Origin of the sequence: Telluria mixta (assembly GCF_029223865.1) — a bacterium.
GTDB classification, from domain to species: domain Bacteria; phylum Pseudomonadota; class Gammaproteobacteria; order Burkholderiales; family Burkholderiaceae_D; genus Telluria; species Telluria mixta.
In genome coordinates this window covers 4,279,230-4,507,115 of sequence record NZ_CP119520.1, presented here as the reverse complement: position 1 = coordinate 4,507,115, position 227,886 = coordinate 4,279,230, and the positions used below count along the sequence as shown (strand labels likewise).

Sequence of the window (227,886 nt, the reverse complement as noted above, 5' to 3'; positions counted from 1 at the left end):
GATCAGTGTGCCGGACAGCATCGGGGCCGCCGTATGGCTCCATGCGTACGCGGATGCCTGCACGCGGTCGTAGCCCTCTTCCATCTTCACGACCATCATTTCGATGGCGATGATGGCGTCGTCGACGAGCAGGCCGAGCGCGAGGATCAGGGAGCCGAGGGTGATGCGGTCGAAGTTCTTGCCCGTCGCGGCCATCACGACGAAGACGGCGGCCAGGGTCAGCGGCACGGCCGTGGCGACGACGAGTCCCACGCGCCAGCCCATGCTGAGGAAACAGACAACCATCACGACGAGGAGCGCGACGAAGAACTTGATCATGAATTCATCGACGGCGCCGCTGATGTTCACGGCCTGGTCGGTCACCTTGGCAAGGCTCATGCCCAGCGGGGCGTCCTTGTTGATGGACGCGACTTCGGCATCCAGCCCCTTGCCCAGGTCGAGACCGTTCCAGCCATCGCGCATCACGACGCCCAGCAGCAGCGCCGGCTCGCCGTTATTCCGGATGAGGAAGGTTGCCGGGTCTTCGTAACCGCGTTCGACCGTCGCGATGTCGGCCAGTTTCAATGTGCGGCCCTGGCTGGCGACGGGCGTGTCGCGGATTTTCTGCAGTTCGTCGTAGGCGCCGTCGAGGCGGACGAAGACTTGCGCGCCCTTCGTGTCGATCGACCCGGCCGGCGTCAGGACGTTGCTCGCGTTCAGCGCGGCGAAGATGTCCTGCGGGGCGATGCCGAGCGTGGCGAGGCGGTCGTGCGAGAACGACACGAAGATGCGCTCGGCCTGCTCGCCGATGATGTTGACCTTCTTGACGCCGGCCACGTGCAGCAGGCGCTGGCGCAGTGTTTCGGCATCGCGCACGAGCAGGCGGGCCGGTTTGCCGCGGGCCTTCAGGGCATACAGGGCGAACGTGACGTCGGCGAATTCGTCGTTGACCATCGGGCCGATGACGCCGGCGGGGAGCGCGCCCTGCGCGTCCTGCAGTTTCTTGCGCGCCTGGTAGAACTGGTCGGGCACGTCGGCGGGCGGCGTGCTGTCCAGCAGCGTGACCGTCGTGAACGCGAGGCCGGGACGGGTGTAGGTGTCCGCACGGTCGTAGTAGCGGAGTTCCTGCATGCGCTTTTCGAGCGGCTCCGCCACCTGGTCCTGCATCTCGCGGGCGGTGGCGCCCGGCCAGGCGGTGATCACCGTCAGTTGCTTGACGGTGAACGGCGGGTCTTCCGCCCGGCCCAGCTTCAGGAAGGCCAGCACGCCGGCCAGCGAGACCAGCAGGATGAGGAACAGTGTGACGGACCGTTCCCGTACGGCCAGTGCGGACAGATTGAAGCGGCTCATCGGGCGGCTCCCTGCGCGGTTGCGGCGGCGACCTGGCGCGCAGCACGGTCGACGCGCACGGTGTCGCCTTCGTGCAGCAGATGTGCACCCAGCGCAACCACGCGCTCGCCCGGCTTCAACTGGCCCGTCACGCGCGCCATGTCGTCGCCGATCGCGAGCACGTCGACCTTGCGCCACATCACCCTCGCCGGGTCCCCCGCCACGGTCCAGACGCCGCTGCCCTTGCCCGCGTCGAGGACGGCTGCGGCCGGGACCTGCAGCGCGCCGGTCTTCAACGCGTCCGCACGCCCCTCGCCGTCCAGGCGCAGGGTGACGGTGGCGCCGAGCGGCGCGTCGGCCAGCGGTCCGTCGAGGACGTATTTCGCCTCGTACGTGCGCGTGAGACGGTCGGCGGCGTCCGCGAGCTGCCGCAACCGGGCCACGCCGGCGGCCTGTCCGCCGTACAGCGTGGCCTGCGCCTGCGATCCGAGCCGGGGCCGCATCGTCTCGGGCAGCTGGACGACCGCCTCGCGCGGCCCCGCGTGCGCGAGGCGCACGACGGGCTGGCCGGCGCCGACGACCTGCCCCGGCTCCGCCAGCGTGTCGACGACGACGCCGTCCGCGTCCGCCACGAGTACCGCATAGCCGGCCGCGTTGCGGGCGACGTCGTATTGCGCCTCGGCGGCGCTCAACTGGGCCCGGGCCGAGTCGGCGGCAGCCTTCAGCTGTTCGTACGCGGACGCCGACACGGCGCCCTCCGCCACGAGGTCGCGGTAACGGGCTTCGTCGTCGGCCGCCTGGCGCGCGCGGGCGCGGGCGGCCGTCACCGCTTCGGCCTGGGCCCTGGCCTGCAGGCCGAGGTCGATGGGATCGATGCGCATCAGGGGCTGGCCACGGTGGACAGTCTGGCCGACATCGACGAGGCGTTGCACCACCTTGCCCGGCACACGGAAGCCCAGATCGCTCTGGACCCGCGCGCCGACGGTGCCGGTGAATGAACGGGCGGCGGCCGGTGCGTCCTGGACGAGAACGGTCTCGACCAGGGGCGCCGCCGTGCGGGCGTCGGCGGCGGGCTTGTCGCCGCATGCCGCCAGGGCGATCGGCAGCAGGCACAGGACGCGTGCGCTGCGTGAGCGAATGGACATGGGAGCTCCCTTTGGTAAGAAAGCCCTCATTCTTCTACTAGTGACCAAATAAGTCAATGGTCACAAAACCGATTTTTTACGGCGCGAGACTCCGCAGCACGAGATTCGACAGGTGCAGGGTCGCGTCCTGCGCGCCTTCCAGGTTGTATTGCAGGAGCAGCGGATTGATGTAGGGTTTCATGACGAGGCAGATCGCATTCGCCGTCTCGTCCAGCGGCGTCTTGCGTTCGAACTCGCCGGCCTCGCGCCCTTCCCGGACGATCTTCGCGATGAGATCTTCGACATAGCGCTCGTATGCCTGCACCGACGGCCACGCGTCCCGCGACGCGGTCGCCGCGATGTCGTACAGCTTGCGGTCTTCGAAGAACAGCGTCGTGCCGGCATCGATGAACGCCCGGAACATGCGGCGGAACCGGTCGGACGCGCTGGTCGCATCCGCGACCGCGGCATCGACGGCGCGCATCACCTCGGCGAGGCGGTTGGCACAGATGACCTCGCCGATCGCCTGCTTCGAATCGAAAAACTTGTAGATATAGGCCTTGGAAAAACCGATCGCCTTGGCCAGGTCGGACACGGTCGTCTTTTCGTAGCCGTAGCGGGTGAAGTAATCCATCGCGGCGTCGACGATCTGCGTGCGGACGTCGTGGTCCAGCGGTCCCCGGGCCGGGGTGGGAGAAGTGAGTGTCGTGTTCATGGCGATAGCTTAACGCCTCCAACAAACGTTTGACAAAGCGTGACCAATAAGTATTATAGTCACTAGTCACAAACTGCAAGGATAGACCATGACCACGATTCGCCTGCTCGCGGCCGCCGTCGTCGCCGTCGCGGCAACGGGCTGCGCCGTCGGCCCCGACTACCGGCGTCCGGACGCCCCCGTCCCGGACCGTTACCTTGGCCAATCCGCCGCCGCGCAAGCCCCGACCGCCGGGCTGGCCGCGTGGTGGAACGGTTTCGGCGACCCGCAGCTGGTGCGCTACGTCGCACTGGCGCTGGAACGCAACCTGGACCTCGCGCAGGCCGCGGCGCGCGTCGCCCAGGCCCGCGCCGGACTGCATGCGGCCGACGCCGCGCTGCTGCCGTCCGGCACCGTCACCGGATCGGCGGCGCGTGCGTACCAGTCGGTCGAAACGCCGCTCGGCCGGGTCGCCGGTGCCGCGCCGGGCTACGAACGCTGGGGCAATGCGTACGAGGCGACGGCATCCGCCAGCTGGGAGATCGACCTGTCCGGCGGCCTGCGCCGCGGGCGCGAGGCGGCAAGCGCCGACTACCAGGCGTCCGAGGCGGACTTCGTCGCGGCCCGGCTCGCCGTTGCCGCCCAGACGGCGGACATCTACATCGGCATCCGCGGCCTGCAGGCCCGCCTCGGCATCGCGCAACAGCAGGCCGCCACGCGCCGCGACCTGCTCGCCAAGGTCAGGCTGCTGCACGACAAGGGCGTGGCGCCCGAGTACCAGGTGCACCAGACGGAAGGCGAGCTGGCGCAGGCCGAAGCGGCCGTGCCCGCGCTGCAGACCGCCCTGGACGCGGCGTCGAACGCGCTGGATGTCATGCTGGGCACGCCGCCCGGCACGCACCGCGCCGAGTTGCTCGCGCCTGTCTCCATCCCGGCCGTGCCGGCGATCGGCGCGATGGGCACGCCCGCCGACCTGCTGCAGCGCCGGCCCGACCTGATCGCGGCGGAGCGGCGCGTCGCTGCAGGGAATGCGCGCATCGGCGCGGCGATGGCGGAATACTATCCGCACGTGTCGCTGGGCGCCCTGCTCGGCAGCGCGACGACCTTGTCCGCAGGCCACCTGTTCGGCAGCGGTGCGAACGAGGGCGCCGCCCTCCTCGGCGTGCGCTGGCGCTTGTTCGACTTCGGCCGCATCGACGCGCAGATCGCCCAGGCCAGGGGCCGCGAGGCCGAGTCGCTCGCGGCCTATCGCCTCGCCGTGCTGCACGCGACGGAAGACGTCGAGAACGCGTTCTCGGCGCTGGCCAACCGCGCGCAGCAGACGGCCGTCCTCGTGCGCGGCGAAGATGCGCTGACCCGGTCGCGCGCGGCGTCGTTCGCAGCCTACCGGCGCGGCGCGGGAAGCCTGATCGAGGTCCTGCGCGCCGACGACACGCTGCTGCGCACCGCGGACGCGCGCGCACAGGCGCAGACGGACACGGCGCGGGCGGCCGTTGCAGCCTACAAGGCGCTCGGCGGCGGATGGGAGCCGGGCGGGATCGACAAGGTCGCGGCCCGCTGACGGCCGCTCAGCGCCGCAGCTCCGACATGATCTTCTCGGCGAGGAAGTCGCACGGCGGCCGTTTCGACTTCGTGCTGCGCGCGAGGACGACTTCGAGCGGGTCGATTTCCGGCAGGCCCTGCGCCTGGCCGAGCAGGCTCAGGTGCGCGGGCACGGCACAGCGCGCGAGCGGCGCCACGGCGAGGCCCGCCTCCACCATGCTGAGCAGGCCCATCAGGCTCGGGCTCTCGTACGACGTCCGGTAGGGAATCTTCGCCTTTTCCAGGCTGCGGATCGCATTTTCGCGGGCCACGCTGCCGGGCAGGAACACGGCGATGGGCAGCGGCCGCTCGCGCCACAGGTCGCGGGCGCTGGGTGTCGCGGCCCACACCATCGGCTCGAACCGGACGAACTCGCCGGACAGCCCCTTTACGCGCGTCGCGCACACGAGGTCCACGGAACCATCCTTGACCATCGGCGCCAGCGCCACGCTCGGCAGGCCCACGACCTGGATCTGCACCTTCGGGTACGTGGCGGAGAATTTCTTGAGGATGGGCGGGAACAGCGACGACGCGTAGTCGTCCGGCACGCCGATGACGACGCGGCCCGTGATATCCGGCCGCACGACCGCGGCCCACGCCTCGTCGCGCAGCGCCAGCATGCGCCGGGCGTAGGTCAGCAGGACCTCGCCGTCCTGCGTCGGCGTGACGCTGCGCGGGCCGCGCACGAACAGCGGCTTGCCGAGCGCCCCTTCCAGCGTCTTGATCTGCATGCTCACGGCCGATTGCGAACGGTGCACGACTTCCGCCGCGCGGCTGATGTTGCCGGTGTCCGCCACGGCCACGATCATGGCCAGGACGTCGAGGTCGAGTGATTTCATAGGTATCAGAAAATCTGATTGATCGATTCAGTATTATGCGATTTTCTTGGGACTTCGTGTGCGGCATAGTAGCGCAAAAGGAGTCAACGATGAACGCACGCACCGACCAGCACGCCCTGTCCGTACCCGAGATCTACTTCGCCACCCTGCCGTCCGGCGTGCGCATGCCGTACGCGACGCGCGGCGACGGCGCACCGCTGCTGTTCGTCCATGGCTCGCTGTGCGACTACCGCTACTGGAACGGCCAGATGGCCGTTCTGTCGAAACGCTTCCGGTGCGTCTCCGTGAGCCTCAGCCATTACTGGCCGGCCGACGACCTCGCGCTGCAGGGCGCCTTCAACTGGTGGACGCACGTCGCGGAACTCGCCGAATTCATCACCGCCATGGACCTCGGTCCGGTGCACCTGGTCGGCCACTCGCGCGGCGGCTGCGTCGCGTTCCACCTGGCGCGCGACTATCCCCACCTCGTGCAATCGCTGACGCTGGCCGATCCGGGCGGCCCGCTGCACGTCGACGCGTCGCTGCCGCCCGCGACGGAAGCCCTGCGCGCAAGGGCAGCCCGGCTGATCGAAGACGGCGACGTCGACGCCGGCCTCGAACTGTTCGTCGATTCCGTCAGCCTGCCGGGCATCTGGCGCAAGAGCCCCGCCGCGTTCCGCACGATGGCGATCGACAACGCGGCGACACTCCCAATGCAGTTCCGCGACCCGCTCCCGGCCTACACCCGCGCCGCGGCGGAAGCGATCGCATGCCGGACGCTGCTGATCGCGGGCGAACGGAGCCCGCGCATGTATCGCGACAACGTGGCCCAGCTGGCAGAGTGGATCGCCGGCGCCCGGGTACGCACCGTGGCCGGCGCATCGCACGGGATGAACGTGACGCATGCGGCGGAATTCAACCGGCAGCTGGAAGCGTTCGTCGGCGGCTGAACCCGAGCGTACTCGCACGGTCGAACGACTGCACGACTGCCATTCCGGCAGCGCGGTGCGTCTTCGAAAGGAGTTGCGATGTACAAGACCATCGTCGTTCACGTCGACGGCAGTTCGCAGCAGGACAGCCGCATGGTCGCCGCCGCCCGCCTCGCCCGGGAGCACGGCGCGCACCTGGTGGGCAGCGCGGCGACGGGCATCTCGTGGACGGATTACCTGTTACTCACCGGCTCCATGGCCGCGCCGGTGCCGCCGGCGGACTTCGACGGCCTGCGCGAGACGGCGGCCCTGCATCTGCGCGGCTTCACGGACCAGGCCGCAAAACTCGGCATCGCGTCGGTCGAAACGCGCCTCGTCGAGGATACGGCCGACGGCGCCCTGCTGCTGCAGGCGCGCTATGCCGACCTCGTCGTGCTCAGCCGCGACGTCGATCCCGAGCCCGGCATACCGCCCCGCGTGCGCAGGCTGCCGGAACACGTGGCGCTGCGCGGCCCGCGGCCGGTGCTGGTCGTCCCGCCCGGTTATGCGGACGAGCCGCTCGACTCCACCGTCGTGGCCGGCTGGGACGGCAGCACGCAGGCACTGCGCGCCCTCGCCGCCGCCCTGCCGTTGCTGGCGCGTGCGGACGGCGTGCGGCTCGTCCTCGTCAATCCTGACCATATGGCCGACGTGCACGGCGAACAGCCGGGCGCCGACATGGCCCTGTACCTGGCGCGCCACGGCGTGAAGGTCGACGTCCTGCTCGAGCGTACGCACGCGACGGCCGGCGACGCCCTGATGGCGCTCGCGCGCGCCGCAGGCGCCGGGCTGATCGTCGCCGGCGCCTACGGCCACAGCCGGTATCGCGAATGGGTACTGGGCGGCGCCACGCGCGAGTTGTTGGAGCGCACACCCGTACCGCTGCTGCTGGCCCATTGAGGCCGCCATGTTCAAGACCATCCTCGTACACGTCGACCTGTCGTCCCACGCGCCGGCGCGCATGCGCTACGCGGCCGCGCTGGCGCACGCGCACCATGCCCACCTGCTGGGCGCGGCCATGTTCGGCGTGTCGCACAATATCTTCCCGCAGGGCTACGCGGCGCGCCCGGGGACGCTCGAAGCGAGCTACTTCGATCCGCTCGAACAGAACGCCAGGCGGGCGCTGGCGCAATTCGAAGCGATCGCCAGCGAAATGCGTGTCCCCCACGAGGGCCGCTTCGTGTGCGACCAGGCCGATGACGGGCTGGCGCGGCTGGCCCGCTTTGCCGACCTCGTCGTCCTCAGCCAGGACGACCCCGACGAGGCGCTGCCGGACCTGGCCGTCCACCTGCCCGACTATGTGATCCTGAACAGCCCTCGCCCCGTGCTCGTATTGCCGCGCACGGACGTTGCACCGGGCGCGGCCCGCGACGTACTCATCGCGTGGGACGGCGGCAAGGAAGCCGCCCGCGCCCTGACGGCCGCCCTGCCCCTGCTGCACCGCGCCAGTGCCGTGACGATCGCCGCGCTCACCGGCCCCGACGCCGGCGCGGCGGAACTGGAGTCCCAGCGGCCGGACCTGCTCCGGTTCTTCGGACACCACGGCGTCACGCCACACATGCTCGTGCGGGACCCGCGGCGGGACCCGGGCCACGAACTGCTGGACCTGGCCGCCGAACTGCATTGCGGCCTGCTGGTCATGGGCTGCTTCGGCCACAGCAAGCTGCGCGAACTCTGCCTGGGGGGCGCCAGCCGCGCGGTGCTGGCCGATGCCCGCATTCCGGTGTTGCTGGCGCATTGAGTGAAAAATATCGGTTGAAAAAAAGGCCGAGTCATCCAGCTAACACGTTCCAGATGTAGAATAGCAAGATGACAACGAAGAACACCGTCGAGTGCACGTGTACAGGGTGCGGCTGCACGCTCCAGGTGGCCTGTCCGCACTGCGCGACAACCTCACAGCCGGCCCCAGCCTGTTCCGGGCAGCGGACCGATCTCGTCACCGCCCTCCTCGTCGACGCCGTGATCAGCGCGAGCGCCGCCGAAGGTACCGCGTATGCGGCGCGGACCCTGTGCGAAAACGGCGTGCCGTTCGACGTCGCGCTGCGCGTCCTGACGCGGCCGTGGCACCGGCGCTACCATCCCGTTTCGCAGGCGTATACGCCGCCGGCGGGGGTCGCCGCACCCGGCGCGCTGGAGCGCGTGCTCAACTGATTGACGCTCAGGCGTGCCCGATCCCGGCGGCGCGGTAGCGATTTTCGAAGTCGCCGATCGGCTGCGGCCGCCCCAGCAGGAAGCCCTGCATCGAGGAGCAACCGCCGTGGATCAGGAAGTGCCGCTGCGCTTCATGCTCGACGCCCTCCGCGACGATCTTGAGCCCCAATGTACGCGCCAGCGCGATGATCGCCTCCACGATCGGCGCGGATTCCGGATCGGTGCCCACGTCGCGCACGAACGAGCGGTCGATCTTCAACTCCGTCAGCGGAAAGTACTTGAGGTAGGCGAGCGAGGAATAGCCGGTGCCGAAGTCGTCGAGCGAAAAGCAGACGCCCCGGGCGCGGAGTTCGTGCATGCGCCGCGTGATCTCGTGCGGGTCGTCGGCAAACACGCTTTCCGTCAATTCCAGGCACAGCCGCTCGGGGGGCGCGCCCGTATCGTCCAGGATACCGTCGACCAGCGCGGGAAACGCCGGATCACGCATCTGGTGCACGCTCACGTTGACGCCCAGCTTGATGTGCTGGAGCGCGGGTTCACCCTGCCAGCGCGCCAACGCGCGGCAACTTTCCTCGAGCACGTACGCGCCGAGGGGCAGGATGAGGCCCGACTCTTCGGCGAATCCGATGAAATGGTCGGGACCCACCACCTCCTCGCGGCCACGCTGCCAGCGGATCAGGACTTCCGCCCCGACCAGGCCGCCGACGCGGTCGAACTGGGGTTGGCAGAACAGGCGGAACTGGCCCTGCGCCAGGCCGTCGCGCATCGCCGCCTCGAAGGCGGCGCGGCGGTCGGCCGCGTCCTGCATGCTCGGATCGAAGAAGCAGGCGCCGTTGCGCCCGCCGGCCTTGGCGCGGTACATGGCCAGGTCGGCCTGCTTGAGCAGCCCCTCGATGTTGTCGCCCTGGCCGTTGAACAAGGTAATGCCGATGCTCGCCGATGTCTTGAACTGCAGCGATCCCAGCTGGTGAGGCTGGCTCAATACCGACAGGAGCTTCGCGACCACGCGGTCGGCCTCGGCGGCCGCGCTGCTCGTCGAGGTGCCGAGCCCTTCCAGCACGACCACGAATTCGTCGCCGCCGAGCCGCGCCAGCTGGTCGCTGTCGCGCACCGTGCAGCCCAGCCGCTGGGCCACCTGGCGCAGCAGCATGTCGCCCATGTCGTGCCCCATCGTGTCGTTGAGCAGCTTGAAGTTGTCCAGGTCGAGATACAGGAGCGCGCTGCACTGCCCCGAGCGCCGGCTGCGCGCCAGCGCGTGCTCCAGCTCCTCGATCAGGAAACGGCGGTTGGGCAGGCCCGTCAGGTGATCGAAATACGCAAGTTCGTAGATGCGCCGTTCGGTGCGCTTGCGCTCGGTGAGATCGGTGTTCACGCCGGACATCCGCACCGCCGTACCCGTGCTGTCGCGCAGGACGAACCCGCGCGACAGCACGGGTACGTAGTGGCCGTCGTGGTGGCGCAAGCGGAATTCCAGGCTGAACGCGTCGCGCGCGCTGGGCAGCAGGTCCGCAAGATACTCGTCGATCATGCGGTCGTCGTCCGGATGCAGCAGGCGCCGCCACGCGCCGGCATCCCCGATGCGCTCGCGATCCGGATAGCCGAGCATGTTCCACCACCGTTCGGAATAATAAACTTCACCGGTGACGAGGTCCCAGTCCCACGGCGCATCGGTGGAACCCTTGAGCACCAGCCGTAGTCGCTCCTCCGACTTCGCGAGGGATTGCTGGGCATCCTTCAGCGCCGTGCAATCGGTGAAGCAGACCACCACCAGCCGGACGCGCCCTGCCTCGTCGTGTTCGGGATACGCATTGCACAGCAGCCAGCGCGTCGTGCCGGCGACGACGATCCCGGCCACGTGGCCCGTCAGTTTCCGCCCCGTGCGCAACACGAGGTTTGCCGGGAATTCCTCGGGTGGCCGGATCGACCCATCCTCGCGCAACACGGTCCAGCCGCTCGCACCAGGGTCGCTGCCGAGCAGTTCGGCTTCGCTATGCCCCAGCAGCTCCTGCGCCAGGCGATTGGCGGACACGATCCGGCCGTCCGCCGCGTGCACGACGACGCCCGCCGGCAAATGGTCGTGCAGTGCATCCAGGCGGCGCAAAATGTCCGCTGAGGAAGGGGAATCCATGGCGGTGCGGGGTTGACGGAGTGAGACGGAGCGACCTGTCAATACTAACAGCTTCGCGGCCGGGTGGCTGGCCGTCACACGTCGATATCCTCCAGCCGGGTCCCCTTCGTCTCGACGAACCAGCGCGCGACGACGAACAGCTGCACGAGCATCGCCAGCGCGAACAGGACGAACGGCAGCCCGTTCGAGCGCGCCGCCATCGCCGGGAACACGCCGGCGACGATCGCATCCATGAGCCAGTGCGTGGACGCGCCCAGGCTCTGCCCGCGCGCCCGCACCTCGGTCGGGAAGATCTCGGAGATGTACACCCAGATCACGGCCCCCTGCGAAAACGCGAACGCGGCGATGAACAGGACGAGCGCCCACAGCAGCAGGTCGCGGTGCATGCCGCTCCACTGGATCCATGCCGTTGCCGCCAGCGCGACGACCATGCCGACCGAGCCCACGATCAGCAACGTCTTGCGGCCCAGGCGGTCGATGACGGTCAGCGCCAGCAGCGTGAACAGCAGGTTCGTCGCGCCGATCATCACCGACTGCAGGTCCGCCGACATCTTGCCGAATCCGGCGGCCGCGAAGATGTCGTTCGCATAGTAGAGGATGGCGTTGATGCCCGACAGCTGGTTGAACGCCGCGATTGCGAACGCCAGCAGCATCGGCTTGCGGTAGCGGCTCCAGGACAGCTTCGAGCCCGCGGCCATGTGGCCGTGCGCGTAGCGGGCCAGCTCGCCCGCGACGTCGGCGGCGCCGATCTCGCGCAGCACCTGTTCCGCCTCCTTCGTCCTGCCCTTCACGGCCAGCCAGCGCGGGCTGTTGGGAATACCGAACAGGAGGCCGCACAACAGCAGCGCCGGGAGCGCGGCCACGCCGAATTTCCAGCGCCACTCGTCCGCACCCAGGTCCGCGAGGCCGACCAGCCAGTTGCTCAGGTAGGCGACGAGGATGCCCAGCACGATGTTGAACTGGAAGGCGCCGACCAGCATGCCGCGCCGGTGCGCCGGGGCGATCTCCGCCAGGTAGATCGGCGCCAGCACGGACGAGGCGCCGATGGCGATCCCGCCCAGCACGCGTGCCGCGACCAGCACCGCCAGGCTGGGCGCGAACAGGCAGCCCAGCGCCGAGACGATGTACAGGCCCGCGATGGCGCGCAGGCAGTTGCGTGCCCCGAAGCGGTCGCCCGGACGGCCCGCGAACAGCGCGCCCAGCAAGGTGCCCCACAACGCGCTCGACACGGTCATGCCGAGGCCGGAGGGGTCGAGCTGGAACGCCTGCGTGAGGCCTTGCGTGGTGCCGGCGATGACCGCCGTGTCGAACCCGAACAGCAGGCCCGCCAGGCCGCCGACCAGCGTTCCCTTCAACAGCGTATTCATCGTGCTTCCTTCCAGATCGAATTCAGGGACCAGATGTCCAGGTCGCGCACCTGCGCGTCGCCGTCCACGCTGAACAGGCTCACACCCGCCGCCCCGGCCGGCGGGAACACCTGGTCGGTCAGGACCGCCTCGCCGTCGCCGGCGAACACCGTCACCGATCCCCGGTCCACGAGGATCCGCAGCGGCACCCCGCCATCGCGCAGCGCGACGGGCGCGGTGTGCCGCGCGGCGAACTGCGGATGGAAGGCGGTTTCGCCCGACTTCGTGCGGTCCACGTACACGGCGCCCTGCTTCGCGTCGTAACCGATCTCGGTGTAGGTACCCTGTCCCAGGCGGATGCCGGCGCGCGTCGCGGTGCCCGGCTGCAGGACCATCTTCAATTCCAGCGGCGCGCTCGCCGTGCCGGCCAGCGGTACCGCCTGCGTACCGCGCGTGATGGTCTGCCCGGCGCCGCTGTACAGCGACGCACCACGCAAACCCTGCGCTTGGGCGATCGGCTGCTGCACGAGCTTCACCTGCCCGTTCACCGTGCGCAGTCCCAGTTCGCGCGGCAGCGACTGGGCGCTGCGCCACGGCGCCGTCGGGACCTTGTCGCCGTACAGCCAGTTGTTCATCCAGCCGACCAGCAGCTTGCGGCCGCCCGGCGCATCGTTGTACGTCACGCCCGCGTAGAAATCGGCGCCGTAGTCGAGCCACCGCGGCGCGTCGCCCGCGGCATCGCGGTCGCGCGTAAAGGTCTTGCCGTCGAAGTCGCCGACGAAGTACTGCATGCCCGACCCGCCGGCCGGACCGCCGGGATTGAGGCTGATGACGAGGACCCATTTGCGTTTCGCCGGATCGCCGTCGACCGGCAACTCGATCAGGTCCGGGCACTCCCACACGCCGCCGGTCGCGCCCGCCGGGCCGAACTCGCCCGTCCACTCCCAGTGGACCAGGTCGCGCGAACTGTAGAACAAGGCCTTGTGCTGCTTCGCGACGACCGTCGCCAATACCCACTTGTGCTCCGGCTCGTACCAGAACATTTTCGGGTCGCGGAATTCGCGGTACTCGGCCGCGTATGGCGCGGGCGGTTCCGGCAACACCGGGTTGCCGGCGTACTGCGTCCACGTGCGGCCGCGATCGAGGCTGTAAGCGATCGACTGCGCCTGCGTCCCCGCGCGGACAGGCTTGCCGTTCAGCGTGCGTGCCTGCGGATACATGGACGTATACATGGCCACCATGGCCGGCTTGCCGGGCTGGCCGAATCCGCTGGTATTGGCGTGATCGACCACGGCGCTGCCCGAGAAGAACATCTGCGTGGGCTCGCCCCTCGCGTCCTTTTCGACGGGCAGCGCCAGCGGCAGCTCGGTCCAGTGCAGCAGGTCGGGACTGACCGCATGGCCCCAGGACATGTCGCCCCAGGTGTTCTGGTTCGGGTTGTACTGGTAAAACAGGTGATATTCGCCGTCGTGGTACACGAGGCCGTTCGGATCGTTCATCCAGTTGCGTTGCGGCGAGAACGACAGTTGCGGACGGAATGGCTCGCCATGGGCGGGCAAGTCCACCGGCGCGGGGTCGGTCGACTGGCTCGCGCAGCCGGCGGCCAGCAGCGCCGCGCCGAGGGCGAGCAGAGAGAATCGGAAGGTCAAAGCCACAGGGATTTCCTTGTTGTTGTCAGGGTTGGGCAGCCTGCCGGCTGCCCGTGATGCGGTCGTCGACGGGTTCAGAACCGGTACGTGAGGCTCGCGCGGATCGTGCGGCCGAACAGCGGCCGTGCGACGCCGCGGTTGCGGGTACCGTCCGGCGACAGCAGGTCGGCGAACAGCGGATCGCCTTCCGTGAACGACAGCTGGTTCGTCAGGTTGGCCACGTGCAGCTGCGCCATCCAGCGCGACGACACCTGGTATTGCGCGCCCATGTTGATGATGTGGTAGGACGGCAGCAGGGTCACGTTGGTATCGGTCGCCTCGGAGAACCGGTCGCCGACGTACTGGTATTGCCCGTACACGGTCACCGGGATGCCGGTCGCGGCCAGCAGGTCGTACGACGGCTGGAAGTTGGCCATGATCTTGGCGAGACGGCGCGGACGGCGGCCGTCCTCGCTGATCTGCACGTAGTGGTAGCCCGTGATCACGCCCTGCGGATCCTTGTCCTCCTGCGTGATCTGGTAGCGCGCACCGTCGACCTTCGGGTTCTGCGCCACGACGCTGCCCTTCAGTTCCAGCCCTTCGATCATGTGCGGACGGTACGTCAGTTCGATCTCCGTGCCGACGTTGCGCACGCCGCGCTTGTACAACTGGGCCACGTCCGGGCACGAGTTGATCTGCGTGACGCCGCCGAGCGTGGAGCACGCCGGCGACTGGAAGTCCTTGTAGATGTTCACGGCGCTGCGCGGCGAAAACTTGTTGTAGAACAGCGCGACGGAGGCGCCGAACTCGCGGGTCAGGTAGCGCAGGCCGCCTTCGTACTGGCGGATGTGCTCGACGGCGCTGAGCTCGACGGGCCGGCCGTTCACCACCACGGCGCCCGCCGTGCTCAGGTTGTTGAGGTCCTCGAGGCTCGGCAGGCGGAACGAATACGACGCCAGCGCATACACGGCGAGCGGCCGGCTGAAGCTGTAGTTGCCGCCGAGCGACCAGCCGATGCCGTGATAGGTCTTGTTCAGCAGGTTGGGCTGCCCCGGGAACTGGATCTCGTTGTCCGCGACCGTGTCCTGGGTCGAGCCCACCACCGTGCCGGCCGGCGTGACGTCGGTCGACGTGTTGCGGTCGCGGCGGTTGACGCCCGCGCGCACGTCCTGCCAGCGCACCCCGGCATCGATCTTCAGCTTGCCCTGCAGCGTTTCCCAGTGGTCGAGCAGGTAGGCGGCATGGCCGTCGGCCTTGATGTGGCTGACGAAGCCGAACCAGCCCGGCAGGATGGCGGCGCCCGACGTCAGCAACGGTCCCACCTGGTTGCCGGCGGCGTCGACCACCGTCAGGTCGGCCAGGCGCGAACGCGCGGCGGTCTCGGACACGAGCAGGCTCGCCTGGAAGTTCGGATCGTAGCTGTAGCGGCTCCGGTAGACGCCGAACGTGAGATCGTGCGTGCCGGCCGCCTTGAACGTCTGCTGGCCCTTCAGGTCGAGGATCGTGCTCTCGGCGTCGGTGTTGGCGATGAACGGGATCAGGAAGTTCAGGTACGACGTCGGTGCCACGCGCGTGCCGTCGTTCAGGTAGGTGCCGGCCACGCCGACGCCCTTGGCATATCTGGCCACGAAGTCCGCGCGGCTGATGTTGGCGAAATCCGCGCACGTGCCGCTCTTGAAGTAGCCGATCAGCTTGGCGTTGTTCAGGTTGCAGCTCAGCGCGGCGGCGTGGGCCGGCGAAATCACGTCGTTCTGGAAGCGCGCGTTCAGGAAGGTCGAGGCCATCGCCGTGTCGTTCCCCGTGAACACCGCGTTGAAGCCGCTGCTGCCGCCCGTGTGGCGCAGGCCCGCCGTCAGCTTCAGGCCCGAGTCGAACTCATGCCCCAGCTTCAGGGTGAACATCTTGAAGTCTGGATGGATGCCGTCGGCCTGGTCGATCGTGCGGGTGCCGTATTCGCCGATCATGTTGAAGCGGCGGTTGTAGGGCGACGCCGTCGTGCCGTGCGCGAAATCGATGCCGAGCGGCTCGATGGTGTCCTGGTTGAGCACCGTCGGATGGGCCGCCGTGCCGGTCTGGGTGAGGCGCGGCACCGAGATGGGGATGTTCTGGTAGAAGGCCGTCCGGTCGTTGATGGCGAGGGCATCGAACCGCGCCGTCGTCCTGCGGTCGTCGCTCGTGTAGACGAGGTTGCCGCGGATCTGGCCGCCGCGGTCCGCCGTATAGCCCGTATCGCGGATACCTTTACTTCTGCGGTAGTAGCCGCCCACGGCACCGGTCAGGTTCCTGCCCAGCGGGCCGGACACGAACGCGTCCTGGCGGATGAAGCCGTAATCCGCGTATTCGACCTTGTAGCCGCCTTCCAGGTGGTCGCCGCCAGTGCGCGTGATGTGGTTGATCGTCGCGCCCAGGCCGTTCGAATACAGGATGCCGCCGGGGCCGCCTTTCACTGCCTCCACGCTTTCCGTCATCAGGTCGTCGCGCACGAACACGTCGTTGTTCATCAGCGGCGCCTCCGGCTCTTCGTACGCCGGCAGGCCGTCGATCAGCTGCGGCGCGAAGCGGAAGCCGCCGACCACGGGCAGGCCCCGCACCGTGATGTTGTTGCTGGCCTCGCCGGCGGTGCTGCCCTCGGCATAGATGCCCGGCAGGTTGCCCACCAGGTCGGCGGTACTCATCGGCGCCAGGCGCTGGATGTCTTCGGCACTCAGCGTGTTGATCGAGAACGTGGCGTTCTTCTTGGTCGTCGTGCGGGTCACGCCCGTCACGATCACGACGTTATTGGGCTCGTCGGCCTTGGCCGCGGACTGCTCCGCGGCCGCGCCGGCCTGCTGCTGCGCGAACGCGAGGGCGGGCGCCAGCGCGATGACGAGGGCGGCCGAGCGGCCGATATAGGGGGTGAGCGAGTAACGCATGGTATTTATCTCCTGTTTGATATTGACTTCTTTAGTTAAGTTTTTCCAGCTTCCGGTCTTGTGAACCGGATGTCCAACGTTGTCATTTCTCGTGAAAAAATTCGAAACCCTCCGCATCGGCCAGCTCGGAGGTGTAAGGCAGGTCCGCGCCGCGGCGCGAACATGTGATGGCGGCGGCGCGCGCGGCGAAGCGCAACGCCTCCACCAGCTCGTCCTGGCCCAGGCCTTCCACCGCGCGCCGCGTGAGCTTGCCGGCGCGCTGCAGCCATGCGAGCAGGCCGGCCTGGAACGTGTCGCCCGCGCCGACCGTGTCCACGACCGTGACGGGAACGGCCGGCACTTCCACCGCCAGCTGCGACCGCGTGACCGCGACCACGCCCCGCTCGCCCCAGGTCACGACGACGAGGGCCACGCCTGCCTCCAGCGACTCGGCGATGAACGTGTCGACGCGCATGCCCGGATACAGCGCGTGGATGTCTTCCTCGCTGACCTTGAGCACGTCGGCGCGGCGCTGCATCCAGCGCACGGCGTCGCGCCACGTGTCGACGTCGGGTGCTATCGTCAGGCGCACGTTCGGGTCGTAGACGATGAGGCTGCGGCCGCGCTGCCGGTCGACCAGCGCGCGCAAGGTGGACGCCACGGGCTCGACGACCATGCAGTACGAGCCCACGTGGATCGCTGCCGCGTCGGTGGGCACGCCGGCCAGGTCCGCCTGGGTCACCATGCGGTCGGCGGTGCCGCTGCCGTAGAACGTGTAGAGAGGCACGCCGCGGTCGTCGACGCTGACCATCACGAGCGCGGTGGGTGCGTCCGGACGCGGCGCGGCGGACAGGTCCACGCCCTCGGCCGCCAGCGCCGCGTGCAGCTTGCGGCCGAACAGGTCGCGCGACAGGCCGCCGAAGAACGACGCCGTGCCGCCGAGCCGCGCCACGCCGGTCGCCAGGTTGAACGGCGAACCGCCCTGGCAGGCCGACAGGCCGATGGCGGGAGCCCGCACATCTGCCCCCTCCTCCGCCGCGAACACATCGAACAACGCTTCACCACACACTACGATCATGCTTCCTCCTGTTTAAAATTGTTTTCGATACGCTGGCCGTCCGGTCCGAACACGTGCAGCGCGCCGCGCGCGGGCGCGACGGCCCAGGGCCTGCCGGGCAGCGGCGGCGCGTCCCGGATGGCCGCCACGAGGGGCCGGGACAGGCCTGCCACGTCCAGGTGCACGTGCGATTCCGCACCGAGCCGCTCGACGAGCGCGACGACGCCACGGATCGGCCCCGCGGCATCCGGCACGAGGTGCTCGGGCCGCACGCCGACCGTCACATGGGTGCCGCTTGCGGCCGGGCCGCGCCAGTCCAGCGGCGCGCCGCCCAGCGCGAGCCGGCCCTGCGCGTCGACGGTGCCGCCGACGAGGTTCATCTTCGGCATGCCGATGAATCCGGCGACGAACACGTTCGCGGGCCGCTCGTACAACGCCATCGGCGCCCCGATCTGCTGCACGCCCGCCGGCCCCAGCACGACGATGCGGTCGGCCAGGGTCATCGCCTCGACCTGGTCGTGGGTCACGTAGACCATCGTCGCGCCCAGCTGCTTGTGCAGCCGCGCGATCTCGACGCGCATGTCGGCGCGCAGCGCGGCGTCCAGGTTCGACAGCGGTTCGTCGAACAGGAAGGCGCGCGGCTTGCGCACGATGGCGCGGCCGATGGCCACGCGCTGGCGCTGCCCGCCCGACAGCTGCGGCGGCTTGCGGTCCAGCAGGTGCTCAAGCTGCAGCATGCGCGCGACCGTGCGCACGGACGCCTCGATCTCCTTCTTCGGCACGCGTGCCAGGCGCAGGCCGAAGGCGATGTTCTCGAACACGCTCATGTGCGCGTACAGCGCATAGCTCTGGAACACCATCGCCAGGCCGCGCCGGGCGGGCGGCGTCTCGTTGACGCGCGCGCCGTCGATGCGGATCTCGCCGCTGCTCGCCTCTTCCAGGCCCGCGATCATGCGCAGGACGGTCGATTTGCCGCAGCCCGACGGACCGACCAGCACGACGAACTCGCCGTCCGCGATCGAGAACGAGATGTTCTCGAGGACGCGGTTGGCGCGCTTGCCGGCGTAGGTCTTGCCCACGCCGGTCAACGCGATGGATGCCATGCCAGGGTCCCCATGCGCCATACTTTCAGGCTGACGACGCGGTCGCCCGGCGCCGCGATCAGACCGAGCCCCGTGGCATCCGCGCGCGACGGATACATGCGGCTCGTGATGCTCTTGCGTTCGTTGACATAAGCTTCGACCATCGACCGGTCCAGGAACACACGCAGGCGCAGGTGCTCGCCGCGCAGGTCGAACGCGCCGCCCTGCACGCCGCGCGAGCGGGCCCCGGCATCCAGCGTCGTGTGCGTGCGGTCGATCTCGAAGCGCTTGTGCGCGGTGTCGACCACGAGGTCCGTGTGCTCGGCATCGTCGGACGTCTTGCGGACGACGAGGCCGCGCCGCGCCTGGCCTTCCGCCGCCGGTTCCAGTTCCATTTCCAGTTCCACTTCCAGCGCGTCGCCCTTGATCGCCGCCAGCCGGGCCGCCGCCGCGGCGGGCGTGACGTCGGCCAGGTCCAGCAATACTTCCTGGCGCAGGCTCCGGAGTTCGTCGATGGGCGCCAGCCGCAGGTCGTCGTCCGGGCCGATCGCAAGCGTTATGGGCAGGCCCGCGTTGTGCGCCCAGCCGCTTGCCCATTCGTCGCGCAGGGTGCGTTCGCCCTGGGCGATCGAAAACACGATGGTGCGTCCCGTCTTCGGATCGATAAAACCGCTGGGACCGGAGAAATGGTGGTCGCCCAGGTCGAACACGCGCGGCGCCTCGCTGTCCGGCACGAAGCGCGCGGCGGCGGGGTCGAACACGCCGATCCAGTAGTACGCCTGTGCCCCCACATCCGTGAGGAACACGTGACGGGGGCGGCCGTCCGAACCCTTCCCGATCGGCAGCAGCACGGGCAGCTCGAACGTCTTGTCGAAGCCGGGATAGCGTTTCGCATCGAGCGTGAACAACGGACCGCGATAACGCCAGTGGACGAGGTCGGACGATTCGTGGACGAGCGCCATGCCGCTGCCGCCCGCGATGCGCGCACCCACGAGCTGGAACCAGCGGTCGCCGGCGTCGTCGCGGAACACGAACGGGTCGCGGAAATCGCCCGTGTGTCCGGGACCCGGCTGCCGCTCGGTCACCGGCACCGGATGTTTCGTCCACCGCACCAGGTTCGCGTCCGCGGGCCGCGCGAGCCCTGTGCGCTCGCGGACGGGCCCCTTGTCGTTCCCCGCCGTGAAGAACAGCACCGGCGTGCCGTCCTTCGCATGGGTGGCGCTGCCGGACCAGATGCCGTCCGGCGCGAGCGTATCGTCTTCCGGCGCCAGCGCGATGGGCAGCTCGCGCCAGTGCACCATGTCCGGGCTGGCCCAGTGTCCCCAATGGATCTGGTGCCAGAACGGGCCGAACGGGTTCTTCTGGAAGAACAGGTGGTAGCGGCCGTCGTGGTAGAACGGCGCATGCGGTTCGTTCATCCAGCCGGAATCGGGCATCGCGTGGTACTGCGGGCGATGACGGTCGCCGGCGAACGTGATCGGTGCGATGGTGACGTCGGCCTGCGCCAGCGTGGGCGCCCTGCCGCCGTGGGCCGCCAGGTCGGCGTGCACCTTGCGCGCGATGTCCCCGCCCGGCGCGGCGCCCGCCGTGATGCGGACCTCGTCCATCAGGCCGAGGAAGGTATTCAGCCGGAACACGCCCTCCACGGTGCGCGGCTGCGAATAGCGGCCGATCGTCAGCGCCCGCGCGGGCAACGCGAAGCTGCCTTCCGCCGGCGCCGTGCCGGCCGCCACCTGCTCGCCGTCGAGGAACAGCCGGACCACGCGGCCGCGCGGATCGTAGCTGGCCGCCACGTGCGACCACGCGTCCTTCGGCAGCTTGCGGTCGCTGACGCGCAGGTCGAACTCGGCGCTGCCGAATCCCAGCTTGATGCCCCATGTGCCGAAGCGGTACATGCCGAACGCGAAGCCGGTCTTGCTGCCCTCGTCGAACTGGCTCAGGAAAGCGGAGTACTGGCCGCCGTCGCCCCATTCGAACGCGTGCGGCGCGACCCACGCACTGATCGTCCAGCCGGCGCCCAGCTGCGCGGCCGTGAGGCCGGGTGCCGTGATGTCCGTCGAGTAGCCGTCGAACAGCAGGCAGCCGCCCTTGATGCATGCGCCGGCCGGGCGCCACAGCGGATCGGAATCCGGCTTGAAGCGTGCATGGTTGAAGACGTAGTCGACGGGGTCATGGCGGCCCGAGACGGCTTCGAGGGTCCGGCTGCCGCGCTGTTCGTCGAGCGGCCAGGCCGCGATATCATGAGCCGCCCCCGCGTGCGCCGGTGCGAGCAGCGCCAGCAGCATTGCAGCGACGCTGCGTCGCCATGTCAGGCATGTCTGGTTGAAGGGAATCACGGTGTCTCCTCGCTGATTGTTATCGGTCTAGTTTTTGTCCATCCTTGTCATTCTGGTGCCAAAACTTCGTCCAGCCGGTAGCGCCCGTCCTCGAAGCGCAGCGGGATCGGGTCGCTGATCTGGCCGACGAATCGCCCATCCGGCCCCGCATCGAGGAAGGCCATCAGGCAATCCCGGCCCGTCACCGGGTCGTGCAGGATCTTGCCGGCGTAACGCCTGCACGGTACGTCACCGTCGAGGAAGCCTTCGGCCGGACGCCATGGCCCGAGCGGGTGGTCGGCCACGAGATAGTGCGTGCCGGAGACGCCGCCATCCAGGGCCGCGCGCTGCGCCTCGGACCAGTGGTCGCGCACGTTGCAGAAGGTGCAGAACCACTGCCCGTCGCGTGCGAACACCTGTGGCACTTCCAGCTGGCCGTAGTGGCCGCCCTCGTACACGGGGGCCGTCGCTTCCCAGTGCACGAGGTCGGGCGAGACGGCGTGGCCGATGACGCCGCGCTCGTATTTCGGCCCATCGTTGCGGCGCGCCGTGAAGAACATGTGGTACATGCCGTCGATCCGTTCCGGCAGCATCCAGGGGTCGCGCAGCGCGCGATCGTGCCAGCGTCCTTCCGCGTGTTCCTCGTAAAAGCGTTCGTCCAGATCCAGCGCGAGGCCGTCGCCGACGCGGGTCCACGGGCCGTCGATGGTGTCCGCCGTGGCGTGGCCGATGCGCTGGCGCAGGCCGTTCTCGGCGCGGCACGTGCCCGTATAAAACAGGTGGTAGCGGCCTTCCGCATGGATCACGGAACCGGTCCACGTCGTGAAATCGTCCCACGCGGGTCCGGCGGACGGCTGGAATACCGTGCCCCGGTAATCCCAGTTGCGCAGGTCGCGCGACACGGCGTGGCCGATGGAGACGTTCCAGTGGCGCAGGTCCGGATCGCCGATGGCGCGGTCGGCCTGCAGCATGAACAGGTGCTGGGCGTCGCCTTCCGCGTAGTGCCAGAAGTCCCAGATGTATTTGTCGTCGAGTTTGAGTGTCATGATGAAGATTCGATTCAGCCCTTGATGCCGGAACCCGCCACCGAGGCGACGAACTGGCGCTGGAACGCGAGGAATACGGCGAGCACGGGCAGCGTGACCACGGATGCGTAGGCCATGATCTGCCCCCAGGAATTGGAACGCCCGAAGAATTGCTGGATGCCCGGCTGAACGGGGCGCGCCGCTTCGCCCTGCACGACCATGATCGGCCACAGGTACTGGTTCCACGCCGCGATGAAGAGCACGATCGCGGCCGTCGCGATCACCGGACGGCTGTTGGGCAGGATGATCCGGAAGAACAGGGTCCACGGCCCGGCGCCGTCCATCCGGGCCGCTTCGTCCAGCTCGCGCGGGATGTCGCGGAAAAACTGGTAGAACAGGAAGACGCAGAAGGCGTTGGCGAGGAACGGGATGATCTGCACGTGCAGGCTGTTGAACCAGCCGATGTGCCACGTCAGCGCGCCCTCCCCGATGCCGGGCCACGGCAGGCGCGCGACCAGCGACAGCAGGGGAATGGCGATGACTTCGAACGGGACGATCATCAGCGCGACCACGATGGACAGCACCGCGCGGCGGCCGCGCCAGCGCATGCGGCTCAGGGAAAACGCGAGCATGCTGTTGACCAGGACGCCGCCCACGACGACGCACGCCGCGATGATCGTCGAATTCAGCAGGAACAGCGGGAGGTTGCTGCGCTCGAAGATGGCCACGTAGTTGGCCAGCGACCATCCCGCATCCGGGACGAAGGCGGACCAGCTGGCGAGGTTGGCGAAGATGGCGTCGTCGTGCTTGAACGACGACGCGAACATGAACAGCAGCGGCGCCGCGAACACGATGCCGAGCACGCCCATGACGGCGATCAGGAAGGCCGTGCGGAGGAACGGCTTCATGCGTTCTCCCCCCGCGCGACGAGGACGCGCTGCAGCACGGCGACGAGGAGCACGATGGCGAAGAAGACCATGGCGATGGTCGAGCCGTACCCGATGTCCTGCTGGCGGAAACCGGTGCGCACGGCGTGGTACACGACGGTCGTCGTCGAATCGAGCGGTCCGCCCTGCGTCATCACGTCGACTTGCGTGAACAGGCCGAACGCCAGCAGCAGGGTCGACACGACGACGAAGACGATCGTGTTGCGCAGCCCCGGCAAGGTGACGTGCACGAAGCGCTGCCACGCATTCGCGCCCATCAGGGTCGCGGCCTCGTACAGCTCCGGCGAGATCGACTGCAGGCCGGCGAGGAACACGAGCATCTGGAATCCCGCGCCCTGCCAGGCCGACATGATGGCGATGGCGGGCAGCGCATAGCGGGGCTCGCCCAGCCAGTCCGGCCCGACGTTCGGATCGCCCGTCACGGCCCGCAGCAGTTCGTTGATCATGCCGCGGTCGGTGTTCAGCATGAACGACCAGACGATCGAGGCAACCACCATCGACGTCACGACGGGCGCGAAATACACGGTGCGGAAGAAGACGCGCCCGGCGATGCGCTGGTTCACCAGCAGCGCCAGCCCCAGCGCGACGCCGCATTGCAGCGGCAGCACCAGCAGCGCGAACAGGAAGGTGTTGATGAGGGAGCGGTAGAACAGCGGGTCCGTCGCCGCCAGCACGAACCGGCGCTCGCCGAACCCGACCTGCCACGCCGGGCGGTATTGCGCCAGGCTAGGGCGTGCGCGGCGCGTCTGGCGCCAGGTCGGGAAGCGGATACCCTCCTCGTCGCGCAACGCCGCGCCGGCCGCGTCGCGTAGCGGCTCCACCTCGACCACCTGCAGCGCCAGCAGGCGCCGGTAGTTCTCCAGGCCGACGTAGCGCGTCGGCTCCGGCGATACGAGCCGGTGATCGGTGAACGTGGCGCCGGCCGCGAACAGCAGCGGCAACAGCATGAAGAGGCCGAGCAGCAGCAGCGCCGGACCGGCGAAGCCGGCGATCGCCAGCGGATGGTCGCGGCCGGGCAGTGTCTTCATTGGCGAGCCACCGCTTCGCGTCGGACGAATCCGTAGCCGCCGTTGCGGGCGATGTCGTGCTCGATCGTCTCGACCGCCTCGTCCATCGCCTCGGCCGCATCCTTGCCGGCACGGACATCCGCCATGGCTTTCTCGAACGCCGCCGAGATCGCGGGATAGCCCGGCGTCGCGGGCCGCGGCCGCGCATAGCGCGCGGCGAAGTCGAAATAGATGCGCCACGCGCCGCCCGGACGGTAGTGCTCCGTGAGCGCCGCGGCGTCCGCCGTGACGGGAACCAGCCCGGTCATGCGCGAGAACCCGGCCATCTCCTGTGCGGACAGCACGTGCGCCAGGAACGCCGCAGCACCCGCCGGATAAGGACAGCTGCTCGACACCGCCCATTGCCAGGACGCCGCGCCGATCCGCGGACCGTTACCGAAATCCGGCGGCGGCATCACGACGAGATCGTCGCCGAAGCGTTCGCTGTAGTCGCGCGCCTTCCACGACCCCGTGTACTGGAGCAGCGAGCGCCCCTGCTCGAAGCTCTTGTCGTCGGCGGGATTGCGTTCGGCGAGACGGTCCCTGAACAGGCGGCCGTAGTAGCGGGCGACGCCCACGGCGGCATCGCCGTTGAGCACACCGTCGACGCGCAGGTAGTTGCCGCGGTCGATCAGGTCCGCGCCGGCGCTCTCGAGCCAGGGCGAGAAGGCGTAGCTGAACCACTCGCCTGTCGCCTTGCCGTTCAGGTCGAGCGGATAGCGGTAATGGCCGGACTGCTTGACCTTCAGGAGGATGTCCTGGAGCTCGCGCGCCGAGTAGGGCTGTTCGATGGTCGCCACGCGGATGCCCTCGGCGGCGAGCCGCGACCGGCGCGCGAACAGCGCCAGCACGACGTCGAACTGGCCCACGCTGTAGAGCCGTCCCTGGTACGTGCCGCGCCCGCCCGGCAGCAGCGGTTGCACCACCGATGCCGGCAGCAGCTTGTCGAGCGGACGGATGGTGCCGGCCCACGCGAAGTTCGGCACGGCCGGCTGGTCGATCGCCATCACGCACGGCAGGTGCCCGACGAGGGACGCCGCCGTGATCGATTCCGTGTACGTGCCTTGCGGGATCGTCTCCACGACGACCTTCCACTTGTCCTGGGCGCGGTTGAAGCGGTCGACCATGTTCCGGCTCGCGACCATTTCGGCGTCGCCGGTATCGTGGCGCCACACGGTAATGTCGACGGGCGCCGCCAGGGCATGCGACGCCACCATCGCGAGTACCGGAAGCAGCGCCCGTTTCATCATTTGCCCGCCTTCCCTGCTGCCGGCGCCGCCACGGTACCGCGCAGCACGGCCCGGCATGGCACGCGGACGATGCCCGGCTCCACGTCCGTGCCGAGCGCCCGGCGCGCGGCGAGCGCACCGATCTCGCGATACGGCAGCGTGACGGTCGTCAGGCCGGGATCGGACGCCTCCGACAGAAGCCGGAAGTCGTCGAAGCCGACGACGGACACGTCTTCCGGCACCCGCAGGCCGCGCCGCTGCAGCAGGAAGATCACGCGGATCGCCATCTTGTCGTTCCCGCACAGGATGGCCGTGGGACGTTCGGCGCCCTCGAACAGGCGGTCGATCGTCGTCCGCAACTGCGCGAACTCGTCCTCGGCACCGGACGTGGCGCCGTGCAGCAGCCAGGCATCGTTCGGCCGTACGCCGTGGTCCTGCATGGCGCGGCGAAAGCCCTGCAGGCGCAGGCGCGTCGCCACCATGCCCTCGATCAGCTGCAGGAACGCGATCTTGCGGTGGCCGGCGCGCAGCACGGTCTCGGCCGCCGCATAGCCGCCGCCCTCGTCGTCCGGGATGACCTCCGCGAACCGGGATGCCGCTTCGAAGCAGTTCGCGAGCACGGCCGGCGTCTGGCCCAGCGTGTCGGTGACCGTCACCGGGCGGTGGAACGTGGTGGCGAAGATGATCGCTTCGACGCGGCGGGTGCGCATGTCGGCCACCAGGCGGCTGGCAACGTGGGCCTGTCCGCCCGTCTCGCCGATGATGAGCATCTTGCCCAGGTCTTCGCAGACGGACTGGATGCCCTTGATGATCTCGGACGAATCGGGGGTCGTGGTGAGCTGGTCCGCGATGACGGCCACGAGATCGGTCGGACGCCCGCGCAGCATGCGCGCGGCGGCGGACGGCGCGAAGTCGAGCGCCTGCATGGCGTGCTCGATCCGCTTGCGGGTCTTTTCCGACACGCTGCTCGCATCGTTGAGCACGCGCGACACGGTCTTGATCGACACGCCGGCTTTTTCGGCGACATCGTGAATGGTCGACACCTCGTCTCCTCTGCCCCTTCGGGTCTTCGAACTGGTCAACGCCGGTGTTGCGGTCGTATGCCGCCGCAATTTGTCCAACGTTGTCATTTGAGCGAATGCTATCGGCTTTTACGGGCGGGGTCAACAACTTCAGGTGAGGATCACACAGCGGCCGGTTCCGCAATCAGGAATGTACGAGTTTCAAGGCCTGATTCCAGGCTATCGGAGCCCGGTCCGCCTCACAAAACGCCGATACCACGACGGAAACACCGCACGCGGGCAATCTGAGCTTGAGCGCACGATGCCGATCTTTTCGTCGGCATCGCGCGTAACACCTGGCTGCCTGTCGGGATCACAATATGCCGACATTGGATTCCGATGGAATGCTGTCCGGCCGAACGGATTTTCCATGATATCTGCCCTACCCAGCCTATTTGGCGTTCAAATATACCGAAGCCTCGACAGGGCGTGCGGAATTGTGTTCCTTGTAGATTTTCCAGCCTGCTGGTGTGCAGCGCCACAGAATCGACGTGCGCGAAATCAGGTACATCTTGTCGCCCCGCTTGGGCGTGACCTCGAACACGAATTCCATGACCGAATGGCTGTAACCCGGCCCTGCGGCGACTACGCCGGGCTGCTCGGTAATCTTGTGATGTACGCTTTTGAATTTCGGCACCAGGCCATACCAGATCTTGCCGTAGTCATCTGCAGTGTTGCGCACCTTGAGCTCGGGATCGAAATCGTCGAACAGACTCAGATCGGCGCGGGTAAAGTCGTAATATTTTCCGAGGTCGTTTCGGAAATTGAATTCCGGATCTCCGTCATCACGCTCCCAACCCGTCAACAGCCAGTCGCGATGTAGTTCAGCGACCCCGTCTTTTCCAGAAGACGGGCAACTCTGACGAGGCTCAGCCGCGAACGACGACGACGAGCAAAGAAAGAACAAGGCCAATGCGTATGCGCTTTTGAACATTTTTCACCTCTCTAAAAAATAGTCCGGGATAGAGTCCCAAGTAGCTGATTCGAAGGACATGGAGTTCCCTCTACCGTGAAAAGAAGTGTATGAGCGCGGACACAAACTGCGATAACAGGATCGTTTAGACTAATTGCCTAATCCTATTTAAGATGACCAGACTCTCGCAATCTCATCGATGAAGCAGAAGTTCTGTCTGGCGTACCGTCTTGTCGGCGCTACATTCTGTTGAACAGCCTTTGTAGAAACAGGCAACAGCCTCCGAGGAATGCGCATTTCGGCCAGCGCGGCACGTCCGTATCATGGCCTCATTCACAAGGAGGACATCATGCAAAAATGCTGGTTCATCACTGGAGCGAGCCGTGGACTCGGTGTCGACATCGCCAGGGCCGCACTGGCCGCGGGTGACTGCGTGGTTGCGACAGGGCGCGATCCGGAACAGGTTCATGCGGCGCTCGGCGAACGCGAATGCCTGCTCGTGGCCCGCCTGGACGTTACCCGCAAGGACGACATCCAGGCCGCGGTCGATGCCGCCATCGAGCGATTCGGCGGAATCGACGTGCTTGTCAACAATGCAGGGTATGGCCACCTCGGCTTCTTCGAAGAGACGACGGACGCCGACGTCCACGCCCAGTTCGACAGCAACGTGTTCGGCCTGATGCAGGTCACGCGCGCCGTGCTCCCGACGATGCGCCTTGCCCGTAACGGGCACATCTTCAACCTGTCGTCACTGGCGGGCCTGCGCGGCTCGGCATTCAGTTCCTTGTACTGCGCCAGCAAATTCGCCGTCGAAGGATTTTCCGAGGCACTCGCCGAGGAACTGGCGCCGTTCGGCGTGCGGGTGACGATCGTCGAACCCGGCCCTTTCCGTACCGATTTCCTGTCCACGCGCTCGCTGCGCGTCGGCGGCGAAAGGCTGCAGGACTACAACCCGGTCCGTGACGGCATACGCGCGACGTTCGAAGCACGCAACGGCCGCCAGGCCGGCGATCCGGCAAAGCTCGCCCGGGCATTGGTCGAACTGGCGAACGATCCGCGTCCTCCGCTGCGGTTCCTGGCGGGAGCGGCCGCGTTCGAGGCCGGCACGCAAAAGCTGAACCGGATGCGTACCGAGATGGACGCATGGCGTGCGGCAGGGGTCGCTACCGACGGCGCTTACGACGACGCGCGGCAATGGCAGCCCCCTGCCCCCTCGGTCACGGCATGACAGGATCCGCGCCCTGGCGCAGGCGCTGGACGAACCAGCGGCCTGCCGGCCCGGGCGGCTGTTCCTTGCGGTAGATGGCGTGCATCGAAAATCCCGGGCCCACGGTCGGGCTGGTCTCGAGCGTGATGCGAACCAGCCTGCCCGCATCGAGATCGGCCTGCACCATATGCAGGGGCATATGGCCCCAGCCCAGCCCCGCCGCGAGAAACGCGTGCTTTGCGCCGAGGTCGGCGAGGCGCCAGACGTTCGGCGAGACGACACCGAAGTTGCGTCCGGTCGTCAACGCCGAGCGGTCGGTCAGCACCAACTGCACATGCTTGACGACTTCCGAACGCAATACCGTTCCCTGGTGCGCGGCCAGCGGATGCTGGGGGGCGACTACCGTCACGGCAGCGACGTCGGTCAAATACTCCGATGCACATTCGGCGGGCACGTCCGGCAGGGAACCGATGATCGCGATGCGGCACTGCCCTGCCAACAGCGGTTGAACCACGGCGCCGAGCGCTTCCACGTACAAGCGCAGGGGCGTGGTCGGAAACCTTTGCTGGAAGCCCTGCACCGCCGCGGTCAGCGTCGCGATGGGGAACATGACGTCGACCGCCACCGCCAGTTCCGGTTCGAGACCTTCGGCCAGCGTGCGTGCCCGCGCCTTGAACGCGTCCATGCTGCCGACCGCGCTCCGTGCCTGCTCGAGCAATGCCTGCCCGGCGTCGGTCAACACCGGATATCGGCCGGTACGCTCGAACAGCGGAAACCCGACCTGCAACTCCAGGTTCGCCAGGGTATGACTCACCACGGATTGTGCCCTGCGCAGCTTCCGGCCCGCCGCGGAGAAGCTCCCCTCATCCGCCGCGGCGATAAACGTGCGCAGCTGGTCCATGGACATTCCGTCGAGCATCTATCTACTCCTTGGATATTATAAATCGAATTATATAGGCTATTCGCATCGATCTATCCTTTCTAAGATGACTTCACTTCAACAAACGCCGCACAGCCGGCACAAGAAAGGAAGCCATCATGAACACGATCGCCGAACGCTTCACCGCCACCCATCGCAACGTCGTCTATCGCACCAACGGCACCACCCGGGGTGGCGTAACGCGTCTTGCCAGCCCGGGTGTCGTGGGCGAGATCATCAAGCCCTTCGTCTTCCTCGACCTGTTCGACCTCGAGTCCAGCAAACACAAGATGGGCATGCACCCGCACTCGGGCATCGCGACGGTCACGGTGATCCTCGACGGCGCTCTCGAATACCGCGAAACCACCGGCAGCGAAGGGATCCTCCCGGTCGGCGGCATCGAGTGGATGAGTGCCGGCGGCGGCGTCTGGCACGAAGGCGGACCGGCCTCCGGCGGCGCTGTGCGCGGCTTCCAGTTGTGGCTTTCTCTGCCGCCGGAAGACGAGAACGGGCCTTCCCGGAGCCTTTACCTTCCTCCGGAGCAGGTGCAAAAGGTCGGTCCCGCACGCGTCGTCATCGGCAGCTACGAAGGCGCCACCAGCGCCATCCGTCCGCGTGCGCCCATCAACTACCTGGATGTGTCGCTCAAGGATGGCGAGCGCTGGAGCTACGTCCCGCCGGCCGGCCATGACGTCGCCTGGGTGGCCGTCGCCGACGGCTTGCTGGAAACCGCAGGCAGCCAGTTGTCGCGTGAGATCGCGGTGTTCGAGGAGCGCGAAGGACGGCTCGACTTCATCGCCCGCGGCGCTACCCGGTTCGTACTCGGTTCCGCCGCCAAGCACCCGCACCCGCTCGTGACCGGCTACTACTCCGTGCACACCAGCCAGGCCGCGCTCGAACGCGGCGAGGCCGGGATTCAAAAACTCGGCAACGAGCTGCGCGCAGCCGGCAAGCTGTGAGATCGCCCACCGACCGCCACCCGGCAAGTTCGCTCAGAACGGGCTGGCGGTCGGCCGGACGATGATGTCGCTGACGTCCACGTCGGCCGGCTGTTCGATCGCGAACTGGATGGTGCGGGCGATGGCGTCGGGCTTGATCGCGTCATGGTGCTTCTCCTGTGTGCGTTGACGATGGGAGAAGTATCGGCTGCGTTCGCGCAGCGGAAATATCGGATATTATTCACGCATTGCCTGATCCTCCAAAACGCAATGGACGACCTACGACAGCAACGCATCATTGGGATGGTGCGGGAATATGCGCCATCGGAAGGCTATACCCTGTCGCGCCTGGACGGCGTGCGCTTCATGCGCGCGGACGGGCCGATCACGCGCGTGCCCGTCATGTACGAACCGAGTATCGTGATCGTCTGCCAGGGACGCAAGCGCGGATTTCTCGACGACGCGGTCTACACGTACGATCCGCACCATTACCTGGTGCTGTCGGTGCCGCTGCCGTTCGAGTCCGACACCCAGGCCAGTCCGGAGGAGCCGATGCTGGCGGTGGCCGTCTCGATCGACCTGAAGCTGGCCGCGGAACTGGTGCTGCTGCTGGATGCGCGGCATCGGCGGCAACCCTCGGCGGCGGCCGGCATGTGTTCGACGCCGCTGGACGACGCGATGAGCGATACGTTGCTGCGCCTGTTGCAGGCGCTCGGTTCGGAAGATGACGCGCGCGTCCTCGGTCCCGGCATCGTGCGCGAACTGCTGTACCGCGTGCTTACTGGCCCGCAGGGCGGCGCGGTCCATGCGGCCTTGAACCAGCAAAGCCACTTCGGCAGGATCGGCAAGGCGCTGAGGCGGATACACGCGAACTACGACCGCCCGGTCGACGTGGCGACGCTCGCCAGCGATGCGGGGATGAGCGTAGCGGCGTTCCATGCCCATTTCAAGGCGGTGACGCGCACCACGCCCATCCAGTATTTGAAGACGACGCGCCTGCACAAGGCGCGCCTGCTGATGGTGCAGGACGGCGTGAACGCGGCCACGGCATCGCACATGGTGGGGTACGAAAGCAGCTCGCAGTTCAGCCGCGAATTCAAGCGCTTCTTCGGCCGTACGCCCGCGCACGAAGCGGCCGTGATGAAGAGCGCCCTGATCCAGATGCCGGCGCAACCGGCATCCGCTTACGTCACGATGCAGTGACGGTCAGCCGCGTTCGCGGTACAAGACCATGCCGGCGTGATACAGCACATCGTTGCGGAAGTCGCCGTCCGCGGTGAAGCCCGTATCGTCGACATAATCGATATGGTTGCCGGTGACGCGGTAGCTGCCCTGGTAGGCGCTGCTCACCTTGCCGCGGGCCTCGTCGTAACGGCCGTTGGGCAGCAGTTCATGACGGATGAAACCGTCGGCGGTCACCCACATGCCGACAAATGGATGGATTGCCGTGGATGTCGTCGCAATGGTCATCGATATCCTCCTGTGAAAATCGATGGCGCAGTGTAGCCGGGCCGCCACTGTCGGCCAACGCCATTTCCTCGGGAGAGATTGCCTTTTTCTATAAACCTGTCATGCCCTACAGCCGCAGCATCATGAGGTCTTCGTCGTAATATCGACCCTCTACACGCATGGCCCGCGGCTCCCGGCCATAGGTTTCGAATCCCATCGAATGGTAAAGACGAGCGGCCCGGGCGTTTTCGACGTTGACGTTGAGGTGCACCTGCGTGACGCCTTCCCCGCGCGCATGGTCGAACAGCGCCTCGAGCAGGCGGCGCGCCACGCCGCCGCGCCGGTAGTCCGGATGCAGATACACGCCCCACAGCACGCCCTTGTGCGCAACTTGCACCAGGGACTCGCGGCGCAGACCGGCGATACCGACCAGCGTCTCGCCGCAATAAGCGCCGTACACGACCTGGCAAGGCGTGGGCGCGATCTTCGCCATGATCTGCTCGGGGCTGCGATCGCACTCCTCCGCAAGGGTCGGATAGATGGCAAGCGGTGTCTCGCTAATCGAGCGCAGGCGCAGGGTCTGGAATGCACTCCACTCGTCCGCGCCGACGGGGCGGAACTGGATGTCGGGATCAATGTTCATTGTCTTGAGGGATGGCTGCGTTTGAAACCGGGACGGCCGCCACAGTAACACAGCCAGTACTGGCCGGGGCCGTCCACGCCATCGATCAAGGCACCAGGATCGCGGCACCCGTCAGCCGGCGTGCGGCGATGTCCTCGTGCGCCCTGGCGGCATCGTCGAGACGGTAGCGCGCAGGCGCGGCGTCGCCGAAAATGCCGTCGCGCATGGCTGCGAACAGGGTTGCGCTGGCCAGTTCGAGCTCCTGGCGCTCCCCGACGTACTGGCCCGTGCTGGGCTGGACGTAGCGGATCGAGCGCCGCGCGAGCAGTGCCTTGTCCACGCTCGGACTGCCCGACGCATTGCCCACATGGATCAGGTGGCCGCCATCGCGCAACGCCCCGACCGATTGATCGAACGTCGACTTCCCGACCAGTTCATAGACGACGTCGACGCCGCGCCCGCGCGTCAGCGCCTGGATTTTCCGCGCGAGCTCGGGATCGTCGGACTGGAGTACGTCGTCGATACCCCAGGATTTCACGAGCAGCGCCTTCTCCATCGAGCCTGCCGTTGCGATGACGCGCGCACCGAGCGACTTCGCCCAGCGCGCCACCATCGAGCCGACACCGCCGGCGGCAGCGTGGACGAGCACGGTTTCGCCGGCGCGCAACGGGTGGGCACCGAACAACATCATCCAGGCGGTCAGGCCTTTCGTGAACGTTGCGGCAGCCGTTTCGGACGTCACGTGCCGCGGCAGTTTGACGAGGTGGCGCGCGTCGATCAGGCGCTCCCGGGAATATGCCCCGAACGCGAAAAAGTAAGCGGCACGATCGCCGGGCTTGACGTTCGTGACGCCTTCGCCGACGGCGACCACGACACCCGCGCCCTCCACGCCCATGGCGAGCGGCAGCGGAACGGCGAAAGCGCCCGAGCGGAACAGCGTGTCGACGAAATTGACGCCGATCGCTTCGTGGCGCAGGTGGACCTCGCCGCGGCCGGGCTGGCCGATCGCGGGGGCGTCTTCGAGACGCATGACGGAGGGCTGGCCGGTTTCGGTGATGCGGATGTGCTGGTTCATGATGGGCTCCTTGTGGTGGTAATGCGTGGGTAATCGATGAGTCCATCTTAGGAGCGATCACACTGGGGATAAACCGAAAATATCTCCATGCACTATTCCCAAACGGGTGATAATCATCGCTCAAGGAGACTACATCATGGATTACCTCACTGCCGTGCGTACCTTCGTGCGCGTCGTCGAGACCGGAAGTTTCGCCAGGGCCGCCGATTCGCTGCAACTGCCGCGCAATACGGTGACCAAGCTCGTCCAGGCGCTGGAGGCGCACCTGCGCATCAAGCTGCTCAACCGCACGACGCGCCGGGTGTCGGCCACGAGCGACGGGGTGGCGTACTACGAGCGCATGTCGCGCCTGCTGGAAGAATGGGACGAGGTCGAGGACGAGCTGGCGCGCGCCCGCAGCCACCCGCGCGGCCGCCTGCGCGTCGACATGGGTACGGCCGTCGCGTCGCTGCTGCTGATCCCGACCCTGGCGCAATTCCATGCCCGCTACCCTGACGTGCAGATCGACATCGGGGCGACGGACCGTCCCGTCGACCTCGTCGGCGAACGTGTGGATTGCGTGATACGGGCCGGTTCGGTGACGGACCCGTCGCTGATCGCCCGCCAGCTCGGCAGCCTGCCCCAGATGGCTTGCGCGGCCCCGGGCTATCTGCAGGCCCACGGCGTACCCGCCCACCCGGACGATCTCGAAGAAGGCCACCAGCTGATCCGCTACATGTTTGCCGGCTCGAACAGGCAGCAGCCGATCGTGCTGGCACGGGACGGCGAGTCGGTGACCGTCAAGGGCAGGCACTTCGTATCGGTCAACGAGGCGGGTGCCCTGTTGGCGGCCACGCTGTCGGAGCTGGGCATCATGCACGGGCCGTCGTTCATCTGCGGACGCCATGTCGACAGCGGCGCACTCGTCCGGGTCCTGGAAGACTGGCGCGCGCCTGCGATCCCGATCTACATCGTCTATCCGGCGAACCGCCACCTGAGCGCTCGCGTGCGCGTATTCGTCGACTGGATGCTCGAACTGTTCCGCAACAGCCCGTACACGCTGCCGCCCGGCGCGGCCGTCTAGGCGCCCGCGCGGCCGCCGGTACGATACGCACTGGGCGTCACGCCCGTCGTCTGCCGGAACACCTGCGAGAAGTGACTCGGGCTCTGGTACCCGAGCTCATAGCCGATATCGACCACGGGTTGATCGGTCTCGCACAACAGACGCCTGGCTTCGTCGACCCTGAGCCGCACCAGATAGCGCGACGGTGCCATACCGGTCGCCTGCTTGAACACGCGGCTGAAGTGGAAGACACTGAGCCCGGCGATGTCGGCATAGCAGGCGAGTTCGAAAGGCTCGGCCAAATTCGCCCGCATCGCATCGATAATGCGGTGCAGCTTGTGCGCCGGGAGCCCGCCGTGGATGCCGGTCCGTCCCTGACGTGCGGACTCGTAATGGCGTACCAGATGGGACGCCAGCGCCTGCGCCAGTCCCTGGACAAAATCCTGCGCTGGCTGTTGCGGCGCGTTCAGGCTCAGGTAAAGGGCCTCGAACAGCCCGCTCAGCACTGGGTCGCGCTCCCCCGACACTTCGCGCAACGCAAACGCCGCGAGAGTCCGACCGGTCGCCGCCTGCACCGTTCGTGCGAATAACTGCAGTCCGAGATACACGTGCATGACCTTGAACGGCAATGCGGACGTGCTGTGCCAGCGCATTTCGACCGGAGACGGCGACGTGGTGAGGTAGAAGTCTCCCTGCTTGACCGGTACCGCCAGCCAGTCGCCGCCCAGCGGGCGTTCCTGCACCAGTGCGCTCCCGGACGCGATCCATACCAGCATGGGTTCCGGCACCGCGGGAACCAGGATCTCGTCCTGTACGGCGCTGCGGGTCGCGATCTCGACGTAGATGTCATCCGCGGCCTGCGCCCTGTGCTCCCGCAGGAGTTGTCCGGGAATGTGTCCTTTCATGCCTTCGGCCGACGTAATGTCCACCATGTCTTCTCCTGTCCAATCACAGCAAAAACGCGATAGCGGTCGCAAGCCGGCGATGGACCGATGGAGAGCGTGGCGCGAACATGAAGCCCTGCTGGTCGCCTGCGTCATCGGCGCCTGATCCACCATGCGGGCGATGGCGCCTTCGTCGTCGACGGCGATACCGTCGACATGCGCGAGCACATGACCAGGTGGCGCTACCTGATGGATTGACGGGGCCGACCGCGTCTTCCGAATGCGTTGGTGATGTCGGAAGTATGGGCGGCGCAAGCCACACAGGAAATATCAAAAGATCTTGCTGCGTTGCCCATTCCTCCAGACCGCATACCACGCCTTATCTATCGAAGTTTTAGATACTTCTGATCGATTTATATTGGCTATTCAGATGCTCTGCGAGTGCCTAAGATGACTTCCATGCCGCCGACACTCGGGGCGACAAACCGGGACGGCGCACCGTCCACATCAAACTCTGAAAGGAAACACCATGAAAACCGTCACCACCAACCAAGCTTCGATCATTGCCGCTTTCGGTCGCGCCCTCCTGGCCACGATCTTCATCTTCAGCGGACTCGGAAAAATCGCCGCGCCGGACGCCACGATCGGCTATATCGCATCGTCGGGCCTGCCGTTCGCGCCGCTTGCCTTTGCCCTGGCGGTGGCCACGGAACTGGGCGGTGGACTGCTGCTGATCGTCGGCGTGAAAACCCGCCTCGTTGCCGCCAGCCTGGCCGTCTTCTCGATCGTCACGGCTCTCGCGTTCCACCACGCCATCGGCGACCAGAACCAGTTGATCCACCTGCTGAAGAACATCTCGATGGCCGGTGGCCTGTTGCAGGTCGTGGCGTTCGGCGCCGGTGCCTTCAGCTTCGACCAGCGCGCACGTCGCTCCGCCCTGCGCCCTGCGGCGTAAGCGAGTGAGGCCGCATCCGAGCCGTGCCGAGGCACGGCTCGCGGTCGTTTACGACGGCCGTAGCAAAGTCTGAACCCTCAATCAGCCGCTACCTCGCGCAGGACGCCAGCCAGCCAACGCAGCGGCACAGCGGGACCGGACAATCGCGCACTTCGAGGCCATATTCCTCCACCCACCTGCTTGCGATGGCATCCGGCACCGTGGCGATCGTCGACGCATCCTGCATGAGTGAAGGAAGGGTTGCAACGGTGCCGGTGAATTACGAAGAAGCGAATCTTGCGCGCGCCGTGGACAAGCCGTGAGCCCCTGCCGATCCGCATCGGGTCGGCATGGGGCGCTTTACCAGGGTTGCGCGGTCGGCATGATGAACATCTCGGCGAGGTCGACATGCGCCGGCGCCTGCAGCGCGTACACGACGGCGTCGCCGATGTCTTCGGACTTCAGGAATGTCATCTGTTCCTTCAGCCCTTCCATCTGGGCACGGTAGCCCGGATCCGAGACATGCTCGAACAGCTCGCTCTCGACCGCCCCCGGCTGCAGGCACGTCACGCGGATGTTGTGCTTCTTGCCGACCTCCATACGCAGCGTGTCCGAAAATGCCGCCACCGCGTGCTTGGTCGCGCAATACACGCCCAGGCCCGGGAATGTCTTGCGTCCGGCGATCGACGACGTGGTCACGATGTGACCGGCTTTCCTCTCGCAGAGGATCGGCAGTACCGCCGCCACCGTGTTGAATACGCCTTTGATGTTGACATCGACCATGCGATGCCATTCATCGACCTTCAGGCTGGTGATATCCGAAGCGGGCATCAGGCCTGCGTTGGCGAACACGATGTCGACCGTCCCGAAGCGCTCCAGCAACGTACCGACGCCACGCGTGACCGCCACCGGATTCGTCACGTCCATCTCGATAGACAGCGCTTCGCCGCCGGCTGCGCGGATCTCGTCGGCCAGCGCTTGCAGGCGATCGCTGCGACGCGCGGCGATGCCGACCTTGACTCCTGCTTCCGCGAGCTTCTTCGCCGTTGCTGCGCCGATGCCGCTCGATGCTCCGGTCACGAGTGCCACTTTGCCTTTCAGTTCCATGATCAAGTCCTTTCGTATGGGTTGAATGAAGGCTCCACGATGTCGAGGAGCACGGGACACATGATGGAACCGGGTCCGCGCTACGTCGCGCGACGTCTTGCGGCCCCTGTCGGCATTTTGCTGCGATCGTTCAGAGCTCGAATCCGCCGATGGTCATCCCGCCATCGATTACCAGCAACTGGCCGTGGACATAACTCGATCCGGTCGACGACAGCCAGACGGCAGCCTCGGCGATCTCACGCGGTGCGCGCCCGGGGCGCCAGCATTCCTGGCGCGAGGATAATTCCAGTACCTGAAAGTCACGCGGCTGCATAAGGCGCGTCTACTGATGGTTCAGGATGGCGTCAATGCGGCGACGGCAGCCCGTCGGGTCGGATACGAAAGCAGTTCGCAGTTCAGCCGCGAATTCAAGGGCCTGTTCGGACGCCCCCCCGCTCACGAGGCGGCGGCAATGAAAGGCGCCCTGATCGATGTGTCGTCGGCCCGGCTGGAGGGTGGCACCTGCCTTGCGTTTCCCTTCGGTGCGGTATCCCACGGCGACCACGATCAGTATGCGTGACGGGCACGTTTCGATTATCACCAAAAGAGGAACAGTGCTGCTCCAATACACAGGTTTATCACGCGACCTCTCCCACCTAGACTAGCTTCATCGAGCAAGCGACACAGGCTGCTTGAACTGCCCGGCACAACGGTGCCATCACATCAAGGAATACGACATGACTACCACCATCAACACCGTCGGCATCATCGGCGCCGGCGCCATCGGCCAGGCCATGGCCAAGCAGCTCGTCCGCGCCGGCCTCGACGTCATCCTGAGCAACAGCCGCGACCCATCCACGCTTGCGCCGGTGATCGACGCGCTCGGCCCGCATGCCAAGGCGGGTACCCGCCAGCAGGCTGCCGCGGCCGACATCGTGTTCGTGAGCGTGAACTGGTCGCGGCTGGAAGATGCGCTCGCGGATATCGACTGGCATGGCCGCATCGTCATCGATGCCAACAACCCGGTGCTGCTGCCCGGCTACAAGCTCGCGGAACTCGGCGGCCGCAACTCGACGCAGGTCCTGACCGATCTCGTGCCCGGTGCGCGCGTGGTCAAGGCTTTCAACACCTTGCTGGCGGCCGTATTGGCGGGCGAGCCGAGGGAGGCAGGAGGCCGTCGCGTGGTCTTCCTCTCGGGTGACGACGCCGAGGCCAAGAAAATCGTCGGCGGCCTGATCGACCGCCTCGGGTTCGTCGGCATCGACCTGGGTTCGACCCAGGTCGGCGGCAACCTCCAGCAGTTCCCCGGCGGCCCTCTGCCGGCGGTCAACCTCATCAAGCTCGCTTGATAGCCATCCTGAAGGAGAACGACATGAACGACACGAACGACATGAACCGCAAACAAGACGACGCCATCGGCGCGGCAGCCAAGGCAATCGTGCGGCGCAATACCGAGGAAGTCCAGGGCGGCGGCAATTTCGAACTGTTCGACCAGCTGTTCGCCGACGACTTCGTCGATCACACGCCGCAACCTGGCGGCACGCCGGACAAGGCCGGTGCACGCACGCTGTACGCCGCGCTCCGCCACGCTTTCCCCGACTTCCATGCCGTCATCCACTGGCAGTCGGCGGACGGCGACCGCGTGACGACCTACAAGACCTACCACGGCACGCACCAAGGCATCCTGTTCGGTCTCGCGCCGACCGGCCGCAAGATCCAGTTCGATACGGTGGACGTCATGCGCGTCACTGACGGTCGCATCACGGAACACTGGGGCGTCGCCCACCTGTATTCGCTGTTGCATCAACTGGGCGCCCTGCCCGCCATGTTTCCCGCTGCCTGACCAGAGCCCACACCAGGAGAACATCATGAGCAATCTGTTGAAAGACAAAGTCGTCATCGTCACCGGCGCCGCAAGCGGCATCGGCCGCTCCATCGCCATCTCCGCAGCCCGGCATGGGGCGCGTGCGGTGCTGGTGTCCGACATCGCCGAGCTGCCGTGCGAAGGCGGCACGCCGACGACGCAGGAGATCGATGCGCTCGGCGTGACCGCCCGCTTCGTCAAGACCGACGTGAGCAAGAAATCCGAGATCGACGCCCTGGTCGACGCGGCCGAGGAATTCGGTGGCGTGGACGTCATGGTGGCCAACGCGGGCATTACCGCACGCGACGATGGCGCTGATGTCAGCGAGGAGAGCTACCGCCGCGTGATGTCCGTCAACCTGGACGGCACGCTGTTCAGTGCCCAGGCCGCGGCGCGCCAGATGAAGGCCAAGGGCAAGGAAGGCAGCATCGTCCTCATGGCGAGCATGGGCGGCATCGTTGGCGCGGGCATGACCGTCGCTTACTCGACCAGCAAGGGTGGCGTCGTCCTGATGGCCAAATCGCTCGCGGATGCCCTCGGGCCGGACGGCATCCGCGTCAACGCGGTAGCGCCCGGCACGATCGACACGCACCTTCTGCGGACGAGTCCGGGCATCGCGGAAGCAGCGGAAGGCTTCCGCAAGCGCACGCCGCTGCGTCGCCTGGGCAAGCCGTCGGAAATCGGTGACGCGGTCGTCTGGCTGGGTTCCGACATGTCCAGCTACGTCACCGGCATCGCGCTCGTTGTTGACGGCGGCTTGTTGTCGGTGATTTGAACCGTAGGTGCGAAAGCATCGAGCCAGCACGGGCGTGACCCCATCGCGCTATTTCGTCAACCTGCGTATCGATGAGGCCAAGCGGATGCAGCACGATTGGCGGCATGGCGTCATCGACGTAGCGTTCGCCGTCGGGTATCGGAGCCCGAGCCATTTTTCGCAGGTCTTCCGTACACTTACCGGTTTGTCGCCAAGTGCGTACCGGAATCGTCAGTGAAGTTCGGTAGATCAGCGCCGAAGCGCCGATCTATAAATATGCTGGAGGCGAGGACGTGAGTCGAACACGTCTGAACGGCTTTGCAAGCCGTCGCATAACCGCTTTGCTACCTCGCCGAAACCAATGATATGTAAATATCCAAGGTGGATATCTGTGCCATATCAAGCGAACGCACTTCCGTGGTGCGGCACTTTCTGGGCGGATTCCAGTCAAACATGCTTCCAGCCCTGCTTCGGAGGCATCATGAACATCCTGTCCGACATCCCGCCGAGCGAACAGCGGCGCGAAGCCAGCACGTGGCAGGGCGGCACGCGGCCCCGCTATCCCGAGGCGAGCGTCGAGCATGCGCACGTCGACCTGGCGCTGAACGCCGCGCTCGGGCGCGTGACCGGGTACGTGTCGCCGGCGGCGCTGGCCGGCGCGTGGCACGACTGGGCGACCCACCTGCTGCTCTCGCCCGCCAAGCAGCTGGAGCTGGGCGTGCAGGCCGTCAGCAACATGCAGCGCTGGCTGCAGTACAGCGCGAGCGCCATGTTCGGCACGCCGGCCGAGCCCGTCCAGCCGCTGGCGCAGGACAAGCGCTTCAACGATCCGCTCTGGCATGCGTGGCCGTGGAACCAGCTGAGCCAGGGCTTCCTGCTCACGCAGCAATGGTGGCACCGGGCCACGACCGACGTGCGGGGCGTGTCGTCGCACCATGGCGACGTGGTCACGTTCGTCGCGCGTCAGCTGCTCGACGGTGTCGCGCCGTCGAACTTCATCGCCACCAATCCGGTCGCGCAGCAGGTCACGCTCGCCAGCGGCGGGCAGAACCTCGCGCACGGCATGGTCCGCGCCGGCACCGACATGCGCCGCGCGCTGGCCGGCACGTCCGCGCCCGTCAGCTTCCGGCCCGGGCGCGACGTCGCCATTACGCCCGGCAAAGTCGTCATGGAAAACCACCTCGTCGAGCTGCTGCGCTACGATCCCGTCACGCCGCAGGTCCACGCCGTGCCGCTGCTCATCGTGCCGGCGTGGATCATGAAGTACTACATCCTCGACCTCTCCCCCCACAACTCGCTCGTGCGCTACCTCGTCGAGCATGGCCACACCGTGTACATGATCTCGTGGAAGAATCCGCAGGCCGACGATCGCGACCTCTCGCTGGACGATTACCGCCGCCACGGCATCATGGAATCGCTGGACACGGTCGTGCGCGAGACCGGCGCCCCGCAGGTCAACGCGTGCGGCTATTGCCTGGGCGGCACCCTGCTGGCGATCGCGGCGGCGGCGATGGCGCGCGACGGCGACGAGCGCCTCGCCAGCATGACCCTGCTTGCCGCGCAGGTCGACTTCACGGAGCCGGGCGAGCTGTCGCTGTTCATCGACGAGAGCCAGGTCAGCTTCCTGGAAGCCGTCATGTGGCAGCAGGGCTACCTGGACACGCGCCAGATGGCGGGCGCGTTCCAGCTGCTGCGTTCGAACGACCTGATCTGGTCGCGCCGCCTGCGCCACTACCTGCTGGACATCCCCGACAAGGACAACGACCTGGCCTCATGGAACGCGGACGCCACCCGCATGCCGTACCGCATGCATTCCCAGTACCTGCGCAACCTGTTCCTGCAGAACAGCCTGGCCAGCTCACGCTATCTCGTGAACGGGCGGCCCGTGGCGCTGACGGACATCCACATCCCCATCCTCGCGGTCGGCACGATGACGGACCACGTGGCGCCATGGCGCTCCGTCTATAAAGTCATTCCGCTGAGCGATACGTCGGTGACGTTCCTGCTGACGTCGGGCGGCCACAACGCGGGCGTCGTGTCGCCGCCGGGCACGCCGAACCGCAGTTACCAGATGAGCACGCACGAGCACGATGCACCGTACACCGATCCCGACAGCTGGCAGGCCGAGACGCGCGTGCGGGAAGGCAGCTGGTGGCCGGCGTGGGAGCATTGGCTGACCCGGCTGGCCGGCCCGTGGGTGGCGCCGCCTCCGCCAGGCCGCAGCGTGCGCGATGCGCCCGGCCACTACGTCCTGGAGCCGTGATCTTTCAACCCGGCAGCACGATATCCGTGGTGCCGGGGCAGACGGGACGTGCGAATTCGCGCGAGACGTCGATGCAGCCGCCGTCGGCATACACGCCGCGCGTGTCACGCAGGCGCGACATGCGCGCGAAGACTGCCGCCAGCGCCGCCGGATTGGCGGCTGTTTCCGCCACACGCGCGGCGACGATATCCTCGTTCATCCGCAAGTCGCCGGCCGCGTCGACATACGTGCCGTGGCGCCAGTGGTGGATCTCCAGGCATTTGGCGACCAGGCTGTAGGGCCGGTCGCGCTGCCAGAAATTGCTGAACAGGCCGTTGCCGAGATAGATCACCCACGAGCCTTCGTAGCCGGACGCGTCCGACGACAGCGCGTCCGGATTGCGGAACCACACGCGGTCGCCCGGCACGTACCAGCGCGGCGGCAGCGGCGCGTCGAACGAACCGTATTCGACGAGGAAGACGTCGTGGAAGGCGCCCGACTGGATCGCGGACGTCTCCCACTGCCGCTGCAAGGCCGCGAGCAGCGCCGGGTTGGTCCGCTCGAGTTCGCGCGCGATCCCGAGCAACATCACGTATTCGGTTGCGCGGTAGCAGGAGAACGCGTACATGCGGCCATCGCCCGCGTCGGGCTGCGTGGCGAGCGTGAGGGCCTCGATCAGTGGCTGTCCGGGCAAGACGATGAAGCCGCGGTCTTCGTCGTACGTCCAGTGCGTGGCCGGGCGGTCCGCTTCGGCCGTGCCGAACGCGAGCTGGGTCGCGCGCGCGGCCACGACGATGTTGCGCCGGATCGCGACCGCCGCCAGGAATTCGGCGGCGCTCGCAAAGGGCAGTGCGCGCGGCGCGGCCAGCAACGCCAGCACGATCTCGCGTTCGAGGTGGACCATGTTCGCGGCGGTATCGAGGCCGAGGTCGCGGCACAGGTTCAGCGTGTCGCCCTCATCGACAAGCGCATGCGCGGCGTCCGCCGACAGCGCGAAACCGCGGCCGTGATCGCAGGGTGCGAGATAGGGCCGCAAGCCGAGTTCGTCGAACTTGTCGAGGACCCGGCGGTGCTGCGCGGAATCGTCCAGGGCGATGTCCAGGCCACCGACGTGCGGCGGGGCGAATTCCTGATACGTGGCGAGTTTCACGGTGCGGCAGCCTTTAGAAGAGACGACAACAGATGCTTCCGATATGCAATAGAAACGGTACGCCGCGAAGCTGAAGCGAATATTAAAAACAGGCGCAACGAACATTACAAATTGGAAAGGCTTCTGCTGTCTTCCCCACCTTGTATCCAGTTTGAGCTGACTCAAACGCTCCGTCTGATACGGAGGGAACACGGCGAATTCATTACACCGTGTATCAATTCTCTTGACCCTGCATGCATTTATCGCCGCCGGATGCGGCCTTATAGTTTCCTTCGCGCAGTAGCAAGCGCAGACCATTCAACAAACAAGGAACTCGCATGACACTCATCTTCGTAGGCGACCCGATGTGCTCCTGGTGCTACGGCTTCGGCAAGGAACTGGCCGGGTTGATGGCACTGCATCCCGGGCTGCCGCTCGACATCGTCGTCGGCGGCGTGCGCGCCGGTGCCACCGACGTCCTCGATGACGCCGGGAAGGCATTCCGCCTGGCTCACTGGGCCCGGGTGGAAGCCAGCAGCGGCCTGCCGTTCAATCGCGCGGCATTCATGGCGCGGCGCGGCTTCGTGTACGACACCGAGCCGATCTGCCGCGCCGTCGTCGCCGTGCGCCGGCTGGCGCCGCAGGCGGACCTGCTGGCCGTCTTCCGCGCGCTGCAGGCCGCGTTCTATGTCGACGGTCTCGACACCACGGATGGCCGTATCCTGGCCACCGTCGCCGCGGCCGCCCTGCGCGCGCAAGGCCAGGACGTCGGGACGGACGCGGTGCACGCGGCCTGGCTCGCTCCGGAAACCGTCGCCGCCACGCAGGCCGATTTCCACCGCGCCCGCGCCCTGGGCGTGCGCAGCTTCCCTGCCCTGCTGCTCGAGACGCCGGACGGCATCCAGGAAATCGCCCCGGGCTATGCGCACACGGCCGCGCTGGACCAGCGCCTGCGCACGCTGCTGGACAGGTACGCCGTCAGCCACTGAGAGGTCAGGCCCGCAGCAGTGCCTCCAGCACCGCGCGATCGGTATCCCGGTGCAGCAGGCCGTGCGCCTGCGCGGGCGTCACGAGGTGGACGGCCTGAGATTCCCACCCCATGTGCGCGGGATGGCCCCCGATCCGGCGCGCGATGTAAAAGCGTGTAAAGGTCTGCGTGCGAGGGAAGTCGCCCAGCCAGGCCACCGGCTCCACGAGCAGCCCGGACTCTTCCCAGACTTCGCGGATGGCCGTCGCCTGCAGCGGCAGGCCCGGTTCGACGCGCCCTTTCGGAAACGTCACCGCGTAGCCGCCGAAGCCGTTCGACGGCGCCACGAGCCAGATGCGGCCGTCGGCTTCGCGCACGACGGCGCCGGCCGCCGCCTGCCGTCCTGGCGGCAGGATGAACGGCGGTTCGGCGAGCGCGGCGGCATTCAGGCAAGCAGCGTCGACGGCGTCGCGCGTGCACGGCACGAGCGGCACGCCATCCAGCATGCCGGCGCATACGCTGCCCGGCACGAACGTGACCGCGGCGTGCGGGTCGGCCAGCGCCGCGAGGTTCGCTGCGCACGACGGCGCATGCAGGCGCACCTTGCGTCCGTGTTCGTCCAGTTGCGGGTGCCAGGTCCAGGTGTCGTTCATGCTTTCCTCGTCATGTCGTGTCGGCGATGCTATCAGCGCCTTGTAAATATGGCGTGCATCATTCAATCGTGCAGCGGCCTCAACAGCAATTTGCCAGAATACGCGCCGAGGCAACGCGCTTCCCGGACATCGACGTTGCCTCGCCCTTTCGTATTGACAAAGCGAGGAATGAATTGCGTTTGCCACTGATCCCGCCGGCCGAACTCTCGGCCGAACAAAAAGCCCTTTACGACGACATGCGTAAAGGAATTGCCACCAACTTCAATGCCTTCAAGGTCGAACGCGAGGACGGCGCCCTGATGGGGCCCTGGAATCCCTGGCTGCACGAGCCGGCGATCGGCAAGGCCATCTGGAACCTCACGCTCGCGATGACGGCCAATGCGACCTTGCCCGACAAGGCGCGCCAGATCGCCATCCTCGTCGTGGGGGCGCGCTACAACGCGGCGTACGAATTGTATGCGCACGTCGCCGTCGCGGAGCGCGAAGGCATGTCGGCCGAACGGCTCGCGGCCCTCGTCGCCGGGCAGAAGCCCGTCGACCTCACGCGCGAGGAAAATGTCGCGTTCGATTTCTCGTACGCGCTCGCGCGCGGCGGCGTGCTGCCGGAGCCGCTGTACCGGCTTGCCGTCGATACGTTCGGCCAGCATGGCGCCAATGAGCTGATCTACCTCGTCGGCCTGTATGCACTCGTGTCGACGACGCTGAACGGCTTCAACGTGCCGGTGCCGGAACGTGAATAAGCGCGACGAAAGCGTGCTGCACGAAGGCACGCGGGCGCCCGCCGAAGTCCCGAAAGCCTGCGCCACCGAATTCGACAGCATCGCACTCGTGCTGCAAGGCGGCGGCGCGCTCGGTGCGTACCAGGCCGGCGTGTACGAAAAGCTGCTGGAAGCTGGTGTCGAACCCACGTGGGTGTCCGGCATTTCGATCGGCGCCATCAACAGTGCGATCATCGCGGGCAATCCGCGCGAACGGCGGGTCGAGCGCCTGCGCGAATTCTGGGAGCTGGTCAGCACGGCCAGCGACGGCATCGTGGGCGACCGGTGGACCGGCGTGCCGCTCGTCGACACGCTGCACGCCTGGGTCAACCAGATCGCGGCCGGACGCGTGCTCGTGCAGGGCGTGCCCGGCTTCTTCGAGCCGCGCCTGCCGCCGCCCTTCCTCGCATGGCCCGGCGCCGGCGCGACGAGTTTCTACAATACTGCCCCACTTCGGGCGACCCTTGAACGTCTCGTCGATTTCGACCGCATCAACGCGCGCGAGATGCGGCTGTCGATCGGCGCCGTCAACGTCAGGACCGGCAACTTCGCCTATTTCGACAATGCCAAGGACCAAATCCGGCCGGAGCACGTGATGGCCAGCGGCGCGCTGCCGCCCGGCTTCGACGCGGTGGAGATCGACGGCGAACGTTACTGGGACGGCGGCATGGTGTCGAACACGCCGCTCGACTGGGTGCTGTCCGCGCGGTCGCGCCTGCACACGCTCGTGTTCCAGGTCGACCTGTGGAGCGCGCGCGGCGACGTGCCGCGCGACCTCGCCGCCGTCGCCACGCGCATGAAGGAGATCCAGTATTCGAGCCGCACCCGCAACGCCACCGACGCATTCCGCCGCACGGAAAAGCTGCGTACCGCGTTCAACGAACTGCTGGCCATGATGCCGCCCGAACTGGCCGCGACGCCGCAGGCGCAGATGCTCGCGGAAGCGTCCGATCCCGCGCTGTACAACATCGTCGAACTGGTCTACCGGTCGCCGACGTACGAAGGCCAGTACAAGGATTTCGAATTCTCGCGGCGCACGATGAAGGAACACTGGCAGGCCGGCTATGAGGATGCGACGAAGACGCTCGCCCATGAAGAGATCTTCCAGCTGCCGCGCTTCGAGTGCAACCCGGCCACCTACGATTTCCTGACGACGCCCGCGCACCCGCTTCCCCTCCCCACCTCCGCAGAAAAGGACCCATCATGAACATGCAGGACAAAGTCGCCGTCGTCACGGGCGCCGCCAGCGGCATCGGCAAAGAGATCGCGAAGACCTATTTCGACCACGGCGCGAAGGTCGCCATCGCGGACCTCAACCTCGAAGCCGCGCAGGCCGTCGCGCGCGAATTCGATCCGACCGGCGAGCGCGCGCTGGCCGTCGCGATGGACGTGACGAACGAGGAACAGGTCGACGCGGGCATCGCGCAAGTGGCGGAGCAATTCGGCGGCATCGACGTGCTCGTGTCGAACGCGGGCATCCAGATCGTCGCGCCGGTCGACGAATTCAAGTTCTTCGACTGGAAGAAGATGCTCGCGATTCACCTGGACGGCGCTTTCCTCACAACGCGCGCCTGCCTGAAGCGGATGTATGCGCAGGGCCGCGGCGGCACCGTGATCTACATGGGGTCCGTGCACTCGAAGGAGGCGTCCGTGCTGAAGGCACCGTACGTCGCCGCGAAGCACGGCCTCGTCGGCCTGGCCAAGGTGGTCGCGAAAGAAGGCGCGAAACACGGCGTGCGCGCGAACGTGATCTGCCCCGGCTTCGTGCGCACGCCGCTCGTCGACAAGCAGATCCCGGAACAGGCGAAGGAACTCGGGATCAGCGAGGAAGACGTCGTCAAGAAGGTCATGCTGAAGGAGACCGTCGACGGCGAGTTCACCACCGTGGAAGACGTCGCGCAGACGGCGCTGTTCCTCGCGACCTTCCCGTCGAATGCGTTGACGGGTCAGTCGATCGTCGTCAGCCACGGCTGGTTCATGCAGTAACGTTCAGCGCGGCCCTTGCAAAGGACGGTAGTTCACGTCCTGCACCTGCAGGCGGCCCAGTGCCGCTGGCATCCGTGCCTCGAACCCCGCGTAGTCCTTACGTTCCTTCGGTGTCCACAGGCCTTCGGCCAGCGCCACGAGGCGCGGCCAGGCCATGTATTCGACGTCGCGCGGCGTCGCCATGTATTCCGTCCACAACTGCGCCTGGCTGCCCAGCACGTACCTTGCCTGGGACGCCGGCAGCGCGGCCGGCAGCGGGTCGTACGCGTACACGCGCGCGAGCGTCGTCACGTCGCGCACGCCCATCGGTTCGCGGAAGCCCGGGCTCTTCGGGTCGGCCTGGTAAAAGTCGAAATAGGTCTCGCGTTCGGGCGTCATGACGACGTCGTGCCCGGCGCCGGCAGCCTTGATGCCGCCAGCCTCGCCGCGCCAGCTCATCACGGCCGCACCCGGCGCGAGGCCGCCTTCCAGAATCTCGTCCCAGCCGATCAGGCGGCGGCCGTGCTGCGTCAGGTGCGCATCCATGCGTCCGATGAACCAGCTTTGCAGGCCGTGCAGCGCGGGATGTTCGGCCGGCTTGCCCTGCGCGTCGCGGTAGTTCTGGATGTCCGTGAGCGTGGCCGTCGCCGGCACGAGACCCAGCTGCTTCATGCGCGCCAGCGCGGCGGGCGATTGGGCCCATTCCGTCTTCGGGCATTCGTCGCCGCCCACGTGGATGGTCTGGCCCGGGAACAGGTCCATCACCTCGTCCAGCACATGTTGAAGAAAGGTGATGGTGCCGTCTTCCACGTTGAATACGTGCGGGATCACGCCCCAGTCGGTGCCCACCTGGAGTGTCCGGTCCGGCCGGTTGCCCAGTTCGGGATACGCGGCGACGGCGGCCTGCGCATGGCCCGGCATCTCGATTTCGGGCACGATCGTCACGTGGCGCGCGGCCGCGTAGGCGACCACTTCGCGGATGTCGTCCTGCGTATAAAAACCGCCGTGCGGCTTGCCGTCGTAGCGCGGCGGCGCATACGCAAGCATGCTGTCGCGCCGCCACGCCCCCACCTGCGTCAGGCGCGGATAGCGCCTGATCTCGATGCGCCAGCCCTGGTCGTCCGTCAGGTGCCAGTGGAAGACGTTCATCTTGTGCTGGGCCAGCAACTCGATGTGCTTCAGCACGAACTCCTTCGGCATGAAGTGGCGTGCGACGTCCAGGTGGCTGCCGCGCCACGAAAAGCGCGGCGCGTCCTCGATGACGACGGCCGGCAGCGTCCACGTCCGCTTGACGACCGCCTGGCGATGGATGTCGGCCGGGAGCATCTGGCGCAGCGTCTGGATGCCGTAGAACAGGCCCGCCGGCTGCGCCGCCGAGATGGTCACGCCGCGGGTGTCGCTCACGAGGCGGTAGCCCTCCTTGCCCAGGTCCGCCTTCGCGTCGAGGCGCAGGCGGATCGCGTTGGCGCTGTCATGTGCGCTCACCGGCAGGTCGAAGCCGGTGGCCGGGCGCAGGTAGTCGCGCAGGGTCGCCGCTTCGGGCAGCGCCTTGCCGCTGGCGACGATGCGGGTGGATGGGCCAAGCACGTACTCGCCGATGCCGCGCTGGAGCTGGGCCGGACGGGGCACGATGTCCTGTGCGTGGACATGGCCGGTCAGGCAGACGAAAGACAGGACGGCGAACATGCGCATGAGACGGTCTCGCATTGAATTGATGCAAATATTGTAACCTTACAACGATGGCTCCGGGATCGGTTGCAGGTACCGATTTTTGTGTTCTCAGCGCAACATTTGCAACCAAGAATCAGTTTCCCGGAAGAAACGCGTGCTAGCATCGATGTGGTTTAACACTCCGGACCGTCGCCGCCATGCTCACTCACCTGAAAATCCGCACCCGCCTCGCCCTCAGCTTCGGTATCGTCGTCGCGCTGATGCTCGCCATCGCGGCCATCGCGCTCGTGCGCCTCGACGCCACATCGCGCGCGATCGCGCAGGCCACCGCGATCAGCGAAAAGCAGATGGGGCCGCTGTACGACATCCGCGAAGCGCTGGCCCAGACCGGGATCGAGGCGCGCAACGCGTTCATCATGACCGACGATGCGCAGGCGCGGCAGGAGCTCGACCTCCTCGATCGGCAGCGCGCGAGGTACCTGGAGCGGCTCGACGCACTGCAGCCGGTGCTGGGCGGCCGGCCCGAATTCGACAAGGCGAGCGCAGGGCTGCGCCAGATGGCAAAGGAACTCGACCGCCCGCGCAAGTACCGCGAAGCGCATGCGATGGAAGAATATTCGGCCTTCCTCATCAACGAGTGCACGCCGCTGCGCAAGAAGATCGTCGTGGATCTCGACGAGGCCATCAAGGCGATCCAGTCCGACATGAACGCGGCGGGCCGCGACGTCGCCGCGGTGAGCGGCCAGTCGACGTGGATCGTCATGGCGATTTCCGCGCTTGCGGTGGCCGTGGCCGTCGTGCTGGCGCTGGCCGTGACGGCGACGATCGTGCGTCCTGTGATGCGCGCGTGTGCGTTCGCCCAGGCCGTCGAGCGCGGCGACCTGACGATGCCGCTCGATGCGCGCGCCGGCGACGAACTGGGTGCCATGATGCGCACGCTGCATGCGATGCGCCTCGGCCTGCAGCGCATCGTCCATGAAGTGCGCGACGGGGCGGACGTGATCACCACCGTGACGCAGGAAATCGCAAGCGGCAATGCCGACCTGTCGCAGCGCACCGAGTCGCAGGCGTCGTCGCTCGAGCAGACCGCCGCGTCGATGGAGACGCTGACGGCGACCGTGCGCCGCAACGCAGCCACGGCGCAGGCGGCGGGTGCGGTCGCGGGCACGGCTTCCGCGGTCGCCGCTCAGGGCGGCGACGTGATGGGTCAGGTCGTAAACAAGATGGCGGCCATCGACGGCGCCGCCGCACGCATCGTCGACATCATCCAGGTCATCGACGGCATCGCCTTCCAGACCAATATCCTGGCGCTGAACGCGGCGGTGGAAGCCGCACGCGCGGGCGAACAGGGGCGCGGCTTCGCCGTCGTCGCCGGCGAAGTGCGTTCGCTGGCCCAGCGCTCGGCCGGCGCCGCGCGCGAGATCAAGGTGCTCATCGAGGAATCGGTGGCCGCCATCGCCGACGGCTCGGGCCTGGTGCGCCACGCGGGCGCGACGATGGAACAGATCGTCGCCAACGTCTCCGAACTCGCCGCGCGGATGCAGGAGATCGTGGCCGCCAGCGACGACCAGGCGGTCCACGTACGCGAAATCAACCAGGCCGTCCTGCACGTGGACGGCCTGACCCAGCAGAACGCGGCGCTCGTCGAGGAGGCGTCCGCCGCCGCGCAGGCGCTGCATGAGCAGTCGATGCGCCTGGCGGACAACGTCGGCCGGTTCCGCACCGGCGCACACGACGCGCGCACGCTGGCGCTGGCCTGATCAGCGCAGGGACTTCACCAGCTTCACGCGCTTGATCTCGCCCACGATGAACACATAGCTGAAGATCGCGACGGCCGCATTCGCGCCCACGTACACCAGGGCGCCCGCGAACGAGCCCGTGCCCTGCAGGATGTAGCCGATGACGATCGGCGTCGTGATGCCCGCGATGTTGCCGAAGGTGTTGAACAGCGCGCCGGACAGGCCGCCCGCTTCCTTCGGCGACGTGTCCGCGACGACGGCCCAGCCCAGCGCGCCGACGCCCTTGCCGAAGAACGCCAGCGCCATCACGGCGACGACGACGGCGTCGGTGTCGATGTAATTACAGGCGATCATGCTCATCGACAGCAGCATGCCGCACACGATCGGCACCTTGCGCGACATCGACAGCGAGAAGCCGGCCTTCGCGAGGCGGTCGGAGATCGTGCCGCCCACGACGCCGCCGAGGAAGCCGGCGATGGCGGGCAGCGACGCGACGAAGCCCGCCTTCAGGATCGTCATGTGGCGCTCCTGCACGAGGTACACGGGGAACCACGTGAGGAAGAAGTAGGTCAGCGTGTTGATGCAGTACTGACCGATGTACACGCCCAGCAGCATGCGGTTGCCCAGCAACTCCTTGACGCAGGCGAGCGTGTCGACCGCCGGTGCCTGCGACGAGCGCTTTGCGCCATCGAGGTCGACGAGCGCGCCGCCCTCCTCGATGTATTTCAGTTCGCTGGCGCTCACGGACGGGTGGTCCTTCGGCCCGTGGATGACTTTCAACCAGACGAAGGCCAGCGCGATCCCGAGGCCGCCCATCACGATGAACACGCTCTCCCAGCCGAAGGCGTGCACGAGCCAGCCCATGATCGGCGCGAACAGCACGGTCGCGAAATACTGGGCGGAGTTGAACAGCGCGGACGCGAGGCCCCGTTCGTGCGTGGGGAACCAGGCCGACGTGATGCGGCTGTTGCCCGGGAACGAAGGCGCTTCCGCGGCGCCGACGAGGAAACGCAGCACGAACAGTGTGCCCACGGCAGCGGCGCCGGTGAGGAAGCCGACGCCGCCCGTCAACAGCGTGAACAGCGACCACAGGAAGATGCTGAAGAAATAGGTGATCTTCGAACCGAAGCGGTCGAGCAGCCAGCCGCCGGGCAACTGCGCCGCCACGTACGACCACGCGAACGCGGAAAAAATAAAACCCATCTCGACGGGCGACAGGCCCAGGGCCTTGCGGATTTCCGGACCGGCGATCGAGATCGAGGCCCGGTCCGCGTAGTTGACCGTCGTGACGATGAACAGGATCGCGAGTATGCCCCAGCGCGTGCGCGACGCGAGTTTGGTTGTTGCGGCCGGCATGGCCGCGGTCGTTGTGTGCTCCATGGTCCCTCCAAGTATAGGTGTGGCCGCCGGACTCAGAACGTCTGGCGGATGCCCAGGTTGAAGCCGGTGTTGCCCGTACCCGACTCCGTGTTGTTGGCGACCGTGTAGCCGGCGCCGTTCTTGTTATCGATATGTGCGTACGCCGCGTACAGGCCCGTGCGCCTGGACAGCGCGTACAGGTAGCCGATGCCCCACTCGTGGGCATCCTGGTTGAAGTGTGTGCGGTCGTCCTTGTGCTGCGTGGAGAACATCAGGGTGCCCGGCCCGACGGGCGCCGAGAAGCCCAGCAGGATCTCGCGGCCGTCCGTCGACGGCGTCGGTTTCGCGCCGCCGTACGGATTGTTGGCATTGCCCAGCGTGGCGCTGTTGAAGCCCTTGTCGACGCCGAACGCGCCGTACAGCTTGATCCATTTGAGGTCGTAGTTCGCGCCGAGCAGCACGTTGCGGCCCAGGTCGTGGTTCACGCCCGTCGCCGCCACGTCCGTGTTCTTGCTGTTGTACGCAAGGCGCACGCGCAGCGCGCCCTGCGCATAATCCAGCGCACCGCCGAACTGGCGTCCCGCCGACAATTCGTTCTGCTCACCGGCGCTGTACGCGAGTTCCGCGTGCACGCCGTTCACCTTGGGCGACGTGTACGTGATGGTGTTGCTGGTGCGGACGTTGGTGCCGTTGTCCGGGAAGAGGTTTTTCGCCGTGCCCGCGTAGCCCGTGCCGAACGGGTCGGCGACGGACGTCAAGGTCAGGTGGTAAGGCGTGTACTGGCGGCCGAAGGCGACCGCGCCCGCCTTCGTCCTGATGCCCACGAACGCCTGGCGGTTGAAGATCGTGTTCGTGGCATCGAGTTCGCCCGTGTCGATCTTCGCGCCCGTCTCGAGCGTGAAGAACGCGGACATGCCGTTGCCCAGGTCCTCGGTGCCGCGGAAGCCGATGCGCGACGCGGAGGCTGCGCCGCTCGTGATTTTCGTCTGGTGACCGGCGGCGCTGCCGCTTTCACTGACGAGCGCTGCGTCCGCGATCCCGTAGATCGTCACATTTGTTTGGGCGTGTGCGCCCGCGCCCGCGGCCAGGCCGAGGGCGATGCATGCTGCTTTCTTCAAGATGTCTCCTTGCTGTTATGTGTCTTGTGCGGTCGCGCGTGCGGTCAGGTCACGGGCGCCGGATTGAAGAGCGTGAGCGCGTTATGGAGCTTCCAGTGCTCGGCCCACGTCTTCTTGCGGCCGCTCGCCACGTCGAGCAGGAAGTGGAACAGTTCCCAGCCCACGTCGGCGATCGTCGCTTCGCCGGTTGCGATGCGGCCGGCGTTGATGTCCATGAGGTCGTGCCAGCGGCGCGCGAGATCGTCGCGCGTCGCGACCTTCACGACGGGCACGGCGGCCAGGCCGTACGGCGTGCCGCGGCCCGTCGTGAACACGTGCATGTTCATGCCGGCGGCCAGCTGCAGGGTGCCGCAGATGAAATCGCTGGCCGGCGTGGCGGCGTAGATGAGACCTTTCTGTTGCAGCTTGTCGCCCGGCGACAGCACGCCCGCGATCGGCGCGGTGCCGGACTTGATGATGGAACCCATCGCCTTTTCGGTGATGTTGGCGAGGCCGCCCTTCTTGTTGCCCGGCGTCGTGTTCGCGCTGCGGTCCACGCCGCCCCGCTTCAGGTATTCGTCGTACCACGCCATTTCGCGGATCATCGCCTGGGCGACGTCGTCGTCGGCCGCGCGCGACGTCAGCTGGTCGATGCCGTCGCGGACTTCCGTCGTTTCGGAAAACATGACGGCGGCGCCGGCCCGCACGAGCAGGTCGCTCGCGAAACCGACGGCCGGGTTGGCGGTCACGCCGGAAAACGCGTCGCTGCCGCCGCACTGCACGCCGACAACCAGTTCCGACGCCGGCACCGTCTCGCGCCGGCGCTCGTTCAGCGCCGCCAGGTGCTTCTCGGCAGTGCGCATGATGGAGGCGATCATGTCGCCGAAGCCCACGTGGGCCGCGTCCTGCAAACAGACGGTATCCAGCCCTTGATTCGGGGTCTGGATCGGGATCGAGCCGGCCGGGAACATGCGCGCCGGCTGCAGCTTTTCGCAACCCAGGCTCACGAGCATCACGCGGCCGCCGAAGTTCGGGTTCTTCGCGATATTGCGCAGCGTCCGGATCGGGATCTCGGCGCCGGGCGCGTCGATGGCGACGCCGCAGCCGTACGTGTGCTCGATGGCGACGACGTCGTCCACGTACGGGTAGTTCGGCAGCAGCTCTTTCTTGATACGCTCGACGGCGAACGCGACCACGCCCGACACGCACTGCACCGTCTCGCTGATGGCGAGGATGTTGCGCGTGCCGACCGAGCCGTCCGGATTGCGGAAACCTTCGAACGTATGACCTTCCAGCGGCGGCAACGGTGCGCGGTCTCGGACGGGCCTGGGCAAGTCGTCCAACCCACGCGCGGCCGGCATGCCGACGAGCGACTCCTCGATCCACGTGCCGCGGGCGATGGGCTGCAGCGCATAGCCGATCGTCACGTCGTAGCGGACGATGCGTTCACCCTGGGCGATGTCGACGAGCGCCACCTTGTGCCCTTCAGGCACGCGGGTTCTCAATGTCAGGCCATCCGGGAAAACGGTGCCTTCCGGCAGGCCGCCGGCGTTGACGACGATGGCGACATTGTCGTTCTCGTGCATGCGGATGGTGCGGGGAATAGTCATCAGCGTCTCCATGATTGCGCAATCATTTAATCGCAAAGCAGAGGAACCATGCACTTTGCACAAAAATGACACCGCAATCATTATTGTCTTAAAAATATGGCCGGTAGGTCGGCCGAGGTGTTTGGTATGATACCGCAATCATCTTCGAACGCAAGCGTTTTGTGATCAGATGTCGTACAAGTGATAAAGAACACAACAACATGATGGATCCCGCAGACGACACGCTCCCCACGAACGGAGACCGCCCGAAAAGCATCACGCTCAAGGATGTCGCGCGGCTCGCGGGCCTCTCGCCGATCACGGTATCGCGCGCCCTGCACAACCCCAAACTCGTCAAGCCGGACACGATCGCGCGTGTCAAGGAAGCGGCGGCCGCGATGGGCTATATCCCGAACATGCTGGCCGGCAGCCTGACGACGAAGCGCAGCCAGCTCATCGCCGCCATCGTCCCGCAGTTGTCGAACTCGATGTTCGCGGAGACGGTGCAGGGCCTGAACGACGAGTTGTCGGCGCACGGCTACCAGTTGCTGCTGTCGGTGTCGAACTATTCGCGCCAGAAGGAAGAAGACCTGCTGACGGCGATCCTGTCGCGCCAGCCCGACGGCATCGTCCTCACCGGCATCAACCACCATCCGGGCGTGCGCAAGAAGCTGCTCGCGACCGGCGTGCCCGTCGTGGAGGCGTGGGACCTGACGCCCTCCCCCATCGACATCGCCATCGGCTTTTCGCAGGAACGGGTCGGCGAAAAGGTCGCGCAATACCTGTTAGGCAAAGGCTATAAGCGGTTCGCGTCGATCTGCGCGCGCGACGAGCGCGCGAACCGGCGCCGCCTGGCGCTGGAGGCGGAACTGCAGCAGCACGGCATGGCGCCCATCGCCACGCACATGGCAACGCCGCCGACCGTGATGAACCTGGGCCGCGAAGGCCTGCGCGCGATCCTGGCGGAAGGTCACGCGCCCGACGTCGTCGTGTGCAGCTCGGACGTGCTGGCCCAGGGTGCCCTCATCGAAGCACAGGCGCAAGGCATCGCCGTGCCGGACACGCTGGGCATCATGGGCTTCGGCGACTTCGACTTCGCCGCGTACACGCATCCCCCGATCTCGTCCGTCCACGTCGACAAGCGCGCCATCGGCGTGCAGGCGGCCCGGGCCCTGATCGCGAAGATCGAAGGACGGCCGCTGGCGGGCAATGTCGTCGACGTGGGCTTCCAGCTGGTCGAACGGGCGACGACGCGCACGGTCGGCTGAACTTCCAAACGACACCATCGCAAATTATTCTTGCGATGCCTCGGTCTTAGTTGTACGATGTCTGACAAGTTAACCACCGCCCTGGAGCGCAAATGAATCCGCAAGAACTCAAGCAAGTGATGTCGTCCGGCCTGCTGTCCTTCCCCATCACCGACTTCGACGCCGAAGGCAACTTCCGCAAAAGCACCTACATCGAACGCCTGGAATGGCTGGCCCCGTACGGCGCCACCGCCCTGTTCGCGGCCGGCGGCACCGGTGAATTCTTCTCGCTGACGCATGACGAGTACTCGCAGGTGATCAAGACGGCCGTCGACACGTGCGCAGGCAAGGTGCCCATCCTGGCCGGTGCCGGCGGCCCGACCCGCAGCGCGATCGCGTTCGCGCAGGAAGCCGAGCGCCTCGGCGCGAAAGGCGTGCTGCTGCTGCCGCACTACCTGACGGAAGCGAGCCAGGATGGCCTCGTCGCGCACGTGGAAGAAGTCTGCAAGTCGGTGAACATCGGCGTCGTCGTATACAACCGCGCGCAATGCCGCCTCACGCCGGAATCGCTGGAACAGCTGGCCGACCGCTGCCCCAACCTGATCGGCTTCAAGGACGGCATCGGCGACATCGAACTGATGGTGTCCATCTGGCGCCGCATGGGCGACCGCTTCAGCTACCTGGGCGGCCTGCCGACCGCGGAAGTCTACGCCGCGGCCTATAAAGCGCTGGGCGTGCCGGTGTACTCGTCGGCCGTCTTCAACTTCATGCCGCAACTGGCGATGGACTTCTATCACGCCGTCGCGAAGGACGACCACGCGACGACCAACCGCCTGCTGGACGAATTCTTCCTGCCGTACCTGGCGATCCGCAACCGCAAGGCCGGCTACGCCGTGTCGATCGTGAAGGCGGGCGCACGCCTCGTCGGCCACGACGGCGGTCCGGTGCGCGCGCCGCTGACCGACCTGACGGAAGAAGAACACGCCATGCTCGATCAACTGATCAAGAAGCAGAACGTGCGCTGATCACCAGAAGGTCGCCGGCGTCCCCGTGATGCCGATGTCGGCGATCGCGCAGGTCCTGCCCGGCGGGGCCGTCAGGCGCAGCCGCAAGCGCCGTCCCGTGACGGCGCGCACCGGCACGTCGAACGTGTCGGCCGTTGCCGGCACATCGGCCAGCACCTGCCACACGCCGCCGGCGTCCTGCGCTTCCGCGGTCACGTCGCAGCGCCGGCCCGGCGCGAACCGCACGGCCAGCCGGCGGTAGTTCACGATGCGCTCCGGGTCGATGGCGATCGACGGTGCCGCATCGTCTTCCGCCGGCGCCCACCACGTCGTGGCGTCACCGTCGTTCGCCAGCGACGGCAGCTGGCCGGCCGCGCTCGAACTTGCCTGCGTCGGGTTCTTCAGTCCGAACGCCTGTTCCGGCCCCACTTCCATCTTGCGCGGCACGTAAGGCCGGTCGGCCGCCAGCGGCGTGCTGCCTTCCACGAAGCGCGGCCCATCCACCGTTTCCACCGTCAGTACGCCGTCGGCGAGGCCAAGCGACGTCGCGCGGATGCGCGTCGTGCCGCGCTGCCAGCTGCGCATGGCAATGGCCGCCTGGCCGTCGCGGATCGGGATGTCGCCGGTCGGGGTGAAGGCGATGCTGCGTCCCGTCGGCAGTTCGCCCGGCCCCGCTTCCAGCGCCAGATGGACCGGCGGGCTGTCGGACAGCGCCTTGCCGTTGGCGTCGACGACGGTCACGACGAGCTGCACGTCGTCCGTGCCGTCCGCATGGCGGATGACGGGACTGCTCGCGGTCACGCGCAGCGCCGCCGGCTTGCCCGGCTGCGGCCACGCGGGAGGCGCGATGCCGCGGTACGCGTTGCGGTACCAGTACCAGCTGCGCTTCGGCAGCCGGGCATAATCGACGAGGCCCATCGAACCGAACTTGCCCGCGATGGAGCCGTGGTCGAACCCGGCCCACACGGCCTCCCCGGCACGCCACGGGAAACGCCACGTGGCCGGCTCCCCTGCTTTCGCGCCCGGCGTGCGTTCGATGTCGCCCCAGCCCGGGTCGTACTCGCCCGGCCGGTCCGAGATGGTCGAGCCGTATTCCGCGACGAAGTTGGGGATGCCGGGATTCGGGAACAGCACGGCACCGTCGCCGTTGTAGCCGGCGATGTCGCCGATGCGGTCCATCTCGCCCCGCTGCACGCCGTCGACGGCCGCGGGCCGGCTCGGATCGAGCTGGTGCGACAGCGCCACCTCGTCCGCCAGCAGCTTGCGCACGTGCGGCAGGGTCTCCTTGTCGGTGAAGAAGACTTCGTTGTCCATGCCCCACGCGACGATCGACGGGTGGTTGCGGTTGATGCGGATGAGTTCCGCCAACTGCTGCTTCACGCTCTCCTCGAACGCGGCCCGGTATTCGGGCTCGGGCGGATAGGCGGACCGGCTCCACGGGCTCTTCATCCCGGCCGTGCCCCAGAACGGCGCCTCCGGCAAGAACATCAGGCCGAGGCGGTCCGTCGCCTCGGCGAAGTGCGGGTCGTGGGGATAGTGCGAGCCGCGGATGAAGTCGAAGCCGGCGTCCTTCATCAGCTGAACGTCGCGGTCCATGGCGGCATTCGTCACGGCGTCGCCCCATCCGGCCTGGTCCTGGTGCACGTTCGCGCCGCGGAAATAGCGGTGCTCGCCGTTGAGAAAAAAGCCCTGGTCGGCGGTCCATTTGATGGTGCGGAAGCCGAATTCCGTCTCGAAGCGGTCGCGCTGGCGTCCCGCCACGTCGAGCGTGGTGACGGCCCGGTACAAGGTCGGGGTCTCGGGGCTCCACAGCTTCAGGCCGGCGAGCCGCGCGGATTCCTGCGCGACGTCCAGCGTGCGTCCCGGCGGCACCTGGACCGCCGCGTCGGGCAGCACGGCGACGGTGGCGCCGCGGCCGTCGGCGATACGGGTGCGCACCCTGACCTTGACCGGTTTGCGGCCGTCGTTGCGCACTTCCGTCGCCACGCGCACGGCGCCGCTGCGGCCCGACAGGCCCGGCGTCGTGACGGCCGTGCCGGTCCAGGGGACGTGCACGTCGTCCGTCGTGACGAGCCAGACGTCGCGGTAGATGCCGCCGGTGAAGATATGTTCGCCGGCGCGCGGCGCGAGCGTCGGGTCCCAGATGTTGTCGACGCGGACGGCGATCACGTTGCGTCCCGGATGCAGCGCGGCCGTGAGGTCGACGGGGAAACCGGTATAGCCGCCGCGGTGGCGCGCGATCCTGCGGCCGTTGGCATACACGTCAGCGGTCTGGAACGCGGCTTCGAATTCGAGCGTCCAGCGGCGTCCCGCGGGAACGGCCGGCAGCACGAGGTCCTTGCGGTACCAGCCGTAGCCGACGTACACCTCGGGTGCCTGGAAATAGGGGGTGCTGAAGCTGTGCGGCAGGCCCACTGCCTGCCAGTCGCGGTCGTCGAAGTCGACCTTCTCGGCGCCGCCGATGTCGCCGAGGTGGAAGCGCCAGCCGGCGTTGAAATTCTGCCGCTGGCGCGCGGCCGGTTGTTCGGCGGCGGCGGCCGCGGTTGCGGAATGAACCACGCCGGTCAAAATGGCAAGCGCCATCGCGGCGCGTGCCGCCAGGCGGATCAGGGCCGTCCGGTTAAGGGTCGCCGTCTGCGAACGCATCGTTGCTCCAGGTTGGGTGTCATCGTCATGCACGAAGGCGTCATTGTGACGACGCCCGGCGCATGCGCGCAATGATGAAATCCCCCGGAGCGGCGAATGATTTTTCAGCGCACGGGCGTGAGCGCCGCGGCCGGCGAATCCAGTTGCAGCGCCACCACGGTGTCCATGTCGTTGCGCGCGGCGGCCGGCACGGCGATCTCGATGCCGCGCGCGGATTGCTCGACCTTCGCCGCGCCGCCGCCCTGCACGGACGCGCGCACCACGCGCGCGGGAATCGCGGGCAGCGTGAGCTTGTCGCCCGTCCAGTTCAGCACGTGCAGGTAGACCGTGTTGCCGCGGTGCGTCGATGCGCCCCAGCTCCCCGGCAGGAACGGGCCGCCGCGGGTGTCGTAGATGCTGTCGCCATGCTTGCCGAGCCATGCGCCGATCTCGCGCAGCCGCTCGGCCTGCGCCGGGTCGATGCGGCCGTCGGGATCGGGCCCCACGTTGAGCAGCAGGTTGCCGTCGCGGCCCGCCACGTTCGCCAGCAGCTGGATGTAGTGCTTCAGCGGTTTCGGCTGCATGTTGGGCTGGTAGCCCCAGGCGCCCGCGATGGTCGTGCACAGTTCCCACGGATGCTGGTTGTCGAAGTCGCCCAGCGCGCCGTCGCCTTCGCGCGAATGGAAATCCTCTTTCATGTCGGCGCGGCCGTTGACGAGGATGTTCGGCTGCAGGCGGCGCAGCATCGTGTGCACCTTGTCGTGCTGCCAGTCGAAACCGCCCCCGTAATGCTTGCCGGGCGCCCGCTTCGTCCACTGCGCGGCGGACCAGTCCCCGCCGAAGCTCAGCCAGTCGGTCTCGCCGCCGTCGAACCACAGCACGTCGAGCTTGCCGTAGTTGGACAGCAGTTTTTCCATCTGGCGGTGGTACTGGGCGCGCATGTCTTCCGCGCTGTCCCGGTACAGGTCGGGGAAGAAGTAACCCGGATAGCGCCAGTCCAGCGGCGAGTAATACAGCCCCACGCCCATGCCGGCCTTGCGCGCGGCCTTCACGTAGTCGGCGACGAAATCGCGCCGCGCGGCCGTCTTCGTGCTCGAGAATGGATTGTCGCCGTCGTCGAACATGGCAAAGCCGTCGTGGTGGCGCGACGTGAACACCATGTATTTCATGCCCGCCGACTTCGCCAGTTGTGCCCATCCGTCGGGGTCGAACTGGCGCGGCTTGAACTGGTCGGCCAGTTTCGCGTAGTCCTTCACCGGGGTCTGTTCCATGAACTGCGCCCACTCGCCGCGGCCGGGAATGGCGTACAGGCCCCAGTGGATGAACATGCCGAAGCGGGCCTGGCGCCACCAGGCGATGCGTGCGGCCGCGTCGCCGTCGGCGGCCGGGGTCTGGGCGGGCGCCAGGCCCGGCAGTGCGCATGCGGCGGCGGCCAGCAACAGGCCGGCCAGGGCGCGACGGCGGCGGCCGTGCGCTGGGATGAATTTGTTCACAGTGTCTCCGTTGGCTTTTCCCGGATTGTCCGAATTGCGTCCCGTCTCCGCAATTATGAAATCACTTAGCGCCGATATAAAAAGTGTGGAACCGGCGCACCGCAGGATGGTATCGTTCACAAATCGTTTTCTGCAATACAATCTTGCGAAATCGACTAAATGTGTCCTGTCACCATGTCCAGTTCCACAGTGTTCCCCAGCGCGGCCGTCTGCGTCGCCGCCCTCCTCGCCGCGCCCGCCGCCATGGCCGTCGTCCCCGCGCAGAACGAGGAGATCGCGGAACTGAGCCTCGAAGAACTGGCCAACATCCAGGTCACGTCCGTGTCGAAACGGTCGGAATCGCTGTCCGACGCCGCGGCCTCCATCTTCGTCATCACGGGCAACGACATCCGCCGCGCGGGCGCCGCCTCGCTGCCGGAAGCGCTGCGGCTCGCGCCCAACCTGCAGGTGGCGCGCGTGGATGCACGTAATTACGCGGTGACCGCGCGGGGCTTTTCCAGCCCGTTCGAAAACAAGCTGCTCGTGCTGGTCGACGGCCGCACCGTGTACTCTCCGCTGTTTTCCGGCGTGTTCTGGGACGTGCAGGACGTGGTGCTGGACGACGTCGAGCGCATCGAGGTGATCAGCGGCCCCGGCGCGACCTTGTGGGGCGCAAATGCCGTCAACGGCGTCATCAACATCATCACGAAGTCGTCCGCCGCCTCGCAGGGCGCGCTGCTGACGACGACCCTGGGCAAGGATGCGCGCGACGGCGCCGTGCGCTACGGCGGCCGGCTGGGGGGCGACGGTCACTACCGCGCCTACGCGAAGCACGCGGAGAACGACGACACGCACACGGCGGCGGGCGCCACCTCGCAGACGGGCTGGCACCGCGACCAGGCGGGGTTCCGCACGGACTGGGGCAGCACGACGCAGGGACTCACGGTCCAGGGCGACGTCTACGACGCGCAGTTGCGGCAAGCCGGCACGCCGAACATCAAGGTCGCCGGCGCGAACCTGCTGGGGCGCGTGGCGCGCACGTTCGCGGACGGCTCGTCGGCCACCGTCCAGCTGTACTGGGACCACACGGAGCGCGACCAGCCGAACGCCTTCCACGAACGCCTCGACACGTTCGACCTGCAACTGCAGCACGCCGTGCGCCTGAACGGCAACCACCATGTCGTGTGGGGCGGCGGCTACCGCCTGGGCCACGACCGCGTCGAGAACGGCCCCGCGTTCGGCTTCCTGCCCGGGACGCTGAACCTGCGCTGGGCCAATGTGTTCGCGCAGGACGAGATCGCGCTGCGCGACGACCTGCGCCTGACGGCCGGCCTGAAGGTCGAGGACAACAATTACACGGGCGTCGAAGTGCTGCCGACGCTGCGCCTCGCGTGGAACCCGCGTCCGGCAAGCCTCGTGTGGACGTCGCTGTCGCGCGCCGTGCGGGCCCCGTCGCGCATCGACCGCGATTTGTACAGCCCAATCCACCCGCGCGTCGTAAACGGTGTGCCGCAATACGCCGTGGCGGGCGGCCCCGGATTCGATTCCGAAACGGCGAAGGTGTTCGAACTGGGCTACCGCGCCCGGCCCACCGCGTCCCTGTCGTATTCGACGACCCTGTTCTTCAGCCGCTACGACAGGCTGCGCACGCTGGAGCCGAATCCGTCCGGCCCCGGTTCCGTGTTCGAGAACCTGGCCGACGGCCTCACGCGCGGCATCGAGGCGTGGGCCACTTGGCAGGTGGCCGATGCGTGGCGTTTGTCCGGCGGCGGCGTCGTGCAGCGCATCGGCACGACCCTGCAGCCGGGCAGCCGCGACCTGTCGGGGACGACGGGCCTGTTCACGAGCGACCCGACGCATTACTGGCAGCTGCGCTCCTCGTACGACATCGGTACCGGCCAGGAAGTCGACGTCACGCTGCGCCACGTGGGCGCGCTGCCGCGCCCCGGCGTGCCCGCGTACACGGCCGTCGATGCGCGCTGGGGCTGGCGCATCCGGCCGGGCGTGGAACTGTCCGTCATCGCCCAGAACGTTTTCGACCCGCGCCACGCGGAATTCGGAGCACCGGCCACGCGCAGCGAGTACGAGCGCGCGCTCGCCGTGCGGGTCGTGTGGACACCGTGACGGTGGCCGGATGCGTCGTCAGAACTTGTAGCGGGCCCCCAGCATGTAGCGCGGACCGCCCGTCGTGACCGACAGCACCTGCATGTCGGTGCGGCCGTGCTGGCGCTGATGCTCATCGGTCAGGTTGATCGCCTCCAGCGACAGGCTCAGGTTCTCGTTCACGTTGTAGCCGACCGACAGGTCGACCTGCCCGTACGGCTCCACGTAGCCCGGGTTGGCGCGGTTGTTTTCCGCCACGGTCGACAGGAACTGCCCGCGCCAGTTGTACGCGAGGCGGACGGACAGCTTGTTGTCTTCGTAGATGCCGACCAGGTTGGCGGAGTTCGACAGGCCGATCAGCGCGAACTGCGGCCCCACGCCCGCGTTGTTGTACGTGAGGTCGGACTTTACGTACGTGTAGTTCGCCCGGAAGCCGAAGCCATTGTCGAACATGTGCTGCCAGTTGACCTCCGCCCCCTTCAGCGACGACTTGTTCTGGTTGACGATCGTCGAGACATTGTACGGCAGGCCCAGATTGCCGCGGGTGACGTTGGTGCCGGTCGAATACGCGACCGTACCGTACGACGCGCCGCCCTGGATCTGGTCCCAGCGCGGCCGGCCGATCGTCACGCCGTAGCTCGCGCACCTTCAGGTTCGAACGCAGGTCGATGTCCCAGTCGAACGTCGGCAGCCAGTTATGGTATTCGCCGCGCTGCGTTTCCTTCGCGCCCGGCGCGAACACGATCGGCAATTCGTTCTGCGCCACCCAGTTGACCTTGACCGGCACGCTGACGACGGCGTCCGATTCGACCGTCGTCTTTTCGTAGCGCAGGCCGATCCCGGTGTGCATCGGCAGCGCCGTGTCCCACTCGGTGTTGAACTGGCCGTACATACGCTACCAATGTTTTCTAACATTTGTGTTATGCGCAAACACTCATACCGATTTCACACGGTGTTAAGCAAACAATCCGCAGCGGTGCGATCATTGCGTTCTCTGCATCCGATAACCCATAGAGGACCGACGCACCCATGACCACCTCCAGCTATCCCGACACCCGCCTCCTCATCGCCAACGAATGGGTCGACGCCACCGGCGGCAAGACGATTCCGGTCGTGAACCCGGCCACGGGCCAGGCGATCGGCACCGTCGCGCACGCGGCCATCGCCGACCTGGACCGCGCCCTCGCCGCCGCCCAGCAGGGCTTCGAGAAATGGCGCTTCGTGCCCGCCGCCGAGCGCGCCGCCACGATGCGCCGCGCCGCCAACCTGCTGCGCGAACGCGCCGGCGACATCGCCCGCCTGCTGACCCAGGAACAGGGCAAGCCGCTGGCCGAAGCGAAGATGGAAGCCCTGGCCGGCGCCGAGATCATCGACTGGTTCGCGGCCGAAGGCATGCGCGTGTACGGCCGCATCGTGCCGGCCCGTAACCCGCAGGCGCAGCAACTCGTGCTGAAGGAACCGGTCGGCCCCGTCGCCGCGTTCACGCCGTGGAACTTCCCGATCAACCAGGTCGTGCGCAAGCTGGCCGCCGCGCTGGCCACCGGCTGCTCGTTCCTGTGCAAGGCACCGGAAGAGACCCCGGCCTCGCCCGCCGCGCTGTTCCAGTGCTTCGTCGACGCGGGCGTGCCGGCCGGCGTCGTGGGCCTCGTGTTCGGCGATCCGGCCGAGATCTCGGGCTACCTGATCCCGCACCCGGTCATCCGCAAGGTCACGTTCACGGGTTCCACGCCGGTCGGCAAGCAGCTCGCCGCCCTGGCCGGCGCGCACATGAAGCGCGTGACGATGGAACTGGGCGGCCACGCGCCGGTGATCGTCGCCGAGGACGCGGACGTGACGCTGGCCGTCAAGGCCGCCGGCGCCGCCAAGTTCCGCAACGCGGGCCAGGTGTGCATCTCGCCGACCCGCTTCCTCGTGCACAACGCGATCAAGGACGAGTTTACGCGCGCGTTCGTCGCGCACGCAGAAGGCCTGAAACTGGGCGACGGCCTGGCCGAAGGCACGACCTTGGGCCCCCTCGCCAACGCGCGCCGCGTGACGGCGATGGCGAAGATGGTCGAGGATGCGCAGGCAAAAGGCGCGATCGTCGCGACGGGCGGCAAGCGCGTGGGCGACGCCGGCAACTTCTTCGCGCCGACCATCCTCGCGGACGTGCCGCTGGAAGCGTCGATCTTCAACGACGAGCCGTTCGGCCCCGTCGCCGGCATCCGCGGCTTCGACAGCCTCGAGGACGCCATCGCGGAAGCGAACCGCCTGCCGTACGGCCTGGCCGGTTACGCGTTCACGCGCTCCATCAAGAACGCGCACCTGCTGATGAACCGCGTGGAAGTGGGCATGTTGTGGATTAACCAGCCGGCCACGCCGAGCGCCGAGCTGCCGTTCGGCGGCGTCAAGGATTCCGGCTACGGTTCCGAAGGCGGTCCGGAAGCGCTGGAAGCCTACCTCAACACGAAGGCCATCTCGATGGTGGGCGTCTAAGCGAGGACGACGCGGTTGCGGCCGGCGTGCTTGGCGCTGTACAGCGCCGCGTCGGCCTGCGACAGCAACGTGCCGATGGGCGTGTCCGGGGCGTCCCGGCAGCCCAGGCCGATGCTGACGGTGGCGTGCAGGCGCACGCCGCCCTCCAGCACCACCGGCTGCGCCGCGAACGCGTCGCAGATGCGCTGTGCGATCGCGCGCGCATCCTCCGGCGCGCAGTCGGGCAGCAGCACGGCGAATTCTTCCCCGCCGAGGCGGCCGAGCACGTCGCCGGCGCGCAGGCACCCTGCGGCCACCCGCGCGAAATGGATCAGCACCTCGTCACCGGCCGCGTGGCCGTGGGTATCGTTGACCTTCTTGAAATAATCGATATCCATCATCAGCACGACGGTCGCCCGCACGCTGTCCGCGCGCGCCATGAAGCCGCCGCGGTTGAGCACCTGCGTCAGCGGATCGTGCGAGGCCGCGTGCTGCAGCCGCGCCAGCAGCTCATTGCGGGCCACCATCACGCTCGCGACGGCCAGCGGGGCCAACGCGGTCAACGTTACGCCGACGCGCAGCGACATGATCGCTTGCGGGGTATCCACCGCGGCGCCGATCGCGAGCATGCCGCTGGCGATCGCGAGCAGGGTCCACATCGAGAACAGCAAGGTGATGCCGGCCGTGGCGAACAGGCTGTACGTCAGCGCGCACCACAGCATGGCGGGAATCGGGAACGAGATCACGCCCGGTCCGCCCAGCTGCGTCTCCAGCCACAGGCTACCGGCGAAGGCGGCCAGCGGCGCGAGGTGGCCGATCCGCCAGCCGGCCGCATCGCTGCGGCGCGTACGCCCCGCGAGCCGGCGCGCCAGGTCCGGCATCGTCAGCAGCACGGGCAGGATCGCGATGTAGTTCACGAGTTCCGTCGAAAACCAGAACAGGAAGCCGTAGGCGCGCGTGCCGCCGAACAGCGCGGGATGGATGACGGTGCCGCCTATCCCGGCCGCCGCCGCGCCGCACAGCGCCACCAGCACGAAGCGCAGCATCGAGCGCGGATGGCGCAGGCCGCGCATGTCGTCGCTCATCCGCTTCAGCAACCCGTAACAGACGGATACGCCCATCAGGTTGGTCGTCGTGAGCATCAGGGTCTTGGGCCAGCCGTGCCCCATATGGATGTCGGCGACGATGTAGCCGGCGACGGCGGCCAGCCAATGCGCGGCCGTGGGCGGATGCGCGCGCCGCAGCAGCAGACCGACGAGGACGGCGTTCGTCGGCCAGAACGCGGCCAGCACGCCCGGCGGCGCCGTGTAGATGCCGAAGATGGAGCAGACGGTGACGAGCGCGCCGACGAGCAGCGCGTCTTTCAGGTCGAGGCCGGCAACCGGTCGAAGGTGGTCATGGGAGGGTTGCACGGCTGCGGGTACGGGAAATAGGTGCGTCCGGCCAGAGTAGCACAGTTCCCCGAGGAAATAATCTGTGCCACCCAGGAACGTATTCCGGACGCAACGCCTCCCCCTCCGTCATTCCCGCGAAAGCGGGAATCCATGTTGAGCGTCCAATTCGACTCAGTATGGGTCCCCGCTTTCGCGGGGACGACGAGTGAGAGTACTTATGGTTTACCGACGACGATACCCCGTCCCGCCGTGCTCATGTAGACCACGCCGAACGTGTTCATGTCACCGACGACGAAATGGCCGTTGCCCGGCCCGCCGTACTGGTGCGCATTGTCGTTGATGCGGGTCCAGCTCTGCCCCGCGTCGGTCGACCGGTACACGCCGGTCACGCCGCCGATGGTGCCCCAGATGAACACGGTCGGATACGACGCACCCGCCGCAGCCTTGCCGAAGCCGACCGCGCCGCAATACGTGACGTTCGCGATGTTGCTGAATTGCCAGCCCGAGCTCGTGGTCCGTGCCAGGCCGCCCCAGTTCAGCGGGACCCAGATATCGCCTTCGCGACCCGGCGCGGCACGGATCACGTCGCTGCCCCAGGTGGCCAGCGTGCTGAACTTCCAGAACGACGCGCCGCTGTCCGTGCTGATCATGAAGCTGCCGTCGGCCGGGTTGTACACGTAGAACTTGCTCGCATTGGCCGGATCCGCGACCGGGCGCGCATTGTTGACGCTGAGGCCGCCCACCGTCGACCAGGTCCCGCCCATGTTGGTGGAACGATACATGGTCGACGAATTGGACGGGTTATGCAGCAGGACCGTGCCGCTGGCCGACAGCGCCACCTGGCCGTAGGAACCGTTCATATTCGTCTGGTTCCAGTTCACGCCACCATTGGCCGACGTGTACATCTTGTTCCCGACCCGCACCGCGAGGTTCGTGTTGGCGTCGGCGACGGCCAGGCCGGTGGTCGTCCCCATGTTCGGCGAGAACTGCGGGTTCGTGTACGCGTCGATGTTGTAGTGCAGGAAGCCGTCGTAGTCGCCGATGGCGGACAGCACGGGGCCGCCCGGGATGCTGTTGATGTTCAGCGGCACCGTTTCTTCCAGACCCTTGACGGTGAACGTCCACGTGGTCGGCACGGCGTCGATATTCGCCGTTTTAAAGATACCGTTGCCCGAGGTCACCCACACGGCCTTGTTGTTGAACGGATCGAACACGGCCACGCCGGCCCAGTGGATCGCCTTGCCGTTGATCCAGGGCACGCCGCCATTGTCGCGGACGAAGCCACGGTTGATCACGTCGGTCCAGCTGGCGCCGCCGTTGGTCGAGATGTACACATGGTCGCCCCAGCTGTCGCCCTGCTGCATGTACTGGTTGATGGTCGACGCGACCAGGCGCTGCGAATTGGAGGGGTCCACGCTGATGCCGCTGAACGCCGCGTTGACGCCGGACGGGGTCACGTTGGTCCACGCGCCGTTCGAGATCGTGTAGCGCCAGATCTGGCCGCTGTTCATGGGCTCCGAGCCCGAGCTGTTGCCGTTCGGTCCCGCGCCGTTGGCATACGTGATGTACACGTTGCCGGCGCCGTCGAACGCGGCGCGCTGCGGCATCAGGCCGGACGGGCTGCCGGAGATGGCACTGAACGACGCGCCCCCGTTATCGCTGCGGTACAGGTTCGCCCCCGCCGAGCCGTAGCGCGAGACGCCGACCAGCAGCCGCTGCGCCACGCCGCCCGACACGCTGGACGGATCGGCGAGGACGAGGCTGATGCCGTTGTCGTTGGGCGTCGTCGTCACGTTCAGTGCCGTCACCCTGGCCCAGCTCGCGCCATAGTTCGTGCTCTTGAACAGCCCGCTCTGGCGCGTGCCGGCATACAGCACATTGCTCGAGCCCGGGTCGACAACGAGCCGCTCGCCGTTTTGGCGGCCCATGCCGTTGCCGTGCGCCTTGAACTGGCTCGTCACGTCGGCGACAGTAAACGTCCTGCCGTAATCGGACGAGCGCAGCACCGCGGTCTTGCCGTTGTTGAAATAATTGATCCCGACGGTCATGTAGACATTGGCCGCGTTCTTCGGGTCGACCGCGAGCGCTTCGACGCCGAGGAAGCCGACCTGGTCTTCCGCCACCCAGTCCAGCAGCGACACCCAGCGGCCGCTGGCATTGTCCCACCGGTACGCGCCGCCGACGTCCGTGCGCGCGTACACGACATTCGCTTCCGTCTTGCTGGGGATGACGGCCGACACGAACCCGCCGCCGCCGATGCCGACGTTCCCCCATGAATAAGCCATTGCCGGCTGCTGGACGGCCAGAGCGGCCGCCGCAAGCAGTGTTGCATTGATCAACTTCATGTAATGCCTCCTAAGATTTGTTATGCATCTGAAGTAAGACAACGCCTGTTTCTGGTCAGGCGTCGATTCCCGCGTCGGCCTGTCTCCTCCAAGCCGAACCGCAAGAATCCTCGAAACATATCTCAGGGATTTGCGCGCACACGGTGATGTAAGCATGACTGCGATAAATTGTTCAGGCACTTGGCGGTTTTCATAAATCGTAGTCCGTGCCCACTGGCGCTTTGTCGGCCACGTCACGCGCAGCGTGGGCTGGCGCCGATGACCGTGTTGTCCGGCACGCCCGACTTCCTGTATCCGGACTCGATCGCGCCGGCCAGCCCCACAACTACGCGGGCATGCCGACGCCGGAAGGCCGGGAGGCGCTCGGCATCATCCTGCGGGCCCTGCGTTGTTGACAATGGGCGCAACGCGCAGCGAGCGGACGATGGCCGGCGTCAAGGCCATGTCGGACTCCTGCGCGGGTTCGGTCGGCGCTTTCACGAGGCCGATGCGGCGTGTCGCGATTGTCTCCGGCGCCTTGTCCGCCTGAAGATGCGCGAGGAGCCAGTCGCGTACGTCCGCCGCATGGGCGGCAGTCCGCACCAGCAGCGGGTTCTCGACCTTGCCCGTGTCGGGATTTTCGACGCCGAGCCGCAGGCATTCATGCTCGCGCTGCCCCTTCCGGCAACTCACGAGGCCGAAGAACTCGACCTTCAGGTCCGTCGCATCCGCGATTTGCACGCGGGTCGCGGCGAAGTCCTTGCGGACGAACTTGACCGTGTCGTCGCCTTCGCTGATCGTATCGTGATGGTTCGCCACCATGCGCATCAACGCCGTCCCGCCGACGTCGACGACCAGCGGGTCGCGGCGCGCCGGGTACTTCGCCTGGCACACTTTCATGGCGACGTCGTCTGGCGCCGTCTTGCTGCCGTTCTTGAAGGCGAGCACGTGCACGGGCCGCGGGTCGCCGGTCGAGCGCATCTTGAGCGTAAACACGGCGGACGAACTGCCCAGCAGATTGATGTACGGCCCGCCTTCCTGCACCAGCGTCGCCTCGTCCGGCTCGAGCGCGCCGCCCACGTTAAGGCGGCGGATCACATAGTTCATGTTTTCTTCCAGCCCGTTCGTCATCTCGTAGCTCGCGTTCGGCGTCTTGACGAAACTGCCCGCGCCATTCGCCCGGTTCGACGTGTCGGTCGTGGTCAGGCCCAGCTTCAGGGCTTGGGATTGCGTGTATTTGGCGGAACCCAGGTCATAGGAACCGTACACGGAATCGAATTTGTCCCAGGAAGCGAATGCATAGCGCTTGTCCTGCGGGAGAGTGAAACGGAATTCGAGCCGGTCGATCCTGTCGGCCGGACGCCCGAGGGTGCCCAGGACCGTCATCGTCACGCGCTTCTTCAGCGACGTCCTGTCGGCCCAGGCACAGTCTTCCGGCGGCGGCGCGACGGCCGTGCCGAGCGCATTCAGCAGCGCGGTCGCATCGCTGCCGGCCGGCATCTTCGCGGCGACCGTCCGGATCAGCTCGGCCTGCCCCCGTTCCGCCAGCGTCGTGATCAGCGGCGGCTCCTCGTCCGCCTTCGGACTGGCGAGGAACACGGACAACTTGAGGTTGATGTTGCTGACGCTCGTCTCGTCCACGCTGTCGTAATGGCGCGTCAGTTGGGGCGATACGCATCCCGCGAGGACAGCCGCCGCCACCGCCGCGGTGCACGCCCGCCTCATGGCTTGCCCCGCAAGACGAAAATACCCATCGGCACGGTCGGATTGTTTGCCAGCGACACCTGCCACGCGGGCGGCGGCGCGACACGCTCCGCGTCGTACCGGCTTTTCGCCGCGAGCGCCGGCGCCGTCGAAAAATAATTGTCGGCATCCGTGATGTCGTCCGGGCGGTCGCTGTGCTTGTAGACGCGGTGATACGCCGGATCGTCTTCGTCGATCCGGCGCAGAACGTACCGGCCATCCCATGTAAAAGCCATTGGTCACTCCCTCTTGGTGGATTCAAGAAAAATGCAACCCGACTTTTGCAATAAGCGCGCCAGCGTGTAAATATTGTTCTAAATCAAACCGTTGCTACTTTCGCCGGCAAGGCCATGTAAAAACGGCCGACAGGACACGTCACCCGACGCTGCGCGCGTCCAGCACCCGGTCGATGAGCCCGTATTCCACGCCCTCGGCGGCGGACATGTAGCGGTCGCGGTCGGTGTCCTTCTCGATCCGCGCCAGGGTCTGCCCCGTGCGTTCCGCGAGGATCGTGTTCAGGCGGTGGCGCTGGTACAGCATCTCGCGCGCCTGGATGTCGATGTCGGCCGCCACGCCCTGCGATCCGCCGTGCGGCTGGTGGATCATGATACGGGCATTCGGCAGCGCATAGCGCTTGCCGCGTGCGCCCGCCGCCAGCAGGAACGAGCCCATGCTGGCGGCAAAGCCCGTGCACAGCGTCGACACGTCGGGCCGGACGAATTGCATCGTGTCGTACACGGCCATGCCCGCGTACACGGACCCGCCGGGCGAGTTGATGTACAGTGAGATGTCCTTGTCGGGATTGTCCGATTCGAGGAACAGCAGCTGCGCGACGATCAGGTTGGCCGACTGTTCCGTTACCTCGCCGACGAGGAAGATGACTCTTTCCTTCAGCAGGCAGGAATAGATGTCGAAGGCGCGTTCGCCGCGGCCGGTCTGTTCGATGACGGTGGGCACGAAATTCATGGTGGTCCTTTCGATGGTGGAAGGTGCCCCATGACGCTTGCGGCCGGGCGCCGTGTGACGGCGTAAAAAATAAACCGGCGGCGTGTCACATCCGGGCCGCGCCGCGCGTCAAGCGGTACCACTACCCAGCGAGGAGATGCACATGCCCTGCACCACCGCCATCGACGTGTTCGAACAACTGCGTCCGCGCCTCGTCGCGCTCAGCCTGCGCATCGTCGGCAGCGCGGCCGACGCCGAGGATGTCGTGCAGGATTGCTTCCTGAAATGGCAGGCCGCGGACCGGGACGCACTGGCGACGCCCGCGGCCTGGCTGACGACCGTCGTGCAGCACCAGTCGATCGACCGCCTGCGCCGGCGCGCGCGCGAGGTACAAGCCGCGCACGCCGCCATGGAACTCGTGCCCGCCGCCCCGCCCGCCCTGCCCGACGAGGCGCTGCTGCGGCGCGCGGACGTCGGCGACGCGCTGGCCCGGATGTTCGCCCGGCTGTCGCCGTCCGAGCGGCTGGCGCTGGTCCTGTTCGACGTGTTCGAATGCGGCCACGCCGACATCGCGGCCGCGCTCGGTACGACACCGGCGAACGCCCGCCAGCACCTGTCGCGCGCGCGGCGCCGCCTGCGCGCGCCCGATGGCGACACGCCGCCGGACGACAAACTGTGCCGCGAGCTCATCCGCCGCTTCCATGCCGCGCTCGACGGTCTCGACGTGCCGGCGATGGTGAACCTGCTGACGGAAACGCAGCCGATGGCCGTGCGCGCCAGCGCCAACGATGCGACGTACTACCTTATGCTGGCCGCGTAACGACGCTGCGCAAGGACGCGTCTTTGTACGCTTGAGTTCCCGCAATTCCGTTCCGCTCATCCATTCGATACTGGATGCGTGCTGCATACGGGGGAATGACATGGAGCGACGTACCTTTCTGAGGGTGGGCAGCGCGCTGGCACTCGGCAACGCGCTCGCGGCCTGCGGCGGTGGCGACACCGCGCCCCAGTCTGCGGCCCAACCTGCGGCCCAGCCGCCGCAATTCAAGGCCGTGGTCGGCTGGAACCAGACCGCGCTGCAAGCCATCCGCAATGCGAAGCCGGGCCCGCCGATGGCCGCGCGTTCCCTCGCGGTGATGCATACGAGCATGTACAACGCGTGGGCCGCGTACAGCCCGGTGGCCGTGCAGACGCCGCATGGTCCCAGGGTGCGACGGCCAGAGTCCGAACAGGTGGCCGACAACAAGACGATGGCGATGAGCCATGCCGCCTACCGCGTGCTGCTCGACCAGTTCCCGACGCAGAAAGCCCTGTTCGACAGCTATATGGCGAGCCTTGGCTACGACCTCGCGAACCAGACCGATCTCGCATCGCCCCAGGGCATCGGCCAGGCGCTGGCCGCGGCCATGCTCGACTATTGCCACAAGGATGGCTCGAACCAGCTGGGCAACCTGACGCCCGGCGGCGTGCCGTACGCGGACTACACGGGGTACGTGTCGCAGAATCCACCGCTGGTCGTGGCCCAGCCGACACCGGTCGCCGCCATGCCCGCACCAGGAAACTGGCAACCGCTCACCTATACGAACGCATCCGGCGCCGTCGTGACGCCTGTCTACCTCGCGGCCTGCTGGGGAAACATGACGCCGTTCGCGCTGGCATCGGCCGACCAGTACCGTCCCGGCCCGCCCGCCGCCGCGGGCACACCCGAGTATGCCGCGCAGGCGCAGCACATCGTCGACGTGCAGGCGGCGCTCACGGAGCGCCAGAAGGTGATCGCCGAATACTGGGCCGACGGCCCGGCATCGGAACTGCCGCCGGGGCACTGGTGCCTGCTCGCGCAATCCGTCTCCACACGCGACGGCAACTCGGACGACCAGGACGTGCTGCTGTTCTTCGCGCTGGCCAATGCGCTGTCCGACGCGGCGATCGCCGCGTGGGACGCGAAGCGCGCGTACGACTCGGAGCGCCCGATCACGGCGGTCCGCTACCTGATGCAGGGGAAGACGATCACGGGCTACGGCCCGCTGGGCGTGGCCGGCGGCTTGCGCCAGATCGCGGGCGAGACGTGGGTCCCCTACCAGCCCGCCACGTTCCCCACACCGCCCTTCCCCGAACACGTGTCCGGCCACAGCACGTTCAGCGCGGCCGCGGCGGAAGTGCTGCGCCGCTTCACCGGCAGCGACGCGTTCGGCAGCAGCTACACGAAACCGGCGCACTCGATGGCCATCGAACCCGCCCTGCCGTCCAGCGACGTGACGCTGAACTGGGCGACGTTCAGCGCCGCGGCGGACGAAGCCGGCCTGTCGCGCGTCTATGGCGGGATTCACTTCGACAATGCGAACGTGGCCGGCAAGGACCTGGGGCGCAAGGTCGGTGCGCTCGTGTTCAACAAGGCGCAGCGCTACTGGATGGGACAGGCCTGATGGGCGCCGCTATAATGGACTCGTCCATTGCTGACGCGCCCACCCATGCATTACGCCCTCGCGCCGCGCACGCTCTTCTTCAGTCACTACTTTTACACCGGCCTGCGCATCGCCACGGGCGTCGTCGGCCTGACGTTCCTGACGTACGCCGTCGCCGACCTGCCGACCGCGATGGCGGTGGCGATGGGCGCGCTGTGCACGAGCCTGATGGATCTGCCCAGCCCGCTGCGTCACAAGTTCAACGAGATGCTGGCCGGCGTGCTGACGTGCTCGCTGGTGGCGCTGCTGGTCAGCCTGTGTTCTCCCGTGCAATGGCTGCTGCGTACCGTCATCGTGCTCGTCTCCTTCCTCGCCAGCATGATGACGGTGTACGGCCGCAAGGCGATGCCCCTGCAGTTCGTCGCCCTGTTCGTGATGATGCTGTCGAGCGACGACGCCGCCACGCCGCTGCAGGCGCTGCGCCACGCTGCCCTGTTCTTCGCGGGCGGGGCCGGCTACATGACGTATGCGATGATCGTCGTCTGGCGGCTGCGGCGGCGCCTGAAGCAACAGGTGCTGGCCGAAGCGCTGTACGAACTGGCGGCCTATACCGGCATCAAGGCGGGCTGCTACGACTTGGACTATCCGCTGCCCGCGCAAATGGAAAAGCTCGTGCGCCAGCAAAGCGTGCTGGCCGAGCGCCAGCAGGCGTCGCGCGACCTGGTCCTGCGCGGCAAGCCCAGGGACGACGAGGCCGTCCTCGTACGCGTGCATTACGCCATGTTCGACCTGTACGAACTGGTGCTGTCCACGCACACCGATTACGCGCTGCTGCGCCAGCATTTTGCCGGCGGCCCCGTGCTGCCGCTGCTGGGCGACCTGATCGGCAAGGCGGCGCGCGACATCGAATCGGTGGCGTATGCCATGACGCGCAACCGGCCGTCGTACGCCGCCATCGACTACCGCGACGAGCTGGCCGCGCTCGATGCGGCCCTGCGTGCCCTGCCCCCGGCCGACAGCGACGAGGTCAATGCGCAGGCCGTGCTGCGCGCCACGTCCAACAAGATCCGCGACATGATCGCGATGATCGCGCGCCTGCACGCCGCCAGCGCGACGGCCGGCGGGACACTCCCGATGGCGCCGGGCAGCGACCTGACGCCCTTCCTCACCCAGCAGCGCTACAACCTCGGCATCCTGGTCGCCAACCTGCGCTGGACGTCGCCCACGTTCCGGTTTGCGCTGCGCGTGGCGATGGCGATCTCGGTGGGGCTGTTGTCGTCCGAATGGCTGCCCTACACGTCGCACGGCTACTGGACGGCGCTGACGATCGCCGTGATCCTCAAGCCGACCTTCAGCATGACCCGCCAGCGCCGCGCCGACCGCCTGATCGGCACGCTGATCGGCTGCGTGCTCACGGCCGTGATCCTCCGGTTCGTCCATGCGCCGGCCGCATTGATCGGCTTCCTGTTCGTCGCGACCGCCGCCGGGCCGACCTTCCTGTCGATCAAATACCGCTACACGGCGATCGCCGCCAGCGTGCAGGCCCTGCTGCTGATCGGCCTCACGGTGCCGCACTTCGCGGGCGCCATCGAGCAACGCCTGCTCGATACGCTGCTCGGCGCGCTGATCGCGTCGTTCTTCAGCTATGTGCTGCCGAACTGGGAACACCAGAACCTGCCGGAGCTGGTGGACGCCGTGACCGACGCCAACCGCGGCTACATCGACGCCGCCGCCGACCTGCTGCTGGGACGCGCGGTCGACGATGCCCGCTACCGGATCCAGCGCAAGCGCTTCATGGACGCCCTCGCGAACCTCAGCGCCGCGCTGGGCCGCATGCTCGACGAACCGCAGTCCCAGCAGCGCGCGCCGGCCGAGCTGAACCGCTTCACGGTGCAGAATTACCTGCTGATGGCGCACATGGCCGCGCTGCGCCTGTTGCTGCAGCGTTACGCGGACAACCTCCCGCGCGCGGAAGTCGAGGCCGCGCTCGAGCACGCGTTCGCCCGGCTGCGCAGCACGCTCGGGGCCGCCACGCAGGCGGAACCGGCGGCGCCGCACGGCAGCACGGCCTGGCCCGGCTGGGCACCGCTGCAACGCCGTCTACGCCTGCTGCAACAGGATGCGGCGCAGGTGGCGCTGTGCCATGGCGCGATCGATACCGCACTCGGGCGGACAGTGCATCGATCCACTTCAAAAACCGTGGACGCCGAATGGAACTAAACACGTCCCGATCCGCTCTGTGATTCATGACCCTGGCGCGGAAACGCGATCATGAACACCTTTAAGCCACTTGCCGGAAAACGCATCGCGGTCCTGGCCGCCGACGGATTCGAACAGGCGGAACTCAAGACGCCGCTCGCGGCACTCGCCGACGGCGGCGCCGACGTGACATTGATCTCGCTGCGGCGCGGGCGGATCCGCGCCATGCACATGCACCAGCCCGGCGATCTCGCGCGCGTCGACCAGACGATCGACGACGCCCAGGCCGCCGACTACGACGGCCTGCTGATCCCCGGCGGCTACATCAGCCCCGACAGCCTGCGCCAGTCCGCCCAGGTGCGGGCCTTCGTGCGGCAGTTCGACACGGCGGGCAAGCCCATCGCCCTGCTGTCCCAGGCGCCATTGATCCTCGTGTCGGCCGGACTCGCGCCGCGGCGCACGCTGACGTCGTGGCCCGGCATCCGCGACGACGTCGTCAACGCGGGCGCGACCTGGCTGAACCAGGACGTGGTGCGCGACGCGCACGTGCTGTCGTGCCGGGGCACGCAAGACCTCGCCGCGTTCGTGCAGGCGCTCGTGCCATTCTTCGCGGGCGAGCCTGCGACGCAAGCGAACTCGGCGGAGGCGCAATCGGACCCGGCGCAGGACAAGCCGCTGGAACAGCCGAACCAGTCGCTGCGCTGGCTCGCGGCGCCATCGTTCGGCACGATGCTGAGCCTCGCGCTGCTGGGTGTCGGGGTCGTGGCCGCGCAGCGCGTGCGGCACAAGGTGCCGACCGCGGAGGTGCCGGCGGACGCTGCTAGTGCTCGCGCACGAGATTGAACTGCCGCGCCTGGCGCTTGTAGTCGGCGACGGCCTGGCGGATGTAGCGGGTCAGCGCGTCGCCCGTCAGCGTCAACGGATACAGGCCGATCTGCGCGCGCATCTGCGCGAATTCCGGCGCGGATTCGATGCGGTCGAACGCTTGCACCCAGCGGCGGTAATCCGCATCGGACACGTCCGGCCCCATCAGGATGCCGCGGATCAGCGGCCACACGAGATCGTAGCCCTGCTCGCGCGCCGTGGGCACGCCCGCCATCGCACCCGTCAGGCGTTTATCGGACAGCACGGCCAGCACGCGCACCTTGCCCGACGCCGTATAGAGGGCGGTTTCCGACACGTCGCTCGACACGACCTGCACGTAGCCGGCCTGCATCGCGACGAATTCCTCGCCGCCCCCTTCCAGCGCGACGAAGCGCAGCTGGCGCGGATCGAGACCGGCCTGGCGGGCCAGCAGCGCCATCTTCATCCAGTCCTGGCTGCCGATCGTGCCGGACATGCCGATCACGATCTTTTCCGGGTCGCGCCGCAGCGCGTCCATCAGGTCGCGCAGCGAACGGTACGGGGAGTCGGCCGGCACGGCGATCACGCCGTAGTCGACGCCAAGCGCCGCCACCCAGCGCACGTCGTCCGGGCTCGCCTTGCCGAACTTGCCCTGCGCGAGGTTCAGCAGCGACCCGCCGGAAAATGCGACGAGCGTGTCCGGCTCGGCGCGGCGCTGCGACACCATCGTGTGCCACGCCACGGCGCCGATCCCGCCCGGCAGATAACTCAGCTTCAGCCGCGGCGCATCCGGCTTGGCCTGTAGAGCCTTCTGGGCCAGCTTGCAGGTCAGGTCCATCGCCCCGCCCGGCTTGGACGGGACGACGCATTCGGCGGCCGAAGGTTGAGCAACAGCGGGCAGCGCGGCCAGCAGCGGCAGGGACAACAGGAAGGAACGCAACAGGGACTTCATGACGCTCATGATACTCGCGTTGGCGGCCAGCTTAGTGCAGTTGCGACATTGCCAACAGGGTCAGCGTGACCGTGATCGCACCGCCGATGCGCGTGGCGATCTGGGCGAACGGCATCAGCTGCATGCGCTCGGCCGCCGTCAGGATCGCGACGTCGCCCGTGCCGCCCTGGCCGCTGTGGCAGGCGTTGATGATCGCGGTCTCGATCGGGTACATGTTCATGCGGCGGCCGACGAAGAAGCCGGTGGCGATCAGGCTGGCGACGGTCGAGACGATGACGGCGAGGTTGACCACGTTGAAGGCGGAGACGAGCTTGTCCCACGGCGTCATCGACGCGCCGATGGCGAACAGCAGCGGGTACGTGACGGCCGTCGAAAAGAATTTATAGACGACGTAGGAGCTCTGCTGCAGCTGCGGCGACACGAGGCGTGACAGCTTGAACATCACGGCCACGAACAGCATGGCGACCGGCGCGGGGAAATCGAACAGGCGGAAGCACATCATGCCGACCATGTACAGCGAGATCGAGGTGATGCCCGCGGCGGCGATGTTGGCGATGTCGAACTGGCCCGGCAGGCTTTCGGCCTGCGGCGCCGGGGCTTCCTCGCCCGGCTGCAGGCGGCCCTGGCCGGACAGGTGCGGGCGCTTCTTGCCCAGCGAATTCAGCATGCCGGACAACAGGATCGCCGTCAGGCTGCCCAGCATCACGGGCGGCAGCACCTCGGCGAAGATATGGCCCTGCTCCTGGCCCAGGATGCCCGCGTAGCCGATCGACAGCGGGATCGCGCCCTCGCCGACGCCGCCCGCCATGATCGGCGCGACGAGGTAGAAGAACGTGTGGTACGGGCCCAGGCCCAGCAGCGTGCCGACCGCGGTGCCGACGGCGCCCGCCACGACGGACCCGATGGCCAGCGGCACGAAGATCTTCACGAAGCCCTTGATCAGCACGTTGCGGTCCATGCTCAGGATGCTGCCGACGATGATCGACGAGATGAACAGGTACAGGAAGTTGGTGGACTTGGTGAAGTCGACGACGTTCTTCAGCACGGGCGCCGGCAGCAGCTTGCTGAAGGCGAGATACGACGGGATGAAGGTCGCGAAGATGGCGGCCGCGCCGATGTTGCGGAAATACGGCAGGCGCTTGCCCAGCTCGGCGCAGGAAAAGCCGCCGACGGTGAGAATGGCGATCGACACGCAGATATCGTTCGGCACCTTGCCGGTGGCCACGAAGCCGCCGATCAGCGCCAGCAGCAGGAAGTAAACGGGCAGCGGCACGATGCCGATGCGGGTGCGCGCGATCTTGAGGCAGAGCTGCGGAATGGATGAGCCGGCCGTCTGCTGTTCTGCGCTTGCCGGAGTGTAAGTCGTTGTGTTCATGTCTGCTCCTCGTTCTTGTCCAGGCCAGATATCGGTCCCGTTGATACGGTCGATCAGCCTGGTGAATGGAGGCCACTATAGCGACGCAACCCTTCAATTACCTTTCAGCGGACGGGCGCGGCATAATGGCGGGTTTTCGCCGTCCTTGACGAGGTTTTCGTGTTTCCTCCCGTATCGCTCGACGTCAGCGCCGCCATCAAGACCCTCGTGCTGACGCTCGACCTGCTCGGCACATTCGTGTTCGCCCTGAGCGGCGCCGTGGCCGGCGTGCGCCGCCGGCTCGACCTGTTCGGCGTGCTGGTGCTGTCGTTCGTCGCCGCCAACTCCGGCGGCATCGTGCGCGACGTCCTGATCGGCGCGACGCCGCCGGCCGCGATCCGCGACTGGCGCTACCTCGCCGCGTCGCTGCTCGCGGGCGTGCTGATTTTCTTCTGGTATCCGCGCATCAAGCGCCTGCAGAGCCCCGTGCTGATCTTCGACGCGGCCGGCCTCGCGCTGTTCTGCGTGGCCGGCGCCCAGAAAGCGCTCGTGTTCGGGCTGGACCCCGTGATGGCCGCCCTGCTCGGCATGCTGACCGGCGTCGGCGGCGGCGTCGCGCGCGACGTGCTGCTGTCCGAGATTCCCGCCGTGCTGCGCTCCGACATCTACGCGGTCGCCGCGCTGGCCGGCGCGGCCGTGATGGTGACGGGCGACGCGCTCGGCGTGCCCGGGACCGTGAGCGCCTGCGCGGGCGCGGCGCTGTGCTTCGGGCTACGGCTGGCGGCGATCAAGCTGGACTGGCACCTGCCCGTCGCGCATGCCTCGCTAAAGGCGGCGGAAGATGCGGCGAAGGCGGAGGGTCGGAACGAGCGGTAGGGCTGGCTTTGCTTTGAACCGACCGCAGTGTGTCAACGTTCCCTGGACGGCTTGGCCAGTCTGGTGGCCAGGCTGTTCAGCTCGCGGCTATGGAACAGGTCGATGCACTTCATGGTATCGAACCGTCCTTCGACCGAGCCGCTGTAGCGGCGCGCCGCATAGTTCTCCGCCAGCTCACGCAAGGCGGCATACGCCTCTGGCGCCTGATGGCCGAACTCCATGTACGCGCTGGCGGTGGCGTTGGCGTCCGCGCGCAGCGCCGGGTCGGTCGCTACGATTGCCAGGCACGTGCTCAAGGCCCAGTTTTTCAACAAGTCCTTTTGCGAGTAGTTGGCCGTCATCGGGGTGCCGTCCGGGGCCGGGCAGGTTTTCGGCACGGCCCCGTGCGCACCAGGCCCACAGGCGAGCAGCGCGCCGACCGCGGCGGCCGCGAAGGCCGGCTTCATTCAAGCACCCACAGCAAAGCAGTGAATTTCCATAACTTCTCCATAAAGTCATTCTGTGCAGCAGACAGTACTGCCGACTCGCCAGGGTCGCGCGAGCCGGGCGATTATCCCATTGGATTGTAACTTTTAGCTAACTTTTGTCATCCACATTGTTACTTCATGCGGGAAGGATCGCCGCTTGCCATCTCGGCAACTTTGCAAATACACTGGTTGTCCGACAACTTTCCGCCCGATCATGAAAACCGACTTCAAGAAGCGACTTGCCGTTCTCGGATTTGCCGCGCTTGCCGGCTGCGCAACGCAACCGGCGGCCGTTCCCCCGGCCCTGGCCGACGCGCTTGCCCGCCAGGGGGTCGGCCCCGTGGACAACTTCAACTACGTGGATGAGCATGGCAAGCCGATGACCGAGCGCGACTTCGTGGCGCAAGTCAAGCAGTCCCGCCAGTTTGCGGTCACCAGGGCACATGACGACCGCGAGCGGGACGTGACCTTGCGCTTGCGTCCGGTTGGCTACGATGCCGGTCAGACCAACAGCGCGCTGCCGGCGGCGTCGCTGAATCCGGCCGAGCTGCCCGCCATGATCGATTTCAAGACGTGCCCGAGGCCGGCCTATCCGCCGGACGAGGTACGGGCGAAGCACATGGGCCTGGTCAAGCTGAACTTCCTGATCGGCGCCGACGGGGCGATCAGGAAGGCGGAGATTGGGACGTCGTCGGGCTATCCCGCACTGGACCAGACCGCGCTGGCCGCCCTCTCCCGCTGCAGCTTCACGCCGGGCACGTCGGCCGGCGTGCCGGTGGAAAAGGTGTCTGTCGTGCAGTACCGGTGGACCATCGAATAACGCCGGGTCAGCCCGCGCGCCGGTAGTGCATCGCAACCGCGCCGTTGCGCAGCGGGTGCGCGGAGATCAATTCGAGCCGCCGCGTGGCAGGCAGTCCGCTTTCGTACAAGGTCGGGCCATGGCCGGCAATCCTGGGGTGCACGAGGAAGCGGTACTCGTCGATCAGATCCAGCCGGTCCAGTTCGACGGCGAGCTTGCCGCTGCCGAGCAGAACGCCGTCCGGGGTCGCGTCCTTGAGCCTCTGCACGCCCGCGCGCAGGTCGTCGGCGATGTGATGACTGTGGGTCCAGGGGAAGTCCGTTCGCGTCGAGGACACGACGTACTTCGGCTTGGCCTCCAGCTTGACGGCCCATTCGCGCAGCGCCGGCGGCGCGTCCACGGCGCCACTGGCGACCGCGGGCCAGTAGCTCTCCATCATCTCGTACGTGACGCGGCCCCACAGCATCGCCCCGCTCTCGTCCATGAGGCGGGTGAAGAAGGCATGCGTCTCGTCGTCGGCGATGCCTTCCCGGTGGTCGACGCAGCCGTCCAGCGTAAGGTTGATACTGAAGGTCAAACGTCCCATGTTAGTCTCCCGGCCCGTCGCAGGGCAGCTTGTCCATGTCCGCCAGCGTCCACTGGTCGCGCCAGCGCACGACCGGCTTGCCGCCTTCCCATTCGACCGGCAGCCACACGTAGCGCCCGTCGATCGCATCCTCCTTGCGCCAGACGTCCAGCATCAGGATATGCCGCGTGCAACCGTTACGGCGCAACGTCAGCGCGTAGGTCGACTGGCCGCCGAACGTGATCTTCTGCTGTTCCGGCGTGCCGCGCACCGGGTTGCCGAGCGCACGCCACGGGCCCAGTATATCGTCCGCCACGTACGACTTGGCCGCGTTCGGCGCCCAGCCCGTCAGGCCCGACGTCACGAGGTAGTATTTGCCGCCGTGCCTGAAGATGGCCGGGGCTTCGTCGTCGCCGTTCTGCTTCACCCGTGCGTACTGCCCGGCGGAGCGCAGGGTATCGTCCGCCAGGCGCGAGACGTGCATCGTGTGATTTTCCTCGGACGCATACAGCTGGTAGGCCTTGCCGTCGTCGTCCACGAACAAGGTCATGTCGCGCGACATCTGCCCGCCCGCGTGGTCGCGCGCAAGGAAGGACGTGGCCGGGTCCTTGTCCGCCGGCGTCACGTCGAGGGGCCACGCGCCCGCGTCGGGCCGGAACGAACCCTGGTAGACGTACGGCCCCGTCACCTTGTCGGCCACGGCCACGCCCGCGCGCGCCGCGTCATAGCGCTTGCCCTTGAGCTCCAGGTGGAACCACATCACGAATTTTCCTGTTTTCGGATTGCGGATCACCTTCGGCCGCTCGATGATGGCATCGCGCACGATGTCGCTCGCGGGGTCGTCGGTGACGGCGAGAGCGATGCCTTCGTCCTTCCAGTCGGTCAGGTTGCGCGAGCTGTACACGTGCACGCCCACCTGCGCGCGGTTGCCCGCCGTGCCGGCCACCTTGTGCTCGCCGAACCAGTAATACACGCCGTCGTGTTCGAGGATGCCGCCGCCGTGCGCATTGATGTGGACGCCCTTGTCGTCGGGCCACAGCGCGCCGGGGCGGAACACGCCGTCGGCCTGCGCAGCCGCCGCCGTGGCCAGCAGCGCCGCCGCCAGGAAGATCTTCGTCTTGTGCTTCATATGCTCGTCTCCGTGTGTGGATGTGCAATGTTATCGATATCTCCACCATTTGTCGCGGACTTTTTATTACACTGGCCGCCGCGATCGATGAGAGGAAGACAATGAGACCGGTGCTGGCCCTGCTTGCCGTATTCAGTGCGACGTCCTGCTTCGCCCGGCCCGCACCGGCGCAAGAGCAGTTGGCGTTCTGGATGGACGCCGGCGACCACGGTATCGTGCAGTGCACGCTCGCGACGATGCCGGTCGAGGGCGACATCCGGCAGTTCCTGCGCCTGACGCTCGGCGTGGGCGTCGACGCAAAAAAGCTCGAACTGGTCGGCAAGGTCAGGCTGCGCGACGACGACGCGCCGGCCCGCCCCCACCTCCTGGAAATCGGCGCTGGCGCGCAGACGGCGCTCAGCGTCGCGTTACGCCCGGCCAGGGCCGACCGCGCATCGGCGGAGATCCCCGCCGCGGCCATGATGGACGTCTTGCGGACGTTCCTGCGCCAGCGGACACTATGGATGCGCATTGACGGCGCCGCCGCGCGGACGGTCGCCGTCGCCGGCAAGGAGGAGGACCTTGCGTCCTGCGTCGCCACGCTCGGGCGCGACCTGGCCGACGAACGTGCCGCGCGCGCCCGCGGCGATTTCAGCGACAGCTTCCCCAGCCTGCAGAGCGATTAAGCACCGATTGCATCCGGTAGCGGATATCTGCTACCATGTGATCGATAACAAATCAAGGAGACTTCATGCGTCAATTTTTCGCCGCCGTGTGGCTGTGCGCCGCCACCGTCCATGCGGCCGCCGCGGACATGATCGAACGCGTCGCATCGCCCGACGGCCACATCGTGCTCGAACTGGCGCAGAAGATGGATGCCGCGGGCAAGCGCGCCCTGTCCTACAACGTGCGCTACGACGGCGAGACCGTCATCCGCGACTCGCGGCTGGAACTGCGGCTCGACAACCACCTGTCCGAGAACGCGATGGCCCTGCCCGTCGACCATCACGCGCGCTGGTTCGAAAACCTGCGCGTGACGGGCGTACGCCGCGCGAGCCACGACAGCACGTGGACACCCGTCACGGGCGAACGCGCGCAGGTCCGCGACCACTACGAAGCCCTCGCCGTCGACCTGGTCAAGGACGACAACCCGACCTATAAACTGTCCGTCGAAGTGCGCGCGTACGACGCCGGGGTGGCGCTGCGCTTCGCGTTCCCCGAGAACGAAAAAGGCACGTACTACCGCGTGATCGGCGAGGATACGGAATTCGCGCTGCCGGCCGGCACACGGGCGTGGTTCCACGGCTGGGCCCAGGGCCCGTACCAGCTGATGCCGCTTTCCAATTGGCCGGACCAGGCCGAGCGCCCGCTCACGCTGCAGCTGCCGAACGGCCTGTCCGTCGCCCTGCTCGAAGGCCAGATGGTCGATTACGCGCGCACCAAGTTCAAGCTCAGCCCGGACAAGCCGGACACGCTGGTCACGGCCATGCACGACCCGGCCGACCTGGTCTCGCCCTTCGCCACGCCCTGGCGCGGCATCATGATCGCGCGCCGTCCCGGCCAGCTGATCGAGAACAACGACTTCATCCTGAACCTGAACGCCCCGTCGCGCATCGCCGACACGTCGTGGATCAAGCCGGGCAAGATCATGCGCGTGATGTCGCTGACGACAAAGGACGCCAAGGCCAACATCGACTTCGCCGCGCGCCACAAGCTGCAGCACATCCTGATCGACTTCAAGTGGTACGGCAACGCCTTCTCGTTCGACGCCGACGCGACGAAGGTGGCGATTCCCGACTTCGACCTCCCGGGCATCATCGCCTACGCCAAAACCAAGGGCATCGGCGTGTGGCTGTACGTGAACCAGCAAGGGTTGATGGCACAGGGCGACACGCTGTTCCAGACCTACCGCGACTGGGGTGTCGCAGGCGTGAAATTCGGCTTCGTGCAAGTCGGTTCGCACCGCTGGACGACATGGCTCGAAAACAGGATCCAGCAGGCGGCGGACGCCCACATCATGGTGAACATCCACGACGACTGGCGCCCCACCGGCGAGCAGCGCACCTGGCCGAACCTGCTGACGGCGGAAGGCATCCGCGGCAACGAGGAAATGCCGGACGCCACCCACAACACGGTGCTGCCGTTCGTGCGCTACCTCGCCGGCGCGGCCGACTACACGATCTGCTACTACGACCCACGCATCCGCACGACGCACGCGCACCAGCTGGCGCTGGCCGTGATCTATTACAGCCCCCTGCAGACGCTGTACTGGTACGACACGCCGGACCGCTCGCGCGACGAGCCCGAGCTGGCGTTCTGGGACCGCATCCCGACCACGTGGGACGAGACGCGCGTGCTGGACGGCGCCCCCGGCCGCGACGTGACGATCGCGCGGCGCAAGGGCGACGAGTGGTTCGTGGGCAGCATCACGAACAACGACGCGCGCCGCATCCCGCTGCGCTTCGACTTCCTCCCGAAGGGCAAGCGCTACGAGGCGACGATCTATGCGGACGACCCGGCCGCGCCGACGCGGACGAAAGTCGGCATCCGCACCCGCACGGTGGACGCCGCCACCGTGCTGCAGCTCGACCTGCCCGCTTCCGGCGGCCAGGCGCTGTGGCTGCGGCCGCTGTGACCGGCACGACGGGTCAGTAATAGGCCCGCGCCACGAGCGCAAAGCTCTGTGGCACGATCGCGCAGCGGTAGGCCTTCACCCGGATCTCGACGTCGCCCGGCGGCACGGCAAGCAGCAACACCTGCTCGACGTTGTTGACGCGGTCGGGAATGGTCGACCCCGGCGCCGCGTTGCCGTACCCGACCTCGCCGCCGGCCATGACGACGAGGTCGAGGTCGTTCTGCAGGGTTTCGCCCGGAGGATCGGTCCAGACCAGCGTCACCTTCAGGCTCTTCGCGTGCTTCGGCAGGGCCACCTTGAACACCTGTTCCTCGCCCGTGTCGAGCGTGCGGTCCTCGTCCCAGAAATGGAGCAACCGGCTGCCGTCGTCGACGTCGACGGACCGCGCCACGTTCACGCGGCCGAATCCCTGGTGGTGGTTCGGCACGACGCCCGTCTCGCTCGGCGTGTACTGGCCCCGCAACGGTTCGGCGCCGTTGACGATCAGCGCCTTGACGAGGGCCGCGCTGGGCGTCCCGGCACCGTTCTGCTCGAGGTATTCGCGCACGACGGCCGCGCAGCCGGAGACGAGCGGCGTGGCCATGCTCGTGCCGCCTTCGAACAGGTACATGTCGTCCTCCGACAGTCCCCAGCCGCTGCCGGCGCCGGTCGCGCGCGAGCGGGTCGACAGGATCGCGGTGCCCGGCGCGACGACGTCCGGCTTGATGCGCCCGTCCGCCGTCGGGCCACGTGAACTGAACGCGGCCAGGCCGTCGGGATTCTCGGCCATCGTGTCGGTGCTGATCGGCTTCACGGGGAATTGGCGGGGCCAGCCTTCGCCATATTTCGAGAATTTGAAATTGCTCCCGACGTAGAAGAAGCCCGGCCGGTCGTTCTCGCTCGCGCCCACCGTGATGCAGTTCTTCGCGGTGCCGGGCGAGCCGACCGAATGCCCGTCGATGGTGCCGTCGCGGTTGCCGTCCCTGCCCGCGTTACCGGCCGCGAACACGACGACGACGTCGCGGTTGTTCCAGACGAAGTCGTCCACGTCATGCGAGTCCGCCGAGTAGCCGTTGTTCGTATCGCCCCAGGAGTTCGAGTGGACGCGCGCGCCGTCGGCATAGGCCTGCTGCAGGATCGGGATCACGCCATCGCGCAGGCCGCCCAGCGTGCCGTCGGCGCTTTCGATCGACTGCATGACCAGCGTGGCCGCGGGCGCGCAGCCGCGCACCGCGCCATATTTTTCCGAATGGCCGTCGCCGAGCACCGAGCCGCACACGTGCGTGCCATGGCCGTCCTGGTCGCTGGGATCCCCGGGGCGGCCCCACGCGTAGAGTTGCCTGACGCGCCCTTCGAAGGCCGGATGCGGATCGGCGGCGTCGCCGTTGTCGAAGCCGGTGTCGCACACGGCCACGATCTGGCCCGCGCCTTCGAACCTGGCCTGGGTAGCGACGATGTCGGCGCCGAGAATGCCGCGCGCCACGTTATTCCAGAGCTGCTTCTCGCGGGCGGCCTCGATCTTCTGGACCTGGTCGATCCCCGCGAGCGCATCGAGCCGGTCGGCCTCGACGACGGCACGCACCTTGCCGTTCGTGGCAGCGAGGCCGGCACGGGAAACGCCCGCGACCGTCGCGATCTGGTCCAGCGCGGCGCCGCTGTCGGCGTCGCGCTGGAGCACGATGTTGACGTGCTGCTTGCCGCCGCCCGGCAAACCGGCGGGACTGCGCATGCTGAGCACATGGGCGGACGAGGACTGCGTCGCCGCGTGCAGTTCGGGCGACACCTTGACCTTCTCCGGGTAGTCGCCGGCCCAGGCGACGAACGGCAGCGCCCGCAGCCGGTCGAGGTCGCGGTCCTTGTACGCGCACACATAGGCGTCGTCCACGTACTCGAGCAGCCGGACGCCCGCCTGTTCCAGTGCCGCTTTCTCGGGCGCGGTCAGCGGCGCGCGTGTCTGCACGAGCACGTAGTCCGATTTCGCGATGTTCGTCTGACTGAGCATGCCGAAGGTCTGCATTGCCGGAGCGTCCTGCGCGGGGTCGAACTTCACCCCGTTGATCGAGATCACTGCCATGATGTTTCTCCTCGAAAAGTCACGAAACACGATGAAATGGAAGCGTCAGCCCATCTGCGCCTCCGTGCCCGGGGTCGCCTGCGGGGTCGCCTGCGTTCCGGCGCGCCGCATCACCCGGCCAAACGGACAGTCGCGCTGCCCGGACGCGGCGCGGCTCTTGATCGCGTAACGCTGTTCGGAGCGGGCGTCCGCGAAAAACGTGGCGGCCCCGCCGCCGCCGGCCAGGTTCGGGTCGAAAAAGCCGATGTAGCCGCCCGGGTTCACGTCGAACGAACGCAGGTTGGTGCCGCTGAAGTCGCGCCGTCCTTCGCTGGCGTCATCGGGCGCGAAATAACTGGGCAGCACGAAATTGGACACCGTCACGCCGTCGATGTCGTACAGGTGCGACTGGACGGCGTCGCACACCTCGAAGTAGTGATAGACCTGGGGCAGCGCCGGGCCGCGCGGATGCGGCCCCTGCACCAGCAGGTTGCACTGGGGATCGGCAATTAGTTCCAGCGCCTCGTGCGACAGCGTGGCGGACCAGGCGTCACCCAGTTTCGCGCACAGGTCGAGGTAGACGAACCCATAGGGAATGCCGCGCAAGGTGCGCGCGTGGTAACCCAGTGCATCCGCCGACGTGGCGGAATCGAGCAGGTACAGGATGGCGTCGCCGCGCAGCTCGCGCGCGGCTTGGGCGTCGAGGCTCTCGCCCGCCGGGCCTTCCACCCGCAGCCGGCCGCCGAAGCCCCAGTACGGGGCGAAGTCGTCGGCGACCTGGCGATTGACGGCACGGACCACCCGGTGCAGCTCGAGATCGGAAATCGTGAGCGTGCGGTTGACGATTGAAATCTGAAACATCGCAGCCTCCAAAACAACACTTCCGCATGCATTCACTGAAATCGGGGATTGGACACCGCCGCCGCGCAGAAGATTCAATGGGCTTTCGAGTATGTTGGACGCACGGTATCCGATGGAGGTGATATGAAACTTCTCGAAGCCAAGGAATGGTGGGCAACGGATCGCGACGTAAAACGGGTCGGCGTCGCCATGCTATTTGCGCTGCTATGCGGTTTTATCGTCGTGATCTTTTCTATCGACATCGCGATCGACAAAATCCGCATCACCTACACCGAACGGGATGCGCAGCGCTGGACGGCGCTGCTGTGGTCGGGCGCTTGGTTTGCGGTCGGCAGCTTTATCGGATTCATTTTCGGGATTCCCCGCTCGCTCTCGTCCGATACGGCGCGCACGGGCGCGCCATGACCCGAACCCGACACGCTGGACACGGCACCCGGCCTTCAGCCCACAGCGACCGCACGCGGCCCGTCCACGGCCGTCAACACGAACCTGGAACAGATATCCGATTGGCTGACAAAAATTATCGTCGGCGTATCGCTGGTCAACAGCGAGCAGATCGGCGACGTCATGCTGGGCGCCGCCCGCACCATGGCGAGTTCGTTGGGCGGCGGCGCCGCCAGGCAATCTCTGGCGCTCGCGATCCTGGTGTATTTCGGCGTGATCGGCGTGCTCGGCGGCTACCTGCTGACCCGTCTGTTCCTTCAGTGGGCATTCGCCACGGCGGGATGGCAGGACGCGGACCGGCTCTGAACCGCCGCGTCGTACCACGTGTCCTTCGCCAGCAGGATGTCGTGATGCCCCCGCCCCGCCGGGATCATCGGAAAGCAGTTCTCGGCCTGCTCGACCCGCACGTCGAGCAGGTATGGCCCGCTCGAGTCCAGGCACGCCGCCACGGCCGCATCCAGTTCGCCGGGGTCCTCGACACGGCGCGCCTGCCAGCCGAATGCGCGGGCCAGCGCCACGAAGTCCGGCAGCGCCTCCGAATAACTGTGGCTGTAGCGGCCTTCGTAGTGCAGTTCCTGCCACTGCCGCACCATGCCCATGCAGCCGTTGTTCGACAAGATCAACTTGACCGGGCACCGGTGCTGCACCGCCGTCGCGAGCTCCTGGATGTTCATCAGCACGGATGCGTCGCCCGAGATGCACACGACGAGGTCATCGGGATGCGCGACCTGGGCGCCGATCGCCGCCGGGAGGCCATAACCCATCGTGCCGGCGCCGCCCGACGTGAGCCAGCGGCGGGGACGGTCGAAGCCGAGGTATTGCGCGGCCCACATCTGGTGCTGGCCCACGTCGGTGGAGACGATCGCGTCGCGCCGCGCCACGTGGTCCGCCAGCGTGCGCATCAGCCGTTGCGGCAGGATGCCCGACGCGGCATCAGGCACCTCAAGGCAGCGCGCCGCGCGCCATGAGGCGATCCTGTCCCACCAGGCCGCGGTCGGCGCGGGGTCGACGCCGTCCAGCATCCGGAGCAGGCCATCGAGGATATCGGCGCAATCGCCCTCTAGGCCGACGTCCGTCCGCACGACCTTGCCGATCGACGCGGGATCGACGTCGACGTGGACAATGCGCGCGTCCGGACAGAAGTGCGCGAGGTGCCCGGTGACGCGGTCGTCGAAGCGCGCGCCCACGCACACGACGAGATCCGCCTCGTGCATCGCGAGGTTCGCCTCCAGCGTGCCGTGCATGCCCAGCATGCCGAGCCAGCGCGGGTCCGACGCGGGAAACGCGCCCAGCCCCATCAACGTCAGCGTGCACGGCGCATCCTTCCAGCGCACCAGACGGGCGAACGCGGCGCAGGCGGCGTCGCCCGCGTTGATCAGGCCTCCGCCGCCGTAGAACACGGGGCGGCGCGCATGCCGGATCAGGTGCGCGGCCTGCTCCAGCGCGGCGGCCGGCACGCTTGACGGGACGACGTCCTCGGGCACGCGCGGGGCCGGCGCCGCCACCTGGCTGGCCTGGATATCTTTCGGCACGTCGACCAGCACAGGCCCCGGCCGCCCGCCCAGCGCCGTCGCGACGGCCGCGCGGATCGTGGCCGCCACGGCAGGGGCATCGCGCACCTGCGTATTCCATTTCGTGACCGTGCGCGTGATGCCGAGCGCGTCGCATTCCTGGAAGGCGTTCGTGCCGATCGCGCCGGTCGCGACCTGGCCGCTGATGCACAGCACGGGGATCGAATCGCTCATCGCGTCGAGCAGCCCGGACGTCGTGTTCGCGACGCCGGGCCCCGACGTGACGAACACGACGCCGAGCCGGCCGGTCGAACGCGCATACCCCTGGGCCGCGTGGACGGCCGCCTGTTCGTGGCGGACGAGGATGTGGCGGATGCGCCGGTCCAGGGCGAGCGCGTCGTACAGCGGCAGCACGGCGCCGCCGGGGTAGCCGAACACGGTGTCGATGCCGCAATCCACCAGCGTGTCGACCAGCACGCGGGCGGCGGTCAAGGGAGTGTCGGGATGTGTTTTCATCCCTGAATTTTATCGATCCGTTCGCGGAAAGTGCTTCATAGTTTTCGCTATAATCGAGGTACATACTGAAAACTTTTCACCAAATATGGACGAGCAGAGAAAACTTTACGATGCAACGGACCTGCAGATCCTGGCCATCCTGCTGAAGGACTCGCGCACGCCCCTGCTGGAGATCAGCAGCGCGGTCAATCTGTCGACGACGTCGTGCTGGAACCGCATCAAGCGGATGACGGACAGCGGCCTGCTGGAGGCGTACACGGTGAAGGTCGACCTGGCGAGCCTCGGCTACAACGACACCGTCATCGTCCAGGTGACGCTGGACAGCCACAGCGAGGAGACGCTGTATAAATTCGGCCAGGCCCTGGAATCGATCCCGGAAGTGCTGGAAGCCGCGCTGATCTCGGGCGACTACGATTACTTCATCCGCATCGCCGTGAAGGACACGCGCGACTACGAACGGCTGCTGCGCGAGCGCATTTACAACATTCCGGGCATCCGGCACAGCAAGTCCAGTTTCGTGCTGCGCACGCTGAAGAAGGTGGATACGCCGCTGACGAATCAATAGCTCACGAAGTCGTCGTTGCTGTCGGGGATGGCGCGCAGCACCTGGCGCAGACGCCTGCACTGCACGCGGCGGGACAGGCCCGCGAGAAGGTCGCACAAGATGCGCATGCGTCACTCCCGGGCCAGGACCGGCGGCACGAGCGCCGCTTCGAATTCCCGATACAGCAGCGTGATGCCCATGCCCGCGTCGAGCTCGGCGACCGCCACCTCGCACCCCATGCGGACCTGCGCCCGCGCCCGTTCAAAGATCACAACCATGGCTTGTCTCCTCGATCACCAGGGCACCGAGCTTACGTGGCGGCGCGCGCGCGGGCGCGCAGGAACGGCGGATTTGCAGCAGATCCGGATGACGATCTGCGGGGCAGGCTGCCGGCCGGGCCGGCAAATGCGGCAGAATAGCGGATCGATTCGCCGGATCGAACCGACAAGAGGAGACTTTGCATGCCCGCAGACCGCACGCCCCTGGAACCGCACTCGGGTCAGCGCCGCAGCCTGGTGTCGAGCGCGGCGCTCGGCTGGACGGGCTTCGGCGCCGACATGATCGATGTCGCCGCCGGCCGGCACCGCATCCCCGGCATCGTCCACCATCGCGTCGGCGTGCACGTGGGCCGGCCCGTCCGTGCCTTGTGCCGCTGCGACGGCGCGCGCTCGGCGCGCATCCAGGCCCATGGCGACGTCGACGTGATTCCGGCGGGCCTGGACGGCGAATGGTCGGACGATGCCGACTGCACGATCCTGAACATCTGGTTCGCGGACGGCTTCCTGCGCAAGACGTACGACCAGCTCGGCCTGACATCGGCGAAAGCGCAGATCCGTCCGTCGTTCCAGTGGCGCGACCCGCGCTTCCAGCACCTGGCGTGGGCGCTGCTGGCCGAGCTCGAGGCCGAGGAAGCATCCGACCCGCTCTATGCCGGGAGCCTGGGCACCGCGATGGCCGTGCGCCTCGCCGGCGCCGAGGTGGCGGACGGCCGCACGCGGCGCGCCCTGTCGGCGCGCGCGGCGGCGCGGGTGATCGACTACATCGAGGCGCACCTCGACGAACGCCTGTCCCTGGACCGGCTGGCCGCCCTCGTCGACTTGAGCGTACCGCATTTCAACGTCCTGTTTCGCCAGACGATGGGCGTGCCCGTGCACCGGTACGTCGTGCAGCGACGCCTGGAGCGGGCCAGGTCGCTGTTGCTGCAGGGGCGGCTGAGCGCCGGACAGGTGGCGCTGGAAGTCGGCTTTGCCCATCAAAGCCACATGGCGGCGTGGATGAAGCGCGCGTTCGGCATGACGCCGCGCGACATCGCAAGGAGCGGCCAGGCAGCGGATTGATGCGCGGATGGGACAAATGTGTATTTCTCGTCTTATGTCTTATAGAAGACTTGAGATACAATATCGGCAGTACAGGGCCAGCAACCGCTGTCCTGCTTTTCAAAACGACTGAAAGAGCTTCCCATGTTAGCCGCATACCGCACCCATGTCGCCGAACGCGCCGCCCTCGGCGTGCCCCCGCTGCCCCTGTCCGCAGCACAGACCACGGACCTGGTCGAACTCCTGAAGAACCCGCCGGCGGGCGAAGAAGACTTCCTGGTCGACCTGATCACGAACCGCGTCCCGGCGGGCGTGGACGACGCGGCGAAGGTCAAGGCCGCCTTCCTGAACAAGATCGCCCGCGGCGAGGAAACCAGCCCGCTGGTCTCGCGCGAACTGGCGACCCGCCTGCTGGGCACGATGCTCGGCGGCTTCAACATCAAGCCGATGATCGACCTGCTGGACGACGCTGTCGTCGGCAAAGTCGCCGCCGAAGGCCTGAAAAAGACCCTGCTGATGTTCGACTACTTCCACGACGTGAAGGAACTGGCCGACAAGGGCAGCGCCAACGCCAAGGAAGTGATCCAGTCGTGGGCCGACGCCGAGTGGTTCACGTCGCGTCCGGCCGTCCCGGAAAGCATGACGCTGACCGTGTTCAAGGTGTCCGGCGAGACCAACACCGACGACCTGTCGCCGGCCCCGGACGCCACCACCCGCCCGGACATCCCGCTGCACGCGCTGGCCATGCTGAAGAACCCGCGCCCGGGCATCAATCCGGAAGAGCCGGGCAAGATCGGCCCGATCAAGCAGATCGAGGCGCTGAAGGCCAAGGGCCACCTGGTCGCTTACGTCGGCGACGTGGTCGGCACGGGCTCCTCGCGTAAATCCGCCACCAACTCGGTGCTGTGGTTCACGGGCGAAGACATCCCGTTCATCCCGAACAAGCGCTTCGGCGGCGTGTGCCTCGGCACCAAGATCGCCCCGATCTTCTACAACACGATGGAAGACGCCGGCGCCCTGCCGATCGAGCTGGACGTGACGAACATGGACATGGGCGACGTCATCGAACTGCGTCCGTACGACGGCAAGGCCCTGAAGAACGGCGAAGTCATCGCCGAGTTCAAAGTGAAATCCGACGTGCTGTTCGACGAAGTGCGCGCCGGCGGCCGTATTCCGCTGATCATCGGCCGCGGCCTGACCTCCAAGGCGCGCGAAGCGCTGGGCCTCGCGCCGTCGACCCTGTTCCGCCTGCCGCAGAACCCGGAAGACAGCGGCCGCGGCTTCTCGCTGGCCCAGAAGATGGTCGGCCGCGCGTGCGGCCTGCCGGAAGGCCAGGGCATCCGTCCGGGCACGTACTGCGAACCGAAGATGACCACCGTGGGCTCGCAAGACACCACCGGCCCGATGACCCGCGACGAGCTGAAGGACCTGGCCTGCCTGGGCTTCTCGGCCGACCTCGTGATGCAATCGTTCTGCCACACGGCCGCCTATCCGAAGCTGGTCGACGTCAAGATGCACAAGGAACTGCCGACCTTCATCGAGAACCGCGGCGGCGTCGCGCTGCGTCCGGGCGACGGCGTGATCCACTCGTGGCTGAACCGCCTGCTGCTGCCGGACACCGTCGGCACCGGCGGCGACTCGCACACCCGCTTCCCGATCGGTATCTCGTTCCCGGCCGGCTCGGGCCTCGTCGCCTTCGCGGCCGCCACCGGCGTGATGCCGCTGGACATGCCGGAATCGGTGCTGGTCCGCTTCAAGGGCGAGATGAAACCCGGCGTCACCCTGCGTGACCTGGTCAACGCGATCCCGCTGTACGCGATCCAGCAAGGCCTGCTGACCGTCGACAAGAAGGGCAAGAAGAACATCTTCTCCGGCCGTATCCTGGAAATCGAAGGCCTGCCGAACCTGAAGGTCGAACAGGCGTTCGAACTGTCCGACGCGTCGGCCGAGCGCTCGGCCGCCGGCTGCACGGTCCACCTGGACAAGGCACCGATCATCGAGTACATGAACTCGAACATCACGCTGATGAAGTGGATGATCGCGAACGGCTACCTGGACCGCCGCACGCTGGAACGCCGCATCAAGGCCATGGAAGCCTGGCTGGCCAAGCCGGACCTGCTGGCGCCGGACGCGGATGCCGAATACGCCGCCGTCATCGAGATCGACCTGGCCGACATCCATGAACCGATCGTCGCCTGCCCGAACGACCCGGACGACGTCAAGACGCTGTCCGACGTCGCCGGCGACAAGATCGACGACGTGTTCGTCGGCTCGTGCATGACCAACATCGGCCACTTCCGCGCCGCCTCGAAACTCCTGGAAGGCAAGACCGACATCCCGGTCCGCCTGTGGGTCGCCCCGCCGACCAAGATGGACCAGCAGGTGCTGACGGCCGAAGGCCACTACGGCACGCTGGGCCGCACGGGCGCGCGCATGGAAATGCCGGGCTGCTCGCTGTGCATGGGTAACCAGGCGCAGATCCGCAAGGGTGCGACCGTGATGTCGACGTCGACGCGCAACTTCCCGAACCGCCTCGGCATCGACACCCGCGTGTACCTGGGTTCGGCCGAACTGGCCGCGGTCTGCTCGACCCTGGGCAAGATCCCGACCCGCGAGGAGTACATGGCGCACACCGGCGTGCTCACCGAGAACGCCGACCAGATCTACCGCTACATGAACTTCGACCAGATCAGCGAGTTCCGCGACGTGGCGGATAGCGTCGCCGTCTGACGCGACCGGTAACCCAAAAGAAAGGCTCCGTTCTCCGAGACCTACGCAAAACTAACCACCGTTAGCTTTTGCCGCTGGGTTCCTGGCTCAACGGGGCCGGTTTCGTCCCGTGCTCGCGCACGGGGCCAGAGCCGTCCCCTCCACAGGCGGTTGCGATGGAACTCATCGCCATATTCTTCAAGTTGACCGCGGCGTTGATGTCGCGGTTGTGTAGTACCCCGCACCCGGGACAAGTCCAACTGCGCGTCCCGAGTGCGAGTTCCTCCAGCCAATGTCCGCAGTGCGAGCACGTCTTGCTGCTCGGGTACCACCGGTCCACCACGACCACATGTCCGCCACGCCACGCGGCCTTGTAGCTCAGCTGGCGGCGTAGCTCGTGAAAGCCCATGTCGGCGACTGCGCGTGCCAGGCACCGGTTTGCCAGCATGCCCTTCACGTTCAGATCCTCGATCCCGATCATATGAAAGCGCCGGGTGACGCTGTTCGTTAGCTTGTGCAAACTGTCGCGGCGTATGTTGGCGATTCTCGCGTGCAGTCGGGCCAGGCGCCGCTTCGCCTTGTCCCGGTTGCGGGAGCCCTTCACCTTGCGCGACAGCGAGCGCGACAGCCGCCGCAGTCGGTCGAAGAGCGTGCGCAGCGTTTTGGCGCCCAGCCACTGCTCTCCCGTCGACAGCGTGGCCAGTACCGACACGCCGAGATCGATCCCCACCACGCCTTGGTTTTCGGCAGGCGGCAGGGATGCGTCGGTCGCGTCGACGGTAATGCTGACATGCCATCGGTCAGCGCGGCGGGAAACAGTCGCCGAGACGATCCGGCCCGTAAAGCGCAATGCTTCGCGCATGCGGACCTAGCCCAGCTTGGGAATGTAAAAGCGCTTGCTGTCCACGCGAAACTGGTCGTTTGTCAGGGTGAAACGGTCGTCGACGCCCTTGCGGCGACACCTGGGGTAACGTGCACGATGCGCGAAAAAGTTATTGAAAGCCTCGCCCAACTGGATGATCGCCATTTGCGGCGCGTTCTTCGTGACGTTCAACATCCAGGGGAATTGTTCGCGCTTGATCGCGTTCAGCTGGCGCCGCAGCGCGAGCTGTGACGGCGCCGGCAGCGCCGGATCAGCTCGTTGTGCCAAATATTGTCGCTGCCATTCGGACAGGGCCCAGTTGTAGGCGAAGCGCGCAACGCCGGCGGCGCGCGCGAGGTACGTCGCCTGCACGTTGTTCGGGTCGAGCGCGACGCGGTGTGCGATCAGCATCGTGCCTCCTGCCCGACCCTGCGCACGCCGTCGATGCGCGTGTAGGCCACCGTCCGTAGCGGGACAAATCGGCCGGTGGCCTCCCAGCGGCGCAGGGTACTTGTCGAGACTCCGAGCGTCTTGGCGGCGGCGTCAATGAAAAGAAGCTTGCTCATACGGCATAAGACTGCGCCATTTTAGTCAGGTTCCCAGCGAACTGATTCAAGACATCGACGGCCTTTTTTCATGGCTGACGTGTATGATATTTACAGGCTGTGCAATCCCATGGGAGGGACGCTATTGGCCTTGAATTCAATACGCAAGCTGCGGCGCGGCCTGGTACTGTTCGCGCTGATCCTGCCATTGCTGTACATCCTGTCGGCCGGCACGGCGATCGTCATGGACCGCCGGTCGACGCTCGCGCAGGCGGGCTCGGACATGCGCAACATCGCCGCCACGCTCAACGAACACGCGCTGCGCACCTTCGGCGAAGCCGACACCCGCCTGCGCTGGGCGCTCGAAGAGATCGAACGGCGCCACCTTTCACTCTCTCCCGCCGACGAGCGCGACATCCACGACATCCTGATCGCGGCGGTGGAAGGTGCGCCGCAGGCGTCGGGCCTGAACGTGATCGATGGCGATGGCTGGCTGCGCGCCAGCAACAGCACCTATCCGCTGCAGCCCATCGACAGCCGCGACCGCGAGTACTACGCCTACCTGTCCACCCATCCCGGCCACGGCATGCATATCTCCCGCTCGGTCCGCTCGCGCACCAACGGCAAGTGGTCGATCCCCATCACCCGGCGGGTCGACCGTCCGGACGGCTCGCTGAAGATGATCGGCGGCTTCGGCGTGGACATGGCCTATTTCGATCGCTTCTACCGGACCCTGCGGCTGGGCGACAGCAGCCGCCTCATGCTGCTGCGGCGGGACGGCTGGGTGATCATGGAAACGCCGCTGAGGGCCGACGTCATGGACCACAACGTGGCAGCGACCGGCCTGTTCCAGAGACTGGCCGCGGCGCCGTCCGGCATCTACGAAACGGAACGCAGCATGATCGACGGCAAGCCGCGCCTGGTCGGCTATGCGAGCCTGCCCGAATCGGACATCGTCGCCGTGGCGAGCGTCGCGCGTGCCGAGGTGTTGCAACCGTGGGTCGTGCGCAGCTGGGAAGTCGCCGCCATCGGCGCCGTGTCCACCCTGCTGCTGCTGGGACTGCTGCGCTTTCTGTGGCTGCGCCTGGCCGACCTCGAGGAGACCCAGCTCAACCTCACGCGCCGCAACGCCCAGCTGGACGCGGCGCACCGCCGGTTCCAGGAACTGGTGGACGGCATCGACGGCGTCGTCTGGGAAGCCGAGCTGCCGGCATTCCACTTCACCTACGTCAGCGGCAATGCCGAAGCCATCTCGGGCTACAAGGCCGGCGAATGGATCCACAACCCGACGTTCTGGCGCGACCGGCTCTGCACGACGCCGGACGGCAAGACCGTCGAGCCGGTGCTGAACCTGGACGGACCGGGTCTGCTCAAACCGGTCGAGCATCACCTCGTGACGCCGGATGGCAGGGAGATCTGGCTGCGCAGTAACGTCATGCTGGCCGGCTCGGGCACGGGCCACCTGCAGGTGCGCGGCATCACGATCGACGTCACGCGTCAAAAGCAGTCGGAGCTGCAGCTGTTCCAGGCCGTCCACGTCGACCCGCTGACCCGGCTGCCGAACCGGCGTGCCTTCGTCGACCACCTCAACCATGCGCTGGCGCTGGCGGAGCGCAACGGGACGATGGTCGCGCTCGTCCTGATCGACCTCGACAACTTCAAGACGCTCAACGACACGCTCGGCCACGGGCGCGGCGACCAGGTGCTCGTGCGGATCGGCGAACGGCTGCGCGACTGCATCGGCCCGACCGACGTGCTGGCGCGGATGGGCGGCGACGAATTCGCCATCGCCGTCGAGGGCGGCCACCGGCTGGCGCTCAGGGCGGAGCACCTCGCCGAACGCATCCACGCAGCCTGCGCCGACAAGGTCGCGTTCGACGACCGCGAGCTGTATCTCACCCTCAGCATGGGCATCGCGCTGTATCCCCAGGACGGGCTGGATTGCCAGGCCCTCGTGCGCAGCGCCGATACCGCGCTGTACCGCGCCAAGGCCGCCGGCCGCAACGGCTGGCAGTTCTTCGACAGCTCCATGGCGCGCCAGGTCGAGCACCGCCTCGACCTGGAAACGGGCCTGCGCCGGGCGATCGACGGCGGCGAATTCCAGCTGTTCTATCAGCCGCAGCGCTCGCTGCTGGACGGCCGCATCGTCGGCGCCGAGGCCCTCGTGCGCTGGGACCGCCCCGGCCGGGGCATGGTGCCCACGCAGGAATTCATCAACGTGGCCGAGGAAAGCGGTTTCATCGTCGCGCTCGGCAACTGGGTACTGCGCGCGGCATGCTGCCAGGCCGCCGACTGGGGCCGGACCGGGCTGGCGCTGCGCATCGCCGTCAACGTCTCCGTCGTCCAGCTGCGCCAGGCCGATTTCGTCGACCAGGTGCGGCATGCCCTCGTCCTGTCCGGCCTTCCCCCGCACCGGCTGGAACTGGAAATCACGGAAGGGGCGTTCGTCGCCGATACCGTCGACGCGATCGGCAAGCTGCACGTGATCAAGACGATGGGCGTGGAGCTGGCCGTCGACGATTTCGGCACGGGCTACTCGTCGCTGTCCTACCTGAAGCAGCTGCCCGTCGACCGCCTCAAGATCGACCAGAGTTTCGTCCGCGACCTCCCGCACAGCGACGGCGACCGCGCCATCGTGCGCGCGATCCTGGCGATGGCCGCGAACCTGAACCTGGAGGTCATCGCCGAGGGGGTCGAGTCGGACGAGCAGGTCGACTTCCTGCGCGCCGAAGGCTGCCACGAGATCCAGGGGTTCGTCCTTTCGCCGGCCATCAACGCGGCCAGCTTCGCCGAGCGGTTCCTCGCCATTAACCATGTTTGACGTCGGGTCCTGTACCATACCGCCTCCGGCCACTTCCACCTGCCTTCGCCCTTGGACAGCACCCCTCTTTTCGGCTTGCGCCGCGACCTGCCCCGCGGGCGGCACCTCGTCACACCCGCGTGGTTGACGCGCGTCGCCGACGACGCATCGCGCCTGTTCGAAGTGGGATGCGGCGCGCACGACGCCTACGCCGCCGGCCATATTCCCGGCGCCGGCTACCTCGACACGACGTGGTTCGAGCACGGCCCCCTGTGGAACAAGGTCCCCGACGCGACACTCCTGCAGGTACTGCTCGCCCACGGCATCCGCCACGACGTCACCGTCGTCCTGTACGGCCGCAACGTTCTCGCGGCCGCGCGCGTCGCGCACCTGCTGCTGTACGCCGGCGTCGCCGACGTGCGCCTGCTCGACGGCGGGTTCGCGGCGTGGCAGCGCGCGGGCCTTCCCCTCGAACAGGGATCGAAGCGCCCCGGCCCAGCTGCCGACGATTTCGGTACGACGCTGCCCGCGCGGCCCGACTACCTGGTCGACATGGCCCAGGTGCGCACGCTCCTCCGGCACGGTCAGGGCACGCTGGTCAGCATCCGCACGTGGAACGAATACGTCGGCAAGACGTCCGGCTACAGCTACATCGAGGCACGGGGCGACATCCCCGGCGCGCTGTGGGGCCGCGCCGGCGAGGACGGCGACGTGAACAGCATGGCCGCATTCCATCACGCGGACGGGCGCATGAAGCCCGCGGCGGACATCCGCCGCATGTGGGGCGCGAGCGGCATCCATGCGGGCCGGCAGGCGGTGTTTTATTGCGGCACCGGCTGGCGCGCGTCGCTGGCGTTCTTCTACGCCTGGCTGATGGGCTGGGACGACATCGCCGTGTACGACGGCGGCTGGTGCGAATGGAGCCGCGATCTGGACAACCCGGTCGTGTGCAGGACCGATCTCACACCCGCGCGAGGAAGCGCCTCAGCGTCGCCGTGAACGTCGCGGGCTGCTCCAGGTTCGACACGTGCCCGCAATCGGGAATGACCACCACTTCCGCCTGCGGCAACCATGCCTTGATCGCGAGGTCGATCTTTTCGAGGTCGCCGCGCACGATCAGCACCGGCATGGACGGCCTGGCATCCGCGAGCCGGCCCGGCGCCGCGCGCCCGAGCAGCAGCCGCGGCTCGACGTGCAAGGGCTGCCAGGCCCGCCATTCGTCGATCATCCGCCACAGCGGCTGGCGCAACGCTTCGCGCCCGCTGCCGCCGTGGCCGACCAGGTCCTCCAGCCAGCGCCGCTTGAACGGGGCAACGCCCGCCGCCTTGAGCGCCGCGATGTCGGCCCGCCGCCTGGCCAGCGCCTCGGCGGTCCACGGCTCGTCCGGGCCGGGCACGTCGAACAGGTCGCCGCCGGCCATCGTGGCGCTCAGGGCGCGATCGGGATACAGCCCGATGAAGTCCGTGACGACGAATCCGCCCAGCGACAGGCCGACCAGGTGCGCGCGCCGGATGCCCAGTGCATCCATGAACTGGCGCAGGTCGTCCGCGTGCAGGAACGCCGCGTCCTCCTGCGGCGCGGACGAGCGCCCGTACCCGCGCAGGTCGTAGCGGATGACACGGTGGCCGCGTTCGAGCGCTTCCACCTGCGGCTGCCACTGGCGCCGGTCGAAGCTGTGCCCGTGCAGGAAGATGACCGGCGCGCCGCTGCCGCTGTCCTCGTAGTAGAGCTTCCCGCCGTCGACAGGGACGAGCGCGCGCTTCGTACGCGTGTCGCGGGCTTGCGCCAGCGCCGTGCGCACCATCGGCGCGTAGATCGACGAACCGAGGAAGGTGCTGTAGCCGTCCGCCACGGCCTTCCCGACATTGGCCTTGGCGATGACGACGCCCCAGACGTCGCAGGCCCTGTCGACCCAGGCGTAGGCCCCGGCCCAGCCGGGCGACGACAGCAGCAGCGGCCGGCCGTCGCGGTCCACCTCTTCGCGCCATTGGCCGAGGCCATAGATGTCCGTGCGCGCGGTGTCCTGGCGCGCGAGTTCGACGTATTCGCCGCGCTTGACCCGCGCGCCGCGCACCTGGTCCGCTTCCAGTTCGGCGATGGCCCGCGCGCTCAGGATGCGCTTGCCGCCCGCTACCCCGCCGCGCGCGATCATCATCAGGAAGCGCGCGAAATCCCGCGTCGTCGTGAAAAGGCTGCCGCCCAGCATCGGATTGAAGCCCGGCTCGGTGGACACGGGCGCGTAACCGGAATGGCGCATGCCGAGCGGGCCGGCAATGCGCGACCGGAAGATGGCGTCGAACGGCATGCCCGCCGCAAGCTCCGCCATCCGTCCGGCCACCTGCATCGCAAGGCCGCCGTATCGAAAGACCTCGCCCGGCGCGGCGGCGGCCGGCAGGTCGACGATGTGGGCGACGGCTTCCTCGAGCGTCGGATAGTCGTCGCGGCGCCGGCCTTCCGGTTGATAATCCGGATAGCCCGCCGTGTGCGACAGCAGCTGGCGCAAGGTCGCACTGCCTTTCGCATCCGTGAATTGCGGCAGGAATTTGCGGACCGGCTCGTCCCAGCGCAGCCTGCCCTCGTCGACGAGGACGGCGATCGTGGCGGCGGCCGTCCACTTGCCGGTCGAGGCCACGTGGCGGACGACGTCGGGGCCGCCGTCGCCGGCATACGCCTCGTGCAGGATGCGTTCCCCGCGCCCGATCACGAGGCCCATGCCGTCGAAATAACCGTTGTCGACACGCTCGCGCAGGCGCGCGTCGAGCCAGGAAAAATCGGGCGCCGCCCCGCCCCCGGCCGCGCCCGCGCGAGGCGCGGCCAGGGCGGACGCGGACAGGTAGAGGAAATCACGTCGCTTCATGATCCACCGTAAAAAAAAGGCACGCCGGCCGGGAGCGACATGGCGTGCCGAACTTCCGAGGAGAACGAAAGCCTGTCAGAACGAATAGCGGGCCTGGATGCCGTATCGCTTGTTCAGGGGCTGGTAGTTGGCCTGGCTGTGCGAATTGCCGTAATACGTCTCCGTTGCCGCGCCGAGGATGTTCACGCCGTCCACGACGATCGACAGCTGCCTGGTGACGTCATAGCCGATCGAGAAATCCAGCGTCCCGAGTTCCTTGGCGTAGATCGGCACGCCCTGGGCGCCCGATGAGCTGGTCGACACGACGAAGCCGTCGCGCCAGTTGTACGCGAGCCGCGCCTTGAACCTGCCCTTCTCATACATGCCGATCAGGTTGTAGCTGTTCTTCGACAAGCCTTCCAGCGGCACGGTCTTGCCGGCGAGAGCGGACGCAGCCTTCGAATCCACATACGTGTAGTTCGCCTGCAGCCCCAGGCCGTTGAACGGCGCGGGCAGCATGTCGAAGAATTGCTGGAAACCGGCTTCGACACCCTGGATCTTCGACGTGCCCGACGACTTGAACGTCGACACGTTGTACGTCTCGCCGTTGATCACGCGCTGTTCGGCCACCGTCTGGATGAAGCCGTCCACCTTCTTGTGGAAAGCGCCCAGGAAGGCCATACCGTTGCGGCCGAAGTAGTGTTCCAGCGACACGTCGAGATTCCTGGACGTGAACGGCTGCAGGTCGGGATTGCCCGCGCGGGCGTCGTGCTGGACCTGGTTGGTGATCGTCGTCGCGGCGGCCATGAAGCCGAAGTTGACCGGCGCCAGGGTCTTGGACGCGCCCAGGCGCAGGTTCAGGTCGTCGCTGAGGGCGATGTTGCCGTTGAACGAGGGCAGCATGTCGTGGCGTTTCGAATCCCGGGATTGCAGTTCCAGCGTACCTGCGGCATTCGCCCCATAGGATTCGCCGTGCAGCTTCGTTTCGATGGCGCGCAGGCCGAGATTGCCCGTCACAGGCTTGCCCGCGATCGCGAACTCGAGATTGGCCTTCAAATAGAACGCCAGCGTCTTTTCGCGATTGAGCTGGTCCTGGTCCTGGGTATTTTGTTCGCTTGCGGGCAGTCCGTACAGGGTCCGCAGCGCGCTCTGGCCCCGTACCGCCGCCGTCGTGTACGTCCAATAGGGGCCCACGTTCACCGATTCGCGTGCCGGTACCTGGTGCAGCAGGGCGGGATCGACCGTCGCCAGCGTCCTGCTGCTGTTGCAGCCGTCGATGCAATAGAAGTTGACGAAGCCGAAAGAATGGCGCGTGTAGTCGTTCGCGCGCAGGCCGAAGTCGATCGAACTGAGGATGCCGCCGTCGAACTTGTAGTTCGCGTCGAACGTCGCCGCGGTATTCCTCTGCTTGCCGTCCAGGTGGATGGCGAGCAGGTAGTTCGGGTGGTAGTTGGCGAGGTTGTTCAGGTCGATGCCGGAAACCGACAGGCCGGTCGGCGCGCCATCGTTCATCGTCATCGTCATGGTCGGCACCTTGGCGCTGATGCCCCATTCGAACAACGTGTTCACGACCGCGGTCTCGTTGTGGGCGAGGCGTGCATTGACGGTCAGCGGCCCGCCGTTGCTCCATCTGCCGCCGACATCGAACAGCTGGGACTTGCGGTGTTCGTCGCCGATGACCGACGTGTCGGTCAGCGAGTTGTTGGTGAACGTGCCGGACTTCAGGTTGTCGCTGCCGTCGCTGTTGGTGTCGCCCCAGGTGGTATACGCCGAGGTCGGCGTGCCGTGGTAGAAGCGCGCGGTCTGGAAGTTGTTACGCAGCAGATAATCGATGCCGATGTAGTTGGCGAAGAAGCTCAGGCCGGGACTGACTCGCCATTGGTAGGACGCGATCAAGGTGTCGCGGTTGCGGTCGCCGTGATGGGCGTTACCGGTGAACCGGCCGATCGGCACCGTGACGCCCTTGCCCGAGCCGGCATAGTCAGGGATCATCTCCGTCCGTTCCACCTGGTTTTCGGCCAGGCCGAAGACGCTTTCCGTGTGCGCGGCATTGAGCAGCAGTCCCATGTCGCCCACGCCCGTCTTCCAGCGGTCGCTGAACAGCACCGATGCCTGTCCCCTGGTCTTGTCCCCGGCGCCGCCGGCCATCCTGTAATTCGTGGCCTTGGCGGACACGGTCGCCGCCCTTCCCTTGAAGTCGAACGGCTGGCGGGTACGGATGTTCACGTAGCCGCCCAGTCCACCCTCGATTTCATTGGCCGACGAGCTCTTGTTGACGTCGATGCCCGCGAGGACGTCGGCCGGCAGGTCTTCGAGATCGAAGCTGCGGCCGTTGTATTCGCCGGCGCCGAACATTTCCAGCCCGTTCAGGACGACCTTGTTCTGGCCCAGGCCGCGGATCTGGATGTTGGCGCCCTCGCCCTTGCTGCGCCCCACCTGGATGCCGGGAATGCGCTGGGCGGCTTCCGCGATGTTCTGGTCGGGCAGCTTGCCGATATCGTCGGCGACGATGGAATCGGAGATCGCATCGTTGTCGCGCTTGCGGTTGCGCGCGCTCTGCAGGCTCGCGCGCATGCCGGTCACGACGACGGTCGCCGTCTCCTCCTGCTTCATGGCGCCGTCCGGCGCCGCGACGCCATCGGGCGCCGTTTGCGCATACGCGGCGCTCGCGCCGCCGAGCGCCAGCATCACGGCGCAGCAGGTCGCGCGCCGTTGCATTGGAATATGTCCCGTCACTGTCTTGTCCCCTTTGGATGTGCGGTCGGGGCCCAGGATGAAAATGGCCCCGCTCGCGTTCACACGACTCGTCAGGCCGGTTCGGGACAGCAGCTTGTCCAATGCTTCGGTGACGGTGAACGTCCCGCGCACCGCCGGCGTGTCGATCCCGGCGAGGACCTCGCCGGACGCCAGCACGTTGATGCCGGCCTGCCTGGCGAATTCGACGACCGAATTCAAGGCGGGCCCCGCCGCGATGTCGAACGGCTTGCGCGCCTCCTGGGCATGAACCACTTGCGGCAGCGCCGCAATGCTCATGCTCAGTACGACGGCAGCCGTCCTTCCGCACAGATCCGGGTACATCACGCTGTCTCCTCCCAAACCAACCTGTTCTTATCCGGAGTAATCTCCTCCGTTATCGATAACGACGAATGATGCGACGACTTCCTACGGGTCTTGCGAACATTTTTTCAGCCGCGGCCGAGCACGATCGTCTCCGCCGTGACAGTGACGGGGATCGCCAGGTACGCGCCGACGTCCTGCGCGAACAGTTCGGGCGCATCGATCTGGTATTGTCCGACCAGTTTCCGCCGCCCGAGCGCGGGGTCGGCGATGACGATCTTCTTCTCGCTATAGCGGTTGAAATCGGCCACCGCTTCGCTGAGCGTTTGATTATCGAATATCAGTTTGCCCTCCCGCCACGCGAGCTTTCTCTGCACTTCCACCGGCTGCCGGGCGACGGCGATATTCTCCGCCTGGTCCGGCACGAAGCTGCGCTCGCCCGCCGTCACCAGCCGCTTGCGCGCGCTGCCGTCGTTGCTCCATACCTCGACCGTCCCTTCCGTCACGAGCACTTCGGCGCCATTGCCGAAACGGCGCACGCCGAATGCCGTGCCGACCGCGCGCACGCGCACCTGCCCCGCCTCGACGATGAACGGTTTGGTCCTGTCCTTGGCGACTTCCAGCCACACCTCGCCCTTCTTCAGCGTCACCTGGCGTTGTTGCGGCGTCATCCTCACTTCGAGCAGGCTGCCGCTGTTGATGTCCGCGACCGACTTGTCCGCCAGCGGCACCTTGCGGAACTCGCCCTTGGCCGTGGTGAGCACGGTCTTGTCGGCGGCAAACAGGCGGGTCAGCGCGAACACGGCGACTCCGGTCGCCATGCCGCCGGCCGCCAGGAAGGCCCGCCGGGACCCCGTGCGCCGCCAGGACGCGCCGGCCCATTCCGCTTCCAGCCGTTCGCGTTTCGGGCGCAGCGATTCCTGCACGGTCGCCTGGTTGAGCGCCCGGTTGATCGCGACCGCGCGCAGATACGCGCCCTGGTGGCGGATATCCGCTTCGAACCAGGCGTCGAATTCACGGCGCTGCGCCTCGTCCAGCACGCGATCGGACTGGCGCACGACCCAGTCCATGGCTTGCCGGTCAATCGTTGACATGGCGTTTCCTTGCCGGGGGCCTGGCTTTGGCGCGCGGCGCGTCGTGGACGCCGACCCGGGCGATCATCTCCGAGATGAGCCCCATGCCCCGCATCACCTCCTTCTCGACGATGCCTTCCGAGATCGCCAGCGCTGCCGCCGTCTCGGTCTGCGACAGGCCGTAGATGCGGCGCGACATGAACACCTGCTTGCAACGGTCCGGGAGATTGGCGATGAGACCGAACACCCAGCGCAGCTCGGCGCGCGCGAGCGCGACGCGTTCCGGCGTGGGCGCCGTGTCCGGAAATTCGAACTCTTCCAGGTTGGCGACCGACTCGATGCTGACGATCGCATCGCGTCGCATCCGGTCGATGACGATGTTCTTTGCCGTGCGCACCAGGAAGCCCCTGGCCCCGCGCACGTGATCCACGCTGTCCAGCTGAAGCACCTTGTAATAGGTCTCCTGGATCACGTCGTCGACCTCGGCCGGGCCGCTGCAGACGCGGGCCAGCATCTTGCGAAGCTCGGCTTCGAAAGGCAGGAAATTCGACATGACCCACTCGACGACATCGTCATCCATAGCTCGCTCACTGGTTGCGTCTACCAGTATGACGAATAAAAAAAGTTTTTCCTACGGAATTCAAGGAAAAAGGCAGTACCGGAGGGGTGCTGGTGCTGGCCTAGCCTTCCAGCGTATCGGCCTGCGCCGCGGACTGCGCGCCGCGCGCGCCGATGCGCTTCACGAGCAGCTGGTCGATGCGGTAGTGGTCGACGTCGAGCACTTCGAAGCGCATGCCCTCGTATTCGACGCTGTCCGTCGGCTTGGGCACCTTGCGCAGCATGTACATCATGAAGCCCGCCGCCGTCTCGTAGTGGTCTTCCTCGGGCAGCGCGTCCAGTTCCAGCACGCGCTTCATGTCCGCCACCGGCGTGCTGCCGTCGATCAGCCATGAGCCGTCCTCGCGCTGCATGGCCTGCTGGTCCGCTTCCAGCGGCGTGCCCCATTTGCCCATGACGGTCACCATGATGTCGCTGAGCGTGACGACGCCGACGACGAACGCGTACTCGTTGATGACGACGGCGAACGTCTCCTTCGTGGCGCGGAAGCGATCGAGCAGCTCGGACAGGGTCAGCGCATCGGGAATGATCAGGACCGTGCGGATGCTCGATTCGTTCAGCTGGAACCGGGACTGCCGGTTCAGCAGCTGCACGAGGATGTCGCGCGTGTCCACGTAGCCGATCACCTTGTCGATCACGCCGTCGCACACGGGGAATTTCGACAGCGCGTGCGTGGCGATCTTCTGGCGGATGCTGTCCTCGGATTCGTTCAGCGTGAAGAACACGACGTTTTCCCGCGTGGTCATCGTCGACGTGACGGCGCGCGATTCCAGCTCGAACACGTTCTCGATGAAGTGCTGCTCCTGCTTCTGCAGCACGCCGGCCTGCGCGCCCGCTTCCACGACGGCCGAGATCTCGTCGAAGGTGATGCGGTCCTCGCGCGTCGTGTCGACGCCGAACACGCGGAACAGCATGTTCGCCACCCTGTTCAGCGCCCAGGCCAGCGGCTTGAACACGCGGATGACGACCAGCACCGGCCGCACGACGGCCATCGCCGTGCTCTCCGGCGCGATCATCGCGAGGCGCTTGGGCATCAGGTCGGCGAACAGCACGAACAGCGTGGTGACGAACACGAACGACAGCGCGAACGCGAGGTTGTCGCGGCCCGGCCCGTCGTAGAAGAGCGCCAGCCACTCCAGGAAAAACGGCCGCAGCGCGCCCTCCCCGAGGATGCCGCCCAGGATGGCGATCGCGTTCAGGCCGATCTGCGACGCCGCGAAGAAGTCGGCCGATTGCGCCTGCAGCGCCATCACCTTGCGCGCCCGCTCGTCGCCGGCCTCGGCCAGCAGTTTCAGCTTGATCTTGCGTGCGGCGGCCAGCGCGATTTCGCTCAGGGACAGGAAACCGGCGGCCAGCACGAGGACGGCCAGCAAGGCCAGATGTTCGAACAGATTCATGGAGCACCCGGAATAATGATGTCACTTTAACATAGGCGTAAGCCAGCTCAATTTGATATAGCGGATGGCATATTTAGTAATTGTCGAACCGCCCCGCGCTTTGCATAATCTGCTATTACGTCCACACCTCATACTGGAAATCCCGATGCAAAAGCCTCGCCTGGCCCTGATTCCCCTGTTGTTCGCGGCGACCCTGTCTCACGCGGCCACCGATCCCCTCGCCCCGACGGCGCGGTGGAGCGCCTATACCGCCGGCCACGCGGCCACGCCGCCGATGGGCTGGAGCAGCTGGAACGCGTTCGGCACCGACATCGACGAAGCGAAGATCCTCGGCGCGGCCCAGCGCCTCGTGGACAGTGGACTCGCGGCCAAAGGCTACCGCTACGTCAACATCGACGACGGCTGGGCGCTGCGCCGCAACCAGCCGGACGGCCGCCTGATCGCGCGTCCCGACCGCTTCCCGTCCACGGCGAACGGCGGGTTCCGTCCGTTCACCGACAAGATCCACGCGATGGGCCTGAAGGCCGGCATCTACTCGGACCTGGGCCGCAACACCTGTTCTCAGGCGTACGGCGGCGACGACCCCAACCTGCCGAAGGGCAGCGTGCTGGAACGCGAAGTGGGCCTGTACGGCCACATCGACCAGGACATCACCCTGTTCTTCCGCGACTGGGGCTTCGACTTCATCAAGGTCGACGGCTGCGGCCTGCGCGCGTACGGCGCGGACAGCCCGAAAGTCAAGACGGGCGACTATCGGGCGCTGAAGCCGGTGCTGGACCTGGAATCCGTCGCCCGCTCGGACATCCCGGCCGTGCAGGCCGAATTCACGCAGATCAACGAGGCGCTGAAACGCAACAATCCGGACGGCGACTACATGCTGTCGCTGTGCGTCTGGGGTTCCGCCGACGTGCGCGCGTGGGGCAAAAACTTCGGCAACATCTCGCGCACGAGCGACGACATCCGTCCGAACTGGCCCCGCCTGCTGAGCAACTACGACAGCGCGGCGCGGCGCGAGCTGTACGGCCATCCGGGCAGCTGGAACGACCCGGACATGCTGTTCATCGGTTCGGGCGATTTCGATGCGAACCACATCACGGAGGCGAAGTCGCACTTCGCGCTGTGGGCCATGCTGAATTCGCCGCTGTTTACGGGCGCCGACCTGCGCACGACGCCGCAGGCGCTGATGGACATCTTCGGCAACGCCGACATCATCGCGCTGAACCAGGACCCCGCCGGCAACCAGGCCGTGCTCGCGTACGACGCCGACGACGTGCAAATCCTCGTCAAGACGCTCGCGTCGGGCGACAAGGCCGTCGCCATCTTCAACCGCGGCATCGCAGCCATCGACGCCGACCTCACGGCCGACCACCTCAAGCTCCGCAAGGACGGCAAGATCACGCTGACCGATCTCTGGTCGAAGGAAGCAACCTCGTTCACGAACGAGACCAAGGTGAAGGTCGCGCCGCGCGAGACGCGCATCTTCCGCGTCCAGGGCGCGCGCGCGCTGGCGGACGGCCTGTACCTGTCGGAGCAGCCGGGCAGCGTGAACCCGGCCGTCGACGGCGTGACGAAGCCGACGGCGGATCCGACCGTGTTCCGTTCGTCGTTCGGCTGGAGCGGCACCAAGGGCGGCGGTGAACGTCCGATGTACGCCGGCTTCGGCGGCGCGCGCGCGGACAGCACGCCCTACGGCCAGTGGCTGCAGATCGCGGGCAAGCGCTACGACGCCGGCATCGGCATCCTGGCCAACTCGCGCCTGGAAGTGCGCAACCACGACTACCGCCGCCTGGAGACCAAGGTCGGCGTCGACGATTCCGCGCAGGACCGCACGCACGGCGTGACCTTCCTCGTCTACGGCGACGGCAAGCTGCTGGCGAAGAGCAAGGCCCTGCGCTGGGGCCAGCCGGCGCAGGCGCTGAGCGTCGACGTCGGCGGCGTCAAGCTGATCGAACTGGTGGCGAAGAGCACGGGCGGCGCCAACGAGCAGCTGCCGGTCACCTGGGGTGACGCGGCGCTGACCCGGGCGCGCTGACGAGTGCGGGGCTGCTGCGGCGTGCCGCCAGCTCCTGCTCCAGCCTGACGTCGCGGCCGTAGATGTCCGCGGCGAAGCGCGCACCGCCCTCGCCGTCGGCGATGGCGGTCGCGTAGAACAGCACGACGGGAATCGAACGCGGCAGGTCGACGTGCTTCGTCGGCCCCGGCTGCAGCGCCTCCTGGATCGCATCCGCGCTCCACTGGCGCTGCCCGCCGAGCACGTACTGCGCCAGCGCGGCCGGATGCTCGACGCGGATGCAGCCGTGCGACAGGTCGCGCCGGCTGCGTTCGAACAGCTCGCGCGCCGACGTCGAGTGCAGATAGATATCCATCGGGTTCGGCATCGCGAACTTGATCGGCCCCAGCGAATTCTTCGCACCCGGGCGCTGGCGCACGCGCGCCCGGCCCGCCTTCAGGTCCGCCACGCTCGCATTGGGCGGCACCGTCTCCATGTCATGCTGCTTCAGGTACGCGGGATTGCGCGCGAGCTTCGGCAGGATCTCCTTGTCCAGGATGCTGCGCGGGACGTTCCAGTACGGGTTGAATTCGAGGTAGCGCATCTGCCCGACGAACAGCGGCGTTTCCGTCTTGACGGCGGAGCCGACGACGACCCGCATCTCGAGCGGCGGCTCCGTGCTGCCGTTCTGCAGTGCCCACAGGCGGTAGGCAGGCAGGTCGACGACGATCAGCGGGCCGGGACCGAAATCCGGCAGCCAGCGCAAGCGCTCCAGCGTCAGTTCCAGCTGGCGCACGCGCTGCGCGGGCGGCACGTTGAGCGCATTGACCGTGCCGCGGCCCAGCACACCGTCTTCCTCCAGCCCGTGGCGGGACTGGAAGTGCCGCACGCCCTCTTCCAGCTTGTCGCCATAGATCCCTTCGGCGGGCGCCGGCGCATCGGCCGGCAGATCGCCCAGCAGCACGAGGCGCTCGAACAGCGCCTGCGCATCGGGGTACGCCCCGCCCGGCTTGACCTTCGCCTGCGGCACGAGCAGCGCCGGATACGGCTGCTTCGCCAGCTCGCGGTAATGCGCCAGCGCCGCCTTGACCTGCGCGTACAGCGGCAGCTGCGGCTCGGCCGCCTGCACCGCGTCGCGCAGCTTGCCGGCCGCAAGCCCCGCGCGCAGGCGCTCGACCGGGTCGTAGCGCTTCAGGCGCGCGTCGGACTTGCCGGAATGGTATTCGGAACGCACGCGGCCCACGCGCAAATCGGCCAGGTAGTGCAGCATCGCGGCAGTCAGGGCGACATCGAATTTGGCCGGATCGGCATGACCGGATCGCAGTTGCTGCTGCAGTTCATCGGCCCCGTAGTCCTGCGGGTCGAGACCTTGGACCGGCGCCTGGCGCAGCACCCACAGCGCGGCGGCTGCGGTCTGCGGGTTCCACGCGGGCGCATGCTTGCGCGGCGCGTAGAAGCGGTCGAGCCAGCCGCGTTCGTCGTAGGGACCGGGCAACGGCGCAGCCTGCGCACGGATGGCCGCGGGGATGGACTGGGCGAAGGTGAAACGGGGTACGAGGGCGGCCGCGCAGAACACGAGCGCGGCGCCGATTTTCAGGCTGGACTTCATGGATGCTTTCGGACTTCGGCAACGATACATTACCGATGAGCATCATACCCGCAACACGTAACATCAGCGCGTACGATTGGTCACGAGGATCGCGCGGAAGTCATTGACATTGGTGAGCGTCGGACCGGTCACGACGGCATCGCCCAGCGCCTGGAAAAAGCCGTGGCCGTCATTGCGGTCGAGGCTGTGCAGCGGAAGAATGCCCAGCCCGAACGCCCGCGCCAGGGTCGTGGGCGAAAAATAACCGCCCGCGATCTCGTCCTGGCCGTCGACGCCATCCGTGTCGCCCGCGAGTCCGTGCACGCCAGACTCGCCCCGCAACGCGATGGCGGCCGCCAGCAGGAATTCGACATTGCGGCCACCGCGTCCGTCGCCGCGCACCGTCACCGTCGTCTCGCCGCCCGACAGCAGCACGCAGGGCGCGGCGAACGGCTGTTCGTGGCGTGCCACCTGCAGCGCCATGCCGGCCATGACCTTGCCGACGTCGCGCGCTTCGCCCTCGATGCTGTCGCCGAGGATGTGCGCGGCTATCCCCGCTTCCCGGGCCACGCGGGCCACCGCGTCGAGCGCCATCTGCGGCGTCGCCACCAGCCGCACCTCGTGGCCGGCCAGGCGCGGGTCGCCCGGCTTGACGGATTCCCCTGCCCCGCTTTCCAGCACCGTGTTCACGTGCGGCGGAAGGTCGATGCCGTAGCGGCGCACGATGGCCAGCGCGTCGGCGCAGGTGCTCGGGTCGGCGACGGTCGGGCCGGACGCGATGTTGCACGGGTCGTCGCCCGGCACGTCCGACACGAGCAGGGTCACGACGTGCGCCGGGTGGCAGGCAGCCGCCAGCCGTCCGCCCTTGATGGCCGACAGGTGGCGCCGCACGCAATTCATCTCGCCGATACTGGCGCCCGACGCGAGCAACGCACGGTTGACGGCCTGCTTGTCTTCCAGCGAGATACCGGGCAGCGGCAGCGGCAGCAGAGATGAACCGCCGCCGGAGATCAGGCACAGCACCGTGTCGTCCGCATCCAGCCCACGTACCAGGTCGAGCATGCGCCCGGCTGCGTGGAATCCCGCCGCGTCGGGCACCGGGTGCGCGGCCTCGACGATCTCGATGCGTTCGCAAGGCACCGCATAGCCATAGCGCGTCACCACGAGCCCGGCCAAAGGTCCGGGATAATGCCGCTCCACCGCGCGCGCCATCGCCGCCGATGCCTTGCCGGCGCCGATCACGACAAGCCGGCCGCGTGGCGCCGGCGGCAGGTGCGGCGGGACGCAGTGTTCCGGTTGCGCCGCCGCGATGGCGGCCTTGAACAGCGCTTCAAGCAGCTTGCGTCCGTTGATGGTCTCGTTGTTCATGCCGATGCTTTCTGGTGCTTCATCAAGGGGACGGCGACCGGATCGCTTTCCGGCGCCGGGACATGGTCGACGTGTTCGCCGTCGAGGATGCGCCGCATCCGGTCACGGTCGACCGCACCGACCCAGCGTCCGATCACGACGGTGCCCACGGCATTGCCGATCGTGTTGGTGATGGCCCGCGCCTCGGACATGAAGCGGTCCACGCCCAGCAGCAGCACCATGCCGGCGACGGGGATCTTGCCCATCGATGCGAGTGTGGCCGCCAGCGTGATGAAGCCGGAGCCGGTGACGCCGGCCGAACCTTTCGAGGTGATCATCAGCACGCCCAGCACGACGAACTGGTCGACGAGCGTCAGCGGCGTGTTGGTGGCCTGGGCGATGAAGATCGCGGCCATCGTGTAATAGATGCACTGGCCGTCGGGATTGAACGTGACGCCCGCCGGCACGACGAGGCCGACGACCGGCCGGGACACGCCCAGATACTCCAGCTTGCGCATCAGTTGCGGCACGACCGATTCGGACGAGCTGGTGCCGAGCACCGTGAAGATTTCGTCGCCGATGAAGCGCAGGAATTTCCACAGGCTGAAACCGGACACGCGCGCGATCGCACCGAGGACCACGACCACGAACATCGCGCATGTCAGGTACATGGCGCCCATCAGCTGGCCGAGCGACAGCAGCGTGCCGAGCCCGTACTTCCCGACCGTAAACGCGATGGCGCCGAATGCGGCGAGCGGCGCGATCCGCATGATCATCGCAAGCACGATGAACATGCCGCTGCTGAAGGCATCGAGCATGTCGACGACCGGCTTCGCGTGGCGGCCCATGCGCGACAGCGCGATGCCGAACAGCGTGCCGAACACGAGGATCTGCAGGATGTCGTTCTTCGCCAGCGCGTCGATGGCGCTGGTCGGGACCATGTTCAGCAGGAAGTCGACGACGCCGGCCGATTTCTGGGCCGCCGCCGTGTAGGTGTGGATGCTCTTGCCGTCGAGGGTGGCCGGATCGACGTTCATGCCGACGCCGGGGTGGAGCAGGTTCACGACGACGAGCCCGATCAGCAGCGCAAACGTCGACATGACCTCGAAATAGATCAGGGCGCGCGCGCCCACGCGGCCCAGTTCCTTCATGCTTTCCATCTTCGCGATGCCCAGTACGACCATCGCGAAGATGACCGGTGCGAACACCATCTTGATGAGCCGGATGAACAGATCACCCAGCGGCTTCAGGTCGGTGCCGAGGGCGGGATGGAAATACCCCAGCAACCCGCCCGCCACGACCCCGACCAGTACCTGGACGTAGAGCCTTCCAAACAAACGCTTGATCATGATGTCTCCTGGTTATGCTGCTTCGGTCCCCGGCTCTTGGCGGCCGGTCGGGGCCGTGAACGGAATCAGGCGGCCGCGCGTTCCTGGCCGGCGGCCAGGATGCGGCACACGGCCTGCGTGACGTCCGCCGTCGTCGCCGTGCCGCCCAGGTCGCGGGTGTGCAGCGACGGCGTGGCGGTGGCGCTTTCGATGGCGCGCATCAGCTGCTGCGCAGCGTCCGTCTCGCCAAGGTGCTCGAGCAGCATCACGACCGACCAGAACGTGCCGATCGGGTTGGCGAGGCCTTTGCCCATGATGTCGAACGCGGAGCCGTGGATCGGTTCGAACATCGACGGAAAGCGGCGCTCCGGATCGATGTTCCCGGTCGGCGCAATCCCGAGGCTGCCGGCCAGCGCGGCGGCCAGGTCGGAGAGGATGTCGGCGTGCAGGTTGGTCGCGACGATCGTGTCGAGCGTGGCGGGACGGTTGACCATGCGTGCCGTCGCCGCGTCGACGAGTTCCTTGTCCCACTTCACGTCCGGAAATTCGCTCGCCACCTGGACCGCGACCTCGTCCCACATCACCATCGCATGGCGTTGCGCATTGCTCTTGGTGATGACGGTCAGCTGCTTGCGCGGCCGCGACTGGGCCAGCTTGAACGCAAACCGGAGGATGCGCTCGACGCCGACGCGCGTCATCATGCTGACGTCCGTCGCAGCTTCGATCGGGTGGCCCTGGTGCACGCGGCCGCCCACGCCCGAGTACTCGCCTTCCGAGTTCTCGCGTACGATGACCCAGTTCAGGTCTTGCGGCGCGCAGCGCTTCAGCGGGCCATCGATCCCGGGCAGGATGCGCGTCGGGCGCACGTTGGCGTACTGGTCGAAACCCTGGCAGATCTTGAGGCGCAGGCCCCACAGCGTGATGTGGTCGGGGATATCCGGGTCGCCGGCGGAGCCGAACAGGATCGCATCCTTGTCGCGCAGGGCGTCGAGGCCATCGGCCGGCATCATCACGCCGTGGCGGCGGTAGTAGTCGCCGCCCCAGTCGAAATCCTCGAACGCGAAGTTGAAACGGCTGCTGCCGGCGGCCAGCGCTTCGAGCACCTGGCGCCCTGCGGGCACCACTTCCTTGCCGATGCCGTCGCCGGGAATGGTTGCGATCTGATACGTCTTCATGGTTCCTCTCTCCTGTCTGGGTAACGATGGAGCGACTGTAAGCGGTGGACGGGCGCAAAAATGGTGGCTAAACTTAATCCGGCTTTAACTTGAAATTAAAAATGACATGATAAAAATGATATGACTACGGGGTTGCAACCGGCCGAACTGGGCTTTTTCGTGGCACTGGCCACCAACGGCAGCCTGAGCGGCGCAGCGCGCGAACTCGGCATCACGCCGGCGGCCGTTAGCAAGCGGCTGTCGCAGATGGAAGCGCGGCTCGGCGTGCCGCTGGTGAACCGGACGACGCGCCGCATGAGCCTCACGCCGGACGGCGACCTGCTGCTTGAGCACGGCCGCCGCATCCTCGGCGAGATTGCCGACCTGGACCAGATGCTGAGCGCATCGAAGGGCCAGCCGAAGGGCCAGCTGCGCGTGAACGCCACGCTGGGTTTCGGCAGACTGCACATCGCGCCCGCCATTTCGCAATACGTGCTGCGCTACCCGGAAGTCGACGTGCAGTTGCAGCTGTCGGTCAAGCCGCCACCGCTGACGGAGGACCAGTTCGACGTCTGCATCCGCTTCGGCGAGCCGGGCGACACGCGCGTCATCGCGAAGAAGCTGGCGAACAACCGCCGCCTGCTCTGCGCGTCGCCGAAGTACATCGCGACGCATGGCGAACCGTCGACGCCGGCGGAACTGGTGCGCCACAACTGCATCTGCATCCGCCAGGGCGACGAGGCCTACGGCACGTGGCGCCTGTACAAGGACCGGGTGGACGATGCCGGCGAACTGGTGAAGGTACGCGGCAATCTGACGACGAACGATGGCGAGATCGCCGTCAACTGGGCGCTCGACGGCCACGGCATCCTGATGCGGGCGGAGTGGGACGTCGAGCGCTATCTCGACAGCGGACGCCTCGTCCAGATCCTGCCGCAGTACCGCACGCCGGACGCCGACATCTACGCGGTCTACCCGCAGCACCAGCACCAGTCGTCGCGCGTGCGTACGCTCATCGCCTTTTTGACGCAGGCGTTCGAGCGCTTTGCGCAGGATCGCTAGCGGGCGTCACCCTGCCTGGCGCGCGTCGCCAGCCAGCACAGGATCGCGCCGCCGCACACCATCGCCGCGCCCTGCCAGAACGCGGGCGACAGCGGCGCGCGCAGCAGAAAGGACGACAGCGCCGCCGACAGCACGGGGATGAAGTACGACGCCCCTGCCAGGACCGTCACGTTCCCGTGCAGGATGCCGATGTTCCACGCGCCGTAGCCGAAGCCCATGGCGCCCGCGGCCAGCAGCAGGTAGACGACGGCCTCGATACTGAAATCCATGCGACCGCCGCCCTCCAGCAGGTACTTGATCCACAGCGTCGCGGACACGAGGATGAAGAACAAGGTGACGCCATTTTTCCCTTCCGCGATCCGCGCCGTCACGACGCAGTACGCGGCCCAGATGACGGCGCCGGCGAAGGCCAGGCCATAGCTGAGCGGGTTGGCGCGCACGTTGCGCAGCATGCCGGCCGGATCGACGCCCTGCGCGCCGCCCAGCACCCAGCAGATGCCGACGATGGACAGCACGAACCCCGGCACGATGAGGAAGTTGGCCTTCTGCCGGTTGAACAGGATGCTTGCCACGATGGTGAATGTCGGCCACAGGTAGTTGACCATCCCGACCTCGATGGCCTGCCGCGCCGTGTCGGCGTAGCCGATCGACAGCGACAGGCACAGTTCATACGTCACGAACAGCAGGCTGCCCCAGACCAGGTAGCAGCGCGGCAGGCGCGCCTGTCCCACTGACAGCAGCAGGAACACCGACGCCACGCTGTACATCAGCGCCGCCCCGCCCGTGGGACCCAGGTGGACGCTGACGCTGCGGATCAGGCCGACGATGGCGCTCCACAGCAGGATGGCCGTCAAGCCGACCAGGGTGGCCTTGTGCATGCCTATAACGCTTCCTTGACGTGCGGGATGCCCAGGTCGTCGTAGACCGAATACACGGCGGCCAGCATGCCTTCCAGCTCGGGCGAGCGGTCCATGTGGCGCACGCTGAAGAAGATCGGCGAGACGGCATGCTTGTCCTCGATGCGCCGGTATACGACGTGCCGGTGATGCATGCCCTGCACGCTCTCCGGCACGACCGCGATGCCCTGCCCGGCCGCCACGAGGCCCATCGCGATCTGCAGTTCGCGCACTTCCGTCACGTGGTCCGGCGTCAGGTTCGCTTCGCGGAACGCGGCCAGCACCTGGTCGGCAAAGCTCGGCCGCGGCGCCTTCGGATACACGAGCAGCGCCTCGTGGATCAGGTCCGTCAGGCGCAGGTTGCCCTCTTTCTCCGCGAGGCGGTGGCCGGGGAACAGCGCCACCACCATCGGCTCCTCGCGCAGCAGGATACGGCGGATGCTCGTGTCCTCGCTCTTCAGGCGCCCGAACCCCACGTCGATGCGCCCTTCCTTCAACGCCTTGAGCTGTTCCACCGTCGTCATCTCGTGCAGGGTCACTTCGACCTCGGGATGGTTGTCGCGGTAGCGGCGGATGATGTCCGGCAGCAGGCCGTACAAGGTCGAGGCGACGAAGCCGACGGACAGCGTCCGTTCCAGCTTGCCCACGCGCTGCGTCATCGTGCGCAGGTCGCGCACCTGGTCGAGCAGCGGCTTCGCATGCGCCAGGAAAAAGGCGCCGGCTTCCGTCAGGCGCAGCGGCCTCACGCCCTTTTCGATCAGGGTCACGCCCAGGTCTTCCTCCAGTTGCTGGATCTGCCGGCTCAGCGGCGGCTGGGCGATGTGCAGGCGCTCGGCGGCGCGCGTGAAATTCCGTTCTTCCGCGACCGCGACGAAGTAGCGCAGGTGCCTTAATTCCATTATCGATACCTATAGGGTATTGAAACCATACCAAAACGGTGTTGGACGCCCCTCATTTCCGGGAATATCGTGTCTTCACCTCAGCGAATTATACGCAAATAATATGATTCAACATATCGAAACCTTCCTGCTCGACGTGCCGACGATCCGGCCGCACAAGCTCTCCGTCGCGACGATGAACACGCAGACCCTTGTGCTCGTCCGGGTGCGTTGCGCCGACGGCATGACCGGCTGGGGCGAGGCCACCACAATCGGCGGCCTGGCCTACGGCGAAGAGAGCCCGGAAAGCATCAGGGCCAATATCGACACCCACATCGCCCCGCTGCTGCTCGGCATGGACGCCGCCCAGCCCGCGAAGGCGATGGCGAAGGTGCGCAAGGCCATCCAGGGCAACCGCTTCGCCAAGTGCGCGCTGGAGACGGCGCTGCTGGATGCGCATGCGCGCCGCCTGGGCGTACCGCTGTCCGACCTGCTGGGCGGCCGCGTGCGCGACGCGCTGCCCGTGGCCTGGACGCTGGCCAGCGGCGACACAGCGAAGGACATCGCGGAAGCGGAACACATGCTGGAGATCCGCCGCCACCGCATCTTCAAGCTGAAGATCGGCCTGCGCAGCGTGGATGCCGACGTCGCCCACGTGCTGGCGATCAAGCGCGCGCTGGGCGACCGCGCCAGCGTGCGCGTCGACGTCAACCAGGCCTGGAGCGAGCTTGATGCGGTGCGCGGCATCGCGCAACTGGAAGCCGGCGGCATCGACCTGGTCGAGCAGCCCGTGAAAGCCCATCACACGGCGATGCTGGGCCGCCTCACGCGCCGTTTCGACGTCGCGATCATGGCCGACGAGGCGCTGCACGGTCCGGTCGATGCACTCACGCTGGCCCGCTCGGACGCCGCCGACGTCTACGCCGTCAAGATCGCGCAGTCCGGCGGCCTGTTCGCGGCGCTGGAAGTGGCGACCGTAGCCCGGCTCGCCGGCATCGGCCTGTACGGCGGCACGATGCTCGAAGGCGGCATCGGCACCGCGGCCACCGCGCACGTCTGCGCGACGTTCGCGGAGCTCGAATGGGACACGGAACTGTTCGGTCCCCTGCTGCTGACCGAGGAAGTGCTGCGCGAACCGCTCGTGTACCGCGACTTCGAACTGCAGGTGCCGACCGGCCCCGGTCTCGGCGTCGAGATCGACACCGACAGGCTGCGCAGCCTGCAACGCAAATAACGACACAGGAGACCACCATGCTGTTCCACGTCCGAATGAACGTCAACCTGCCCGCGTCGATGCCGCTTGAGGAAGCCGCGACGCTCAAGCAGACCGAAAAGGATCTCGCCCAGCGCCTGCAGCGCGAGGGCAAGTGGCGCCACCTGTGGCGCATCGCCGGGCAGTACGCCAACGTCAGCATCTTCGACGTCGACAGCGTCGACGAGCTGCACACGCTGCTGACGTCCCTGCCCCTGTTCCCGTACATGCACATCGACGTGATGCCGCTGTGCCGCCATCCCTCGTCCGTCCGTGACGGCGACTTCTGACCCCAACCATAAAAGGAGACCTGAAATGAACCACGCAGACATCGAACGACTGGCCCACAGCTGGGTCGTGGACGCCGCCGACCGCCCCGCCGACCCGCGCGTGCAGCAGGTGGTGCTGCGCCTGCTGGGCGACCTGTGCAAGACGATCGAGGACCTCGACATCACCCCGACGGAATTCTGGCACGGCGTGGCCTACATGTCGGCCGCGGGCGCCGCCAACGAACTGGGCCTGCTGGCCGCGGGCCTGGGCCTGGAACGCTTCCTCGACATCCGCGCCGACGAGGCGGAGCAGAAGGCCGGCCTGGAAGGCGGCACGCCGCGCACGATCGAGGGTCCGCTGTACGTGGCCGGCGCGCCGGAAAGCGTCGGCTTCGCCCGCCTGGATGACGGCACGGAGGCGGACAAGGGCGAGGTCCTGTTCATGCAGGGCACCGTGTTCGACCAGGACGGCAAGCCGCTGCCGGGCGCGAAGGTCGAGGTGTGGCACGCGAACCTGACGGGCAACTACTCGTTCTTCGACCAGACGCAGTCGCCGTTCAACCTGCGCCGCACCATCGTGACGGACGACCAGGGCCGCTACCAGTTCCGCAGCATTATCCCGGTCGGCTATGGCTGCCCGCCGGACGGCACGACGCAGCAGCTCCTGAACCTGCTGGGCCGCCACGGCCAACGCCCCGCGCACATCCACTTCTTCGTCAGCGCCCCGGATCATCGCAAGCTGACCACGCAGATCAACATCGACGGCGACGAGTACCTGTGGGACGACTTCGCGTTCGCCAGCCGCCCGGGCCTGGTGCCGGCCGTGAACCGCATCGACGACCCGGCGCAATTGGACGCCAAACGTGTCGACAAGCCGTTCGCGTCGATCGACTTCGACTTCCACCTGTACCACGAGACCGCCGCCGCGCCGACCACGCTGGTCGACCGTCCGCGCGCCGCCGCCTGAGGACACGCCATGATCCCCATCGTTCCTGTCGACGCGTTCAAGCCGAAACGCCTTGACGACTACATGATCGAAGACGCGCAAACGGGCGACCACCGCCTGCACCGCAGCGCCTTCACCGACGAGGCCCTGTTCGAACTCGAGATGAAGCACATCTTCGAGGGTAACTGGATCTACCTGGCGCACGAGAGCCAGGTCGCCAACGTCAACGATTACTACACGACGCACATCGGTCGCCAGCCGGTGTTCATCGCCCGCAACAAGAGCGGCGAGCTGAATGCGTTCATCAACGCGTGCAGCCACCGCGGCGCCCAGCTGTGCCGCCACAAGCGGGGCAACAAGGCGACGTACACCTGCCCGTTCCACGGCTGGACCTTCAACAACAGCGGCAAGCTGCTGAAAGTGAAGGATCCGGAATCGGCCGGCTATCCGGAATGCTTCAACAAGGAAGGCTCGCACGACCTGAAAAAACTGGCGCGCTTCGCCAACTACAAGGGCTTCCTGTTCGGCAGCCTGAATCCGGACGTCGAACCGCTGGAAGCCTTCCTCGGCGAGGCCGGCAAGATCATCGACATGATCGTCAACCAGTCGCCGGAAGGGCTGGAAGTACTGCGCGGTTCGTCGACCTACACGTTCGAAGGCAACTGGAAGCTGCAGGCCGAGAACGGCGCCGACGGCTACCACGTGACGGCCGTGCACTGGAATTACGCGGCCACGACGAACCGGCGCAAACAGGAGCAGGCCGCCGGTGAAGACAAGATCCGCGCCATGGACGCCGGCAACTGGGGCCGCCAGGGCGGCGGCTTCTACGCCTTCGAGCACGGCCACATGCTCCTGTGGTCGCAGTGGGCGAATCCGGAAGACCGCCCGAACTTTGCGCGCCATGCCGAGTACACGGAAAAATACGGCAAGGCGACGGCCGACTGGATGGTCGGACGCTCGCGCAACCTGTGCCTGTACCCGAACGTGTACCTGATGGACCAGTTCAGCTCCCAGATCCGCGTGCTGCGCCCGCTGGCCGTGGACAAGACCGAGGTGACGATCTACTGCATCGCGCCGAAGGGCGAATCGGCGGAGGCGCGCGCCCACCGCATCCGCCAGTACGAGGATTTCTTCAACGTCAGCGGCATGGCGACGCCGGACGACCTGGAAGAATTCCGTGCCTGCCAGCAGGGCTACAACGGCGCCGCCATGCAGTGGAACGACATGTGCCGCGGCGCCACGCACTGGATCCACGGCGCGGACGACGCGGCGAAGGACATCGGCCTCGCCCCCGTGATGAGCGGCGTGCGCACGGAGGACGAAGGGCTGTACACGATCCAGCACCGCTACTGGCTCGATGTCATGAAGAAGGCGTTCGACACGAAGGGGGACGCAAAATGAGTACGGTCACGATCCAGGATATCCAGGCCTTCCTCTACCGCGAAGCGCGCCTGCTCGACGACGAACAGTGGGACGACTGGCTCCAGTGCTACGACGCGAACGCCCGCTTCTGGATGCCGTCGTGGGACGACGACGGCACGCTGGTCCAGGACCCGGAGCGCGAGATCTCGCTGATCTTCTATCCGAGCCGCCAGGGCCTCGAAGACCGGATCTTCCGCATCAAGACGGAACGCTCCAGCGCGACGATCCCCGATACGCGCACGAGCCACAACATCGCCAACGTGGAGCTCGAACAGGTCGACGGTACGCGCCACACGGTGCGCTTCAACTGGCACACGCTGAGCCACCGCTACCACACCGACTTCAGCTATTTCGGCATGTCCCGCTACGTGATCGACTTTTCGGGTCCGCAGCCGAAGATCCTGGAAAAGTACGTCGTCCTGAAGAACGACTACATCAGCCAGGTGATCGACATTTATCACATCTAATCAAGCAGGAGACGGTCATGAGTCACACGATCGCGCTGCAGTTCGAGGACGGCGTCACGCGCTTCATCGGCTGCAACCCCAACGAAAAACTGTCCGACGCGGCCTACCGCCAGAAGGTCAACATCCCTCTCGACTGCCGCGACGGCGCCTGCGGCACCTGCCGCGGGCTGTGCGAGTCGGGCAGCTACGACATGCCGCCGGACAGCTACATCGAGGATGCCCTCGAGGAGAAGGATGCGCGCGCCGGCTACGTGCTGGCCTGCCAGATGCGCCCGACGTCCGACTGCGTCGTGCGCATCCCTGCCACGTCCGCCGCCTGCAAGACCGGCGTCGGCGACTTCCCCGGCACCGTCACCGCCGTGGAACAGCTGTCGCCGTCCACGATCCGTTTTACGATCGCGCCGGACCATCCGGAGCAGCTGGACTTCCTGCCCGGCCAGTACGTGAACGTGACGGTGCCGGGAACGGACCAGACCCGGTCGTACTCGTTCAGCTCCGCGCCCGGCGCAGATCAGGCCAGCTTCGTCGTGCGCAACGTGCCCGATGGCTTGATGAGCACCTGGCTGACGACCCGGGCGCAGGCCGGGCAACCCGTCTCGTTCTCCGGCCCGTACGGCAGCTTTTATCTGCGGCCCGTGCAGCGTCCCGTGCTGATGCTGGCCGGCGGCACCGGCATCGCGCCGTTCCTGTCCATGCTCGATGTGTTGGCGGCCAAGGGCTTCCCGCATCCGGTGCGCCTCGTGTACGCCGTGACCAACGACCACGACCTGGTCGGCCTCGATCAGCTTGACCACATCGCGGCCGCACATCCGCAGTTCCAGTACGTGACGTGCGTGGCGGCGGCGTCCAGCACGCATGCGCGCAAGGGCTATGCGACGGCGCACGTCGAACCGGGCTGGATGAACGGCGGCGACGTCGACGTCTACCTGTGCGGCCCCGTGACTATGGTCGACGCGGTGCGCGGCTGGCTGGATGCCAGCGGCGTAAAGCCCAACGCTTTCCACTTCGAGAAGTTCTCGGCCACGAGCACCGCGGGGGTGCCGGCATGATGCATCCGGACCGGTTCAAGGACAAGGTGATGGTCATCACCGGCGCCGCCCAGGGCATCGGCCGCGGCGTTGCGCTGGCCGCGGCCGCGGAAGGCGCGCGGCTCGTGCTCGCGGATCGCTCGCCGCTCGTGCACGAGGTCGCGCAGGAGACGGGTGCGCAAGCCGTCGTCGTCGAGGCCGACCTCGAGACGTGGGCCGGTGCGTCCACGCTGGCGACGCGCGCGCTGGAGGTCCACGGCCGCATCGACGTCCTCGTCAACAACGTGGGCGGCACGATCTGGGCCAAGCCCTTCCAGGAATACGAGCCCGACCAGATCGAGGCCGAGATCCGCCGCTCGCTGTTCCCGACCCTGTGGTGCTGCCGCGCCGTGCTCCCCGCGATGATCGCCGCGCGGGCCGGCGCCATCGTCAACGTGTCGTCGGTGGCCACGCGCGGCATCTACCGCATCCCCTATTCCGCGGCGAAAGGCGGCGTCAACGCGCTGACGGCCAGCCTCGCGATGGAGCACGCGCAGGACGGCATCCGCGTGAACGCCGTCGCCACCGGCGGCACGGAGGCGCCGCCGCGCAAGGTGCCGCGCAACCCGAAGCCGCTGAGCGAACAGGAACAAGCGTGGTACCAGGGCATCGTCGACCAGACGACGGCGACGAGCCTGATGCACCGCTACGGCACCATCGCCGAGCAGGTGGCGGCGATCCTGTTCCTCGCCTCAAGCGAGGCATCGTACATCACCGGCACGGTCCTCCCCGTGGGCGGCGGCGATCAGGGGTGAACGATGAGATACGTTGATATTGACGACGTCCGCCTGCACGTGCGGACCGATGGCGATCCCGCGCGGCCCTGCATCGTGCTGTCGAATTCCCTCGGCACGGACCTGTCGATGTGGGACCCGCAGGCCGCCGTGCTGGCCCGCGACTATCACGTCGTGCGCTACGACACGCGCGGCCACGGCCTGTCCGGTCGCAGGTCCGGGCGTAATACGGCACCCGTGACGCTCGACCGCCTCGGCAGCGACGTCGTCGGCCTGCTCGACGCGCTGGAGATTCAGCGCGCGCACTTCTGCGGCATCTCGATGGGCGGCATGATCGGTCAATGGCTGGGCATCCACGCGCCACAGCGCCTGGACAAGCTCGTGCTGGCCAACACCGCGGCGCGCATCGGCACGCATGAGGGCTGGACCGCGCGCGCCGCCCAGGTACGGGCCGGCGGCATGGATGGCGTGGCCGACGGCGCCGCGGCGCGCTGGTTCACGCCGGCCTTCGGCGCGCGCTCGCCCGGGCTCGTCGAGGCGATGCTCGTCCGGCTGCGCGAACAGGACCCGCAAGGCTATGCGGCGTGCTGCGATGCGCTGGCGCAGGCGGACCTGCGCGCCGACATCGCCGCCATCCGCTGCCCGACGCTGGTCATCGCCGGCCGCGCCGACCCCGTGACGACCGTCGCCGATGCGCGCATGCTGGCCGAGACAATCGCCAACGCCGCCCTGGCCGAAGTGGACGCATCGCATATCTCGAACATCGAAGCGGAACACCCCTTCTCCGAGCACCTGCGGCGCTTCCTCGCCGCCTGACCCCACCGGGCGCCCTCGCGGCGCCCTTTTTACATTTCACGACTCTTCCGAACGGTTCATGAAACTGCCTACATCGATTTTCTCGACGCTCGCACGACGCACGACCCGCGGACGTGCGTCCGCCATTGCCGCAGTCCCGTTCCACCCCGCGCCGGCCGAGCGCGCGGCGCCCGCGCCTGCGCCCCCTCGGCCGAGGACACACTCGCGCAGACCCTGCTCCGCTGCGACGCCCGCCTCGACGCATTGCAGGCGTCGACCGCGAACGCCCTCGTGCAGATGGAACGGGCCGGCGCGATCGCCGCCCATTCCGGCGAGGCGATCGAGCGTGGCAGCGGCGCGGTGCGCGACTCGGTCGCGTCGATCACCACCGTCGCCGACTACCTCGAGCGCACGTTCGCGAGCTCCCAGGCGTTGGCAACGCAGGCGGCGACCATCGGGAGCATCGTCGAGACCATCCAGAACCTCGCCAGGCAGACGAATCTGCTGGCCATCAACGCCGCCATCGAAGCGGCCCGCGCCGGGACCAGCGGCCGGGGTTTCGCCGTCATTGCCGCGGAAGTCCGCGAGCTGGCAGAGCGTTCCCGCAGCGCGGGCCAGCAGATCGGGAACATCGCGGCGCAGCTGAAGCGCTCGTCGGCATCCGCGATCGACGAAACCAGCGGAACGCTGGCACAGGCGCGGGACGGCGCCCGCAAGGCCGACAGCGCATTGCGGGCGATGGACGAGATCGTGGCCGGCGCAAGCCAGCGTGTACGGATCGTCCAGCAGGTCGTCGCCGCGCTGCAGGAACAGGAGTCCCTCGGGATGCAGCTGCGGGACGATATCGCGGGGCTTGGCGGGCCGGCGCAGGTCCGCGCCGACTGAACCCCACAAGCAAAAAGGGCGGATGTCGTTGCCGGCGCCGGGTCAGAACGCGTGCCGCAACCCCGCCATTACCCCGCTCTGCGCTTTCCCGGGCGCGGTCGTGCCGCCCGCATCCAGCGCGATCGCGGCCGCGCCGTGGTTGTCCATGCGACCAACGCCCGCATACACGGCGCTGCGCACGGACAGCGCGTACGTCAGGCGCGCGACTGCCAGGTTCGTGTCGTCGGGCGAGCCCTTGACGTCCTTGCGTGCCACCTGGGCATCCAGGGTCAGGCGCGGCGCCACCGGAATGCTTGCGCCGAGGTAGAACAGGTCGGACTCGGTGATACCCGTGGCGGCGTCCGTCTTGCGAGCGATGACGCCGGCGCCGATCTTTGTCGTACCGACCATCGCCCAGCCGTTGGCCGTGATGCGGCGGTCGTAGTGCGCGCTGCTCGTCAGTCCGCCCGCGGCACCCGTGTTCCCGTACAGCTTGTCGTACGTGGCGTTGATGCCGTAGGCCTTCGTGTCATAGCCAAGCAGCGCCGTGTATTGGCGGCAGGCGCGCGCATTGCCCGGCACCTCGCCCGCGCAGCCGGTGGCGGATGGGCCGCCGGCCGCCGACGCGTCGCGCCCGACGCTCCACGTGGCGCCGACCATCAGGCCGTCGAACGTGCCGAGATAGCCGATCGCGTTGTCGCTGCGCGCGTTCGGCAGGTATAAATCGATGCTGTTGATCGAGAAGAGATTGGGCCCCAGCACGTCGCTTTTCATCGTGGCGAGATAGGTCATATTGAGGATGCGGCCCAGTTGCAAGGTGCCCCAGCGGCCGCGCAGCCCGACCCAGGCCTGGCGTCCGAACAGGCGGCCGCCCTGCCCCAGGGTGCCGACGTCGGGGTTGAAGCCGCTCTCCAGATTGAACACGGCGGACATCCCGCCGCCGAGGTCCTCGCTGCCGCGAAAGCCGATGCGCGACGGCAGGCTGCCCGTCAGCGACGGTTCGCGCGTGACACTGTGGCCCACCGCGTCCGCGTTGTTCATGTGCGCGAGCGCCACGTCGACGATGCCGTACACCGTCACCTGGCTTTGCGCATGTGCGCCGCCCGCTCCCAGACCCGCCGCGAGGGCGATCGATACTGCTTTTTTCATCATGTCTCCGGTTGGTTATGATTCGGGCGGAGGCAAAGCTCCGCCCTGGATGCCGCGCACCCATGAAAAACGTATAGAGGGAATCGGGTCAGGCTTCGGCGACGGCGCCGACTTGCTGCGGCACGGCGGACGCAGAGCGGCCGTGGCGGATCAGGGAAACCGACACCGCGGCGATGACGGCCGGGATGGCCATCGCCTGGAAGTTCTGCTGCAGCGGCAGCGCCATGCCGACGAGCGTGCCGATGACGATCGGTGCGAGGATGGCACCGCTGCGGCCCACGCCCGACGCCCAGCCGATGCCGGTCGAACGGATCGCGGTCGGATAGAACTGGCCGGCATAGGCGTAGGTAACGATCTGCGTGCCGATGGTCGATGCACCGGCGAGGCCGACGAGCACGAACAGCACCGGCGTGGGCACCGGATAGCCCAGCAACGTGATCGATACGGCGGCGAGCGCATACATCGCGACCAGCACGTACTTGATGTGGAAGCGGTCGGCGAGCCAGCCGCCGCCGACCGCGCCGATGACGGCACCGAAGTTCAGCACGAGCACGAAGGTCAGCGCGGACCCGAGGCTGTAGCCCGCGCCGGCCATCAGCTTGGCGAGCCAGGAGCTCAGCGCGTACACCATGAACAGGCACATGAAGAACGCGATCCAGAACATCACGGTGGACAGGCCGCGGCCGTCCTGGAACAGCTGCCCGATCGGGGCGCCCTGCGCGCGGTCCGTGGCGGGCAGGTCGAAGCGGTCGCCGGATTCGGCGCGATACGACGGCTCCATGCGCGCGAGCGTGCGCTGCAGTTCGGCCAGCCGGTTGCGCCGCACGAGGAACGGCATCGATTCCGGCAGGCTTTTCAGGATGAACGGGATCAGCAGGACCGGCACGCCGGCCGCGAGGAATACGGACTGCCAGCCGTGGTGCTCGATCAATCCCTTGCCCAGCAGCGCGGCCAGCATGCCGCCGACCGCGTAGCCGCTGAACATCAGGGTGACCATCGTCGCGCGGATGCGCTTGGGCGAATATTCCGTCATCTGGGCGACCACGTTCGGCATCACGCCGCCGATGCCCAGGCCCGCGAGGAAGCGCATCGCGCTGAATACGTACGGATCGCTGCTCATGCCCGCGGCGGCCGTGAACACGCTGAACAGCGCGAGGCAGATGACGATGGCGTGGCGCCGCCCGATGCGGTCGGCGATCGTGCCGAGGAAGATCGCGCCGAACATCATGCCGAACAGCGCGGAACTGACCATGAAACCGGCGTTCTGCGCCGTCACGCCCATCTCCTTCATGATGGCAGGGAGCGCGATGCCGGCCACGGCGAGATCGTAGCCGTCGCAGATGATGATGAGGGCGCACCACGCGAGGATGCCGGCGTGGAAGCGGTTGAACCTGGCCCCGTCGGCCAGTGCGTGGATGTCGATATGTCTCATTGGGTTGTCTCCTTATGGATGTGTTGTCGTGGGGTGGTGCAGGATGCGGTGCGCCGCCATGCCGATGGCGACGCCCCAGAACGCGGCGCCGAGGCCGAGGAAGGTCATGCCGGACGCGGTGGCGAGGAAGGCGATCACGGACGCTTCGCGGTGATCCTCGGCGGCCATCACACCGGCGAGGTTCGAGCCGATGGCGCCGAGCAGCGCCAGTCCGGCCAGGCAGACGATCAGTTCCTTCGGCAGCGCGGCGAACAGCATGACAATGGAACCGCCGCACAGGCCCGCGAGCAGATAGAACACGCCGTTGGCGATGCCGGCCACGTAGCGGCGGCGCGGGTCCTCGTGCGCGTCGCGGCCCGTGCACATCGCGGCCGTGATGGCGGCGATCGCGATCGTGATGCCGCCCGTGCACGCAACGGCCAGCGACACGAGGCTGCACGTGACGATCACCGGCCGCGCCGGCGTGGCGTAGCCGGACGTCTTCAGCACCGCCATGCCGGGCAGGTACTGGCCGGTCAGCGTCACCAGCACGAGCGGCAGTGCGAGGCTGAACGTGCTGGTCCAGCTCCACGCGGGCGCGATCACCGAGGGCACGACGAACGCGAAGCGGACATCGGAGAAATGCGTTGCGCCGGACAGCCATGCGATGCCGGTGCCGGCGACGAGCAGCAGCACCACGCCGTAGCGCGGCACCGCGCGCCGGAACACGAGGTACGCGGCAATCATGCCGAACGCCAGCAGCGGCAGCGTGCCGGCCGTCTTGAACGCGTTCATCCCGAATGGCACGAGGATCCCGGCCATCATGCCGCTGGCGATCCCTTTCGGTACGTGGGCCATGATGCGTTCGAGGGAACCGGACAGGCCGATGGCGAGCAGGATGACGGCCGCGGTGAGATAGGCCCCGACGGCCTCGCGCAGCGGCAGCTGCGGAAACAGCGTGATGAGGAGCGCGGTGCCCGGTGCCGACCACGCCGTGATGACGGGCGCGCGCAAACGCCAGCTCAGGACGATGCCGGCGATGCCCGCGCCGACCGAGATGCCCCAAACCCACGATGCGAACATGGCGTCCGGCAGGCGGCCCGCCTGCGCGGCCTGGTAGAAGATCGCCAGCGGTCCGGAGAACGACACCAGCACGGCCAGGAAGCCCGCGGCCACGGCCGACAGGGATCCGTCGGACCAGCGCCGGCCGTGCGCGGCGGCGCATTCCACCTGTCCGGTGCCCATGGTGTCTCCTTGTTTTATCGTTATCGGAGCCAAGGGTAGAGAGATTGCACAGGCGCGTCCAAGACCGTTTTGGTATCCATTCGATACCTGATGGGTATGGCGTGTTTCCGTCTGTGTCAGGCGGCCGCCGCGACACAAACGGCCCGCCGCCTGACACATGGCGGAGATATGCCGGACAAAGCGCCGAGGTCTAATGAACTACATCGCGATCCCGCGAACAACCAATGGAGAACACCATGACGAAAACGACCATCCTCGCCGCCGCACCGCTGCTGGCGCTCGCCCTCTCGATCCCGGCCCACGCCGCCGACAGCTACGGCACCGTGGCACCTGCGACTTCCACGGCCGGCCGCGTGATCGACGTGACGCCGACCACCCGCTACGTGAACGTGGCGAACGGCGAGACCGTAACCATCCGGCTGGGCGGCGACACCTTCACCTGGACCGTGGCCACCCGCTCGAACGTGGATGCCGTGCCGCTCGCACGCGTCGCTCCGGAAGGCAGCCCGGCCACGTCGGCCGTCGTCTACGTCGGCCAAAGCGCCAGCTACCACAACAGCTGACCGTCAACGACGATGCCGGCCGAAGAACTCGAGCACCATACGGCTGGCATCCGGCCCTGCCTTGGCGTTGAAAGCGTGTGCCGGATCGCCGCCGCTCCATGCATGCCCCAGGCCGGCGATGCGCACCACGCGCAGCACGACCTTGCGCCCCACGAGGTAATCGTGGATCTCATGCGCATTACGACTGCCGCCCCGGCCCGCGGGCTTCACCGCGACCCGTGCCGCCGGGCCTGCCGGTAACCCGTTCAATTGCAGCCACTGGTGCGCCAGCTGCCGCTGGTTCACCGGATCCACCACCTGGTCGTCCTCGCCCTGGATCAGCAGCGCCGGCATCGGCGGCATCGGCGCGGCCGGGCGGCCCCGCAACAGGCCGCGGATGGCGGCGTCGGCCTGCTCCGCGGCACCATGGCGCATCACGCGCAACGCGCCGACCGGACCATGCCCGGCGCCGAATACGGGGCCGGAATGCAGCGCGACCGCCGCAATGAGTTCCGGATGGTTGAGTGCCAGTATCGCCGCCATCCCCGCGCCGGCGGACAGACCGCATGCATAGATCCGGCGCCGGTCGATGGAATGCTGTTCGCACACGTTCCCGATCAGGGACGCCAGCACCCCGGTTTCCGCGCCGCCTTCCTGCGTGGCCCGGTCGAACCAGCGCCAGCACCGCTGCGCCTGCACGGTCACCGACTGCTGCGGGTACAGCACCGCAAACCCCTTGTGTTCCGCCAGGTGGTTCATGCGCGTGCCCTGCGCGAACTGCGTGGCGCTCTGGTGGCAGCCGTGCAGCATCACGACGAGCGGCCAGCCGTCGCGTGGCCGCTCGTCCGGTGCACAGTCTGGCACATACAGCCAGTATTGCATGTCCCTTGCGCCAGCCGGCGTCGCGGCCAGCGGGAAGCGTCCCGCGAGCCACCTGCCGGTCGCGGGCGCGAGGCCAGGCCGCGAAATGCCTGACTTCGCCGCGGGTTTGCGCGGTGCGGCCTTGCGCGCCGGGCTGGACGGCGTCGGCGTGTAGACGTCCAGCAGCGTGGTCAGCATCGACTGTTGCGCCTTCGCGGCACGGGTCAGGCTGCGCAGCAGTCGTGTCTTTCGAACGGGTCTGGCCATGGCGTCCCGGCATGATATGTTGCACCGCAATATAACGCTACGCCGCGTCGAGCTCCGTGCGCTGGCGTACGTTGTCGGGCCTCAGCCGAACGTGAACGCGTAGGCCTCTGCCCCGCGATCGAGGAAGCGCACTTCGAAGCGGCGTGCGCGCACCTTGCCCGACTGGCGCACCAGCTGGTACAGGCGGGTGGCCGTGATGACGCCGTTGCCGTCCGCGTCGATGTCCGTGCCGTGGTCCGCGCCGGGCGGCTGGCCGTCCAGGGTCACCCTGATGCGCACCGGACGGCCCGCCACGCCGGGGCCGAGCACGAGGTGCAGGTCGCGGGCGCTGAACTGGTACGCGATGCGCGCGTCCGGCGCGTCCGCGACGGCGCTTTCCGCGCCCACGATCCAGCGTCCGGCGAGGCCCCACTGGTTCAGCGCGAGGCCACTCATGGAATACGTGCGCGGACGGTCCTCGGCCACCCGTTCCGCCGACCGGAAATTCTCCGCCTTGCGGTAGCCGACATAGGTCTCGTCGGACGCGAGACTGGCGAGATCGGGTGCGCGCTGCTCGCCGGGCGTGACCGGGTTCACGAAGGCGGTCGGCGCGGGCGCGCCGCCGCGGGCCTCCGCGAGCAGCGACTGGATCGCGCTTTCCGTGCGGGCGTAATCGCCTTCGCCGAACTGGTGGTAGCGCACGCGCCCCGCGGCATCGACGAGGTAGTACGCGGGCCAGTAACGATTGTTCCACGCGCGCCAGATCCGCTGGTCGCTGTCGACGGCGACGGGGAAGTCGATGCCGAAGCGGCCGATCGCCGCGTTCACGTTCGTCAGGTCCTGCTCGAACCGGAACTCGGGCGTGTGCACGCCGACGACGACCAGGCCCTGGTCGCGGTACCGCTCGGCCCACGCGCGGATGTAGGGCAAGGTACGGATGCAGTTGATGCAGGAGTACGTCCAGAAATCGACCAGCACGACCTTGCCGCGTAACTTCTGCGGCGTCAGCGGCGTGCCGTTGAGCCACGTGGTCGCGCGTCGAAGCCGGCGAACGTGCCTTCGACCGGCAGCGGGGCCGCGGCCGCGCTGAATGCGATGGCGCCGAGGCCGATGGCGAGGAGTCGGCGCGCGCTCATGGCTTGGCCAGTACGACCACGGGCTTGTTCTTCTCGACGATGTAGGTCGCCAGTTCCGCCGCATTGCCGCCGCCCACGTTGCGGGCCGAGTGCACGACGCCGGCCGGGATGTACACCGTCTCGCCCGTCTTGAGCAGCACGCGCTTGCCGTCCAGCTCGTATTCGATGGTCCCCTGCTCCACATGGGCGATCTCGACGCCGGGATGGGAATGGCGCGGGAAGGCGACGCCGGGCCCGAAATCGACGCGCACCTGGATCGCTTCGCGCGTGGCGTCGAAGTCGTGGCGCACGAGTTCCGTGCGGCCGATGCCGTTAGCGTCCAGCTGCTGCGCCATCGCGGGCAGCGTGGCGAGGGTCAGCGCGAGCAGCGCCAGGGTGGTTCGTGTCTTCATGTCGGCTCCTGTCCGGTTGTTCGAGCCGTCATTAACGCATCCCTGGTTGTCGGCGGCGTGTCGCCTTTGTGTCGACAAAGGGGGCCGATGTGTCCGGGGTAAGCCTCGACACAATCCGACACATTGCCCTACACTCTGTGGCACATATCGACGCCGAGGTCCGGGCATACGGTACCCGTCCAGCAAACTGTGTTCGCAATGCGGCACGCGCAATGGGCGGCTCGCACCGGGCGACCGGGCGTGGGCCTGCGCCGCTTGCGGCGCGCACGGCGCTACCCGAGGCGAGCCAGGCGGTAACGCGTGGCACTGCCGCCGGCCTGGGCCGGCGGGAGCCGGGAAAGTCACGCCTGTCAGGCACGAGCACGGTCAGCGAGACGGCTCGGGGCAGGAAGAGTACGCTGTGCACATTTGCACACGTAATCGATAGCAGAGAGGCCCTGCCGCTCTGCGGCGACATCGGCTGGCACGGACCTCTCTACTGATTGTTGGTGCCGGTATATTTCCCGACCGCCGGCTCCGGTAGCAACACCTCTACGGGCGTCATTGCGCTTGTCTCCTCTTTCTCCTCAAGCGTTTTGCATCTTAGATCGACGTCATCAAAATGCGCTGATGTACGTCAACAACCGGTCTGCTCCAGAACGCGATTGGTCGACAGTGTTCGCCTGTGCAAGTCGGTAGCGACGCTCTAGTTTTCCGAACGTAAATTGATCTTCGTCAACGCGCGAAATGATGCGTGTCATAAATTGCGTTGATGGAGCAGAGAACTGACCGGCTGACAGCCCTGTACATCGATGCGATACTGAACTTCTGTGAACCGGGGTATCGGCAGTGCGCCGTTATCGCCCTGCTCGACCATGGCCTGTCGTTGAATGCGGTGCTGCGCATCCTGGACCGCCCATGCGATCGAAGACAGAGCCTCCTGCCATCGGATGATTCCGTTCCGCCGACGGCCCCGGTTCCGGCTGGATCGGACAGGCGCAATTGCGGTCGTGACAGCGCCCCGGAGGGTCTCGTCTCGTCAAAAACATAGCGTTTCGCATATCGATCAGGCATCGGTGTACCAGCCACACCACGATATCGTTGCATCGCGTGCTACGAATACGTCTCCTTGTTCCACATTTCATCCTGTCGGTCACCCGAGTGAGGTACTCTGGATGTCTTCACCCATTCGAGCCGGATACGCTGCCCATGCGAGACCAGATGAAACTGCCAGACAGCGTTAACGCGCTCATGAACTACGTCGACGGTGCCGGTTGGACTGAACATGCGGAGGTCGTCGTACAGATCATGATGTCGAGCGTGCACCCGGACATCGAGTCATCCATCGCGACGGCAGCGTGTCTTCCGTATCATCTGCGCACGCGCGTTGCCCATTTCCTGACCGAGATCCTCACGGGCGCCCTCGACAACGAGCAGCGGCACGCCATTTTTTCGTGGACGCAGTGCTGGGCGCTGGCAAGCCTCGACCAGTAAGCGCCGCCGTATCTCACTTCCGGCGCCTGCCGGCGCTTGACAGCCTACCTACTAGAAGGTAATCTCGCTGTCATGAATAAATCGCTCTCGACTGCTGACGATATCCTCGCCTGCGCACGTTCCCTGATCGTCGCCGGCGGTTACAACGGTTTCAGCTATGCAGACATTGCCGAGGTCGTTGGCATCCGCAAGCCGAGCATCCACCACCACTTCCCGAGCAAGGCTGACCTGGTGAAGACCCTCGTCATCCGGTATCGGGGGGCCGCAGAGGAAGGCATCGCCAATCTCGAGCGCGCCGTGCCGGGACCGCTCGATCAACTTCGCGCTTACATCGGCTACTGGAAAACATGCATCGGCGACGCGAGCGCGCCGTTTTGCGTGTGCGCCTTGCTGGCCAATGAATTGCCGGTATTGCCGGAAGAGATCGCGCTCGAGATCCGCGCGTATTTCCGCTTCCTGTCGGGCTGGCTCACGTCGGTCCTCGAACGCGGCGCGGCGCTCGGCGTCGTGGCGCTCACCGGTACGCCGCGCGTCGAAGCGGAAGCCTTCATGGCGACCGTGCACGGCGCCATGTTGTCGGCCCGCGCCTATGGCGATACCGCCATCTTCGGCACCATCATGGACCCGCAGCTGGCGCGCCTGTCGGCTGGGGCCTGATCGCACCTTATGTCCGGGTCCGGTTCGCCGGGCCTTTTTTTAGCACGAGCAACCTACCAACTAGTAGGTCGAATTTACCAAAGGAGTCATACCATGCCGCATCCCCTCTCGAGTCTCGGCGCCATCCATACGGTGCTGAGCCTGATCCCCATCGTTGCCGGCCTGCTGGCCTTCGTTCGTCACGGCCGCATCGATCCGGCCAGCGGCCCGGGTAAAGTCTATTGGGCGGGCATGGTCGCGTCCGTCGTCACCACCGTCGGACTGTCGAGCACGGGCGGGTTCAATCCGGGACATGCGCTCGGCCTGCTGACGTTGCTGGTGATGGCGTGCGCCACCGTCGCGCCCCGCATCGCCTTCCTCGGCCGTGCAGGCGCTTATCTGCAGGTCGGCCTGATGTCGTTCAGCTTCATGCTGCTGCTGGTGCCGGGGACGAACGAGACGCTGAGCCGTCTGCCTGTCGGCCATCCGATCGGACATGGTCCGGACTCGCCGCCCGTCAAGCTGGCGCTGGCCTGCGTGTTCGCGCTATTCCTGCTCGGCACCGGTTACCAGATGCTGCGGCTGCGCCGTTCGAGAGCCTGATCCGGCTCGCCGGATCCTCCCTTACAGCCGTCCACGCAGTTCGAGCGCGATCGTGCGCGGCTTGGTCACATAGCTGTAAGGCGAGCCCACGACCGAACCCAGCGTACTGATCGCTACATATTGCCGGTTGGTGAAGTTCGTCACGACCATGCCCACGCCCCAGTTGCCGGACGGCGCCGACCACCCAAGACGCACATCGACTTTCTCGCGCGCCGCCCCGGTATCGACGCTGCCGCCGGGGTTGCACGTCCCCTGCGCCCTCGTGTCGGCATTGCAGCGCCGCTCACCCATGTAGCCGAGCATCACGTTGAAATCCGCCGTCCCGTTCCACAGCGGCCAGCGCGCGCTGGCGCCGGCACTGGCACTCAGGCGCGGCGCGCCGGCCGGCTGGCCGTCCAGCCTGACCCCACCCGGCGACACGTAGTGCGCATAAGTCTGGTCGAGGTAGGCCAAGGCACCGTTCAGGCGCCAGATCCGGTTGAGCGTCCACTGCGCGCCCAGCTCGGCGCCCGTGGCGCGCTGGTCGCTGTTCACGACCTGGTAGCTGGGCACGCCGGCGCCGGCGTTGGACGGCACCAGGGTCAGGCTTTGCAGGTTGGTGTAGGCGTAATGGAAGATCGACGCGTCGTAGGACAGGCCCAGCGCACGCACCCGCCCCTTGATGCCGATCTCGGTATTCGTCACCAGTTCCTCGTCGTAGTAGCCGTTCACGCCGAGGGAATCGAAACCGCCGGCCAGATAGCCCTTGCTCCACGAGCCGTACACCATGTGGTCCGGCGTCAGGTGCCGGTCCAGGACGATACGCGGGCTGAAGTTGTTCCAGCTCCTCGATGCCGGGAACGGCCTGGTGCTCGCTACGGCGTTGTTGAACTCGACATTGCGTGCCACGACGGCCTGCAGCGATGCGGCCTGTTGCGGGGTCAGCAGTTTCAGGGCGACAGCGGTCGGAAACAGCTGCGCTTGCTGCATGACCGCGAGGCGAGCGTCGAGCTCGCTGGCGATACGCGGTGGGTTGTACCAGCTGAAGCGCTTGTCGTCGTGCGTGAAGCGGCCGCCGACGGTCAGGTTGGTGACAGGGTCAAGATGCCAGAGCAGGTCGCCATATACGGCATACGCGCGGTACTCGCCCTTGTCGTGGATGCTCTCGCGCCACGGCAGGCCGGCGAGGCTCAGCCCTTGCAGCGCCGCGTTGCCGGTGGCGCGGCCGATGCCCTGGGCCAGGCTGGTCAGCGTGGCATAGGGCGCGCTGCCGGCCGCATGACGAATCAGCGTGTCCAGCGAAAGCGTGGTCAAGTCGACGTGTTGCGTCTGGGTGGCGCGCTCGCGATAGGCGCTGACGCCGCCCACCCAGTCGAGCGCGCCGGTCTGGCCGCTCAGCTTGAACTCCTGCTGCCAGGTCGAGTTCGATTCGACGTTGCCGATGCCGATATACGCTGCCGGATTCACCGAGCCGTCGTTATCCTGCCAGTTCTGCGTATTGAAGTGGCGGTAGGCGGTGATGCTGCTCAGTGTCGCATGGCGCAGCGGCGTCGTCACACGCAGAGTGAGGCCGTCGAAGGTGCGCGACTGCGCATTGGGCACGGCATCGGAGGCCAGCGGCTGCTTGCGCGGATCGACCCATGTCGCGGGCCCGCCGAAATCGATCTTCCCGCCCGTGAGGGAAAACACCGGCGGGCCGGACACACGCATCACCCCGTGTTCCCAGCCGAGAATGGCGTCGCTGTCGTCGCGCCGCCAGCGCACGGTGGCGCGCACGCCCCGTTCACCGTCGTCGCCCATGCGCTTCCCGTCGAAGGTGTTCCGGACCCATCCGTTGTCGCGCTGGTCGATCGCCGAGATGCGCAGTGCCAAACCTTCGGCCAGCGGGGTGTTGTAGAGCAGCTCGGTATGGACCGCGCCGCGGGTGCCGACCCGGACCAGTCCGCTCGCTTCGATCCGCTCGACCGGATCATTGGTGACAATGGAGATGACGCCGGCTGCCGCATTGCGTCCAAACAGCGTGCCCTGCGGACCTTTCAATACCTCGATCCGCTTGACGTCATTGAAGTTCAGCAGCGATCCCCCGGTCTTGCCGACGTACACGGAGTCGGTAAAGATGCCGACCGGCGAGTCCGTGCCGATGCCATAGTCCAAGGTGCCGACGCCACGCAGGAAGATGATTGGACGGGTGGATTGCAATGGCTCGACCGACAAGCCGGGGACGAACGCGTCCAAGTCGGCGAGGTTGACCACGCCGACATCCTTGAGCGCGCTGCCGGCCAGCGTCTGCACGGCGATCGGCACGTTCTGGATTTCCTGGGTCCGGCTCTGCGCGGTGACTGTGACCACCGGCATGACATCCTGGGCGCGACAGGTTTCCGGCACGCCCGCCGCCGCAACCGTCGTGGTCAGTGCAAGCCGGACGGCATGCCTGTTCATACGCCGATGCAAATTCCGCCGACTCGACTTCATCACAGGCCCAAGAAATATTCGATCAATTCGATAAAGGATTACTTCAACGAAGCATAAATCCTCGCGATCAGAACGCCAAGCCTCGGCATGCGAAATTGGAAAAAAAGCCTGCGTCGAATACAGGTCAAGCGCTGTATGCCCTGGTTTTCTCGGGCAGAACCCGCCCTCGGCCGGCCTTCTTCGCCTCGTACATCCAATAATCGGCTTCCTTGAGGAGATCAGCCCCCGACACGCTGCTCTCGGGCGTGAAGATGGCGATACCGATACTGGCGCCGACGGTAGCGCCCTGCCCGCACAGGTCGACAGGGGTCGAGATCTGCTCGACGAGCTTCTGCGCCACCGCATGCACGTCCGGAAAGGTATCCGTCATGTCTTCCAGAAGCACCGTGAATTCGTCGCCCGCCAGGCGGAATACGCTGTCGGTCTTGCGCACCGTATCCTGCAGACGGCTGGCAATCTCGCACAGCAGCTTGTCGCCCGCCTCATGGCCGTGGGTGTCGTTGACGGCCTTGAATCCGTCCAGGTCGATGAACAGCACGCCGAGCATCTTGCCGGTGCGCCTCGAGCGCGCCTGTGCGATCGGAAGGCTTTCGGTCAGAGCGCGTCGATTCAAGAGCCCGGTCAGCGCGTCGTGGCGCGAGTCGTACTCTCGCTGGGCCTCGAGCGCCTTGCGTTCCGTGATGTCGTGCAGGAAGGCGCTGAAGATCGTCGTGCCTTTCACTTCGAGCGCGGTGATCCGCACTTCCACCATGAGCCGTGAGCCATCCTTGCGTACGGCCGGGAGTTCGAGTCGCTTGCCCAGGACGGTCGCCGCGCCGGTGGCCAGGTAACGCGCCATCCCTCGACGATGCATGTCCCCCATCTCGGCCGGAATGATCAAAGCGTCCAGCGGCCGCCCGATCGCCTCGCCGGCGCTCCATCCGAAGGTCGTCTCGGCCTGCCGGTTCCACTCGCGCACGATGCCGTCCTGGTCCAGGCCGATGTAGGCATCGTTGGCGTTCTCGATCACGCTGCGCAGTTCGGCTTCCCGGTCCTTCAGCAATTGCTCGGCTTGCCGCTGGTGGGCCATGGCACTCTGCAGCATGCCAACCGCGTCGTTCAATTCCGTGGTACGGGTCGCGACGCGTGTTTCCAGATCGGCGCGAAGCGCCTGCAGCTTCGCTTCGGCCTCCTTCTGCGCCTGGATTTCCTTGATGGCCGCGACGTAGTACAGCAGTTCGCCATCCGGTCCGGTTTTCTTCGTGACGTTCAGGTTGATCCAGACGAGGCTGCCATCCTTCCTGACGTAGCGCTTCTCCAGCTGGTACTGGTCGATGGTTCCGGCTTCCAGTTGCCGCAGCAACGCGAGGTCCGTGTCCAGGTCCGGCGGATAGGTAATGTCGCGGAAGGTCGTCCGGTACAGTTCCCCCGGCGCGTAGCCAACGATGCGGCACAACGCCTCGTTGACGCTCAGCCAGCCGCCATCCGGTGCCACCATCGCCATGCCGACGCTGGCAAGGTCGAAGACCGACCGGAACCGCGCCTCGCTGTACGCGATCGCATCGCCGGACCGCTCGACGCTGTGACGCGCGACTGCCAACGCTTCGCGGTAATGCATTTCTTTCGTCACGATGTCGGCGAGGTCCCGCAACGCCTGCAGGTCGTCGGCAGACAGCTGACGCGGCCGCGAGTCGATGGCGCACAGCGTCCCCAGCGCGTGACCGCCGGCGCTGCGAATCGGGACGCCGGCGTAAAACCTGATGTTCGGGTCGCCGTTGACGAGGGCGTTGTCCTCGAACCGCGGATCGGCAGTGGCATCGGGAACGACCAGCGGCGCGCTCTGCAGGATGGCGTGCGCGCAGAAGGCGACCTCGCGGGAAGTCTCCTCGACGTCCAGTCCAACGCGCGACTTGAACCATTGGCGGTCCTTGTCGACCAGCGAGAACACGGCAATGGGCACACCAAGCAGGCGCGTCGTCAGGCGGGTGATCTGGTCGAAGACCGGTTCCGGGGCGGTATCCAGGATGTCGAGGGACTTGAGCAGTTCCTGGCGCTCCAGTTCGTCGGGAGGAAGAGATGCTGCTGGCATACGGCAATTCGCTAAGTGGATCGAGGCTCAACGCCCATGCCCGGCACTTTACCAGACAAGCACGTTTGAGCTCGACGACATCGCTACGCTCGGACCTCGTAGACAAGCCGGTTGCTCTGAGAACGTAGTAGGTTACGGAACTGCTGACGTAGATGAGCGCCAATACACTGATCTGCAAGAATACTGGAGGCGAGGACGGGAGTCGAACCCGTCTAGACGGCTTTGCAAGCCGTTTTGGCGCTTACAAATCTCTGGCCGACTTCGGCCCCTCAGAGGAGCTATCGGCCATCACAGATCGCTTATTGAAGACGGATGGCATAGTCGAAAACCCAGGTACGCCGGATTTCGATGACGTCATACCGGCGCGCAAGCGACGGCGAGAACGCCCCATAAGGCGCTTGGCTGGCAATGACCTTGCGTATGGCATCGTCGAGAGCCGGAACGCCACTCGACACTTCAAACGTCACCTTTTCCACGGAGCCGTCAGCACGCACCGCAATCGTCACCATGGGTTGTGTGTGCGGCTGCTTGAGCACCTCACGCACCATGTCGATTGTCATATTCAGCTCGATCTTCCGGCTCATCGCGTCTGCGTACAACACCAGATCCCGGTCGGAGTCCGCACGCCCGAACAGCCATCGCCGACGCAGGCTGCTCGCCGTCGGCAACGGCGAGTTGACCTGACGGTCCGCAGTGTTTTCGCGCTGAGCCCGTTCGAGGTCGAGTTGCCTGCCGATCTGACGTAACCGATCTTCGCGCGCCGATTCCTGCGCCGCGCGCTCAGCCAGTGCCTGTTCCTTTTTCGCGAGCTCCTGCCGTGCCGCTTCCTGCCGTGCCGCTTCCTGCCGTGCCACCACCTGGCGCGCCGCTTCCTGCCGTGCCACTTCCTGGCGTGCCGCTTCCTGCCGTGCCGCCTCCTGCCGTGCCACTTCCTGCCGTGCTGCCTCTTGCCGTGCCATTTCCTGCCGTGCCGCTTCCTGCCGTGCTGCCTCTTGCCGTGCCACTTCCTGCCGTGCCGTTTCCTGCCGTGCCGCTTCCTGGCGTGCTGCTTCCTGCCGTGCCGCTTCCTGCCGTGCCACCACCTGGCGCGCCGCTTCCTGGCGCGCCGCTTCCTGTCGAGCTTCTTCTCGCTTTGCGGCTTCCCGCCCGGCCAGCTCCTGCTTCGCGGTTTCCTGACGTGCCGCTTCAACACGGGCTACCTGCTGCCGCGCTTGATCCTGCTTTGCGGCTTCCAGGCGGGTCGCTTCAAGATCGGCGGCCTGCTGTCGCGCAGTCTCCTGCCTCACCGCTTCTTCCTTTGCCAGCTCTTGTTTTGCCGCCTCTTGCCTGGCCAACTCTTGTTTTGCCTCTTCCTGCTGCGCTTCCAACTTCGAAAGCTCTTGCTTGGCTACCTCGGTCCTCGTCGCTTCCTCCTGCCCGGCCAGTGCCGCATCGCGCCGCAGCTTTTCCTGCCGCCTTGCTTCACGTTGAGTCTTGGCGAGAATCTCCACTTGCCGCGCCCGCCCCACGTCGGTAGGTGCCTGCTCTGCGACCTGTGCTGATGGCTCCAGCTGCTCAACCGGCTGAATCACAAGTTTCTCCGCTTTCCCGAACTCTCTGGGTTCGGAAGGCAGGTTTCGTGGACGGACGACGTTGGTGATGACCTTGTGCGCCGCGACGGGCGCCGATGCCAACTCTTGTGGAGCCGGGAGAAGGTGCGCCGAGGGCGTCGCTCCTTCGCTGACGCGCTCGTGCACTGGGGCGGGAGGGGCCGGCATTGGCGGTAATCGCGGCGCCAGTCTAACCTGTAGCCCGTCTGCGCGAAGTCGTCGCGCTTCCCAAAAAAAGGTGAAACCCGGCATCCCGAACGATTGCCCGCCGAGCGAAATGCTCAACAACAACGCATGCGCCAGCAAAGACAACAACAATGCTGTGGTTGATCGCCAATGTGCGCGCTGTGCTGTCGAAGCGATTATCAAATGTAAGCCTTGTGCGGGTCCAATGAATGCAGTCACCGATTTTACATATTCGATAACTCAAGCGATAGGATGGCGGCCGGTCGAGCCAGCATAGCAAGCTGCCGGACTGAGAAACTCTCGTACTATCACGACAGGACGCTCTCGGCCAATGGCCGACGGTGTGGAGGCTTCAGTGTACGGTGTTGTTGCTTGTACAGCAATCCGTAGTGAAGGCGCTGGTCGCTCTCGGTAGGGATCGCCACGGCATGTAGGCATTCAACAGCCTGAATGCTCTGAGCGCGCTAACAGCCCTTGCGCAGCTCGGCGGCTAACTGTCCTCCACAGGAAACAGGAGGAATGCTCTAGAATTAGTCAAACGACTGACGTGGATCAGCGCAGAAGCACTGATCTACAGATATCTGGAGGCGAGGACGGGAGTCGAACCCGTCTAGACGGCTTTGCAGGCCGTTTTGGCTCTTACAAATCAAAGAGTTAGCTCAGCACCACATTTTGCACCACATGAGTTCGTCGCATTCGAGGTGCAGAGCGCCGTCTACCATCGACTTTTACTTGACATCCCCAGGCGTGGCTTCGGCCTGCGCTTCGTTCGCGACTTGCTTGGCAAGCTGCATGGCGGCTTTAACTGCAAGCGTCTACGATCCCTGCTTCGACACCGCCAACGCGATATTCACGCAGCAATTACGGCTCGACTATTACTCTAGACCTGAGCAGGGACGATCGGATCGCGCAGGTAAAACGTAAGGTCCCGGCAAGGCATACATACCTAATCCCTACCTCGATCAGTGTCTGTAGTCTTAGAGAGCCGACCTCTGCCATCTCGTTCAGCACGATTCTATGCTCCACCGCGACTGGTCCAGTCTGTCACATCATGAGTTCGGCCGGCGAACGGAGTTAGGGGCCAAACGGCTCAGCGATGGGCAAGCTGCCGCCCGGTCGAGCATCTTGATCATCGTTCCGCGTACCCGCATGTAATTGCGGAGGCATCGGCCTTCCTAATCTAGCGCGCCAGACCCAGTTCGCCATTCGTCGCCCGCGCCTGGCGCCCCCCTTTGTCGGCCCGCCGCGCCATGCTCTGCAGGTCGAGCGGGCGCGTGAGCCGGTGGCGCGCCAGCGCCGCGCCGCCTATCGCGACCACGTCCGCGCCGAAGCGCGAAGTGCGGATTTCCGGCGCGGTCAGCATCGCGGCATCCGCGTACTCGCCCAGCACCCGCCGCGCCGGCTCGATCAGCGTGTCGCCCAGCCGCACTGCCGGTCCGCCGATGACGATCGCCATCGGGTCGAAGCTGGCCCAGAGGTTGTTGAGCAGGACGCCGAGCTGGCGGCCGGCTGCGTCCACTGCGGCGCAGGTGGCCGGGTCGCCGTCGACCACGCGGCGGAACAGCCGGTCCAGCGCGGGATGGCTGGGCCGTTCGGCGCCTAGCAGCGCGCCGAGGCCGATCAGGGCATCGGCGCAGCCGCGCCTGCCACACGAGCACAGCGGCCCGCCGGCCTGCAGGATCGCGTGGCCCGCTTCGCCGGCAAAGCCGTGCAGGCCGGTCAGCAGGCGGTCGTTTACGATCACGCCGGCGCCCACGCCATAGCCGATTGACAGATAAATCAAGGGATCGGTGCTGGCCTGGTCTGCGAATTCGAACTCGCCCAGCGCGGCGACGTTCGCCTCGTTCTGCATGTACAGCGGCAGGCCGTCCAGCGGCGAGCCCTTGGCGTGGGCCTGGACGATCCCGGCCACGTCCACGTCACGCCAGCCGAGGTGGGGCGCGTGGTGCAGCAGGCCCAGCGCCTCGTCGACGGCGCCGTGCAGGCCGATGCCCACGCCGAGAACGGGGCGCCCGAGCCGTTTCGCCATCTTCGCGAGCGCGAGCGCGGCCAGCCGGATGCACGACGTGGGGTCGCCCGGATCCTCGTACGTGAGGATGCGCGTGTCGAGGACTTCGCCCAGCAGGTTCGTCGCGACGACGCGGGCTTCGTCCACGCCCAGTTCGGCGCCGAGCAGGGCCAGGCGCGACGGATCGAGATGCAACGGCGTGGCACGCCGGCCGACTTCGCCCGTCACGAGCAGCTCGCTTTCGGTGAGCCAGCCTTCGTCGACCAGTGCGCGCACGAGCAGGCTGATGCCGGCCTTGGTCAGGCCCAGCACGTCGGCCAGCGCCGCGCGCGACAGCCCGGGCTGGGTGCTCACCTGGCGTACGACGGCCATGCGGTTCAGTTGTTTGAGGAGTTGCTGGTCACCGGTAACTTGCATGGGGTAAGAAAATCAAGTGGTTGTGATGATTATGCAACGGGTTGGAAAAATTTGTTGATCATGCAAACTGCATATTTGCAACATCTTTCCCGTCTCGCAACGCGAAGTCTCACGGCCCGGTCATCCTCATCGTATTGGATGAAGTGATTGATTTAATTATGAAATCGATTTCTCGCGTACGTACCGACATCAATGTACGTACGTTACGTAATCCCCGCTTTCACAATCAAAACTGTATCCCGCCGTGGTGCACCGACGCTCATTATTGGGGCAAACGTTTGGTTTGATCGATTGACCAAAATATTTAGTCTCATTAATCTACGAGAAATGATGTCCGCTATCAATGATAAATGAGGCAACAAAGTGACGGCTGCCGCGGCCGCCGCAGCGGACAACAGACCCGCCGGCAATGACCGATGCGGGCCGCCAGGTTGTAGCACCACCAGTACGGACGCCGCCGCCCGTCGGGTCCGGCGTTTTTTCGAGAGACGAGAGGAGACACAGTGCAACACACCAAGAGGGTTTTTTCCCATCACCTGAACACCCGGCATCGCCTGATCAGCCTCGCCGTTGCGAGTGCCTGTGCCGGCCTGGTTGCGCCGGCCCATGCGCAGGACACGGGCGCCGCCAACGGCATCGCCGCGCCGACCGACCAGACGGGGACCACGTCCGTACAGGACGTGGCGAATACCGTCGTGGTGACCGGTATCCGGGCCAGTTTGCAGTCGACGCTGAACCTGAAGAAGAACTCCGATGGTATCGTCGACGGTATCGTCGCTGAAGACATCGGTAAATTCCCGGACACGAACCTGGCCGAGTCGCTGCAGCGCATCACCGGCGTGTCGATCGACCGTCAAAATGGCGAAGGCCAGAAGATCACGGTGCGCGGCATGGGCCCCGACTTCAACCTGGTGCTGTTGAATGGCCGCCAAATGCCGACGGCTGACCTGAACGACGCGAACGGCCGCTCGTTCTCCTTCGACAACCTGGCCTCGGATGCCATTTCGCAGCTGCAGGTCTACAAGACCAGCCGCGCCCAGGATCCGTCCGGCGGCATCGGCGCCACGGTCAACATCATGACAGCGCGTCCTCTCGACCAAAAGGGCACCGTGGCGAGCGTTGGCGTCAAGGGCGTGGTGGACCAGTCGAGCCAGAACCTGCCCGACTTGCTGAAGGGTAAGCGCGTTACGCCTGAAGTTTCCGGCATCTTCAGCACCGTCACCAAAGATGGCATGTGGGGCTTCGGCGGCAACGCCAGCTACTCGAAGCGCGACTCGGGCTTGAATCGTGCCCAGATCGCCAATGGCTGGATCGGCCCCTACAAAGGTTCGGATGTGATTGACGGCTCGACCTTGCCGCAGCCCGGTGCGCCCGTCGGCAGCGTAACGAACCGCCCAGGTCCGAACGATCTGTATGAGCGCCCGCAAAACTTTGGTTACCAGGTCAACGGTCTCGAGCGCGAGCGTGTCAATGGCCAGGCCGTGCTGCAATTCCGTCCGGTCAAGGAACTGACCGCGACCCTCGACTACACCTTCGCGCAGAACAAGCTGCACACGCGCCGCGCCGAAATGAGCGTCTGGTTTGCCCAGACCCCGACCTCGACCAGCACCTGGCCGGGCGGCAGCAACCAGGCGCCCTTGACTTACTCGGAAGTCTACAACACGCCGCAGGACATGTCGGTCATCTCAGCCGACTATGCCACCAAGAACACCCTCAATTCGGTCGGCTTCAACACGGTCTGGAAACCGCAGTCCGGCTTGAGGTTCACGCTCGACGCCCACTCGTCGAGCTCTGAATCGAAAGCCGACAGCCCATGGGGCAGCAGCAATCAGCTGAGCAACGCCAGCTTCAGCCGTGGCCGAACCTCGGTCGACTTCACCCACGAGCTGCCGATCCTGGGCATTGAAGGCACCAACGTGGCCGCCGAGCCGATCCAGGCGACCGGTTCGCAGTTCTCCAACACCTACGTCAAGTCGACCGTCAAGCAGTTGCAGTTGAGCGGCGAGTGGAAGGTAGCCGAAGAATCGAACCTGAACTTCGGTGTAGGCTATACCGACGTGAAAAACCGCTCGACCCAATCGCTCGTGCAGAACAACGGATGGTCGGGCTTGACCAGCAAGAACGACTATCCCGCCAGCCTGTTCTCGAAGAGTGACACCGCCAGCTACTTCGACCAGTTCGATGGGGCCGGCGCGGCCGGCATGTTCAGGGACTTCTACACGGCCGATTTCGGCGCGCTGCGCGCGGCAACCGCCGCCGCCGCCACCAAGCCTGGCTATGTCAGTAACGACGGTCTGAAAACGCAGGCAAGCTTCCTGCCGAATTTCGCCACGACCGACAGCGACCAGCGTCTGGAGGAAAAAACGACGACGGCCTACGTGGCCTTGAGCCAGGACTGGGAGCTGGCCATTCCGGTCCACACCTCCGTCGGCCTGCACTTCGAAAAAACCAAGGTCACTTCGGTGGCCCAGGTGCTCCCGGCGACGGGCGTGACCTGGATTTCGCAGAATGAGCTGCCGCTGACCTTTGCCGGTACCGCCTACTCGACCACGCATGGCTCCTACACCGAAGTTTTGCCGAACGTGAATGCCGACTTCGACGTGACCTCGAACTTCAAGGTGCGCGCCGGCGCCGGCGTCACCATCAGCCGCGCCCGTTATAACGAGCTGCAGGGCGGCCTGAACATCGGCACCGGTTCCGACTACTATCTGGGTGGCACTGCTGCGACGGGTAATCCGAGCCTGAAACCGGTGAAGTCGAAGAACCTGGACCTTTCCTTCGAGTGGTATTTCACCAAACATAGCGTCGCCTCGCTGGGTCTGTTCAACAAGAAATTGACTGACTACACTGCCCAGAGCCAGGTCCTGGAAAACCAGTACGGTATCCATACCCCGATCGGCGGCGCGTACTATAAAGCCGCGCTGGCGACTGGTGGTTGCACCGTTGCGGACACCAACTGCATCCGTAACTACATTCTCAACAACTACAACGGCCAGCCGGGCGTCACGAAGACTGGTGTGAACTCTGTTGGCAATGCGACCGGTGTGATCACGGGCATCCCGAGCGATCCGCTGATGCAGTTCAGGACGTCCAGCTACGTGAACTCGCAACCGGCCAGCTTGCATGGCGCAGAATTGGCCGTTCAGCATATGTTCGGCGAGACGGGCTTTGGCGTTCAGGCGAACTACACCTACGTGACCTCGCCGTTGAAATACAAGAACGACCAAACCACCGATCAGTTCGCAATCCTGGGTCTGAGCAATTCAGCCAACCTGGTGGGTATTTATGAAAACTTTGGTTGGACGGTACGGCTTGCCTACAACTGGCGCGACTCCTTCCTCGCCTCGAAGACCGATGGCGGCGGCCACCTGGATCCGGTGTACACCAAGGCGTATGGCCAGACCGACCTGAGCGTGGGCTACGCCGTGACCAAGAACCTGAACGTGCTGTTCGAAGGGATCAATCTGACCAATTCGACGCAACGCCAGTATGGCCGAACCAAGGCCCACTTCCTGAACGCAACCCAGACCGGCCCGCGTTACATGGTCGGCGCACGCTACACGTTCTGATTGCGGAAGTCGGCACCTGGTATGTGAGCAGGTCCTGAAGCAGGCCGTGGTGACAACCATGGCCTGCTTTTTTCTTGCTACACTGAATCGCTACACTACTTACTGGATGGAACTCGCGTGCGTAGTCAACCCCTGGAAAAGGTCGTGATTGTCGGTGGCGGCTCGGCCGGCTGGCTCACTGCCGCGCTGGTCGCGGCAACGCATCAGACCAGTACCGGCCCGGCCTTGAAGGTGACCCTGATCGAATCGCCCGACGTGGCGCCGGTGGGCGTCGGCGAGGGAACCTGGCCCAGCATGCGTGAGACCCTGCACCGCATTGGCGTGTCCGAGAACGATTTCTTCCGCGCCTGCGACGCCTCGTTCAAACAGGGCTCGCTGTTCGCCGGCTGGGTCGACGGCGGCGATGACGACGCGTATTACCACCCGTTCGAACTCCCCTACGGCTATGGCGAAACGAATCTGGCCGCGAGCTGGCAGCGCCAACACGGCGCCGTGCCGTTTGCCGATCTGGTCAGCGCCCAGCCGCACCTGTGCCGCGCCGGCAGGGCGCCCAAGCAGGCGGCGACGCCGGAGTTCGCCGCCGTGGCCAACTATGGCTACCACCTCGACGCCGCCAAGTTCGGTCTGTTCCTGCGGCGCCACTGCACCGAGAAACTCGGCGTGATCCACGTGCCGGACCATGTGGTGGCGGTCCATGCGCACGATGACGGGGACATCGCCTCGGTGCAGACCAGGCCGGGCGGCGCCATCGAGGGCGATCTGTTCATCGATTGCAGCGGCTCGCAAGCGCTATTGCTGGGCAAGCATTATGGCGTGCCTCTGCTGTCGCAACAGCATATCCTGTTCAATGACCGCGCTTGCGTGGTCCAGCTGGGCTATCCGGAGCCGGCCAGTGCGATCGCGTCGCAGACCAGATCGACGGCGCAGGACGCCGGCTGGATCTGGGATATCGGCTTGCCGACCAGGCGCGGCATCGGCCATGTGTATTCGAGCGCCCACACCAGCGACGCGCAGGCCGAGCAGGCCTTGCTGGCCTACGTCGAACGCAGCGGCGGTGGCGCACCGATGCTTACCACGCCGCGCAAGCTCGGCTTCGAACCCGGCTACCGCGACCATTTCTGGCACCGCAACTGCGTGGCCATCGGCCAGTCGGCCGGGTTCATCGAGCCGCTCGAGGCGTCGGCACTGGCGATGGTGGAGTTGTCCGCCACCATGCTCAGCGACGGCATGCCGGCCAACCGCGCCGTGATGGACATCGTCGCCAAACGCTTCAACGATGCCTTCACCTACCGCTGGGAACGGGTGATCGATTTTCTCAAGCTGCATTATGTGCTCAGCCAGCGCAACGCCAGCCAGTACTGGCGCGATCACCGGGCGCCGGAATCCATCCCCGCGCGCCTGAATGAGTTGCTCGCGCTCTGGCGCACGCAGCCGCCGTCGCGCTACGACCTGCACCGGATCGAAGAGCTGTTTCCCGCCGCCAGTTATCAATACGTGATGTACGGCATGGGGCTGGTGCCGGAGGTGGACCGGCGGATCCGCCACGGCGAGCACGCCGAACTAGCCGACGGCTACTTCCGCCAGGCGGCCGCAATGACCCGCAAGATGCTGGCGGGGCTGCCCGGCAACCGCGAACTGATCGGGCATATCGTGCATCACGGAATGCCAACCAGGTAGTCAATGACATTTGAACGAAAAGGCAAGCAATGACCCACCGTGTTTTGTTAAACAACGTCGAACACAAAGACCTGAAAATCATTCTTGGCCGCGGCACCCGCTTCGGTGACGGCGAGACCATCTGCCCGACCTTCCCGGCCGAGTTTCGCAATGTGCTGGCCCACTATCCGATCGTGTTCCGCGAGACCGGCAACGAACAGCGCTACGAGCCGGTGGCGCTGTTCGGTTTTGTCGAGGGCGAAAACTTGTTTGCCGGCGCCGATGCCTGGGATGCGCTGTACGTGCCGATGGCCGTGGCGCGCCAGCCCTTCTCGATGGGACTGCATGACGATAGTCTGCTGGTGCATGTCGACCTCGATCATCCCAAAGTCAGCACGACCATCGGCTATCCGCTGTTTCTTGAATACGGCGGCCAGAGCGAGCTTCTGGAACAAGTCAACAGCCTGCTGCTGGCCTTGCACGAGGGGCTGCAGAGCAACGCCGGCTTTGTCGCCGCGCTGCTCGACCATGACCTGATCGAGCCGCTCACGCTCGACATCGAATTGAACAACGGCTCGCACAACCAGCTGCTTGGTTTTTCGACGATCAACGAGGAAAAGCTCGCCGCGCTCGACGGTGCGGCGCTTGCGCACCTGCATCGGCACGGCTACCTGATGGCTGCCCATCAGATGGGTGCATCGCTCGTCCAGCTGCGCGAGCTCATCGAGCGCAAAAACCAGCGCGTTGCGGTCGATGGCTAAACCGATGCGCGAGATCAGCGGCGTGCTACCTTCCGCGCTGACTGACGCCATTCTCACTGCGACCGAGCCGCTGGTGCTGCGCGGCCTGGTCGCAAGCTGGCCGCTGGTCAAGGCCAGCCTGCGCTCGCAGCGCGAGGGCATCGCCTATCTGCGCCGCTTCTACCGGGGCGAGGTGGTCCGTGCACTGATCGGTCCACCCGAGATCGCGGGGCGCTATTTTTATAACGACGACATCAGCGGATTTAACTTCGACGCCGTCAATGCCAGGCTCGACGCGATCCTCGATCAAGTGCTCGAACACCTCGATGACCCGTGTGCGCCGACTTTTTATGTCGGCTCGACGACAGTGGACACCTGCCTGCCAGGCTTCCGGGACGAAAACGATCTCGACCTGGGCGATCGCGATCCGCTCGTCAGCGTGTGGACTGGCAACCGTTCGCGCATTCCCGCGCACCAGGATCTGCCCGATAACCTGGCCTGTGTGGCCGCCGGGCGTCGCCGCTTCACCTTGTTCCCGCCCGAGCAGTTGAGCAACCTGTACATCGGGCCGCTCGATTTTGCGCCGGCCAATCAGCCCATCAGCCTGGTCGATTTTCATCGGCCGGACCTGGTGAAATTCCCCAGGTTTGCCGAGGCCATGGCGCATGCGCAGGTGGCCGAATTGCTGCCGGGCGACGCCATCTTCATGCCCAGCATGTGGTGGCACCATATCGAGGGGCTCGACAGTTTTAACGTCCTGATCAACTACTGGTGGCGCCAGTCGCCAGGCTATATGGATGCCCCGGTCAATACGCTGATGCACGCCATCCTGACGCTGCGCGAACTGCCGCAGCCCCAGCGACTGGCATGGCAAGAGGTGTTCCGCCACTACATATTTGAAGCGGACGGCAGTGAAGCGGCGCATATCCCGGAACCGGCGCGCGGGGTCCTCGGTCCGCTCGATCTCGACAAGGCGCGGTCCATGCGCGCCGCAATCATGCAGAAACTAAAACGGTAGCAGGAGACACCCCATGCAACAGAACAATCCGGAAAATATCGGCAGGAAGCCCGTGCGGCGCGTCGTCATCGCCGGCGGCGGCACAGCCGGCTGGATGGCCGCTGCCGTCATCTCCAGGATCTTGGGCAAGACACTGGACATCACGCTGGTCGAATCCGACGAGATCGGTACCGTCGGGGTCGGCGAGGCGACGATTCCCAGCTTGATTCAGTTTCACCAGTTGCTGGAACTGAACGAAGCCGACGTCATGCGGGCAACCCAGGCGACCTTCAAGCTGGGCATCAGCTTCGAGAACTGGCGCGCGCCCGGCGAGGACTATATCCACTCGTTCGGCTTGACCGGCGTCGACCACTGGACTGCGGGCTTCCAGCATTTCTGGCACAAGGGCCGCCAGCGCGGCTTGGCCAGTGACTTCGGCGACTATTGCCTGGAATTGAGGTCGGCCCAGCTTGGCCGCTTCGCGCATCTGCCGAACGACGTCATGAATTACGCTTACCATCTCGACGCGACCTTGTACGCCAGGTTCCTGCGCAAGTACAGCGAAGGTTTCGGCGCCAAGCGGGTGGAAGGCAAGATCGACCAGGTGATGCTTGACGCCGCCAGCGGCCACGTGACCGGGCTCAAGCTCGGAAACGGCGCCTTGATCGAAGGCGATTTGTTCATCGACTGCACCGGCTTTCGCTCGCTGTTGCTGGGCCAGACCATGGGGGTGGAATACGACGACTGGTCGCAATGGCTGTTTAACGACACCGCCATCGCGGTGCAGACTGAATTGATGGGCGAACCGGTGCCGATGACACGCGCGATTGCGCACGGCGCCGGCTGGCAGTGGCGGATCCCGCTGCAGCACCGGGTTGGCAATGGCCACGTATTCTCCAGCAAGTATATGGATGGCGAGGAAGCCATGCAGATCTTGCTCGCCAATCTGCAAGGCGAGCCGCTGACGCAGCCGCGCATGATCAAGTTCAAGCCAGGCCAGCGCAAGCAATCGTGGAAAGGCAACGTCGTCGCCATCGGCCTGTCGAGCGGCTTTCTGGAACCGATCGAGTCGACCAGCATCCACCTGATCCAGCGTAATCTGATCCGTTTGATGCAGATGTTCCCGGCCGACGGCATCTGCCGCTCCGACATCGACGAGTTCAACACCCAAGTGCAAAGGGAGATCGCCCACATCCGCGATTTCATCATCCTGCATTACAAGGTGACGAATCGCGCCGATACCCCATACTGGGAAGCTGCCAGGAACATGGAAGTGCCGGCATCGCTGCAACACCGCATCGACCTGTTCCGCGAAACCGGACGGGTGTTCCGCACCGAGGGTGAGTTGTTTACCGAGTCGTCGTGGCTGCAAGTCATGCTGGGCCAAGGCATCATGCCCGAGCAGCATCACAAGTCGGCCGACCTGATGGGCGATGCCGAGCTGTCGCAGTTCCTGGGCTCGATTCGCCAGAAGATCGAAAGGACGGTCCAGCAGTTGCCATCGCATCAGGCTTACGTCCAGCGGTTCTGCCGCGCAGAGCGGCCGAGCTGATCCTTTTAATTCGGAGCCGCCCATGTTCAACCCAAATCCCTCGATGTGTAAAGTCGCGCTGAGCGATGGCCGTTCTTATGTAGTCGTTGACAATATCCTGCGCGATCCCATGCAATTCATCGCCCATGCCGTCGCGCGGCGTGCGGATTTTTCGCAGGAAGATTCTCACTACTATCCCGGGCCGGAACTGCGGCTGCCCCCAGCCGCGCACCAGGCATTCGAAGCGTTTTTTTCACAATATATCCGGGGCCAACTTGGCGCCCGGCGCACCCGCAGCGCCTTGTGCAGGATGTCGATGGTCACGCGCAAGCCGGAAAATCTCGAGCCATTCCAGAGAATCCCGCATGTCGATGGCGGTCCCTTCCAGCCGGGCGAAGGCAATTTCGCCATGGTCCTGTATTTGTTCAAGGATGAACGGCTGGGTGGCACGAGTTTTTTCCGACCGCGGGTCGACACCGCGACATTGTCGGCCATGATGGCCCGCGGGCAGCACATGGACCGTGACGCGTTTTCGGCCTTGATCGACAGCGCCCCCGCGTATCCGACCAAGACCAACACGTATTTTGAAAAGATGGCGACCGTCCCGGCGGCGTTCAACCGCGCGTTGTTCTATGATGGCACGATCTACCACAGCGGCGACATCCGCCATCCGGAGCTGCTCAGCGCCGATCCGGAACAAGGACGGCTGACCGTCAACGCGTTCTTCGGGGTGCGCCTGAACGCCTGCTGAAGCGCGGCTTCGAAAAGCTAGCGCGCTTTCGCGTGGTCGATGTTAAACGCGATGGCGATGCGATCCTCATCGGTCAGGTTGGGGCCGACGTGGTGTTCGACCCAGCTTGGGAACATGATCAGCTTGCCCACTTCGGGCACCACGGATGCCGCCTCGGCCTGCACATTGCGGTAAAAGCTGCGGGTAAAGGTACGCGCCAGGATCGGATCACGGAAGCAGAGCGACCCCGCACGTTCTTTCGCGGCTGGCACCTGCGGGTAATACACGCCGCTGATCCAACTGCCAGGGTGATTGTGGGGGCTGTTGGCGTGCCCTTTGCCATTGATAACCCCCCACATCGCGCCGAACTGCGCTTCCGTGACCTCCGGTTCCGCAAACCATGCGCCGTTGACCATGCATTCGTTGAGCACCCGCAGCACGAGTTGCTTGAGCTGTGCAAACCCCGGGAGCGGCAACAGGTCATAGCTACGGAAGCCGCCATAGTTCGACAGGCCAGTCTTGTCGGCGATGCCGGCCGCGACTTCCTCGTCGCGAATGGCATAGATCTGGCGCGCCAGTTCCTCGTTGTCTACCCCTTGGGTCTGCACAACGAAGATCGGCGTCGGAAATAACTCCAACACCTGCATGGACGCTTTCATGTTACTCATGGACCTGCCCAGGTTACGCCCTCGCTAGCGAATCCGAGGACTGGAATTGTCGAGGTCCAAATTATGGCATTAATGTCGATGGTCCGCCAATGCACCGGTGTGATCGAGCCGTATGTAGTGTCGCAAACGTAATCCGTCGATTTGAAGGGACAAGCTACATCGTTGACTTAGATCAGCGCGAAAGCGCTGATCTACAGATATGCTGGAGGCGAGGACGGGAGTCGAACCCGTCTACACGGCTTTGCAGGCCGTTTTAGCTCTTACAAATCAAAGAGTTAGCTCAGCACCACACTTTGCGCCACATGAGGTCGCTCACCATCAAGGACGGACCACACTACTCCTTCCTAAACTTTCCCGACTCCGCCTCTTCGGTCGGGGTTACCAAAAAGCTGTGCTTTGAGGTTCGAAATCAGCTTTGCGTCGTAACCGATTGTCCAACACAAGTACGCGTTCGACCGCTTGTGTGCCGACTCGGCGCTGTAGGGCGGACGCAAGAATCCGGATTGCCCGCGCTGTATTGCGGTTCATTTATCGCCATCTGAGCGCTCGAGAAATTCGTGCATGCTGGATCGGCGCCGCTACTACCGCTTGTTCTGGTCACGGTCGCAATACCTAACGATCAGAACGCAGCGGTACGAATAAGGTTATAAATATACCGACAAATTATTCCTTTTTTACTTAGCACATATTGAGTAAGAATTTATGAGTGTGCTGGAGTTTGGTTTCACGCTCGGTTTCTCGCCAACTTAGTCCGAGCTAAGTTGACTAGATTTGCCGACGGGTTTGAGCGTTTCATGCACGGTTTTTTGGGCCTGAAACGGTCCACTGGCAGGCAGTGGCATAGCCGTAAAGTTTCAAAATTGCAACAATAATGCCGCGTAACGAAGGGCGTTGGTCTGGTAACGGGAGCTGCCGACCGATCGACCCGAGTCTCATCGGATGCACGGGCTCGGACAACCAAGGACATTGGGTATCCATATAATCGATACGGATCAGTGCGGCGCGCACTCAGCATCGTCGATACGAGCTGGCGGATTTCTCGTAGCACGTCACAGGTTCTGGCGCAAAGCTCCCCTCCAGGGAGGTGGTCAATACGATGCCGGTGTTTCCGGCTCTCTGCTTGGAGTAGCCCATGAAAAAACAATGGATTGTGCGGACCGGATGGGTCCGCCGGTAATTGCCGAGAAATCGACGACAGAGGCTTGGAAAGGCGCGAATAACCGGGTTCATCCGGGGGCAAGAGCAGGACCTCCGTTTGGAGCTTGGACCCAGCATAGGTCTGCGCCAGATTAGACTGGGATTGCCGAACACCACGGCTTTGCTTGCCGGAGCAGAACAGACAAAAAAAATGCCCGCTGGGAAGCAGGCTGAATCTAACTTCTTAGAGGAAGATAGAGGAGACAGGTTTCATCATGCTGCAGTGCACAATAACTGTCCAATGACGTTTCGTGACACCTGTGATGCTCCGGCCCTATGTCTCACGACTTTCGTCTTGACCTGATCGGAATCCTGTAGCCAGTGGGATAGTTAGTCTTCATGTTATTTTGTACATGGAGGCTAGATGAAGAAACGTTTTACCGAAGAGCAGATCATTGGAATCTTGCGCAGAACGGCTTCGTCGAGAGCTTCAACGGCAAGCTCCGCGATGAATGTTTGAACCGGGAATGGTTTGTCAGCCGGCAGGAGGTTAAGCTGATCATTGAGAAATGGTGGCACTTCTATAACAATAAGCGGCCGCATTCTGCACTTGGCAACCGCACCCCGGCCGCAATCGGACGTGAACGGCGCCAGGGAAAGGCTGCTTGAAGTCGAAGACTAACGATCGCTGTGGCTACAAATTAGCCGATCAGGCCATTTCACGAATGCTATTCGCAAACCTTCACATCGTAGACGCCGCGTATGCGACTTGGATCAGGAAGCGGAGTCTTGCCTATGAACGAAGAATCCGTCCCGATCCGGAGTTTCGATTAGAGGGGCACGGTCGCCTTGATCCAGAAGGCGTGGCCCTGTGCTCGGTTGCGCACGCCCGACTCCTGCTGGAATTTCGCCGTCACGAAAAATCCCTTCCCGGTATCGTATTTGATCGACGGACCGATGGCGAATGCGCGTCCCCTGTTGCCGACATCATTACCGTGAAGTTGGTCATCCGTCGTTTGACGGTACACGTAACCGCCCACGCCGACGACCCAGTTGGGTGCAAGTGCGTAGCCCACGTCATAGTCGAAATGCGCTTCTTGCCCGGAGCGATAATCGGTGTTCTTGTTCTTGCGGTTGAAGTCATACATGAACTTGACGTCCCAGTTCAAGCCTTGCGGGTTGACGTAGCTCGCCGTATAGACCGGCTCGATGGCCCAGTAGTTACGGCCTGGATTCGCCAGCCGGTTGCGGTCATAGGAACCTGTCGGCGCGATGATGTCGAGCGCCGCAACGCTGTGCAGTTTTTCGCTGTGGTGGTATCCGAGCGCTAACGCGGTGATCGCGACGTCACCAAGGCCGCGTTTGCTACCATGGGTCCCGGCGACATTGACGTCGAGGTCAACCAAGGGAACGATGATGGCATGCGCTACTTGTCCGCCCAACAGCGTATTTCCTGTCACCCAGATAAAGCGCGGCGAGATCGCGGTTGCCCGCACGCTGAAGTCGACGGGTACAGTACTGCCAGAGCCGTCTTTCAGCTCATTCGCCGAATAATGGTTAACGAAGGCCAGAGTATAGAATCCCGGCGGCGGCATCGCCCCGGTCAAATAGTTTTCCGCCCCCATCGGATAACTTGACCCACCACCTTCAGTGGCAAAGGCAGCGGAACTCATCAGGCCCGTGCCGGTCAGCAGGACGCAAGCAATCTTCGTACGATAATCCTTCATGTCTCCTCCAGTGTTTACGTTATTAAAGCTTTAGTTATGAAAAAAATGATTCGTCTTATGCCTTCACGGGGCCGGGCTCGGCAGCAGCAGCCGGTACATGAGCACCGCTGATTTCGAGTCGCCGCTGAATTGGAAAGACACGGAAGGCAAACCGCTTTTGCAGATAGCCCCAGAGCCCCTGTTTGAAGACCAGTGTGATGACGATGGCCAGCAGGCCCAGACCGACCAGGTACCAGGTCCCGTAATCGGAAAAGAACTTGTTGAGAGCCCAGAAGATCACCGCGCCTACGATCGGTCCCTCAATGGTTCCCAGTCCGCCGATCATTACCAGGAAGATGGCGAAGGCCGACCAGTTGACCGAAAAAGCGGCGTCCGGCGAGATCCGCAGGTTGCCGACGAAGTACAAGGCGCCGGCCAGGCCCGCGCCCAGTGCTGCAACGAGATAGACGCCCAGCTTTACAGAGCCGACATCGATGCCTTGGGACGCCGACGCGGTTTCCGAATCCCGGATGGCCATCAGAGCCAGTCCTTGCTTGCTACGCAAGAAAAAGTACGTCAACCCGATCGTCGCCACGACCGCTGCGAGCGTGATCCAGAATGTGACCGATTCACGCGTGCCGCGTTCGATCTCGGCCAGTGCCGTCAGGCTCGTACCAGAGCCGCCTCCGACGGCGGGCACGTTGGAGAACGAAATGCGGAAAACCTCCGCGATCACCCATGTACCGATCGCGAAGTAACCTCCCTTCAAGCGGAACGCGAGCTTCGAGACGGGGATCGCCACCAGGGCCGTCAGCACTGCCGCGATGGGTACTGCAAGGAAAGGGTTCACGTCGAACAGATTCGCCAGAATCAGCATCGCGTACCCCCCAAAGCCTAAGTAAGCTTGCTGGCCGATCGATACCATGCCGCCGTATCCGGCAAGCAGGTTCCACATGCTGGCGAAAATAAAATAACAGGCGATCTGGTTAAATTCCCGCATCCAGTTGGACTCGCCCCACCACGGCATCGCGGCGGCGGCGGCGGCGATCAGGCAGCCGCCGAGCAAGGCGGCCTGGCTGCCGCGGCTCGTTCTCAGGACGGTAAAGTGCGTGCTCTTCATGATGTGATTGCCTTAAGTAATCTTGGCGATGTGCTTAGCGGGTCTTCGGGAACAGCCCTTGAGGCCGAAACGTCAGCATTAGCAGGAAAGCGATGTGGCCGAACCAGATACCCCAGCCGGGATCGAGCCGGAAACCGATGCTCTGCGTGGCGCCGAGGATCAGAGCGCCAGCGAAGGTGCCCCAGAACGAGCCCATGCCGCCGATGATCACGGACTCGAATGCCAGCAGCAGCAGCGCCGGGCCGTCCGTAGGCGAAAACGTAGTGCGCATTCCTTGCAGCGTGCCGGCGATGGCCACAAGCACGAACGCGATTGCGGTCGCCAGACCGTAGACATGACTGGCATCCAGCCCCATCAGCTGTGCGGCATCCTTGTCGTCGGACGTAGCGCGGAACGCCCGGCCAAGTGCAGTGTGGCCGAACAGCCATTGCATCCCGACGACTGAGACCACCGCAACCGCGAAGATCGCCAGCGGCAAGACGCCTACCGACAGGTCGCCGCCGAGGCTCAGACTCTGCATGCTGAGGTCACCGGTATCGATGGCACGCGGGTCCGACGTGAAGACTTCAGTCAGCACGTTTTGGATAATGATCGACAAGCCAAACGTCACTACCAGCGAGGGCAATGGATCCTTGCCGAGCGTGCCGTTCAGGACGAATCGCTGCAATCCGTATCCGAATCCGAATGCAAGCGGCAACAGGACGATGAGGATCCCGGCCGTCGCCATACCACCGTGCAGGCCGAACGCGGACAGCAGGGAGAAAGCTGCGAACGCCGCGAGGATCGTCAGGTCACCATGGGCGGTATTGGTCAGGCGCATGACGCCGAACATCAACGACTGCCCCATCGCGAACAGGGCGTACAGTCCGCCGAGCATGAGGCCCTGCAGAACGGTATCGAGCCAACTTAACATGATGTATTCTCTCCAGTCAGATGCCGAAATAGGCCTTGGATATCTGTTCGTGCGTGACGTCGCACGACCTGCCGGTCAAGGACACGCGGCCTTCCTGCATGCAGTACAGGCGGTTCGATACCCTGCGCGCGGTCGCGACATCCTGTTCCACGACGATAACGCTGAGGCCGTCCTGGGTGATCGCGGGCAGCGCGTCGTAGATTTCCTTGACGATGATCGGTGCGAGTCCCAGCGATACCTCGTCGCAGATCAGAAGCGATGGGTTGCTCATCAAGGCCCTGCCGATCGCCACCATCTGCTGCTGCCCACCCGACAGCGCAGTGCCGGGCTGGCGGCGGCGCTCACGCAGTGCGGGAAACAGGCGATACACGCTGTCCAGGTTCCATGGTCCCGCGCGCTTCGTATAGGCGCCGATCTTCAGGTTCTCTTCCACGGAGAGACTGGGAAACAGGCGCCGACCTTCCGGCACCATCGCGATCCCCTTTGCGACGATCTTTCCCGGCGCCAGACCGCTGATGACTTCCCCACCGAAGCGAACGGAATCCCCGGACGCTTTCATCAAACCGGTGACAGACTTCAGAAAAGTGGATTTTCCCGCGCCGTTCGCGCCGATCAGCGCGACAACTTCGCCCGCACCGACTTCGACATCGATACCGAACAGCGCCTGGAAATCACCGTAGAAGGCGGTGAGCTTGCGGGTTTCGAGTAAAGTGCTCATGCTTCCAGCCCCATGTAGACCCGTTTGACCTCGGGATTTTCGAGTACGTCGAGCGGCTTCCCTTCGGCCAGGACGGCACCGAAGTTCAGCACCAGCAGGCGATCGGCAACGGCGAGCAAGGCATGGACAACGTGCTCGATCCAGATCATCGTGACCCCCTGCGCCTTGATCGCCTTGATTTCGCCGACGAGGACGGCAGCTTCGTGCTCCGTCAGGCCGCCGGCGATCTCGTCGAGCAGCAGCAACTGCGGCCGGGTCGACAGCGCGCGCGCCAGCTCGAGCCGTTTGCGGTCCAGCAGAGGCAAGCCGCCTGCCAGCTCGTTGGCCTTCTTCAGCAATCCCGTTTTGTCCAGAACGTCGACGCAAAGTGGATAGGCCTCGTGTTCTGATAGTTCGGCGCCGAACGTGGCGGCCACCAGGCAGTTTTCAAAAACGGTCATTGCGCCGTAAGGCTGCGGCACCTGATAGGACCGTCCGATGCCCGCGCGGCAGCGTCGGTACGCAGGCACGGCCGATATGTCACTGCCCGCGAATGTGATCGTCCCCCGGTCGGCGCGAACGTCGCCGGAGATCAGGTTGAAGAGTGTCGTCTTGCCCGCGCCATTGGGACCAAGGATGCCGAGGGTCTCTCCGGTGTCTACACTCAGGGTGACGTCGTCGGTGACCTTGAGGGCGCCATAGCGTTTGCTGACACCCGCGATGCTAAGAAGTGCTGTCATAGTGTTCCCCAGCCGGCTCTGGTGGCCGGCTCGTCTCCATGTGGGAAGCGGCATCGATGCCGCCGCAAAATTACGCGATCAGCTTCAGTTGCCCGTTCGTCGGAATCTGCGGATTTTCCTGTGCGTCGACGATCGTCAGCTCGTACTTGTATTTCTTACCCTTGACCCACTGTCCGAGTACGAGCGGCGTCTTCGAAACGTTCCTGAACGGCCCCTGCGCACCAAATTTCACCGGGCCGACGATGGTGGAGAGGTTGGTAGAAGCGATCGCGTCGCGGATGGCCCCGCGATCCGTGCTCTTCGCACGCTGCAGGGCGTTCAGCGCCACTTCGAACAATGCGTGCGAGAAGCCGATGGGCTGCGTCCACTGCTTTTTCGTCTGTTCCTCGTATGCCGCGCACAGGCCTTTCGGATCGATGCCGGTAATGCTCGACTTGTACGGATGCCAGGGCGACCACCAGACTTCGGTCGTCAGTCCGTCGCCCAGTTCGCCGAGTGCCTCGATGGCAGCCGGGAACAACAGGGCCTTGCCGAGCGTGATCACACGTGGTTTGAACCCTTGCTGCCGCGCCTGGGTCAGGAAGGTCTTGGCATCGGGAGGAATCATGACGCCGGTAACGATCTCGACGTGTTCGCGCTTGAATGCCGCGATCTGGGCCGAGAAGTCCTGGTTCATGTTCGGGTAGCGGCCGGGGTCAGTCAGCGTAAAGCCCATCGAAGCGAGCGCTTTCGGAAAGCCTCGCACCTTGTCTCCCCATGCATTGCCGTCGCCATCGTTGGGGAACAATCCGCCCACGTTCTTGTTGGTCTGCAGGCGTTTCCAGCCGCTCGTGTAGGTCGCGATCACGTCCTCGAGTCCCCAGAATACGTGATAGGTCCATTTGAAACCGGTGTCCGTCTTGCCGCCGCGGCCGAAAAACCACGGCTGCCAGGGTACGACAGTCGAAATGCAGGGCACGCCGTTGAGTTCACAAGCGTCCGACACGGGGTTGGCCGTTTCCGGCGTGGACGACACCAGCACGAGGTCGACATTGTCCTTGAGGATGAGGTCATTGGCGACCTCGCCCGCGCGGTTCGGCGAAGACTGGCTGTCCTTGACGATGAGCTTGACCGGCAGGGTCTTGCCAGCGATGGTGACGCCCGCTTTCAGCCTGGCCTGCAAGCCGGCGACGACCCATTTGTCGGCTTCGCCGAACGCGGCAAGCGGGCCAGTCTGCGGCGAAACGTAGCCAATCCGGATTTCCTTGGCCTGAGCAAATGCGGGCTTCTGGACCAGCGCGCCGAGTGCGACGGCCGTGCCGGCGGCCTGCAGGACGCGGCGGCGCTTTTGATCGATCGAATTCATGTCTCCTCCGTTTATAGGTGCACGCGTTTTCGCGTTGCGTTTTGGTGTATTCGTGTGAATGCCGTGCCAGCCAATCAGCGGGTGGGCGGACGACCTCGCCATGCATCATCGAGAAGGTTCCGGATTGCCGGCAGCTCGATCGGTCGAGGGTTCCAGTAAGCGTTTCTGCTTGCGATGTCGGCGCAGCGATCGAGCTCTTCCTCGGGCATGCCGATATCCTTCAGTGCAACCGGCGCGCCGAGGCTGCGAGCAAGCGTGTACATCCCGAGAGCCGCATCCTGTGCACCGAGCGCTCGCGCGATGCGCGACATCGCCTCGGGCGCCGCGGCCGCGTTGTAGGCCAGCGCATGCGGGAGCACGATCGTGTGGGTCTCGGCGTGAGGCAGGTTGTAGCTTCCTCCCAGCGTATGGCACAACTTATGGTGCAAAGACATGCCGACGCTACCGAGAACGGCGCCGCACAGCCAGGCGCCGTACAGGGCATCGGCACGTGCCGCCACGTCGCCAGGCTCGGCCACGATCCTCGGCAGGCCCTGGGCAAGGGCACGGATGCCCTCTTCCGCCAGCAGCGACGTGATCGGATTCACATCTTGCGCATATAGACCTTCGGCGGCGTGGGCGATTGCATTGATCCCGCTCGTCACCGACAGTTTTGCCGGCAGGCTCAGCGTCAATTCGGGATCGTAGATGACGGTCTTCGGCAGTACCCGCGCATCGCGGCCGGTCTTCTTGAGGCCGTTCTCGGTAATGCCATAAATCGGCGTCATCTCACTGCCCGCGTACGTCGTCGGGATGGCAAGGATCGGCAGCGCCGATTCGAGTGCGATCGCTTTCCCGAGCCCCGTGGTTGAACCGCCGCCGATCGCGATGGCGCAATCGGCCTGCAACTCCTTCGCGAGGGCGCGGGCCTCACGGGCCGTCTCGATCGGGACATGCATGACGGCGCGATCGAAAATACCGGCACAACGATCGCCAATGATGGCCTGGACAGCTTCCGCGCTCGCACGCTGCTCCCGCGTACACAGCACCAGGGCGCGCCTTGCGCCAAGCAGGTCGATTTCACGCTCGAGGTGACGCAGGCTTCCGGCACCGAACACGACGCGCGGAATGGCGCTGTCGAACACAAAGGAGGGAACGGATGTCATGATGATTGCTCCGTCAGCGCGGGTAGTACGGCTGCAGGTTGGCGTCGACGTTGACCCAGACCGACTTCGCCTGCGTGTACTCGCGCATCACTTCGAAACCCATTTCGCGGCCGTAGCCCGACTTGCCGACGCCGCCAAACGGCGAGGCGGGGTTGACCCGCTTGTAGCAGTTGATCCACACCATGCCCGACTTCATGTCCCGGGCAATCTGGTGCGCCCGGGTCAGGTTGTTGGTCCACAGACCACCGCCCAGGCCGTATTCGGTGCCGTTGGCAATCGCCAGGGCTTCCTCGTCGGTCTCGAAGGTCGTCACCGACACGAACGGGCCGAACACTTCTTCCTGGCTGACGCGGTCGGTCGGCTTGGCGCTTACGATGGTCGGCTCGACATAGCAGCCGTTGGCGAGTTCCGGCCGGGACGGGACTTTACCGCCGGCGATGATCGTGCCTCCCTCGGACAAGGCTACATCCACGTACGACAGGACCTTGTCACGATGCTGGAGCGACGTCAGCGGACCGAGCTCGGTCGTCGGATCGAGCGGGTCGCCAATCTTGATCGAGGCGGCAAGACGCGCGAAGCGTTCGGTGAACTCGTCGGCGATCGACTTGTGCAGGACGAGGCGGGAGCCCGCAATGCAGGCCTGCCCCTGGTTGTGGAAAATGGCGAAGGCTGAACCGTTCACCGCGGCCTGGACATTGGCGTCGCCGAAGACGATGTTGGCACCCTTGCCGCCCAGCTCCAGCTGCACCTTCTTCAGGTTGCCTGCGGATGCCTGGACGATGCGGCGTCCGGTGGCGGTCGACCCGGTGAAGGCGATCTTGGCAACGTCTTCATGCTCGGCGAGGTACTGGCCGGCGATATGGCCCAGCCCGGGCACGATGTTGACCACACCTTCCGGAAAACCGACTTCTGCCATCAGCTCGGCGATGCGCAGGGTCGCGAGCGGGGTCAGCTCGGCCGGCTTCATCACGATGCAGTTGCCGGCCGCGAGTGCCGGCGCCATTTTCCAGCTGGTGAACATCAGCGGGAAGTTCCAGGGCACCACCTGGCCGACGACGCCGATCGGCTCACGCAGCATGTAGTTGAGGAATCCTGCCTCGACCGGTATCACCGTACCTTCGAGCTTGTCGGCCATGCCGCCGAAATAGCGGAACGTGACCGCGGTGCGCGGCACATCGAGGTTGCGCGTGTCGCGCAGCGGGTGGCCGGTGTCCATCGACTCCAGCCGGGCCAGCTCGTCGGCGTTCGCCTCGATCGCGTCCGCCAGTTTCAGCAGGAGCCGGCCGCGGTCCATTGCGGCCATGCGCGCCCACTTGGGAAATGCCTTCTTCGCGGCCGCTACTGCCTTGTCGATATCGGCCTTCCCCGCCATCGCCACATTCGCGATGACCGAATTGTCGTGCGGATTCAGCACCGGCAGCGTCGCGCCATCCTCGGCCGGAACGAATTTGCCATTGATGAAAAGTTGGGTTTGCATGTTGACTCCGTGTTTGTTGCGATTTGCAGGGACGAGCCATCCCACGGGCGGGATGCGTCCCGCCCGGACATCTGTGCGGCCGTGTTGCCGCGCTCTGGATTAGAAGGAAACCGGATTGATCGGCGCGCGGCCTTCCAGGATGTCGTAGACGACCTGCGGCGAGCCGTTTTCCCACACCAGCAGCATCGAGCGCTTCGGCGAGAAGCCCTGGTGGCGGCAATCGGCCGGCATCGCCGCCATGTCGCCCGCTTTCATCACGACGCGCGCGCGGGGCTCGGCGGTGATCTTGTCGCCGCAATCCCAGACGATTTCGTCCGACATCTGGAAGAACCATTCGACACGGTCGTTGCCGTGCACGATCGGGAGCTTGTGCTCTTCGGTCGTCGGGCACATGTAGCTGTGCTTCACCACCGAGGTGAAGGAAGGGTTCCACACCACGTCGGAACGCGACAGGTAGGCGAACAGGTTGAAGGCGTGGATTTCGTTCTCGAATCCCGGCTCCGGATGCAGCTCCGGCGCGTCTTGGGGCACGTCGGCGAAGGCCCGGTTGACCGGGTAGCCGGCGCCGTCGGTGCGCATCGCGAGATCGTCTTTCAGGCCGACGCAGCGCTCAGCAAGTTGCCGTACGCGGCGCACCGCGTCCAGGTTGTCGCCATTCTTGCGTCCGTATGGCGAGCCGGTCTCCTGGGGCGCAGCATACGGATCGAAGCCGGCATTGGTCCAGTCTTCCAGCATGTCGACGAAGGTCACGCGGACTTCCTCGGTCGGGAAATTCTGCAGCAGGTCCACGCCGGCCTTCTTGTAGTTCACGTTGAAAGTGCCCGCGAACACATCGACGGTCTTGTAGTGGTTGGTGGTGCCGAACACGTTGTCGAAGTTGACCCAGCCGTAGAAGAATCCCCAGCCCACGTCGCGCATCAGGGCGCGCAGGAAGTCGCCGGCGTCCATGGTGTGCGAGGCCGGCTTGCCGTCGGCGGTGGTCCAGCGAATGTGGGTGAAGTATTCGTCGCGCTCGAACGTAAAGTCGCCGAGATGGAAGGTCTTGAACCCGTACACCGGGTGCGGACCGGTGGTCACGGATTTGAATTTGACTGCGATGTCCATGGATTGTCTCCTAGTAGATATTCGATGTCAGGCGGCCTGGCAGATATCGGCCCACTTCTCGACCGACAGGTCGCCCTTGCAGGTCTGCAGGACGATCACGCCAGGCTGCGCCGCGCGGAACTGGTAGGCGGTATTCGCAGGCAGCAGGGCCTGATGGCCGCGCTTCAGGCGCATCCAGCCCATCCTCGCGCCCACCGGCTCGCCCTGCACCAGCACCGCGCCGTTTTTCTCCGCATCCTCGATCTGATGGGCCGCGTCCAGCTTGACGAGCTGAATGTCGACTTCCTTGTCCATGCACAGCGCGAACTCGTCGTGAGCGCAGGTGTACCAGGGCGACACCCCTTCCGCACGGAGGACTTCGAGGACATAGATCTGGTTGATACCAAAAACCACTTTCTCGTAGGGCTTCGAAATGCTCGCGATCTCAAAGCAGTTGGAAAATGCGTAGTGCTTGGCGTCGTCGTTGATGACCTGGACACCGCCTTTCTCGTAGCTCTCGAGCGAGCCGAACTGTGTCTTATATTCCACGTTAGTCTCCGTTATCACTGGTAAAAATGCGTGTTATTCGGTGATCGAATGAAATGCAGTGTAGTCAAGTGACCGCGGCTGGAGTAGTACCCGGTTGCCGACTTGTTTGTTCGCGTTTTCCGAACGACCCGTTGGTCAAGCTTCGTAATCGAAGCTGTGGCGGCTTTCGCGCAGCGGCGCCATGCGCGTCTTGAGCAGCTGGTGCAGGGGATGAGCGTTATAGGCTTCCAGCGCCTCACGGGATGCGAACTCCGAGTACAACATCACATCGCAGGTCGCTTCCAGCCCATCTTGCGCGATCACGGCATCAAAGCGCAGGATGCCCGGCACGGCATGGCGGCAGGCGTCGAGCCACTCCTTGACCCGCAAGGCGTTCTCCGCCCTGGTGGCGTGTTCTGCGCCCTCTTTCAACTTCCACATCACGATGTGCTTGATCACGCGGCCCCCTTCGGGCGCAAGCCGAGCAGCTCCCGCGCTTCGGCAGGTGTCGCGGCACGCCTGCCGTGGGCTACGCATGCCTCGGCGGCCATGCGCACCAGCTCGGCGTTGCTCGCCGCAAGCCGGTCGCGGCTGATCCGGATGTTGTCCTCCATGCCAGTGCGGACAGCGTCGCCGTCACGCTGCAGCACCCATTCGATGACATCGCGCTGATGCCGACCGATACCGGCGGCTGTCCAGGTCGCCTTGGGCGCAAGCCGTTTCAGCTCTCCCAACAGCAGGTCGAGTACGTGTTCGTCGGCCGGCAGTGCGTTCTTGATACCCATGACGAACTGCACGTGCGGCTGCTTGCCGAGCAGGCCTTCGCCCATCAGCCTGCGCATCGCATGCAGGTGCGACAGGTCGAAGATCTCGATTTCAGGAAGCACGTCGTATTGCCGCATGCCGCGGGCAAGCTGCTCCACCAGTGCGGGTGCGTTCTCATAGACGATCGTCGGGAAGTTCACCGTCCCGGTCGCGAGCGACGCCATGTCCGGCTTGTGGTGCAACGCGGCACCACGAGCCTCGGGATCGCGCCCCCTGCCCCCTGTCGAAAACTGGACGATCATGTCGGGACAATGCATGCGAATGCCATCCAGGACAGTGCTGAACCGGTCAGGATCGGAAGATGAGCTCTCATCGTCGTTGCGCACGTGCAGATGCACCAGGCTGGCACCGGCCGCATATGCCTCGCGCGTGGACTCGATCTGCTCGGCAACCGTGATCGGTACCGCAGGATTATCCTTCTTCCGCGGTACCGAACCGGTGATGGCGACAGCAATGATCACAGGTCTCATAAAACATCTCCATTCGAAATTGGGCGTGCGAAGGCGCACGCAAGGAAGGCGCAACAAGCCAAGCCTTGCGAAAGCACTGAAAGACACAGGTGATTGTTCAGTTCCGGGTTTTGCCTGCGGCGCCTGGCAAAGGGTTCAGAACAAAATCGAAGTCGAGCGTGTAGAACGGCACCGGCACCACGCTACCGTCGGGCCCTGGTCCCGGTGGATGGCGGATCCACTCCGCGATCAGGGATTCGCGTACGCCGAACACTGCATCCGATTCCAGGTAGCGGTCGCCATTGCGGAAAACATGGGTGATCAAGGTCTCGTAACCGTCGGCCGTGATCATGAAATGCAGGTGCGCCGGCCGCCAAGGATGCCTGCCCAGGGCCGCGAGCAGCTTGCCGACAGGGCCGTCGTGGGGGATCGGATAAGAGTTGGCCAGGATGCTGCGAAAATGGTAAACGCCATCCGTTCCGGTCTGCAGGGTTGCCCTGGCCCGAGACTGATCCAGGCCAGCATACTGGACGTCGTAGAAGCCATCTTCGTCGGCTTGCCATACCTCGAGCCGGGCGTTCGCCACCGGTTCGCCACCCAGCCCTTTGACGGCGCCGCGAACGAAACACGGCTCACCCTGGGCGCCGTTGGCAATGTCGTCGCCCAAGGCGTGTTTCGGCGAGTCTTCGACATGGAAGGGACCGAACACGGTAGCCTCGGTACATCCCGCCGGCTTTCGATTGTTCTGCGCCGTGACCAGCATCGACAGCCCCAGCACATCCGACAGCAGGATGAATTCCTGGCGCCTGTCGTCACACGTCTGCCCGACTTGGGTAAGGAACTGGATACCTGCCATCAGTTCGCTCTCGCTGAGGCGCACTTCGCGTGCAAAGTCATGCAGGTGGCGCGTCAAGGCAGCCACGATCTCCGCAAGGCGCTGTGGGGCCGTTGCCGCAATCTGCCGGTTGACGAGCTCGGTGATCGAGAATTCATCGACATGTTGTACGTGGTGCTCACCATGCTCCCCTGGCGGGGACAGAGCGGTGCCTTGTTCCATTGCAGTCTCCAAGGGCCGGGCAGGGCCGCTGTTGTTATCATCTGTATAGCAACAGAGTCTAGGCTCGAAGACGAAGCATGGGTAGCCGCCGAAACCCGACCACATCGTTTCGTGTTTTCGAATAATCGGCGATTCCGGACTTCACCAAAAGGGCTAGTCGATCAGCGTCCTCGGCAGCAATCCGTTTTCGGTGAGTGCCCGATCCCACGGTGGTTCGCCGGCGAACCGGGACTGCAAGGCTTCCGCAAACAACTTCAGCTTGGCCCCGCCCCGGTGACTGCGCGGATAGACGATCGACAGCCAGAACGAGGACAGCTGCCAGTCGGGAAGGACGAGACGCAGGTCTCCGCGCAGGACGCTCTCGGAAGCAACCAGGGTCGGGATGCAGACGATGCCGGCACCCTCCAGGGCGTATTCCTTCAGCAGATGGACGCTGTTGCTTCGCAGGGCAGGCTTCAGGTCCAACACGATCTTTTCCTCGCCCTGATGGAAAATCCAGCGGTCACGCGTCGGATAGCCGGAATACAGGCCCATCCGGTGCTCGTGCAGGTCGCGCGGACCCGACGGCATACTGTGACGCACGATATAGTCGTCAGATGCGCAGAACACCCGCCGTACCGGAAAGATTTTCCTCGCAATGAGGTCTTCCGAAGGAGGATGGAAAATCTGCAGGGAGCAGTCGACACCGGCCTTGATGGGGTCGACTACGGCGTCGTTCACGAACAGGTCCAGCACGATTTCGCGATACTGCTCCTGGAAGTCGCGCAGGCATGCCGCCAGGTGGCCCAGTACGAACCCGGGTAACGCATGAATCTTCAGTTGGCCGGTGAACGTTCCCTTAAGTTCCCGCATCTGGTCGACCAGCTCGTCCGTTTTGCAAACGAGATCGCTGCACTCCTCGAAAAACGCCTGTCCAATTTCGGATAACCTGACATTGCGCGTATTTCGGTGAAACAGGGGTCCGCCGACGTAATCCTCCAACTGCTGGACGCGTGTTGTGATGACCGACTTCGACACGCGCATCTGCCGCGCAGCCTCGGCAAAGCTCTCCGCCTTCGCGACCGTCACGAAAGCTTCGATAGAAAGAAACCTGTCCATCTGTGTCTCCCCGGATATTCCCGGTGTGTCTTATTTTTGGTTGACGAGGCTTGCCTCGCTTTCGAACCATGAGGTGCGGGTTCGATATTCAATCCGACAATCAGCAAAAATATTATGTTCTCAAGATGGTGGTACAGAAAGTGAAAAATTTACTCAGCTATATTCAAATTTTTCGAAGCTAGCTGAGCACCGGGGCACTTGGGGAGCTCGCAGGATGTGAGGTCTGTCTCGACAAGAAGGTCCGCCTGCATCCGACTGATGGATGAACTGCCCGATTCACCGGTGCATGCGCTCATCGACCAGGCGACGGTGACCTGGACTGTCGCAAGGATCGGCCACAAGCATGGAATCGACGACTGAGACCGACCTCGCCGAGGTTCGTTCGGGCGGTGGTACGTGGACGCAAGTGATTCCACGGGCGGCATCGGCACTTACCGGGCACTGGCGAAACCGCATCAAGGTTGACGACGGCGCCGTTTCCTTGCGAATACCGCCGCCAGCGTTGCGATGCCTGCGAGCTGCATCGCGGCACCCGATGCTTCAGGGACCGCCGGGACAGGGTCGAAACGTGAGGTGACATAGCAGAATCCCTGGGAATCACAACCGTTGGACAAGATCTGTCCGGCATCGTTGATTGCGATAGGCGTTGTCATCCGCCAGTAGGCATCCGGGACGAGCAGCGTGTTCGGATTCACCAGCCTGCCATTGTCGTAGAGGAAAGGCTGGTTGTCGGCGGTCCCGACCACCTGTCCCAGGTTGTTGATGTCGACGGCCGCACTGTTATCGGCTGCGGGCGTCAAGTCAGTCATCGTGCCGTTTTCGTACAAGAAGGCATGATGTCGTCCGTCGGCCGTGTAGCTGGCACCGACCACTGCCCCCTCATCGTTGATCGCTGACGCAGAACTGTAGCCACCACCCAGCGTTCCGAGATCCGTGAATTTCCCCTGACTGTAGCCGAAAGCACGATAGGAAAAGCCATTCACGAAGTAGTCGCCCGCAACTTCGCCGGCGTCGTTGATATTGGCCGCCATGCTTCCGGCCGGACCGAAGGCATCGACCTTACCGTTGCGCAAGACCATGGCCCGGCCGTCGCTGTCGCTGCCGGCCACCTCTCCGCGATCGTTCAGCGCCGCAACGGAGGCAATACCGTGCTCCGCAGTCAGGTCATGCAGGCGCCCGCCAGCAAACAGGAACGCGTGAGAGGCCCCGTTGGCCGTCGTTGATTCGCCGACGGCGTCGTTGTTGTCGTTGATCGCCCGGATGAAACTGTCGCTTCCACCGAGCGTCCCGACACTCGTCGACATCGGAAATGTGGAGATGTATCCGATGCGATACGGCACATTCGTATCCCGGTTGTTCACCGCGACGAGACCGGCATTATTCAGGGCGACGGCGGCATCGTATTTTCCGCTTACGGGCGTAGGTGTGTAGTAAGTCGCGTCACCAGCGAGCGCCAGCGGCGACGCCCCGAGCGACATTGCAAGCACGGCCTGCAGACACGTCTTCATCATGATTGTGACTCCTTCGGTGGCTTGCGCACGTCGTCCGAGTTGACGTTGCAGGCGCATTCGCAAGCCTGGTTCTTCCCCACATGCTTGGACCACAACCGCGCGCACAAATCCCATCATTGCTTCCTCGCAAAAGACACCAGGAAGGAGCGGCACGCTCACCGCGCCACGCCGGCCGCGACCATGTCCTCGAATTCTTCCGCCGGCATCGGGCGTCCATACAAATAGCCCTGGAAACGGTGGCAGCCCAGCTCCAGCAGCTTGTCGCGCTGGGCCATCGTCTCGACCCCCTCGGCGATGATCGACAGGCCCAGTGCCTGCGCCAGCGCGACCACGCTGCGTGCGATGGATGCGTCGTTGGGGTCGACCAGGATATCGCGAACGAAGGAACGGTCGATCTTGAGCTGTTCGAGCGGAAGACGCTTCAGATAGGCCAGCGACGAATAGCCCGTGCCGAAATCGTCCAGCAGGAACCGGATACCGTGGCGCCGCAACGCCTCCATTTTCGCGATCGTCTCCTCGACGCCTTCGATGCCCATCGATTCCGTGATCTCGAGCTTGAGGCAGCGGGGATCGGCGCCGGTGTCGGCGATGACGGCCAGCGTATCGCGAACGAAATTGTCTTCCATGAGCTGGCGGATGCTGATGTTGACAGCCACCGCGAGGCGGGCGTTGTGCGGCACCGCTGCCCAACGCGCCAGCTGTCGACAGGCGGCGCGCAGCACCCACGCGCCGATCGGCAGGATCAGGTCGGTACTCTCCGCGATCCCGATGAATTCGGCCGGCCCCACCAGTCCGCGCTCGGGATGGTGCCAGCGCAGCAGCGCTTCGGAACCGACGATCCGGCCGCCCTCGACCTGAGGCTGGTAATACAGTTCGAACTGGTCGCCGTCCAGCGCGCCGCGCAATTCCGATACGAGCTGGATCCGCCGGGCGACGGCCTGCTCCATCCAGGGCTCGAACACCCGCACCAGGTTACGACCGTCGGTTTTCGCCTGGTACATGGCGAGGTCGCCCCGTTTCATGAGCGTGTCCAGCCCTTCGTCACGGTGCGCACAGAGCGTGACGCCGATGCTGCAACTGGCATGGTGGGGCAGGCTGTCGATCACGTAGGGCGCGGCCACGGCAGCCAGCACCTTTTCCGCGAGGACTTCCGCATGAAGTCTGGCCTCGTCCTCGTTGGTGCCGATGGCGTCCAGCATGACGACGAACTCGTCGCCCCCGACCCGCGCCACGGTATCGACGCTCCTCATGCACGACGTGATACGGTGCGCCACCTGCTGCAGCAGTTCGTCGCCTGCGCTGTGGCCGCGGGTGTCGTTCAGGTCCTTGAAATTATCGAGGTCCACGAACAGCAGGGCGCCAAGCTGGGGCTCGTTGCGCGAAGCCGCGAGGCAGGACTGGATGCGTTCGAGCAGCAGCCGGCGGTTGGGCAGGCCGGTCAGGTCGTCGTAGTACGCCAGGTGCTGATTACGCTCCTGGATCCGCTTGAGTTCCGTGATGTCCGAGACGGTGCACACGTAATTGGCGACGTGTCCGGCCCCGTCCTGCACGGCGCTGATCGACAACAGCACCGGACAGACGGTCGCGTCCTTGCGCCGGCTGAATGCGTCGCCATGCCATTTCTGCTCGGCTGCGAGCGTTTTCCAGAACGCGGCGTCCAGTTCACCTCCATCCTCGGCAAGCTGGAACGGCAGCTTGCGCGACCCCACCAGTTCGTCGAGGCGGTAGCCGCTCATCGCGCAGAACGCGGCGTTGGCATCGATGACCGCCCGGGTCCTGTCCAGCACCAGCATCCCCTCGTGCGACTCGAACACGGTCGCCGCGATGCGTGTCGACTCCTCCATGCGCTTTCTGGAAGTGATGTCGCTCGAAATGCCGCAGAGGGAGTGCGCGGCGCCGTCGCCGAGGGCCAGCGCCATTTTCGTCGACAGATAGGTGCGCTCCGCACCTGCCATATCGATGGACTCTTCGAACACTTGCGGCCGGCTCTCCGCCATCGCTTGCAGGTCGTGCGCGCGCAACTCGCCAGCCAGCTCCGGTTCGAAGAGTGAGAAATCGTCCTTGCCGAGGATATCGTCGGCGCGCATGTCCAGCATCCGGCACATGGCCTCGTTGACGTAGCGGTAGCGGAAGTCCCCGTCCTTGATATAAACGAGCGAGTCCACGCTGTCCAGGATCAGCGACAGCTTGTTCTCGGTCGCCTGCAACGCGCGCGCGCGCTGCGCCGCCTGTCGCCGGAACCGCCATGCCGCCGCACACGCGCCCAGCAGGAGCATGGCCGACAACGCGAGCAGCCAGGCCGTACGCTGGTTGATCTGTTGAGCCGGCGATTGCAACTGCCAGCGCTTGAGGATCGCAAAGTAGACGGATTCAGGGTCGCCCTGCCAGGTGCGCAAATGCCGGTCCATGGCGTCGAGGACATCCGGACGAATGCCGGGACGGGCCGCATAGAACAGTTGTGCCGGCTGGAACACGATGGGCGTACCGCGCACCCCGTAGTGCTGGGATTGCATATCGCCGTAAAAGTTGTTGACGGCCGCGAGGTCGGCCTTTCCGTCCTTGACGAGCTGGAACGCACGATCGAACGATGGCGCGGCGACGAAGTGCGGCTTCAGCCCGTACGCGCCCAGCAGCGAGGCCAGGAAAGACGCTTGCACGGATCCCTCCAGCACTGCGATCCGCTTGTCCTGCAGGTCGACGATGGAGGTGACCTTCACATTGCTGGCGCGGTACAGTTGCGACCAGCTGAGCAGCGCGGGCACGGCGTGGAACCTGAACGTTCGCGCACGTTCCTCGGTGTAGGCGACGTCGGGCAGGACGTCGAGGTCGCCGCGCGCCAGTTTCGCGACGCAGGCTGCCCACGTGCACGGCACATACCGCACCGTCCATCCCTCGGCGGCCGCCACCTCGTCCAGCATGTCGATCAGGATGCCGGCAGCACGGCCGTTGGTGTCGACGAAAAGCTTTGGCGAGTTCTCGTAGACGCCGACACGCATTTCGATGGGCGTTGCCGCGCGCACGGAACCGTTGGCCGACAGCAGGAGAAAGAAAACGAAACGTACAAGCGTGACACTGACACGGGCGATGCCAAGTGGGTAGACGACGTGTCTCAAAGACGAATTCCAGACTCAGTTGGCAAAAGTATCAGGGTATTTACAAGCTGACGTAGTATATCCTTAATCCGTATCAAAATGAGCTGGCAAATGTGAAATCCGACACTGCCCGCTACTTGCCCGCCCGGCTGAGTTGTTGCCGCTGCTGCTGCGTCAGCACGGCATCCATCTTCTTCTGCGCGTCGAGCATGTTCTCGAACATTTGCCGATGGTTTTTTTCAGCCGCCGCGTAGGCGTTACGCGCCGCTTGCTCGTCAAACTTTCCGTCCCGGTAATATGTCAAGGATCGCATCGTGTCATGCATGTGGTCCATCAGCGCGATCTGTTTATCGCGCAGGTCACGATGGATGGCGACCATCCTGTCGCGCTGTTCCTTCGTCAGATCGAGTGCGCCGTAGTCCGCGCCCATCATGCCCGGTCCGGCATCACCCATCGCATTGCATCCGCCCATCGTGCCGTGGTGTCTGCCCATCATTGGCGCCGGGCCGCCACGCTCCATTCCAGTGCCCTGCGTGGCGGACGCAGGCGCTTGACTGCACAGTGACGACAGGAACAACGCGACAGTCCACGCTGCCGGCAGACGAGATGACATGACGACCTCTCTATCATGCATGGGGAGTCATGTAGATCGCATCGCCGCCGATTAGTTCACTACCACGGTTTTTTTGATCCAGGTCATTCAAAAAAAAGCCTATTCGCGCGAGCCTTTGTGCATCAACAACCTTGCTTGATCATGCTCTTCGTTCCCGTCGAATCGCGTGCATGAACAAAGCCGGCACCACCCTTTGCGGAGGAACCGATGAACAATGACGCAATCTCGCCCGCGCGACAGCTGGCCAGGATCGCCGCCGGCGACGATCGCACAGTCTACGATACTGTCTCCATCGTCCTGCACTGGCTGACGGCGGCGCTCGTGTTGACCCAGTTCGTGCTCGCCGAAACCTGGGAGTGGTTCGCGCGCCCCACGCACCGCACGATGGTCGTCCTGCACATGTCGTTCGGGATCATATTGTCGGCCGTAATCGTGCTCCGCATCGCCTGGCGCATGCTGCCCGGCCACCAGGTAGCTCCCGCCGTCACCGGCTGGACCGACATCGCATCGAGGGCAGTCCATCATCTGCTCTACGCCCTGCTCGTCGCGGAGGCGGTGCTGGGGTTCGTGCTACGCTGGGCAGGCGACGAATCGATGAGCTTTTTCGGACTGCTGCTCCCGCCGCCGTTCGCGCCTTTTTCCGAGACGGCGCACCACTTGATCGAAGAACTCCACGAGCTGAACGGCTGGGCCATCATCATCCTCGCCGGGGGGCATGCCGCCGCCGCGCTGTATCATCACTATGTACTGCGTGACCCGGTACTGTCGCGGATGCTGCCGTCGGTTCGGCGGCGCTGAGCGCGAGCGACCCTGGTGAAACGTGACAGCGCTGTCGTGTTCTTATCATTCATCGGCATCCGCGCCGCCTGGCGGCACATCGCGGAACTCCGGAGGTGTTGCCTCTCTTGGATCGCGCAATACCATCACCGGAACGGGCGAGCAAGCCAGTACGTGGCGGGCAACGCTTCCAAGATAGCGCGTATCGGCTTCCTGGGAGCCATGCGCCCCCATGACGATCAGGTCGCACCCCTGTTCCTGCGCCGCGCGAACGATCTCCGGGCCCGGGGGCCAGGCGGACGTAACCCAGGTCTCACATGCGACACCGACCGCGTGCGCGATGCGCGCGACCGTGTCGGCATGTGCGCCGGCCGCCTGCAATGCGCGATCCGCCCCGCCCGGCGAGGACGGCTGGGCCACGGAAACCGCCAGGATCCGGCGCGCACCCGCCTGCGCCAGCACGACCGCGATTTGCGCAGCGCGGACAGCGACGTCCGAGCCATCGCTGGCCACGCATATCTTCTCGATGAACATGAGAGCCGCCTCCATGTCTGGATGATGATTCCGGCCGCACGGCCGGGCACGCATCCACGGTCGCGCGGACGCGTGATACGCTTGCCTGGCATCTTAACCCGTATTGACATGTCCATCCGCAGCGGATACCGCACATGACCATGAACGATGCCGCACTCGACCGCCGCGACAGCGCGGCCCGCCACCGCCTCGACGGCTTGACCGCCGCCGAGGCCGCACGCCGGCTCGTCGCGGAGGGCCCCAATACCCTTCCCGACCGGACACGGCGCGGCTGGCGCGCGATCCTCGGCGAAGCCGCGCGCGAGCCGATGTTCCTGCTGCTGGTCGGCGCCGCCCTGCTCTACCTGCCGCTGGGCGAGCCGCGCGAGAGTATTTTCCTGTCGCTGATGGTGGTGCTCATGCTGGGCATGACGCTGTACCAGGAAGGCCGGACGGAACGCGCGCTGCAGGCGCTGCGCGACCTGAGCGCGCCGGCGTCCACGGTAGTGCGCGACGGCCACCGCCAGCGGGTGCCCGCCGCGGATCTCGTGCCGGGCGACATCATCGTGCTGACGGAAGGCGACCGCGTGCCGGCCGACGCGGTGGTCGTCGAGACGAGCGGCCTGCTCGCGGACGAATCACTGCTGACGGGAGAATCCGTCCCGGTCGGCAAGCGGGCCGGCGTGGCGTCCGCGCCGCCCGCACCGCCCGGCGGCGCCGACCTCCCGTGGCTGTTCGCGGGCTCCCTCGTCGTGCAGGGCGACGCCCTGGCCCAGGTGACGGCCACCGGTGCGAACAGCGAGCTGGGACGCATCGGCGCCGCGCTTGGCGCGATCCGTCCGCCATCCGGCCGCCTGCAGCAGGAGACGCAAACGCTTGCGCGCCGCCTGGCCGTGCTGGGCCTGACCGTCAGCGTGCTGCTTGTGCTGCTGCTCGGCTGGCGCTCCGGCAACTGGCTGCAGGCGCTGCTCGCCGGCGTGGCCCTCTCGATGTCCGTACTGCCCGCCGAATTCCCCGTCATCCTCACCGTGTTCCCGGCGATCGGGGCCTGGCGGCTCGCGCGCCATCGGGTGCTGACGCGGCGCCTGGCGGCCATCGAAATCCTCGGGTCGACCTCGGTCCTGTGCGTCGACAAGACCGGCACCCTGACGGAGAACCGCATGGCGCTGCGCCGGCTGTGGCATGCCGGCGCCTGCCACGACGTGGTACCGGGGATGCCGCTGGCATCGGCATTGCGCGACCTGCTGGACGCGGCCGTACGCGCGACCCGCCCGCAATCGTCGGACCCGATCGAGGAAGCGCTGCGGCAGGCGCACGCGACGCAACCGGCACGTCCGGCACGCGACGCAAGGGTGGACATGGTGCGCGAATACGGCCTCACGGCGAAGCGCCCGGCGATGATCAGGATCTGGAGCGATGGATCGGCGTCGTTTGCGGCAGCCAAGGGTGCACCGGAAACCATCGCCGCCATGTGTCCCGAGGAGGAGCGCGCGCCGGCGCTTGCCGCTGCGGCGGACATGGCGCGCGCCGGGTTGCGCGTCCTTGCCGTGGCCGAGGCGGGCGGCATCGTCCCGCCGTGGCCAGACGACCCGGCGGCACTGTCGTATCGCATGGTCGGCCTGGTGGCGCTGGCCGACCCGCTGCGCGCGGACATTCCCGCCGCGGTGGCGGAATGCCGGCGCGCCGGCGTGCGGGTGCTGATGGTAACGGGCGACCATCCCGAGACGGCGGCCGCCATCGCGCGCCAGGCCGGCCTGGCCGACGGCGCCATCGTGACGGGTCCGGAAATCGCCCGCATGGATGGGGAACAGCTCGCCGCCCGGCTCGAAGGCGTCAGCGTATGCGCCCGCATCGTGCCAGGGCAGAAGCTGGAGATCGTGCACGCGCTGCAGCGCCGCGGCGCCGTCGTGGCGATGACGGGGGACGGCGTGAACGACGCACCGGCCCTGCGCGCGGCGAACGTGGGCGTGGCGATGGGATTGCGCGGCACCGACGTGGCGCGCGAGGCGGCCGAGCTGACGCTGCTGGACGACCGCTTCCCGTCGCTGGTGCTGGCGCTGCGGGCGGGACGGCGCATCTTCAGCAACATGCGCAAGTCGATGCGCTACGTGGCCGCGGCCCACGTGCCGATCACCGTGCTGGCCCTGCTGCCGCCGCTGCTCGGTTGGCCCGTCCTGCTGTATCCCCCGCACATCGTGTTCCTGGAACTGGTGATCGACCCGGCGTGTTCCCTTGCCTTCGAAAACGAACCGGAAGAACAGGACCTGATGCGGCGCCCGCCGCGTCGACACGACGAATCGGTGCTGGACAGGCGCGCGCTGCTGGCGGCGCTGCTGCGCGGAATGTGGGCTGCGCTGTTACTGGCCGCGTGCTACGGCTGGGCGCTCGCCCGGCTGCCCGTCCGCGAGGCCGGCGCGACGGCGTTTGCCGCCCTGATCCTGTGCAACCTCGGCCTGCTGCTGAGCCATCGCCAGCGCGGCATCCTGGCCGCGCTGCGGACCGTGAACCCCGTGTTCGTCGCAATCGCGGCGGGCGCACTGGGCCTGCTGGCGACAGCGTTGTGGTGGCCGCCGCTGGCCGAACTGTTCCGCTTCGCCCCGCCGCCGGGCCGCTGGCTGGCTGTGGCCGTGCTGACGGCCGCCGCCATGTTGCTCGGCCTGCAGGCGGCGCGGGCCGTTGGCGGGGAACGCTAGCCGTGCAGCGCCAGCACCATCTCGACGTTGCCGTCCACGGCCGTCCGCAATTGGAAGCCGCAGGAACGCGCCAGCCGGTGCATCCCGACGTTGTCCGCCAGCGCCACGCCGGAAACGCGCTCCAGACCGCGCGCACGGCAATAATCGAGCAGACGGTCCATCAACAGATGACCCAGGCCGCGGCCATGCAGGTCCGATCGCACGATGATGGCGAATTCGCCCACGATGCCGTCCGGATCGATGGCCACGCGCACCACGCCCAGGGTCTCGGCCCTGCCGTCGCGTGCGGTACGGGTGGCGATGAACGCCATCTCGCGCGCATAGTCGATCTGCGTAAAGCGCGCCAGCTGTGCCGGCGACAGCGCGCGCATCGTGCCGAACATGCGGAAATGGATGTCCTGCGGGCTCAAGGCAGCGAAGAAGGCCTCGTGGGCCGGTGCGTCCTCGGGGCGGATCGGCCGCACGAGCAGCGGCCCGAGCGCGCTGTCCACCCGGCGTTCCAGGTCGTCCGGATACGGCAGGATGGCCAGGCGCGCGAGCGGGTCCTGCCCGGCCGGGGCCGGCGCGAGGCGCATGCGGGCATCCAGCGCAACGACACCGGACGCGTCCGCCAGCAGCGGGTTGATGTCCAGTTCCACCAGCTCGGGCAGGTCGGCCGCCATCTGTCCGACGCGCACGAGCACGTCGGACAGCGCCTCGAAGTCGGCACGCGGATGGTCGCGGAAACCCGCCAGCAGTCGCGCGGCGCGCGTGTGGCTCACGAGGTCGGCCGCGAGCACGCGGTTCAGCGGCGGCAGGCCGACGGCCTGGTCGGCCGTCACTTCGACCGCCACGCCGCCCTGGCCGAACAGCACTACCGGACCGAATACGGGATCGGTGGCGATGCCGACGATCAGCTCGTGCGCCCGCGGGCGCCGCGCCATCGCCTGCACCGTGAACCCGGCCAGCCGGGCCTGCGGCAGCGCGGCGCGAACGCGTGCGAGCATCGCGTCCTGCGCCTGCGCCAGCGCGGCGTCGTCCGCGAGGTCCAGCACGACGCCGCCGACGTCCGTCTTGTGCACGATGTCCGGCGACAGGATCTTGAGCGCGACCGGATACCCGATCCGGCGCGCGGCGGCCAGGACGCCGTCGAGGTCACGCGCGGTCTCCGTTTGCACGACGGGGATGCCGTAGGCGGCCAGGATCGCCTTGGCGTCGGCCTCGCCGACCGCCGTCGTGCCCGCTTCCAGCAACCCGGCGACGCGTGTCCGCGCCGCCGTCCGGTCCGGTTGCGCCAGCGCGCCGGCCGGCGGCACCTGCATCAGCATGTTCTGGTTGCGCGCGTAGTCGACCAGTTGCAGGAAGCCGCGCACCGCTTCCTCGGGCGTGTCGAACACGGGCACGCCCGCGTCCAGGCACAGGCTGCGTGCCTGCGCCACGCTCGCCCCGCCCAGCCAGCAGCACAGCACAGGGCGCACCGCCGCGCGCAGCAGCGGCAACAGGGCCCGCGCGATGTCGGCGCTGGGCACGATCGCGGTCGGCGCGTGGATCAACAGGACGGCATCGGCGCCGGGCTCGTCCAGCAGCGCCCGCAGCGCCATGACGTAGCGTTCGACGGGCGCATCGCCGATGACGTCGACCGGATTACCGTGCGACCAGGTCGCCGGCAAGTGGCCGGACAGATGGGCCAGCGTGGCCGGCGCCAGTTGCGCAAGCGTACCGCCGCCCGCGACCAACGCATCCGTCGCCATCACGCCCGGTCCGCCGCCATTGGTGAGGATGGCGAGGCGGGGTCCCGCCGGGCGGCGCGGCTGGGCCAGGATCGCAACGGCATCGAACAGTTCGTCCGTCGAATACACGCGCAGCATGCCGGCGCGGCGCAGCGCGGCGTCGTAGACGAGGTCCGAGCCGGCCAGCGCGCCCGTGTGGCTGAACGCCGCGTGCGCCGCCTCGGCCACCCTGCCCGCCTTGACGATCACCGTGGGCTTCGCGCGCGCCGCCCCGCGTGCCGCCGACATGAATTTGCGCGCCTGGCGCACGCTCTCGGCATACAGCAGGATGGCGTCCGTACCGGGGTCGCCGGCCAGGTAGTCGAGCAGGTCGCCGAAGTCGACGTCGCTGCCGTCGCCCAGCGACACGAAGCAGGAAAAGCCGATCCGGCGCGTGCGCGCCCAGTCCAGCACGGCCGTGACGAGCGCGCCGGACTGGGCGACGAACGCCAGGCGTCCGGGCAGCGCGGCCACCGGCGCGAAGCTGGCGTTCAGGCCACGTCCCGGCACCAGCAGGCCCACGCAATTCGGGCCGAGGATGCGCAACAGGTGCGGCCTGGCCGCGTCCAGCATCGCCTGGCGCAAGGTGCGTCCTCCGGCCGCCTGAGCGTCGAGCCCGGCGCTCAGCACGACGGCCGCCTTGCAGCCGAGCTCACCCAGTGTGGCGACAATCCCCGGCACCGTCGCGGCCGGCGTGCAGATCACGGCCAGTCCCGGCGCCCGCGGGAGGTCGGCCGCGTCGCCGAATGCGGACAGGCCGGCGAGTTCGCCGTACTTCGGGTTGACGGGCCAGATCGGACCGGAAAAACCGCCGCCGGCGACGTTCGCCAGCACCGTGGCGCCGACGCTGCCTGGCCGCGCCGACGCGCCGATCACGGCCACCGAATCCGGCGTGAAGAAATGGTTCAGGTTCCGCATGCTCATATGCCTCTCCCGCGCCACGGCGTAGACTGGCGCAAAGCCGACCAACCCATCGCCCGGACAACATTCACCGCGACAGCGAGGACATCATGAACTACAAGACACTGCTCGTACACGTCGACACGACCCCGGCCGCGCCAGCCCGCATCCGGCTGGCGCTCGGCCTTGCCCGCGCCGCCGGTGCCCACGTGGTGGGAGCCGCCGTCACTGGCGTGTCGCACTTCGTCACATCCGGCATGCTCGCGGCGGGCGACAGCCGGCTGGCCGGGCATTGCGCGGCGCTGCGCCGCGACGCGGAGGACGCGGTGCGGCGTTTCGAAGACGCGGTCCGTGCCGACGGGCCGGCGTCGTTCGAGAGCCGCGTCGTCGACGACGACGTCGACGGCGGCCTGGCCGTGCAGGCCCGCTATGCCGACCTGGTCCTGGTGGGCCGGACCGATCCCGCGGCGCCCGCGCCGGACGGGCGGTCCGACCTGCCCGACTACCTGCTGTTCGCGGGCGGGCGCCCCGTCCTGATCGTGCCGCATGCCCCTGGCCCATGGCGTGCGGACGGCGAAGCGCTGGTTGCGTGGGACGGCAGCGTTCCGGCAACCCGCGCCGTGGCGGCCGCCCTGCCGCTGTTGCGTGCGGCGCGCGGCACGACCGTCGTCGGCTTCGGCGACGATGCCGACGACACGGCCGGCGGCGACCCGTGCGCGCGGCTGGCCGCATGGCTCGGCCGGCACGGCGTCGCCGCGCGCGCCAGCCACCGCGCGGCGACGGACGACGTCGGGGACACGCTGTTGTCGGCCGCGGCGGACATGGACGCGGGCCTGCTCGTGATGGGCGCCTACGGCCACGGCAGGCTGCGCGAACGTTGCCTGGGCGGCGCGAGCCGCACGGTACTGGCCGGCGCCCCGATCCCCGTGCTCATGGCGCACTGACGTCACGGTACCTCGATGATGACTTTCATCGCGTGGGTATCCGCCGCGCGTCCGAACGTGTCGTAGGCCTGGTCCATCTCCTCGAAGCGGAAACGGTGGGTGATGAGCGTGGCCGCTTCGAGCTTGCGCGCCATCACCGCCCGCAGCAGCTGGGGCGTCGTCACGGTGTCCACCAGGCGCGTGGTGATCGTGATGTTGTGCGACCAGAGCCGCTCCAGGTGAAGGTCGACCTTGGTGCCATGGACCCCGATGTTGGCGATCGTGCCGCCCGGCGCCACCAGGTCCTCGCACAGCTCGAAACTGGCCGGGATCCCGACCGCCTCGATGACGACGTCCGCCCCCCGTCCGCCCGTCAGCCCCTTCACGAGGGCGGCCGTGTCGGCGTCCGGTGTCGTCACATGGGTCGCGCCGAAGCACTGCGCGATCTCGAGGCGATGGCGGTCCGGATCGATGACGACCAGGAGCGCGGGCGTGAAGAACTGCGCCGTCAGCAGCGCCGCCAGCCCGATCGGCCCGGACCCGACAATGGCGACGCTGCAACCGGGCTGCACCTTGCCATTGAGGACGCCGCATTCGAACCCGGTCGGCAGGATGTCGCTGAGCATGGTCAGTGCGTCCTCGTCGGCGCCGTCCGGTATGTGGTGCAGGCTGAAATCGGCGTGCGGGATCCGCACGTACTCGGCCTGGGTGCCGTCGATCCGGTTCCCGAGTATCCAGCCGCCGTCGAGGCAGTGCGAGTACATCCCCTTGCGGCAATAATCGCACCGGCCGCAGGATGTAATGCAGGAAATCAGCACAGGATCGCCCGGGCTGAAGCCGCGCACGGCCCCGCCGGTTTCGGCGATCGTACCGACGCCCTCGTGGCCGAGGATCGTGCCCGGCCGGCAAGTCGGTACGTCGCCCTTCAGGATATGCAGGTCGGTGCCGCAGATCGTGGTCCGGCGCACGCGCACGATGGCGTCGTCCGGCTGCAGGATGGACGGTTTCGGGCGCGCTTCCAGCCGCCGCGCGCCGGGTCCGTTGTAGACGAGGGCTCGCATGATGGCACGTCCTCAGTGGATCGCGGGCCGGTGCATGGCGCCATCCGGCTTTTTGGGCAAAGCCGGCCTGCGGACGTCGCGCCCGAACGGTTTCGGATGATAAGACATCATGACTCTCCTTGTATTGAATGCAGCGTTCGCTATACCTCGGCGCCTTCACGCGCGCCGTCCGCCATGGTCTCCAGGCGACGCATGTCGAGAATCTCGAGTTCGCGACGCTCCAGCCGGATCAGCCCCTGTTCGCGAAAGCGGGCCAGGAGGCGGCTGACGGTTTCCAGCTTGAGGCCCAGGTAGCGCGCCATGTCGTCGCGCGACATGCGCAGTTGAAAACGGCGCGGCGAAAAGCCGCGCATGGCGTAGCGGGCGGACAGGTTCAGCAGCAGGCTGGCCATGCGCTCGTCCGCCCGGAGGATGCCCAGGAAACGGATCGCGGACTGGTCGCGCAGGATCTCCTGGCTCATCACGCGATGGAAGTGCGCCATCACCGGCGGGAGCTCGGCCATCAAGGCTTGCAGGCGCGCATAGGGAACCTCGCACACCTCGCTGTCTTCCAGCGCGATGGCGGTGCTCGCATGCTCGCCGTTGCCGATCGCATCCATGCCCATCAGGTCGCCGGCCATCTGGAATGCGGTGATGTAGCGTTCGCCCCGGTGATCGGTACGGCACGTCATGAAGTGGCCGAAGCGCAGCGCGTACAAGTTGATGAACGGCTGGCCGGCACGGAACAGGACATCGCCGCGCGCCAGCCTGCGGCGGCATCCGATCACGCTTTCCAGCCGGGCCAGGTCGCGTTCGCCCAGTCCCGGGGGCAGGCACAATGTGCGGTAGGCGCAGCGTCCGCACCTGGCGCCTGGCGCTTCAGTGGCGCTTTGCCTCCCCGCCGGGACGATCTCGTAGGTCTGCGTGGTCATCGCCCTCTCCTTGCCTGTCGTTGCCATCGATGCAAGCAGTATCGGACGGCGCCGCGACGGCCGGCAGCGCGCATGCCGTCAAGTTCCGGTCAAGTACGCCCGACGCGCGATGTAGGGGTTCCCCTATGCCGGACCGCGGCGCCCGTCAGATCAGGCCATGCTCCAGCGCGTACCGGGTCAGCTCGGCGTTGCTGGACATGCCCATCTTGTCGAGGATGCGGGACCGATAGGTGGTAACCGTGTTCGGACTGAGATGCAGGCGTTCGCCGATCTGCACCAGGGGTTCGCCACGCGCGATCAGCTTGAACACTTCCAGTTCCCGGTTTGACAGAGCGTCGTGCCCCGCGCAGGTATCGTCGCCGCTGACGAGCGCGGCCAGTTTCTCGACCAGGGCGGGGCTGACGTACTTGCGGCCCGCGGCTGCACGCCGGACGGCATCGACGAGCACCGGCGTCGGCACGTCCTTGGTCAGATAACCCGCCGCACCCTGCTTCAGCGCGCGCACGGCATAGATCTCTTCCGCGTACGTGCTCAGGATCAGCACCGCCATGTCCGGACGCAGGCCGCGCAGCTGGCGCAGCAGGTCGAGACCGCTCGTGCCCGGCATGGCGATATCGAGCAGCGCCACGTCGAATGCGGCGTCACGGACAAGGTCGAGCGCCTGCTGCGCATCGGCGGCTTCGCCCGCCACCTCGATGTCCCCCGCCGTGCCGAGCATCAGGCGTACGCCGTTGCGGGCGATGGCATGATCGTCGACGAGGAGGACGCGGACGGGTTCAGGCCGCATGGCGCGCCTCGACCGGCACCTGGAGTGCGACGACGGTGCCGCCGCCGGCGCGCCGCGCGACCGTCAGCTCGCCGCCCAGGCTGCGCGCGCGCTCCCGCATGCCCAGGATGCCCCAGTGATCGTCCGGCTCCGGCCCGGCCGGCCCCGGCATGCCGCAGCCGTCGTCCTCGATCGCGACCTCGAGCTGCCCGTCGGCCAAACGCACGCGCAGCCAGGCTTCACGGGCCTGGGCGTGCCGCTGGATGTTCGTCATGGCCTCCTGCACGATCCGGAACAGCATGATGCCGCGGTCCGGATCGATGTCCAGGGCCGCGGCGCCGGGATCGATGTCGCAACAGCAGGCAAGGCTGGAGCGCCTGGCCACCTGCGCCGCGTACCATTCGAGCGCGGTCCAGATGCCGAGCTGGTCCAGCACGCTCGGTCGCAGGTCGGCAATCACCCGTCGCACCGTATCGATCGCGTCCTGCGCCAGACCGGCCGTTTCCTCCAGCAACGGATCCGGGGCGTGCCCCGCCAGCGCCGCACGTTCTCCTATCACCGAGACGTACGCCATGATCCCGGTTAGCAGCCCGCCCAGCTCGTCGTGCACTTCGCGGGCGATCCGGCGGCGCTCGTCCTCCCTGATCTTTTCCTGGTAGGCGGCGAGGTGGCGCAGCTCGTCGCGGGCCTGCGTCAGCTTCAGTTCGGCGGCCTTGCTCGCCGTGATGTCGATCAGCGTCCCCTGCATGAACAACGGCCGGCCCGACTCGTCGTGCACGACGTCGGCCTGGTCGCGGAACCACAGTACTTCGCCCGTGCGTGCGCGCAGCCGGTATTCGAGGCGCAGCGGCAGTCCGCCCTCCCGGCAGCGCAGCACGTCGGCGAACACCTTGTCCTTCTCGTCCGGCAGCATCCGGTCGGCATACAGGCCGGGATCGCCCAGCCATTCTTCCGGCGTGTACCCGAGGACGCCGATCTGCGGACTGACGTAGTGCAGCTGGTCGGCCCGTCCAGGGGCCACGACGTAGGTGATCGCCTGGATCTGCTCGACGAGGGTACGGAACCTCGCTTCGGCCTGGCGTTTCTCTTTCAGCAAGCGCTGCTCGCGCTGCAGGCGTTCGATCGCCGCCGGCACCAGCTCGAGGTAGCGCCCCTCGGCATCCTTGACGAGGAAGTCGCGGGCGCCGCGACGCATCGCTTCCATGGCGACGGCCGCGCTGTCGGCGCCGGTCAGCATCAGGACCGGGATCGCCCGCACCGCGGCGTCCGGATCGGCGCCGAGGCGCGCGAGGAAGTCGAGCCCGGTCAGGTCCGGCAGCCGGTAGTCGAGCAGGATGCAGTCCGGGCGGCACTCGCGCGCGAGTATCAATCCGCGCTCGGCCTCGTCCGCCTCGATGAGCCGGAACCGGCCGGCAGAGGCGTCGTCCAGCCGCCGGCGGCAGGCCATGCGGTCGACGACATCGTCCTCGACGATCAGAACAAGGATGGTGTTCATGTCAGGGCTGCTCGCTGGTGGTCCAGTACGCGTCGATGGAACGCATGGCCTCGACGAAGCGCCGGTAATCCAGCGACTTGGCCATGTACCCGGCAATGCCGAGGTCGAAGCTCCTTACCTTGTCTTCCATTTCCTCCGACGTGGTCAGCACCACCATCGGGATCCGGCGCAGTTGCTCGTCGCGTTTGACCTGCTCCAGGAATTCGATGCCGTTCATGACCGGCATGTTCAGGTCCAGCAACACGAGGCACGGCGGATCGGCAGCATCGCGCAGCCAGGCCAGTCCCTGCTCGCCGTTCTCGCACACGACGAGTGGATTGTCGACATGGATCTCCTTCAGGGCGCGCCGGGTGGTCAGAACGTCGACATGGTCGTCCTCGAGCAGCAGGATCGGTTGCGCGGGCGTTTTCACGGGCTATCCTGGCGGGCATCCCGGTACGCCTTCGGGATACTGAAGTAAAAGGTGCTGCCTTCGCCAGGCACCGAGTCGAGCCATACCTGCCCGCCCAGCAGATCGATGATCTTGCGCACCAGGGCCAGCCCGACACCGGTGCTTTCGACGCGGTCGCGCGGCGCCAGTGTCTGGAACAGCTGGAAGATACGCTCGTAGTGGCGCCGTTCGATGCCGGGGCCGTTGTCGGCCACGGCGAAGCACCAGCGCTCGCCCTCGTCGGCGCAGCTCACGTCGATCCGTCCGGCGGGCTTGTCCATGTACTTGATCGCGTTCGAGATGAGATTGTGGAAGACCTGCCGGATCCGGGTCGGCTCGGTCCAGAGCACTGGCAAACCGGGCGCGACCGTCACCACGATCGACGGGGGCGGCACAAGCAGGTCGACGACCTCCGCCACCGCGGCGTTCAGGTCGACCATGCACAGCGTGCCACCCCCACGCCCCAGCCGGGAATACTGGAGGATGCCGTCGATCAGGTTCCCCATCCGGTGCACGCGGCTGATCAGGAGGCGCATGTGCTCGCGGCCTTCGTCGTCGAGGCGGTCGCCATGGTCGGTCGCGATCCAGTCCGCCAGGGCGCCGATCGCGCGCAGTGGCGCCTTCAGGTCGTGCGACACCACATAGGCGAAATTGCTCAATTCCTCGTTCGCGGCGCGCAGGCCCTGCAACAGGACGGCGGCTTGCCGCTCGCTTTCCTTGCGCGCCGTGATGTCGCGCACCAGCCCGGTGAACATGCGCGCGTCGCCGATCCGCATTTCCGTCACCGCCAGTTCCATCGCGAACACCGTGCCGTCTTTGCGCAAGCCATGCACCTCGCGGCCGCTGCCGATGATCCGCCGTTCGCCGGTACGAAGATAGTGGCGCAGGTAGCCGTCGTGGCGGTCGCGGTCCGGCGACGGCATCAGGACGGACACGTTGCGCCCGGCCAGTTCCGCTTCCGCATAGCCGAACATGCGTTCGGCCGCCGGATTGACGCGCTCGATCAGGCCCCGCTCGTCGATCGTGATGATACCGTCCGCCGCGGTCTCGAACACCGCGCGCATGCGTGCCTCGCTGTCGCGCAACGCCTGTTCCGCATCGGCCCGGGCGCGCACGTCGTGGACGGTGGCCAGCGTCAGCACCGTACCGTCCGCATCGAGCGGCGCCAGGCTTACCTCCACGGGAAACGTCCTGCCGGCGCAATCGACCGCCATGAAGCGCCCGCTGCCCATGGCGCGTGCACTGTCGCCATGGCGGCGCAGCACCGCGTGCCGGCCGCGCGCTTCCGGCGGCACCAGGATCTCGACCGGTTCCCCGATCAGGTCCTCGAGCGCCCAGCCGAACAGCGCGGCCAGCGGCCGGTTGGCCCGGACAATGATGCCGGCGCGATCGCATACCAGCATCGGGTCGCGGGCAGCGGACAACAGCCAGTCCAGGCGGGTATGGATGCATTCCGGATTCATGGTTTACCGTCAATACAGAGCTCGACCATGATAAGGCGTTTTTTTGCAGCTATCAAAGCATTGCGGATTGTTCAGGTGCTTCGCAGAAAAATTCTCTACTTTTTGATCTCCATCAAGTGCGTACCTGACAGCGACATCGGTGGGCGATACAGTGAATGCGGGTGTCTTCACCCGCCATTGCCCATGTCCCGGAAAGGAACACGCCATGTACAAGACCATCGTAGTTCACATCGACGGCAGCCGCCAGCAGGACAGCAGGTTGCGCGCGGCCGCGCGTCTGGCCGCGGACCACGACGCCCACCTCGTCGGCGCCGGCATGACGGGCATGTCCTGGGTCGACTTCGCGCTGTTGACCGGATCGATGGGGGCGCCGGTCATGCCCGGCACCGATTTCCAGGGCATGCGCGATGCGGTCAGCGTCCGGCTCGAGAAGTTCGTGGAAGATGCCCGTCGCCTCGGCATCGCGTCGCTCGAGTCGCGCCTCGTGGAAGACGACCCCCGCTATGCCCTGCTGATGCAGTCGCGCTACGCCGACCTGACGGTGCTGAGCCAGGATGACGAACCCGATCCCGACCTGCCCGTGCGCGTGCGCGGCTTGCCCGAGCACGTCGCACTGCGCGGCGCGCGTCCGGTGCTGGTCGTCCCGGGCACCTACCACGGCGAACCCATCGCCAGCACGGCCGTGGTCGGCTGGGACGGCAGCATGCAGGCCATTCGCGCCATCGAAGGCGCGCTGCCGCTGCTGCAGCGCGCCGAAAGCGTCAAGCTGGCCCTGATCAACCCCGACGAACTGTCCGAGCTGCATGGCGAAGAGCCCGGGGCGGACATGGCGCTGTACCTGGCGCGCCAGGGCGTGCAGGTCGACGTCATCGTCGAGCGCACCCGATCCACCACGGGCGACGCCCTGATGGCCATGGCGCGCACCTGCGGCGCCGGATTGCTGGCGGTGGGCGCCTACGGCCACAGCCGCTACCGCGAATGGGTCCTGGGCGGGGTGACGCGCGAAGTGCTGGCGCGCTCGCCGGTGCCGCTGCTGCTTGCACACTGAATGGACGTTCGCTCGTCCGCGCCGCGCCGGGTGTTCGAACGGCGCTGCGAGCGCTATTTGCGGCGTCTGCTGCCCGGCTTCGGGTCCGTGTTCGGGATCGGCGTGCTGTGCGACGGCCTGTGGAGCCAGCTGGTCGAATCGGCGCAGAGCCCGGCCAGCCTCGCCGTGCGCGCCGGCCTCGTCGCCATCGCGTCCTTCGGCTACGCGATGCCGCGTTCGGGACCGCAGCCGGTGGCCCGCGCCTCCTTCGTGTACCTCGTCCATGCGGCGGCGCTTGCCACCACGGCGCGGCCGCTGGCGGACGGTCTGCTGCACGCCGTCCCCTCGTTGTTCGTCTGGATGGCTGCCCTCGGCCTCGTGGAGCCCCGTCCCCGTCCTTGCCTGAACATTCTGGCGCCGACGGCGCTGCTCTATGCGGCGCTCGGCGCGTTCATGCTTCCGTCTGCGGCGGCACCCGCCATCTGGGCGGCCTGTGTCGCCGCGCCAGCGCTTGCGCTCGCCCTGGGCAGCCGCCTGCTACACCTGCGACATGATCTATGGCTACGCGAGCGGCAGCTGTTGCGCGCGTGCCGCTACGACAGCCTCAGCGGGGCGCTGTCGCGCCAGTACCTGATGGAACTCGCACAGCACGACCTGTCGCTGGCACACCGGCACGGTCGCCCGCTCAGTGTCGCGATGCTCGACATCGACCACTTCAAGGCGGTCAACGATACCTATGGCCACGCGGTAGGCGATGCCGTGATCCGCGCGTTGACCGCGACGTGCGTGAAGACCCTGCGTGCCACCGATTACGTCGGCCGCATCGGCGGCGAGGAATTCGTCTGTGTGTTGCCCGAAGCCGGCGCGGACGAGGCATGGGCCTGCGCCGAACGCCTGCGCGACGCCTTCGCCGGCCAGGTCATTCCCGGAGCGCCGCGCGAACTGCGCTGCTCGGTCAGCATCGGCCTCGCCGTTCATCGCGACACACAGGATTGGGAGTCCCTGCTGCGGGAAGCGGACGGCGCGATGTACCGCGCCAAGGCAGCCGGCCGCAACCGCGTCGCCATGGCCGGACCAGCGCTGGCAGTGGCAGGCTGAGCGCGCGGCGCGGCTAACGACGCATTGCCGCGCCGAACCTGGCGAGCGCCACGACGAACAGGACGGCGCCGATCAACAGCAATGCCAGCATCCGCGGCCAAACCACATCGAGGCCCGCGCCACGGAACAGGATGGCCTGGCTTAACTCAACGTAGTGAGTAGTCGGCGCGGCGAGCATCGCGTCGCGCAGCAGCCACGGAATGCTCTCGCGCGGTGTATTGGCGCCCGACAGCATCTGCAGCGGCAACAGGACCAGGACGACCAGGATCCCGAACTGGGGCATGCCGCGCGCGAGCGTCGCCAGCAGGATGCCCAGCGAGGTCACGGCGAACAGATGTACCATCGTGCCGGCCATGAACAGCACGATGGATCCGCCGAGCTGCACGCCCAGCAGGCCGCGCACGATGCCCGACAACGCGACCAGCGTCGCGGCCAGTACGATGCTCCCCATCGACCACAGCTTGGCGAGCATGATCTCCAGCGGGCCGACCGGCATCACCAGCAGGTGCTCGACAGTGCCGTGCTCGCGCTCGCGGATCAGCGCCGCGCCGGTCAGGATCACCGACAGCATCGTCACGTTGTTGACGAGTTCCGCGACGCCGCCGAACCACGACGGCGCCAGCGCCGGATTGAACCGGGCCCGTACCGACAGATCGACCTGCGCAGCCGACGCCCCGCTGCCCGGATGGAGGAATTTTTCGATTTCCCCGAGAGCGATCTGCTGGACGTAGGTGCTCCCGGTAAAAGCCTGGCTCATGCGGGTCGCGTCCACGTTCAGCTGCAGCGGCGCGATCCGCCCGGCCAGGATGCGGCGCTGGAAGCCGGCGGGAATCACCAGGACGAACGTGGCCCGCCCGCGGTCCAGCCGGGCGTCGGCCTGTTCCAGCGTGATCGGCTCGGGCAACATGAACTGCGGCGGCACGAAGGCGGCGCGCAGGCGCTGGGATAGCTGCGATTCGTCCTCGTCGACGACCGCCAGCGCGGCGCGCGTGAGCGTGTCCGGCTGGGCCGTCGCGGCGATGTAGACGGCTGCCGTGAAGGTGTACAGGATCAGCACCAGCATCACCGGGTCGCGCCAAAGGCTCCACCATTCCTTGATGCCCAGGTGCCAGACCTTGCGCAGCGAGATGGCGGCCATGCTAGCGCTCCTGCTTCGGCAGCGCAACGATCGCGAGGCCGAGGATGACGGGCACTGCCGCCACGAGCGCGAGGAAGTCCGGCGCCAGTTCGGCAAAGCCGAGCGCCTTGCCGAACACGCCGCGGCTGATGGTGAGCATGTGCGAGGCCGGATAGGCTTCCCCTATCACTCGCCCGACGCCTTCCAGCGCGACCACGGGATCGATGAGCCCTGCGAACTGGATGGCCGGCACGATGGTGCCGATCATCGTGAAGAGCAGCGCCGCGATCTGGCTGCGCGTGAAGCTCGACGCCAGCAACCCGATGCCGGTCGAGCAGACGCAGTACAGCAAGGCGGCCACCGCCAGCGCCGGCGCGCTGCCCTTGAGCGGCACCTGGAAGACCGTCACCGCCATCACGCACATCAGCATGAAGTTCGCCATCGCCAGCACGACGTACGGCGCCTGCTTCCCGAGCAGGAATTCGCTGCGCCGGACCGGCGTCACGTACAGGTTGACGATCGACCCCATTTCCTTTTCGCGCACGACGGCCAGCGCCGCCTGCATCGCCGGCAGCATCAGCATGAGCAACGCCATAATGCCCGGCACCATCGCCGGCAGGCTGCGGACGTCGGGGTTGTAGCGGAACCTCGTCTCGATGGTCGCGGCAGCGATGCCGGACGCCATGGCGCGGCTGCGCAGCCATTCCGCGTGCATCCCCTGCAGATACGCCTGCACGGTTTCCGCCCGCACCGGCATCGCGCCGTCGATCCAGGCGCCGATCTGCGCCGGCCTTCCGCGCGCAGCGGCACGAGCGAAGCCGGGTGGAATCTCGATAGCCAGCGCCAGTTCGCCCGAACGCATCCTGGCATCCATGTCCGCGTAATCCGCCAGCGCAGAACGCTCGACGAAATAGCGCGAGCCGGCCAGGTTCAGGGCATAGTCGCGGCTGAGGGCCGTATGGTCGCGGTCGAGCACCGCGAAGCGCAGGTCCTCGACGTCCATGTTAAGACCGTAGCCGATCACGACCATCAGCAGCAGGGAGCCGCACAACGCGAGAACGGAACGCGCGGGGTCGCGGCGCAGTTCCAGCGCTTCGCGCCAGGCATAGCCCGCCGCGCGCCGCAGCCAGCCGCCGTGCGCCGCCGCGCCCGCCGCGGGCAACGGCGGCAGCGGACGGTCATCGCCCGGCGCCGCCGCGCGCAACCAGCCGATGAACGCGTCTTCCAGCGTGGCGGCGCCGCGCGCGGCGCGCAACCCGGCCGGGGTACCGGTGGCCAGCACGCGGCCGGCATGCATCAGCGCCACGCGGTCGCAGCGCTCGGCCTCGTTCATGAAATGCGTCGAGATGAAGATCGTCACGCCGTCGTCTCGTGCCAGCGCAATCAGCGCCTCCCAGAACCGGTCGCGCGCGATCGGATCGACGCCCGACGTAGGTTCGTCCAGAATGAGGAGCTCCGGCTGGTGCACCATGGCGACCGCCAGCGACAGGCGCTGGCGGGCCCCCGGCGGAAGATTGTCCGGCAAGGCGTCGAGCATCGCCTCCAGGCCGAAGTGCGCCGCCAGGTCGGCACAGCGCGCGTCGATCGTTGACTCGGCCAGGTCGAACAGCCGCGCGTGCAGGGCCAGGTTCTGGCGCACGGTCAATTCCTGGTAGAGCGAGAACCCCTGCGACATGTACCCGACCTGGCGCCGTGCCTGCGCGCCTCCTTCGCCCGCCGCCCGACCGAACACCGTCGCCGTGCCGCCGCTCGGCGGCAGGAGCCCGGTCAGCATCTTCATCGTGGTCGTTTTACCGCAGCCGTTGGAGCCGATGAAGCCGAAGATCTCGCCGCGCGCGATGCGAAAGCTCACATCCTGCACCGCATCGAAATCGCCGAAACGGCGCGAGAGGCCGTTGGCCTGGATGACCGTATCGTCGTCGGCGACCGGATCGCGCGGCTGTGTGCTCAGCGGACGATAGCCGGCGCGCCGCTCCGCCGGCAGCATTGCGACGAACGCCTCCTCGTAGCTGGCGCTGCCGCTCTGCGCCAGCAGCGCCGCCGGCGTGCCGCTGGCCAGCACGCGGCCGCCGTCGAGCGCCACCAGCCAGTCGAACCGCCGGGCCTCGTCCATGTACGCCGTCGCGACGACGACGCTCATGCCGGGCCGCGCATCACGTATCGCGGCAATCAGCGCCCAGAACTGGCTGCGCGCCAATGGATCGACACCTGTAGTGGGCTCGTCCAGGATCAGCAAGTCGGGATCGTGCACTAGGGCGCAGCACAGCCCGAGCTTCTGCTTCATGCCGCCCGACAGCTGGACGACGGGCCGGTCGATGAACGGCAGCAGGCCCGTGCTGGCGGCGAGCATGGCGATGCGCGCGCGCCGCTCGCCGGGCCCGAGCCCGAACAGGCGCGCGAAGAACTGCAGGTTTTCCCCGACCGTCAGGCTCGGGTACAGGTTGCGCCCCAACCCCTGCGGCATGTAGGCGATGCGCGGACAGACTTCGGCCCGGAACCGGGCGGCGGACATGTCGCCGCCCAGCACCTCCACCTTGCCCTCGGCCGCCCGGCGCGCGCCGGCGATGACCGCTAGCAGGCTCGACTTGCCCACGCCGTCGGGTCCGATCAGCGCCGTCATCCGGCCGGCTGGCAAGGAGAGCCTTACGCGATCGAGGGCGTGCACGGCGCCGTAGCGCACCGACACGCCGTCCAGGCACGCGACCGGCGCGGCGTCGGCGTCCCTCACGGCGCCTCCCGCAGGGCCAATGCCGCGGGCCATGGCCGGGCGGGGTCGACGCGGATCCAGGCCACGCCCGGCACCCCGGCCTTGACCTGCTCGGGATAGCGCGCGAGCAGGCGCCGGTCGACCTGCGCCTTCACCCGGAACATCAGCTTCTGCCGTTCGCTGGCGGTCTCGACGGATTTCGGCGTGAACTGGGCGCTGCTGGCCACGTAGCTGACGGCGGCCGGCACCACGAAGCCCGGTGCCGTGTCGAGCACCAGCCGCACTTCCGTTCCCAGCGCGATGCGTCCCGCGGCAGCCTCTGGCACGAAAAAGGTCATGTACACATCCTGCAGGTCGATCATGTTCAGCACCTTGCCGCCAGCGGCCAGCACCTCGCCCGCTTCGGCGACGCGGTACTGCACGCGGCCCGCGCGCGGCGCCACGAGCACCTCGTCGCGCAGATCCGCGTCGATCGTCGCGGTGGTGGCCGCGGCCGCCTGGACTGCGGAACGGTTTTGCACGACCACGGCTTGCGCGGCCGCGACGGCCGCGCGCGCAGCCTGGACCTGGGCGGCGGCGGCGGCCAAGGTCGCGCGCGCGCCGTCCACGCGGGCCCGGTCGTCGTCGAGTTCCTGCAACGCGGCCGCACCCGCCTGCGCCAGCACGGTCGACCGGGCGAGCCGCCGCCGCGCGGCGTCCAGCTCGCTTTCCCGTTGCACTCCGACCGCCGCGGCTGCCGCCAGGTCGCTGCGCCGCATCGCGAGCTGGGCCTGCGCGCCCGCCACGGCGTCGCGCGCCTGCTGCTCGCGCGCCAGGGCCTCGCTCCGCTGCGCGCGCAGCGTGGCGGCATCCATGCGGGCCAGCACCTGGCCGGCCCGCACCGGATCGCCCTCGGCGACCAGCACATCGGCAAGCCTTCCCGGCAGCTTGCTGGCGATATCGATCTCGACGGCTTCGATCCTGCCGTTCCCGCTGACGAAGCCGGGCCCGGGCCCCTGTGGGCGTGTCGCCCTCCATGCGTACGCGGCGCCGCCGACCAGCACCAGCAGTGCCAGCCCCGCAGCCAGGCGCTTCATGGCCTTGTTGTGCGCCGTCGCCTTGTCGGCGATCGACGCGCGGTGCGTTTCCAGCGTGTCCATGGATGGGTTTTGTTCGGGTCGACTTACCTCACTATAGGAGCGCGATTGCCGCATTGGGTATGACCCAGATCAAATCTAGCGGCATGCCCACAATTCATGGCCCTCGCGTTCATTTTTGACCTAGGTCATACCGAAGTCCCGACGCGCAAGACTACGATTGAGCCGACATAAACCGCTGAATGAGGGAGCAAGCAGTGAACAAACGATATGCGAACCTCTTGCGCTGGACGAGCGCGGCGCAACCCTGACCGACATGCAGCACATCGAGGAGCACAGCATGGACTACAAGACCATTCTCGTCCACGTCGACGATACGCCGCAGGCGCCGGACCGCGTGACGTTCGCCGCACGACTTGCCAACGACCAGGGTGCGCACCTCGTCGGGATGGCGCAGACGGGCATCTCGCGCTTCGTCCGCGAAACGGCCCTGCCCGGGGTCGACCTGGGCGACCTCACGCCGCTGTTCGCGAACCTGCGCGACGCCGCCGGGCAGCGCGCCGCCCGGTTCGACGCCCTGGCGCAACAGGCCGGCGTCGCCTCTTTTTCGCACCGGGTGGACGACGAGGAGCCGGGCCTGGCGCTCGCCCGGCGGGCGTTGTACGCCGACCTCGTGGTCGTCGGGCGCACCGCGTACGACGCGCCCGGCATTGCCGGCATCGCGGGCATTCCCGAATATGTCGCGCTGAACTCGCCCAGCCCCGTTCTCGTACTGCCCCACCCGCTGCCTTGTCCACACGTGCCCGAGCGCGTCATGGTGGCCTGGAACGCCAGCCCGGAAGCGGCGCGCGCCTGCCGCCTCGCGCTGCCGCTGCTCGTGCGCGCGAAACAGGTCGAGCTCGCCGTGTTCGACGAGGAAAGCTCGAGCGTACGCTCGCCGGAAGACGCGGCGGACATGGCGCAATTCCTGTCCCGGCACGGCGTCACGGTCGAGATCTGCCGCCATCATCCGCGCGGCGCCGTCGGGAACGCCCTGCTGGTCCGGGCCGAAGACCTCAAGATCGACCTGCTCGTCATGGGTTGCTACGGACACTCGCGCTATCGCGAGATCCTGCTCGGCGGTGTAAGCCGAACCGTCCTGCGCCGCCTGTCGATCCCCGTGCTCCTTGCTCACTGAACGACACCATGTTCAAGACCATACTCGTCCACGTCGACCAGTCCGTGCACGCGCCCCCGCGCATGCGCTATGCCGCCGCCCTGGCCCACGCGACCGGAGCGGTTCTCGTCGGCGCCGCGATGTTCGGCGTCTCCCGCAACGTCTTTCCGAACGGGTACCGCGAGGTGCCGGGCACGCTGGGCGCCAGCTATTTCCAGCCGCTCGCCGACCAGGCCCGGCATGCGCTCGCTCGCTTCGACGAGATCGCGGACGCGATGCAGGTCCGGCACGAACAGCGTTTCGTATGCGACCAGGCCGACGACGGCCTGGCCCGGTTGGCGCGCTTCGCGGACCTGGTCGTCATCAGCCAGGACGACCCTTCCGAGTCGATGCCCGACCTGACCGTCCACCTGCCGGAATCCCTCATCCTGAATTGCGCACGGCCCGTGATCGTCGTGCCGCGCACCGATCCCGCGCCCTGGCACGACGGCAAAGTGCTCGTCGCCTGGGACGGCGGCAAGGAAGCGTCGTTCGCGTTGAGCGCGGCGCTGCCCCTGCTGCGGCGCGCATCGGAAGTCATCGTGGCGGTCCTCGCCGACGGCGCATCCGCCGACGAGGCGTTCTACGCCGAGCAGGACGACCTGAAGCAGTTCCTCGCGCGCCATCGCGTCGCGCCGCGCACACTGGTCCGTGCGCCGCGGCACGACGCAGGCCACGACCTGCTGGCGCTCGCCGACGAGCACGACTGCCGGCTGCTGGTGATGGGCTGCTTCGGGCATGGCCGGTTCCGCGAGCTGTGCCTGGGCGGCGCGAGCCGTACCGTCCTGGCAGAGGCGCGCCTTCCCGTGTTGTTCGCACACTGACGCCGCAGGGCGGCAGCGCCGCGAGTCCCGCGCCCAGTGTCTCGCGCATGTGCGCGAAAGCCACGACCCGTTCCCGGGCGCGCGGCATATCGTACGTGTCAATCGGTCGGCAATGCCGAGTCAGTCATGTCGCTCCCCTTGCCATGTCCTGCGCCGCTCTTCGACATCGAGCGCATTGCTCCAGTCGCGGACGATGCGCCGGTACTCGACGCCGACGGCCCGGATCCGACGGTCCATGTCGAACAGCCCGTTTTCCGTCACATTGCCGCGCCGCTCGCGCAGGTCGATGTCCCAGTCGACCTGGTCGGTCAGGCTGTACCAGCTGAAACCGATGATCGGGTAGCCCTCCTGGCGCAGGCGCAGCACGTTGGCCCACTGGCGTTCGAGCCAGTGCACCGCGTTCAGCCCGTCGACCTGGTTGGTTTCGGTCAGCATGATCGGCAGGCGGTAACGGTCGTGGTACTGGCGCGTCAGGCCGTAGTAGCCCAGCACGTTCGAATGGCTGGTCCGGCCGTCCGGGAACACGACCGATTCGCTCGTCTCGTAGTAATCGGTGCCCATGATGCACGAGGGCCGGATGTTGCGCTTCATGAAGTAGTCGAGCTTCGCGGGCGGCATGCCGTGGTCGAACAGGTAGTCGACCAGCCTCGGGGACGGCATCCGGGCGTAGTTGAGGTCGAGCGACAGGAAGCGGTGCGCGTTCAGGTACTCCGTCCGTTCCGCCGCCTCCGGGTCGTACGGGTGGTAATAGCGTGTCGCCTCGCTCTGGACGAACCAGGGACGGCCGCAGCGGCAGATCGCCTCGCTGGCCCGGATGTTCGCTTCGACGATGTTCGACAGCGCGCTCACGAAGGCATGGCCGTTGCTGAGGCGCTCGTTCCAGAAGCCGCGCAGGGCGGAATACTCGGCGGTAACGAGCATCTCGTTGACCGGCGTGTACAGCCAGACCCAGGGATAGCGGCGCGCGAACGCTTCGGCGTATTCGGCGAAATAATGCGCAAAGTCGGGGTTCTGGAAATTATCGAGCCAGTCCGGCACGCCGAAATGGCACAGGTCGGCGATCGGGGTGATGTCGAGTCGCGCCAGCTCGGCGAACGTCTCGTCCGCGAACGACCAGTCGTAGCGCCCTGGCCCAATATGGGTTCGGTAATACGGCGGCCCGTAGCGCAGGCACCGCAGGCCCAGTTCGTGCACGAGCTGGAAATCCTCGCGCCAGCGCCGGTCGTGTCCCGAGGCGGCCATCTGGTCGATCCGGCACCGCGCGCCGTGTTCGTCCCGGATGACGGGTGCGCTGTTCTCGATCCCGGTGCAGAACGAAAACGACCGCATCAACCTGGCCGGCGACAGCGGATGGCATCCATGGACGGGGCGCTCGCGGTCCGGCAACGCGTGCCCGTGCTGCCGGCCGGTCCACATCGGCAAGGTCGTCGACGTCGTCACCTGCACCTCCAGGCGCCACCGGGCGCGCAATCGTTGGACCATCTCGCATGACGCGGTCAAGGGCACAGGCTAGTCGCGATGAACGCGAAAATGTTTGAGCCAAGTCAAATTCTTCCGCGATGTGGCGGCTTGACGTCGGCCTCGCATCGCCTCCCTTATCAAGGTATCGGCCGGGGCCCGCGTTTGCTAACATGAATCCACGTGCACTTGCCAAGGAGGCCGACGCCATGGACACGCCTGAGGCATACATCCGCTGGTTCTCGGAGCTCGGCATGGGGGACGTGCCATCGGTCGGCGGCAAGAACGCATCGCTCGGCGAGATGGTGCGGGAACTCGGCGGCCGCGGCGTGCGCGTGCCGGACGGGTTCGCCATCACCGCAGCCGCCTACCGCGCCACCCTCGACCGCGCCGGCGCCTGGAAGCAGCTGCACGCCGCCCTTGACGGCCTCGACCCGGGCAACGTCGCCGACCTCGCGCGCCGCGCCGCGCAGGCGCGCGCGATCGTCTACGACAGCGCGCTGCCGCCGGAACTCGAGGACGGCATCCTGCAAGGCTGGCGCCGCCTGCACGCCGAGTACGGCGACGGGTTGACGGTGGCGGTACGCAGCTCCGCGACGGCCGAGGACCTGCCGGACGCCAGCTTCGCCGGCCAGCACGAGTCCTTCCTGCACGTCGACGAGGCGGGCCTTGTCGACAGCGTGCGCCGCTGCTTCGCCAGCCTGTTCACCGATCGCGCACTCGTCTACCGCAGCGAGAACGGCTTCGACCACTTCAAGGTGTACCTGTCGGTCGGCGTCATGAAAATGGTGCGTTCGGACCTCGCGAGCGCCGGCGTCATGTTCACGCTCGATACCGAGACCGGCTTTCGCGACGTCGTGTTCCTGACCGGCGCCTACGGCCTGGGCGAGAACATCGTACAGGGCACCGTCGATCCGGACGAATTCTACGTATTCAAGCCGCTGCTGCGCCAGGGCACGCGGACGGTGTTGCGGCGTACCCTCGGCGGCAAGGAGATACGGATGGTGTATGCGCCGGCCGGCGCGTCCCCGGTCACGCGCAACGAGCCGACCGGCGCGGCGGAGCGCGGCCGTTTCTGCCTGGAGGACGAGGCGGTGCTCGAACTCGCCGAGACTGCCCTGCGCATCGAGGACCACTATTCCGCGCGCGCCGGGCATCCGGTGCCGATGGACATCGAATGGGCGCGCGACGGCATCGACGGCAAGCTCTACATCGTCCAGGCCCGGCCCGAGACGGTCGCGTCGCGCAAGACCAACGCCGAAGTCGACGAGTACCGCCTGGAGGCCAAGGGCCGGTTGCTGGCGACCGGCCGCGCCGTGGGCGGCCGGGTCGCGTCCGGCAAGGCCCGCGTGATCGCCGACGTCGGCGCGCTCGGCGAGTTCGAGCCAGGCGAGATCCTCGTCGCGACCACCACCATGCCCGACTGGGGCACCGTCATGAAGTCGGCCGCCGCCGTGGTGACGGACCGGGGCGGCCGTACCTGCCATGCCGCCATCGTGGCGCGCGAGATCGGCGTACCGGCGCTCGTCGGCTGCGGCGACGCGACGACGGCGATCCGTACCGGCGACGACGTGACCGTGTCCTGCGCCGAGGGCGACGCCGGCCACGTGTATGCCGGCCGCCTGCCCTTCCGCCACACCGCCATCGACGTCGCCGCGCTGCCCATGCCGTGCACGCGGATCATGGTCAATATCGGCAACCCGGACACGGCCTTCCGCACGCGCTTCCTGCCGAACGATGGCGTCGGCCTGGCGCGCATGGAATTCATCGTCGCCGAGCACATCCGCATCCACCCGATGGCGCTCGTCCATCCCGAGAAAATCACCGACCCGGCGGTGCGCGCCGCCATCGAAAGGCTCACCCGGGACGCCCCGTCGCCGGCGGATTATTTCGTGCGCGAGCTGTCCGAGGGCGTCGGCACCATCGCGGCCGCGTTCTGGCCGAAGCCGGTCATCGTGCGGATGTCGGACTTCAAGACCAACGAGTACGCGAGCCTGCTGGGCGGCGCCGTCTTCGAGCCGCTCGAGGCCAACCCGATGCTGGGCTTTCGCGGCGCCGCCCGCTACACGCATCCGGCATATGCGGAAGGCTTCGCGCTCGAGTGCCGCGCCATGCGGCGCGTGCGCGAAGAGATGGGCCTGTCGAACCTGCGCCTGATGATTCCGTTCTGCCGCCGCGTCGAGGAAGCCGAGTCTGTATTGCGGACGATGGCCGAGCACGGACTGGAACGCGGCAAGAATGGGCTCGAGGTCTACGTGATGTGCGAGATTCCCAACAACGTCATTCGCATCGACGACTTCGCGCGGCTGTTCGACGGCTTCTCGATCGGCTCGAACGACCTGACCCAGCTCGTGCTGGGCGTCGACCGCGATTCGGACATCGTCGCCTTCGACTTCGACGAGCGCGATCCCGGCGTGCTGGAGATGCTGCGCCAGGCCATCGCCGGCGCGAAACGCAACGGACGCCACGTGGGCATCTGCGGGCAGGCGCCGTCCGACTATCCGGAAGTGGCGCGCTACCTCGTCGAACAGGGTATCGATTCGATCAGCCTGAATCCCGATTCGGTGGTGGCTACCGTCCGCGCGCTCGTCGACGTCGAACGCGGCCTCGGCATCGCGCCGCGCGGACGACAGGTGCTCGCGCCATGAACCCGGACATCCGGCGCATCGCGCTCGTCACCGGCGGCGGCGACGCGCCGGGACTGAACGCGGCGATCCGGGCGGTCGTGCTCGCGGCCGCGCGACGCGGCTGGGCGTGCGACGGCATCCGCGACGGCTTCAACGGCCTGCTCGCGCCGGCGCAATGCCTGGACGAGCCCGTCGTGGCGCTCTCGTCCCAGTCCGTACACGGTATCGGTCATCTCGGCGGCACGATCCTCGGCAGCACCAACCGCGGCAACCCCCTGCGCTATCCCGTGCGCGACGACGACGGCACCATGTCGGAACGGGACCGCAGCGGCGAACTGATCGGCCTGTTCCGGCAACGCGGCTTCGACGCCCTCGTGATGATCGGCGGCGACGGGTCGATGGCGATCGCCGACTCCCTGCACCAACAGGGGTTGCGCGTCGTCGGCGTCCCCAAGACCATCGACAACGACCTCGACCGCACTGAGCAGACGTTCGGTTTCGACTCGGCGGTCGCGTTCGCCACTGAGTGCATCGACCGCCTGCATACGACCGCAGACAGCCAGCACCGGATCCTGGTGGTCGAGACGATGGGACGCTACGCCGGCTGGATCGCCCTGCACGCGGGCATGGCCGGCGGCGCACATGCGATCCTGCTGCCGGAGATCCCCTTCGATATCGACGTCGTGGCCGAAGCCGTTCGCCGCCGCGACGCGCTCGGCTTGCGCCACTCGATCGTCGTCGTGGCCGAGGGCGCGCTCCCGCTGGGCGGCCGGTGCGAGGTACTGGAGGCGGCCGGCGCCGGCCGCGCCGAGCGCCTGGGCGGCATCGGTGCCTGGGTCGAGACGCGCCTGGCAGAGGCGACTGGCAAGGACTGCCGCAGCGTCGTGCTCGGCCACCTGCTGCGTGGCGGCAGTCCTTCCGCGTTCGACAGGATACTCGCCGCGCGCTTCGGTGCGGCGGCCGTACGGACGCTGGCCGCCGGACAATCGGGTGTCATGGTGACGCTCACCGGCCAGGACATCGTCACCGTGCCGCTGGCGGACGTCGCTGGACGGACCCGGCGCGTACCGGTCGACTGCGATACCGTGCGCACCGCGCGGGAGCTCGGTATCTGCCTGGGCGATCGCCCGCATGCAACAGAAAGGATTTAGTGTACGCGCTGACACTTCCCGATCGGACACCACTTCACCGCCATTATGCTTACCAGAACAATACGCCGGCATTTTGTTTCACCGCCGGATGAAAGCCCACATTCTGACAACGACGACGGCCGGGTCCGTCCGTAGGCATATAGTTGCCAGCGGCGACGCCTACCCTCGGACATCCGGAGCTGGCGACCGAGCCCTTGAGTAAATTCTCCATCGCCTTGTTGGCGTCCAGTGCTCCTGACGCGCATGCCTGGACGATCGCAGCAAAGCCGTTTCTTTGCGCGCGCTGGAAGATGTCATTGAGTTTGGCTTAGGCGGGCAGGTCTTCGACACTGGCGTTGTCCAGCTTGCCGATCACGTACTGGCGGAGCACGTCATGGAAACTCTTTCGTTCGATCGGCTTGACTAAGCAGCATTGAATTCTGCGCCCAGAAAGCGTATCGGCCGACATGCGGGATGAATTGCCACGGCATGTGTCGACACTGAATAGTCTACATTCCCTGCATGCGCTGACCATCTTTGCGCAGCCCGGCTGCTGACTGTCACCCCAGGGAAAAACAGAAGAAGCGTGCAGCGCCCTGGAATCGGTCGAACTCGTGAAGTAGATCAGCGCAGCGGCGCTGATCTACAGATATGCTGGAGGCGAGGACGGGAGTCGAACCCGTCTAGACGGCTTTGCAGGCCGCTGCATAACCGCTTTGCTACCTCGCCGGAGGAAGACTTGACTATGCCACAGCGACCGGTTATTCGTCGCAGCGACACGAGAAGGCTGGCTTCTCTGTATCTGGAGCGGGAGAAGAGTCTCGAACTCTCGACCTCAACCTTGGCAAGGTTGCGCTCTACCAACTGAGCTACTCCCGCATCGGGTACTACTATCGTGAATCACTGGAGCGGGAGAAGAGTCTCGAACTCTCGACCTCAACCTTGGCAAGGTTGCGCTCTACCAACTGAGCTACTCCCGCATGGAGTTCATCACTTACTGCTGCCGTAAAACACTGGAGCGGGAGAAGAGTCTCGAACTCTCGACCTCAACCTTGGCAAGGTTGCGCTCTACCAACTGAGCTACTCCCGCATGGAGTCTTACTGTTTGCCCCAGCATCATCTTGCGATGACTGGAGCGGGAGAAGAGTCTCGAACTCTCGACCTCAACCTTGGCAAGGTTGCGCTCTACCAACTGAGCTACTCCCGCGTCGCTGGAACTTGCGATTATCTCAGATTTTTTACTGCTTTCCAAGACAACCTTTATCACTTTCGACAGGCAAACTGTGGAGCGGGAGAAGAGTCTCGAACTCTCGACCTCAACCTTGGCAAGGTTGCGCTCTACCAACTGAGCTACTCCCGCTTCGTTTCGTTTGCCGCGATGTCTTCGCAACAGGCAGGCATTATAGAGATGCTGAGCTATGTGTCAAGGATGACTCAGCAGAAACTTAGACGGCGCCCGACTTTTCCTTGATCAACGGCCAGGCGCGGCGCAGGTAGTAGAACATCGACCAGACCGTCAGCACGCCCGCGACCCACAGCAGGATCTCGCCGCACTTGTGGATGTCGAGCACGCCGTCGAACATCGGATCGTGGAACAGCAGCATCGGGATGGCGACCATCTGCGCGGCCGTCTTGATCTTGCCGAGCGAGCTCACCGCGACGGACTTGCGCGCGCCGATCTCCGCCATCCATTCGCGCAGCGCGGAAATCGTGATCTCGCGGCCGATGATGATGAAGGCGATGATGGCGTTCACGCGATCCAGCTGCACGAGCACGAGCAGCGCGCCCGCCACCATCAGCTTGTCCGCGACCGGGTCGAGGAAGGCGCCGAAGGCCGACGTCTGGTTCCAGCGCCGGGCGAGGTAGCCATCGAACCAGTCCGTGATCGCGGCGACGATGAAGACGAGCGTGGACGCCAGGTTGCGGTCGGTCACGTGGAGCCAGTGTTCGGGCAGGTAGTAGACGCCAACGACCAGCGGGATGAGTGCGACGCGTAGCCAGGTCAGGAGAATCGGAATATTGAAAGGCATGGGGTGAGGCTGGTCGGTGCTCGACTTGTTGAGTTTTGTGCGCGCTAGTCTACATGGCTCTTGCCGTTTAAACCAGTTGAGCCACCCGTGACGCGCGCACGTCCTCAGTGAAGCTGCCGATAAATCTCTTCCGCCAACGTACTGGAAATGCCTTCCACCGACATCAGATCCTCCACGCTCGCATCGATCACGCCTTTCAGACCGCCAAAGCGCGCCAGCAGCTTCTGGCGGCGCTTGGCGCCGATGCCCTCGATCTCTTCCAGGCGCGACGCCTGGCGCGTCTTGGCGCGTTTGGCGCGCATGCCCGTGATGGCGAAGCGGTGCGCCTCGTCGCGGATCATCGCCACGAGCATCAGCGCGGCCGATTCCTTGCCCAGTTCCTGCGGCGGGCGGCCGTCGGCGAAGATCAGGGTCTCGAGACCGACCCTGCGGCCCTCCCTTTCGCCACGCCGACGATGTTGCCGATGTCGAGCCCCAGCTCCGTGAAGACCTGTCTCGCCATCTCGACCTGGCCCTTGCCGCCGTCGATCAGCGCGATGTCCGGCATCACGCCCTCGCCGTTCGCCACCTTTTCGTAGCGCCGTGTCAGCACCTGGCGCATCGCCGCGTAGTCGTCGCCCGGCGTGATGCCGGTGATGTTATATCGCCGGTATTCGCCGTTCTGCATCTGGTGGTGGTGGAACACGACGCACGACGCCTGAGTCGCCTCGCCCGCCGTGTGGCTGATGTCGAAGCATTCGACGCGCAGGGATTCCAGGTCCTCGTTGTCGATGCCCAGCACCTCCGCCAGCGCGCGCGTGCGCGACTGCTGCGAGCCCTGTTCGGACAGCAGCCGGGCCAGCGAGATCTCCGCGCCCTTCTGCGCCAGTTCCAGCCATTGGCGGCGCTGGCCCTGCGGCTGGAACACGAGGTTGATGCGGTGGCCGCACTGCTCCTGCAGCGCCATCATCAGCTCGGGCTGGTCGAACTCGATGTTCAGGATGATGATGCCCGGCACGAACTTGTCGCCGTAATGCTGCGCCATGAACGCGGCCAGCACTTCCACCTCGATGGGGCATTCATCCATCGCCTCGCCGACCTGCGTGGGGAAATACGCGCGGTCGCCCAGGTGACGGCCGCCGCGCACCATCGCCAGGTTCACGCACGCGCGTCCGCCCTGCACGACGACGGCGATGACGTCGACGTCCGCGTCGCCCGTCGTCTCCATGCTCTGCTGGTGCAGCACGCGCGACAGCGCCTGGATCTGGTTGCGCACGCTCGCCGCCTGCTCGAACTTCAGGTCCTCGGCGTACGCGAGCATCTTCTTCTCGAGCTCTTCCAGCACCTCGGTCTGGCGGCCGCGCAGAAACTTCGCCGCGTTGTCGACGTCGCGCTTGTAGTCTTCCGGCGCGATCAGGTCCACGCACGGACCGCTGCAGCGGCCGATCTGGTGCAGAAGGCAGGGCCGCGTGCGGTTGGCGAAGACGCTGTCCTCGCACGTGCGCAGCATGAACACCTTCTGCAGCAGCTGCATCGATTCCTTCACGGCCCACGCGCTCGGGAATGGCCCGAAATACTGGTTCTTCTTGTCCAGCGCACCGCGGTAATAGGCCATGCGCGGATAGTCGCCCGCCGTCAGTTTTAAATACGGGTACGACTTGTCGTCGCGGAACAGGATGTTGTAGCGCGGCTTGAGCGTCTTGATCAGGTTGTTTTCCAGGATCAGCGCTTCGGCCTCGCTGTGCGTCACGGTCGTTTCCAGGCGCGCGATCTGCGACACCATCATCGCGATGCGGGGGCTCGACAGCGTCTTCTGGAAATAGCTCGACACGCGCTTCTTGAGGTTGCGCGCCTTGCCGACGTAGAGGACCCTGTCTTCCGCGTCGAAATAGCGATACACGCCCGGCAGGTCGGGCAGCTTGGCCACCGTCGCCAGGACTTGTTCGCGCGCCTCCTCGGTGGGGCGCACGGGGGATTCCGCATCCTTCGTCATCGTCGCGATCAATTCCTCTTTCATGGCTTGCCACGCATCCGGACGGGCGCGCGGCGCTTTCGCCGGGGCCGGCAGCGTCCTGCGCCGCCTGGGTACTACGACTTCGTCTGTCACTTCCGCTACACCTAAGTCGCGGACGCTCCTTCGGGTGCCTGGGTGACGATGACGAACGCGACGCCGTAATCGGCTTCGTCGCTGATCGTCACCTGGGCCGTGAGCCGGTGCGTCCGCATGAATTCATCGAGCGCCCCGCTGCATACGATAATCGGCTTGCCGCTCGGGGCGTTGAGCATCTGGGCCGAGCGCCAGGTCATGGGCATGCGCATGCCCAGGCCGATCGCTTTCGAGAACGCCTCCTTGGCCGAGAACCGCGTGGCCAGGAAGCGCAGCCCCCGCACCTCGTTCTTGGCGCGGCGGGCGTGGTATTTGACGAGTTCCTCGGGGCCGAGGATCTTTTCGGCGAAGCGTGGGCCGCTGCGTTTCAACGCGGCCTCGACGCGCGAGATCTGGACGATGTCCGTGCCGATCCCGTAAATCATTACTGGCCTTTCGCCGCGTAAGAGACGCCCAGGCGCGCGGCGACCATGATCGCCTTCATTTCGCGCACGGCGTTTTCGAAACCCGCGAACAGCGCGTGCGCGACGATCGCATGGCCGATGTTCAGTTCGTGGATTTCCGGGATCGCCGCGATCGGCTGCACGTTCGTGTAATGCAGGCCATGGCCCGCATTGACGCGCAGGCCGTGCTTCACGCCGGCGCGCACGCCCACCTTGATGCGTTCCAGCTCGTGCGCGTGCTCCTCGGGGCTGGAAGCTTCGGCGTAGCGGCCCGTGTGCAGCTCGATGACGGGCGCGCCGACGGCCGCGGCAGCCGCGATCTGCTGTTCGTCCGCGTCGATGAACAGCGACACGCGGATGCCCTCGCCTTTCAGTTGCCGGATCGCGGCCTCGACTTCCTTCTGGTAGCGGATGACGTCCAGGCCGCCTTCCGTCGTCACTTCTTCGCGGCGCTCGGGCACGAGGCACACGTCCTGCGGTTTCACCTGGCACGCGAAGTCGATCATCTCCTGCGTGACGGCCGCTTCCAGGTTCATGCGCGTCGCCAGTTGCGGGCGGATCGCGAGGACGTCGGCGTCCCTGATGTGGCGGCGGTCTTCGCGCAGGTGCAGGGTGATCAGGTCGGCACCGGCCTGCTCGGCGATCAGCGCGGCGCGCAGCGGGTCGGGATAGACGGTGCCGCGCGCGTTGCGGACGGTGGCGATGTGGTCGATGTTCACGCCCAGGTCGATCACCTGGCCGGCGGGTTGCAGGAAGCTCATGGTCGTAGTCTTTGTTCTTAAAGCTGCATCAGGTCGATCAAAATCTGGCGCGTGTTCAGCGGCGCGCCTCCCAGGTGATAGGCCAGCAGGAAGCGCATCAGCTGCTTGCTCTGCGCCTTGGTCTGCGGGTCGGCGTAGTCTTCGCGTTCCATGTCGACCAGCGTCTTGCCGGACACCACCGGCCACGACTCCACCGCCTGCGCCGTGCGCGCACCGCGTTCCGGGTCAACGACGTACAGGCCGTCCGGTTCGACCGGGGCGCGCGTCGTCGTGCAGCGCGTGAGGTCGGCGGCGACCCCGGTTTCCTTAAGTAAGGCCCGTTCGAATTTTCGCAAGGCGATGGGCGCCGGTTCGCCGTGCGCCAGTTCGTTCAGGGTAGAGACGTAGTGGTTGAACAGCGCGGGATGCGCATCGTCGCGCGCCAGCAGTTTCACCAGCAATTCATTCAGATAAAAGCCGCACAACAGCGCGGTCTTCTCGATCGGCAGCATGCCGCCGACCCACTCGGCGTCGATCAAGGTGCGCAGTTCGGACTTGCCGGAAAACGAGACGGACAGTGGTTGAAACGTCTGCAGCACGCCGCGCAGTTTCGAATGCGGCCGCTTCGCGCCCTTCGCGACGACGCCGATGCGGCCGTGATCGCGCGTAAACAGGTCGACAATGAGGCTCGTTTCCTTGTACGGATAGCTGTGCAGGACGAAGCCCGGCTGGCCGACGACACGGCCTTCGCGCGCGGGCGTGCGGCGCTTGCTCACCGTTGCTGGTGAGTGCGCGTCATTATCGTTGTCGATGAGTTCGTCGTCGCGGCTGGGCATGCGGAGATGATACCCCGGCTTGTTACTCGTAACCGTAAGCGCGCAGGCCCGCTTCGTTGTCGGCCCAGCCGGACTTCACCTTGACCCAGATTTCCAGGTAGACCGGACCGCCGAACAGCTTTTCCATGTCGAGGCGGGATTGCGTCGAAATCTCTTTCAGGCGCGCGCCCTTGTTCCCGATGATCATGGACTTGTGCGTGTCGCGCTCGACGAGGATCGCGGCGAAGACGCGGCGCAGGTTGCCCTCTTGCTGGAATTGTTCGATGAGGACGGTGCTCGTGTACGGCAGCTCGTCGCCCAGCAGGCGGAACACTTTTTCGCGCACGATCTCGGCCGCGAGGAATTTCTCGCTGCGGTCCGTGATGTCGTCCGGGCCGAAGATCGGCGGATTTTCCGGCAGGTGGCGCTTGATCTCGCCTTCCAGCGCATCGACCTGGAAGCGCAGTTTCGCCGACACGGGCACGACCGCGGTGAAATCGCGCAGACCCGCGAGCTTGGCCGCAAAAGGCATCAGCTCGGCCTTGTCCTTCATGCGGTCGGACTTGTTGATGACGAGGATGACGGGCACATTCTTCGGCAGCAGGTCCAGCACCTGCTGGTCGGCCGGGCCGAAGGTGCCGGCCTCGACGAGGAACAGGATCACGTCGGATGCCGTCAGCGTGTTCGACACTGTCTTGTTCAGCGTCTTGTTCAGCGCGTTCGCGTGGCGGGTCTGGAAGCCGGGCGTGTCGACGTAGATGAATTGCGCGTCGTCGCGGGTCTGGATGCCCGTGATGCGGTGGCGCGTCGTCTGCGCCTTGCGCGACGTGATCGACACCTTGGCGCCGATCAGCACGTTCATCAGGGTCGACTTGCCCACGTTCGGACGGCCGACGATGGCGATGTAGCCGCAGCGGAAGCCTTCCGGGGCGCCTTCGGTGGTGTCGTTGGGGGTAGTTTCCATGTTCATGCTGACGGGGTTCCTGACTGCTGTTTCTGTGATGGTTTCTGCGCCGACTGCGGCTCCTCGGCCTGCACCGTCAGCTCGCTCTGGTCGGTGGCGATGCCCGCCAGTTTCAGCTGCGCCGAGCGGGGCCGCGACTTGCGCGACGTGGACGGGCTCTTCTGCAGCAATTGCTCGGCCGTTTCCAGCGCGAGGCGCGCCGCGGCCTGTTCGCCGGCGCGGCGGCTGCCGCCGCGGCCGAACACCTGGATGCCCAGCTTGGGCACGAGACACTCGATCTCGAATTCCTGGCTGTGCGCGGCGCCGTGCGTGGCGACGACGTTGTACGTGGGCAGCGAGATCTTTTTGCTCTGCAAGAACTCCTGCAACAGGGTCTTGGCATCTTTGCCGAGCGTACGTGGATCGACGGAATCGAGCAGCGGGATATAAAACGCGCGGATCGCGTCGCGCGCCGCATCGAAGCCGCTGTCGAGGAAGATGGCGCCCAGCAGGGCTTCCAGCGTATCGGCCAGGATCGACGGCCGGCGGAACCCGCCGGACTTCAGTTCGCCCTCGCCCAGGCGCAGGAATTGCGACAATTCCAGCTTCTGGGCGATCTCGAACAGCGATTGCTGCTTGACTAGGTTGGCACGCAGGCGAGAGAGGTCGCCTTCGGCCAGGTTGTTGAAACGCTCGTACAGGATGGAGGCGACGACGCAGTTCAGGATCGAGTCGCCGAGGAATTCCAGGCGCTCGTTATGCAGACTGCTGTGGCTACGGTGGGTCAGCGCCTGTTGCAGCAGGCCGGGGTCCCGGAACGTATAGCCTAGGCGGGTTTGCAATAACTGAAGATTCATTGTCGTACCAATCTAATGGGCCGGCGCCGCGCGCCGATCCCATCGCGCGCCCTCCCGGCGTATTACTTATCGGCCTTGTCGGCCTTGGCGGCATTGGTGCCGCTGGGGTCGGTGGTACCGTCAAAATTGAACGTCAGGCTGACGCTGTCCGTCAGCGGAACCTTCTTCTCGTAGGCGAAGCTGATCTCGGTCGTGCCGCCGTCGCGCGTAATCACGAGGTCGCGGCCCTGGATGGCCGACACGTCGTTCACGCCGGCATTCTTGTCGAATGCCTGCTGGATCTCGCGCACGGTGCCGGAGCCGGCCTCGGCCTTCGCCTTGACGATCGCACTCTTGACGGCCCGGTATTCGATGAAGGCCGGAATCACCTTGATGGCCACCAGCGCCAGCGCGCCCAGCACGATCAACACGACGATCAGGCCCGACAGCGAGACACCGCTCTCCGCACCGATCCGATACCGCTTGCCACCTTTCATCACACCCTCCGCGTCCGGCTTAGTGGATACCGCCGATGCGCTTCAGGTTGCTGAAGTTCATCCAAACAAACACAGCCTTGCCAACGATATTCTGGTCCGGCACGAAGCCCCAGTAGCGGCTGTCTGCGCTGTTGTCGCGGTTATCGCCCATCATGAAATAATTGCCTTCCGGTACGATACAGGTAAATTCATCGTAGGAATAGGTGCAATTTTCGTGATGGGGGAAATCCTCCACGGCACTCTGGTTGAACGTGCGGGCACCGTCCATGTTCAGGATGCGGTGCGGCGCGTTCGTCAGCTTTTCCAGGAATTGCTTGTGATAAACCGGGCGCTCGTCGTCCAGGTAATCGTCCATCGGCACGTACTCGACCGGCTGGCCGTTGACGGTCAGGCGCTTGTTCGCGTAAGTGATTTTATCACCCGGTACGCCGATCACGCGCTTGATGTAGTCCTGGCTCATGTCCTTGGGGTATTTGAACACCATGACGTCGCCCCGCTGCGGATTGCCCACGTCGATGATCTTCTTGTTGATCACCGGCAGGCGGATACCGTAGTCGAACTTGTTCACGAGGATCAGGTCGCCCACGAGCAGAGTCGGCACCATCGACGACGACGGGATCTTGAACGGCTCGAACAGGAAGGAACGCAGCACGAACACGAGTGCGATCACGGGGAAGAAGCTGCCGGAATACTCGACCCACGTCGGCTGGCGCAGGATCGATGCCTCCAGCACGGCACGGTTGCCGTTGTCGACCTTGATGCCGTCGGCCGTCAGCTTGGCGTGGCGCGCGTCGTACTCGGCCAACGCCGCATCCGCCTTTGCGCGGCGCTGCTTCGCGAGGACGAACACGTCGAGGCACCAGATGACGCCCGTGATCACCATGGCCACGAATAAAATCAGGGCAAAGTTCCCGAGGATCGGTTGCAGATTCATCGCTTCTTATTCTTCCTTTATTTTTCTTCCACCTGGAGGATCGCGAGGAACGCTTCCTGCGGAATCTCCACGGAGCCCACCTGCTTCATGCGCTTCTTGCCGGCCTTTTGTTTCTCAAGCAACTTCTTCTTGCGGCTGACGTCGCCGCCGTAGCACTTCGCCAGCACGTTCTTGCGCAGCGCCTTGACGTTTTCGCGCGAGATGATCGTCGCGCCGATTGCGGCCTGGATCGCCACGTCGAACATCTGGCGCGGGATCAGTTCGCGCATCTTCGCGGCGACCTGGCGGCCGCGGTAGGCGGCATTGGCGCGGTGCACGATGATGGCGAGCGCGTCGACCTTGTCGCCGTTGATCAGCATGTCGACCTTCACGACGTCCGACGCGCGGTATTCCTTGAACTCGTAGTCCATCGACGCATAGCCGCGCGATGTGGATTTCAGGCGGTCGAAGAAGTCCAGCACGATCTCGGCCATCGGGATCTCGTACACGAGTTTCACCTGGCGGCCGTGGTAGCTCATGTCCATCTGCACGCCGCGCTTGCCGGTGCACAGCGTGATGACGGCGCCGACATATTCCTGCGGCATGTACAGGTTCACGGTGACGATCGGCTCGCGCACTTCTTCGATCTTCGACACTTCCGGCATCTTGGACGGGTTGTCGACCTTGATCATGGAGCCGTCGCGCATCACGACTTCGTACACGACGGTCGGGGCCGTCGTGATCAGGTCCTGGTCGAATTCGCGCTCCAGGCGCTCCTGGATGACGTCCATGTGCAGGAGGCCCAGGAAGCCGCAGCGGAAGCCGAAGCCCAGCGCCTGCGACACTTCCGGCTCGTACTGCAGCGCGGCGTCGTTCAGCTTCAGCTTTTCCAGAGAGTCGCGCAGCGCGTCGTACTGGTTTGCTTCCACCGGGAACAGACCGGCGAACACCTGCGGCTGCACTTCCTTGAAGCCGGGCAGCGGCTCCGGTGCCGGACGCGACGCCAGGGTGACGGTATCGCCCACCTTCGCGGCCTTCAATTCCTTGATGCCGGCGATGATGAAGCCCACCTGGCCCGCCTTCAGCTCCGACAGCTGCACGGAGCGCGGCGTGAACACGCCGACCTGCTCGACCAGCTGCTGGGAATCCGTCGCCATCAGGAGGATCTTGTCTTTCGGACGCAGCGTGCCATTCTTCACGCGCACGAGCATCACGACGCCGACGTAGCTGTCGTACCACGAGTCGACGATCAGCGCCTGCAGCGGCGCGTCTGGATCGCCTTCCGGCGGCGGCACTTTCGCGATCAGCGTTTCCAGCACGTCTTCCACGCCCAGGCCCGTCTTTGCGGAGCAGGTGGTGGCGTCGGTGGCGTCGAGGCCGATGACGTCCTCGATCTCCTGCTTCGCGCGATCCGGATCGGCGTGCGGCAGGTCGATCTTGTTCAGGATGGGCACCACTTCGACGCCCAAGTCCAGCGCCGTGTAGCAGTTGGCGACGGTCTGCGCCTCCACGCCCTGCGACGCGTCGACGACGAGCAGCGCGCCTTCGCAGGCGGACAGCGAGCGCGACACTTCATAGCTGAAGTCGACGTGGCCCGGGGTGTCGATCAGGTTCAGGTTATAGGTCTGGCCATCGCGCGCCTTATAGGACAGCGCCGCGGTCTGCGCCTTGATGGTGATGCCGCGCTCGCGCTCCAGGTCCATCGAGTCGAGCACCTGCTCGTCCATTTCACGTTCCGACAGGCCGCCGCACAGCTGGATGATGCGGTCCGCCAGGGTCGATTTACCGTGATCGATGTGGGCGATGATGGAAAAGTTACGTATGTTTTTCATTAACAAACTCAAAACCAAAAAGAGCGGCACGCGGCCAGGCCGACAGGGTTCGATCCTGCCGGCGCAATACGAAAAAAGCGCCGCGTCTGGGGGACGGGAAGTTCCCCGGGCGAGCGCCTTATCGGGCGAATCGCGGCTCATGAAGGCCGCGGCTTGACCCGCAAGCTGCCCATTTTACCGGATTTCGAGCCAGAAAGCCCGGTTTCCGGGGACGACCCCGATTCAAGTTGGGCAAGGACCCGCCGTTAATGACTCATCGGCGGCCCGCCGCCCTACTTTTCGCCACCATGATCTACACGTCCGAACCGCAGCAATGGCGCATGCAGCTTTCCTTGCCCATCGAGCAACGCATCCTGTCCCTGCCCGATGAAGTGCGCGACGTCGTGCACCAGGTGAACATGGCGACGGGCCTGGACGCCGTGCCCGCCCCGTGCGTGCCGGACGCCGCCCTACAGGCCGACCTGCGCGCCGCGCTGACGGGCATGCCGGCCGCCGTGCGCGACCTCGTGGACCCGCTGCTGCTGGGCGTCTGCACGGGCCGCGGCCTCGGGTCGTCGGGCATCACGGACATCGTGGCGGATGCCGTCGACGGCCGCATCCTCGGCTGCATCGTGCTGCTCGACCTGGATCTGCTGGAAACCCATACGGCCAACTCCTGGGCCACGTGGAAGGAAAACCTGCCGTTCGGCGGCCCCGGCTTCTCGCTCGCCGCGACGATCGCCACCCCGCACGACGACACCCGCGCCCACGCCCTGCAGTTCCTGCTGCTGCACGAGTTCGGCCACGTCGTGACGGCGGGCGGATCGTTCCTGCCGCGCTGGTGGGAACCGGTGCCGGCAACCGTATTCCCCTTCCTTGACCTGAGCTGGCATGTAAATGCGGCCGGGCGCTTCGTGCCGTGGAACAGTTCGGATTTCGACCTGCGCGGCGCGGTCGATTTCTACGGCACGAATCAATTGCACAGCGATGCCATCGTGACCGCGTATGCCGGCCTGGAAGGCAGCGACTTTCCCAGCCTGTACGGGGCAACGAATCCGTACGACGATTTCGCGGAATGCTTCGCGAGCTATGTCCACAGCGAACTCATGGGGCGGCCGTACGTGTTGCGCGTGGATTACGACGATGTGCCGCAGGCGACGCTGGACAGTTTCTGGGCGAGTCCGCGCAGCGAGGCGAAGCGGGTGTTCATGCGGGAGTTGCTGGGTGAGCCGGCTGTCGTCGCCAGTGATGCGTATGAGTTAGTCGCTGCATGAAAAACGTCGCCCCCGCCTTCGCGGGGGCGACGTTGTTTTAAGCCTCAGCTTGTCCGGCAGCCCGGTGCAGCATTCCCTCGAACGCCCCGAACACCCTGTCCATCACGGGCCCCTTGTACGGATACCTGCCCGCATCGTCCATCGCGTGCACGACCATCGCGTTGTCCACTTCGAAGATGAGCAACCGGCCATCGCGCGTCTCCGCGCAATCGATGCCCAGCCAGGGCAAGCCGATTCGCGCATCGATGTCCGCCAGCGCCGCCGCGTGACGGCGCGCGAAACCCTCGTCGAACGCGGCCATCCCGGCCGCCTCCTCCGCCCGCTTGCCGGCGCTGTCGTCCATACCCGCGTTCAGGTAGTGCACCATCCAGTGCGACGAGATCGCCAGGTGGCAGATGAACGGCTTGCCGTCGACGAGCACGATGCGGTATTTGCGGAACTGGCCGTCAGGGCCGGAATAATCGACGAACGGCGCGAGAAAGAACTCGCCGGCCGCGTGCGCTGCGAGGTACGCGCCCAACGCGGCCGCATCATCCACCTTTTGCAGATCCGTGCCCGCGTGCGAATCCACTGGCCGCACGATGAGTGGGAACGCCGCGTCGGTTAGTTGCATCGCCCTCGCCCGATCCAGGCGCACCGTCCGCGGCACCAGCATACCGGTCACGCCATCGAGCATCGCGCAGACGCCATCGCGCGACAGGTGTGCAATCCGCTCCGGCCGGTTGATGACGGGGCGCGGCCAGCCGGCCAGCATCTGCGCCACGTCGCGCAGCAGCGGTCCGTTGGCGTCGGATTGCGCGATCGCCACGAACAGCACGTCGTGGTCGGGCACCTGCTCCGGCAGCGGCAGGTCGGGCGTCACGTATTGCACGTGCGCGGCGGCGTTCGACGTCTGCAGCAGGAATTCGATCGGCGTATTGGCCATGAAGTCGCCGGGTCCCATCAGCACGAGCAGGCGCAGGGTCGGCACGCGCGCCGGCGCCGGCAGCGCGTACAGCGACCGGATCGCCAGCGCGTGGCGTTGCACCTCCAGGCCCGCCGCGCGCTGGCCGAGCAACTGCAGCACGAAGCTGGCGTCCAGCCACGCGTTCGCGTCGTCGGGATGTGCCTGGGCGCGTGCCAGCAGGCGTTCGCCGACCGGGCGCAGGTCGGCACGATCGAAGGCGCAGCGCATCAGGGCCGCGGCACCGATCAGCGGGGCGTACGGCGTGGCGGCGGCGTCGATGAGTGCGGGCGTGATCATGACAGGCGGCCGGCGCGCAGCACGGCATCGACGAGCGCGTCGATGTCGGCACGGCCCGTGCGGTGGTTGACGATGGCGGCGCGGATCGCGTAACGGCCGTCGAGCGTCGTCGCGGAGGGCGCCACGCGGCCTTCGTCGTACAGCGCGAGCACGATCTCACGGTTCACGCGTTCAGGATCCGCGCAGACAAAGCGGAAGCACACGATATTCAACGTGACGGGCGCCGCCAGTTCCAGGTCCGGCTCGGCCGCGATGCGCTCCGCAAGGTAGCGGGCCAGCGCGCACGTGGCCGAGATCGAGCGGCCGATGGCGTCGGCGCCGTAGACCTGGAACGTGAGCCACGTCTTCAGCGCCCGGAAGCCCCGCGACAGATCGGGTCCCAGATCGCACGGCCACGCTTCCCCCGCCGCGAGCCCCCGCCCCGCCCGCTGCAGGTACGCGGCCGGCGCCGCGAACGCGTCGAGCATGTGCGCGCCGTCGCGCGCCATGAAGAAGCCCGCGTCGTACGGCACCTGGCCCCATTTGTGAAAATCGAAGGCGAGCGAGTCGGCGCGCGCGATCCCGTCCAACAGCGGCGCGACGTCCGGCGCCAGCACCCCGAGCGCCGCATAGGCGCCGTCGACGTGCAGCCACATGCCGTGGTCGCGCGCGAAGTCGGCGAGCGTCGCGAGCGGATCGATGGCGCCCGTATTCACGGTCCCGGCACTGGCGACGACGAGGAACGGCTGCAACCCGTTGCGGCGATCGGCAGCGACCTGCGCGGCGAGATCGGACACGTCCATGTGGCCGGCGGCGTCCACGCGCACGCTGCGCAGTGCATCCGTACCGAAGCCCGCCAAGTCCATTGCCTTCGCAATGCAGCCATGCGCTTCCGCCGACGCGTACGCGCGCAGGTCCGCATGCGCCGCGAGCCCCTGCGCGCGCACATCGCGCCCGAGCGCGTGCGTGCGCGCGACGACGACACCCATGAAGTTGGCGATCGACGTGCCCGTGACGAACACGCCGCGGGCCGTGCCAGGAAAGCCGAACAGCGCCGCCATCCAGTTCGACACCTGGCGCTCCACCTCGACGGGCGCCTGGTTGCGGCCGCCGACGTTCGCGTTCAGCGCCCCCGCGATCATCTCGGCGACGATTCCCACCGGCGTGCCGGCGCCGTGCACCCAGCCCATGAAGCCGGGGTGCGGGTTGCCGACGGTGTAGGGAATGACGTTGTCCTGCAGGCTGCGGTACGCGTCCGCCAGCGAGCCGGCCCCGCGTGGCAGGGGTGCACGCAGGCTGTCCCGCGCCGCGTCCGGCATCTGCTGCCAGACGGGCCGCGCGCGCAGGCCTTCCAGGTGGTCGAACATGTCGTCCAGGATCTGGTGCCCGAGGGTCCGGAGTTCCATCCAGTCCTCGGGGTCGAGCGTAGCGTCGGGGCCGTCAGCCATATGCATCATCCAGGAATCGATGCGGCCGATTATCGCAGGTCGCGCCGGTTTCGATCCATGGAGCAAGATGTAAAAGCCGTGGCTATTGCCCGAAGATTAAACTGCCGCCTGCTCCTGGCTCAGGTGACGCCGCAGCGCGCCCTCGTCGAGGAAGTAGTGACAGAGCTCGGTGCCGGCCGGCTCCGCGACCAGCACCGGCACCAGTTCGTCGTAGCGGGCCACGAGGGCCGGGTCGGCATCGACGTCGACCACGTCCACCGTGTACGCCTGCCCCTGGCGGGCCATGAACGCCTGCAGCGCCGCCAGCATGTCTTCGCACAGGTGGCAGTACGAACGCGAATACAAGATAAAACGTGGACTCATGGGCGCGGACGGATGACGAGGTAGCGCGAGACATTGTCCCTGCGCACGAGCAGCGCGACCGGCTTCTTCGCATCGACCTTGGCGACAAGCCCGTTGAACTGGGCCGCGCCCGTGATCTCGACATTGTTCATCTGCAGGATCACGTCGCCCTGGCGGATGCCGGCCGACGCCGCACGTCCTTCGGCGAACTCGACGAGCACACCGGCCTCCGTCTTGAGCTCGCGCTTCTGGGCGGCAGTGAGGTCCGAGACGTGCAGGCCCAGCGCGTTCGGCGCCTGGTCCGGCGTGGGCTTCCTGGGCGCCGCCTTCGCCGTCGGCGATTTTTCTTCCTGCAGTTCGACGATGGTCACCGGCAGGTCGAGCTGGCTGCCGCGGCGCCACACGGTGACGCTGGCGCGGCTGCCGACGGTGCTTCCGCCGACGAGGCGCGGCAGGTCGGAGCTGCGCTCGATGTCCTTGCCGTTGAATTTCAGGATGATGTCGCCGACCTTGAGGCCGGCCTTGTCCGCCGGTCCGCCCGGCTCGACCATCGCGACCTCGGCACCGCGCGCCCGGCCCAGGCCGAGCGATTCCGCGACGTCCGTCGTGACTTCGCTGATCTGCACGCCGAGGCGGCCGCGCGTCACCTTGCCGGTCTTGCGGATCTGGTCGGAGACGCGCATGACCTCGTCGATCGGCACGGCGAACGAGATGCCGTTATAGGCGCCGGACAGGGTCGCGATCTGCGAGTTGATGCCGATGACTTCGCCGCGCATGTTGATCAGCGGGCCGCCCGAGTTGCCGGGGTTGACGGCCACGTCGCTCTGGATCAGCGGCAGGTATTCGCCCGTGTCGCGTGCCTTGGCCGAGATGATGCCGGCCGTGACCGTGTTCTCCAGGTTGAACGGCGAACCGATGGCGATCACCCACTCGCCCACGCGAATCTTGCTGGAATCGCCGATACGCACATTGGGCAGGTTGCGTCCGTCCACTTTCAGCAGGGCCACGTCGCTGCGGGCATCCGAGCCCAGGACTTTGGCCTTGAATTCGCGGCGGTCGGTCAGGGTCACCACGACCTCGTCCGCGCCCTCCACGACGTGCGCATTGGTCAGCACATACCCGTCGTCCGAGATGATGAAACCGGAGCCGACGCCCCGCTGCACGCGTTCTTCCTGCGGCTGCTCGCCGGGCGCGCCGCGGCGTCCGCGCGGCACCATCTGGCCGCCGAAGAAGCGGCGCAGGAATTCCTGCATTTCCTCGTCGGGGCCGCCCTGGTCGAGGCGGACGCGTTCGGTGGTGCGGATGTTGACGACGGCCGGGCCGACCTTGTCGACGAGGTCGGCAAAATCGGGCAGGCCGGTGACGGTCGGGGCGGCAACGGGAGCGGCCGCATGGGCCGCCGGGAGGGACATCAGACTCGCGCCCGCAAAGACGAGGGCGGACAGGATCGCGCTTCCAGTTTTGCTTGTCATAGGATCGGTAAGGTCTGTGCTTGAATGGTTCGTATGGTAAGACAAAAGCGCATTGTTGTCGCGTTGGCACGTCCGTGGCGAACGGATGGCGCTGCCCCTGCGGGCATCAGGCGATGAACGGGAAACGCGATCGGCTCAGGTGGGGTCGGCCGCGACGGTCGCCTGGCCGGCGGCATCGGTGGCGACCGCCGCGCGCTTGCCGGGCAGCGGCTCGGCCGCGAGGCGGGCAGCCAGACGTTCCGCGAAGCCGGGCGCCACGTCCGGCGCGGGATCCGCGCGCAGGACGTCGCCGATCTGGTGATAGAGCGCCCAGGCCTGCTGGCCGTCGGGCGTGTCCAGGGCGGCGAGCGCCAGTTCCTGGTCGACATCCGCGATCTCGCCGTCGCAGAGCGCCGAGATGAGTTCACGGTTTTTCTTGTTCGTGTCCATCGTCATTCCATCACGCCGGTACGTAAAACTTTGTCTTCATATCGCTACCTACCGACGTTTGTCCGCCGAGATATCGAGCAGGGGCCGCAATTTCTCGGCGATGACTTCACGCGCCCGGAAAATCCGGCTCCGCACCGTCCCGATTGGACACGCCATCACTTCGGAGATTTCCTCGTAGCTTAAACCTTCTATTTCGCGCAGAACGATCGCCGTCCTTAATTCAAGCGGCAAGGCTTCCATGGCCGCATTCACGGTATAGGCGATCTGCTTGCTGGCCAACATAGACTCCGGTGTATTAATGTCCCGCAAGCTATCCGCGTCGTCGAATCCTTCCGCACGTTCGGCATCGGCTTCCGTCGAGGTGGGCGCCCGTCTGCCTTGCGTGACCAGAAAATTCTTCGCCGTATTAATTCCTATTCGATATAGCCAAGTATAAAACGCGGAATCGCCGCGGAAATGGCGCAGTGCACGGAATGCCTTAATAAAGGTTTCCTGTACAACGTCTTCCGCCTCGGCCGGATCGTGCACGAGGCGCGACACGAGCCGCATCAGGCGACGCTGGTATTTCGCTACCAGCAGGTCGAACGCCCGGCGATCGCCCGCCTGGACGCGCTCAACCAGCAGTTGATCACATTCGCGTTCGGTCGTCACTGCAATGCCCCGTTGGCTGCGGCGGCGTCCCTGTTATACGGAAACGGTCTGCCACGTTTCCTTAAGAGTTGGTCCGCTGCAATGAGTTCGTCGTGTCTTCGCATCCTTCGTCTGCATTTCCGCGCCGGCCGACCACTGCCAGCGCGACGGCCAGCGCGCGCCACGCGGCGGCGTCGACACTGTCGCGCCACACACACAGGACCCGCGGCCCCGTGCCCGGCGCGGCGTGCCGCAACACCATCAGCATCGGCCAGATGACAGATCCAGGCAGCAGGACCGCATTGCCCGCCGACGGCAGGCCCACATCCTGTTGTACCGTTACGCGCAGGTCGCCGGTTCCAGAAATATCAATCCGGTGCGTCTTTGGATGAGATCCCGCCGCGCCCAGCACGGCGCTGCCGGCGGCCGCCAGCGCCGCCACGACGAAGGGCGCGAAGCGCATGTGCCCGGGCGCCGCCAGCCCGATGGCCAGCGCGGACGCGAGAAAGGCCAGGCCGCAGCCACCCCAGACGAACCGCTGGATGCGTGACGGCCTGACGAGCGCGGACACCGCGATCGACATGGATATTTCCAGTTAGAAGTGGAGGAAGTCAGAAATGACAAACGCCCATTCCTTTGACAGGAATGGGCGTCCGAAAGTTCGGTTATCGGCAGATCGTTAGATCTTGGCGAAGACCAGCGTACCGTTGGTACCGCCGAAACCGAAGGAGTTTTTCACCGCGTAATCGATCTTCATGTCCCGTGCCGTGTTGGCGCAGAAGTCCAGGTCGCATTCCGGATCCTGGTTGAAGATGTTGATCGTCGGCGGCGAGACCTGGTTGTGAATCGCGAGCACGGTGAACACCGACTCCAGGCCGCCCGCGCCACCCAGCAGGTGACCCGTCATCGACTTGGTGGAGTTGACGACCAGCCTGTTCGCATGGTCGCCGAAGGTGCGCTTGATGCCCTTCACTTCCGCCACGTCGCCCACGGGGGTCGACGTGCCGTGTGCGTTCACGTACTGCACCTGGTCCGGGTTGATGCCCGCGTACTGCATCGCGGCGACCATGCAGCGCGATGCGCCGCTGCCATCCTCGAGCGGTGCCGTGATGTGGTTCGCGTCCGCGCTCATGCCGAAGCCGACGACTTCCGCGTAGATCGTCGCGCCGCGTGCCTTGGCGTGTTCGTACTCTTCGAGCACCATCACGCCAGCGCCCTCGCCCAGCACGAAGCCGTCGCGGTCGCGGTCCCAGGGACGCGAAGCCGTGGCCGGATCGTCATTGCGCGACGATAGCGCACGTGCCGAGGCGAAACCGCCCAGGCCCAGCGGCGATACGGTCGATTCCGCACCGCCCGCGATCATCACGTCGGCGTCGCCGTACTCGATCAGGCGAGCAGCCTGGCCGATGCAGTGCAGGCCGGTCGTGCAGGCGGTCACGATGGCCAGGTTCGGGCCGCGCAGGCCGAACTTGATCGACAGGTCGCCCGAGATCATGTTGATGATCGACGCCGGGACGAAGAACGGCGAAATGCGGCGCGGGCCGCGGCTGTCGTACTCCGCCTTGGTCTCTTCGATCATCGGCAGGCCGCCGATGCCGGAACCCACGAGCACGCCGATACGATCGCGATTGTCGTCGGTGACGACAATGCCCGAATCCTGTAACGCCTGGATGCCGGCGGCCATGCCGAAATGGATAAACGTATCCATATGACGGCCTTCCTTGCCCGGCAAGTAATCCTCGACGTTAAAGTTCTTCACCTCGCCCGCGAAACGGGTCGAGAATGGCGTTGCGTCGAACTTGGTGATGTTGGCAATACCCGACTTGCCCGCCAGTGCTGCCTCCCACGCGTCGGCAATGGTGTTGCCGATCGGAGAGATGCAACCCAGGCCGGTCACTACGACACGACGGTTGCGTGAACTCAAGCGCTTCTCCTGAAATCCTGAAAGCTTAGGCCTTGACGTGAGCCTGTGCGTACTCGATAGCCTGGCGAACGGTCGTGATCTTCTCGGCCTGCTCGTCCGGGATTTCCATTTCGAATTCGTCTTCCAGGGCCATCACCAGTTCCACGGTGTCCAGCGAGTCAGCGCCGAGGTCGTCAACGAACGAGGAATCGATTTTGATGTCTGCTTCGGCAACGCCCAGTTGCTCAGCGACGATTTTTTTAACGCGTTGTTCGATATCCGACATGTTATGGCTCCATTAGGTATGTGTTGCGGAAAGTGCGCGCATTTTATCAGGGTTTGCGCGTTGAAAAACTATTTTCAGCGTCTGACGCTAAAACGGTCGAAACTACTGCGAACTGCCGAGATCTCTATTTAAAGGATGCCCATCAGTTCATGTACATGCCGCCGTTCACGTGCAGTTCGGTGCCCGTGATGTAGGCGGCCTGCGGACCCGCCAGGAAGGCGACCGCGTACGCGATGTCTTCCGGATTGCCCAGGCGGCCCAGCGGGATCTGCGTCAGCAGCGCCTCATGCTGGCCTTCGCCCAGTGCCTTGGTCATGTCGGTGTCGATGAAGCCCGGCGCCACGCAGTTGACGGTGATGTTGCGGCTGCCGATCTCGCGCGCCAGCGCGCGGGTCATGCCGGCCACGCCGGCCTTCGCCGCCGCGTAATTCATCTGACCCGGATTGCCGGCCGCGCCCACGACGGACGTGATGTTGATGATACGCCCCTGCTTCGCCTTCATCATCCCGCGCAGCACGGCGCGCGACAGGCGGCCGACGGCCGTCAGGTTGGTGGCGATCACGTTGTCCCACTCTTCGTCCTTCATGCGCATCGCCAATTGATCCTGGGTGATGCCGGCATTGTTGACGAGGATGCCGATCGTGCCGACATTCTTGGTGATGTCGTCGATGACGGCGGCGCACTGGGCGGCGTCGGTGACGTTCAGCACGACGCCCTTGCCGCCGAACTCGGCGAGGTAGGCGCCGATGTCTTCCGCACCGGCTGCCGTCGTGGCGGTGCCGACGACCTTGGCGCCCTGGCGTGCCAGTTCGAGTGCGATGGCCTTGCCGATGCCGCGCGAGGCACCGGTGACGAGGGCGACTTGGTTTTGCAGGTTCATTGAGTCCTCTTTTTCTCTAACGGGGGGATGCGACGGCGCTCAGCCCTGGATGGCGGCGAGCACACGTTCCAGCGATGCCTGGTCGACGAGGGCTTCGCCCACCAGCACCGGATCGATCCGCTTGGCCATGCCGATCAGGGTCTTGCTCGGCGCGCATTCGATGACTTGCGTCACGCCGTCGGCCGCCATCTTCTGCATGGTCTCGACCCAGCGCACGGGACCGGCCGCCTGGCGCACCAGCGCATCCTTGATCGCGGCGGGATCGTTCAGGATAGCCACGTCGACGTTGTTGATCAAGTCGATCTGCGGCGCGGCAAAATTCAGGTTCGCCATGTAGTCGCGCAGGCGGTCCGACGCCGGCTTCAGCAGCGACGAGTGGAACGGCGCCGACACGGCCAGCTTCATCGCGCGCTTGGCGCCCTTGGCCTTGGCGATGTCGCACGCGCGCTCGACGGCGGCCGTGTGGCCCGCGATCACGATCTGCGTCGGCTCGTTGAAGTTCACGGCTTCCACGACCTCGCCCTGCGCCGCCTCTGCGCACACGGCACGGACGTCGTCCGCCTGCAGGCCGAGAATCACCGCCATGCCGCCCTGCCCGACCGGCACCGCGTCCTGCATCGATTGCGCACGGAAGCGCACGAGCGGCACGGCATCCTTGAAGTCGATCACGCCGGCGGCGACGAGCGCCGAGTATTCGCCGAGGCTGTGGCCGGCGACGACGGCCGGCTTCGGGCCGCCCGCGGCGATCCACGCACGGTAGACGGCGACGGCGGCCGTCAGCATCACGGGCTGCGTGTTGGTGGTCAGGTCCAGGTCTTCCTTCGGGCCTTCGGCGATCAGCTTGCCGAGGTCCTGGCCCAGCGCTTCCGACGCCTCGGCGACGGTCTGCTCGACGACCGGGTTGCCGGCGAAGCCGTTCAGCATGCCGACGGCTTGCGCGCCCTGGCCGGTAAACAGGAATGCGAATTTGCTCATCAAGTCCTCCTTGATCTTGTTATTGGTACGGAGCGGCCGGCGTCACATGCGCGCGAGCACGGCACCCCAGGTAAAGCCGCCGCCCACGCCTTCCATCATGACGTTGTGGCCCGGCTTGATGCGGCCGTCGCGCACCGCGACATCGAGTGCCAGCGGGATCGACGCGGCCGACGTGTTGCCGTGTTCGTTGACGGTGACGACCATCTTCTCGGTCGACAGGCCCAGCTTCTTGGCGGTGCCCGTCATGATGCGCAGGTTGGCCTGGTGCGGGATCAGCCAGTCGATCTCGCTCGACGGCATCTGCGCATGCGCCAGCGCTTCGTTGGCGACCTTTTCCAGCACGGTCACGGCCAGCTTGAAGACGGCGGGGCCATCCATGTACAGGAATTTCTGGTTCGTGGCCAGGTTCGACGGGTTCGCGGGGCCGCACAGGATGCCGCCATGGCTGCCATCGGCGTGCAGCTTGACGGCCAGCACGCCCGGTTCCTCGGACGCGGCCAGCACGACGGCGCCGGCGCCGTCGCCGAACAGCACGCAGGTGGTGCGGTCATCGAAGTCGAGGATCCGCGAGAACACTTCCGTGCCGATCACGAGCACGTTCTTCGCATTGCCGGCCTTGATGAACGCATCGGCCGTCGCCATCGCGTAGACGAAGCCCGAGCACACGGCGCCCATGTCGAACGCGGCGCTGTTGTTTCGCATGCCCAGCTTGTTCTGGACGATGCAGGCCGTGCTCGGGAAGCTGCCGAAATAATCCGGCGTCGACGTGGCGACGATGATCAGGTCGATCTGCTCGGCTTCGAGACCGGACGCCTCGAGCGCCTTGCGCGCCGCGTTCACGGCCAGGTCCGACGCGTTTTCGTCGGGCGCGGCGTAGTGGCGCGCGGAGATGCCGCTGCGGGTCACGATCCACTCGTCCGACGTCTCGATGCCCTTGACGGCAAGCTGGGCCGCGAGGTCGTCGTTAGTGACACGCTTTTCCGGCAGGTAGCTGCCGGTGCCGATAATTTTGCTGTAAGTCATTGCTAACCCTGCTGAATGGTTGAGCCTGGCGCTTCCGGATTGGGAGCTTGCGGCAACATTTCGGCGATCAAGGTCGAGAGTTGCGCTTGCACATTATATTTCGCCGCGTCAAAAGCGCGTCGAAGTGCCCACTCGTAGGCGTAGGCATTGGCACCGCCATGGC

Annotated in this window: 195 protein-coding genes, 9 tRNA genes and 3 pseudogenes (2 of these 207 running past the window's edge); 73 read left to right on the top strand and 134 right to left on the bottom strand. The window is 66.2% G+C overall.

Annotated features, from left to right (window positions below):
* The 3 genes from P0M04_RS20160 to P0M04_RS20150 all read right to left on the bottom strand — a co-directional run.
* Window positions 1-1,329, bottom strand: the start of a protein-coding gene (locus tag P0M04_RS20160; protein ID WP_259447335.1) for an efflux RND transporter permease subunit. It extends 1,761 nt beyond the left edge of the window; 1,329 of the gene's 3,090 nt are visible here — the first part of the coding sequence; its start codon is at window positions 1,327-1,329; its stop codon lies off the left edge, out of view.
* Entirely contained in the window at window positions 1,326-2,453 is a 1,128-nt protein-coding gene (locus tag P0M04_RS20155) for an efflux RND transporter periplasmic adaptor subunit (RefSeq protein WP_259447336.1), read from the bottom strand. Before P0M04_RS20155 ends, P0M04_RS20160 begins: the two co-directional genes overlap by 4 nt.
* 76 nt (window positions 2,454-2,529) lie before the next feature.
* Window positions 2,530-3,147, bottom strand: coding sequence for a TetR/AcrR family transcriptional regulator (locus P0M04_RS20150; RefSeq protein ID WP_259447337.1), 618 nt, complete (start codon window positions 3,145-3,147; stop codon window positions 2,530-2,532).
* Between the two features lie 88 nt (window positions 3,148-3,235).
* Between P0M04_RS20150 and P0M04_RS20145 the strand changes: the two genes are divergently transcribed.
* The gene (locus P0M04_RS20145; RefSeq protein WP_259447338.1) at window positions 3,236-4,687 is read left to right on the top strand and encodes an efflux transporter outer membrane subunit; all 1,452 of its coding nucleotides are present in this window, start codon (window positions 3,236-3,238) and stop codon (window positions 4,685-4,687) included.
* A gap of 7 nt (window positions 4,688-4,694) precedes the next feature.
* On the opposite strand, the gene P0M04_RS20140 is transcribed toward P0M04_RS20145, so the two are convergent.
* Window positions 4,695-5,546 (bottom strand): LysR substrate-binding domain-containing protein, encoded by an 852-nt coding sequence (locus tag P0M04_RS20140; protein WP_259447339.1) that lies wholly within the window; start codon window positions 5,544-5,546, stop codon window positions 4,695-4,697.
* 89 nt (window positions 5,547-5,635) lie between these two features.
* Here P0M04_RS20140 and P0M04_RS20135 point away from each other — a divergent pair, with 89 nt between their 5' ends.
* The 4 genes from P0M04_RS20135 (at window position 5,636) to P0M04_RS20120 (ending at window position 8,644) form a co-directional block, all read left to right on the top strand.
* On the top strand, window positions 5,636-6,475 hold the full coding sequence (locus tag P0M04_RS20135) for an alpha/beta fold hydrolase (RefSeq protein WP_259447340.1): 840 nt from the start codon (window positions 5,636-5,638) through the stop codon (window positions 6,473-6,475).
* A gap of 78 nt (window positions 6,476-6,553) precedes the next feature.
* Window positions 6,554-7,393, top strand: a complete 840-nt coding sequence (locus P0M04_RS20130; RefSeq protein WP_259447341.1) for a universal stress protein — start codon at window positions 6,554-6,556, stop codon at window positions 7,391-7,393.
* 7 nt (window positions 7,394-7,400) lie between these two features.
* Window positions 7,401-8,234: a universal stress protein gene (locus P0M04_RS20125; RefSeq protein WP_259447342.1), complete on the top strand. Its 834-nt coding sequence runs from the start codon at window positions 7,401-7,403 to the stop codon at window positions 8,232-8,234.
* 68 nt (window positions 8,235-8,302) lie between these two features.
* Window positions 8,303-8,644 (top strand): hypothetical protein, encoded by a 342-nt coding sequence (locus P0M04_RS20120; RefSeq protein ID WP_281042052.1) that lies wholly within the window; start codon window positions 8,303-8,305, stop codon window positions 8,642-8,644.
* A gap of 7 nt (window positions 8,645-8,651) precedes the next feature.
* Here the strand turns inward: P0M04_RS20120 and P0M04_RS20115 are convergent, their stop codons facing one another.
* The 13 genes from P0M04_RS20115 to P0M04_RS20055 form a co-directional block, all read right to left on the bottom strand.
* Complete coding sequence (locus P0M04_RS20115; protein WP_259447344.1) at window positions 8,652-10,772, bottom strand: putative bifunctional diguanylate cyclase/phosphodiesterase; 2,121 nt, start codon at window positions 10,770-10,772, stop codon at window positions 8,652-8,654.
* Window positions 10,773-10,846: 74 nt separating this feature from the next.
* Entirely contained in the window at window positions 10,847-12,139 is a 1,293-nt protein-coding gene (locus P0M04_RS20110; protein WP_259447345.1) for a sugar porter family MFS transporter, read from the bottom strand.
* Window positions 12,136-13,773, bottom strand: coding sequence for a glycoside hydrolase family 32 protein (locus tag P0M04_RS20105; protein WP_259447346.1), 1,638 nt, complete (start codon window positions 13,771-13,773; stop codon window positions 12,136-12,138). The genes P0M04_RS20110 and P0M04_RS20105 overlap by 4 nt, the downstream gene beginning before the upstream one ends.
* A gap of 68 nt (window positions 13,774-13,841) precedes the next feature.
* On the bottom strand, window positions 13,842-16,658 hold the full coding sequence (locus P0M04_RS20100; RefSeq protein ID WP_259447347.1) for a TonB-dependent receptor: 2,817 nt from the start codon (window positions 16,656-16,658) through the stop codon (window positions 13,842-13,844).
* A gap of 82 nt (window positions 16,659-16,740) precedes the next feature.
* Window positions 16,741-17,715: a carbohydrate kinase family protein gene (locus P0M04_RS20095; RefSeq protein ID WP_259447348.1), complete on the bottom strand. Its 975-nt coding sequence runs from the start codon at window positions 17,713-17,715 to the stop codon at window positions 16,741-16,743.
* Window positions 17,712-18,797: an ABC transporter ATP-binding protein gene (locus tag P0M04_RS20090; RefSeq protein WP_259447349.1), complete on the bottom strand. Its 1,086-nt coding sequence runs from the start codon at window positions 18,795-18,797 to the stop codon at window positions 17,712-17,714. Before P0M04_RS20090 ends, P0M04_RS20095 begins: the two co-directional genes overlap by 4 nt.
* A complete protein-coding gene (locus tag P0M04_RS20085) occupies window positions 18,779-21,112 on the bottom strand; it encodes a GH32 C-terminal domain-containing protein (RefSeq protein ID WP_259447350.1) in 2,334 nt (777 codons plus the stop codon). The genes P0M04_RS20090 and P0M04_RS20085 overlap by 19 nt, the downstream gene beginning before the upstream one ends.
* Window positions 21,113-21,159: 47 nt before the next feature.
* Window positions 21,160-22,137, bottom strand: a complete 978-nt coding sequence (locus tag P0M04_RS20080) for a family 43 glycosylhydrolase (protein WP_259447351.1) — start codon at window positions 22,135-22,137, stop codon at window positions 21,160-21,162.
* Window positions 22,138-22,151: 14 nt separating this feature from the next.
* Complete coding sequence (locus tag P0M04_RS20075; RefSeq protein ID WP_259447352.1) at window positions 22,152-23,024, bottom strand: carbohydrate ABC transporter permease; 873 nt, start codon at window positions 23,022-23,024, stop codon at window positions 22,152-22,154.
* Window positions 23,021-24,091 (bottom strand): carbohydrate ABC transporter permease, encoded by a 1,071-nt coding sequence (locus P0M04_RS20070; protein ID WP_259447353.1) that lies wholly within the window; start codon window positions 24,089-24,091, stop codon window positions 23,021-23,023. Before P0M04_RS20070 ends, P0M04_RS20075 begins: the two co-directional genes overlap by 4 nt.
* Window positions 24,088-25,359, bottom strand: a complete 1,272-nt coding sequence (locus P0M04_RS20065) for a sugar ABC transporter substrate-binding protein (RefSeq protein ID WP_259447354.1) — start codon at window positions 25,357-25,359, stop codon at window positions 24,088-24,090. The genes P0M04_RS20070 and P0M04_RS20065 overlap by 4 nt, the downstream gene beginning before the upstream one ends.
* A complete protein-coding gene (locus P0M04_RS20060; RefSeq protein ID WP_259447355.1) occupies window positions 25,356-26,381 on the bottom strand; it encodes a LacI family DNA-binding transcriptional regulator in 1,026 nt (341 codons plus the stop codon). The genes P0M04_RS20065 and P0M04_RS20060 overlap by 4 nt, the downstream gene beginning before the upstream one ends.
* A gap of 409 nt (window positions 26,382-26,790) precedes the next feature.
* The gene (locus P0M04_RS20055) at window positions 26,791-27,333 is read right to left on the bottom strand and encodes a Cif family virulence factor (RefSeq protein WP_259447356.1); all 543 of its coding nucleotides are present in this window, start codon (window positions 27,331-27,333) and stop codon (window positions 26,791-26,793) included.
* Window positions 27,334-27,661: 328 nt separating this feature from the next.
* On the opposite strand from P0M04_RS20055, the gene P0M04_RS20050 reads away from it, so the two are divergent.
* Window positions 27,662-28,540 carry an oxidoreductase gene (locus P0M04_RS20050; RefSeq protein ID WP_259447357.1) on the top strand — a complete coding sequence of 293 codons (879 nt, stop codon included), beginning with the start codon at window positions 27,662-27,664 and terminating at the stop codon, window positions 28,538-28,540.
* On the opposite strand, the gene P0M04_RS20045 is transcribed toward P0M04_RS20050, so the two are convergent.
* A complete protein-coding gene (locus P0M04_RS20045) occupies window positions 28,530-29,438 on the bottom strand; it encodes a LysR family transcriptional regulator (RefSeq protein WP_259447358.1) in 909 nt (302 codons plus the stop codon). The genes P0M04_RS20050 and P0M04_RS20045 overlap by 11 nt on opposite strands.
* A 119-nt stretch (window positions 29,439-29,557) precedes the next feature.
* On the opposite strand from P0M04_RS20045, the gene P0M04_RS20040 reads away from it, so the two are divergent.
* Both P0M04_RS20040 and P0M04_RS20030 read left to right on the top strand, forming a co-directional pair.
* The gene (locus P0M04_RS20040; protein ID WP_259447359.1) at window positions 29,558-30,397 is read left to right on the top strand and encodes a pirin family protein; all 840 of its coding nucleotides are present in this window, start codon (window positions 29,558-29,560) and stop codon (window positions 30,395-30,397) included.
* Between the two features lie 249 nt (window positions 30,398-30,646).
* On the top strand, window positions 30,647-31,579 hold the full coding sequence (locus tag P0M04_RS20030; RefSeq protein ID WP_259447360.1) for an AraC family transcriptional regulator: 933 nt from the start codon (window positions 30,647-30,649) through the stop codon (window positions 31,577-31,579).
* Between the two features lie 3 nt (window positions 31,580-31,582).
* Here P0M04_RS20030 and P0M04_RS20025 read toward each other — a convergent pair whose 3' ends face one another.
* The 3 genes from P0M04_RS20025 to P0M04_RS20015 form a co-directional block, all read right to left on the bottom strand.
* Window positions 31,583-31,846: an Atu4866 domain-containing protein gene (locus P0M04_RS20025; RefSeq protein WP_259447361.1), complete on the bottom strand. Its 264-nt coding sequence runs from the start codon at window positions 31,844-31,846 to the stop codon at window positions 31,583-31,585.
* 106 nt (window positions 31,847-31,952) lie between these two features.
* Window positions 31,953-32,468 (bottom strand): GNAT family N-acetyltransferase, encoded by a 516-nt coding sequence (locus P0M04_RS20020; protein WP_259447362.1) that lies wholly within the window; start codon window positions 32,466-32,468, stop codon window positions 31,953-31,955.
* A gap of 85 nt (window positions 32,469-32,553) precedes the next feature.
* Window positions 32,554-33,522 carry a quinone oxidoreductase family protein gene (locus P0M04_RS20015; protein ID WP_259447363.1) on the bottom strand — a complete coding sequence of 323 codons (969 nt, stop codon included), beginning with the start codon at window positions 33,520-33,522 and terminating at the stop codon, window positions 32,554-32,556.
* Between the two features lie 136 nt (window positions 33,523-33,658).
* Here P0M04_RS20015 and P0M04_RS20010 point away from each other — a divergent pair, with 136 nt between their 5' ends.
* The gene (locus P0M04_RS20010; RefSeq protein ID WP_259447364.1) at window positions 33,659-34,585 is read left to right on the top strand and encodes a LysR family transcriptional regulator; all 927 of its coding nucleotides are present in this window, start codon (window positions 33,659-33,661) and stop codon (window positions 34,583-34,585) included.
* On the opposite strand, the gene P0M04_RS20005 is transcribed toward P0M04_RS20010, so the two are convergent.
* Window positions 34,582-35,496, bottom strand: a complete 915-nt coding sequence (locus P0M04_RS20005; RefSeq protein ID WP_259447365.1) for a helix-turn-helix domain-containing protein — start codon at window positions 35,494-35,496, stop codon at window positions 34,582-34,584. The two genes, P0M04_RS20010 and P0M04_RS20005, sit on opposite strands and share 4 nt — an antisense overlap.
* 481 nt (window positions 35,497-35,977) lie before the next feature.
* Here P0M04_RS20005 and P0M04_RS20000 point away from each other — a divergent pair, with 481 nt between their 5' ends.
* Window positions 35,978-36,403: a DoxX family protein gene (locus P0M04_RS20000; protein WP_259447366.1), complete on the top strand. Its 426-nt coding sequence runs from the start codon at window positions 35,978-35,980 to the stop codon at window positions 36,401-36,403.
* Between the two features lie 339 nt (window positions 36,404-36,742).
* Here the strand turns inward: P0M04_RS20000 and P0M04_RS19995 are convergent, their stop codons facing one another.
* A complete protein-coding gene (locus P0M04_RS19995; RefSeq protein WP_259447367.1) occupies window positions 36,743-37,489 on the bottom strand; it encodes an SDR family oxidoreductase in 747 nt (248 codons plus the stop codon).
* 130 nt (window positions 37,490-37,619) lie between these two features.
* Window positions 37,620-37,802: an SDR family oxidoreductase gene (locus P0M04_RS19990; RefSeq protein WP_259447368.1), complete on the bottom strand. Its 183-nt coding sequence runs from the start codon at window positions 37,800-37,802 to the stop codon at window positions 37,620-37,622.
* Between P0M04_RS19990 and P0M04_RS19985 the strand changes: the two are divergent.
* From P0M04_RS19985 to P0M04_RS32900, 5 genes and pseudogenes are all read left to right on the top strand, one after another.
* Window positions 37,776-38,048: pseudogene (locus P0M04_RS19985) on the top strand (helix-turn-helix domain-containing protein); the annotation flags it as partial. The gene P0M04_RS19990 and the pseudogene P0M04_RS19985 overlap by 27 nt on opposite strands.
* 157 nt (window positions 38,049-38,205) lie before the next feature.
* Window positions 38,206-38,817 carry an NADPH-dependent F420 reductase gene (locus P0M04_RS19980; protein ID WP_259447369.1) on the top strand — a complete coding sequence of 204 codons (612 nt, stop codon included), beginning with the start codon at window positions 38,206-38,208 and terminating at the stop codon, window positions 38,815-38,817.
* Window positions 38,818-38,840: 23 nt separating this feature from the next.
* A complete protein-coding gene (locus P0M04_RS19975; RefSeq protein WP_259447370.1) occupies window positions 38,841-39,311 on the top strand; it encodes an ester cyclase in 471 nt (156 codons plus the stop codon).
* A gap of 25 nt (window positions 39,312-39,336) precedes the next feature.
* Window positions 39,337-40,107, top strand: coding sequence for an SDR family oxidoreductase (locus P0M04_RS19970; protein WP_259447371.1), 771 nt, complete (start codon window positions 39,337-39,339; stop codon window positions 40,105-40,107).
* 7 nt (window positions 40,108-40,114) lie between these two features.
* On the top strand, window positions 40,115-40,324 hold the full coding sequence (locus tag P0M04_RS32900; RefSeq protein ID WP_371877209.1) for a helix-turn-helix domain-containing protein: 210 nt from the start codon (window positions 40,115-40,117) through the stop codon (window positions 40,322-40,324).
* Window positions 40,325-40,366: 42 nt separating this feature from the next.
* Here the strand turns inward: P0M04_RS32900 and P0M04_RS19965 are convergent.
* Window positions 40,367-40,440, bottom strand: a tRNA-Cys gene (locus P0M04_RS19965).
* A 127-nt stretch (window positions 40,441-40,567) separates the two neighbouring features.
* On the opposite strand from P0M04_RS19965, the gene P0M04_RS19960 reads away from it, so the two are divergent.
* A complete protein-coding gene (locus P0M04_RS19960; RefSeq protein ID WP_259447372.1) occupies window positions 40,568-42,349 on the top strand; it encodes a PHA/PHB synthase family protein in 1,782 nt (593 codons plus the stop codon).
* 4 nt (window positions 42,350-42,353) lie between these two features.
* Here P0M04_RS19960 and P0M04_RS19955 read toward each other — a convergent pair whose 3' ends face one another.
* Window positions 42,354-43,478: a TGL-type protein-glutamine gamma-glutamyltransferase gene (locus P0M04_RS19955; RefSeq protein WP_259447373.1), complete on the bottom strand. Its 1,125-nt coding sequence runs from the start codon at window positions 43,476-43,478 to the stop codon at window positions 42,354-42,356.
* A 317-nt stretch (window positions 43,479-43,795) separates the two neighbouring features.
* On the opposite strand from P0M04_RS19955, the gene P0M04_RS19950 reads away from it, so the two are divergent.
* Window positions 43,796-44,446 carry a DsbA family protein gene (locus P0M04_RS19950; RefSeq protein WP_259447374.1) on the top strand — a complete coding sequence of 217 codons (651 nt, stop codon included), beginning with the start codon at window positions 43,796-43,798 and terminating at the stop codon, window positions 44,444-44,446.
* Window positions 44,447-44,450: 4 nt separating this feature from the next.
* Here P0M04_RS19950 and P0M04_RS19945 read toward each other — a convergent pair whose 3' ends face one another.
* On the bottom strand, window positions 44,451-45,077 hold the full coding sequence (locus tag P0M04_RS19945; protein ID WP_259447375.1) for an NUDIX hydrolase: 627 nt from the start codon (window positions 45,075-45,077) through the stop codon (window positions 44,451-44,453).
* A gap of 236 nt (window positions 45,078-45,313) precedes the next feature.
* On the opposite strand from P0M04_RS19945, the gene P0M04_RS19940 reads away from it, so the two are divergent.
* From P0M04_RS19940 to P0M04_RS19930, 3 genes are all read left to right on the top strand, one after another.
* A complete protein-coding gene (locus P0M04_RS19940) occupies window positions 45,314-45,817 on the top strand; it encodes a carboxymuconolactone decarboxylase family protein (RefSeq protein ID WP_259447376.1) in 504 nt (167 codons plus the stop codon).
* 79 nt (window positions 45,818-45,896) lie between these two features.
* The gene (locus P0M04_RS19935) at window positions 45,897-47,042 is read left to right on the top strand and encodes a patatin-like phospholipase family protein (protein ID WP_443098684.1); all 1,146 of its coding nucleotides are present in this window, start codon (window positions 45,897-45,899) and stop codon (window positions 47,040-47,042) included.
* Window positions 47,039-47,821, top strand: coding sequence for a 3-hydroxybutyrate dehydrogenase (locus tag P0M04_RS19930; protein WP_307727014.1), 783 nt, complete (start codon window positions 47,039-47,041; stop codon window positions 47,819-47,821). The genes P0M04_RS19935 and P0M04_RS19930 overlap by 4 nt, the downstream gene beginning before the upstream one ends.
* Window positions 47,822-47,824: 3 nt before the next feature.
* Here P0M04_RS19930 and P0M04_RS19925 read toward each other — a convergent pair whose 3' ends face one another.
* Entirely contained in the window at window positions 47,825-49,492 is a 1,668-nt protein-coding gene (locus tag P0M04_RS19925) for a beta-N-acetylhexosaminidase (protein WP_281042050.1), read from the bottom strand.
* Window positions 49,493-49,668: 176 nt separating this feature from the next.
* Here P0M04_RS19925 and P0M04_RS19920 point away from each other — a divergent pair, with 176 nt between their 5' ends.
* The gene (locus P0M04_RS19920) at window positions 49,669-51,231 is read left to right on the top strand and encodes a methyl-accepting chemotaxis protein (RefSeq protein ID WP_281042049.1); all 1,563 of its coding nucleotides are present in this window, start codon (window positions 49,669-49,671) and stop codon (window positions 51,229-51,231) included.
* On the opposite strand, the gene P0M04_RS19915 is transcribed toward P0M04_RS19920, so the two are convergent.
* Genes P0M04_RS19915 through garD form a run of 3 tightly spaced genes read right to left on the bottom strand, consistent with a single transcriptional unit; the run spans window position 51,232 to window position 55,276 of the window.
* Complete coding sequence (locus P0M04_RS19915) at window positions 51,232-52,590, bottom strand: MFS transporter (protein WP_259447379.1); 1,359 nt, start codon at window positions 52,588-52,590, stop codon at window positions 51,232-51,234.
* Between the two features lie 32 nt (window positions 52,591-52,622).
* Window positions 52,623-53,687: a porin gene (locus P0M04_RS19910; protein ID WP_259447380.1), complete on the bottom strand. Its 1,065-nt coding sequence runs from the start codon at window positions 53,685-53,687 to the stop codon at window positions 52,623-52,625.
* 44 nt (window positions 53,688-53,731) lie between these two features.
* Entirely contained in the window at window positions 53,732-55,276 is a 1,545-nt protein-coding gene (gene garD / locus P0M04_RS19905; protein ID WP_259447381.1) for a galactarate dehydratase, read from the bottom strand.
* 200 nt (window positions 55,277-55,476) lie between these two features.
* On the opposite strand from garD, the gene P0M04_RS19900 reads away from it, so the two are divergent.
* A complete protein-coding gene (locus P0M04_RS19900; protein ID WP_259447382.1) occupies window positions 55,477-56,523 on the top strand; it encodes a LacI family DNA-binding transcriptional regulator in 1,047 nt (348 codons plus the stop codon).
* Between the two features lie 92 nt (window positions 56,524-56,615).
* Window positions 56,616-57,527 carry a 5-dehydro-4-deoxyglucarate dehydratase gene (gene kdgD / locus P0M04_RS19895; RefSeq protein WP_259447383.1) on the top strand — a complete coding sequence of 304 codons (912 nt, stop codon included), beginning with the start codon at window positions 56,616-56,618 and terminating at the stop codon, window positions 57,525-57,527.
* Here kdgD and P0M04_RS19890 read toward each other — a convergent pair whose 3' ends face one another.
* Window positions 57,528-60,152, bottom strand: a complete 2,625-nt coding sequence (locus P0M04_RS19890; protein WP_259447384.1) for a glycoside hydrolase family 2 protein — start codon at window positions 60,150-60,152, stop codon at window positions 57,528-57,530. It abuts the gene before it with no gap.
* A 104-nt stretch (window positions 60,153-60,256) separates the two neighbouring features.
* The gene (locus P0M04_RS19885) at window positions 60,257-61,624 is read right to left on the bottom strand and encodes an alpha-L-fucosidase (protein ID WP_259447385.1); all 1,368 of its coding nucleotides are present in this window, start codon (window positions 61,622-61,624) and stop codon (window positions 60,257-60,259) included.
* Window positions 61,625-61,798: 174 nt separating this feature from the next.
* Between P0M04_RS19885 and P0M04_RS19880 the strand changes: the two genes are divergently transcribed.
* Complete coding sequence (locus P0M04_RS19880) at window positions 61,799-63,727, top strand: TOL_0244 family TonB-dependent receptor (protein ID WP_259447386.1); 1,929 nt, start codon at window positions 61,799-61,801, stop codon at window positions 63,725-63,727.
* An 18-nt stretch (window positions 63,728-63,745) separates the two neighbouring features.
* Here the strand turns inward: P0M04_RS19880 and P0M04_RS19875 are convergent, their stop codons facing one another.
* Complete coding sequence (locus tag P0M04_RS19875) at window positions 63,746-64,336, bottom strand: TonB-dependent receptor domain-containing protein (protein WP_259447387.1); 591 nt, start codon at window positions 64,334-64,336, stop codon at window positions 63,746-63,748.
* 38 nt (window positions 64,337-64,374) lie between these two features.
* Between P0M04_RS19875 and P0M04_RS19870 the strand changes: the two genes are divergently transcribed.
* Window positions 64,375-64,533 carry a hypothetical protein gene (locus P0M04_RS19870; protein ID WP_259447388.1) on the top strand — a complete coding sequence of 53 codons (159 nt, stop codon included), beginning with the start codon at window positions 64,375-64,377 and terminating at the stop codon, window positions 64,531-64,533.
* 202 nt (window positions 64,534-64,735) lie between these two features.
* Entirely contained in the window at window positions 64,736-66,181 is a 1,446-nt protein-coding gene (locus tag P0M04_RS19865; protein WP_259447389.1) for an NAD-dependent succinate-semialdehyde dehydrogenase, read from the top strand.
* Here P0M04_RS19865 and P0M04_RS19860 read toward each other — a convergent pair.
* From P0M04_RS19860 to clpP, 5 genes are all read right to left on the bottom strand, one after another.
* On the bottom strand, window positions 66,178-67,572 hold the full coding sequence (locus P0M04_RS19860) for a GGDEF domain-containing protein (RefSeq protein ID WP_259447390.1): 1,395 nt from the start codon (window positions 67,570-67,572) through the stop codon (window positions 66,178-66,180). The genes P0M04_RS19865 and P0M04_RS19860 overlap by 4 nt on opposite strands.
* Before the next feature lie 197 nt (window positions 67,573-67,769).
* Window positions 67,770-69,899 (bottom strand): beta propeller repeat protein, encoded by a 2,130-nt coding sequence (locus P0M04_RS19855; RefSeq protein ID WP_259447391.1) that lies wholly within the window; start codon window positions 69,897-69,899, stop codon window positions 67,770-67,772.
* A gap of 369 nt (window positions 69,900-70,268) precedes the next feature.
* Window positions 70,269-71,603, bottom strand: a complete 1,335-nt coding sequence (locus tag P0M04_RS19850) for a hypothetical protein (RefSeq protein WP_259447392.1) — start codon at window positions 71,601-71,603, stop codon at window positions 70,269-70,271.
* Window positions 71,600-71,857: a hypothetical protein gene (locus tag P0M04_RS19845; protein ID WP_259447393.1), complete on the bottom strand. Its 258-nt coding sequence runs from the start codon at window positions 71,855-71,857 to the stop codon at window positions 71,600-71,602. Before P0M04_RS19845 ends, P0M04_RS19850 begins: the two co-directional genes overlap by 4 nt.
* Window positions 71,858-71,996: 139 nt before the next feature.
* Window positions 71,997-72,587, bottom strand: coding sequence for an ATP-dependent Clp endopeptidase proteolytic subunit ClpP (clpP, locus tag P0M04_RS19840; RefSeq protein ID WP_259447394.1), 591 nt, complete (start codon window positions 72,585-72,587; stop codon window positions 71,997-71,999).
* Between the two features lie 142 nt (window positions 72,588-72,729).
* Between clpP and P0M04_RS19835 the strand changes: the two genes are divergently transcribed.
* The 4 genes from P0M04_RS19835 to P0M04_RS19820 all read left to right on the top strand — a co-directional run bounded on the left by P0M04_RS19835 (window position 72,730) and on the right by P0M04_RS19820 (window position 78,010).
* A complete protein-coding gene (locus P0M04_RS19835; RefSeq protein WP_259447395.1) occupies window positions 72,730-73,386 on the top strand; it encodes a sigma-70 family RNA polymerase sigma factor in 657 nt (218 codons plus the stop codon).
* A gap of 100 nt (window positions 73,387-73,486) precedes the next feature.
* The gene (locus P0M04_RS19830) at window positions 73,487-74,989 is read left to right on the top strand and encodes a vanadium-dependent haloperoxidase (protein WP_259447396.1); all 1,503 of its coding nucleotides are present in this window, start codon (window positions 73,487-73,489) and stop codon (window positions 74,987-74,989) included.
* Window positions 74,990-75,034: 45 nt separating this feature from the next.
* Complete coding sequence (locus P0M04_RS19825) at window positions 75,035-77,188, top strand: FUSC family protein (protein ID WP_259447397.1); 2,154 nt, start codon at window positions 75,035-75,037, stop codon at window positions 77,186-77,188.
* A 51-nt stretch (window positions 77,189-77,239) separates the two neighbouring features.
* Window positions 77,240-78,010 carry a type 1 glutamine amidotransferase domain-containing protein gene (locus tag P0M04_RS19820; protein ID WP_259447398.1) on the top strand — a complete coding sequence of 257 codons (771 nt, stop codon included), beginning with the start codon at window positions 77,240-77,242 and terminating at the stop codon, window positions 78,008-78,010.
* Here the strand turns inward: P0M04_RS19820 and P0M04_RS19815 are convergent.
* Together P0M04_RS19815 and P0M04_RS19810 are read right to left on the bottom strand one after the other, a co-directional pair.
* Entirely contained in the window at window positions 77,988-78,971 is a 984-nt protein-coding gene (locus tag P0M04_RS19815) for a tripartite tricarboxylate transporter substrate binding protein (protein WP_259447399.1), read from the bottom strand. The two genes, P0M04_RS19820 and P0M04_RS19815, sit on opposite strands and share 23 nt — an antisense overlap.
* A 22-nt stretch (window positions 78,972-78,993) precedes the next feature.
* Window positions 78,994-80,337 carry a 2-hydroxycarboxylate transporter family protein gene (locus P0M04_RS19810; RefSeq protein ID WP_259447400.1) on the bottom strand — a complete coding sequence of 448 codons (1,344 nt, stop codon included), beginning with the start codon at window positions 80,335-80,337 and terminating at the stop codon, window positions 78,994-78,996.
* Window positions 80,338-80,496: 159 nt separating this feature from the next.
* Between P0M04_RS19810 and P0M04_RS19805 the strand changes: the two genes are divergently transcribed.
* Entirely contained in the window at window positions 80,497-81,192 is a 696-nt protein-coding gene (locus tag P0M04_RS19805; protein WP_259447401.1) for a trimeric intracellular cation channel family protein, read from the top strand.
* Window positions 81,193-81,224: 32 nt separating this feature from the next.
* On the opposite strand, the gene P0M04_RS19800 is transcribed toward P0M04_RS19805, so the two are convergent.
* Window positions 81,225-81,638, bottom strand: a complete 414-nt coding sequence (locus P0M04_RS19800; protein ID WP_259447402.1) for a T6SS amidase immunity protein Tai4 family protein — start codon at window positions 81,636-81,638, stop codon at window positions 81,225-81,227.
* A gap of 235 nt (window positions 81,639-81,873) precedes the next feature.
* Here P0M04_RS19800 and P0M04_RS19795 point away from each other — a divergent pair, with 235 nt between their 5' ends.
* Window positions 81,874-82,479 carry an energy transducer TonB gene (locus P0M04_RS19795; protein ID WP_259447403.1) on the top strand — a complete coding sequence of 202 codons (606 nt, stop codon included), beginning with the start codon at window positions 81,874-81,876 and terminating at the stop codon, window positions 82,477-82,479.
* 7 nt (window positions 82,480-82,486) lie between these two features.
* Here the strand turns inward: P0M04_RS19795 and P0M04_RS19790 are convergent, their stop codons facing one another.
* Both P0M04_RS19790 and P0M04_RS19785 read right to left on the bottom strand, forming a co-directional pair.
* Window positions 82,487-83,044, bottom strand: a complete 558-nt coding sequence (locus P0M04_RS19790; RefSeq protein WP_259447404.1) for a dihydrofolate reductase family protein — start codon at window positions 83,042-83,044, stop codon at window positions 82,487-82,489.
* Between the two features lies 1 nt (window position 83,045).
* Window positions 83,046-84,152: a glycoside hydrolase family 43 protein gene (locus tag P0M04_RS19785; protein ID WP_259447405.1), complete on the bottom strand. Its 1,107-nt coding sequence runs from the start codon at window positions 84,150-84,152 to the stop codon at window positions 83,046-83,048.
* Between the two features lie 101 nt (window positions 84,153-84,253).
* Here P0M04_RS19785 and P0M04_RS19780 point away from each other — a divergent pair, with 101 nt between their 5' ends.
* Together P0M04_RS19780 and P0M04_RS19775 are read left to right on the top strand one after the other, a co-directional pair.
* A complete protein-coding gene (locus P0M04_RS19780) occupies window positions 84,254-84,817 on the top strand; it encodes a hypothetical protein (RefSeq protein ID WP_259447406.1) in 564 nt (187 codons plus the stop codon).
* A 65-nt stretch (window positions 84,818-84,882) separates the two neighbouring features.
* Window positions 84,883-86,766, top strand: a complete 1,884-nt coding sequence (locus P0M04_RS19775; protein ID WP_259447407.1) for a glycoside hydrolase family 97 protein — start codon at window positions 84,883-84,885, stop codon at window positions 86,764-86,766.
* Between the two features lie 13 nt (window positions 86,767-86,779).
* On the opposite strand, the gene P0M04_RS19770 is transcribed toward P0M04_RS19775, so the two are convergent.
* Both P0M04_RS19770 and P0M04_RS19765 read right to left on the bottom strand, forming a co-directional pair.
* A complete protein-coding gene (locus tag P0M04_RS19770; RefSeq protein ID WP_259447408.1) occupies window positions 86,780-88,819 on the bottom strand; it encodes a S8 family serine peptidase in 2,040 nt (679 codons plus the stop codon).
* A 45-nt stretch (window positions 88,820-88,864) separates the two neighbouring features.
* Complete coding sequence (locus P0M04_RS19765) at window positions 88,865-89,659, bottom strand: hypothetical protein (RefSeq protein WP_259447409.1); 795 nt, start codon at window positions 89,657-89,659, stop codon at window positions 88,865-88,867.
* Window positions 89,660-89,782: 123 nt separating this feature from the next.
* On the opposite strand from P0M04_RS19765, the gene P0M04_RS19760 reads away from it, so the two are divergent.
* Together P0M04_RS19760 and P0M04_RS19755 are read left to right on the top strand one after the other, a co-directional pair.
* Window positions 89,783-90,064: a hypothetical protein gene (locus tag P0M04_RS19760; RefSeq protein ID WP_259447410.1), complete on the top strand. Its 282-nt coding sequence runs from the start codon at window positions 89,783-89,785 to the stop codon at window positions 90,062-90,064.
* Window positions 90,065-90,226: 162 nt separating this feature from the next.
* Window positions 90,227-90,409, top strand: a complete 183-nt coding sequence (locus tag P0M04_RS19755; protein ID WP_259447411.1) for a hypothetical protein — start codon at window positions 90,227-90,229, stop codon at window positions 90,407-90,409.
* On the opposite strand, the gene ilvB is transcribed toward P0M04_RS19755, so the two are convergent.
* Window positions 90,361-92,130: a biosynthetic-type acetolactate synthase large subunit gene (gene ilvB, locus P0M04_RS19750; protein WP_259447412.1), complete on the bottom strand. Its 1,770-nt coding sequence runs from the start codon at window positions 92,128-92,130 to the stop codon at window positions 90,361-90,363. The two genes, P0M04_RS19755 and ilvB, sit on opposite strands and share 49 nt — an antisense overlap.
* Window positions 92,131-92,215: 85 nt before the next feature.
* On the opposite strand from ilvB, the gene P0M04_RS19745 reads away from it, so the two are divergent.
* On the top strand, window positions 92,216-92,695 hold the full coding sequence (locus P0M04_RS19745; protein WP_259447413.1) for an Lrp/AsnC family transcriptional regulator: 480 nt from the start codon (window positions 92,216-92,218) through the stop codon (window positions 92,693-92,695).
* Window positions 92,696-92,805: 110 nt separating this feature from the next.
* Here P0M04_RS19745 and P0M04_RS19740 read toward each other — a convergent pair whose 3' ends face one another.
* On the bottom strand, window positions 92,806-92,952 hold the full coding sequence (locus P0M04_RS19740) for a hypothetical protein (RefSeq protein ID WP_259447414.1): 147 nt from the start codon (window positions 92,950-92,952) through the stop codon (window positions 92,806-92,808).
* A 183-nt stretch (window positions 92,953-93,135) separates the two neighbouring features.
* Between P0M04_RS19740 and P0M04_RS19735 the strand changes: the two genes are divergently transcribed.
* Together P0M04_RS19735 and P0M04_RS19730 are read left to right on the top strand one after the other, a co-directional pair.
* Window positions 93,136-94,011: a helix-turn-helix domain-containing protein gene (locus P0M04_RS19735; protein ID WP_259447415.1), complete on the top strand. Its 876-nt coding sequence runs from the start codon at window positions 93,136-93,138 to the stop codon at window positions 94,009-94,011.
* Between the two features lie 123 nt (window positions 94,012-94,134).
* Window positions 94,135-96,720, top strand: a complete 2,586-nt coding sequence (locus P0M04_RS19730) for a bifunctional aconitate hydratase 2/2-methylisocitrate dehydratase (RefSeq protein ID WP_259447416.1) — start codon at window positions 94,135-94,137, stop codon at window positions 96,718-96,720.
* Window positions 96,721-96,781: 61 nt separating this feature from the next.
* Here P0M04_RS19730 and P0M04_RS19725 read toward each other — a convergent pair whose 3' ends face one another.
* From P0M04_RS19725 to P0M04_RS32895, 3 genes are read right to left on the bottom strand one after another with little or no spacing between them, the layout of a single operon-like run.
* The gene (locus P0M04_RS19725) at window positions 96,782-97,561 is read right to left on the bottom strand and encodes an RNA-guided endonuclease InsQ/TnpB family protein (protein WP_259447417.1); all 780 of its coding nucleotides are present in this window, start codon (window positions 97,559-97,561) and stop codon (window positions 96,782-96,784) included.
* A 6-nt stretch (window positions 97,562-97,567) separates the two neighbouring features.
* Window positions 97,568-97,972 carry an RNA-guided endonuclease InsQ/TnpB family protein gene (locus P0M04_RS19720; RefSeq protein WP_259447418.1) on the bottom strand — a complete coding sequence of 135 codons (405 nt, stop codon included), beginning with the start codon at window positions 97,970-97,972 and terminating at the stop codon, window positions 97,568-97,570.
* Window positions 97,966-98,127, bottom strand: a complete 162-nt coding sequence (locus P0M04_RS32895) for a MerR family transcriptional regulator (RefSeq protein WP_371877210.1) — start codon at window positions 98,125-98,127, stop codon at window positions 97,966-97,968. Before P0M04_RS32895 ends, P0M04_RS19720 begins: the two co-directional genes overlap by 7 nt.
* 130 nt (window positions 98,128-98,257) lie before the next feature.
* On the opposite strand from P0M04_RS32895, the gene P0M04_RS19715 reads away from it, so the two are divergent.
* Window positions 98,258-100,927: a bifunctional diguanylate cyclase/phosphodiesterase gene (locus tag P0M04_RS19715; RefSeq protein WP_259447419.1), complete on the top strand. Its 2,670-nt coding sequence runs from the start codon at window positions 98,258-98,260 to the stop codon at window positions 100,925-100,927.
* Window positions 100,928-100,978: 51 nt separating this feature from the next.
* A complete protein-coding gene (locus P0M04_RS19710) occupies window positions 100,979-101,905 on the top strand; it encodes a sulfurtransferase (RefSeq protein WP_259447420.1) in 927 nt (308 codons plus the stop codon).
* Here the strand turns inward: P0M04_RS19710 and P0M04_RS19705 are convergent.
* From P0M04_RS19705 to paeA, 5 genes are all read right to left on the bottom strand, one after another.
* Complete coding sequence (locus P0M04_RS19705) at window positions 101,868-103,763, bottom strand: alpha/beta fold hydrolase (protein WP_259447421.1); 1,896 nt, start codon at window positions 103,761-103,763, stop codon at window positions 101,868-101,870. The two genes, P0M04_RS19710 and P0M04_RS19705, sit on opposite strands and share 38 nt — an antisense overlap.
* Before the next feature lie 75 nt (window positions 103,764-103,838).
* Window positions 103,839-106,820 carry a TonB-dependent receptor gene (locus P0M04_RS19700; RefSeq protein WP_259447871.1) on the bottom strand — a complete coding sequence of 994 codons (2,982 nt, stop codon included), beginning with the start codon at window positions 106,818-106,820 and terminating at the stop codon, window positions 103,839-103,841.
* 107 nt (window positions 106,821-106,927) lie between these two features.
* A complete protein-coding gene (locus tag P0M04_RS19695) occupies window positions 106,928-107,893 on the bottom strand; it encodes a FecR family protein (RefSeq protein ID WP_259447422.1) in 966 nt (321 codons plus the stop codon).
* The gene (locus tag P0M04_RS19690; RefSeq protein WP_259447423.1) at window positions 107,880-108,452 is read right to left on the bottom strand and encodes an RNA polymerase sigma factor; all 573 of its coding nucleotides are present in this window, start codon (window positions 108,450-108,452) and stop codon (window positions 107,880-107,882) included. The genes P0M04_RS19695 and P0M04_RS19690 overlap by 14 nt, the downstream gene beginning before the upstream one ends.
* 100 nt (window positions 108,453-108,552) lie before the next feature.
* On the bottom strand, window positions 108,553-109,887 hold the full coding sequence (gene paeA, locus P0M04_RS19685; RefSeq protein WP_259447424.1) for a polyamine export protein PaeA: 1,335 nt from the start codon (window positions 109,885-109,887) through the stop codon (window positions 108,553-108,555).
* A gap of 145 nt (window positions 109,888-110,032) precedes the next feature.
* Between paeA and P0M04_RS19680 the strand changes: the two genes are divergently transcribed.
* Window positions 110,033-111,919, top strand: coding sequence for an NPCBM/NEW2 domain-containing protein (locus P0M04_RS19680; RefSeq protein ID WP_259447425.1), 1,887 nt, complete (start codon window positions 110,033-110,035; stop codon window positions 111,917-111,919).
* On the opposite strand, the gene P0M04_RS19675 is transcribed toward P0M04_RS19680, so the two are convergent.
* The 4 genes from P0M04_RS19675 to P0M04_RS19660 all read right to left on the bottom strand — a co-directional run bounded on the left by P0M04_RS19675 (window position 111,882) and on the right by P0M04_RS19660 (window position 117,315).
* The gene (locus P0M04_RS19675) at window positions 111,882-113,486 is read right to left on the bottom strand and encodes a L,D-transpeptidase family protein (protein ID WP_259447426.1); all 1,605 of its coding nucleotides are present in this window, start codon (window positions 113,484-113,486) and stop codon (window positions 111,882-111,884) included. The two genes, P0M04_RS19680 and P0M04_RS19675, sit on opposite strands and share 38 nt — an antisense overlap.
* 63 nt (window positions 113,487-113,549) lie before the next feature.
* Window positions 113,550-114,833 (bottom strand): glycerate kinase type-2 family protein, encoded by a 1,284-nt coding sequence (locus P0M04_RS19670; protein WP_259447427.1) that lies wholly within the window; start codon window positions 114,831-114,833, stop codon window positions 113,550-113,552.
* Entirely contained in the window at window positions 114,830-116,161 is a 1,332-nt protein-coding gene (locus tag P0M04_RS19665) for a dicarboxylate/amino acid:cation symporter (RefSeq protein ID WP_259447428.1), read from the bottom strand. Before P0M04_RS19665 ends, P0M04_RS19670 begins: the two co-directional genes overlap by 4 nt.
* A 65-nt stretch (window positions 116,162-116,226) precedes the next feature.
* Window positions 116,227-117,315: a tartrate dehydrogenase gene (locus P0M04_RS19660; RefSeq protein ID WP_259447429.1), complete on the bottom strand. Its 1,089-nt coding sequence runs from the start codon at window positions 117,313-117,315 to the stop codon at window positions 116,227-116,229.
* Between the two features lie 120 nt (window positions 117,316-117,435).
* Here P0M04_RS19660 and P0M04_RS19655 point away from each other — a divergent pair, with 120 nt between their 5' ends.
* A complete protein-coding gene (locus P0M04_RS19655; protein WP_259447430.1) occupies window positions 117,436-118,356 on the top strand; it encodes a LysR family transcriptional regulator in 921 nt (306 codons plus the stop codon).
* Here the strand turns inward: P0M04_RS19655 and yddG are convergent.
* Both yddG and P0M04_RS19645 read right to left on the bottom strand, forming a co-directional pair.
* Window positions 118,353-119,234, bottom strand: coding sequence for an aromatic amino acid DMT transporter YddG (yddG, locus tag P0M04_RS19650; protein ID WP_281042048.1), 882 nt, complete (start codon window positions 119,232-119,234; stop codon window positions 118,353-118,355). The genes P0M04_RS19655 and yddG overlap by 4 nt on opposite strands.
* 2 nt (window positions 119,235-119,236) lie before the next feature.
* Window positions 119,237-120,151, bottom strand: coding sequence for a LysR family transcriptional regulator (locus P0M04_RS19645; protein WP_105375701.1), 915 nt, complete (start codon window positions 120,149-120,151; stop codon window positions 119,237-119,239).
* Window positions 120,152-120,254: 103 nt separating this feature from the next.
* Here P0M04_RS19645 and P0M04_RS19640 point away from each other — a divergent pair, with 103 nt between their 5' ends.
* The 9 genes from P0M04_RS19640 to P0M04_RS19600 all read left to right on the top strand — a co-directional run bounded on the left by P0M04_RS19640 (window position 120,255) and on the right by P0M04_RS19600 (window position 127,967).
* Window positions 120,255-121,364: a muconate/chloromuconate family cycloisomerase gene (locus P0M04_RS19640; protein WP_259447431.1), complete on the top strand. Its 1,110-nt coding sequence runs from the start codon at window positions 120,255-120,257 to the stop codon at window positions 121,362-121,364.
* Window positions 121,365-121,381: 17 nt separating this feature from the next.
* Window positions 121,382-121,672: a muconolactone Delta-isomerase gene (catC, locus tag P0M04_RS19635; protein WP_259447432.1), complete on the top strand. Its 291-nt coding sequence runs from the start codon at window positions 121,382-121,384 to the stop codon at window positions 121,670-121,672.
* A gap of 25 nt (window positions 121,673-121,697) precedes the next feature.
* On the top strand, window positions 121,698-122,618 hold the full coding sequence (gene catA / locus P0M04_RS19630; protein WP_259447433.1) for a catechol 1,2-dioxygenase: 921 nt from the start codon (window positions 121,698-121,700) through the stop codon (window positions 122,616-122,618).
* 9 nt (window positions 122,619-122,627) lie between these two features.
* Complete coding sequence (benA, locus tag P0M04_RS19625) at window positions 122,628-123,998, top strand: benzoate 1,2-dioxygenase large subunit (protein WP_259447434.1); 1,371 nt, start codon at window positions 122,628-122,630, stop codon at window positions 123,996-123,998.
* Window positions 123,995-124,486 carry a benzoate 1,2-dioxygenase small subunit gene (benB, locus tag P0M04_RS19620; RefSeq protein WP_259447435.1) on the top strand — a complete coding sequence of 164 codons (492 nt, stop codon included), beginning with the start codon at window positions 123,995-123,997 and terminating at the stop codon, window positions 124,484-124,486. The genes benA and benB overlap by 4 nt, the downstream gene beginning before the upstream one ends.
* Before the next feature lie 17 nt (window positions 124,487-124,503).
* Window positions 124,504-125,535, top strand: a complete 1,032-nt coding sequence (gene benC, locus P0M04_RS19615) for a benzoate 1,2-dioxygenase electron transfer component BenC (RefSeq protein ID WP_259447436.1) — start codon at window positions 124,504-124,506, stop codon at window positions 125,533-125,535.
* A complete protein-coding gene (benD, locus tag P0M04_RS19610; RefSeq protein ID WP_259447873.1) occupies window positions 125,535-126,308 on the top strand; it encodes a benzoate diol dehydrogenase BenD in 774 nt (257 codons plus the stop codon). The genes benC and benD overlap by 1 nt, the downstream gene beginning before the upstream one ends.
* A 3-nt stretch (window positions 126,309-126,311) precedes the next feature.
* The gene (gene pcaD, locus P0M04_RS19605; RefSeq protein ID WP_259447437.1) at window positions 126,312-127,103 is read left to right on the top strand and encodes a 3-oxoadipate enol-lactonase; all 792 of its coding nucleotides are present in this window, start codon (window positions 126,312-126,314) and stop codon (window positions 127,101-127,103) included.
* A 243-nt stretch (window positions 127,104-127,346) separates the two neighbouring features.
* Window positions 127,347-127,967, top strand: coding sequence for a methyl-accepting chemotaxis protein (locus P0M04_RS19600; RefSeq protein ID WP_281042047.1), 621 nt, complete (start codon window positions 127,347-127,349; stop codon window positions 127,965-127,967).
* Between the two features lie 42 nt (window positions 127,968-128,009).
* Here P0M04_RS19600 and P0M04_RS19595 read toward each other — a convergent pair whose 3' ends face one another.
* The 3 genes from P0M04_RS19595 to P0M04_RS19585 form a co-directional block, all read right to left on the bottom strand.
* Entirely contained in the window at window positions 128,010-129,095 is a 1,086-nt protein-coding gene (locus tag P0M04_RS19595; protein WP_259447439.1) for a porin, read from the bottom strand.
* A gap of 88 nt (window positions 129,096-129,183) precedes the next feature.
* On the bottom strand, window positions 129,184-130,527 hold the full coding sequence (locus P0M04_RS19590) for an MFS transporter (protein WP_259447440.1): 1,344 nt from the start codon (window positions 130,525-130,527) through the stop codon (window positions 129,184-129,186).
* 12 nt (window positions 130,528-130,539) lie between these two features.
* On the bottom strand, window positions 130,540-131,751 hold the full coding sequence (locus tag P0M04_RS19585) for a benzoate/H(+) symporter BenE family transporter (RefSeq protein ID WP_259447441.1): 1,212 nt from the start codon (window positions 131,749-131,751) through the stop codon (window positions 130,540-130,542).
* Window positions 131,752-131,987: 236 nt separating this feature from the next.
* Here P0M04_RS19585 and P0M04_RS19580 point away from each other — a divergent pair, with 236 nt between their 5' ends.
* Window positions 131,988-132,314, top strand: a complete 327-nt coding sequence (locus P0M04_RS19580; protein WP_259447442.1) for a CzcE family metal-binding protein — start codon at window positions 131,988-131,990, stop codon at window positions 132,312-132,314.
* A gap of 3 nt (window positions 132,315-132,317) precedes the next feature.
* Here the strand turns inward: P0M04_RS19580 and P0M04_RS19575 are convergent, their stop codons facing one another.
* From P0M04_RS19575 to P0M04_RS19560, 4 genes are all read right to left on the bottom strand, one after another.
* Window positions 132,318-133,421, bottom strand: a complete 1,104-nt coding sequence (locus P0M04_RS19575; protein ID WP_259447443.1) for an extracellular catalytic domain type 1 short-chain-length polyhydroxyalkanoate depolymerase — start codon at window positions 133,419-133,421, stop codon at window positions 132,318-132,320.
* 81 nt (window positions 133,422-133,502) lie between these two features.
* The gene (locus P0M04_RS19570; protein WP_259447444.1) at window positions 133,503-134,378 is read right to left on the bottom strand and encodes a redoxin family protein; all 876 of its coding nucleotides are present in this window, start codon (window positions 134,376-134,378) and stop codon (window positions 133,503-133,505) included.
* Between the two features lie 26 nt (window positions 134,379-134,404).
* Window positions 134,405-134,536 (bottom strand): hypothetical protein, encoded by a 132-nt coding sequence (locus P0M04_RS19565; protein WP_259447445.1) that lies wholly within the window; start codon window positions 134,534-134,536, stop codon window positions 134,405-134,407.
* Window positions 134,533-134,928, bottom strand: a complete 396-nt coding sequence (locus tag P0M04_RS19560) for a cupin domain-containing protein (protein WP_259447446.1) — start codon at window positions 134,926-134,928, stop codon at window positions 134,533-134,535. The genes P0M04_RS19565 and P0M04_RS19560 overlap by 4 nt, the downstream gene beginning before the upstream one ends.
* Before the next feature lie 1,188 nt (window positions 134,929-136,116).
* Here P0M04_RS19560 and P0M04_RS19555 point away from each other — a divergent pair.
* The 3 genes from P0M04_RS19555 (at window position 136,117) to P0M04_RS19545 (ending at window position 137,640) form a co-directional block, all read left to right on the top strand.
* Window positions 136,117-136,401, top strand: a complete 285-nt coding sequence (locus P0M04_RS19555; protein ID WP_259447447.1) for a hypothetical protein — start codon at window positions 136,117-136,119, stop codon at window positions 136,399-136,401.
* Between the two features lie 72 nt (window positions 136,402-136,473).
* Window positions 136,474-137,058: a TetR/AcrR family transcriptional regulator gene (locus P0M04_RS19550; RefSeq protein WP_259447448.1), complete on the top strand. Its 585-nt coding sequence runs from the start codon at window positions 136,474-136,476 to the stop codon at window positions 137,056-137,058.
* A 93-nt stretch (window positions 137,059-137,151) separates the two neighbouring features.
* Complete coding sequence (locus tag P0M04_RS19545) at window positions 137,152-137,640, top strand: hypothetical protein (RefSeq protein WP_259447449.1); 489 nt, start codon at window positions 137,152-137,154, stop codon at window positions 137,638-137,640.
* Window positions 137,641-137,661: 21 nt separating this feature from the next.
* Here the strand turns inward: P0M04_RS19545 and P0M04_RS19540 are convergent, their stop codons facing one another.
* From P0M04_RS19540 to P0M04_RS19520, 5 genes are all read right to left on the bottom strand, one after another.
* Window positions 137,662-140,058: a TonB-dependent receptor gene (locus P0M04_RS19540; RefSeq protein WP_281042046.1), complete on the bottom strand. Its 2,397-nt coding sequence runs from the start codon at window positions 140,056-140,058 to the stop codon at window positions 137,662-137,664.
* Window positions 140,059-140,215: 157 nt separating this feature from the next.
* Entirely contained in the window at window positions 140,216-142,159 is a 1,944-nt protein-coding gene (locus P0M04_RS19535; RefSeq protein ID WP_259447451.1) for a PAS domain S-box protein, read from the bottom strand.
* A gap of 184 nt (window positions 142,160-142,343) precedes the next feature.
* Window positions 142,344-142,426: transfer RNA gene (locus P0M04_RS19530), tRNA-Ser, on the bottom strand.
* Window positions 142,427-142,458: 32 nt separating this feature from the next.
* The gene (locus tag P0M04_RS19525) at window positions 142,459-143,832 is read right to left on the bottom strand and encodes a histone H1-like repetitive region-containing protein (RefSeq protein WP_259447452.1); all 1,374 of its coding nucleotides are present in this window, start codon (window positions 143,830-143,832) and stop codon (window positions 142,459-142,461) included.
* A gap of 1,282 nt (window positions 143,833-145,114) precedes the next feature.
* A complete protein-coding gene (locus tag P0M04_RS19520) occupies window positions 145,115-146,359 on the bottom strand; it encodes an ROK family protein (protein ID WP_259447453.1) in 1,245 nt (414 codons plus the stop codon).
* Window positions 146,360-146,862: 503 nt separating this feature from the next.
* On the opposite strand from P0M04_RS19520, the gene P0M04_RS19515 reads away from it, so the two are divergent.
* From P0M04_RS19515 to P0M04_RS19490, 6 genes are all read left to right on the top strand, one after another.
* Window positions 146,863-149,928: a TonB-dependent receptor gene (locus P0M04_RS19515; protein ID WP_259447454.1), complete on the top strand. Its 3,066-nt coding sequence runs from the start codon at window positions 146,863-146,865 to the stop codon at window positions 149,926-149,928.
* A 117-nt stretch (window positions 149,929-150,045) separates the two neighbouring features.
* Complete coding sequence (locus tag P0M04_RS19510; protein WP_259447455.1) at window positions 150,046-151,605, top strand: tryptophan halogenase family protein; 1,560 nt, start codon at window positions 150,046-150,048, stop codon at window positions 151,603-151,605.
* Between the two features lie 29 nt (window positions 151,606-151,634).
* Window positions 151,635-152,345, top strand: coding sequence for a SapC family protein (locus P0M04_RS19505; RefSeq protein WP_259447456.1), 711 nt, complete (start codon window positions 151,635-151,637; stop codon window positions 152,343-152,345).
* Between the two features lie 4 nt (window positions 152,346-152,349).
* Complete coding sequence (locus P0M04_RS19500; RefSeq protein ID WP_259447457.1) at window positions 152,350-153,342, top strand: cupin-like domain-containing protein; 993 nt, start codon at window positions 152,350-152,352, stop codon at window positions 153,340-153,342.
* 13 nt (window positions 153,343-153,355) lie between these two features.
* Window positions 153,356-154,873, top strand: a complete 1,518-nt coding sequence (locus tag P0M04_RS19495; protein ID WP_259447458.1) for a tryptophan halogenase family protein — start codon at window positions 153,356-153,358, stop codon at window positions 154,871-154,873.
* Window positions 154,874-154,895: 22 nt separating this feature from the next.
* Complete coding sequence (locus P0M04_RS19490) at window positions 154,896-155,603, top strand: DUF6445 family protein (RefSeq protein ID WP_259447459.1); 708 nt, start codon at window positions 154,896-154,898, stop codon at window positions 155,601-155,603.
* 17 nt (window positions 155,604-155,620) lie between these two features.
* Here P0M04_RS19490 and P0M04_RS19485 read toward each other — a convergent pair whose 3' ends face one another.
* Together P0M04_RS19485 and P0M04_RS19480 are read right to left on the bottom strand one after the other, a co-directional pair.
* Entirely contained in the window at window positions 155,621-156,241 is a 621-nt protein-coding gene (locus P0M04_RS19485; RefSeq protein ID WP_259447460.1) for a TIGR02466 family protein, read from the bottom strand.
* Between the two features lie 212 nt (window positions 156,242-156,453).
* Window positions 156,454-156,550, bottom strand: a tRNA-OTHER gene (locus P0M04_RS19480).
* Between the two features lie 1,305 nt (window positions 156,551-157,855).
* On the opposite strand from P0M04_RS19480, the pseudogene P0M04_RS19475 reads away from it, so the two are divergent.
* Window positions 157,856-158,056, top strand: a pseudogene (locus tag P0M04_RS19475) (integrase core domain-containing protein); the annotation flags it as partial.
* Window positions 158,057-158,217: 161 nt separating this feature from the next.
* Here the strand turns inward: P0M04_RS19475 and P0M04_RS19470 are convergent.
* The 17 genes from P0M04_RS19470 to P0M04_RS19390 form a co-directional block, all read right to left on the bottom strand.
* Window positions 158,218-159,114, bottom strand: a complete 897-nt coding sequence (locus P0M04_RS19470; protein ID WP_259447461.1) for a SphA family protein — start codon at window positions 159,112-159,114, stop codon at window positions 158,218-158,220.
* 55 nt (window positions 159,115-159,169) lie between these two features.
* Window positions 159,170-160,213: a branched-chain amino acid ABC transporter permease gene (locus P0M04_RS19465; RefSeq protein ID WP_259447462.1), complete on the bottom strand. Its 1,044-nt coding sequence runs from the start codon at window positions 160,211-160,213 to the stop codon at window positions 159,170-159,172.
* 34 nt (window positions 160,214-160,247) lie between these two features.
* Complete coding sequence (locus P0M04_RS19460; RefSeq protein ID WP_259447463.1) at window positions 160,248-161,126, bottom strand: branched-chain amino acid ABC transporter permease; 879 nt, start codon at window positions 161,124-161,126, stop codon at window positions 160,248-160,250.
* Between the two features lie 16 nt (window positions 161,127-161,142).
* A complete protein-coding gene (locus P0M04_RS19455) occupies window positions 161,143-161,844 on the bottom strand; it encodes an ABC transporter ATP-binding protein (protein WP_259447464.1) in 702 nt (233 codons plus the stop codon).
* The gene (locus P0M04_RS19450) at window positions 161,841-162,563 is read right to left on the bottom strand and encodes an ABC transporter ATP-binding protein (RefSeq protein WP_259447465.1); all 723 of its coding nucleotides are present in this window, start codon (window positions 162,561-162,563) and stop codon (window positions 161,841-161,843) included. Before P0M04_RS19450 ends, P0M04_RS19455 begins: the two co-directional genes overlap by 4 nt.
* Window positions 162,564-162,633: 70 nt before the next feature.
* Window positions 162,634-163,908, bottom strand: coding sequence for an ABC transporter substrate-binding protein (locus tag P0M04_RS19445; protein ID WP_259447466.1), 1,275 nt, complete (start codon window positions 163,906-163,908; stop codon window positions 162,634-162,636).
* A gap of 74 nt (window positions 163,909-163,982) precedes the next feature.
* The gene (locus tag P0M04_RS19440; RefSeq protein ID WP_259447467.1) at window positions 163,983-165,053 is read right to left on the bottom strand and encodes a maleylacetate reductase; all 1,071 of its coding nucleotides are present in this window, start codon (window positions 165,051-165,053) and stop codon (window positions 163,983-163,985) included.
* 13 nt (window positions 165,054-165,066) lie between these two features.
* Window positions 165,067-166,530, bottom strand: coding sequence for an aldehyde dehydrogenase family protein (locus P0M04_RS19435; RefSeq protein ID WP_259447468.1), 1,464 nt, complete (start codon window positions 166,528-166,530; stop codon window positions 165,067-165,069).
* A gap of 99 nt (window positions 166,531-166,629) precedes the next feature.
* A complete protein-coding gene (locus P0M04_RS19430) occupies window positions 166,630-167,634 on the bottom strand; it encodes a hydroxyquinol 1,2-dioxygenase (protein WP_259447469.1) in 1,005 nt (334 codons plus the stop codon).
* A gap of 27 nt (window positions 167,635-167,661) precedes the next feature.
* Complete coding sequence (locus P0M04_RS19425) at window positions 167,662-168,162, bottom strand: cupin domain-containing protein (protein WP_259447470.1); 501 nt, start codon at window positions 168,160-168,162, stop codon at window positions 167,662-167,664.
* A 135-nt stretch (window positions 168,163-168,297) separates the two neighbouring features.
* Complete coding sequence (locus P0M04_RS19420) at window positions 168,298-168,600, bottom strand: Dabb family protein (RefSeq protein ID WP_259447471.1); 303 nt, start codon at window positions 168,598-168,600, stop codon at window positions 168,298-168,300.
* The gene (locus P0M04_RS19415; protein ID WP_259447472.1) at window positions 168,597-169,436 is read right to left on the bottom strand and encodes a 3-oxoadipate:acetyl-CoA acetyltransferase; all 840 of its coding nucleotides are present in this window, start codon (window positions 169,434-169,436) and stop codon (window positions 168,597-168,599) included. Before P0M04_RS19415 ends, P0M04_RS19420 begins: the two co-directional genes overlap by 4 nt.
* A gap of 97 nt (window positions 169,437-169,533) precedes the next feature.
* Complete coding sequence (locus tag P0M04_RS19410) at window positions 169,534-170,472, bottom strand: intradiol ring-cleavage dioxygenase (RefSeq protein WP_259447473.1); 939 nt, start codon at window positions 170,470-170,472, stop codon at window positions 169,534-169,536.
* Window positions 170,473-170,625: 153 nt separating this feature from the next.
* A complete protein-coding gene (locus tag P0M04_RS19405) occupies window positions 170,626-171,570 on the bottom strand; it encodes a LysR family transcriptional regulator (RefSeq protein WP_259447474.1) in 945 nt (314 codons plus the stop codon).
* Window positions 171,571-172,025: 455 nt separating this feature from the next.
* The gene (locus tag P0M04_RS19400; protein WP_259447475.1) at window positions 172,026-173,081 is read right to left on the bottom strand and encodes a hypothetical protein; all 1,056 of its coding nucleotides are present in this window, start codon (window positions 173,079-173,081) and stop codon (window positions 172,026-172,028) included.
* A 155-nt stretch (window positions 173,082-173,236) separates the two neighbouring features.
* A complete protein-coding gene (locus P0M04_RS19395; RefSeq protein WP_281042045.1) occupies window positions 173,237-176,101 on the bottom strand; it encodes an EAL domain-containing protein in 2,865 nt (954 codons plus the stop codon).
* Window positions 176,102-176,306: 205 nt separating this feature from the next.
* Window positions 176,307-176,786 (bottom strand): Spy/CpxP family protein refolding chaperone, encoded by a 480-nt coding sequence (locus tag P0M04_RS19390; RefSeq protein ID WP_259447477.1) that lies wholly within the window; start codon window positions 176,784-176,786, stop codon window positions 176,307-176,309.
* A 207-nt stretch (window positions 176,787-176,993) separates the two neighbouring features.
* Between P0M04_RS19390 and P0M04_RS19385 the strand changes: the two genes are divergently transcribed.
* Window positions 176,994-177,584, top strand: a complete 591-nt coding sequence (locus P0M04_RS19385; protein ID WP_259447478.1) for a cytochrome b — start codon at window positions 176,994-176,996, stop codon at window positions 177,582-177,584.
* Between the two features lie 45 nt (window positions 177,585-177,629).
* On the opposite strand, the gene P0M04_RS19380 is transcribed toward P0M04_RS19385, so the two are convergent.
* Window positions 177,630-178,097, bottom strand: a complete 468-nt coding sequence (locus P0M04_RS19380) for a universal stress protein (RefSeq protein ID WP_259447479.1) — start codon at window positions 178,095-178,097, stop codon at window positions 177,630-177,632.
* Window positions 178,098-178,231: 134 nt separating this feature from the next.
* On the opposite strand from P0M04_RS19380, the gene P0M04_RS19375 reads away from it, so the two are divergent.
* Window positions 178,232-180,769 (top strand): cation-translocating P-type ATPase, encoded by a 2,538-nt coding sequence (locus P0M04_RS19375; protein WP_259447480.1) that lies wholly within the window; start codon window positions 178,232-178,234, stop codon window positions 180,767-180,769.
* Here P0M04_RS19375 and P0M04_RS19370 read toward each other — a convergent pair.
* Window positions 180,766-183,441 (bottom strand): bifunctional acetate--CoA ligase family protein/GNAT family N-acetyltransferase, encoded by a 2,676-nt coding sequence (locus P0M04_RS19370; protein ID WP_259447481.1) that lies wholly within the window; start codon window positions 183,439-183,441, stop codon window positions 180,766-180,768. The genes P0M04_RS19375 and P0M04_RS19370 overlap by 4 nt on opposite strands.
* An 86-nt stretch (window positions 183,442-183,527) precedes the next feature.
* Between P0M04_RS19370 and P0M04_RS19365 the strand changes: the two genes are divergently transcribed.
* Window positions 183,528-184,361, top strand: a complete 834-nt coding sequence (locus tag P0M04_RS19365) for a universal stress protein (protein ID WP_259447482.1) — start codon at window positions 183,528-183,530, stop codon at window positions 184,359-184,361.
* Between the two features lie 2 nt (window positions 184,362-184,363).
* Here P0M04_RS19365 and P0M04_RS19360 read toward each other — a convergent pair whose 3' ends face one another.
* The 6 genes from P0M04_RS19360 to P0M04_RS19335 form a co-directional block, all read right to left on the bottom strand.
* Complete coding sequence (locus P0M04_RS19360) at window positions 184,364-185,401, bottom strand: zinc-dependent alcohol dehydrogenase family protein (RefSeq protein WP_259447483.1); 1,038 nt, start codon at window positions 185,399-185,401, stop codon at window positions 184,364-184,366.
* 140 nt (window positions 185,402-185,541) lie between these two features.
* Window positions 185,542-186,312, bottom strand: coding sequence for a helix-turn-helix domain-containing protein (locus P0M04_RS19355; protein WP_259447484.1), 771 nt, complete (start codon window positions 186,310-186,312; stop codon window positions 185,542-185,544).
* Between the two features lie 145 nt (window positions 186,313-186,457).
* Window positions 186,458-187,099, bottom strand: coding sequence for a response regulator (locus P0M04_RS19350; protein ID WP_259447485.1), 642 nt, complete (start codon window positions 187,097-187,099; stop codon window positions 186,458-186,460).
* Window positions 187,089-188,573, bottom strand: coding sequence for a hybrid sensor histidine kinase/response regulator (locus P0M04_RS19345; RefSeq protein ID WP_259447486.1), 1,485 nt, complete (start codon window positions 188,571-188,573; stop codon window positions 187,089-187,091). Before P0M04_RS19345 ends, P0M04_RS19350 begins: the two co-directional genes overlap by 11 nt.
* A 1-nt stretch (window position 188,574) precedes the next feature.
* Window positions 188,575-188,985, bottom strand: a complete 411-nt coding sequence (locus tag P0M04_RS19340) for a response regulator (RefSeq protein WP_259447487.1) — start codon at window positions 188,983-188,985, stop codon at window positions 188,575-188,577.
* A complete protein-coding gene (locus P0M04_RS19335; RefSeq protein WP_259447488.1) occupies window positions 188,982-190,466 on the bottom strand; it encodes a sensor histidine kinase in 1,485 nt (494 codons plus the stop codon). Before P0M04_RS19335 ends, P0M04_RS19340 begins: the two co-directional genes overlap by 4 nt.
* Window positions 190,467-190,671: 205 nt before the next feature.
* Here P0M04_RS19335 and P0M04_RS19330 point away from each other — a divergent pair, with 205 nt between their 5' ends.
* Both P0M04_RS19330 and P0M04_RS19325 read left to right on the top strand, forming a co-directional pair.
* Window positions 190,672-191,514, top strand: a complete 843-nt coding sequence (locus P0M04_RS19330; RefSeq protein WP_259447489.1) for a universal stress protein — start codon at window positions 190,672-190,674, stop codon at window positions 191,512-191,514.
* Window positions 191,515-192,591 carry a GGDEF domain-containing protein gene (locus P0M04_RS19325; protein WP_259447490.1) on the top strand — a complete coding sequence of 359 codons (1,077 nt, stop codon included), beginning with the start codon at window positions 191,515-191,517 and terminating at the stop codon, window positions 192,589-192,591. It abuts the gene before it with no gap.
* 13 nt (window positions 192,592-192,604) lie between these two features.
* Here P0M04_RS19325 and P0M04_RS19320 read toward each other — a convergent pair whose 3' ends face one another.
* From P0M04_RS19320 to P0M04_RS19310, 3 genes are read right to left on the bottom strand one after another with little or no spacing between them, the layout of a single operon-like run.
* A complete protein-coding gene (locus P0M04_RS19320) occupies window positions 192,605-193,729 on the bottom strand; it encodes an ABC transporter permease (RefSeq protein WP_259447491.1) in 1,125 nt (374 codons plus the stop codon).
* Window position 193,730: 1 nt separating this feature from the next.
* The gene (gene rbbA, locus P0M04_RS19315; protein ID WP_371877214.1) at window positions 193,731-196,469 is read right to left on the bottom strand and encodes a ribosome-associated ATPase/putative transporter RbbA; all 2,739 of its coding nucleotides are present in this window, start codon (window positions 196,467-196,469) and stop codon (window positions 193,731-193,733) included.
* Window positions 196,433-197,491 (bottom strand): HlyD family secretion protein, encoded by a 1,059-nt coding sequence (locus P0M04_RS19310; protein WP_259447874.1) that lies wholly within the window; start codon window positions 197,489-197,491, stop codon window positions 196,433-196,435. The genes rbbA and P0M04_RS19310 overlap by 37 nt, the downstream gene beginning before the upstream one ends.
* Window positions 197,492-197,831: 340 nt before the next feature.
* On the opposite strand from P0M04_RS19310, the gene P0M04_RS19305 reads away from it, so the two are divergent.
* The gene (locus P0M04_RS19305; RefSeq protein WP_259447493.1) at window positions 197,832-198,668 is read left to right on the top strand and encodes a universal stress protein; all 837 of its coding nucleotides are present in this window, start codon (window positions 197,832-197,834) and stop codon (window positions 198,666-198,668) included.
* A gap of 8 nt (window positions 198,669-198,676) precedes the next feature.
* A complete protein-coding gene (locus tag P0M04_RS19300) occupies window positions 198,677-199,510 on the top strand; it encodes a universal stress protein (RefSeq protein WP_259447494.1) in 834 nt (277 codons plus the stop codon).
* A 120-nt stretch (window positions 199,511-199,630) separates the two neighbouring features.
* On the opposite strand, the gene P0M04_RS19295 is transcribed toward P0M04_RS19300, so the two are convergent.
* Window positions 199,631-200,992, bottom strand: a complete 1,362-nt coding sequence (locus P0M04_RS19295) for a family 1 glycosylhydrolase (protein WP_259447495.1) — start codon at window positions 200,990-200,992, stop codon at window positions 199,631-199,633.
* A gap of 185 nt (window positions 200,993-201,177) precedes the next feature.
* Between P0M04_RS19295 and ppsA the strand changes: the two genes are divergently transcribed.
* Together ppsA and P0M04_RS19285 are read left to right on the top strand one after the other, a co-directional pair.
* Entirely contained in the window at window positions 201,178-203,616 is a 2,439-nt protein-coding gene (gene ppsA / locus P0M04_RS19290; RefSeq protein ID WP_259447496.1) for a phosphoenolpyruvate synthase, read from the top strand.
* Window positions 203,613-204,746 carry a 6-phosphofructokinase gene (locus tag P0M04_RS19285; RefSeq protein WP_259447497.1) on the top strand — a complete coding sequence of 378 codons (1,134 nt, stop codon included), beginning with the start codon at window positions 203,613-203,615 and terminating at the stop codon, window positions 204,744-204,746. Before ppsA ends, P0M04_RS19285 begins: the two co-directional genes overlap by 4 nt.
* A 634-nt stretch (window positions 204,747-205,380) precedes the next feature.
* On the opposite strand, the gene P0M04_RS19280 is transcribed toward P0M04_RS19285, so the two are convergent.
* From P0M04_RS19280 to lepA, 16 genes and pseudogenes are all read right to left on the bottom strand, one after another.
* Window positions 205,381-205,454 (bottom strand) — tRNA-Cys (locus tag P0M04_RS19280).
* A 74-nt stretch (window positions 205,455-205,528) separates the two neighbouring features.
* Window positions 205,529-205,604 (bottom strand) — tRNA-Gly (locus P0M04_RS19275).
* A 25-nt stretch (window positions 205,605-205,629) separates the two neighbouring features.
* Window positions 205,630-205,705, bottom strand: a tRNA-Gly gene (locus P0M04_RS19270).
* Between the two features lie 34 nt (window positions 205,706-205,739).
* A tRNA-Gly gene (locus tag P0M04_RS19265) sits at window positions 205,740-205,815 on the bottom strand.
* A gap of 41 nt (window positions 205,816-205,856) precedes the next feature.
* Window positions 205,857-205,932: transfer RNA gene (locus tag P0M04_RS19260), tRNA-Gly, on the bottom strand.
* Window positions 205,933-206,009: 77 nt separating this feature from the next.
* Window positions 206,010-206,085 (bottom strand) — tRNA-Gly (locus P0M04_RS19255).
* Window positions 206,086-206,170: 85 nt separating this feature from the next.
* Window positions 206,171-206,755, bottom strand: a complete 585-nt coding sequence (gene pgsA, locus P0M04_RS19250) for a CDP-diacylglycerol--glycerol-3-phosphate 3-phosphatidyltransferase (RefSeq protein ID WP_259447498.1) — start codon at window positions 206,753-206,755, stop codon at window positions 206,171-206,173.
* 104 nt (window positions 206,756-206,859) lie between these two features.
* Window positions 206,860-208,727 (bottom strand): annotated as a pseudogene (gene uvrC / locus P0M04_RS19245) (excinuclease ABC subunit UvrC).
* Window positions 208,728-208,852: 125 nt separating this feature from the next.
* Complete coding sequence (gene acpS, locus P0M04_RS19240; RefSeq protein ID WP_259447499.1) at window positions 208,853-209,266, bottom strand: holo-ACP synthase; 414 nt, start codon at window positions 209,264-209,266, stop codon at window positions 208,853-208,855.
* Window positions 209,266-210,045 carry a pyridoxine 5'-phosphate synthase gene (gene pdxJ / locus P0M04_RS19235; protein WP_259447500.1) on the bottom strand — a complete coding sequence of 260 codons (780 nt, stop codon included), beginning with the start codon at window positions 210,043-210,045 and terminating at the stop codon, window positions 209,266-209,268. Before pdxJ ends, acpS begins: the two co-directional genes overlap by 1 nt.
* Window positions 210,046-210,062: 17 nt before the next feature.
* Window positions 210,063-210,860: a DNA repair protein RecO gene (gene recO / locus P0M04_RS19230; protein WP_259447501.1), complete on the bottom strand. Its 798-nt coding sequence runs from the start codon at window positions 210,858-210,860 to the stop codon at window positions 210,063-210,065.
* 22 nt (window positions 210,861-210,882) lie between these two features.
* On the bottom strand, window positions 210,883-211,803 hold the full coding sequence (era, locus tag P0M04_RS19225; RefSeq protein ID WP_259447502.1) for a GTPase Era: 921 nt from the start codon (window positions 211,801-211,803) through the stop codon (window positions 210,883-210,885).
* Window positions 211,804-211,805: 2 nt separating this feature from the next.
* Window positions 211,806-212,639 (bottom strand): ribonuclease III, encoded by an 834-nt coding sequence (gene rnc / locus P0M04_RS19220; protein WP_259447503.1) that lies wholly within the window; start codon window positions 212,637-212,639, stop codon window positions 211,806-211,808.
* Window positions 212,640-212,701: 62 nt separating this feature from the next.
* Window positions 212,702-213,115, bottom strand: coding sequence for a DUF4845 domain-containing protein (locus tag P0M04_RS19215; protein WP_259447504.1), 414 nt, complete (start codon window positions 213,113-213,115; stop codon window positions 212,702-212,704).
* A 19-nt stretch (window positions 213,116-213,134) separates the two neighbouring features.
* Complete coding sequence (gene lepB, locus P0M04_RS19210) at window positions 213,135-214,049, bottom strand: signal peptidase I (protein WP_259447505.1); 915 nt, start codon at window positions 214,047-214,049, stop codon at window positions 213,135-213,137.
* A gap of 17 nt (window positions 214,050-214,066) precedes the next feature.
* Complete coding sequence (gene lepA / locus P0M04_RS19205) at window positions 214,067-215,860, bottom strand: translation elongation factor 4 (protein ID WP_259447506.1); 1,794 nt, start codon at window positions 215,858-215,860, stop codon at window positions 214,067-214,069.
* 320 nt (window positions 215,861-216,180) lie between these two features.
* Between lepA and P0M04_RS19200 the strand changes: the two genes are divergently transcribed.
* Window positions 216,181-217,113 (top strand): hypothetical protein, encoded by a 933-nt coding sequence (locus P0M04_RS19200; protein WP_259447507.1) that lies wholly within the window; start codon window positions 216,181-216,183, stop codon window positions 217,111-217,113.
* Window positions 217,114-217,150: 37 nt separating this feature from the next.
* Here P0M04_RS19200 and P0M04_RS19195 read toward each other — a convergent pair whose 3' ends face one another.
* The 13 genes from P0M04_RS19195 to plsX form a co-directional block, all read right to left on the bottom strand.
* Window positions 217,151-218,356 carry an ATP-grasp domain-containing protein gene (locus P0M04_RS19195; RefSeq protein ID WP_259447508.1) on the bottom strand — a complete coding sequence of 402 codons (1,206 nt, stop codon included), beginning with the start codon at window positions 218,354-218,356 and terminating at the stop codon, window positions 217,151-217,153.
* Complete coding sequence (locus P0M04_RS19190) at window positions 218,353-219,783, bottom strand: pyridoxal phosphate-dependent decarboxylase family protein (RefSeq protein ID WP_259447509.1); 1,431 nt, start codon at window positions 219,781-219,783, stop codon at window positions 218,353-218,355. The genes P0M04_RS19195 and P0M04_RS19190 overlap by 4 nt, the downstream gene beginning before the upstream one ends.
* Window positions 219,784-219,879: 96 nt before the next feature.
* Window positions 219,880-220,146, bottom strand: a complete 267-nt coding sequence (locus P0M04_RS19185) for a glutaredoxin family protein (RefSeq protein ID WP_259447510.1) — start codon at window positions 220,144-220,146, stop codon at window positions 219,880-219,882.
* Entirely contained in the window at window positions 220,143-221,597 is a 1,455-nt protein-coding gene (locus P0M04_RS19180; protein WP_259447511.1) for a DegQ family serine endoprotease, read from the bottom strand. Before P0M04_RS19180 ends, P0M04_RS19185 begins: the two co-directional genes overlap by 4 nt.
* 135 nt (window positions 221,598-221,732) lie before the next feature.
* Entirely contained in the window at window positions 221,733-222,026 is a 294-nt protein-coding gene (locus tag P0M04_RS19175) for a sigma-E factor negative regulatory protein (protein ID WP_259447512.1), read from the bottom strand.
* A gap of 48 nt (window positions 222,027-222,074) precedes the next feature.
* A complete protein-coding gene (gene rpoE, locus P0M04_RS19170; RefSeq protein WP_056137296.1) occupies window positions 222,075-222,677 on the bottom strand; it encodes an RNA polymerase sigma factor RpoE in 603 nt (200 codons plus the stop codon).
* Between the two features lie 61 nt (window positions 222,678-222,738).
* Complete coding sequence (locus tag P0M04_RS19165) at window positions 222,739-223,239, bottom strand: hypothetical protein (RefSeq protein WP_259447513.1); 501 nt, start codon at window positions 223,237-223,239, stop codon at window positions 222,739-222,741.
* Window positions 223,240-223,335: 96 nt separating this feature from the next.
* Complete coding sequence (gene fabF, locus P0M04_RS19160; protein WP_259447514.1) at window positions 223,336-224,580, bottom strand: beta-ketoacyl-ACP synthase II; 1,245 nt, start codon at window positions 224,578-224,580, stop codon at window positions 223,336-223,338.
* 25 nt (window positions 224,581-224,605) lie between these two features.
* On the bottom strand, window positions 224,606-224,845 hold the full coding sequence (acpP, locus tag P0M04_RS19155) for an acyl carrier protein (RefSeq protein ID WP_036168404.1): 240 nt from the start codon (window positions 224,843-224,845) through the stop codon (window positions 224,606-224,608).
* Window positions 224,846-224,987: 142 nt separating this feature from the next.
* The gene (fabG, locus tag P0M04_RS19150) at window positions 224,988-225,725 is read right to left on the bottom strand and encodes a 3-oxoacyl-ACP reductase FabG (protein WP_259447515.1); all 738 of its coding nucleotides are present in this window, start codon (window positions 225,723-225,725) and stop codon (window positions 224,988-224,990) included.
* A 39-nt stretch (window positions 225,726-225,764) separates the two neighbouring features.
* On the bottom strand, window positions 225,765-226,700 hold the full coding sequence (fabD, locus tag P0M04_RS19145; protein ID WP_259447516.1) for an ACP S-malonyltransferase: 936 nt from the start codon (window positions 226,698-226,700) through the stop codon (window positions 225,765-225,767).
* A gap of 42 nt (window positions 226,701-226,742) precedes the next feature.
* Window positions 226,743-227,723 carry a beta-ketoacyl-ACP synthase III gene (locus P0M04_RS19140; protein WP_259447517.1) on the bottom strand — a complete coding sequence of 327 codons (981 nt, stop codon included), beginning with the start codon at window positions 227,721-227,723 and terminating at the stop codon, window positions 226,743-226,745.
* Between the two features lie 2 nt (window positions 227,724-227,725).
* On the bottom strand, window positions 227,726-227,886 hold the 3' end of the coding sequence (gene plsX, locus P0M04_RS19135; RefSeq protein ID WP_259447518.1) for a phosphate acyltransferase PlsX. 880 nt of this gene lie beyond the right edge of the window; 161 of the gene's 1,041 nt are visible here — the last part of the coding sequence; the start codon falls outside the window, past its right edge — the gene reads right to left on this strand; it ends in the stop codon at window positions 227,726-227,728.

What these genes read in the sequence shown, in the direction of transcription:
- P0M04_RS20155 (WP_259447336.1), bottom strand. Translation starts at nt 2,453, where the DNA reads ATGTCCATTCGCTCACGCAGCGCACGCGTCCTGTGCCTGCTGCCGATC.
- P0M04_RS20150 (WP_259447337.1), bottom strand. Translation starts at nt 3,147, where the DNA reads ATGAACACGACACTCACTTCTCCCACCCCGGCCCGGGGACCGCTGGAC.
- P0M04_RS20145 (WP_259447338.1), top strand. Translation starts at nt 3,236, where the DNA reads ATGACCACGATTCGCCTGCTCGCGGCCGCCGTCGTCGCCGTCGCGGCA.
- P0M04_RS20140 (WP_259447339.1), bottom strand. Translation starts at nt 5,546, where the DNA reads ATGAAATCACTCGACCTCGACGTCCTGGCCATGATCGTGGCCGTGGCG.
- P0M04_RS20135 (WP_259447340.1), top strand. Translation starts at nt 5,636, where the DNA reads ATGAACGCACGCACCGACCAGCACGCCCTGTCCGTACCCGAGATCTAC.
- P0M04_RS20130 (WP_259447341.1), top strand. Translation starts at nt 6,554, where the DNA reads ATGTACAAGACCATCGTCGTTCACGTCGACGGCAGTTCGCAGCAGGAC.
- P0M04_RS20125 (WP_259447342.1), top strand. Translation starts at nt 7,401, where the DNA reads ATGTTCAAGACCATCCTCGTACACGTCGACCTGTCGTCCCACGCGCCG.
- P0M04_RS20120 (WP_281042052.1), top strand. Translation starts at nt 8,303, where the DNA reads ATGACAACGAAGAACACCGTCGAGTGCACGTGTACAGGGTGCGGCTGC.
- P0M04_RS20115 (WP_259447344.1), bottom strand. Translation starts at nt 10,772, where the DNA reads ATGGATTCCCCTTCCTCAGCGGACATTTTGCGCCGCCTGGATGCACTG.
- P0M04_RS20110 (WP_259447345.1), bottom strand. Translation starts at nt 12,139, where the DNA reads ATGAATACGCTGTTGAAGGGAACGCTGGTCGGCGGCCTGGCGGGCCTG.
- P0M04_RS20100 (WP_259447347.1), bottom strand. Translation starts at nt 16,658, where the DNA reads ATGCGTTACTCGCTCACCCCCTATATCGGCCGCTCGGCCGCCCTCGTC.
- P0M04_RS20095 (WP_259447348.1), bottom strand. Translation starts at nt 17,715, where the DNA reads ATGATCGTAGTGTGTGGTGAAGCGTTGTTCGATGTGTTCGCGGCGGAG.
- P0M04_RS20090 (WP_259447349.1), bottom strand. Translation starts at nt 18,797, where the DNA reads ATGGCATCCATCGCGTTGACCGGCGTGGGCAAGACCTACGCCGGCAAG.
- P0M04_RS20080 (WP_259447351.1), bottom strand. Translation starts at nt 22,137, where the DNA reads ATGACACTCAAACTCGACGACAAATACATCTGGGACTTCTGGCACTAC.
- P0M04_RS20075 (WP_259447352.1), bottom strand. Translation starts at nt 23,024, where the DNA reads ATGAAGCCGTTCCTCCGCACGGCCTTCCTGATCGCCGTCATGGGCGTG.
- P0M04_RS20070 (WP_259447353.1), bottom strand. Translation starts at nt 24,091, where the DNA reads ATGAAGACACTGCCCGGCCGCGACCATCCGCTGGCGATCGCCGGCTTC.
- P0M04_RS20065 (WP_259447354.1), bottom strand. Translation starts at nt 25,359, where the DNA reads ATGATGAAACGGGCGCTGCTTCCGGTACTCGCGATGGTGGCGTCGCAT.
- P0M04_RS20055 (WP_259447356.1), bottom strand. Translation starts at nt 27,333, where the DNA reads ATGTTCAAAAGCGCATACGCATTGGCCTTGTTCTTTCTTTGCTCGTCG.
- P0M04_RS20050 (WP_259447357.1), top strand. Translation starts at nt 27,662, where the DNA reads ATGCAAAAATGCTGGTTCATCACTGGAGCGAGCCGTGGACTCGGTGTC.
- P0M04_RS20045 (WP_259447358.1), bottom strand. Translation starts at nt 29,438, where the DNA reads ATGCTCGACGGAATGTCCATGGACCAGCTGCGCACGTTTATCGCCGCG.
- P0M04_RS20040 (WP_259447359.1), top strand. Translation starts at nt 29,558, where the DNA reads ATGAACACGATCGCCGAACGCTTCACCGCCACCCATCGCAACGTCGTC.
- P0M04_RS20030 (WP_259447360.1), top strand. Translation starts at nt 30,647, where the DNA reads ATGGACGACCTACGACAGCAACGCATCATTGGGATGGTGCGGGAATAT.
- P0M04_RS20025 (WP_259447361.1), bottom strand. Translation starts at nt 31,846, where the DNA reads ATGACCATTGCGACGACATCCACGGCAATCCATCCATTTGTCGGCATG.
- P0M04_RS20020 (WP_259447362.1), bottom strand. Translation starts at nt 32,468, where the DNA reads ATGAACATTGATCCCGACATCCAGTTCCGCCCCGTCGGCGCGGACGAG.
- P0M04_RS20015 (WP_259447363.1), bottom strand. Translation starts at nt 33,522, where the DNA reads ATGAACCAGCACATCCGCATCACCGAAACCGGCCAGCCCTCCGTCATG.
- P0M04_RS20010 (WP_259447364.1), top strand. Translation starts at nt 33,659, where the DNA reads ATGGATTACCTCACTGCCGTGCGTACCTTCGTGCGCGTCGTCGAGACC.
- P0M04_RS20005 (WP_259447365.1), bottom strand. Translation starts at nt 35,496, where the DNA reads ATGGTGGACATTACGTCGGCCGAAGGCATGAAAGGACACATTCCCGGA.
- P0M04_RS20000 (WP_259447366.1), top strand. Translation starts at nt 35,978, where the DNA reads ATGAAAACCGTCACCACCAACCAAGCTTCGATCATTGCCGCTTTCGGT.
- P0M04_RS19995 (WP_259447367.1), bottom strand. Translation starts at nt 37,489, where the DNA reads ATGGAACTGAAAGGCAAAGTGGCACTCGTGACCGGAGCATCGAGCGGC.
- P0M04_RS19990 (WP_259447368.1), bottom strand. Translation starts at nt 37,802, where the DNA reads ATGCAGCCGCGTGACTTTCAGGTACTGGAATTATCCTCGCGCCAGGAA.
- P0M04_RS19980 (WP_259447369.1), top strand. Translation starts at nt 38,206, where the DNA reads ATGACTACCACCATCAACACCGTCGGCATCATCGGCGCCGGCGCCATC.
- P0M04_RS19975 (WP_259447370.1), top strand. Translation starts at nt 38,841, where the DNA reads ATGAACGACACGAACGACATGAACCGCAAACAAGACGACGCCATCGGC.
- P0M04_RS19970 (WP_259447371.1), top strand. Translation starts at nt 39,337, where the DNA reads ATGAGCAATCTGTTGAAAGACAAAGTCGTCATCGTCACCGGCGCCGCA.
- P0M04_RS19960 (WP_259447372.1), top strand. Translation starts at nt 40,568, where the DNA reads ATGAACATCCTGTCCGACATCCCGCCGAGCGAACAGCGGCGCGAAGCC.
- P0M04_RS19950 (WP_259447374.1), top strand. Translation starts at nt 43,796, where the DNA reads ATGACACTCATCTTCGTAGGCGACCCGATGTGCTCCTGGTGCTACGGC.
- P0M04_RS19945 (WP_259447375.1), bottom strand. Translation starts at nt 45,077, where the DNA reads ATGAACGACACCTGGACCTGGCACCCGCAACTGGACGAACACGGACGC.
- P0M04_RS19940 (WP_259447376.1), top strand. Translation starts at nt 45,314, where the DNA reads ATGCGTAAAGGAATTGCCACCAACTTCAATGCCTTCAAGGTCGAACGC.
- P0M04_RS19930 (WP_307727014.1), top strand. Translation starts at nt 47,039, where the DNA reads ATGAACATGCAGGACAAAGTCGCCGTCGTCACGGGCGCCGCCAGCGGC.
- P0M04_RS19925 (WP_281042050.1), bottom strand. Translation starts at nt 49,492, where the DNA reads ATGCGCATGTTCGCCGTCCTGTCTTTCGTCTGCCTGACCGGCCATGTC.
- P0M04_RS19920 (WP_281042049.1), top strand. Translation starts at nt 49,669, where the DNA reads ATGCTCACTCACCTGAAAATCCGCACCCGCCTCGCCCTCAGCTTCGGT.
- P0M04_RS19915 (WP_259447379.1), bottom strand. Translation starts at nt 52,590, where the DNA reads ATGGAGCACACAACGACCGCGGCCATGCCGGCCGCAACAACCAAACTC.
- garD (WP_259447381.1), bottom strand. Translation starts at nt 55,276, where the DNA reads ATGACTATTCCCCGCACCATCCGCATGCACGAGAACGACAATGTCGCC.
- P0M04_RS19900 (WP_259447382.1), top strand. Translation starts at nt 55,477, where the DNA reads ATGATGGATCCCGCAGACGACACGCTCCCCACGAACGGAGACCGCCCG.
- kdgD (WP_259447383.1), top strand. Translation starts at nt 56,616, where the DNA reads ATGAATCCGCAAGAACTCAAGCAAGTGATGTCGTCCGGCCTGCTGTCC.
- P0M04_RS19890 (WP_259447384.1), bottom strand. Translation starts at nt 60,152, where the DNA reads ATGCGTTCGCAGACGGCGACCCTTAACCGGACGGCCCTGATCCGCCTG.
- P0M04_RS19880 (WP_259447386.1), top strand. Translation starts at nt 61,799, where the DNA reads ATGTCCAGTTCCACAGTGTTCCCCAGCGCGGCCGTCTGCGTCGCCGCC.
- P0M04_RS19870 (WP_259447388.1), top strand. Translation starts at nt 64,375, where the DNA reads ATGTCCCAGTCGAACGTCGGCAGCCAGTTATGGTATTCGCCGCGCTGC.
- P0M04_RS19865 (WP_259447389.1), top strand. Translation starts at nt 64,736, where the DNA reads ATGACCACCTCCAGCTATCCCGACACCCGCCTCCTCATCGCCAACGAA.
- P0M04_RS19855 (WP_259447391.1), bottom strand. Translation starts at nt 69,899, where the DNA reads ATGAAGTTGATCAATGCAACACTGCTTGCGGCGGCCGCTCTGGCCGTC.
- P0M04_RS19850 (WP_259447392.1), bottom strand. Translation starts at nt 71,603, where the DNA reads ATGAGGCGGGCGTGCACCGCGGCGGTGGCGGCGGCTGTCCTCGCGGGA.
- P0M04_RS19845 (WP_259447393.1), bottom strand. Translation starts at nt 71,857, where the DNA reads ATGGCTTTTACATGGGATGGCCGGTACGTTCTGCGCCGGATCGACGAA.
- clpP (WP_259447394.1), bottom strand. Translation starts at nt 72,587, where the DNA reads ATGAATTTCGTGCCCACCGTCATCGAACAGACCGGCCGCGGCGAACGC.
- P0M04_RS19835 (WP_259447395.1), top strand. Translation starts at nt 72,730, where the DNA reads ATGCCCTGCACCACCGCCATCGACGTGTTCGAACAACTGCGTCCGCGC.
- P0M04_RS19830 (WP_259447396.1), top strand. Translation starts at nt 73,487, where the DNA reads ATGGAGCGACGTACCTTTCTGAGGGTGGGCAGCGCGCTGGCACTCGGC.
- P0M04_RS19825 (WP_259447397.1), top strand. Translation starts at nt 75,035, where the DNA reads ATGCATTACGCCCTCGCGCCGCGCACGCTCTTCTTCAGTCACTACTTT.
- P0M04_RS19820 (WP_259447398.1), top strand. Translation starts at nt 77,240, where the DNA reads ATGAACACCTTTAAGCCACTTGCCGGAAAACGCATCGCGGTCCTGGCC.
- P0M04_RS19815 (WP_259447399.1), bottom strand. Translation starts at nt 78,971, where the DNA reads ATGAGCGTCATGAAGTCCCTGTTGCGTTCCTTCCTGTTGTCCCTGCCG.
- P0M04_RS19810 (WP_259447400.1), bottom strand. Translation starts at nt 80,337, where the DNA reads ATGAACACAACGACTTACACTCCGGCAAGCGCAGAACAGCAGACGGCC.
- P0M04_RS19800 (WP_259447402.1), bottom strand. Translation starts at nt 81,638, where the DNA reads ATGAAGCCGGCCTTCGCGGCCGCCGCGGTCGGCGCGCTGCTCGCCTGT.
- P0M04_RS19795 (WP_259447403.1), top strand. Translation starts at nt 81,874, where the DNA reads ATGAAAACCGACTTCAAGAAGCGACTTGCCGTTCTCGGATTTGCCGCG.
- P0M04_RS19790 (WP_259447404.1), bottom strand. Translation starts at nt 83,044, where the DNA reads ATGGGACGTTTGACCTTCAGTATCAACCTTACGCTGGACGGCTGCGTC.
- P0M04_RS19785 (WP_259447405.1), bottom strand. Translation starts at nt 84,152, where the DNA reads ATGAAGCACAAGACGAAGATCTTCCTGGCGGCGGCGCTGCTGGCCACG.
- P0M04_RS19780 (WP_259447406.1), top strand. Translation starts at nt 84,254, where the DNA reads ATGAGACCGGTGCTGGCCCTGCTTGCCGTATTCAGTGCGACGTCCTGC.
- P0M04_RS19775 (WP_259447407.1), top strand. Translation starts at nt 84,883, where the DNA reads ATGCGTCAATTTTTCGCCGCCGTGTGGCTGTGCGCCGCCACCGTCCAT.
- P0M04_RS19770 (WP_259447408.1), bottom strand. Translation starts at nt 88,819, where the DNA reads ATGGCAGTGATCTCGATCAACGGGGTGAAGTTCGACCCCGCGCAGGAC.
- P0M04_RS19765 (WP_259447409.1), bottom strand. Translation starts at nt 89,659, where the DNA reads ATGTTTCAGATTTCAATCGTCAACCGCACGCTCACGATTTCCGATCTC.
- P0M04_RS19760 (WP_259447410.1), top strand. Translation starts at nt 89,783, where the DNA reads ATGAAACTTCTCGAAGCCAAGGAATGGTGGGCAACGGATCGCGACGTA.
- P0M04_RS19755 (WP_259447411.1), top strand. Translation starts at nt 90,227, where the DNA reads ATGCTGGGCGCCGCCCGCACCATGGCGAGTTCGTTGGGCGGCGGCGCC.
- ilvB (WP_259447412.1), bottom strand. Translation starts at nt 92,130, where the DNA reads ATGAAAACACATCCCGACACTCCCTTGACCGCCGCCCGCGTGCTGGTC.
- P0M04_RS19745 (WP_259447413.1), top strand. Translation starts at nt 92,216, where the DNA reads ATGGACGAGCAGAGAAAACTTTACGATGCAACGGACCTGCAGATCCTG.
- P0M04_RS19740 (WP_259447414.1), bottom strand. Translation starts at nt 92,952, where the DNA reads ATGGTTGTGATCTTTGAACGGGCGCGGGCGCAGGTCCGCATGGGGTGC.
- P0M04_RS19735 (WP_259447415.1), top strand. Translation starts at nt 93,136, where the DNA reads ATGCCCGCAGACCGCACGCCCCTGGAACCGCACTCGGGTCAGCGCCGC.
- P0M04_RS19730 (WP_259447416.1), top strand. Translation starts at nt 94,135, where the DNA reads ATGTTAGCCGCATACCGCACCCATGTCGCCGAACGCGCCGCCCTCGGC.
- P0M04_RS19725 (WP_259447417.1), bottom strand. Translation starts at nt 97,561, where the DNA reads ATGCGCGAAGCATTGCGCTTTACGGGCCGGATCGTCTCGGCGACTGTT.
- P0M04_RS19720 (WP_259447418.1), bottom strand. Translation starts at nt 97,972, where the DNA reads ATGCTGATCGCACACCGCGTCGCGCTCGACCCGAACAACGTGCAGGCG.
- P0M04_RS32895 (WP_371877210.1), bottom strand. Translation starts at nt 98,127, where the DNA reads ATGAGCAAGCTTCTTTTCATTGACGCCGCCGCCAAGACGCTCGGAGTC.
- P0M04_RS19705 (WP_259447421.1), bottom strand. Translation starts at nt 103,763, where the DNA reads ATGAAGCGACGTGATTTCCTCTACCTGTCCGCGTCCGCCCTGGCCGCG.
- P0M04_RS19700 (WP_259447871.1), bottom strand. Translation starts at nt 106,820, where the DNA reads ATGTACCCGGATCTGTGCGGAAGGACGGCTGCCGTCGTACTGAGCATG.
- P0M04_RS19695 (WP_259447422.1), bottom strand. Translation starts at nt 107,893, where the DNA reads ATGTCAACGATTGACCGGCAAGCCATGGACTGGGTCGTGCGCCAGTCC.
- P0M04_RS19690 (WP_259447423.1), bottom strand. Translation starts at nt 108,452, where the DNA reads ATGGATGACGATGTCGTCGAGTGGGTCATGTCGAATTTCCTGCCTTTC.
- paeA (WP_259447424.1), bottom strand. Translation starts at nt 109,887, where the DNA reads ATGAATCTGTTCGAACATCTGGCCTTGCTGGCCGTCCTCGTGCTGGCC.
- P0M04_RS19680 (WP_259447425.1), top strand. Translation starts at nt 110,033, where the DNA reads ATGCAAAAGCCTCGCCTGGCCCTGATTCCCCTGTTGTTCGCGGCGACC.
- P0M04_RS19675 (WP_259447426.1), bottom strand. Translation starts at nt 113,486, where the DNA reads ATGAAGTCCAGCCTGAAAATCGGCGCCGCGCTCGTGTTCTGCGCGGCC.
- P0M04_RS19670 (WP_259447427.1), bottom strand. Translation starts at nt 114,833, where the DNA reads ATGAACAACGAGACCATCAACGGACGCAAGCTGCTTGAAGCGCTGTTC.
- P0M04_RS19665 (WP_259447428.1), bottom strand. Translation starts at nt 116,161, where the DNA reads ATGATCAAGCGTTTGTTTGGAAGGCTCTACGTCCAGGTACTGGTCGGG.
- P0M04_RS19660 (WP_259447429.1), bottom strand. Translation starts at nt 117,315, where the DNA reads ATGAAGACGTATCAGATCGCAACCATTCCCGGCGACGGCATCGGCAAG.
- P0M04_RS19655 (WP_259447430.1), top strand. Translation starts at nt 117,436, where the DNA reads ATGACTACGGGGTTGCAACCGGCCGAACTGGGCTTTTTCGTGGCACTG.
- yddG (WP_281042048.1), bottom strand. Translation starts at nt 119,234, where the DNA reads ATGCACAAGGCCACCCTGGTCGGCTTGACGGCCATCCTGCTGTGGAGC.
- P0M04_RS19645 (WP_105375701.1), bottom strand. Translation starts at nt 120,151, where the DNA reads ATGGAATTAAGGCACCTGCGCTACTTCGTCGCGGTCGCGGAAGAACGG.
- P0M04_RS19640 (WP_259447431.1), top strand. Translation starts at nt 120,255, where the DNA reads ATGATTCAACATATCGAAACCTTCCTGCTCGACGTGCCGACGATCCGG.
- catC (WP_259447432.1), top strand. Translation starts at nt 121,382, where the DNA reads ATGCTGTTCCACGTCCGAATGAACGTCAACCTGCCCGCGTCGATGCCG.
- catA (WP_259447433.1), top strand. Translation starts at nt 121,698, where the DNA reads ATGAACCACGCAGACATCGAACGACTGGCCCACAGCTGGGTCGTGGAC.
- benA (WP_259447434.1), top strand. Translation starts at nt 122,628, where the DNA reads ATGATCCCCATCGTTCCTGTCGACGCGTTCAAGCCGAAACGCCTTGAC.
- benB (WP_259447435.1), top strand. Translation starts at nt 123,995, where the DNA reads ATGAGTACGGTCACGATCCAGGATATCCAGGCCTTCCTCTACCGCGAA.
- benC (WP_259447436.1), top strand. Translation starts at nt 124,504, where the DNA reads ATGAGTCACACGATCGCGCTGCAGTTCGAGGACGGCGTCACGCGCTTC.
- benD (WP_259447873.1), top strand. Translation starts at nt 125,535, where the DNA reads ATGCATCCGGACCGGTTCAAGGACAAGGTGATGGTCATCACCGGCGCC.
- pcaD (WP_259447437.1), top strand. Translation starts at nt 126,312, where the DNA reads ATGAGATACGTTGATATTGACGACGTCCGCCTGCACGTGCGGACCGAT.
- P0M04_RS19595 (WP_259447439.1), bottom strand. Translation starts at nt 129,095, where the DNA reads ATGAAAAAAGCAGTATCGATCGCCCTCGCGGCGGGTCTGGGAGCGGGC.
- P0M04_RS19590 (WP_259447440.1), bottom strand. Translation starts at nt 130,527, where the DNA reads ATGAGACATATCGACATCCACGCACTGGCCGACGGGGCCAGGTTCAAC.
- P0M04_RS19585 (WP_259447441.1), bottom strand. Translation starts at nt 131,751, where the DNA reads ATGGGCACCGGACAGGTGGAATGCGCCGCCGCGCACGGCCGGCGCTGG.
- P0M04_RS19580 (WP_259447442.1), top strand. Translation starts at nt 131,988, where the DNA reads ATGACGAAAACGACCATCCTCGCCGCCGCACCGCTGCTGGCGCTCGCC.
- P0M04_RS19575 (WP_259447443.1), bottom strand. Translation starts at nt 133,421, where the DNA reads ATGGCCAGACCCGTTCGAAAGACACGACTGCTGCGCAGCCTGACCCGT.
- P0M04_RS19565 (WP_259447445.1), bottom strand. Translation starts at nt 134,536, where the DNA reads ATGAGCGCGCGCCGACTCCTCGCCATCGGCCTCGGCGCCATCGCATTC.
- P0M04_RS19560 (WP_259447446.1), bottom strand. Translation starts at nt 134,928, where the DNA reads ATGAAGACACGAACCACCCTGGCGCTGCTCGCGCTGACCCTCGCCACG.
- P0M04_RS19555 (WP_259447447.1), top strand. Translation starts at nt 136,117, where the DNA reads ATGCGAGACCAGATGAAACTGCCAGACAGCGTTAACGCGCTCATGAAC.
- P0M04_RS19550 (WP_259447448.1), top strand. Translation starts at nt 136,474, where the DNA reads ATGAATAAATCGCTCTCGACTGCTGACGATATCCTCGCCTGCGCACGT.
- P0M04_RS19545 (WP_259447449.1), top strand. Translation starts at nt 137,152, where the DNA reads ATGCCGCATCCCCTCTCGAGTCTCGGCGCCATCCATACGGTGCTGAGC.
- P0M04_RS19540 (WP_281042046.1), bottom strand. Translation starts at nt 140,058, where the DNA reads ATGAACAGGCATGCCGTCCGGCTTGCACTGACCACGACGGTTGCGGCG.
- P0M04_RS19535 (WP_259447451.1), bottom strand. Translation starts at nt 142,159, where the DNA reads ATGCCAGCAGCATCTCTTCCTCCCGACGAACTGGAGCGCCAGGAACTG.
- P0M04_RS19520 (WP_259447453.1), bottom strand. Translation starts at nt 146,359, where the DNA reads ATGCAAGTTACCGGTGACCAGCAACTCCTCAAACAACTGAACCGCATG.
- P0M04_RS19505 (WP_259447456.1), top strand. Translation starts at nt 151,635, where the DNA reads ATGACCCACCGTGTTTTGTTAAACAACGTCGAACACAAAGACCTGAAA.
- P0M04_RS19500 (WP_259447457.1), top strand. Translation starts at nt 152,350, where the DNA reads ATGCGCGAGATCAGCGGCGTGCTACCTTCCGCGCTGACTGACGCCATT.
- P0M04_RS19495 (WP_259447458.1), top strand. Translation starts at nt 153,356, where the DNA reads ATGCAACAGAACAATCCGGAAAATATCGGCAGGAAGCCCGTGCGGCGC.
- P0M04_RS19490 (WP_259447459.1), top strand. Translation starts at nt 154,896, where the DNA reads ATGTTCAACCCAAATCCCTCGATGTGTAAAGTCGCGCTGAGCGATGGC.
- P0M04_RS19485 (WP_259447460.1), bottom strand. Translation starts at nt 156,241, where the DNA reads ATGAAAGCGTCCATGCAGGTGTTGGAGTTATTTCCGACGCCGATCTTC.
- P0M04_RS19470 (WP_259447461.1), bottom strand. Translation starts at nt 159,114, where the DNA reads ATGAAGGATTATCGTACGAAGATTGCTTGCGTCCTGCTGACCGGCACG.
- P0M04_RS19465 (WP_259447462.1), bottom strand. Translation starts at nt 160,213, where the DNA reads ATGAAGAGCACGCACTTTACCGTCCTGAGAACGAGCCGCGGCAGCCAG.
- P0M04_RS19460 (WP_259447463.1), bottom strand. Translation starts at nt 161,126, where the DNA reads ATGTTAAGTTGGCTCGATACCGTTCTGCAGGGCCTCATGCTCGGCGGA.
- P0M04_RS19455 (WP_259447464.1), bottom strand. Translation starts at nt 161,844, where the DNA reads ATGAGCACTTTACTCGAAACCCGCAAGCTCACCGCCTTCTACGGTGAT.
- P0M04_RS19450 (WP_259447465.1), bottom strand. Translation starts at nt 162,563, where the DNA reads ATGACAGCACTTCTTAGCATCGCGGGTGTCAGCAAACGCTATGGCGCC.
- P0M04_RS19445 (WP_259447466.1), bottom strand. Translation starts at nt 163,908, where the DNA reads ATGAATTCGATCGATCAAAAGCGCCGCCGCGTCCTGCAGGCCGCCGGC.
- P0M04_RS19440 (WP_259447467.1), bottom strand. Translation starts at nt 165,053, where the DNA reads ATGACATCCGTTCCCTCCTTTGTGTTCGACAGCGCCATTCCGCGCGTC.
- P0M04_RS19435 (WP_259447468.1), bottom strand. Translation starts at nt 166,530, where the DNA reads ATGCAAACCCAACTTTTCATCAATGGCAAATTCGTTCCGGCCGAGGAT.
- P0M04_RS19430 (WP_259447469.1), bottom strand. Translation starts at nt 167,634, where the DNA reads ATGGACATCGCAGTCAAATTCAAATCCGTGACCACCGGTCCGCACCCG.
- P0M04_RS19415 (WP_259447472.1), bottom strand. Translation starts at nt 169,436, where the DNA reads ATGAGACCTGTGATCATTGCTGTCGCCATCACCGGTTCGGTACCGCGG.
- P0M04_RS19410 (WP_259447473.1), bottom strand. Translation starts at nt 170,472, where the DNA reads ATGGAACAAGGCACCGCTCTGTCCCCGCCAGGGGAGCATGGTGAGCAC.
- P0M04_RS19405 (WP_259447474.1), bottom strand. Translation starts at nt 171,570, where the DNA reads ATGGACAGGTTTCTTTCTATCGAAGCTTTCGTGACGGTCGCGAAGGCG.
- P0M04_RS19400 (WP_259447475.1), bottom strand. Translation starts at nt 173,081, where the DNA reads ATGATGAAGACGTGTCTGCAGGCCGTGCTTGCAATGTCGCTCGGGGCG.
- P0M04_RS19390 (WP_259447477.1), bottom strand. Translation starts at nt 176,786, where the DNA reads ATGTCATCTCGTCTGCCGGCAGCGTGGACTGTCGCGTTGTTCCTGTCG.
- P0M04_RS19385 (WP_259447478.1), top strand. Translation starts at nt 176,994, where the DNA reads ATGAACAATGACGCAATCTCGCCCGCGCGACAGCTGGCCAGGATCGCC.
- P0M04_RS19380 (WP_259447479.1), bottom strand. Translation starts at nt 178,097, where the DNA reads ATGTTCATCGAGAAGATATGCGTGGCCAGCGATGGCTCGGACGTCGCT.
- P0M04_RS19375 (WP_259447480.1), top strand. Translation starts at nt 178,232, where the DNA reads ATGACCATGAACGATGCCGCACTCGACCGCCGCGACAGCGCGGCCCGC.
- P0M04_RS19370 (WP_259447481.1), bottom strand. Translation starts at nt 183,441, where the DNA reads ATGAGCATGCGGAACCTGAACCATTTCTTCACGCCGGATTCGGTGGCC.
- P0M04_RS19365 (WP_259447482.1), top strand. Translation starts at nt 183,528, where the DNA reads ATGAACTACAAGACACTGCTCGTACACGTCGACACGACCCCGGCCGCG.
- P0M04_RS19360 (WP_259447483.1), bottom strand. Translation starts at nt 185,401, where the DNA reads ATGCGAGCCCTCGTCTACAACGGACCCGGCGCGCGGCGGCTGGAAGCG.
- P0M04_RS19355 (WP_259447484.1), bottom strand. Translation starts at nt 186,312, where the DNA reads ATGACCACGCAGACCTACGAGATCGTCCCGGCGGGGAGGCAAAGCGCC.
- P0M04_RS19350 (WP_259447485.1), bottom strand. Translation starts at nt 187,099, where the DNA reads ATGCGGCCTGAACCCGTCCGCGTCCTCCTCGTCGACGATCATGCCATC.
- P0M04_RS19345 (WP_259447486.1), bottom strand. Translation starts at nt 188,573, where the DNA reads ATGAACACCATCCTTGTTCTGATCGTCGAGGACGATGTCGTCGACCGC.
- P0M04_RS19335 (WP_259447488.1), bottom strand. Translation starts at nt 190,466, where the DNA reads ATGAATCCGGAATGCATCCATACCCGCCTGGACTGGCTGTTGTCCGCT.
- P0M04_RS19330 (WP_259447489.1), top strand. Translation starts at nt 190,672, where the DNA reads ATGTACAAGACCATCGTAGTTCACATCGACGGCAGCCGCCAGCAGGAC.
- P0M04_RS19325 (WP_259447490.1), top strand. Translation starts at nt 191,515, where the DNA reads ATGGACGTTCGCTCGTCCGCGCCGCGCCGGGTGTTCGAACGGCGCTGC.
- P0M04_RS19320 (WP_259447491.1), bottom strand. Translation starts at nt 193,729, where the DNA reads ATGGCCGCCATCTCGCTGCGCAAGGTCTGGCACCTGGGCATCAAGGAA.
- rbbA (WP_371877214.1), bottom strand. Translation starts at nt 196,469, where the DNA reads ATGGCCCGCGGCATTGGCCCTGCGGGAGGCGCCGTGAGGGACGCCGAC.
- P0M04_RS19310 (WP_259447874.1), bottom strand. Translation starts at nt 197,491, where the DNA reads ATGAAGCGCCTGGCTGCGGGGCTGGCACTGCTGGTGCTGGTCGGCGGC.
- P0M04_RS19305 (WP_259447493.1), top strand. Translation starts at nt 197,832, where the DNA reads ATGGACTACAAGACCATTCTCGTCCACGTCGACGATACGCCGCAGGCG.
- P0M04_RS19300 (WP_259447494.1), top strand. Translation starts at nt 198,677, where the DNA reads ATGTTCAAGACCATACTCGTCCACGTCGACCAGTCCGTGCACGCGCCC.
- P0M04_RS19295 (WP_259447495.1), bottom strand. Translation starts at nt 200,992, where the DNA reads ATGGTCCAACGATTGCGCGCCCGGTGGCGCCTGGAGGTGCAGGTGACG.
- ppsA (WP_259447496.1), top strand. Translation starts at nt 201,178, where the DNA reads ATGGACACGCCTGAGGCATACATCCGCTGGTTCTCGGAGCTCGGCATG.
- P0M04_RS19285 (WP_259447497.1), top strand. Translation starts at nt 203,613, where the DNA reads ATGAACCCGGACATCCGGCGCATCGCGCTCGTCACCGGCGGCGGCGAC.
- pgsA (WP_259447498.1), bottom strand. Translation starts at nt 206,755, where the DNA reads ATGCCTTTCAATATTCCGATTCTCCTGACCTGGCTACGCGTCGCACTC.
- acpS (WP_259447499.1), bottom strand. Translation starts at nt 209,266, where the DNA reads ATGATTTACGGGATCGGCACGGACATCGTCCAGATCTCGCGCGTCGAG.
- pdxJ (WP_259447500.1), bottom strand. Translation starts at nt 210,045, where the DNA reads ATGAGCTTCCTGCAACCCGCCGGCCAGGTGATCGACCTGGGCGTGAAC.
- recO (WP_259447501.1), bottom strand. Translation starts at nt 210,860, where the DNA reads ATGCCCAGCCGCGACGACGAACTCATCGACAACGATAATGACGCGCAC.
- era (WP_259447502.1), bottom strand. Translation starts at nt 211,803, where the DNA reads ATGGAAACTACCCCCAACGACACCACCGAAGGCGCCCCGGAAGGCTTC.
- rnc (WP_259447503.1), bottom strand. Translation starts at nt 212,639, where the DNA reads ATGAATCTTCAGTTATTGCAAACCCGCCTAGGCTATACGTTCCGGGAC.
- P0M04_RS19215 (WP_259447504.1), bottom strand. Translation starts at nt 213,115, where the DNA reads ATGAAAGGTGGCAAGCGGTATCGGATCGGTGCGGAGAGCGGTGTCTCG.
- lepB (WP_259447505.1), bottom strand. Translation starts at nt 214,049, where the DNA reads ATGAATCTGCAACCGATCCTCGGGAACTTTGCCCTGATTTTATTCGTG.
- lepA (WP_259447506.1), bottom strand. Translation starts at nt 215,860, where the DNA reads ATGAAAAACATACGTAACTTTTCCATCATCGCCCACATCGATCACGGT.
- P0M04_RS19200 (WP_259447507.1), top strand. Translation starts at nt 216,181, where the DNA reads ATGCAGCTTTCCTTGCCCATCGAGCAACGCATCCTGTCCCTGCCCGAT.
- P0M04_RS19195 (WP_259447508.1), bottom strand. Translation starts at nt 218,356, where the DNA reads ATGATCACGCCCGCACTCATCGACGCCGCCGCCACGCCGTACGCCCCG.
- P0M04_RS19190 (WP_259447509.1), bottom strand. Translation starts at nt 219,783, where the DNA reads ATGGCTGACGGCCCCGACGCTACGCTCGACCCCGAGGACTGGATGGAA.
- P0M04_RS19185 (WP_259447510.1), bottom strand. Translation starts at nt 220,146, where the DNA reads ATGAGTCCACGTTTTATCTTGTATTCGCGTTCGTACTGCCACCTGTGC.
- P0M04_RS19180 (WP_259447511.1), bottom strand. Translation starts at nt 221,597, where the DNA reads ATGACAAGCAAAACTGGAAGCGCGATCCTGTCCGCCCTCGTCTTTGCG.
- P0M04_RS19175 (WP_259447512.1), bottom strand. Translation starts at nt 222,026, where the DNA reads ATGGACACGAACAAGAAAAACCGTGAACTCATCTCGGCGCTCTGCGAC.
- P0M04_RS19165 (WP_259447513.1), bottom strand. Translation starts at nt 223,239, where the DNA reads ATGTCGATCGCGGTGTCCGCGCTCGTCAGGCCGTCACGCATCCAGCGG.
- acpP (WP_036168404.1), bottom strand. Translation starts at nt 224,845, where the DNA reads ATGTCGGATATCGAACAACGCGTTAAAAAAATCGTCGCTGAGCAACTG.
- fabG (WP_259447515.1), bottom strand. Translation starts at nt 225,725, where the DNA reads ATGAACCTGCAAAACCAAGTCGCCCTCGTCACCGGTGCCTCGCGCGGC.
- fabD (WP_259447516.1), bottom strand. Translation starts at nt 226,700, where the DNA reads ATGAGCAAATTCGCATTCCTGTTTACCGGCCAGGGCGCGCAAGCCGTC.
- P0M04_RS19140 (WP_259447517.1), bottom strand. Translation starts at nt 227,723, where the DNA reads ATGACTTACAGCAAAATTATCGGCACCGGCAGCTACCTGCCGGAAAAG.